The organism is Chitinophaga pinensis DSM 2588 (assembly GCF_000024005.1).
Taxonomy (GTDB): Bacteria; Bacteroidota; Bacteroidia; order Chitinophagales; family Chitinophagaceae; genus Chitinophaga; species Chitinophaga pinensis.
In genome coordinates this window covers 5,304,694-5,535,379 of record NC_013132.1, presented here as the reverse complement: position 1 = coordinate 5,535,379, position 230,686 = coordinate 5,304,694, and the positions used below count along the sequence as shown (strand labels likewise).

Sequence of the window (230,686 nt, the reverse complement as noted above, 5' to 3'; positions counted from 1 at the left end):
TTTAGGATCAATGTAGCCCGATCTGACGTGTTCTATCAAACGGGGAAGCAGGCGCTTTACAGATGCCTGATTGGCACGTATCGTAATTCCTTTGTTGACGACATTCCCGATAGGGACCAGGTTATCCGTCGGCCCGTAAACCCCGACAATCGACACAATACCGCCTTTTTTTACTGAGTTGATGGCCCAGTGAAGCGCTGTAGCGGAGCCAGCCTGTAACATCATCTTTTTTCCTGTAATTGTCTGCATAGCATTCCCCGCAGCATCGCTACCTACCGCATCTATACAAACATCCGCGCCAAACCAGTCGGTAATCTTCTTCAGGAAAACAACAGGGTCTGTCATCGACCGGAAGTTGTATGCCTCACATTGCGCATATTTACGTACAAAATCCAGCCGGTATTCAAGATGATCAATTACAATGACCCGGCCTGCACCAAATAACCAGGCGCATTTTGCTGCCATAATACCAACCGGACCCGCACCAAATACCACCACGGTATCACCCTTTTTAATACCTCCCATCTCAGCTGCCTGATAACCGGTAGGCACGACATCTGTCAGTAGTACGGCGTCATCAGGATGCATGTCTTCGGGGATGATAAGCGGGCCCACGTCCGCATAAGGCACACGTACATATTCTGCCTGACCGCCGTCAAAACCTCCTGCAGTATGAGAGTAACCGAAGATACCGCCCACTGCGGTGGCTTCCGGATTGGATTCATGACAGTTGCCATACAGTTCCTGTTTACAGAAAGCACACTTGCCACAGGCGATGTTAAAAGGTACCAATACCTTATCACCCACCTTTAATTTCTGTACATCGGAACCAACAGCCTCCACAATGCCGATAAATTCATGTCCGAAGGTAGTGCCGACACGGGTATCCGGTACAAGCCCATGATACAGGTGAAGGTCTGATCCGCATATGCAGGACCGCAATACGCGCACAATAGCATCCTCAGGATGTTGTATCTCCGGTTCCGGTTTCTGCTCTGCACGGACCCGGAAAGGTCCTCTGTAATTCATTGCCAGCATAAGTATCTTTTAATGTCAGTAATAGTCACTGCATAGCTACCCGGATGCAGCAGACAGTATTATAAAAAGCCGAAAGTATGCCGGAACATTGGGGTGGACATTTTAGCCGCCAGTGCTGATAAAGTGAGGTTTTAGGTCTCAAAAGGGAGGTATAGCCGTTTATTATCAGCTACATAATTGAACAGCAGGCAGCAGATACTGATTGGCACATTTTTTCCTCACAGGATATAAAACAGATAATATGCAGACAGATAATAATAAACCACACGCCGTACCTGCCACTGGTAATGCGAGCAATCCTTCTCCGGAACAGGAGAATACACCCGGAGAAGGATTGATAGACAGCAAAGGGGAGAAGTACCTCAAAGAAGGTGCTAATATTGAAGATATGCCCGATCCGCAGGAAGACGAGGAAGCTATCCGGGAACTCCGGAAGGAGGACTGATTATGCCGCCTTACGCTTTCCCTTTCGCAGGAGGTTTCTCTGCATGATCTTCTGTATAAGTGTTTTCAGCCTTGATTTGTAATCAGATACCAGCCAGTCCGTGTAATTCTTCGTGACCTTACCAAGGCATTTCCCATATTGCTTCACACGCCACTGGATTTCCTGTTCCAGTTCGTCCGCCAATGCAAGCGCCTCAGGAATAGCATCACTGTTTTCAATACACATCATGGCCTGTTGACGGATAGCGTCCCTTATAACGACCATCGGCTTCTGACCATCGGCTACCGCCTGCTGATGTGCAGCCTGTATGTCAAATGAAAATTGCAATGTATTAGGGAATTTTGAACGGATATCAGATGCAATGACATGTCCCTCACTGGCAACCGGGCTATGCAATCGTTCGGTATATAACTCAGGTTGGTCAAAAACAAGCTGCCAGTCTACCGGGGCATCCCATTCACCAAAACGGTCAATATTATTGCCCAGATCGATGATCGTAAAAGTCTTCTTTTTAGGCAAACTCCTGGAGCCTCTTCCGATCATCTGGTGATAAAGCGTCAGCGAAGTAGTAGCACGGTTCAGTATGATAGTCTGTACAGAAGGTTCATCAAAACCTGTTGTAAGGATAGACACGGAACTGAGGATCGCGCCTTTCGTCTTTTTAAACCATTTAAGGATCTCTTCCCGCTCCGTAGTTGACTGACGATTGTCGAGATGTCTGGCAGGGTAGCCCGCATCCTGAAACAGTTTACAGACATTCCTGGAAGTGAAAATACCATTATTGAAAATTAGCGTCTTCTTGTTTTTAGAATGCGTCTCATACGTGTGCAGGAGCAGTTCAAGCATCGCTTTCGAAGAATATAATTCATCGGAAGTACTGATGGTAAAATCTCCCTGATTACCTGTTTTTAGTGAATTCAGTTCCACGTCATAGCGCCAGCTGGTTGGTTTGGCCAGATAACCCTGCTTAATCAGACGACTGATACTTTCCCCGATCACCAGTTCATGATAACTCTTATTCATGGGAAGCTCAGCATTCGAACTTAACGGAGTAGCCGTAACACCGATGACTACGGCGTTCGGAAATTTACTGAGCAATTTCTGAAAAGCATTGTGATGAGCCTCGTCGATAATGACAAGACCAACGGAAGAAGGATCGAACAGCCCCTGTTTAAGACGGTTGCGCAGTGTTTCCACCATGGCTACATAACAGTCATGTGCCGACTTATCACGAATCCGTCTGACGGTACTATTGATGATCTTGTTGCGGATATGCATTGTCTTCAACGTCGCCGCTGTCTGGTTACACAGTTCAATCCGATGGGTCAGCACGATCACTTTCCGGTGATGGTGCGTGACATACCATTGGGCAATTTCCGAGAAAATCCTTGTTTTTCCTCCACCAGTGGGTAACTGGTAGAGTATTCTTCGACCGGCAGGCGCCTGTCCGAGTTTTTCAAAAAGTATATTAAGGTCGCGTTCCTGGTACGGGTATAAGTTACCAGGCCTGCTCACACGTGCATCTTGTCCCATAATTGTTCCCTCTTTATGATTGTCTTGCCTCCTTCACGTGAAGGCTGTTATACTTCCTTATCAAACCTGGGGCCAACGATGAGACAGGTAAATATTGTGTGAGCAGCCTGTTATCTGTATTTATTCGTTCGTCAATACCTTTTCGTAAGCCCTTCTCGGCGATCCTCTGAAATACACCTCTCCACAATAGATATACCCGCGTTTTTCAAAGATCTTCATCATCGCAGGATTGTCGAAATTGGTGTCTGCTTTTACACTATATACCTGGTTTTCAATGGCATAATCTTCTACAAACGCCATGATTTTTCCAGATAAGCCTTTCCCCAGCTGCTCCTGTGCAATTGCTACCCGGTGTACCACGACAAAGTCTTCATTCGTGAGCCATTTCCCTTCAATACCCGCATAAGCCGGTTCATCGTTGATCAACACGGCCGTATAACCGACGACTGTATCATCTTCTGTCAACACGAACCCAATGCCTGCCTCGATGTCTTTCCGTACAACATCCGGATTGGGATAGCCGTCCTGCCATTGTTTACTGCCATCTTCTTTTCTGCGAAGGATTGCTTGCTGCAGGATGTCCCATATCCGGGATTGATCTGTGCTAAGGGCTCTTCTAAATGCGTATGCCATTTTTCTTAGTCTGTTTAATGATGATACAACACAAAATTATATTGATAAAAGCCAGCGTGCAAAAGATATAAAGAAATACCGATACGCTGAACTGCTGGATCAGCCAGCCTGTGATGAAGGGCGTCAGCGCCTGTGCGATCAGAGGCATCCGCGCCAGTTTGGAAATAATCAGTGCATACTGTTTCTGCCCGAAGATCTCCAGCGGAAGTGTGCCCCGTAAAATTGAACGCATCCCGTTACCCATGCCCAGGATAATTACTCCCGAGATGGCAACGATGGGCGCTGTGGATAACAACAGAATACCCGCCATAATCGCTATGCCTGAGATGACGGCTGAGAGTAAGGAAGATTTCCGGGAAACCAGCAGCTCCAATACCCTGACACCTGCCTGACTGGGACCAAGGAATGCCACCGTACCAATGACCGCTGTCATGGACATACTTTTATCCGACAGGATATCAATAAGGTGTACGATGATGCCGGTCGTCACTACAGCGCCGATGGTAAAATGAACCAGGAGCAGATAATATAACTGTCCTTTTAGTATTTCCCTGGATCCCTGAAGTGTATCCCTGACCACCGGTCGTTTGCTGTGTGTGTTGCCCGGCTGCCGGAATACAAAGTTGTACAGGGGGAATATCGTCAGCAGCAACATCGCCGCGTAGATAAAACAGACTGTCCGCCAACTATAAGTATCCAGCATCAGGGACAAGAAATACCAGGAAATTGAAGGCGCCAGAGAAGCGATCAGGGTTACCTGTACAATAACCTTTCCCGTGCCGGGACCGTATTTCTTGCCAAGAGAGGCAAATAAAGCATCATACAAACCCATTCCCATGGAGATGCCGATGATGGTCCAGCTGAACAGGTAAAGCACGAAGTGCCGCGAAAAACCCATGAGTATCAGTCCGCAGGCCATGGTCACACCGGCATACTTTAAGATATAATTCTTATCATAAGCGTCGATGATACGCCCTATCCGGGGAAGTACCAGTCCGGAGATCAGCAGGGCCAGCGACAAGGCGCTGTACACCATCTGATACGACCAGCCGGTTTCCTGCATGATAGGTTTGGACAAGACCGATAGTATAAAATAAGACCCGCCCCAGAGCAGGATCTGCGCAATCCCCAAAGCCGCATTGTTTGTATAGGATGGCTTTGCAGTTTCCGATGGCATGATAGCACTTTCCATAATTCCTGCTGCAAAGTTTGCGGAAATGTCTACATTGGCAAAACGTTATTTTTCGATGCGGGTCATCGATAAAACCGATTCTCTATGGAGCTGAGACAACTGAGATATTTTCTGAAAGCAAAAGAACTGATGAACTTCACAGAGGCGGCACATAGTCTGCATATCAGCCAGAGTACCCTGTCGCAGCAGATCAAACAGCTGGAAGACGAGCTGCATACACCCCTGTTTAACCGCATCGGGAACAGGATCGTATTGACAGAAGCAGGAGCCTTGTTTGCCGATTATGCCTCTTTGAGTATAAAAAAAGCCAACGACGGACTGGCCCTGATACAGGACCTGAATGCGCTCAGTACCGGAACGATCTCAGTAGGCGTGAGCTATGGTCTCCGGAATATCTTTACACAGGCATTGGTGCGTTTCACAACGGAATTCCCGCAACTGAAAGTCAGGGTTATTTATGGTGTGTCCGACCACCTGATAGAGATGCTGGATCACTTCGAACTGGACATGATCCTGATTTTTAAGGACTTTATACCTACGTCTCAGTTTAAGTCAGAAGAACTCTTCAGTACTCCCATGAGAATGATCACCGCAGCAAAATCGGCCTTAGCCCGTAAGACTGCCGTTACCTTGCGCGAAATAGCAGATTTGCCATTGGTATTAGCCACCCAGGGATATAATACCAGTCATTTTGTAGGACAGATGTTCAAAGGACTGGACCCGGAATTTTCTATCGAAGTCAATGATATCCTGACCATGCTGGACCTGGTGAAGACGGGTAACTGGCATACGGTCCACATAGAAACGATTATTTCAGGGAATGACGTTGTAGCCATCCCTATAAAAGACAAAAATGTGATCCGTACCGCCACGATTATTTCCCTGAAGGATGCTTATGAAAAGAATGCCATGAAGAAGCTCAGAGCGATGCTGAAAGAAGTAAAGATCTGAGCTGTTCATACCTAAAACCGCCTATGCAATTACAGAAATGATGACAGTTAGTTTGAGAGACTTTATATTAACAGGAAAATTTGGCCCTGTTACCCTGGGGATGACGATAGAGGAAGTGATGGACATATTGGGTAAGCCCGATGGCCTGACAGAGTATGACAATGGCCACAGCGAGGTCTATTACGCCTACTATGAATTCTTCTTTCTGACAGAAAGCCGCATATTATATGGTATCCAGAATGACCACCTGGCTACCTTTCCTAATATCAAAACAGGTCGGGTAAATAATAAAAGGGACATCTGTTTTAGCAATGACAAGTTTACTATTGATACCTGGCTGCTAAAGAAGAATCGCTACATGGTATTTAAAGAGGTATTCAACAGGATCTCAGAAGAGGGAATCGAATTTACATTGGAACGCACATATGATGATTACAGGGGTATCTGTTTCACCAGTAATGTGAAATTGGGTTTTAATGATAACAGCGGAGTTTCTTCCTATGATAAAGCATCCGATACCTGGACCAGATCAGCAGCGATTCAAAACGAGGAAGACTTCATTCTAGATAGTATCACTTATTTTAATATGGACCTGACCGGAGGCATCGGTTGAGTCTTATCATATGCTGGTGCAATATTTGACACCGCTCTAAGGTGAGCAAACAACAACATAAGAAAGGAAAAGGAGATTTTTACGCAGGTACCAGCGGACTGGTACTACCAGTCCCTAATAAACAGGCATATCCTGCCGCATTTCAGGATAAAAGCAGACTGACTTATTATGCCTCCCTCTTTAACAGCCTGGAGGTAAACAGCTCCTTTTATAAAGTACCCATGGCCGCCACCGTGAAACGATGGGCGACAGAAGTGCCGGCGGACTTCAGATTTACATTCAAATTACACCGGGGCATTACCCATAATAAACCCCTGGTTTTTGAAGACAGTCTGGTGGAAAGATTCATGGAGATCATCGAACCGGCAGGAGAGAAGAAAGGCGCTTTATTAGTACAGTTTCCTGGTGGTACGCGTTTCGACAGTTTCACGCAATTTGAACACCTGCTAGAGGTGATCCGTCAATGTGACCCACAGCAAAAATGGGACGTATGTGTAGAGTTCCGGCATTCGTCCTGGTACATGGCAGAGACATACGAAGTCTTATCAGCCTATCATGCTACCATGGTGCGTCATGATATGCCTACATCAAAACCACCCGAATGGACAGCTGCCGCCGGCTTTGAATACCTGCGTTTTCACGGCCCTGCCGGCGATTACAAAGGCGGATATACAACAGAAGCACTTAAAATACATGCTGCCCGTATCAATACCTGGCTAAAAGAAGGTAAACGGGTTTATACCTATTTCAATAACACCATCGGAGATGCACTCAAAGATCTCAACACCCTGACTGACCTTGTCAAGGTATAGATAGATGATCATTCCGGAGAGATCTTAATTATCTTTAATCCCAGCAATCAACAGCATATGGAAGTAATAACGAGAAGCGCCACAGTAGCTGACTTACCGGTACTTGCGGAATTCCTGCAGATGTTAGTCGAGGCAGAAAGACCTTTTGACGTCACCTTACAACGCGGCAGGATCATCTATTATGATCTGAGAGAACTGATAGAAAGCGATGAATCGGAGCTGCTGGTACTGGAAAAAGAAGGTGCCCTGGTGGGATGCGGTTATGCAAAGATCCTGAAGGCCCGCGCATACCTGGTATATGAACAATACGCACACCTGGGATTTATGTTTGTGTTACCGGAATACCGGGGAATGGGGCTGAATCAGCAACTGATCTCAACATTGAAACAATGGGCGGTATTAAAAGGTATCCGGGAAATGCGGTTGGAAGTATACGAAGAGAATACCGGCGCGATTAAAGCCTACGAAAAGGCTGGTTTCAGCAAACTGCTGGCGACGATGCGCTGTAGCCTGGACTAATAAAAGAAGCCCTCAAAGAGGGCTGTCTGTATTGTTAAACGGATCGTTTTATGCGTTTTCGTTCCATCAGCTTGTGGACGGTACCCGCCAATAGTCCGGCTGCAAGATACAAACCCAGCGTAAGCAATTGTGTCTTGCCGCTTTCATTGCTATATTGTTTACTTAGACCAAGCTTGCCGGGAAGGGTAATAGCACCTATACCTGCCATTAATCCCAGCGCCGCGCCGGTAGCGATACTGTGTTTAGGGTTCATGCCTACCAGAGAATAATATCCGGCATTACCTGCAATATCTCCAACCATCGTGGAATAGTAGAGTGCCTTCTTTTTGGGTACCGCAATCCCGGCATGATCCAATGTACTTTCAAGCGCCTCCATGCCCAGTTTATCCATCCGGGGAGCATGCGATACGTTATTCTTCAGGGTTTGATGAAGGACAGTCAGCGCTACAGAACTTACCAGCCCGCTTGTCATTGATGCGATCGTTTTCATAATGCTGCTTTTTATACTGTTATCAGACAAAAAGCAGGCCCACAGATATTCATTGTAAGAGCAGGATACTGTTTTGTTGCCCTGTTTCCTCATATAGCGGCTTTTTTTACTAAAAAACGGACTGTGCCGTGCAAGTATGCTGCTCACGCCGTACCTTCACAGCAGATGTAGATAATCCCACTATGAAATTGAATACACATAAGGCCCTGACTTATCTCATTGCACTCGTCTGGCTGGTCAATGGTTTGCTGTGTAAGGTACTGCACCTGGTACCACGGCATGAAGCGATCGTTGCCCGTATACTGGGAGCGCAATATGCAGGACCATTGACAATGCTGATCGGACTCTCAGAGATCGCTATGGCGATATGGGTAGTCCGCGGATTTAAATCCAGGTTGAACGCTATCTTACAGATCGCTATTGTGGGAACGATGAATATACTGGAGTTTATGTTAGTGCCCGACCTGTTGTTATGGGGCCGGTTGAATGCCGTATTCGCCGCTTTATTCATGTTGCTGATTTACTACACGGAATTCAAACTGAACCCCAAACAGACTTAATCAATACTATGTTTTCCGCTCTTAAAAATCATCCCTTTCCTGTTGAAGCATTCTTTCAGAGTTCGGTCGTACTGACCTTCGCTGTACCAAAAGAGCAGCTGGAACCCCTGATCCCCGAATGCCTGTCACTGGATACCTTCAAGGATCAATATGCCTTTGTCGCGGTAGCCATGGTTCAGACAAAAGACCTGCGCCCAAAAGGGTTCCCCGCGTTTATGGGTAATGACTTCTTCCTGATCGGTTACAGGATATTTGTCCGCTATAAAAACAATGCAGGTAAAAATCTGCGGGGCTTATACATCCTCCGCTCAGAAACCGATAAGAAGAAAATGGAGTTCCTGGGCAATATCTTTACACACTACAGTTATACAACAACAGATATCAGCAGGACGCGTGCAGGAAATATCATTACCTACGCTTCTGTAAAATCAGCCTTCAAAGTGGCCATTGATCTGGCGGAAGAAGAGGTGCATCTGCCACCACAATCTCCTTTCGCTGACTGGAAAGAGGCAAGGCGATTTGCCGGTCCTTTGCCTTTCACCTTCCGCTATGATGCAAAGACAAAGGAGGTGTTGATTATCGAAGGACAGCGGGAAAACTGGATACCCCGGCCCCTGCATGTGACAGATTATAATTTCGCCTTTCTGAAAACGTTGGATATCGCAGGCGCCGCACTGGCAAATGCCTTTATCATCAATAATATCCCTTATCATTGGAAAAAGGGCAAAACGGAGACATGGCAGTAGGAAGAAAACCTTTACAGGGAGTGATGAATATCGTCCGATTTAACTGGCATTTTTACGCCATTGCATTGCTGCTGATGCTGGCAGGGGCAATCGTTGCATATTACATGCAGTTACCGGTCCTCTTGCTGCTGACCGGACTCGCATTTACCGGATGTATGCTGTCACTACTGGTCTCCATGTATATTTATGATCTTTCCGGCCTATATGAACTCAACTGGATCGCCCCTGCAAAAGGAGAAAAACTGGTTGTCAATATCCATGCAGGATTTGATGAAACCAGTACCTTACTACAGGATAAATACCCGGACGCAGCCTTACAGATCATAGACTTTTATGACCCTGAAAAACACACAGAAATCTCCATTAAACGGGCGAGAAGTCTTTATCCCGGACTACCACAAACGATCAACGCTGCAACGCATCATTTACCACTGAAAGATGCCGCCGCGGATAAGATCTTTGTCATCTTTTCAGCCCATGAAATAAGAGACTGGGAGGAAAGGAAGCTGTTTATGAAAGAACTGGCCAGGAGTCTCCAATCCGATGGCCGGATTTATATTACAGAACATCTACGGGATCTGCCTAATTTCCTGGCTTATAATATCGGCTTCTTTCATTTCTATCCCAAACGGGATTGGCTGAAGCTCTTTGAAGACACTGGTCTGAAACTGGAAAGAGAAAATAAACTGACTCCTTTTATTTCGACTTTTATAATCGCGAAGAATGATACTGCATTTTAGGATAATAGGCGCACTGCTGTTAGTACTGGCCATGAGCCATGTCGTGTTTCCAAGATACTTCAGATGGAGTGAGGAACTGAAGCCATTGAGCCTCATTAACCGTCAGATTATGACCATTCATACTTTCTTCATTGCGTTGACGGTGTTTCTGCTCGGACTATTATGTCTCAGTGCTGCCGGCGAACTGGTGGAGACGGCTTTAGGAAGAAAGATCTCATTAGGAATGGGCGTATTCTGGGGGACGCGCCTGGTGATCCAGTTTGTGGGATATTCTCCTGAACTTTGGAAAGGCAGGAAGTTTGAGACGACCGTACATGTTCTGTTCTCTCTTTTATTTACCTATATGAGCGTCGTGTTTCTGTGGGCTTATTTTTATTGAAAGAGATTATTGCAGGAAATCTAAACGCCAGTATTTACCACCACTATCTTTCGCCAGGATGGCGTTATCATACACGCAGATAATATCAGTGAGAAAAACACCTTCTTTCCTTTCAGATAAATACCGGTGCCGACAACCCCGTGTTTGATCTCACAGACCTGTATTTCCTGCTTTTTATCCGTACCGGGATTATTAACACAGGCCACATGTAGTGCTTGAGGCTATCGTCAAGACGTATTTTACGCGTCAGCAGCTACTATTTTAGCTGCTGGCAGGGATAGGGGGCAAACAACAGATGATGGCTGTATTATCTAGCGGCATTGATAACTTATCTGTACATGATTGATAGGAAGATTGGCAAAACTGCCCTGATACTTTGTGCGCAGATCGATTTCCGTAGGTAATCCTTTATTGTTGTAGGATACGGCGGGAGAATGATTGTTACGGCTATAGTCGTGACTCAGGAATTGCCAGATGGGATGCAGACTGTTGACATTGACCTTATCGTCATAGTCGTAAGGGAAGGCCGAAGTTTCATTACCATATTCATTGATGACTTTCGACAGGTTACCCTGTGCATTGTACTGAAAATTGTGCTCCCAGCGGTAAGAAGAATAGAGGCTGATATGCCTGTATCGGGTCATTCTGCCTTTACTGTCATACTCATATTCATGGATATATTCGGGCATGGCTGGCTGACCGATAAAACCGAATGTATACTGTGTGTCTGCTTTAATACGGTTCTTATAATCATAAGAAAAACGGTACAGGGTCTCATAGTTTGTAGGATGATTGTACATGCCGATCAATTCCGTCAGCCGGTCATTTTTATCATATTTAAAGACATAGCGCGGACTACCGGTAGTGACATGGTTTTTATCCATGGCAATTGGATTCCCTTTGCTGTTATACCGGATGGTAATCGTGTCGCCGGGATAGTTGATATCCCCGCTCAACTGATAAACGCGGCATTCAGGAATAGCAGCGGGATGGTGTGGGTCTTTGATACAGGCAGAATAGGAGAGACAGATAATCATAACGGCGCTACGCGAGAAGGTTGATAGCAATGCTTTCATAAGTAGAATTTAAGTGGTGAAAAATGGGGGGACTGTATAAAAAGCAGTCTTACAGGTAAGGTAAAAGGAGGTGTATGTGGTTAAAGGGAAAACCGGGCTATTTTGGTGATGCAATGTTAAGGAAAAAGGGAGAGGAGCCGGCAGTAAATTGGTGAAGTAGGTGATTTGTCTGGTAAGCGATGTAAAAATCTCATTATCAGATCCTATTAAGGTTTGTTACACTTTTAAATTTTTCCACATTCTCCCGTTAATACGGTGGATAATATTCGCTGACTGAGACACGGCCACCAGTGGATTGTGCTAAATTGAGAGAACACAAAATATACTGATTGCCAAGACAAAGATCTATTATCACATTTACCGGTAAGCTCGGCGAAATGGTCGGATACGAGCGGGTATGTCCTTGCAGGTACATGGGATGGAACGCTGATAGTCGCTTTACAGGTGAGGTGCATACACAAAGACGGTATAACCGCCAGCCGGCAGTACCAGGCTGCCGATATTATGGCAATAATACCAGTAGAGAGAATCAGACCGTTTAAAATACGCACGCATCCGCAAAAAATATTATTACAATTACATGCAGTTTTAACCACATGTCATACAAAGACTAGTCTGGCCTTTGTGCAAAGAGAATAGTTGCATGCCTGAAGTATGTTTTGTGAAATGCTATGCTGTTTACACGTTATTTAATATATCCCCTTCCTGTAACTGCAGTAATCCGCTAAAGCAGCATTCCTATTAACTGTTTATGCTTATTGGGTGTGTTTTACGGTCTCTGTCACATACACGCACACGACCAATGATCGCCACTTTAAGTCCACGTTTATTACCCCGGCATACCGGCTGTGTGAGCATGCTTCTCGCGGTTACCGTCCTGTCAAGCTCACCGGTATAAAGAATGTTTTCAGACTAATTTAATACATGTAAAAGGCGATACGTAGTCTTTTGCCAGACTGTACTATAGATATTTTATGTTTACATTTCGGAAATGTTAATAACATTGATTACTTTTAGCAATGTATAGCAAAACTTCAAACGTCCTGCTGTAGCCTGTGTTGTGAATGTATAGTGATTTTTTTACCATTAAAGGATTTTTTCATAAGATCTGATATGTGCTGAAAAGACATACTCCTGTAAGACAGCGACAATACAAAGGAAAATCTGAATGCCTCTTTTCATGTAAGTGAAGTAAGCGACCAACATCAACCGGTTTCATTGCGATGGAGATGCATGATTGTACATCTTGCCATCGATTAGAAATGTCTTTATTAATCAACTATCAGTTATGTCAGCTTTTGTCTGCGCCTGGTATGGTGTAGCAAGCAATTTTTTTGGCATAACTGGACCTTACTGTTCAGGAGGGACACCTGAACGATATGTTTTGTTTATCCCTGCACGTTAGATCGGCACACTTCTTTTCCCGGAAGGGAAAGTACTTAATACTCATTACTGACCTTATCACAATTACCCACATGACACATATCGTACTGGTGGAAGACGACGCCCCGATAAGATTTATCTTTCAGCTTGCATTCCCTTCCCGGAATTATTCCCTCACTGATCTTGAAAACAGTGATAAAATCATCAATGGAGAGATCGATGTTCCCGATGTTTTTATACTGGACAAGCAGATTTCCGGCATTAACGGACTTGATGTTTGCCGTTTCATTAAGAGCAACGACAAATTTAAAAACGTGCCCGTTATTATTATGTCTGCTGCTGTGGATATCGTTGCCCAGGCAAAAGAAGCCGGCGCAGACGCTGCTATTTCGAAACCTTTCTCATTAAATACTTTACGGGAAACAATTTCAAGATATAGTGTAGGGACTGCCACTGCAATCTGCGCTGAGAGCTGACTGATGTAAGTTGTTACAAATCTGCAGTATTACAGACTGTTCCGTTATCCTGCCTTTCCTTGTATCTCATTACATTCTGCGGCACAGTATTGGAACCTCTCTGTTGTATCGGTTGGCACAATGTCCGCCGGACTATCATTCATTACACAAATATCAATGAATAATAGAAAGATTGTTGTAATCGGGGCCTCTGCAGGAGGCTTTGAAGCAATAAAAAAAATAGTCAGTGATTTACCTGCAAACTTTGATGCAGCTATATTTATTGTATGGCATATGGCAGCCGAGGTGAGAGGTATATTGCCGGAGGTGTTAAATAAACTGGGCACACTACCCGTAGCACATGCTGTTGATGAAGAATCTGTCATAGGCAGACGTATCTACATCGCTCCGCCTGACCGGCATCTGCTTTTGGGGAAAGGAAAAGTAAGGGTAACACGTGGTCCGAAAGAGAACCGTTTTCGTCCGGCTATTGATCCCCTGTTCCGGTCAGCAGCTATAGCCTATGGAACGCAGGTGATCGGTGTGGTGCTTTCAGGAGCGCTCGATGACGGCACCGCTGGTATATGGGCTGTAAAGCAACAAGGAGGATTGGCGATAGTGCAGGACCCGGATGATGCAGAGGTCTCCTCCATGCCGGTAAATGCAATGAACGCTGTCAAGGTCGATCACATAGCGCCGGTCAGTGAAATAGCCGCATTGCTCGTCAGGCTTGCCAATGAGGAAATTCCGTCGCTTAATGGGCGAAACGCCGAATTTGTAACAACCGCGCAGCAGGAGGTGGGCATTGCGATGAAAGACGAAAATATCAGCAGGGAAGTCTTCCGGCATGGCGAACTTACACCATATACCTGTCCCGAATGCCATGGAGTACTGAGCTCCCTCACAGAAGGAGATCGCATACGTTTTCGTTGTCATACCGGACACGCTTTTTCAGCAGATACGCTATTGTCCGCCATTACGGAGAGTATTGAGGAAGCCCTCTGGAATGCCATTCGCAATATACAGGAAAGTACGCTGTTACTAAATCACATGGGCGATCATTTTGCGGAGGCTAATCAGGCTAAAATAGCAGCAATGTATTTTAAAAAAGCAAAGGATGCAATGAAACGTGGAGAGATGGTAAGAAAAGCTGTTTTCGATCACGAGCAATTAAGCATGGATAGTGTGAAAGACCAGGCAGATACAGAGAATGTGGCTTAGTATAGGACAATGATATGGTATCTATAAAAGTAAAACCTTAGGTTTGTATACGCTTATGAAGGAACTTGAAACCAGTTATGATAAGGAAAGCATACTCGCCGGCCGCCCCAATAAAGACGACCTGCTGGTAGTAGGAATCGGTGCTTCCGCCGGAGGTATCCGGGCATTGCAATGTTTTTTTGAAAACGTTCCTGCCAATCCGGGAATGGCCTATGTAGTGATACTCCACCTGTCTCCTGATCATGACAGTCAGCTGCAGCAATTGCTGCAACACGTAACACCACTCAAGGTGACATTAATTACGGAAAAGACCCGGGTGCAGCCTGATCATGTATACGTAGTTTCTCCGGACCAACACCTGATCATGTCAGATGGTCACATCATTCCTTCCAGTAATGCCGGAATAGAGGAGCGGAGAGTGCCTGTAGACATATTTTTCCGTACACTGGCCAATTCCCTCGGACCGCGTGCCGTCTGTGTCGTTCTCTCCGGAACAGGCGCTAACGGCTCCATGGGATTGAAACGTGTAAAGGAATGTGGTGGCGCAGCTTTCGTACAGAATCCCCGTGAGGCGGAATACAATGAAATGCCCAGAAACGCCATAGCTACCGCGATGGTAGATGATATACTGCCGGTGTCAGAAATACCAGAGAAAATAATAGCGTATAAATTGAATCTCGGATCTGTTCAGATTCCGGTAGACAGTGAAAAGCGCGCTGAAGAAGAACAACATGCACTGCGCGAAGTCTTTACACACCTTAGACTGCGCACGGGGCATGATTTTTCAAATTATAAACGTCCAACATTGTTACGTCGTATTGAACGTCGTATCAATATCAGAAATCTCAGCAGCTTACAGGCATATGCTGCTTATTTAAAACATAATCCCGAAGAGATCAGTGCATTGCTGAAAGATCTGCTGATATCCGTCACCAATTTCTTTCGTGACAAAAAAGCATTTGATGCACTAGAGAAAGATGTCGTTCCTGCCATCCTGCAAAATAAAAAAGCAGAAAATCAGGTAAGGATATGGATCGCCGGCTGTGCAACTGGTGAAGAAGCATATTCTCTCGCAATTTTATTCGCAGAAAAAACAATGGGATCCATAGATGATCCTAAAATTCAAATCTTCGCAACCGACATCGACGAAGCTGCTATCGCCGTAGCACGCGAAGGGTATTATACACTCAATGATGCAGCTGATGTATCACCAGCGCGTTTAAGACGTTTTTTCAATAAGGAAGGAGAAGGTTATCGTATCAAAAGAGAAATCAGAGAAACGATTCTGTTTGCCAGTCATAACTTTCTGAAAGATCCTCCTTTCTCTTACCTGGACATGGTGTCCTGCAGAAATGTATTGATATACCTTAATCATACCGCACAGGAAAGGGTCATGGAAACTTTCCATTTTGCCCTGAAACCAGGCGGGTTCCTGATGCTAGGTTTGTCTGAATCAGCAGAAAGCGCCAGCGATCTCTATACTTTGTTCAACAGGGAGTTTCACATCTTCCAGTCTAAACGTATTGTACAAAGTAATTACCCCGTACCGGAGTCAGTACCTCATTTTAATTTCAAGGAGCCTGCAGCATCTCAGGCGGTTATCTCTCAGGAGAACAGAACCCGCGAACGGGTCATGAGAAATGATCTGCATCAGCGCCTGCTGGAAGAATATGCACCTCCTTCGATGGTGATCAATGAAGAATATGACATCCTTCATCTGTCAGAAAGGGCGGGCAGATACCTGCAAATGACAGGTGGTGAACCATCTCAGAACCTGTTGAAACTGGTACGCCAGGACCTGTGTCTGGAATTACGTTCCGCGCTCTATCAGGCTGTACAGCGACAGATAGCTGTAGAAGCACAAGGATTAAGGGTGTCAATTGATGGACAGTCGGAAAATGTGAATATTCATATACGTCCCGTGTTCCGGCAGGGAGATATTGCCAATGGCCTCATACTGGTGATTTTTGAACAAAGTATGGAAGATGCCGGTGGACAGGTAATTCTCTCTTCAGATGAACCGTTAGCACGTCAGCTCGAAGAAGAATTGATAAGACTGAAAGCACAACTCCGCGCCTCTATCGAACAACATGAATTCCAGCAGGAAGAACTGAAGGCATCTAATGAGGAATTGCAGGCGATGAATGAAGAACTACGCTCTGCTGCTGAGGAACTGGAGACAAGCAAAGAGGAACTGCAGTCTATTAATGAGGAATTACGCACCGTTAACCAGGAACTGAAGGTAAAAGTGGATGAAACCACATTGGCAGGCAATAACCTGCAAAACCTGATCAATTCCGCCGAAATAGGAACCATTTTTCTCGACCGGAGTTTGAGACTGGCGTTGTTTACACCGCCCGCCAGAACGGTGTTTAACTTTATTCCGAATGATATTGGCAGACCCTTATCTGACATCACCAACAAACTGAATTATGACGATATTATTTCCGATGCAGAAGCTGTCCTGGAAAAACTTCTGACAATAGAGCGGGAGGTCTCGTCAATAGATGGACGCATTTTCCTGATACGTATTCTCCCTTATCGTACAGAAGAAGATCGTATCAATGGCGTTGTAATGACCTTTATTGATATGACGCAGCATAAAAAAGCCGAGATAGTGCTGCGCGAAAATCAGGCATGGCTGAATGGACAGAAAGAAGCTTTTCAGGCTGCGATGAATGGTCAATCCCTGACCAGTTCTCTGAATCCCTTGATCAGAACAGTGATTGATCAGATGGATGGAGAAGCCAGGTCTGCATTTTATATGACGCCGTCAGGAGGTGAGGGACTACATCTGGTGGCAGGTATGACCGAAGAATATGCAAAAGATATTAACGGCTTTCAGATCGGTCCTGAATCGCTTGCATGTGGCCTGGCTATGCACACTGGTGACCCGGTGATTACGGAAGATATCGAAGAAGATCCCCGTTGGGAGCAATGGCGCCCGATTGCCCGTAAATACGATTACCGTGGTTGCTGGTCTTTCCCTGTCCGGACCATCGGAGGCCCTATACTAGGCACACTCGCCATCTACTTCAGGCAGCCACGAAGTCCGCAGCAAAGAGAACTGGAGATGGCCGCAATAATTACTCATTCTGCCAGCATTATCATTTCAAGATATAATGAAGCAGTTGAACGTGCACAGGCAGAGGAAGCGCTGCGCCTGAGCGAACAACGCTTAAAAAACCTGCTGAAAATCCGGGAAGAGTTTATAAGTGTTGCCAGCCATGAACTGAAAACACCTATTACCAGCATGAAAGTGTACGCTGAGATAGTGGAAGAAAGGATGGCTGAAACAGGTAACCATGAAGATGGTGAACTCATTTCGCGCCTGAATGAACAGATTGACCGTCTTACGGTGTTAATCAACCTACTGCTGGATACCACAACAATCTCGGAAGGGAAGTTGAAAATGAATTTCACAGATGTAGATATCAAAAAAGTGGTCGCCGAAAAGCTGGGAGATATCCAACGTGCCGGTACACATAAGTTTGAATTACAGACAGAGGAGCTACCCCTCATCAGCGCAGATGCCGAGCGCATAGGACAAGTAGTCACAAATCTGCTGTCAAATGCGATTAAATATTCCCCTGCAGGTAGTACCGTGCGTATTGCTGTTCGTAAGGAGAAAGAAAGAATACAGGTGAGCGTGCAGGACCAAGGCTACGGTATCCCGAAAGCACACCAGCAAAAGATCTTCGACAGGTTCTATCGCGTCACTACCGATAACTTTGACACCTTCCCGGGTATGGGCCTCGGGTTATATATATCCGCACAGATTATCCAGGGACATCATGGCGCTATCGACGTAGAAAGTGAGGAGGGAAAAGGATCCAATTTTTCATTCACACTACCCATTAAATCTTGAACACCGTAAAAAAGATAGTACTGATAGAAGATGATATAGCCATCTGTGACGTATTCTCTATTGCATGGATCCCGGACGTTATGAGATCGTCACATACACCACAGGAAATCTTATACTCGACAGTCAGGTGCTAACGCCCGATTTATTTATGCTTGATAAGAACATTACAGGTGTCGATGGACTTGACCTTTGCCGCTTTATCAAGGCAAGCGACAAGTACAGCAATATACCGGTTGTCCTACTTTCTGAAGTCCGAATATCAGAGAACTGGCAACAGATGCCGAGCGGATGACGCTATCGCAAAACCCTTCACATTAAAGATATTACAGGTTATAGCAAAACATATCAACAGCGATAAGCAATAGTTTGCCCCACTTTGTGTAGTATCTGACAGTGGACGCATTAAAGACCCCTTGGCATAATTTTATATCATGTTATCATAAAGTGGAGAAATAAAGCAGCAGCTGACATTCTCGTTTTCTTGCCATATACCTGACCGGCAATGGCTTATTGGTCTTTAATAAACAAATATTTATTTTTTCGATGGAAAATACACAACCATTCACCGCTAATTTTATAAGCAACGGCAGTGAAGTGGGGAAATTAATCCACGCCTATGATTGGTCTTCCACACCGCTCGGAACAATGGCCTCCTGGCCTAAAACTTTACAGTTTTCTCTGAATATGCTCCTGCATACCAATCTGCCCATGATGCTTTTCTGGGGTGATCGTTCACTTTGCTTTTATAATGATGCTTTTCTTCCTTTGCTGCCAGCAGGGAAACAAACACTTGTTCCCGGTAAAGCTGCCGCCGAATTGTGGCCGGACACCTGGCCGGCAATACAGCCAGCAGTGAATCAGGTACGCAGCAATGGAGATCCGGTTTCTCACGATAACGATATATTCGCCCGTTATAGTCATAATGGTCATTCCTGTCATCATCATCATCATTACAGCCCCATACAGGATGAAACCGGTCTAAGGGTAGCTGTACTGCTGATTTGCACACAGACAGCCCAAAACAAGCACGAAAAGTCCGCCGTAAGTGCGCAGCACTTCAAGGGTATCGTCGAACAGGCGCCTAACCCGATATTCATCTTCAAAGGTGAGGATATGGTCCTGGCAATGGCCAATGAACCGCTACTCAGGATCTGGGGCGTCAATAGCGACGCTATCGGCAAACCCATGCTGGACACCCTGCCCGAATTGAAAGGACAGGGCTTCATGGAAATGCTGCTCGACGTATATCACAATAAGCATATCGTTACCGGCAAGGAAAAACCGGCTGTCTTCCATCGGCCGGATGGCAGGAAAGAAACCATGTATTTCAACTTCGTATATCAGCCCTATAAAGAGGCCGACGGCACGGTAAGTGGCGTATTGGTGATTGCAAATGACGTCACAGAACAAGTAGTAGCCAGGAAAAGACTCGAAGAAAGTGAACTCCGCTTCAGAGCCTTGGTCATGGCTACTTCAGATGTAGTGTATCGCATGAATCCTGACTGGTCAGAAATGCAAAACCTGGTAGGAAGAGGCTTTCTGACGGATACAGAAGTGCCTACTCCGGACTGGCTGAAAAAATACATCCATCCGGACGACCAGCCACACGTCCAGGCTCTGATTAAAAAATCAGTACAAACACATAGTGTATTCGAACTGGAACACCAGGTATTCAGACAGGATGGGGCTATCGGCTGGACCTTTTCCCGCGCGATACCGATCCATGATGAAGCAGGCAATATTATAGAATGGTTCGGCGCTGCCAGTGACATCACACAGCGTAAAAGATTCGAACAGGAATTAGAATCTACCCGCGATGAATTGCGCGTCAGCAAAAGGTTATATGAAGCTGTTACAGCCAGTACCCCCGATCTGATCTATATCTTTGATCGTAACTATAAATTTATATACGCTAACCAGGCACTATTGACCATGTGGGGGCGCACTTGGGAAGAATCTGTCGGTCAGGGACTGCTCGCCCTGGGATATGAACCATGGCATGCAGAAATGCACGAAAGGGAAATCGACCAGGTAATTGCTACCAAAAAGCCGATCAGAGGAGAAGTGGCATTCCCACACTCAGTTATGGGCTACCGGATGTATGATTACATTTTCGCCCCCGTACTGAATGAAGCCGGTGAGGTAGAGGTAGTCGCAGGTACCACCCGCGATATCTCCGATCTTAAAGTCGCAGAACTGGCCCTGAAACATAGTGAAGAGCAATTCCGCACCTTAACGCAATCCTTGCCCCAGCTGATCTGCACTGCAGACATACATGGCTACTGTGATTTTTTTAACCAGCAATGGTACGACTACACAGGCAGTCACGCAGAAGATGCCGAGGGCAAAGGCTGGATGATGTATGTACACCCTAATCAGCGGGAACTGCTATACGATAAATGGGAAAGAAGCCTCAAAAGTGGTGAATCACTCGCTTTCGAATTCCAGCTGAAAGCAAGAGACGGACATTATCAGTGGTTTTATATCGTAGGCAATCCTATCAAGGATGAAGATGGCGAAATCCTGAAATGGGTATCCGCACTGACCAATATCGAAGAACAGAAAGCTGTGGAAGAGAAGCTGGAACAGCTGGTAAACGAACGTACAGGGGCATTACAGCGCTCTAATGACGATCTGGAACAGTTTGCACACGTCGCCTCACATGACCTGAAAGAGCCGGTCCGCAAGATCAAAACATTTGTCGACCGCCTGGAACATGACGGTGAAACAAAACTATCTGAAAAAGGAAGCAGCTATCTCAATAAGATCAATACCGCGGCCAACCGCATGTATGACATGATTGAAGGGGTGCTAAACTATTCCTCCATAGACAATGCCGAACAGCCATTATCCAGCATCAATCTCAACGAGACTTTAAATAGCATAGAACTGGACCTGGAAATCCTGATGAACCAGAAAAAAGCGCATATTGTATATGAAGGCTTACCAACGGTAAAAGGCGCTCCGCTACTGATTTATCAGTTATTCTATAACCTCATTAACAATTCATTGAAATTTACCCGTTTGGATACCCCACCGCTCATTACCGTGACGGCAAAAAAGGCTGCCAAAATGGGCATCCCATATCTCCAGATCGATGTAAAAGACAATGGGATCGGTTTCGAACAAACACAGGCGCAAAAGATATTTAACAGCTTTATCCGCCTGAACTCAAAAGATAAATTTGAAGGAACCGGCCTTGGCCTGGCACTTTGTAAGAAGATCGTAGAACGGCATCAGGGATATATTACCGCCAGTGGTGCAGAGAATGAAGGGGCGGTGTTTAGTATATTCTTACCGGATATAAATTAGGAATTAGGAATCTATAGTGTCCGGTAAAAATATGGGATTAAGTCATAAAAAAAGGAGGCCGAGGCCTCCTTTTTCAGTAAGTTTAAGTTACCACACTAGAACTTACTTATGAGCAAAAGTAAATTTTTTTCCGGACAGCCGATTTTTAATCAACTACTTTCTTTTATACCAACCACGTTGATAGATAAAGTCTGTAGAGAGACAAACGCAGATTACTATTATAAGCATTTTAAGGCTTTTGACCATTTGGTAACAATGCTATTTAGTAGTTTTCATCAGTGTACTTCATTACGAGAGCTTCATACAGGATTGTTAGCCAACCAGCATCGGCTTCACCATTTGGGCATTAAACATACCCCGCGTCGAAGCACTATTTCCGATGCTAACAGGACGCGTCCGGTGGCGTTTTTTGAAAAGCTCTATCATCGTCTATATAACCATCATTATCAAGCGTTTTCCCCGGACAGCCGAAAGAGAAAATCGTTGGTTGACCGGTTATTCATAGTGGACTCGACGACGGTCAGCCTATTTTCTAATGTAATGAAGGGGGCAGGTGTAATTAGAATGGACGGCAGAAAGAAGGGAGGAATAAAGGCGCACGTATTGATGACGGCCAAAACAGAACTACCAAGCTTTACTATTCTGACGGAAGCTGCCAAAAATGATAGAATCATTATGCCACAGTTAGAGCTCTTGCCAGGTTCTATAATAGCCATGGATAGAGCTTATGTGAACTATAAACTCATGAAGGAATGGACTGAAAAAGAGATCACGTGGGTAACTCGTGTAACCAAGAGTATGAAAATAAAATTATTGACACGAAACAGATTAAAAATACTCCATAAAAGAAAAGGTATCTTAAAAGATTGGGTTATTCAACTAGGTAACCCTCTAACAGAGGAGAAAAGTCCTGTACAGACGGCGCGTGTAATCAGCATTTACGATATAGAAATACAAAAAAGAAAATACATCTGTTAACAAACAATTTTACTTATACGCCGACAACGATCAGGAAATTGTATCAAAAGCGATGGGCAATCGAAATGCTTTTTAAAAGAATTAAGCAGAACTCTCAATTAAACAATTTTTTAGGTGAAAACAAGAATGCTATAAGTATACAGCTCTGGTGCACGCTAATAAAGGATTTACTGACAAAGATCGTAAAAGACAAGCTGACAGAGAAAGGGAGTAAAAAATGGTCTTTTAGTAACCTAACTGGCTTTCTAAGGTTACATCTTTACACTTATATCCACCTAATGAATTTTCTGGCAGAACCCGAGTATGCACTTTTACAGCATAATAAGGGGCCAGATCAGATAAACCTGCAATTGAAATTATTCTCCTTTTAAAAAAAGAGGGGGGCTTACTTTTATAATAGCAGTAAGCCCCTCCCATCTATATTGAGTTTGAAAGGAATAAAGGGGTAATCCCAATTTTAACCGGACACTATAGAATTAGGAATTAAGAATTAAGAATTAAGAATTAAGAATTAAGAATTAAGAATTAAGAATTAAGAATCTATAGTGTCCGGTAAAAATATGGGATTAAGTCATAAAAAAAGGAGGCCGAGGCCTCCTTTTTCAGTAAGTTTAAGTTACCACACTAGAACTTACTTATGAGCAAAAGTAAATTTTTTTCCGGACAGCCGATTTTTAATCAACTACTTTCTTTTATACCAACCACGTTGATAGATAAAGTCTGTAGAGAGACAAACGCAGATTACTATTATAAGCATTTTAAGGCTTTTGACCATTTGGTAACAATGCTATTTAGTAGTTTTCATCAGTGTACTTCATTACGAGAGCTTCATACAGGATTGTTAGCCAACCAGCATCGGCTTCACCATTTGGGCATTAAACATACCCCGCGTCGAAGCACTATTTCCGATGCTAACAGGACGCGTCCGGTGGCGTTTTTTGAAAAGCTTTATCATCGTCTATATAACCATCATTATCAAGCGTTTTCCCCGGACAGCCGAAAGAGAAAATCGTTGGTTGACCGGTTATTCATAGTGGACTCGACGACGGTCAGCCTATTTTCTAATGTAATGAAGGGGGCAGGTGTAATTAGAATGGACGGCAGAAAGAAGGGAGGAATAAAGGCGCACGTATTGATGACGGCCAAAACAGAACTACCAAGCTTTACTATTCTGACGGAAGCTGCCAAAAATGATAGAATCATTATGCCACAGTTAGAGCTCTTGCCAGGTTCTATAATAGCCATGGATAGAGCTTATGTGAACTATAAACTCATGAAGGAATGGACTGAAAAAGAGATCACGTGGGTAACTCGTGTAACCAAGAGTATGAAAATAAAATTATTGACACGAAACAGATTAAAAATACTCAATAAAAGAAAAGGTATCCTAAAAGATTGGGTTATTCAACTAGGTAACCCTCTAACAGAGGAGAAAAGTCCTGTACAGACGGCGCGTGTAATCAGCATTTACGATAGAAATACAAAAAAGAAAATACATCTGTTAACAAACAATTTTACTTATACGCCGACAACGATCAGGAAATTGTATCAAAAGCGATGGGCAATCGAAATGCTTTTTAAAAGAATTAAGCAGAACTCTCAATTAAACAATTTTTTAGGTGAAAACAAAAATGCTATAAGTATACAGCTCTGGTGCACGCTAATAAAGGATTTACTGACAAAGATCGTAAAAGACAAGCTGACAGAGAAAGGGAGTAAAAAATGGTCTTTTAGTAACCTAACTGGCTTTCTAAGGTTACATCTTTACACTTATATCCACCTAATGAATTTTCTGGCAGAACCCGAGTATGCACTTTTACAGCATAATAAGGGGCCAGATCAGATAAACCTGCAATTGAAATTATTCTCCTTTTAAAAAAAGAGGGGGGCTTACTTTTATAATAGCAGTAAGCCCCTCCCATCTATATTGAGTTTGAAAGGAATAAAGGGGTAATCCCAATTTTAACCGGACACTATAGAATTAAGAATTAAGAATTAAGAATTAAGAATTAAGAATTAAGAATTAAGAATTAAGAATTAAGAATTAAGAATTAAGAATTAAGAATTAAGAATTAAGAATTACCGCGAAGATCTCCGCTGCATTCCAATTCTTAATTCTTAATTCCTAATTCTTAATTGAAAAAGCCCATTGACCCTAAAACACTCAGGATCATGGGCTCTTTCATCTAAAACCTGTAACAACTAATAGCCGGGATTCTGTTTAAACTGTGGGTTTGCCCCGAGAATATCTCTTCCTATCGGGAATATCGCGGTATGATCATCTGCATCTGGCTGCTTATCCCACCAGGTACCCGTATTAAATACGCCCCAGCGTACCAGATCCGTACGTCTGCGGTTCTCACCCAAAAACTCACGTCCCCATTCATCCAGCATCTCCTGGTCGTTCAGCTGACTACCATCCAGCTTATACAAACTTGTAGATTCGTCCGGATAGTTACGCTTACGCACTGCATTCAGTAAAGCAGCCGCGCCGGCCTTATCGCCCGACCGATACTTACATTCCGCCAGTGAATAATAAATCTCTGATAAACGTACCTCCGCATAAGCCGAAGTGATACGATTGGGATCCGGTGTCGGATATACCGGATATTTCATCAGGAACACACCGGAATTATGGTCAGCATGGTTCATATTGGATTCTTTATCTGCTACCGGCTGACCAGGCTTCGTTCCCAAAAACCAACCCACCTGATCGCGGATAAACAACGGATAATCCCCCTTGTTACCGCGTACGGTATCAGGTACGGAGTTGCCATTTACATTACGCTGAAAAGGCAGGTAACCGTACAGGAACATCCCTTCACGTTTACTGTTGCCAAGATTCTTGTAAAGCTTCAGTCGAAGGTCGTCCGGATAACGCTGGAACTTAACAAAAGGCTTACCCAGCTGGAAATTGTACTCAACACTATCAACATTCCTTCCGGGTTGTAACGCAAACCTTGGATTGGATTTGCCGAAATCCGTAAAACCACAATACAAAGGTGCCGCATCATAGGTCATGGACCAGAAATACATGCCGCCATCATACTGCCAGTGTGTACGAGACAAACTGGAAGGGAACCCATAAATTGTCTCTGAATTCAAAGAGGTATTCGTATAATCAAACGGCGCATCCCAGCGGGTATCCAGTTGATAACTACCATACTTACCATCGATGATATCCTGACATACCGCCGCACAATCTGCAAACCTGTCTTCCTTGATATACGCCTGTGCATTCAGATACAGTCTTACCAGTAAAGCAGCCGCACCTGCCTGTGTCCACCTGCCAATACCTTTTTCGCCCAGCGCTTCGCGTTTAGGCAGATCAGGCAGCGCCGCTTTCAGCTCTTCCTCTATGTATTTAAAGGTTTCTGCGGGCGGCGACTGTGGACCGCTCACCGTCGTGTTTTTCACATCATGTACAAGCACAATATTGCGGTAGAAATCAAACGCCCTGATATAAAACCAGGCGCGCAGCGTTCTCAGTTCCGCCTTAAAATCAGCCAGCTCCGTAGGCGTGACATTCAGCCTCCTCGGATCAGCGATTCCCTCCATGTCCTGCAGTGAGTTCGTAGCCAGTACAATACCCTGGTAGAAAGCCGTCCAGGCGCCATTGGTAAAACCATCCTGGTTCGTCCAGGTATGATAGTGCATACGCTGATAATAACCACCATCCTGCCAGTCACCCTGACGGTTATAAGTGCCTATTTCATCAGTACTGTTTTCACCCACCGCATAGACGTCATTTCCCTGGATACTCCAGTAAGCGTGCTCAAACGGGCGTAAAAAGTCCCTGATCACATCATCGCGTCTGGTCAGGAATTGCGACTCGTCAACCCTGTCATACACACTTTCTTCCAGTTTCGTACAGCTGCCCATTGTCATTGCAGTGATCAACGCAGCGTTTATGATATATTTTCTATAGTTCTTTTTCATCTCTGTACCAGTTAATTGTTTAGAATGTTACCTGTAAGCCTCCCAGTAACTGAATTGTCGCCGGATAGAAATTCAGATTACCCTGCACGCCAGGCGTTAAGCCGTTAATAGGGTACAGATCAGGATCGCCTCCCTTGAAGCTGGTGAACGTATGCAGGTTGCTCGCTGAAGCATATACCCTGAACGCATGCAGGTACTTGGAATTGACTTCACGGCCATAACCCAGCGATACGTTGTCGATCTTCACGAAAGAACCCGATTCCAGGAAATAGTCGGAAGCAAGGGCTGTGGTAGAAGAACTGGTCAGTTTAGCATACTTGCTCTTCGGATCGTAGGCAGATTTCAGCGTATTGGCGTCGGACTGTGTAGCCGGCGTACCCACATAAAATGCCTGCATGTTGAACAGCTTGTAGCCGAAATTACCCCTGAAGAAGATATTCAGGTCCCAGTTCTTATAACGGAAAGTGTTACCTAATGAACCGGTGAATTTCGGCAAACCATTCCCCACAAACTGCTTATCATCTGCATTAGTCTGGTTAGCCGTTACAATACTGCCGTCTTTTTTATACGCCAGCAATGCGCCATTCTCATTTACACCTGCTGACTTCAGCATGTAAAAGTCCCCGATACGATGTCCTTCCTGTAAACGCTGGATGTTACCCGGACTACCTGGTGCAGGTAATCCCGCTACATCCTGGAATGGTGCTCCCTGGTACAGTTTATTAGAGAAAGAGACGAATTTGTTATTATTTAAAGCCGTCGCAAAAGACACATTGTAGCTGAAGTCTTTTGACTGTACCACGGATCCGTTCAGCTGGATTTCCAGACCGGTGTTTTTCATAGTACCCACGTTGCTGAAGGTCTGTGACTGCGGATTGGGTGGCAACGGTACATTGTAATAACCCAGCAGGTCCTTGTTGGTACGTACATAGTAGTTCACCGAACCTGACACACGGCTTTTAAACAGATCAAAGTCAAGACCTACGTTAAAGTTGATTGCTTTTTCCCAACCCAGGTTAGGATTGATATTCTGCGAAGGTCCATACACCTGGTAAGTCGTGCCGTTGAAAGGGAAATAACCATATCCGCCATACAACAGTAAGGACAGATAATTACCAAAATCCTGGTTACCGGTCACACCGTAATCGGCTCTCAGTTTCAGGTCATTCAGCCAGCTGATTTTATCCTTCAGGAAATCCTCGTCAGAGATACGCCATGCAGCAGATACCGCCGGGAAACTACCCCATTTGTTGTTTCTGCCGAATTTAGAAGAACCTTCATGACGCAGACTCACCGTCAGGATATACTTATTATCATAATCATAGTTGATCCTGCCAAAGAATGCGGCCAGTCTGGAGTCATTCTGTGTGGAAGACACTGCGCTTTGTCCGTTGCCTTTATCACCTCCATTCCAGGTACCGGAACCCAGATTATTCCACAGGAAAGTATCGAATGGAAAATCATAGTTGTTAGCCGCGAATTGCTGGTAATTGAAGTAGCTGTAAGAATAACCGCCCAGGAACTTAAAGTGATTCCTGTTCAGATTCAACGCATAATTGATGGTCCATTCCAGATTACGCTGGTCATTATCCTGCTGCTCCTGTGAAGCATAGTTCGTCTTCGTTACCTGCCCTGCATGTACAATCGTCGTCAGGGTAGAAGGAGAGAAGAACAGATTCTTGTAGGAAGACCGGATGTTGGAGATCGTCACCATGGAGTTCAGATTCCTGGTGATATTGACCCGGAAAGAGCCGCTCATATCCAGTTGTTTGATCTCCGCCTGACTTTTGATCAGCCGTGCATTCTCCACCGGATTATTGGAGAAAAAGCCGGTATTGATATAACGATAGCCGGTGCTGTCGTAAATAGGCAGCGTCGGATTCAGCGTAAGCGCATTATTGAAGTTTCCCTGGTCTGCATTACTGGTTTTCATATACCTCGGTGCAACATTGAAGGAAACCGTATAAACATCTTCTTTGGAAGTATGATTCAGGTTCAGACGTGCGCCATATTCCTTTTTGGAAGCACGCAGGTCAATACCATCCGCATTCCTGTAATCAGCCGAAGCGAAATAGTTATCCCTGGCCGTTCCACCGGAAATCTGCAGGGTATGCTTCTGTGCATACGCAGGCTCACGGGTGACTGATTTCATCCAGTCGGTATTACCGCCATAGTCGATACCCTGTGCCGGTGTAGCGCCGACACGGAACTTCCGGAACTCTTCTGCCGTGAGTACTTCAGGCTTCATGGTGAGACGATCCATGCTCACATAACCACTGTATACCATTTTGGAATCACCAGTGCCTTTCTTGGTTGTGATGATGATGACACCATTACTACCTCTCGTACCGTAAATCGCTGAAGCGGCGCCGCCTTTCAGCACGTCGATGGATTCGATATCGTTCTGGTTAATGTTGTCGATATTACCACCTGGTACGCCATTGATGACATACAAAGGTCCCAGACCCGCACTACGGGAGGATACGCCTCGCAGCTGGATGCTCGGAGAGGAGTTAGGATCAGCCGTGGAGGTGTTGGATACGGTTAAACCGGCTACCTTTCCCTGTAAGGACATCAGCGGGTTATTGGCAGCAACAGATTTCAGATCTTCCGCCCGCACATGCGTAATCGCACTGGAAACTTCCTTTCTGTCCATTGTACCATAACCTACACTCACCACTTCAACGCCTTTAAGTTCACGGCTGAGCGGAGCAAGTTTTACAGAGAAAGTACTTTGGTTGGCAATAGCAACTGTCTGGGGTGCATAATCAATGGAAGAAAAAATAAGTTCACGGGCATCAGCCGTAAGCGTCAGCCGGAATACGCCGTTGATGTCGGTGGCGGTGCCCGATTTGGTACCTGCAATTCTGACAGTCACTCCTGGTAATGGACTGTTGCTGGAAGAGTCAATAACTTTACCTTCTATGACTCTGTTCTGGGCAAGTACCGGGTAAGCGTGGACTAAGATCAGGGCAAAGCAGCTCAGTAATCGTAGAATTTTTAAAAACATAACAGTCTACTTAATTGGTTCATTAACGCGAAATTTCATGGTTCATCGCTGCAGCTGATGATTGTTGGTTCCAGTGCCGGTCATGGCATTTGAACTGGCTGACCAAATTAAGTCACGAAAGAAGCCATTGCAGCCGGAGCAGGACCCGCAGATAAAAAATCTAAACGTTTTATAAAAATTCTTTCTGATAATCAATATCTTAGTCCGGGATTTGTATAGAAAAATCTAAGGCTATCCAACAGGTTTTCAAAGGATTACAGGGAAAAAATGGGGCCTTATCAACCGCCCGGATACTCCGGACCAGCCAGCAGAACAATACCAAAATCGTTTATACGGCTTTTAACTTGTCATCTGAAGAAGGGAAAATTACGTACTACTTAAAAGAGGAGCTTACATCCATATGGATAAATTATTAGTTGTTTTGTTTTTACTGTTTACCGGATTCAATGGATATGCGCAAACCGGTAAATCTGACAGTCTGCTGAATGTGCTTAAAACAGAATTGAGGAAAAGCAATCTTTATGACCAGGCAAAACAAACACATATCGACCGGTTACGAACCCAGCTGTTCTGTGCCGACACCTTTAACTTTCATACACAATTCAGGTTATGTGAACAGATTTTTGAGGAATACCACTCCTTTAAATTCGATTCGGCATTTGTATATGTCCGCAAGATGATCAATCTCTCTTCGAAGTTTCATAAAACAGATGACTTAGTCCATAGTAAGATTCTGCTCGGTACTATTTTGCTGAATACAGGTTTTTATAAAGAAGCCTTCGACGTAGCTGATGACATTGATAGCAGCGGGCTGTCCGATACACGCAAAACAGATTACCTGATCCTGCGGGCCCGGCTCAATGCCGGTATTGCGGAGTATAATAATGACGCCTATTTCTCCGGACAGTATTACCAGCAGTCACAAGCCGACTTTAAAACCGCCGAAACCGTTACACCGTCTAATGCTTTCGAACAAACCATCAACCTGGCCTTTCTGCCGGATTCAGTGAAGCAGCGGCGCCTGACGCCTGACTTCTTCTTTAATACCATCATCCACCACCCGCTGACCCACCACGGTATCGCCATGGTCTCCACCAGGATCAGCTACGCCTATACCGGCTATGACCGGATCATGTTCCTGGCCCTTGCTGCTATCAGTGACGTCCGTTCCTCCACCAAAGAAACACTGGCCATATTCCTGCTCGGACAGGAGTTATATAAGCTGGATAAGACAAATGACGCCTACCTGCTTATACAGGAAGCCTCCCATAATGCCAGGTTCTACGGCACCAGGAACCGCGCCGTGCAGATCGAAACCATGTTACCACTTATAGCAGGTAAAGTGATCGATCAGAAGCAGCATGAAAAGGACAGGCTCCTGATAGGCTTACTGCTCTTCCTGATCGTCGCGGTGGTATTATTTTTCCTGCTCGTTATCTACCGTAAACAGATGCAGCGGATCAAGGAAAATGAGCGGATGATCAAAGAAAAGAATGGCGAGCTGGAAAAAGTCAATGGGCGACTCTGGGAATCCTCCAGGATAAAAGAAGAGCTGATCGGTTTGTTTTTCAAAACCTGTTCCTCTTACATTGAAACCCTGGACAGAATAAAACAACGTACACTGCACAATATCAAACTGGGGAAATATAAGGATGTGACCCAGTTTCTCGAAGACGTACAGGTAGATGAAGAAAAGGAGAATCTGTACACCATGCTGGATACCGTATTCCTGACCATGTTCCCTAATTTCATTATCTCTTTTAATGCATTGCTGAAAAAGGAAGATCAGATATGGCCGAAATCAGGAGATACACTCAATGCCACACTCCGCATCTTTGCGCTCATTCGCCTGGGTATCAACGAACAGGAAGCGATTGCCAAGATATTGGGTTACAGTGTCAGCACGGTCTATACCTATAAAATGCGGGTGAAATCCCGCGCACTGGTGCCTGCCGCGGACTTTGAGCAGAAAATAATGGAGATAAAATTCATTGACAGTTACGACCATTGATCGCTGTTGTACTAAATAAAAAAGTGATACCTCTTTGAAAAGGTATCACTTTTTTTATGTCATCTAAATGATTACAAAGTCAGTCTCACACCACCCATCAGCCATCTGCCTGGCATCTGCGCACCAGTCAGATCGGCATATGTTTTATTGAAAACGTTGTCCGCTTCAACAGATAAGCTGAGCATATTTTTGATCACAAATACATCCGCTTTCACACTGGCGATAAAGTATTCTTTGGTTACTACACCTGCAATGTTTGCGGCAGACTGAGGATCGCGTACTTTATACAAACCATTTGCGCTGATGGAGAACAGTGAATTGCGGTATTGCAACATACCATTCAGCAGGAAACGCGCATGTGAAGAGATATAGAAAGAAGATTGTCCTTCCTGGATATCGGAATACAACCAGGTAGTACCGGCTGTCGCTGAAACAGTATGTTTTTCTTTATAGGTCTTCGTCCACTGGATATCTGTTTCCAGTCCGCTGGTCACCATTTTAGAAATATTGGTCGCCAGGGAATACGTGCCCGTCGGAGACAGGTTGTGTTTGTACGGCATATTCGCATATGGTGTAGTCGCCCAGTCAATCAGGTCGTTATACCGGCGTTGGAACACCGTAGAAGAAACACGGAGTGTTTTGCCAAAGTAGTCGGCACCTGCTTCATAACTAAAAGAACGTTCCGCTTTCAGATCCGGATTACCGATCTTTCCGCTGGTAACAATCGGTTTGTTATTGTTGTTGTAACGCTCGGTAAAGTCGGCATTACGGATGGTTTTACCCGCACTACCTCTTACCTGGAATTTGCCGGTACGGTAACTGGCATTCAGCTGAGGTACCAGTTCAGAACCACTGCGTTCATCCCAGTCAAGGCGTACTGCCGGACTCAATGTCAACGCATCAAACAGGGTAGCGGTCAAAGACACAAAACCAGCAGCCTGGTTCACAGTATGATTACCCCTGTCATTGGAAACGATGTTTTTCTGCTGGAACTGTCCGCCGGCCACCAGGTTAAGATCATTACTGAACGCATGTTCGTAGATCGCAAGGGACTGGAATAATTTGCTGCGGTTATCATTGGCTAAAGACACAGAATTGTACACGTAGTGATCGTTCATGTTCTTGTAACCGGCCATCAGACTAAACCCATCTTTACCCTTACGATATTGAAGATTCAGCTGCTGCCACCAGGTAGAAAGTTTTTCGCTGGCAGTATCAGAGGCGAAAGTGGTGTAGAAGTTCTGGGCGGCAAATTTGCGGCTGTCATAACTTAAACGGTAAGACAGTTTCCAGTTTTCGTTGAAACGGTAACTGGCAGAACCGGATACCGTATGCAGGTGGAAATAACCGTCGATACCCCTTTGCGGCTGACCGTCGGCATTGTTGGTTTGTCCACCGATATTCACCGCCAGCTTTTCCGTGCTGTAATATGCATTGGCGTTGGCGTTGAACAAGCCATATTCACCACCGGTTACACCAGCCGTGATCTTTCTGGTGGGTGTACTCGTACCGGTACGGGCAAATGTCTTAGTAATGATGTGTATCACACCACCTACCGCATCAGAGCCATAAATAGCGGAAGAAGCACCCTTCAGCACCTCAATATGGTCGATTTCTGCCGGATTAACCGGGATATAGCTGCTGAAATGGCCGGTATTGGGGTCATTTACACGTATGCCGTCGAGTATTACCAGTACCTGCTGAAAAGTACCACCCCTGATCACGATATCGCTGCCGGCGCCCATAGGGCCCTTTGCCTGCACTTCTACACCTGGCAGATAGCGCAGTACCTCGTCCACGGAGTGAACAGGCATCCTGGCGATATCCTCGCCCTTGATAACATAAAGATTACGACCGGTTTTGGAGCTTACCACGGGATTGACAGTGGCGGTAACAGTGACTGCATCCAGATCACTTATCTTTTCCTGGGCCTTCAGCGTCAGCGTACAGAGTAAACTGGCGGCCACCGGCAAGGTTAATTTCGAAAACATTCAGTTAGTTTTGATATTGGCCGGCAAAGGTACAGGAAAAAAGCATCACTGATGCGGTGCGTCTGGATGCAGAACGTATGTTACAACAACCAAAAGGTCTGACTGAAGGCGCCGTTAGCAGCAATATCCCAGGCTTCCACGCGTACCCATTTCCTGCCTTTCAGCTGACTGTTAAACCGGAAAGTCTTCTCCCCGAAAGCTTCTGTATCTTTCAGGGATATCTTTTCCCGGTATACCTTTTCACCATCTCCCGAGATGATCTCCACGAAATTCATAGGGAAAGTCCATTGGAGTTGCAGGTCAATATTGGCGGTACCATTGGCAGGTAATCGCAGGCTATCTCCCGAAATATGACCATTCACCTGCAACGACGGCATCAGTACCTCTCCGGTACTACTGAAAAAACGCCCATGCTGCATGGCATCGAGTATCGGCTGCCAGCTCTCCTTATAAGCCGGTCGTTTATCCAGCATCAGGTAATTGATATTCATATGCGCATACATCTCGTTCTGATGTGTAATCGTGAACAGGTCCGCTTCACTGATAACCGTCTTCTTCGTACCCCAGTTGTTCATATCATCCATCAGATCGAGCACCCTTTTACCAAGACGGGGTTGTGAAAGATCCGCCGGCATCGCCTTCCAGGCAGCTCCCATAAATCTGTCAGACAGGAAAAAATCTTCGTGGTTATAGCTATCAGGTGTATTGACAGAACCCTTCGTACGCGGATGTGCCGTCCAGGCCAGTCCTTTTTCGTCTTTCAGCAATTGGAGCATTTCCTCCTTATTGCCTACGTGATAGACTTTGCCATAACCGGGCTGTTCACTGACATAAGGCTGTCCGGCTTTCCTTGACATCACCCAGTAAACTGGTTTCGGAAAGATATCCAGCCAGTGTCCGCCAAAGAACTCATTGGGTTCTTCGCCAGGCAATAGCAGGAAGGTATCATCAGACTGCTTTTCACACAGATCAAAAAGTGCTTTCAACTGCGGTAAACGTTTTTCATCCGGTCCGCGGGGATCGGCCGTATAATGGAATTCAGCAAGATGTACGATATCCACGCCCAGGTCCTTGAATACACCGACAAACTCAGGATGTGCGGGTACAGGTTTACCGGACATGATAACATTCATCACAAATTCATTGTGAAAATGGCTGGACATCGTTTTGAAGCCTGGCAATGCCGCATAACGGTCATTACGCGTAAATGCCTTCACACCGGAAAATGCAGCTGCATCGTCATCCTGGTTGAGTAAACAGAAGAAATTAAGCCGCTGCTCCGTGCCGGGAGGCGCATTGAACCAGGGTACAAAACGTTTGTCACCCTGCAGCTCCTGCCGGATACCAATACCATAACCTTCTACCATCTTCCGGTACTGATTGCCATACCAGGTGAAATCAAGGTTGAACGCTTCATCCAACGGATAGAAGTATTGATGTGGGGGAGGAAATACCGCCAGGGTGCCTTGCTTCCCGGAAGCGGCAATAGCCCTGTATTTCACCGCCTGATGACGGGCTGTATCCCTGGCAACGACGGTCGTCTGTTGCAGACTATCCCCCGTATTCATCCAGGATACATGCTGCCAGTCAGGCTGCGCACTGACCATACCTGCATCGAAAACAATTGCTTTGGCAGCAGCATCTGTACTGATTACGGCAGCTACATTGAACAGCGGACTGCCATGATAGAAAGTCAGCTCCAGCGTACCGGAGAACTTTTCAGCTGCAACAGGTCCGATGCTGGCAATCGTACGGCTGCCTTCCGATCTCACGGAAACGGCTGTTTTCTGCATCTTCAGCGGGTAACTCTGATAAGGCTTGTTGGGCACCTTGTCAAAGAAGATATTCCAGCCATTCTGAGACAACAGATCTCTTTTACCTATCGTGACGACAAAAGCAGGATCCACATTGTGGGTGATCTCCTTTTGTCCCAGCGAAATGCTTTTAAAAAGTGGTTTACCAGGAGTGAGGTCCAAAACGATTTTTCCCTTGATGGATTCACCAGCCGGCCAGCTGACTTCCAGGAAAGATCCTTTTTGGGAGACTACTGCTCCGTTCGTTTTCTTGAAATTTTTAAGATCTGCTTTTGCCTGTGCATGGGCAAAAACGCTAACGAATAATGCAACTACGAGTAAAATGTGGAACTTCATGCATTGGGTTTAGCTGCTCAATATAAGGCATAAGCACTTTATGAGCAAGCCCTTAGTGTCATTGTAACAGTTTTCACTATTCATGCGGTGCTGTATGCATCAGGGAAAATCTGTCATCGCTGTAAAAATAAAAAGCCGGAGATATTATCTCCGGCTTCGGTCCAGTCGCCTGATAACGGCAAGCAATGTTACCTGACCACTGTCACTACACCCCTGAACAGGAATGTAGTACCATCTTCACACATCGTTTCCAATGCATATACATAAGTGCCTATCGGCGCTATCTGATTTTTCCATGTACCATCCCAGCCAGCAGTGCTGCTATTGATCGGAAAATGATTTCGTTCAAACACCAGGCTTCCCCATCTGTCATAGATACGCATCCATTTCACCTCTTTTACACCGCGTCCTTTCGGATAGAACCACTCATTTTTTCCATCCCTGTTGGGTGTAAAGGCATTCGGAAGGAATATAGCCCCCTGGTCACAGGTGACCTTCACAAATACATCATCTGTTGCCTTACAACCAAAACTGTTTTCTACCTCTACCATATAATTGGTAGATAAGTTCGGCAAGGCTTCCGGTGTCGCACAGGTAGTACAGTTCAGATACTCCGGTGGCGACCAGTTCCATTGTACAATATCCGCGCTTCCCTCGCCGCTCAGCCTTACAGGCGTGCCGGCCATTACGACGCGGTCTGCGCCGGCATTAATCGTTGGGGTAGGGTGTACGCTTACCACCAGCGAAGTATCATGTGTAAAGCAACCATCCGCATCATAACCGGTTACCTGGTAAGTATAGTCGCCCAATGCTGTTAAGGTAGCACGTGGCGCAGCGGTATTGACATTATCCAGCCCTTCTCCCTGCCATACATAATGATCAGCGCCGCCTACCCATAAAGGCAGTACATGACCCAGACAGATCGCTGTATCGGGTGTTGCCTGTATGGTAAAAGGCAATGCTACGCGGATACTGATATCACCTGTATTGCTGCAATTATTCGCATCTGTCACTGTTACCTGGTAGTCCGTACTTTGTGTCGGCATCGCAACAGGAGATGCTGCCTGCGGATTGCTCAGTTCTCCTGCTGGGGACCACTGATAAGTAACGCCACCTGTAGCTGTTAAAGTGCTTGTATTACCCAGGCATACCACTGTTGATGTAGCCGTCGTAGTGACGGCTGGTTTAGGCAATATATTGATATTGTGGCGGGCAGTATCACTACAGCCATCCTGACTGATCACCGTGAGTACGACTTCGGTGGGGCCGGTCTTCGTATAAGTCTGATCGGCCGCTTGTTGTACTTCACTGCTATTGCCGTTGCCAAACGCCCACCTCCAGCTCACATCACTCACCTTTGTAACAGTCCCGTTGAATGTCACCGGTGCATCCTGGCACCCCTGTAAGGGTCCGCTGATGCTTACGACAGGTTTAGGGTAGGCATGTACCGTTTTGCTGACTGTTTGTACACATCCATAAGCAGTAGTGGTCGTCAGCGTGAAATTATACGCCTGTATTTTATCAAGGTAAAAACGTGGCGCAGCAGTGGTGTCTTTTTCTGAGCGCATAGTGCCGTCATATGTCCATTTGTATTTCGCTGTTGTTTTCAAGGTGTCAATAGAGTAACTGTTGAACTTAGGCGTAAAGGCCACCCATCCTTCATCACATACGTATGCCGGTGTTGACGCCAGTTCTATTTTCAGATTATCTATTACAATAGGTTCATCGAGGAAAGCAGTACCCTTACAACCTGACTGGTCTGAAAGGATCAGTCGTGGTTTATAAATACCCGGTTCTTTAAAAGTATGTTTGATGATAGAATCCGTTGTTTCCATTACAAAACCATCGGTGAAGTCCCAAGCGAAATTCACCGCTGCTGTTGCTGATACCCGGAACTCGATCTCTTTCGTAAGACAACCACCATTGGATGACGTGGCAATCGTCGCATAAGGCCCCTTGACCTCTAACTCCTGTTCATACTGATCTTCTGTCCCCGCATCTCCCATCACTTTCAGCGTCACCTTATATTTTCCTGCGTAGGTATAAGTATGGGAGGGATTTGGAATCGTGGAAAAGCTGCCATCACCAAAATCCCAGTAAGAACTGATATAGTTCACAGAGGTATTTGTGAAACTGGCAATCACCGGCGGACAACCACTATTATTTACAAAGGTCGTCGTCGCCGTAAAGCCAGCGCTCACACTCGATACCTTGATCTGCTTTTGCGCACTGTCACTACAACCATTGTTGTCTTTTACCAGCAGATTGACAGTATATAGTCCTTTGTTGGGATAGTTCTTGTAAGGATTGACATCTGTGGAAGTGGTGTTATCGCCGAAATCCCACTGATAACTGGCATTACCGCCCGTCTCAGTCGTATAGTTATAAAAGTACACATCACCTCCCGGAGGAATCAGACTAGCGCTGGGCACAAAGTCAGCGTTTGGTCCGTTCACCTGTAAATAATCGCCGGTGAAGGTACTGGTACAGCCATCCAGGTCGGTCACGGTCAGTCGGGGGAAGTAATAACCGGACCTGTTGTAAGTGTATTTAAAGGGTGGAGCTGAGAATACCTTCGTAGCATTATCACCTCCGAAATCCCAGCTCCATGTTTTGATCGCCTTTCCCTTGGAAACATCCGTCTGGTCTGTAAACGTCAGCTCCGTACCACGACATTCCGGTGTCGTGGGAGAACGGAATTTTGCCATCGGTCCATGTACGTTTACGACCACGCTGTTACTGGTGTCTATACAGTATTGCCGGTTATAGGCGATAAAACGAATGGTGTCCTTTCCGGGGGCGAGGTTTTGAAAAATTGTATTAAAAGTACCGTAATACGATTTACCATCCGAAGAAGACCAGGTGTAGTTTAACTCATATAATTTGGTGTCAATGGAAGTGACATTTGCCATCAGTGATTCATTCGTACACAACGTTGATTTATCAGCTGTAATCGTGATCGGCGTCGGCGCCAGTATACTGGCGATCATGGAGTCAGTACTGGTACAGGTACCGTCTGTAACGGTCAGTTTAACCAGGTAATCGCCTGTTTTATCGTATTTATGTTTAACCGGACTTGTCTTTGTTGTATAGGTATTCTCTTTCCCATCTCCCCAGCTCCATTTCCAGCTGTTGATCGTACCCAGTGAATGTTCATCAAAGCTGGCCGTTGTACGGTTCTCACAATCGATGTTTTGTCTGCTGAAACGGGGAAAAGGATTGACGGCGGTGATATAGGCTGTTTTAGTGACTGTTTCATAACAACCGTTATTAGATACAGTTAGCTTTACAGTATAAGTACCAGGCTCCCTGTAGCTATGCGTCACGTTCTGAACACTATGCTCGGCGATGGTACCATCCCCGAAATTCCAGGTCCAGGTGCTGGCTACATCACTTGTGCCATTAAAATGCACCCAGTTATTACCACAGATCTGTGGCGCTTCCGGAGAGGAAAAGTCAGGTACCGGCTTTTTATAGATCTCGATAACCAGATAGGAGGTCAGGGGCACTGTTCCTTTACAGCCATTGCTGGTGACATAGGTCAGGTTGACCGGAAAAGTTCCTTCCCTGGTGTAGGTATGTGAAGGTGTCGGATCCGTCGATTTCGGCGTACCATCTCCAAAGTCCCATTCATAACTGACAATGGCGTCGCCTGTACTGATTGAACTACTGAAGGAAGGCGTTAATCCTACACAACCATTCGGCACACTCGTATATACCCTGACCTCTGGCTTAACCACATTCACCTGATGCGCGACATAACTGGCACAACCGTTGGCGTTGGAAGCAGTTAGTTTTATATTAAAATATCCAAGGGTGTTATAAACGACAGTAGGATTTTGCAACGTAGATATTTGTCCGTCGCCAAAATCCCAGGCCCAGATACTTGCATCCGTTGACTGGTTCGTCAGTTTTATGGTAGCAGGTACATCACAGATCGCCGCCTGACTGGTAACAAATTCCGCCTTGGGCGATGCTTTTACGACGTAATCCTTGGTAATGGTCTGATGACATTTGTCGTAGTCCGCCGTCATCGACACCTTTACCGTACCGGCACCCGCAGGATAATAAGCCGCCGTAGCATCATAATCATAGATGTATCCCTTATCAACACTCCAGGTGATGCTGTTTGTCTGAGGCGTCGTGTTGGCTGTGAAAGTCGCGGTATTGTTATCACAGATACTCGCAGGCAAGGTGAAATCAGTTTTAAAGTTGGCGACATTGATATCATCGGAAGTTTTAGTACTGATACAACCTTTATCACTGGTGACAGTCAGTTTGACTTTATAAACGCCCTTGGTGGTATAGTTATGCGTACCCGGATTTGCGCTGGCGGAAGTGCCGCCGTCACCAAAGTCCCATTTGTAACTCAGATTACCCGGTCCGGTAGAACTATTGGTAATTGTTAATGCGCCGGGAGCAGTACAAAGAAATTTATCGGATACGTTGAAGTTGGCCGTCAGCGCATCAGAGACATTCACAATATTGTTGAGCTGCTTTGATGCCGTACACCCGTTACTGGTGGTTATTGTCAATGTAACGGTAGGCGATAGCACATTGTTGTAGGTGTGTACAGGATGACTACCGGAGCCGGTCGCGCCATCTCCGAAATCCCAGGTGTAAGCACTGATAGTGCCGCTGACAGGATTTGATTTATCAGTGAAAGTAACGTCGAGGGGTATACAACCTTTCGCGGGACTAACCGTAAAATCAGGTAGCGGTTTAGCCCATACGGTGACACTCTTGGTAACAGAGCTGGTATTGCCTGCTGCATTCTTTACAGTAAGTGTCACCTGATAGGTGCCAGGCGTTGTATAAGACGCACTGGGGCTCTGCTCCGAAGAGGTAAATCCATTCCCCAGGTTCCATTGCCAGGAAACAGGATCACCGCCGGAGTTATCATTGAACTTTGTAATGAGGCTTTCGCAATCACTGCTTTTACTCGGAGTAAAATCCGCATTAACTTGCGCGCACAGAGGAACGCTTAGCAAAAGCATTATACAAAGTACAGCACAGGTAATGGCAACGCGTAGCGTTGCCCTGGTATGAAGGGACATAACTCTAAAGTTCAGCACATGAAAAGTAAGCAAATATCCTAAATTATTGGCTTTGAATCACATGTGCACGTTGTTAACGTTTTGTAAATCACAGTAAGGATGCAGTGAATAATGTGCACTTGTCTTTGTGAATGTTATTTTAATGGGTAACGTTTTTCGCATATATCAATAACGGATTACCTGCCTGTGTGGATAAAAACAGGCATTGCAATCCGTTAAAACAGGGAATAAAGACTACGTTGCCGCCTATTGTTTTTAACGCAGGCAGGCTTAATGTCAATCTTTTCGGGAAGATTATTCGTCTTCTAACAGGACAGGTAATTTCTCCGCAGCATATTCAATCGCTTCTACGGGCGACAGAAATCGTTTAGGAGTATTATCCTCCGCTTTAAATACTTTTCCCGGCATCTTCCCTGGCTCATGTGAACTTGCGGCAACTGGCGGCTCCTGCGAACTGTAATAGGCAACAAAATATTCTGCAGGCAGAATATTAGGATTCCCTTCCTGCGCATCCAGTGCCTCTACAACCACCCATACATCCTGTCCGTTAATGCTTAATTTTTCAGTCATCATAAACGTTTTTAAATCAAACACCACATAATTGTGCCAGTACTATCGGTTTTCCTGATCATCTGGCTGTATGGCAAATGAAGCCCGGGATACAGGTACACGCAACAGGCTGCTGCCGTCAAAACAGGGGATGTTTATACACAGGTAGGGCATTGTGCCTCAAAACGCAACATTCAGTTAACATTCGAAGTGTATATTGTGAATCTAGCACCTGTGTTATATGAGATATTGCACCTGTTTTTTTCTCATCCTGTTGCTCTCCTGTAGCAACAAACAAAATGCAGTTAAAATAAAAGGCTCTGATACAGAAGTTAACCTGGCCGTCATATTAGCAGAGCATTTTTATAAAACCGACACACACCGTAGCCTCGCCATTTCCGGAGGAGGCTCAGGATTGGGTATCGCATCCCTGTTAAATGGTCAGGCAGATATGGCCAATTCCAGTCGCCCGCTGACGCAGGAGGAAAAAGACTTATTCGAAAAACGCGGTATTGCACTCAAGACAGTTGTCTTTGCAGAAGATGCCACCGCCTTCATCGTACACAAAAATTTCCCGCTTGATTCTATCAATGTGCAGGCGCTTGCTGACCTGTTAAGTGGTAAATCCAAGACCTGGCGACAGGTAACAGGACAATCTACTCCTGTAAATATCTATGGCCGGCAGAATAATTCAGGTACTTACTCTTTTGTACAGAAGAAACTGGGAATCCAGTTTAGCGCTGATTCAAAGGAAATGAACGGAAACGCCCAGATCATAGAAGGGATTAAAACAGATGAATCAGGGATAGGATATGTCGGAGCAGGATATATCATGCATGATAGTGCAGGAGAGCAGGGCGTAAAGGTCTTACGTATCACGGATAGTGCAGAGAAGAAGGCTATTTCTCCCTTAGATGCCCAGGCAATTGCGGAACATCGTTATTTCTTCCAGCGTCCCCTGTATCAGTTTATACTGAGCCGTTCCTGGACCAAAGCTGCGCCATTCATCGACTTTGAGAAAAGTAAAAAAGGACAGGAGATCATCCGGAATTCGGGCTATTATATCATTGACTAAATATTGCTATATGAAATTAGCTGCCAGAGAAAGTACAGACCGCCTCGTGAAATTGCTGTTCCGTGCAACAGGTTTACTGGTAATCATGATACTGGGAGGTATTCTGCTGATGCTGGTATGGAATACAGTTTCCTTTTTTTTAAAGGTGAAACCGCTTGATTTTATCACAGGCACACAATGGAATCCCACATCCGGAAATGCGCGTTACGGCCTTTTACCATTACTTACCAGCACTGCCCTGGTCACCCTCGGCGCTATGATCATCGCGATTCCCCTGGGGATCGGTACCGCTGCTTGTATCTCTGAATACGCCGGTAAGCGACTACGCAACATATTAAAACCCCTGATCGAATGCCTGGCGGCAGTCCCTTCCGTAGCTATCGGCTTTTTGGGGATTGTGTTTGTCGGTCCGCAGATCGCCGATATGGCAAATCAGGCTAATGGACTGAACGCCCTGAACGGTGCTATCTTACTCGCTATCATGGCGCTGCCAACGATTATAACTGTCACAGAAGACGCTTTACAGGCATTACCACATACCTATCGGGAGGCCAGTTATGGCGTCGGAGCAAGCAGGTGGCAAACCGTACGTAAGGTCGTGATACCCGCTGCTGCTCCGGGTATTATCGCCGCCGTCATGTTAGGTGTAGGAAGGGCGATCGGAGAAACAATGACCGTATTAATGGCCACAGGTAATGCCGCCGCCTTCCCTAAAGGCTTCTTTCACTCCGTACGCACTATTACAGCTACCATCGCGATTGAAATGGGAGAGGTGCCTTATCAGACAACCCACTACTATGCCCTCTTCGCCATCGCTGCCGTGCTATTCCTTGTAACGCTGCTGGTGAACCTTGTAGGAGAGTATTTCGTCAACCGTTACAGAAAATATCAGGCCGCATAATGAAAAAACTTTCGCCAATCATAGAGTGGTTTACACTCCTGTTTTGTACAGGTACCGTACTCGCTTTCCTGGTCATTATCCTGTATGATCTGATCAGCAGCGGACTGCCGGCTTTATCCTGGAAATTTGTAACTACACTGCCTTCCAATGGGATGACAAAAGGAGGCATCCTGCCCGCCATAACAGGCACCGTGATACTGACACTATTGACGGCAGTGGTAGCAGTACCACTGGGCATCAGTTGTGCTATTTATCTGAATGAATATGCGCCGGACCACTGGGTAACACGGCTCATAAGAGCTTCTATCCGTAATTTGTCGGGTGTACCATCTATCATTTACGGGTTGTTTGGCCTGGCATTGTTTGTAAAAGGCTTGCATATGGGGACTTCGGTCATTGCCGCCGGACTAACCCTGGGTCTCTTATCGCTCCCTTACATCATCTCGACGACAGAGGAAGCATTACGGCGTATTCCGGCCAGTACGCGGGAAGCCGCATTAGGTATCGGTGCTACGCAGTTTGAGTCCATCCGGGATGTAGTACTGCCTTCTGCCTTACCTGGCATATTAACAGGCGTCGTGCTGACATTATCAAGGGCAGCAGGTGAAACGGCGCCCATCCTCTTTACAGGTGTTGCATTTTATATCACCGGTTCTTCCGGCTTTCTGAACCAGGAATTTATGGCCTTGCCTTATCATTTGTACATGTTATCTACCCAGCATCAGTCCATCGTAGAAGTAAGGCCATTAGCGTACGGTACGGCACTGGTATTGATCATAGTCGTGTTCCTGCTCAACTTAACAGCATTTTATATTCGTTATAAGCATAGTAATAATGAGTGAAGAGAAGATTAAGCTGTCAGCAGCAGGCGTGAACCTCTGGTTTGGCAATAAACAGGTATTAAAGCAGATAGGTGTCAGCTTTCCCGAGAATAAGGTAACGGCGCTGATCGGTCCTTCAGGATGCGGAAAGAGCACCCTGCTGCGTTGTTTTAACCGGATGCATGACCTCTCTCCGGATGCAAAGATAGAAGGACAATTCCTGCTGGGAAAACAGGATCTCTACAACCGGGATATCTCCGTTACGCAGGTGCGGCGAAGGGTTGGAATGGTGTTTCAGAAGGCAAATCCTTTCCCGAAAAGTATCTATGAAAACATCAACTACGGACTTAAAATAAATGACGTACCTCCCAGTGAAAGACTGGGTATCATAGAAAGTGCATTGAAAGAAAGCTTTCTGTGGGATGAAGTAAAAGACGATCTGAAAAAACCGGCGACCCGTTTGTCTGGTGGTCAGCAACAACGACTATGTATCGCAAGAACGGTCGCATTGCGTCCGGAAGTGATCCTGATGGACGAACCCTGTTCTGCACTCGATCCGATAAGTACGGGAAAGATAGAAGACCTGATCAGAAAGTTACAGGACCAGTATACTATCGTGATCGTTACGCATAACATGCAACAGGCGCAACGTGTAGCAGATAAAACGGTATTTATGTACCTGGGAGAAGTAGTGGAAGCAGGCAATACAAAGGACATTTTCGACCACCCGCAACAGGAGCTGACCGCTAATTATGTCAGGGGACATTTTGGTTGATTGGCTCCGGCAGCACAGCAAGTTCACCTATTACGCTGTTATGCAAGACTTGGCAATCCAACGGATTTTTTGTATCCTACATAAAAAAGCACATGTCTCCTGATAAGCAATCCGTTCAGGTCATCGTACCAGATGCCGGCAAAGCAGTTTCAATGATGGGTGATTCCTATCGTATCGTGATTTCAGGCGCAGCCACACAAAATGAATTCGCGGTGATAGACATGCTGGTCCCGCCAGGTGGTGGTCCTAATCCACATGCACACAAAGACATCCATGAATCCTTTTATGTGATGGAAGGCGAAGTGGAGTTCATGACAGAAAACGGTCCTGTACTCGCAGGCGCCGGTACTACCGTACTCATTCCGAAAGGCGGAGCAGTCCACAATTTCAAAAACAAATCTGATAAATTAGCCCGCCTCTGGTGTACAGTTGTGCCGGCTGGTCTTGATCAGTTTTTTGAAGAAGTGGGCACACCCGGCACCTTCGGAACCTTCTTGCCGCCTGCACCGCTGACCGGAGAAGACATCTCCCGATTGGAACACATTGCAGCAAAATATGGCCAGGAGATCTATCCGCCGGATTACTGGGAAAAAAAGAAATAGCATGTCCTCGGCAATAATAGCCGCTGCCAGGAGACACTTCCCGGCAGCGGATTAAAATCCGGTCCCTACCATTTACCGCCATGGCCGGGTCCACTATTGTCTTTCTTTTCTGGTATGAGCTTGAGTACCTTACCGGTATTACCCGTAGGACCAGCAACACCGGAGACAGTCAGATATACTTCTCCATCCAGATCCTGCCCGAAGCCTTTCAGGTAATAGCCGATATCATTTGGCCGGTCTTTAAGGATCAGTTCTTCAAAAGACCATAAACCGCTACCCGCCGGACTACTCATATACAATTCTCCATTGGGTGTCCCACCCGGTTGTGAGAAAATACCAAAGATGTACTTACCCCTCAGTTGCGGAAGATCATTCCCACGGTACACATTTCCCCCGATAATCGTCGTTGCTTTACCTCCCTTAGGATTACTGGCGTTGTTCATCTCAATCACCGGATCTATCAGTTGTTTGCCCATCGTATCCTGTACAGGACAGCCCGGTAACTCCACCGTATTATGTGCCGCATCAAAACAATGGGTGCCTTCTTTTACATTCCATCCGTAATTACCTCCCCGGGTTACCACGTCTATTTCTTCATAAAGAGATTGTCCGGCATCACCGACATACAGCCAGTGGGAACCACCCATATCAAATGAGAAACGGTAAGGATTACGGAAACCATAGGCCCAGATTTCATCCTTTCCCGGTTTGCCCACAAAAGGATTACTCGCAGGAATACTATAAGGATTGCCGCTATTAACGTCTACCCGCAGGATATTACCAAAGAGGTTGGCTTCGATATCCTGTCCGTTACCTCCCTGGTTAGTCGCATACCAGTCTTCCACATGGCCGGGTGCCACATCATTTGCCGCGCCGCCATCTCCGATGGCAATGTAGAGGTAACCATCTTCTCCAAAACCGATAGCGCCGCCATTATGATTACTTTGCGGATCATCCAGTTCCAGGATCACTTTTTCGGTGCCCGGATCGGCTACATTGGGATCGGCAGCAGAAGCAGTGAATTCAGAAATACGGCTCAGGTTATTCCATGTACCGCCTCCGCTGGGGCCCCCTGGACGTGGTGGCAAGGTGTAATAAATGTAGAACTTGCGGTTGTTGCGGAAATTGGGATGAAAAGCAAATCCCAGCAGACCGCGTTCATCGTAACCTGGATTCAGACCAACCATTTTACCAGTCACATCCAGGAAGGGGGTGGAAAGTTGGGTACCGTCTTCATCCACAATCCATATTTTGCCTGCCTGGTCATGAATGAATAAACGGTGACTACGGTCTGGCGCCTCTACCAGACCAAGAGGGGACACGAGGTTTTCAGCAATTACTTTTGTGTCTACAGCTTTAGGTGGTTTGTCGTCATCTTTTTTACATCCTGGAAATGCAAACAGTACAGTAAACAGGGCAACTGAAATAGGGCCGGTCATACGGCGCAGCATGCAGTTGGCTTTAGTGGAATTGATCTTCATAAATAATCGATTTAAGATTGTTAAGAAATCATCAATTGATTAAGCTTGTGATAGGCAATCGGGGAGAGATATGATGATCTTCTTTACCGGCAGGAACTGTTCAGGCTCATGGATACATAATGGGGTAAAGAAAAGATATGGCGCGTCTCACTATATGAATACGGGAATAAATAAAAAGGGTTGCCTCGGCATAAAAAAAAATCTATACCTGTGACCGCCGGTGAAGCAGCCACAGGTATAGATTTTTATATCTGATAAATTACAAACGTTCCAGTTTTTGCGCGTATTTCTGTGTGGTAGCTATCCAATCTTCCCTATGCGTCTCATTATCATAGCGGGCTTTTGCATAGGCATAAGTATTCGCTGACAAATGCCAGCCGAAGATATTCTCCAGGTATTGCACCCCATCATCGATCACCCTTTGTAACACCCGTTCTTTGGATACGCCTGCGGCATTACAGTATTTATCCAGCCATGCCCCTCTTCCTTGCTTTACATAGGTCACCAGAAGGTCTTCCGTGATATAGGCGACCGGAATACGTTCCATCTGAGAATCGCTGTGACGGATCAGCAGCTGCAATAGTTCCTCCTCATAAAAACGCTCCGGTATATCCAGGTCGATAATAGCACCCTTTGTAACTCCCAGGTAACAGATCTCTTTTGTAATAAGTGCTTCGGGCAGAAAACGTAAGGCGATCCCGCTTATATTCACCGCCTGTTCTGCCAGCTCCGGAGTGATCAGCACAGCAGGGAAATCAGCTAGAGAGAAGACGGATTTGCTAAGTGCCTGCATGCACAGTTCCCGCGTACGTAGTGTAAGCGGGACTCTCTTCAGGTTACGGAAATTTTTACTGACTTTTTTCTGCCAATAGACAGCGTCCCGTTCAACAGGTCGTAGCACATATTCACCCGCAGCCAGATCATCCCGTAATTCTTCAAATGTCCTCGTCTGTTTGTTATCCAGTAAAGTCTGCAAACGAAGCGATATATGATCGTCTTCTTCATCATCCTCAAAACACTCATTCTCCGCCGGACTCTCAGGATCATTATCGTTATAATAGAATGCACTGATATGCTTATGTTCCGGGATAAAGTGGTAGTCTTCAGCAATCATTACCGGCGCCGTAAAAATCCCGGAGCATTTCATCCAGCCATGATTATAATGTAACATAATCACCTCTTCCGCCGTCACATTTCCACTGATATAAACAGGAGATCCACCTATCAGCAGACTACGGCATTGTACATTACCCCTGACGAATAAGATAGGGCCGTAATCACCTTCCTCATTGATAATACTACCGTTTACCTGTAGATGACCATCAATGATGAATCCCAGCACTCCTTTCTCCAGCAGATCCGTATCCAGTATGAAAGGTGCATCCAATATGAGGTCGCCTTTATGCAGGTAGAAGTAGTCATCCGTTGCTGTAGTGTCTTTCAGCATCTCACTGCTTTCGTAAAGAAGTGTATCGATACGATAATTTGCGATGGCATCTGCCATTGAAATAATATCAAAAGCCGTATTCATACCTGCAAGATTCATTTTTTATCGCTTTTTTCCAACCCATACGCCTATGTGATACACAGGAAGGAGTCCATCTTTTCAGAAGAATGCGTAAATTGCAGCCGATCTGCAACCCTATGTTAAAATATACCTATACCATCCTATTGACCATCAGTACGATCGGTCATGCCAGCTGTCAGTTACCTGCAAAGACCCGCAACGAGTCTCCGCAAAAAGCCTTCGTTAGCAGGGAATCAGCCGATAAGTACCGGAAGAACTGGCGTACAGAACGCCTCCATGGCAAAGTAAAAACCATCCTGCAGTTCTCCTATAACGGCCCGGCAGCAGATACAACGGAACCCGATTTTGAGATGAAAGAGTCTTTTCATTTTAACAGCACAGGCAATCTGACAATACAAACCACCCAAAGGGAAAGCGCCGGTCAGAGCCGTACCAGCTACCAATACAATAAAGACGACAAGTGGACGGAAATGGCTTACGAGAGCGAAAACGGCGTTGCTGACTATACCAACTACAACATCTTTGACGTCAACGGCCTGCTGATAGAAGAAGGCGAACGTTACGGAGATGGCAGCACTTCCCGTAAACTTGTCTCCGAATATGATCCATCCGGAGGACTTATTAAAACAACGGTTACCGGACTGGTAACAGCGTTTAAAAACACATACGATAAAGCTGGTCTGCTGACGACACAGCAGGAATTTGTAAAAGGACAGCTTTCCGCAACCAACACCTGGAAATATGATAGTATCGGGCATATCACAGAAAAGGCGCGTTACGCAGCTGATGGCAGCTTACTATCTAAGATCGTCACCACCTTTAACAAATTTCATCTCCCTGACAGCCTGAGCATCGTTAAGAAAGGCTATGCCGACAACATACAGGCGTTCCTTTATGACGAAAGCGGACACGAAATCAGTCAGGGTGCCAAAGACCCTAAAACGGGCGTCTGGTTACCTAAATGGACATTCAGCTACGAACTGGACCCTCAGGGCAACTGGACAAAATGTATCATGTATGATGTGAACCATGAGGTAATGATCACCACGATCAGAAAGATCATTTACTATTAAAAGGTGACAGAAAATGCCGCTGTTGACGGATACACCTCCATCCGTCCCTTAACCAGGTATATCCACCAATCATTTACTATCTGTTTATAATCAGTATTTTATGGTGCCTTAAAATCACTTTCATAGTCCCTGTAAAACAAACAGTAGCAATTTTTTAGCAATTGATCCAGATGTAATAAATTTGCAGGCTAATAAAGCAAAACACCCGGTGGACAATAATCAAAGCAGGCTTTCATATTTTCTTGACACATCAATAGACCAGATCGCGCTACCGGAACGCTTTACTTTTCCTTTCTACTACGAACCACATCCCTTAACACGCATAGCAGCCGCCGAACTACAGCATTACCTGGAAACACAGACGGATCTCGATCACAACTTCGGATTAAGTCCGGACAAGGAAGGGAATATCATCGGGAAGATGTTTGGCGTACTGGTCGTAAAGGATACTGAAGGAAAGCTCGGTTATTTATCCGCTTTCTCCGGTAAACTCGCAGGTACCAATGATTACCAGAAATTTGTGCCGCCCGTCTTTGACATGCTGGTTGAAAACAGCTTTTTCCTCAAAGAACAGGAAGTGATCAACAATATCAACAACCGTATCACAGCAATCAGCACAGACGAAAATTACGAAGGACTAAAGCAAAAAATCGAACAACTCTCCATCCGGTCTTCCACTGAAATATCCGCTTTCAAAAAGCAGTTAAAAGATAACAAAGAAGACCGGAGGAAACTGCGTGAAGAATGGATGAACACCCTGAATCAGCAGGATTATGCCCTTGCTGAGGCAGACCTGGTGAAACAGAGCTTACGCGACAAACACGAGCTAAAAGAGCTTACAAACAGGTGGGAACAGCAACTAGGAGAGATGCGTACCCGCTTAGCACAATTTGATGCCGATATGGAGGCATTAAAGAACGAACGCAGGGAAAGATCCGCCACCTTACAGCAACAGCTTTTCCAACAATACGTATTCCTGAACCAGGCTGGCAAAAGTAAAAGTCTGCAGGAAATCTTCAGTGCCACCCCTTTCGGCAAACCACCTTCCGCAGCAGGTGAATGTGCCATGCCCAAACTATTACAATACGCCTTTACAAACCGGTACACACCCATTGCAATGGCAGAGTTCTGGTGGGGAGCCGCACCAAAATCCGAGATCAGGAAACACAAGCATTTCTATCCTGCCTGTACGGGTAAGTGTAAGCCTATCCTCGCACACATGCTGGAAGGGATGCCGGTAGACGAAGACCCCTTACTACGGACCCCGGAGACGGTCGGCGAATTGGATATCATCTACCAGGACGAAAGTGTTGTGGTAGTCAACAAACCCTCCGGCCTGCGTTCCGTTCCCGGTGTCACCATCCAGGACTCCGTCTACACCCGTCTAAAACACGCATTAGGAGACATAGAACCGCTGATCGTTCATCGTCTGGACATGGACACCTCCGGACTGCTGGTAGTCGCTAAAACGCAGGCCGCCCACAAACACATCCAACGTCAATTTCTGCAACGCACCGTCAGCAAACGTTACACCGCCCTGCTCTCCAAAGTAATAGATACTTCAGAAGGAGAAATCGACCTCCCGCTAACCGCCGATCTCTTCAACCGTCCACGACAAATAGTCTGTTTTACCACCGGTAAAAAGAGCGTCACCCGCTGGAAAGTAGTAACACGATATCAGGCAATGACTAAGATCGACTTCTGGCCACTCACCGGAAGAACCCATCAGTTAAGGATGCATTCCGCCCACCCACTCGGATTGAATGCTCCCATCGTCGGCGACGATCTCTATGGAACAGCCGCCGAAAGGATGTACCTCCACGCCGCCCACATTGAATTCACTCACCCCCTCAGCCGACAAAGAATCAGCTTTGACGCCCCCGTCACTTTCTAATGACCAACCAGGTGAAAGGAAAAAATGACAAAAACTCTGCAAGGAAACTCTGCAAGGAAACTGTGACCGTCAGAACCGAAAAGAATAATCAGTAGGAAAACTGGTAAAGAGAATCAATAGCAAGAATTAATAAATAAGACTGACAGGGAAAGAAAGATAGGACGCGTAGATATAGGGAACTGTAATAGGAAGAAATGATAAGAAGAAATAAGTTAAGAAGTGTAAAGAATAAGTAATAATAAGAAGAAAAGTGACAAAAGAAAATAGGTTAAGATGTCTAAGGATAAGTAGCATTAATAGAAAAGTAACAGGGGAAATAAGATAGAAGGCATAAGTAATAAGTAATAAGGAATAGCAATAAGCAAGCGTGACAAGCAAAGTACTATAGTTTTTCTACCACAAACACCTAAGAGGAGAGTACTAATATCTGAAGACTATTACAAAGGCAACCGACATTATCAGCGGAGGGGTTGAGGTGGAGACAAAGGGCCTTCGCCCTTTGAGAGCCTGCCCCGCTTGACAAAGGTTCAATCAACCATCCCACCGCCCAACACGACCTCCCATCGCCCAATAGCCCTTCTCGCAAAAAGGGCATCAGCCCGGCGTCCCCACCTCAACCCGCAGCAACCACCCAACCCACAAAACACAATCCACAACAAAACAAACCACAACAAACACCATCCACAACAAACACCATCCACAACAAAACAATCCACCATATACTCATATGAACCTCAACCCCCAACTTCAGAAATTAATCAAACCAATCACACAACAAATCATTCACCACCGCTGTTACTTCTAATACACCCCACAAAAAGTTATTCCTTTCCGAACACCCCTACGCAAAAAGACACAATTTCCTCACCTGTCAAATCTTCAATATGCGAACAGTACTACTACTGCTGTTTCTAGCCATTGACAGCACCTATAGCCACGCCCAGAGCTGCACGACCCCTTACCGCATCGTTGTCCTCGGCTCATCCACCGCCGCCGGCACCGGTGCAACCCCCAACCATGGATGGGTGGCTCTTTACACACAATATCTGAAAAGCATTAACACCAACTATCAGGTATTCAACCTGGCAGTCGGCAACTACACCACCTACGACATTAATCCGACCGGCTACGTACCACCCGCAGCAAGACCTGCACCAGATACCGCACACAACATTACAAAGGCATTATCACTACAACCACACGCGATCATCATCAACCTGCCGACAAACGACGTAGGCCGTGGTTACACACTCGCAGAACAGCAGGCAAATTACCAACGCGTGCTGAGTGCTGCAAATGCGCGCGGAGTAAAGGTATGGGTCGCTACGACGCAACCCCGTAACGACTATTCCGCACAAATGGTAGCGAACCTGAAAGCGATGCGCGACTGGACCTTTAATTATTTCGGCGAAAGATCAATTGATTTCTGGACAGGTATGAACGAACCCAATGATTCCATCAAACGGGCATATAGTTATGGCGATGGTATTCACCTTAATGACGCAGGACATTATGTATTGTATACAAGGGTAGTGGCCAGGGGCATTCCGGATGTGCTTTGCAATGGGAACCCGCCACAGCCGCAGATACCAGTGGTGCTGACGGCCTTTACATTGACGAACAATGCGAACCGGTTCAGATTAAACTGGACGACTGCCTATGAGAAGAATGTAAGCAGGTTTGTTGTAGAGCGCAGCAGTGATTCGCTTCGGTTTTCGGTGTTGGCGAATGTTATGGCGACAGGCAATGACAGCACGGGGAAATCATATACTTATCCGGATACTGCTTTGCAGACGATGAAGCAGTTTTATCGTCTGAATGTGATTGTGGCAGACACACACTATATCTATACAGGTATTGTGAGAGGCGTGCCTGTACCCGCGCAGGTACCGGTGATAATAACGGCCTTGAGTGTTACCAATAATACCAGCAAGTTACAAGTCAACTGGACCACCGGTTATGAGAGAAGCGTAACACGCTTTGCGGTGGAACGCAGCAGTGATTCATTGCGATTTGTCGTGCTGGCTAATGTTGCGGGAACAGGCAATGGAAGTACGGGGAAATCATATATTTATCTGGATACCGGTATACATAAGACAAAACAGTTTTACCGCCTGAATGTAATTGTTGCGGATACGCATTATATCTACAGCAGCATCGTGAGAGGAATACCGGATACGGCATATGGCGCGAACACTTACTTCAATATTACGGGTTTCCAGGTACAGTCTAACCAGAACAAGCTACAATTGTTGTGGTATAGTAACAACGAGAAAAGTACCAGGCAGTTTATTATTGAACGCAGTGCTGATTCGTCGAACTGGAACGCTGTCGGCACATTAGCGGCAGCAGGCAATTACCCCGGATCCCGTTTCTATAACTTTACGGATCCAAATATTTACAACCGCCTGCAATATTACCGGTTGAACATGGAGACGACGACAGGACTACATTTCTTTAGTACAGTGATAAAAGGGATGCCTGACACGATGTACACGCAACCTTTCAGGATAGCTAGTCTCAGCGTTGCATTACAGCAAACAAAGGCACAGCTCAGGTGGACGACCAGCGCAGAAAAGAATACCAAGAGTTTTACGGTAGAGCGTAGTCCGGATGCGAGTGTCTGGACGGCAATCGGTACCGTGAATGCAGCCGGTAATTCAACAACAACAAGGAATTACACCTTCCAGGATCCGGTGACACAAACCGGTACCGTTTCCTACAGGTTAAATATGCTGACACACGACAACAGACGATTCTTCAGCAGTATCGTAAAATTGACTTTCCCGTCTACGCTGCGTGCAGCAGATAAAAAAGGCTTCGATGCATTTTATACGACCGAAGCAGGACCGATACGTATCGCACCGAATCCGGTAAAGGAAAATACCTGGTTACTCGGATTAACAGCAGGTAACCATGACGTACGGATCTTTGATGCCGGGGGAAGAATGATATATTGTAATCCGGTGTTCCAGACAGGCAGGAGTATTGATGCCAGCCGTTGGGCACAGGGACTGTATATTATCATCATAGACGATGGCCGGCATCAGCTGAAGCTGATGAAGCAATAAGCTATCTGCTTAAAAGCCTAAGAAGATACCGTTCTTCAGGGCGGCATCGTATTGCTTCTTCTCAAATTTGTAGAGGAAAGGGGAGCGGTGTGCGCCGATGTTCCTGGTTTCATCCAGCTTTTTGATGATACCGGTTGAAAGCAGCTTTCTCGTGAAGTTGCGGTTGTCCAGTGTTTTGCCAAGAATAGTCTCATACAGACTATGAATTTCCGGAAGCGTAAACTTCCGGGGCAGCAACTCATATCCGATAGGGTAGTGATAGATATCTCTTTGCAAAGCTTTCAGGGCTTCTTCAATGATCAATGCATGATCAAACATCATCCTGGGCAACTGTGCCACCGGCCACCATTCAATCGCCTCGTCAAAGGATGCTTTTTGCACCGTAACGAGCGAGAATTCCGTGAGCGTATAAAAGGCAATGGACACACTATAGTCCCGGATCCAGGCTTCCGTAGGCGGATTTAAACCCGCATTTTCAAATACTTTCTCTATGTCCAGCCACTCGTCCTTTATTCTTGTAGGACTCCCAAACGTCTTAAATTGTTCCAGGAAAAGATCTTTTAAGCCCGTCCGCATAAAAGCAATATTATGCGCGGCTTCCTCAACTGATTCTGTTTTAAGGATATAACCACCCGCTACCGTCCATTTGTCCAGGAGCTTCGGCTTTTGCAACAACACTTTCAATTCCCGGTCATGATAACCGAAGATTACATTGTCAACAGCCACATTCCTGACATACAGCTGTTCATCAAAATAAGCAGTGTCTAAATCGTTTGTACCCATATTACACAGTTGTAGTAAATACGCTTCTTTACCTGGTTCAGTGTCAGCTGTTTAGCTAATTGTCCCTTCTCCAAAGTTATATATTCTGTCATTTTGACGAAATAAATTTTGTTGATTGATAAACTCCGCTTAGATTTATTCCGTCATTTATACGTTATGAAAAGTGCTTGCTCAACCACACAGGATTGAACAGTAAGCGGATGCTTTGTCTGTTTCAATCCTGCTGTCTGCTATGTAATCGGAGCTTAACCCTGTTGATGACAATAATATCCGCGTTTAACCATCACGACAAAATATCAAAATCATGGTCAGGAGAGATCTATGGACTTTTATGCTGTTATCAGTTATTGGAACTTTCGGAACGATCTATGCCAATGCACAGACACTCCGTGTGCTTGTGTTTTCCAAAACAGAGGGCTTCCGGCATTCTTCTATTGAACCAGGAAAGGCGGCTTTTTCAAAAATGGCTGCTGAAAAAAACTTTGCGGTAGACTTCACCGAAGACGCCTCGTTCTTCAATACCGCCGTGCTCAAACGATACAGTGCAGTGGTCTTTCTCAGCACCACAGGCGATGTACTGAACGATGCACAACAACAGGAGTTTGAGCGATACATACAGGCAGGTGGTGGCTTCGTAGGTATCCATGCAGCCACAGATTGCGAATATGACTGGCCCTGGTACGGCCGGCTTGTAGGCGCCTGGTTCCTGGACCACCCCATGCCGAACAATGTCCAGAAAGGTAAGTACTATGTAACCGCTAAAAACAGCTTTGCTACCAAAGAAATGCCGGACACCTTTCAAAGGATGGACGAATTTTATAGCTTTAAACAGATAGATCCTGGTATACATCCACTGATAAAGATTGATGAAAAGAGCTATACCGGTGGCAAGAATGGCGATAATCACCCTATGAGCTGGTACCACGATTTTGACGGTGGCCGTTCCTTCTACACCAACATGGGACATACAGATGAAACATTCAAAGAAGACCTGTTCTTAAAACACCTGTATGCTGGTTTGCAATATGCAATGAGTGCCGGTAAACCTGTTACATTAGACTACTCAAAAGCGAAACCGGAAGAAAACAGGTTCACCAAAGTGATATTGGCGGAGAAACTGAATGAACCAATGGAAATATCAGTGCTGAATGATGGCCGTATATTGTTCGTTGAGCGACATGGTGCTGTAAAACTCTACAACATCAAAACAAAGCAATTAAAGACCATCGCAACCATTCCCGTAAGTACAAAATATAAAGATAAAGAAGGCAAAGAGTCAGAAGCGGAGGATGGTTTATTGGGACTGAATAAAGACCCGGACTTCGCTTCAAATCACTGGATATACCTGTATTATTCCGATCCTGCTAAACCGCAGAATATCCTTACCAGGTATACACTAAACGGCGATATACTCGACCTGAAATCCAGGAAGGTATTGCTGGAAATACCCACACAACGTGAACAATGCTGTCATACAGGAGGCTCGATTGACTGGGACGGAAAAGGTAACCTCTATCTGTCTACCGGAGATAATACGAGTCCGCGGGCGACGACCTACGCACCTATTGATGAACGTGCCGCTAGATCTCCCTGGGATGCACAGAAATCTTCTGCAAATACCAACGATTTAAGAGGTAAGATCATTCGTATTAAACCACAGCCGGATGGCTCCTATACTATTCCGGAAGGGAACCTTTTCCCGAAAGGTACTGCGAAGACACGCCCGGAAATCTATATCATGGGTGACAGAAATCCTTTCAGATTAGCAGTGGACAAGAAGTCCGGTTTCCTGTACTGGGGAGAAATCGGGCCTGACGCCAGTGACGACTCATTAAAAGGTCCCGCAGGACAAGATGAAATCAACCAGGCAAAAAAACCGGGTAACTACGGATGGCCTTATTTTGTCGGAGACAACATCGCTTATCCCAGGGTAGATTTTACCAACGAACAAGTGGGTGGTAAATTCGATCCTTCAAAACCTATCAATACATCTCCCAATAATACCGGTCTGAATGAATTACCGCCTGCAGAGAAGGCTTTTATCTGGTATCCCTACGGTGTATCTAAAGAGTTTCCTTTACTGGGAAGCGGTGGTAGAAGCGCCATGGCCGGTCCCGTTTTCTATAGTGATGATTTCAAAAAAGCACAACGTGCTTTCCCGGACTACTATGACGGAAAACTCTTGATATACGAATGGATGAGAGGATGGATCATGGCCGTAACGCTGGACAAAGACGCAAACTATGTGTCAATGGAAAGAGTGATGCCCAGCTATAAATTCAGTAATCCGATGGATATGGAGTTTGCCGCTAACGGCGATCTGTATATGCTCGAATATGGATCAGGTTGGTTTTCTGCGAATGATGATGCCAGGTTGATCCGTATCGAATACAACAGCGGTAACAGGCAACCCATGATCCGTATGTCAACAGATAAACCGGGTGGCGCCATTCCTTTAACCGTGAATCTCTCCGCCGCAGGTACCAGTGATCCGGATGGAGATACCCTGAAGTATGTATGGAAAGTCACTTCAAAGAACGGATATACCAAGACCATCGCCGGACAAGACGCTGCACTCACTTTTGCAAAACCTGGGTTGTATAAGGCCAGTCTGACTGTATCTGATGGAAAAGGTAGTACCGCTGTACAATCTATCGAACTGACTGCAGGCAACGAAGCGCCTGATGTGAGAATCGATATCGGCAGTAATAACAAGAGTTTCTTTAAGGTAGACAAAACCTATACGTATAAAGTCGATGTAAAAGACAAAGAAGACGGTTCCTTATCCGCTGGTAAAATAAAAGCTGCGGATATCGCGGTGAACATTGATTATGTAATGCCCGGACAGGACAATCAACCGCCGGCAACAGGACATAAAACAGCCCCTGTTTCCTCTACAAATACAAAAGGGCTGAAGTTGCTGACGGCAAGTGATTGCAGGGCCTGTCATACGGATTATAAAAAATCCATAGGACCGGCTTATTTCGCCGTGTCGAAGAAATATCAGGGTAATAACAGTATATTGGAAAAGCTGGTAAAAAAGACAATCACAGGTGGTAAAGGCGTATGGGGAGATGTGGCCATGCCAGCGCATCCGCAATTGTCCGCAGATGATGCCGCCGAAATGATTAAATACATCCTCGATTTATCCAAACCTAAAACCACTGTTAAGTCACTACCGGTAACAGGTACTTATGCAGCGAAGCTGCCGGCAGGAGAGAAGGGAGCCGGCCTGTTTGTCTTTAATGCCACATATACGGACAAAGGAAGTAATGGTCTGCCAGGTATTACTTCCGTAGACTCGATTACACTGCGTAATCCCAGTATCAATCCAACGAAATATGATATCGTAAAGGATGCAACGAAGATGAGCTTTAGTGGCAACAGCTTTATTATCCCCGTACAATCGGGTAGTTATATCGGTTTAAATCATATCGACCTGACAGGTATTACCGCAATAGACTTCATGGCGATGGCGCCAAAAGCACAGATCAATGCGGCAGGTGGTATTATCGAACTGCATATAGATACCCCGGATGGTAAATTGCTCGGACAAACACCCTTTATTGGCGATGCACCCGGAGGGGCTATGTTCGGCGGTAAACCGACACAGTTATCCGTTACTCCTACAAATGGCTTCCATGATATCTACCTGGTGTTCAGAAACAAAGATGCAGCACCGGGATCCTCCCTGATGATCGTTCTGAATACAACTTTCAGAATGGCAGATTAAATAGTGTTCACTCTTATTAAACCCAAACTTTCATATTATGAAGACTGTAAAATCAATTTTTCTGTTCAGCGCATTGTTCATTACCATGTCGGCCTATGTCAATGCACAATCTAAAAGCGGTGCGGATTATTTCCTGGGTAAATGGAATGTGCTGGTGAAAGGAACGCCGCAGGGCGATGCAAAACTGGTGCTGCACCTGGAGGATAAAGAAGGAAAACTGGCCGGAGTGGTATTGGATACCACAGGCAACCAGATATCTAAATTAGATTCTGTAAACCTGGCAGGGGAAGAAGTGACGGTTTATTTTAATGCAAGTGGTTACGATGTTTATATGAATCTGAAGAAAAAGGACGAAGACCATGCCACCGGCGGTATGCTGGGCATGTTTGACGCCCTGGCCGACAGGGTGAAAGTAGCCAAATAAGTCAGATATACCAGTCAAACAATAGTCAGAAAGGCTATCTGCGTCGTTAATCTTTCGCTCATGGACGAAAGATCAACGACGTAGATAGCCTTTCTGACTATAATATAGCCCTTGTCAGGCACTTATGTAAAGGGGACTCAAAAGTAGCATGGAACGTATTTGACTTTATATTATGTATGGCGTGTTTATTCCTTGGAGGAATAAGCCCGGTTTTTTGGTAAATTAGTGCCAATAAATCGTCTATAAAACCTTATGCCCCTCGAACATAGTAGCGAAAAGACTATCCATAACCAGGACCGTGCTGTGGCGCATCAATCGAATAATTCGGCCATTTCCAGACCGGCAGTACCTGCTATTCAAAAAATGTCGGAAGATAAATCAGAGGAAGAAGCAGGTATGGAAGAATTGGCAGAGGATGCCGCCATTCCTGCTAAATTCTCCTTGTCTGCAGATAATAGCAATGATATTCCTGGACTTCCCAACATACAGCCATTCCAACTCAGGTCAGGCAGCACCGCAATGGCTGCCGGCCCGGTCGTTCAGCTGAAAAAACTACTGATTACAGCACCCGGCAGAGGGAGGAAAAACGATGTTGTGATAGCAATGGAGCATGATGACTTGATAAACGCTATCCAGCCGCCCAGAGTGAGGCGTACCGCTAATGGGATGACCATTAGTATCGGAGGGAAGCCCCCTAAATATGTTCCGATCGATAATGTGATTGCTGCAGTGCAAAAAGCGATTAGGGCCATGGACGTAGATGGGAAGGTGGCCAATGAACTCAAAATGCTGCTGGAGGTACTTACCGACCAAAAGAATACCAAACCCAAGACACGAAGCAATAAGCGCAAACGGGAAGCATCACCTGTAAGGGACGTAAAACGACCAAAGAAAGATGATAAGGGAATGAGGGATCTTGAGGAGAAAAAAGTATATGAGGCGCTGGAGAAAGAGAAGAAAGATGAAGTGCAGGTCGGAGACTTTACTACTGTTGAGCAGGAAGTAAAACCTATCGGTTCGGATGAAGCACTGAAATTTGTTGCCTGGAACCTGAACCATTTTGGGGAGGGCAAAAATCTGACCGAGAAAGAAATAACAGCGAAGATAAGGGAATTCTCACCCAACGGCGGCGTAAGGGACATGAAACAATATGACAAGTATGAGCGTACCCCCGAGATGATCGACGGATTTCTGAATGTACTGGCTAAGTATGCAGGTGCACTGCCGCTTTTTACAAATACGACGGAGGTCAGTCTCCTGATGGATGCTGTCAGTAACCTGAAGTATATATTGGAAAGAGTCAGCAAAAAGAATAAGTACTATGGCGTAAAATATACCATCATCGAGGAAATTGCCGGTTCCCTGAAAAAACATTACATACTGGCGCATTCCCGGCGTTTATTAAAACAGCACCCCTCCCTCATTATGGGCTTCAACGAAGTAGGTGAAGGAGTAGATACAATGAAGCAGAAACTGGAAGACAAGACAAAAGAAAAACCTAAAGGCAGTGGCATTCAGGTAGAAAGAGGGCCACGCCTGCAGTCTATTTCGATAAGTGTACCACTTATTATAGATGCAGTTAATGTACATAACAGATTCGCGGAGAAGAAAAATTGGATACCTAACTACCTGGTGGAGAAAAAGGAACGATATAGCACATCTGATCGTTGGGATCACTTTGAGGCATATGAACGACTGGGTGAAAAGACCGACTACCTGCGCAATGGACAGATAGAGTATTATCCTGTCGCTTTTAATAGCGGCGTATTTGAATATAAAGGCGCCATGATAGTCAGTGGAACTGAAGTTATTCCGGTGGCGGACGCGGAGAACATAGTATGGACTAAAAATCCCGGGCTGGTTAAATATCACAAGTTCAGACCTATTGTCGTACACAGATTCGCATTAAAAAAAGAAAAAAAAGAGGAAGAAGGTACTGATATTACCATGGGCATGTCGGAAGGCGATAATGCGCCCGCTGAGAAGGAAGTATGGTTTGGCATGGTCCATACAAGTCCGCATGGCGACGAATTTGACAGAAGAGAAATCTATGTGAATCAACTGAGCGAATCCATACCGGCACTGAGAGACGAGGCGGCTGGCAAAAATGCGCAATTGGTCATTGGTGGTGATTATTACATCGCAGAGGAAGCATTGATCACAAGTCCTCCTAAATTACAATATGAAGATAATAACTATGTAGATGATACCGGGTTCAAGATGGATAGCTCGGAGGTCTCCCGCCGGGGCTTGAAAGCGGGCAAGTATGTGGGGAAGTCTGGCCGGGTTAAAACAGTTAAAGAGACCAACATGGAATTGGAGGGAGAGACAGAGGCAAAGACAGAGATGCCAATTGGCGCAGTAACGGCTGTAGATACTGAGATGCAACCTGAGATTGAAACAGGGGCAAAGACAGTTACGGAAATTGGCCCGGTAACTAATAAAAAACCGGAGATAGAGCTGGATGTAGAGACGGATGCAAAGGAAGGCAAGAAGAAAGAGGAAGAAGAAAATCCTTATGTGCAGGGGAAAATGAACGAAATCAGGAACATGGTACACCCCTTAACAGATGACCCATATAATTTTAAGGATACCTTAAGCAAGGAAAAGATGAAGGATGTGCGCTCCCTGACTGGTACGAATGAAAATAGCCTGGGGTTGCAAAGCGCAGATTACTTCATCATCGATCAGGCCACATCCCAAACGTATCAGACCGGGATCATAGACCCCGTTACCGGTATACCGCTTTATATGGAAAGCGATAACCGGGAAATGTCAGATGCCTGGTTCGCTTTTAGTGATCACGTACCGGTGATGCTGGTCGTATCTCCGAACGAAGATGACAAATCCGTCAACAACGCATTTGCGGGCAATAGAGGATATTTTGACAGCGATCCTTCCAGCTTGAATCTCTTTGACCTGAGATACCTTCAGATATCCAATGCAATGGCCAGGATCCGGGAGGACGTGAGTTTATACCCTAAAGAGCATGTCGATTTCCTTGAAAAGCACTTTGCCCTGTTACAGGACAGACGCAAATCAGGAATAATCGGAGATGATGCCCTGCTATTTATGAACAGGTTCATAATAGATATAGATAGCGTAATGGCGGGTAAAAAAGAAAGGATGGATATCTCCACGGAAATGTTTGAAGTGTATCAGGCAAGAGAAGCTTACATAACGACAGTTCTTTACCAGATATGGTCCGACATGTATTCAATCAGGGACAATGATGGGAATAATGATGTGCTCCTGATACATATTGACGATGTACGGATGATCCTCAAAGAGGAAAAAATAAATGCACTCCACAATAGAGGCAAAGGTATGGGCAATCAGGCATCAAAAGAAGCCAGACAGGTCCTTGAGAGATATGTACAAACATCTTCTTTGGATGCACTAGACGAAACTTTCGAAGCACTGATTACCTATCCTCCGGTGATGGATAATCTTGCACGTGAGAAAGCCCAGTATAATCTGGTGATGGATGATTTTTCACATCGGAAAGCCGAAATAACAACAGCTTTGTTACAGGGACTGATGGAGCAGATCGGGTTATATGTGAATGGAATGATGGAGGATGAGGCAACAGATAAGGGAAAGAAACAGGTAAACATCAGGAGCAACTTCAATTTGTTCGCAGAACTTATAGGGAATGCCGGAACGACGCATAAGGTACGTAAAAAGCATGACAAGAGCTTTTCTGGTGATATCTATGGAGAAAACCTGCAGGATACTACCCAGGAGCTTGCCCTCTTTGGCGGAATACCCAACAGGGGAAATGATTGTTTCATGAATTCATTGTGTCAGCTGTTGACACTGCCCGCTTATCAGGAACTGGCCCTGGATTTCGAAGTACGGGACTTTATCAATAAAATAGGTAAACCGGAGCCGATCAAAAGAATAGACGTCTGGGAGTTACGCCTGTATTTATTTGCAGTGAACCGGATTAATACGATGGGCGGACAAGAGGACGCTACCGAGCTGCTTGGCAAGCTGATGGATGAAATTGAACCACTGTTGGTAAATGATAAGCAACAATACGACGATACATTTAAAATCCTGAGTAGCTATAAACGCACCATCACCGGATCAATGCCGGATGTTACTAATGCGCCTGTAGATCAAAGTATTGTGCAATGGGTCAACAATGAAAAAACAACGGACCAGGCGCCGGAAAATATACTGTACGTACCAATTGATAGTGCAACAGGTCTCGTGAATTGGTTACAGTCTCCTAAACGACAGTATTCATTCCTGCCCGGCTTAGAATGGGCTGCTATGAACGATCAATGGCATAGTGTAATAAAGATGGAAGAAGAGGTCGTATTCAAACGTTTACCTGCCGTATTAACTATCGCATTAAATCGTTTTGGGAATGATCTGCAGAAAATCAACAAGAAATTCGAAATGCCGGTTAAATTCAGCCAGATCTCCAATGATGGTGGCATAAGAATGGAGCATTTCTACGAACTGAATGGATTTGTCTATCATCAGGGTACTACCCGCAGTGAAGGCCATTACTGGATGCATAAAAAACAAGGCGACAACTGGATGAAAGCCGAAGATGCATATGTGGACCCTTCAAATATGGAAGAATCTGACAATGAAAGAACGTTCTCCCATGACATTGACAACGCATATATCTATACCTATGTTCGTACACATACAGCGCAGCCTCAGGACATGGGTCCTGTTCCGTGGGATGGGACTTATATGGAACAGGAGAACGATGGCAACGTAGAAACACCGGTTACAGGAAGTAGTCCTAATACGAATAAGCAGCCGGAATATTTCTTCCTGTAGATGTAATAATATAACCGGAGATACAACCTCCAATCAGTATCAATCTGTTTTTAAAGTTAAAAACATGCTAAGATCACTACTGTTAACACTCACCATCCTGTCTCAAAGCCTTGTCTTTGCGCAACAGCCCATAAAACGATCGGGTAAGTACCTGGGAGAACAAACACCCGGTATGACACCGGTTAAATTTGCCCCCGGCCTGATCTCCCTGCCGGATCAACATGAATTCGGCTCTATATTTTCAGCGAACGGAGAGGAATGTTATTTTGCCGTTGATAGCAAGGGTAAAGCTGAAATCAGGCATACGAAACTGGTCGGCGGCCAATGGACAAAACCCCTGACAATACTTTCTGATAAAGTATACAGCTACAATGACCCAATGCTGTCTCCTGACGAAAGTAAACTGTTTTTTATCTCCGATCGTTCACCGGATGATACAGGTAAAAAAAAGGATTATGATATCTGGTATGTAAAGCGAAACGGAGATCGCTGGTCCGCACCAATCAATGCCGGTCCGGCCATCAACTCTTCCCGACACGAATACTATGTCTCTTTTGCTAAGAACGGCACCATGTATTTTTCGTCTAATAAACATGCCGATGCCAATAGAACAAACAACTTTGATATCTATGCTGCCCTCGCCGCACAAACAGGATTTCAACAACCTTCACGCCTCGCTGAGACCATCAATACCGGACAATATGAAGCGGATGTATTTGTAGCAGCGGATGAATCTTATATTATCTTCTCAGCGGCACATACCGACGGATATGGCGCCGGAGATCTTTACATCAGTTTCAGAAAAGCAGATGGTTCATGGAGCCACGCAAAGAATATGGGCGACACCATCAATACACCCGGTCATGAACTCTGTCCCTTTGTGACTGCAGACGGCAAATACCTGTTCTATACCAGCCGACAGGACATCTACTGGGTAGATGCCACAATCATCGATAAATTCAGATAGGAGATATTATAAAATGAAAAGCAGCATCGGATATTATCCTTTGCTGCTTTTTTATATTGAAAGCCAGAACATTTATCGCACAATCGTCACGGTACCATTAAACATAAACTTGCCGCCTTCTTCACAGATCGTCTCAATAGAATATACATAAGTCCCGATCGGCGCTACTTCATTCTTCCAGGTACCATCCCATCCTGAGGTAGCAGTATTGATCTGAAAATGCATCCTTTCAAACACCAGGCTCCCCCATCTGTCAAATACACGCATACTCACCACCTCTTTTACCCCTCTGCCTTTAGGATAGAACCATTCATTCTTGCCATCCCTGTTTGGTGAAAAGGCATTCGGAAGGAAGATTGCATCCTGGTTACAAGTCAGTTTAACCAGTACATCATCAGTCGCTTTACAACCATATTTATTTTCTACTTCTACGACATAGGTGGTTGAGAGATTCGGCATGGCCTCCGGTGTCGCACAAGTCGCACAGCTCAGGTATTGTGCCGGACTCCAATTCCATTTCACAATGTCCGGACTACCTCTTCTGCCCAGCGTAACAGGCTTACCTGCCATGACTGTCTGATCAGGACCTGCATCAACTGTGGGTGGTGCATGTACAGTCACTGCCACTGTCGTATCGCGTGTAAAGCAACCCGCCAGGTCACGACCGCTCACCTGGAAGGTGTAATTACCAGGTGTGGTAATAGAGACATGAGGGGATGCACTGTGCGTATCGTCCAGTCCCGGTCCCTTCCACTCATAATTATCGGCGCCCGCTACGCTTAATGCCAGCGCTTCTCCAAGGCATATGGCAGTATCAGGCATCGCGCGCATATTAAAAGGCTGTATCACACGAATACTTACATCGCCCGTATTGACACAACCATTAGCGTCTGTTACAGTGACCTGGTAAGTTGTATTAACAAGCGGACTGGCAACAGGAGCCGCCGCATTGGAATCACTCAGCTGTGCCGCAGGCGACCATTGATACGTCACCCCACCTGTCGCACTGATCGTCGTATTACTACCCAGACACAACATATTGTTGCCAACACTGGTAGTAACCACTGGTTTAGGTACTATATTAATACTATGGTGAGCCGTATCAATACAACCATCCTTCGTTGTAGCAATCAACTGTACCTCTGAAATACCGGATAGGCTGTAAGTCTGCTCAGCAGGTTGCTGCACATTACCGGTACTGCCGTTGCCAAAGTTCCAGTTCCAGGTCATATCCTGGGGACTTGTCACATTACCGCCAAAACTTACAGGAATGTCTACACAGGCTTTTGCGGGTCCGGTGATGCTGATCGCTGGTTTAGGGTGAACAGCGATCTTTTTGCTGACCGTCTGCGTACAACCATAAGCCGTCGTGGTATTCAATGTGAAATTATATTCCCCGGTTTTATTAAGATAGAAGCGGGGAGTAGCAGTCGTATCATTTTCTGCTACAATACCAGCATCATAGGTCCACTTATATTTTGCTTCTTTTTTCAGTTCGTCAATAGAGAAACTGTTGAATGCCGGCGTAAAACTGACCCATCCTTCATCACATACAAACTGCTGCGATGGCGTCATTTCCACTTCCAGTCTGTCTATCACAATCGGATCCTTCAGGAAAGCTGTACCCTTACAGCCTGCCTGGTCTGAGAGGATAAGACGTGGTTTATAAATACCGGGATTTTTAAAGGTATGTTTGATTGTAGAATCCGTTGTTTCAGTGACAATACCATCGGTAAAGTCCCAGGCAAAATTAACCGCCGCAACAGCGTTTACTTTAAACTCAATGTCTTTTGTCAGACAACCACCCAGCGACGAAGTCGTAATCGTTCCATATGGACCTTTTACCTCTACTTCCTGTTCATAGTCATCCTCATTGCCCGCTTCACCGATCGCCCGTAGTTTCACCTTATACCGGCCGGCATAGGTGTAAGTATGAGATGGATCGCTGATGGTAGAAAAACTGCCATCGCCAAAGTCCCAGTAAGAATCGACATAATTCGTAGAGGTATTGGTAAACCGGGCAATCACCGGCGGACATCCGCTATTGTTTACAAAAGCAGTAGTCACCGTAAAGCCTGCCCCTACACTGGATACCTTGATCGGTTTCTGCGCACTGTCCATACAACCGTTATTATCCTTTACAAGCAGTTTTACCGTATATCTGCCTTTATCCGGATATTGTTTAGCTGGACTGAATTCGGCAGAACTGCTATGATCTCCGAAGTCCCAGTGATACGTGGCCGTGCCACCTGTTTCCGTCGTATTATTAAAGAACTGTACGCTACTACCTGGTGGTATCAATGAAGCACTGGGCGTAAAGTCAGCATTAGGACCATTCACCTGCAATGACGGACCGGCAGCCGTACTGGTGCAACCATCCTGGTCGGTCACGGTTAACTTGGGATAGTAAATACCCGATTTGTTATAGGTGTATTTAAAAGGTGGTGCTGTAAATACTTTGGGCGCTGTGCCATCACCAAAATCCCAGGACCAGGTACTGATCGGCTTACCCTTGGAAACGTCTGTTTTATCAGTAAAAGCAAGCGTTGCACCACGGCATTCAGGCACACTGGGAACTAGGAACTTAGCTGCCGGACCGTGTACCTTCACCACTACCTTATTACTGGTATCAGGGCATCCCTGTACGTTATAGGCTACAAAACGGATCGTGTCAGTACCTGGCTGCAGATGCGTAAAAGCAGTACGCTGATAATCGGCGCTGTTCCAGTAAGCAGGCGTACCGTCTGAAGACGTCCATACATAAGACCATACATTTAAACCGTAGATACTTTTGTTGATAGAGGTCACGCTGGCATTCAGGGTGTCACTGCCACACAAAGTTGTTTTGCCCGTGGTGATAGTAACAGGTGATGGCGCATACACGGTGACGTTCATAGAATCCGAACTGGTACAGCTGCCGTCGGATACGGTGAGCTTCACTTTATAGGTGCCTGTTGTTTTAAAGTCGTGCTTTAACAGGCTTCTTTTCGTCGTATAAGTTTCTTCCTTTCCATCTCCCCAGCTCCATTTCCAGCTGGTCACATTGCCGGTAGATTTGTCCTCAAAGCGACCTTCTGTCCGGTTGTTACAGTCCACCGACTGCATCACAAACCTTGGGAAAGGATTGACAGCCGTGATATAAGCAGGTTTGGTTATTTTCTCTGTACAGCTGTGATTGGAAACGGTCAGCGTAACAGAATAGGTCCCCGGTTTCTTGTAGCTGTGTGTGGTGTTCTGCGAAGAACCAGGAGCCGTATTGTCTCCGAAATCCCATGACCAGCCATTGCCTACATCCGTTGTACCCTTAAAATGTACGGTATTGCTACCACAGATCTCCGGTGCTTCCGGAGAGGAAAAATCAGGTTTAGGTTTGATATATACTTTAATGGAATTAACAGAATAGAGGCTGACGGTTCCTTTACACCCATTTTTAGATACATAGGTCAGCGATACAGGATAGGTACCTTCATTATCATAGGTATGTGTCGGATTAGCCTCGGTAGAGGTACTGCCATCTCCCAGATCCCACGCATAGCTGATAATACTGTCGCCGATACTGATATAAGCGCTGAACCGGGTCGTTAAACCCACACAACCTTCCGGTTTACTGGCATAGGTAAAGACTTCCGTTTTAGCCAGGTTTACCGTCTGCAATACGGAGGCGGAGCAACCGGACGCACTGCTGGCAGTAAGCTGGATATCAAAAGAACCTAAGGTATTATATACAGGAGCGGGCTGCTGTTGTGTAGAGGTCGCGCCGTTACCAAAGTCCCAGTGCCAGCTGTCAGCCCCTTCTGATTTGTCGGTGAGTTTCACTGTAACAGGCGCATCACAGATAGGTTTTACTTCAGTCGTGAATGCTGGTTTGGGCGCGGCAATAACGGTCAGTTCTTTAGTGATCGTCTCTTTACATTTACCATATTCAGCCGTCATCGTCACCTTTACAGTACCTGTACTGTCAGGCGTAAACAGGGCAGTAGCGCCATTGCTGATGATACTGCCTTTGTCAACGCTCCAGGTGACGTTATCAGCAACAGGCTGGTTGTTTGCAGTGAAAGTCGCAGTGCTGTTTTCACAGACTTTAGCCGGCAACTGTATGTCTGTTTTGAAATTGGCGACATTGATATCACCTGATGACTTAGTATCAATACATCCTTTATCACTGGTAACGGTGAGTTTAACATTATAAACGCCTTTCTTCATGTATTGATGCGTACCAGGGTTATTCCCTGTAGCGGTGGCGCCGTCTCCAAAATCCCATTTATAAGTAAGATTCCCCGGCCCTGTACTGGTATTCTCAATGCTTAGTGCACCAGGCGCCGTACAAAGGAATTTATCAGATACTTTGAAGTCCGCTTTTAACGCCGCGGATACATCTACAATCTTACTGATCCTTTTAGAAGCCGTACAACCATTACTATTGGTAACGGTCAATGTGATAGTAGGAGATAAGGCATTATTATATACATGTACAGGGTTACTGCCATTACCGATAGCGCCATCCCCGAAATCCCAGGTATAGGTGGTCATCGTGCCATTTACAGGATCAGATTTGTCTGTAAACTTTACCTCCAGCGGCATACAGCCAGTCGCCGGACTCGCGGTAAAATCCGGTTTGGGCTTCTCCCACACGGTCACCGTCTTTGTAATGTTGCTGGAATTGCCTGCTGCGTCTCTCACCGTAAGCAGTATCTTATAAATACCGGGAGAGGTATAGGCAGCGCTCGGACGTTGCTCATTGGAGGTAAATCCATTACCGAAATCCCATTGCCAGGACACGGGATTACCAGTGGACTTATCAGTAAATGTTGTTATCAGGCTTTCGCAATCACTTGTTTTGCCTGGAGTGAAATCCGCCTTTAGTTGAGCATGGACAGAATTGGTTAAGGACATGGCACTCCAAAGCAGCGCAAATGCGAGGGCATTGCCTGACATGGTCATGGTTTTGAAGGACATAGTATATGGTTCGGATATGAAATTAACGAAATTCCAAATCCCGGTTATAGCACACAAGTGTTACATTATGAGTGAGTTAGGAGCAGTCTTATGCAGCCAAGGCAACAGTCGCGTATGCTTCGCTTGTCAGTTGATTGAATATGTGCATTAAAGAGATAGTCTTAATTTTATATGCTAATTGATTGTTAGATGTCCTAGTCATAATTATTTTTACATTTTGGTAAATAATGTTTGTTTTTAAACTGATTTACAGTCCTGGAAGGATACAAAAAAAGGAAGTATCAAAGATATCTCTGATACTTCCGGCGGATGCTTTTGCATCAGGTAATCATATATACATTTCTCTTAATGGCTTTTGAATAGGGGCAGCAGAGATAGGATATAATACTCAATAGAATACTTAACTTAGTGGCCCGTATGAAAAAACTGATCTCCATTACCATCCTGCTGTTTAGTCTGAACAGCTATTGCCAGCATGTATATTATATCAATCCAGATACCGGAAATGACCAGAACACAGGTACAGCCACAACAGAGGCATGGAAGAGTTTTAAACGCCTGGAAACACTAAGTGCAGGTACAACCGTAGAATTGCTCGCAGGCGGTGCATTTGACCAGTCTATGCTGATCAGGGCCAAAGGCACACAGCAATCACCTGTTAAGATAAAGTTTGCGCCGGGCGATTATCATTTCTACAGCGATCACATAGAGAAAAGACAATTACATATTTCCAATACGAATGACCGGCCCTACGAGCCTAAGGCGATTGCCCTGTTCTTCGACAGCTGCCGTTATGTACAGGTAGTAGGAACCGGCGCCAGAGTAATCCTCCATGGGAAGATGATAGAGACCTTTGTCAATCATTGCGATCATATCAGCATCTCCGGTCTGAGCTTTGATTACAATCGCCCCACCGTTTCCGAGTTACAGATCACCAATGTCGGAGAAGGCTACGCAGATGCGCTGATTCATCCCGATTCAAAATACAGTATAAAAGACAGTCTGATCACCTGGATAGGAGATGGCTGGCAGTATCAGCCGGATGGCTACTGGCAGGTATTAAATCCACTGACCAATGACTTATCGCGTATGGATATGCCGATGGCTGCACTGCGTTTTGTACAGCTTAAAGACAGGGCCGTGCGGATCTATTTTAAGAAAGAAGCAGGCTTTAAAAAAGGATTCGTGTATCAGAACCGGGATGTCACACGCGATTGTGCCGCCTTTTTTATGCAATACAGCAAAAACATTCAACTCGATAATATCAGGCTCTGTTTCATGCATGGCATGGGCGTAGTAAGCCAGTATTGTGAGAATATCCGCATGAACAGCGTAGTAGTCAGACCAGATGGAAAATCAGGCCGCACCTGCGCTGCATGGGCCGATATCCTGCACTTCGCTGGTTGTAGCGGGAAAGTCGAAGTAGCAAATGCTTACCTTTCTGCCGCAAATGACGATGCAATTAATGTACATGGTATTCACCTTCAGATCACTGAGATTCAGCAGGATAATAAGATAAAGGTAAAGTTCGCCCACGGACAAACATTTGGTTTTGATGCATTCGCAGCACAGGATAGTATCGCGCTCATTGGCGGGGAAAGTCTGCTGGCTATACAGGATAATCAGGTACAGACCGTAGAAAGAATCAATGATAAGGAGTTCCTGCTTACCCTCTCTAAGCCGGTTGCTGCCGAAGTGAAACCCGGTGATGCCGTAGAAAATGTCAGTGCTACGCCCGAAGTCTGGATACATCGTACCACGATCACCCGTATACCTACCCGTGGCATCCTGACCACCACACGGCGTAAAGTATTGATCGAGAACAACCGCTTTGAAAACATCCGTATGAGCGGGATTTTCATCAATGATGATGCTTCCGGCTGGTTTGAATCAGGTATGGTGAAAGACGTAACTATCCGGAAAAACGAATTTCTGCATTGCGGAGAACCGGTTATCAGTGTTCACCCGGAAAATACTGTCAGCGGAAACACCGCGGTTCACAGTAACATAACAGTATCGGGCAATTCTTTCTGGCTGCATAGCGCCCGTTTACTGGAAGCAAAGAGTACCAGCAACATAAAAATTACAGGTAACAACTTGTATCATGCATCGTCAGTAGATAGTGTATTGAAATTTGTTGACTGTTCCGGTGTATTCGTGTCTGGTAACCGACTCCGGCGGAAATAATCATAAAGCACTATATTGTCTCCGTGCTACCTATAGCACTACACTCAATTAAACCCAACACAACATCAATGATCCCTTCACCGGAGATAGAAAATATACTATTCAGACCTGCTGTAAATCTTTACGAACTAAGCGCATTTACCGGCCATAAACATGCCTTCGGATATGGTGGTTTTCAGGAGATACATTGGCTGAATACCCCCGGACCCATTTATACAACTTATACAGATAATTGCGGCACCGGCCAGCCTGCAGCGATGGACAATGTGGGTGGTGATGGGGATTACCATGAAGTCATATTCAAACAACCGGTGACGAAAGAAGAACTGATCGCAACAGTGATTGCCGGTGTAATCGACCCTTTTGGCGCTTATTTTATCGACGGTAGCCAACATTGGAACAAGGATAACATTTTCGAATGGTGGGATAAAAGCAAAGAGCGGGTGCAGTATGTCATAAACAGGTATGACGACGAACTGAATCTACCGGAAGAACCACACATTAGTAAATGGGACTTTAACGGGGAAATCCGCCATTATCATCTTTTGGGCCCCGTTAAGCCCATTCCTGAAAACTACAGATCCTGGCTGGATTTTTACCAATCCGGTATGAAAAACTACCTGGAATGGTATCTGTGTAAACTCCATGCAAAAGCATATATGCTGCCATTACTGGAATTTGACTGGTCCCGGAAAGAAGCGCTGGACAAAATATTGGCTGAAAAGATAGCGAAACCTTGATCGCCTGACTTTAAAACTGTATCGATCTCACATCAACACTGGAGGCACCAAAATACCCCAGGGCGCCATTGGATATATTAGAAGGTGGATTGGAGGGGGTACCTGAGGTTCCGCCGTTTGCTTGCAATACATTAAAATAGTTATAGATATTCCTGTCTACATTTGCCATGATGACTTTCACGACATCTTCCTTCTGTATATACGCGCTGTCCATATACAGCTGGTGTCTGACAAAATTGCCATCGCTTAGTCGGTCATCCAGCGCATAAAATGCCTGGTAAGGCACATCATTCACCAGTAAAGAAAAGACATAGTAATTCTTCACATTGGGCGGATCCTGGAAATTTACCTGCGGCAGATTTCTGGTCTCTTCCAATATTTTCGTCTGCGTAAATGAAATGCCCTTCATCGTTACCAGATTAGGCATCGTAGAGGTGGCGATGTATTCCTCCCCATCGATATTGACATACATTTTGTAGGTATGGCCCATCTGACCAACGAGATAAGCTGATATGTAAACGCCTGCGTCAATGGGAGATTCGTAGAAGCGGTATAGTTTATTGTCCGTACTGTCCAGCACATACACGCCTGCACCGGAAACCGCCGGATAAGTGTTTTCTGCATCAAATGGCACGGTGCGGTTAATCCTGATATAATAAGGGTCTCCACCATTTGTAATGGTGCCCTGAATGACGATCTGCGAAGGAGCAGATCTAAGTTGTACGTCGATATTTTTTGTACAACCAATCAGTAATGTGAGCAGCAGAACGGATGTAAAAATAGTCTTCATACTAAAACGAGAAATTATAGGTGATAGAAGGCACCCAGCGGAAAAGCGCCGTTTGCCGGGCAATAGTACGTGCCGGGTTACCCGGATCATTCTTGAATTCTATGATATACGGATTCTCTTTTCCGTAGGCATTATATACAGAAAAGTTCCAGCTGCTGTTCCAGCCTTTTCCCTTTTTCCCATCTATCGTGACACCCACATCTAAACGATGGTAAGCAGGCATACGATAACCATTCCGCTCTGCATACAGAAATACCGTCTGTCCGTTGATTTCGTACTTGCCACTCGGAAAAGTCACTGCATTACCGGTATTGTATACCCAGTTGCCAGAAAGGGCGACTTTCCTGCTTAACTGGTAACTGGATACAATCGCAAGATTATGGGTCTGGTCCTGATGCGCCGGATACCAGTAACCGCTATTGATCGCATTTACCTGCCGCTCTGTACGGGATAAGGTGTAACTCACCCAGCCGCTCAGGCGGCCGGACTTCTTCTTTGCAAACAGCTCCAGTCCATAAGCCCTGCCTTTCCCATACAACAACTGCGACTCGACATTATTGTTGATCGTGAGCGCCGCACCATCTTTAAAGTCAATCTGGTTTTGCAGCTGTTTGTAATATACTTCACCAGACAGCTCATAACGGCCATTACGCAGATGACGGTAATAACCGAAGGAAAGCTGATCTGCAATCTCCGGCTTTACATTCGGACTGCTTAGTATCCAAAGGTCCGTCGGACTGGTAGTCGCAGAATTACTGATCAGGTGCACATTTTGCGTATTCCGGGCATAGGCGAATTTTACAGAACTGACACTATCCAGCTGGTAACTTGCGGCGGCTCTTGGTTCCAGGTTAATGTAGGTCTTGACCAGTTCTCCGCTGGCATACTTAGTGGAATCGGTGATATTTCCTCCCGCGTCATAAGTATAAAAATTTCCCGGACCGAATACATTAAAGACAGACAAACGCAGACCATAATTCACACTCCATTGCCCCATACTTTTTTCGTGATTGATATAAGCGGCACTTTCAAGCGCATATTTCTTGTCGAGTGCCGCCGCATTATAATTGGAGGACTCGCTGGCATCAAGGATTCCCGGACTCAGGTTATGATGCGTAGTGGTAAAGCCAAAGTTCAGCTTATCATTGCCCGACATGAAATATTGCAGATCTTCTTTCAGCGAAAAATCCCTGATCTTGGAAATGATCTTCATGTTACTTGAGTTATCTGCCACCTCTATGTTATTGTTGTAATCGCTGTAAAGCAGGGTCGTATTGGAGAACAGATGACTATTGAAATTGTGGTTCCAGCGGAATGTCCCCGTGGTGTTGCCATAATACAAGGCCAGTTGATCCGACAACTTCAGATTGTCCTTGCCGTTGTAATACGAAATAAAGATCCTGTTATGATCATTCAGGTTATAATTGGCCTTTGCATTGAGATCGTAAAAATAAAGATTCGACTTCTTAACATCTTTGTTGTCAGAGAGCCTCAGAAATACGTCGGCATAAGTACGGCGGCCACTAACAATAAAAGACCCTTTGTCTTTTACAACAGGCCCTTCCAGGTTCAGCCGCGATGCAATGATACCAAGTCCGCCGCTACCATGGAACTGCTGATTGTTGCCGTCTTTCGTCCTGACATCTACCACAGATGAAAGACGGCCGCCATATTCCGCCGGCATAGCGCCTTTATATAAAGTGAGGTCTTTGATTGCGTCGGAATTGAACGTAGAAAAGAAACCCATTAAATGCGTCGCATTATACACCGGCGCATCGTCTAATAACAAGAGGTTTTCATCAATATTACCACCGCGTACATAGAATCCGCCACTTCCTTCACCGGCGGACTTTATACCCGGTAATAACTGTATCGTTTTAATAATATCCTTTTCTCCGAGAAACACCGGCACATTCGCCATTTCAGCCGTGCTGAGTTTTTGTAATCCCATTTGTGCCTTCGCCAGTGTGTTATGCGTGCTTTCTGATGTAATGACAACTTCAGATAGTTGTCCGCTGACAGGCAACAGCGATATATTCCTGGTAAGATCATTGCTTAATGTCAGTGCGATCGTATCGGGCTTATATCCAGTATAACTGACAACTAATCTATATGAACCCTCCGGCACGACAATCGCATAGAACCCGAAATTATTACTGCTGCTGTTATACCTGGATTGTGGCAGAATACGTATAGAGGCGCCTATCAGTGTTTCCCCTGTCGTTTTATCACGTATGATACCGCTAATTGTATACTTATGCTGAGCAAGGGCTTGTAGACTACTTATCGTGGAAAAGAATAAAGCCAGTACAGCAAATTTTTTCTGCATAAGATCGGGTCTGTTTTGTAGGTATATGTTAGTTGGCTGCCACAATTTAACATTAAGGTTGTATATCTTATGTTAAAATTGAATATGCCTGTTACTTTTTCTTATCCCCTTTATCCGCTGCGCTCAAAAATGTTTGAACTTTATTTACCTTTCCTGTGTTAACACAATAACTCAGATAATCATCGGTCATCAGTTTTCAGGCACTACACTGTAGCACATTTAGTTTTTAGCACCAAAACCTATTATCAGACGAACCACGTTTTATGAAAAGATTTTTAACCCCGCTGTTATGTATCATAACAGTCCCTTCCTTTGCACAGGATAGTATCATGCCGCGTCGATACTACGCACAACTGGAGGAGAAGACACAAAAAGTCAATTTCCTCATTCGCAAAAAGACCCAGCAGTCGCTCAACTGGCTGATCAGCCGGGAGCAGCATATGCGGGCAAAACTCAAGAAATCAGACCCTGCGGCGGCACACCGTATTTTCGACAGGTCTATTGACAGTCTGCAGGCACTGAAATCCCTGTCCGCCACTAAGCTTACGGCAGCAGCAAAGCTCGGGCGGCAGTACAACAGCTATTTCGATACCTTACAGGTAGCGGCTAAATTTTTGCCGGCAGCCAAAGACTTACAACAGAAGGTCGGTCAGTTACAAGGCAGTATCGGACAATCAGAACAGATCAGCGCCTATATCCGCGAAAGACAGCGGTCATTAAAAGACCAGCTGGGACAATACACGCTATTCACGAAAGACCTGCAACGCCTCGGCAAACAAGCCTATTATTATCAGGAACAGGTAAGGGAGTATACCAGCATCTTACAGGACAGAAAGAAGGCGGAAACAAAGGCCATGGAACTCCTGCGGAAGTCATCCGCCTTCCGGGAGTTTTTTCAGCAAAACTCCGTGTTGGCCGGCTTATTCAACACGAATAACGACGTCAATGCAGCACAGGCACTCGGAGGACTACAAACCCGCAGCCAGGTAGAACAGCTGCTACAACAGCGGATAGGGAATGATCCCGATGCCAGACAAGCCATTACCGCACAGGTCAACCAGGCGAGGGATCAGTTTAATACTTTTAAGGAGAAGTTCCCAATGCTCAATAATTCGGCAGAAATGCCCGATTTTAAGCCCAGTCAGATGAAGACCAGGCGATGGGTTCAAAGGATGGAATTCGGAGGGAATATACAGTTCCAAAGGGCGAGTAACTGGTATCCTACTATCGGAGATATCGCCTTACAGGCAGGGTATAAGTTCTCAGAAAAGGGGAGTGCCGGTATCGGACTGGCTTACAAACTCGGCCTAGGCTCACTGGACAGAATCGCGATCTCCAATAAAGGAGTCGGTATACGCTCATTTGTAGACTACCGGATTAAAAATGCCTTCTCCCTGAATGGCGGCATGGAAATGAATCACTACGCTGCTTTTTCCCATATAGCACAACTGAAGAACTGGAATGGCTGGCAAAGAAGCGCTTTGCTGGGTATGCGCTATACCTATAAGGCAAGTCCCAGACTGAAAGGCAATATCACTGTGCTGTATGATTTCCTCGCAAGACAACAAGCCCCTTTCGCCGAACCCCTGAAGATCCGTTTCGGCTACTCAAAATAAACCTCATTGTTATCACCTAAATAACTCCACTACATGTCGTTGTATCAATCCCTGCCGGGAACAGGCCGCCTGCCCGGTTTTATCACCTTATTATCACTATTGCTGCTCACCGCTTTTGCTACTCAGGCACGCCAGCAACAGCATACGCTCCCCCGGCTGATCCCCAGGTCTCATGACGCTGTTGCTGTCAGCAAGGCCAATCGCATTCCTGCGGGAGAAAGTGCCGGTATCGCTGATGTAAACATTACCCTGGCAGACCTGCAGATCGGTTCCTTTGCATTGCCCATCACACTCCGTTACCACAGTAATGGTCTCAAAGTAAATGAAGTGCCTTCCTCCTTAGGCGATGGCTGGTCTTTGCATTACGGGGGTATGATCAGCTTTCGGCAGCATGGGCTCAATGATTTTAAAACCGCAGGTCTCTTCGACGGCGGTATCAGCTCCGCTTCCATGACAATGCTGAAGTCCTTCCTGCGGGGGCATATGACGACCGGTCAGCAGCATACCTGGCTGGATAATCTGATCAACAGCAATGCCGACGCTGAATTTGATCAGTATCAGTACAGTTATCCCGGCAAATCCGGCGCTTACTATTATGATACCCTCATGAATGTAGTAACGGTGCCCAAAAACGATATCCGGGTATTCCGGGGGAATAACGAAATACGTGTGCTCGATAATCAGAACAACAACTACTACTTTGGTACACTGGAACAGAGCACCGTGACAGATGCCTCCGTATACGGATATACACCTGCTTTTGATGATGTGGCTACTTACTATTTATCCAGGATAGTTACCAGTCAAAACAGGACGATCCTGTTCAGGTACAGAAAATACAGCTATTCCGTACAGCAACAGAAATCCGCTGTGGCATTTTCCGCGGTAGCAGGTACCTGTAGCGCCGACAACGGACAAGCCCTCTATACAAGAACAGTACAGATCAATTGCCTCTTACCTGACTCTGTCATTTACGATCAGGGCTATGTTAAATTCGCTATCAGTACTATTCCCCGCGAAGACATCAAGGCACTCCAGGATACTGCCGCCATCCCTTCCATCACAGGACTCAGCATCTTTGCCGGAAACAACAAAAAGATCAAATCCTATTCTTTTCTGCAAGGATATTTTGATACCAATAAACGATTGAAATTATCAGGTGTACAGGAATGGAATGGCGATGCAACAGATAAATTATGGCAGTTCCACTATTACCGTGAACAGGATGCCTTCCCGGCAATGTCCTCAAATGACCAGGACCATTGGGGATATTACAATGCAGCAGGTAACGCAGGCATGATCCCTGATATAGACTATGCATCTTTGATTCCTGGCTGGAATGCACCGGCTGCCAACTATGGCAACCGGAGTGCCAATATAGCCGCCCGCTATGGTATGTTGCAAACTATCATCCATCCTACAGGTGGTAGTACCGCTTTTGAATATGAACCCAACCAGGTCAGGGTAGAGGATTACAACACACTCACCACCTTGTCTCCATTCCTGACAGTCCCTGGTGGTACGCCAGTGCCTTATGCAGTAGGTGGTGTACGCATAAAGACGATTATTACCAATGATAGTATAGGTACGCCTTCCAGCTACCGGACGTACCAGTACGCCGATAGTCTCAACCAGGTGGCCTTCCTGGATATTCCTTACTACATCGCAAAGATGGAATATAACAGGGATAGTGCAGGCGCTTGTCTTGCCTGTGGACAGTCGGCAACTGTTTTTGATGAAAGTGTCTGGCCCTTAGATGCGATCCCTGTTATTTACAGCCACATCACCGTGTCTGATTCCAGTGTTGCCGGCAGACAAGGTAAAACAGAAAGTGTCTATTTATTGCCGGAGAATCATACCGTCAGCAATACCGCTCCCTACGTCACACCGCTTAATACTTCCTGGCAGATCGGCACGCTCGTCAACAGAAAACTATACGCACTCAAAGACAACGTCGATGAACTGGTAAAAGAATACCGCTACACTTACAAAGCCCTGGAAGAGAGTTATCAGACAACAGGCGTGAAAACTAACTACGCACAATACTGTACACTGAATACACCCGATAACAACAACTATAATACTTCCCTATCTACTTTCTTCTCAGACCGTTTTTACCTGCAGCAATCAAAGGAAATAGATTATCTGTCGGGACAAACTCTGACGAAACAGATAGATTATGCTGTTAGCGGGATCAGACATAATTTACCCGCTGTTGTCAGCTACCCGGACAGCAAGGGAGACACCATCAAAGAACGAATTATTTACTCCTGGGATTATGATACTACGACTACAACCGGTGGCGACGCTTTAGCGATCCGCAACCTGGGCAGATTAAATGTCCTGGTGCCAATTGAAAGAATACAAATCCGTACCATTGATGGCGTAGACTACGTAGTCGGTGCAACGTTAACTAATTACCGGACAGACCGCCCCTTTCCGGACAGGATCTATGAGCTGAACGTGCCGGCGCCTATTCCATTGTCTGCCTACACGACAAGCAGAATCAGTGGCAACTTCGTCAGAGACAGTCGCTATGAATTGGTCACCACCTTTAGTATGTACGACAGCAACAATAATGTGACGGAGACAACCGGCATTGACGGTGTCCCTGTCAGTTACCTGTACGGATATAAACAGCTATACAAGATAGCGGAGATTACCACTTCAAGCCGGCCATACGTCGCCTATACGTCCTTTGAAACAGATGAACGTGGCGGCTGGGCATATTCAGGTACGCCTGTGGTGGATGCTACATCTCCTGTCGGTGAGCGTTGTTATGACCTGTCCACCGGTACATTTGGCGTCGGTAATATCGTGTTGCCCACAGCTGTACTGACCTATTGGTCCAAAAGTCCTACGCCTTTCGTATTTCCAAGGCAGATTCCTTTTCAGCCTGCTACAAGCGGGAGAACAGTCAATGGATGGACTTTTCATATGCACTGGTTGTCGGGGCAGTTTCCACAGGATATCGTTTTTCCTTCTTCTGGTTTCATAGATGATGTAAGAGTCTTCCCGCTGAGATCTCAGATTAAATCATATAGTTATCAACCTCATACAGGGATGACAAGTGAGTGTGATGACCGTGGCAACATCACCTACTATTCCTACGATGAAACAGGACGGTTAAAAATGGTACAGAATGGGGATCGTGCGATCCTCAAACTAATCGATTACCAGTACATGAAACCTATTACAGAATAACCCCTTCACATCATTCCAGATGCGTACATATCAATTTATCATATTGTTGTTAGTGTTGGGTACCGGACAGCGTGCCGTCGCCCAGAATGTGCCGCTTACACCTACACCTTATACACCTGTTACACTGCCCGTACCTCCTGCATACCAGTGTAACACTATCAGTTATATCCGTAGCTGGCAGCCAAACATACCCATCACTGATCCGGCGGTAGTGAAGTCTCCTTTTACAGCTTCCAGGTACGTCAGACAAACAACCGAATACCTGGATGGCCTGGGACGGCGTTTGCAGTTGGTAGAAAAGCAAAAGAGTCCTGCGGGTAAAGACCTGGTTACACCGGTATTGTATGAGGCAGATGGCCGGGCACATTTCCAATACCTGCCCTACGTTCCGCAAACAGGTAATACGAATGACGGCAGTTTTAAATCCGATCCTTTCCAGGATCAACAGGCATTTTACCAGGATGCCGCCCTCAATCCCGGTATCAACAATGAAAGTTATTTCTTCCACGAAACGACCTATGAGCAATCGCCTTTAGGCCGGGAAGAGAAGACCTATCGTCCTGGTAATGCCTATGCAAAAGAGGCCGGTAACAAGCCCGCACAACAGCTGTATCAGCTCAATACAGAAAGTGATTCCGTATTGATCTGGCGTTTTAACGGAACGGATATCCTGCCGTTTACCAGTCAGCGATATGCGCCTGGTACGCTCCACAAGAAAACGACGATGGATGAAAATGGTACACAGCAGGTTGTATACACCGATATAGAAGGACATGTGGTCCTGCGTAAGCAACAAGCCATTGAATTGCCGGGAACAGCCCATTACGGCTGGGCCTGTACTTATTACACCTATGATAATATGGGCCGCCTGCGGGTCGTACTATCTCCTAAGGCGGTACAGGCGATTCAATCTGATTGGATCATCACCAACGCCATAGCAGACGAACTATGCATTATTTACCGCTATGATGGCCGGGGAAGAAAGGTCATTGTCAAAGAACCAGGTATTGATTCCCTGGAACGGATCTATGATCTCCGTAATCGCCTGACCATGTCAAGATCAGCTGTGCTGAAAAGCAGGAATATGTGGCAGCTCTACTATTATGATGATACTCGGCGGCGGCTGAGGTCCACCGGCCTGATTGTGAATACTGCCTCACGCGACTCCCTGTTAAAACGGATCAATGCCAGCCCCTACGATTCCACAAAGCCTTATCCCGGTGTAGATACGACGAAAGAATATTCGATGATCACCAAAGACCAGTATGACGATTACCTCTTTGTCGACAATGTTTTTTATTCCGGCATAGAACCTTTAAAGGTAGAAGGAGGTAGTAATATCTATTTTGAACCACCGCCTCCTTATCATACGAATCTGCCCCATAGATTGCTGACAATAAAGACATTGACCATACCCGGACTAAAACGGCTGCTCCTCAATCGTTACTTCTATAACAACAGCGGCCGCCTGAGTCAGACGGTATTCGATAACGTCAGGTATGGCCTGGATATCACGTCTTATATGTATGACCTGGAAGGTAAACTGGTCTGTACTTATCTGACACAAACGAAGACCAATTCGCTGACGGCCCCCGCCGCGCAACTACTTACTATTTATCATTATGATGCAGCCGGCAGACTGGATTCCATCACCAAAAAATACAATGACAATCCCGCCCTGCGATTGTCAGTTGCAGAGATGGAATATGATGAACTGGGCAGAATGAAGACCAAGAAATTATATGCCAGCGGTAACAGTACCCCGGTGGAGACGCAGACCTTTACATATGATCTCCGCGGACAATTAACAGGTATCAACAAGCCATTTGTCAATACACCCAACAGCACCGATAACTGGTTCGGGCAGGAAATCTCCTATGAGACCGGTTTTGCCAATAGTTACTACAACGGGAATGTCGCCGGTATAAAATGGAAAAGTGGCGCCGATGGTATGCCCCGTGCTTATGGGTATAGTTATGACCGGATGGATAGATTACTGGCAGGTGATTTTAATCAGCAGAACGAGGGTAGTAGCAACTGGACCGCAGATAAAGCAGATTTTTCCCTCAATCGTCTTACCTACGACATCAATGGCAATATCCTGTCTATGAAACAAAGAGGTATGAACGGCATGGCGATACAGACGATTGATAGTCTGGAGTATGGTTATCTGGACAATAGTAATCGCCTGAGTCATATCACCGATCGTACGAATAATCCGCAAACCATCCTGGGCGATTTCAGGGAGTCGGTGAATGATGACAGTAAGGATTATAGCTATGATCCGGGTGGTAATCTGGCAAAAGATAACAACAAGGATATCGATAGTATCATCTACGACCAGAATAATAAACCTTCTGTTATCTTTTGTAAGAAAGGGATGATCTATTTTCAGTTCAATTCCGAAGGAGAGCTGCTCACAAAGATCATCCTGGATACCAGCGCACAGCAAGGCAGTGCGAGGGTGATCCAGTACGCAAATGGCTTTGTGTGGGAGCGTGATACCATCCGGGTGATGACACATGCTGATGGCCGTATCCGTCCTGTTTATAAGACCGGTCAGCCGGTACAATACGTCTTTGAGGCATTTGTAAAGGATTATCAGGGGAATGTGCGCGCTTTACTTGGCGCAAACCGCGATACCGCTGATTACTTTGCTTCTATGGAAACAGCCAGGAGTGGTGTGGAGAATGTCTTATTCAGCAATATCGATAATACAACGGCGCCTTTACCTACAGGTTATCCGACAGACAATACCACAGATCCCAATGATTACGTCGCTAAACTGAATGGTGTAGATGGCGCTAAGATCGGTCCTTCGCTGGTATTGCGTGTGATGAAAGGAGATACGATATCCGCTGTGGCCAAAGCTTTCTACAAGAGTACAACTGCCAATACCTCCAGTAATACGGCGGCCAGCATGTTGTCAGCGCTCTTACAGGCATTCAGCAGTGGAGGCGTGTCGCAGGGGCCACATATGTCAGGCGGTCCTAATTCTCCTTTAGCAACCAGTTTCAGTAGTACGGATTACCAGCAGTTACTGAACCAGGAGCCAGCCCAGAATGAGCCGACATGGCCCAAAGCCTATCTGTCATTTGTGCTGTTTGATGATCAGTTCAAAGTAGTGCAGGGCAATAGTGGCGTCAGACAGGTACAGGGTGCACCTGATGCACAGGTCAATGTGGTCATGCCACAGATGATTGCTGAGAAGTCAGGTTTTCTGTACCTCTACCTGAGTAATGAATCTGCTGCGGATGTGTATTTCGATAACTTTGTTATCCGCCATCTGCCTGGGGCTTTATTGGAAGATACGCATTACTATCCTATGGGACTGTTGATGGAAGGTATCAGTTCGAAGGCATTAAGGGGTACCTCATACCTGGATAACCGGTATCGGTATAAAAGTAATGAACTGCACAACCGGGAAATGAGAGTAGGGCCGGGACTGGACTGGTATAATGATAATAACAGGATGTATGATGTACAGACGGGAAGGTGGATTTCGGTGCAGCCGTTTACGGGAAGTTCTTTAAATCCTTACCAGTATTTATGGGAGTAAGTATTTTACAGACATTATAAAAACAACAGGCCCCGTATATGACGGGGCCTCGTTGTTTAATAAGAGATGAGTTGTTATTCCGTCAGGGTGTCAGCCTGGTTCCTGAATTCACTGGGCGTCATACCATTCCATTTTTTAAAGAAAGTAGTAAAGTAAGATTGTCCGGTAAATCCAAGTTCGGATGCGATATCCGCGATTGTTTTGCTTTTTTCGTGTATCAGTGAACATTCCGCCCGCAGCAATATCTGTTGCCTTACGTAGGTCTTAATTGTCACCCCAAACCGTGCTTTGAATTCACGGTTGGCACGGCCGCCGTTCTGAAACGCTATTTTTTGTGTCAGCGTACTTATTTTGATATCCGCGCCGATATTGTCATCAATCTCTTTTTTGATAACATTAATCCATTCATCTTTTTCAGATTGCGCTAAAGTAATAAAGTAGTGATAGAACAATTTTCTGATGCTGAGATCCAGAAATAGTTCCATAGCCTCTCCCTCTTTCTGGTGATCGTGTATCTGTTCCAGTATGCTTGTCACATTAATGGAAAGATCGAAATAGGGGAGTACAATACCTTCTTCCGAACATTTATGCTTGCTTTCATATATTTCACGGAACTGTGGGTGTGTTCTGAAGAAATCTTCAAAGAAACTGGTCGATACAGAAATATATACGGCCTCGTATCTGCCTACGGGAAAGCGGGCTATATTGGTGCCATGAGCGGGTACATAATAGATAGCCTGATACAACTCATTAAGTGGTACAGGACCTTTACCTGACAAAGTACAGGGCACATTGCCCCGAAGCGTCCCATACCAGCATAATATGGGTATGTCTGTATGAGGAAGAATATCAATAGCTATTTTTATTACCGCATTTAACCAGCCGATTATGAATGAACGCCCTTTCAGTACTTCCATACTAAAGGAACCGAAGTCACCGTTTATAACTGTGCGGGTGGCTCCTTGGATATTGGCTTTTGGGTCATTTTCTTTGTGAGTGATGTTTTTAATTAAATGTTTCTGTTGAGGGGAGACTTTAAACTCCATTAATCCTGGACGTCTATGCACAATGTGAACATTTTAAATGAGTAAATGTTTAGTTGCGCTTTTAGTGGTTAAATAACATGGGTTTTTTAATTAATTTTTATCACAGGCTCCAAACGCGGTACAGATTGAGGATTCAGCATTATTTTCCATACCGTAAACACGACCCCCGGAATGTCTGTAAACATGGCGCCCCCTGCCCAGGAAACAGTTCCGTAGGTAAAATGATGATGATTGAACAATATGACGGCGGATAGGATAAGAATAACGGCCAGTATGACTATCGCCGCATAGCCAATGGTTATTTTTAATCTGAACCAGCGCTGTACATGCAACTCATTCTGGTTGAATGTCTCCCTGGCCTGACGTAGGGCTTCTTTAGCCCTGGAAGACTTAAATGGTTGGTAACTCATGATTGTTGATTTTTTAAATCTGATTTTTTTCTGAATCAGATGGTTGCAAAGTTGAAGAAAGGAGCAGAAAAGCCTTTTTAGTTTTGTTGCAAATAATTTTCACAAGTTCAATACGTAAATCCTGTTGTCATGGAGAGTAGGGACGATTTAAAGAATCTCTAAAACAGCACCAACCGGGTTTGTTATCTATCATATGAAAAAAAGATATTTTATAATCATATGATAATAATAGATGATCCGGTTTTTCCTGTGCTTTATACTTTTGAGTGGCCCGGGAAATAGCCGTTGCGGGAAAATGGTATCGGATGTTTGCGGTGCCGGGATTAGCTATTTCCCGAAATTTCTATTATATTTCGAAAACCGAATATTCAACCAGGTTAACAAACCAGATGCGCTACACCATATTCTTTATTATTGGTCTTATATTAATTGGCTTTTCATTGTATAAACTGAAAGCTCGCATTGACTTTATCAGCAATGCGGAACGGGCGACGGGCACCGTTACAGCTATGACCGTGGATGATGGTGCATATTATCCGGTTTTTACCATTCACACGAAAGAAAGCGCCCCGCTTATCTATCGTCACCACAATGGAAGCAATCCTGCCAGCTGGGCCGTGGGGGATACGGCTACATTTCTATACAATCCCGCACAGCCATCCTATGCCATCAGAAAAACCTATGAAGATCTTTTTGGCTGGTCTATTGCTTTTATAGTAGTTGGTTTACCACTGATGATCATAGGTGGTGGATATTATCTGTTGAATCCGAAACGTCGCTTTTCGAAGCAGTCTGCGTTTTGATATCATCACCGCGCTGTTGACCAATTAAACATATTAAAATCAACCACTTATGATCATCTGCATTCTTTTTATAGTAATAGGCGCTGTTGTGCTGGCATTTGCCCTGGTAGCGTTTCGACATGCAACGACATTTGTAAAGAAGGGTAGATGTGTGGAGGGAGCGGTGATAAAGTTTGTCGAAACTAAAGATGAGGATGGCGTCTATTATTACCCGCTGTTTGAGATTACCATCAGTGAGAAAGAGACGATCACTTATCGGGGGATGAACGGGGCTACATACAAATCATGGAAAATAGGGCAGAAAGCGGCATTTATCTATGTACCTGGTGAAGTGCCTCACATAAGACGCTTGCGTTACTGGAGTATATTTGGGTTCCCATTGGTATTATTAGCCATTGCTGCGGATTTCATCGTGGTGGGGTTTGGTTATTTCCTTTTGAAAGCATATTTCTGAAAATAAGCGCTTTCCCTGCAAATTATGCCGATAGGAGATTTGGCAAATGAAACCATAGATCTGGCAAATTTTCCTCCCTGTACATGTTCCAATTTTGTGATACAAAAAACAATATCACATGGAACTTAAAGGAAAAGTAGCACTCATTACAGGCGCCTCCAGCGGCATCGGAAAAGGAGTAGCCATCGTATTGGCAGCGAAGGGCGTAAAGGTATGTTTAGCGGCCCGGAGAACGAAACTGCTGCAGGCGGTTGCAGATGAAATTCGGCAGGCCGGTGGCGAAGCGCTGGTGATTGAAATGGATGTAGCCGACAAAACCAGCGTATCCAAAGGCGTACAACAGCTGATCCATCATTTTGGCGGCATAGACATCCTGGTAAATAATGCGGGTATTATGCCGACAGCTGATATCGATACTTTTAAAGTCGATGAATGGGAAGCCATGGTGGACATCAATATCAAAGGGGTACTAAACGTTACAGCCGCCGTGCTGCCTGCTTTCATCAAACAATCCTCCGGACATATCATTAATCTTTCTTCTATTGCCGGCCGTAAGCTGTTCAAGGGACTGGCCGTGTACTGCGGCACCAAGCATTTTGTCTCCGCCTTTTCAGATATCATGCGTATGGAAATTGGCAAGAAACACAATATCCGGGTAACGAGCATTCAGCCGGGCGCCGTGGAAACCAACCTGTATGATCAGATCACCGATGAAGATTATAAAAAAGGAATGGAGGGCTTACGGGAACAGATGACTTTCCTCTCACCGGAAGATATCGCCCATAGCATGACCTACGCACTGGAAGCGCCGGCGCATGTAGATGTATCGGAATTGTTTATCTTGCCAACCAACCAGGAATGGTAAAATGTATGTTAAAATCATCCGGGTATGAAGATAGACCTTCAGTTTAATAGCATCAGCGAGTTTCACCATTTCGCCAACCTGCCTCAACCGGAACATCCACTGGTAAGTCTGATTGATTACAGCCAGGTGCAATATCCGGTGGAATATGATGAGATCAGATTAGTCCAGCACTATTATTCCATTGGACTGAAAAGACATGTCGGAAGAAAGTTTAATTATGGACAGGAGGCTTATGACTTCGAAGCAGGTATACTGGCGCTGGTAGCGCCGCAACAGGTGGTGCAGCTTGAAATCGATCACCAGGCAGCCGCTGATCCCTCCGGATGGTTGCTGCTGGTTCACCCTGACTTTCTCTGGAATACGCCTTTGGCCACCAAAATAAAGAAGTATGAGTTCTTCGGATATGCGGTAAATGAGGCATTATTCCTCTCAGAGAAAGAAGAAATCACAATGGTCGAGGTGTTCAGGAATATCCAGCGCGAGTACCAGGCGAATATTGACAGATTTAGCCAGAATATCATCATTACGCAAATTGAACTATTACTGAATTATACGGAGCGCTACTACGAGCGGCAGTTTATTACACGGCGTATTTCCAGTCACCAGGTATTATCGAAACTGGAAGAGCTGTTACATACCTGTTTTGAGTCGGGCAACCTGATTCATAAAGGGATACCCAGCGTACAGGAAATAGCCGACGCACTGCATCTGACACCCAATTACCTGAGTAGTCTGTTGAAAGTGCTGACGGGCAGAAGTACACAACAGCATATTCACGATAAACTGATAGAGAAGGCGAAGGAAATGCTTTCGTCTACACAGTTATCCATCAGCGAAATTGCGTATGAGCTGGGATTTGAGCAACCAGCCTCGTTTAACAAATTGTTTAAATCAAAGGCACAGGTATCACCTTCCGTATTCCGGTCGAAATTTAATTAAAGTCAGGAAGGACAGTTATGCGCCATAACTGTCCTCCTTTATCTCTACTACCATTTCCTTAATCCGAGCAGTTTTTCTCCCAGTTCGCTTAATTGTGCGATAGGATGCTGTTTCTCTCTATGTAAAGGATCACCCGGGAAAGCATATCCCTCTGGTACCATCTTTTCCTGCCAGGAGCGGATCCGCCATTGTCTCATTTCCTCATTATCCTGCTCTGCCGGCATCATCGAAATATATTGTGCAATACGTACCTTATCCTTGCTGTTATTGACACGGATGCCATGTGGCTGTAAACTGTTAAATATCAGCAGATCACCTGCCTCCATCTTCACCTTGGTAGGCGTAAAACCTGTGGTGTCAGGTTTGAAATGATTACGGTCTTCCGGCTGGGTCAGTTTCCAGGTATCGTAAGTCCGGAATAGTTCCGGTATACATTGAAAACCGCCCATATTTTCGTCCGTCTGATCTGCCAATGCCAATACACCCTGTACATTCTGGGGCCTGGTTTCCGGGTCGTAATCCCAGTGAATGAATCCCTTGTATTCATGGCCCGGACGAATAGGGAAATTCAGGTTAGCCCTGTCGATCGTCACCCATAATTCCTCCATCCCCCATATATCCGCAAAAGCCTGATGTACCTTGGGAAACTGCCGGTTATCCCAGAGATACTGGTGATTATATATCTCCACCATACCGGTGTTATTGAGTTCCGTCATTTTCATAGGCAGTGTGGGTTTATACCAGGTTTTCGGGTCTTTAGGGTCTTTGTTTTCATATGTCCAGAGGAAATCTGCCAGTATCTGCACCTGTTCTTTGGGGACCGCCTGTTTTATAACGATATACCCATTTGTTATCCAGAATTGCCAATCCTCTTCGCTTAATACCCTTAGGGGTTCTCCGTTTGCACGGGTATTGAGTTGATGCCTGCTGCTGGTCGCGACGGAAGGATTACCGGGAATCTCTTTATGGGCTTTATTTTCACCCGCGACACTGGTTAATACATTTTCCATATAACGTGTGTTTTTGTTTTAAAGTGATGATTCAAAATTGACGATAATCCCCGGTTCTCCATTTCTCCCCAATGACCAGTAATTGCGCTGTATTGACTATTTTTGTAAAATTCAATGCTATGGCAGACCAAAATGGAGCAATATGAAGATCAAGCTGGAGGAAATTATGATTGCGCCCGGTCGTTCTTTTAAGCTGTTCTCCCCCAGCTTACGACATCACTTTTACTGGCATTTTCACCCGGAAATAGAACTGGTCTATGTAGAGGCATTGAGCGGGATCCGGCATGTCGGACAGCATATTTCCAGTTATGTGACCAGTGACCTCGTATTGATCGGACCAAACGTACCACATCTCAATTTTGACTACGGATTGGAGGTGGATTACAAACAGATCGTTTTACAACTGAAACCCGATTTTCTGCCCTCCCTGGTAACTCCTACAGCGGAATTTGCGGCCATTGCCACACTCATGGAACAATCCTATAAAGGACTTTCTTTTCATGGCCGGACGAAAGAAGCCGTCGTGACCAGATTGCGTGATTTACAGGAAAAAGATGCTTTTAGTTCGCTGTTAGGGGTATTGGATATCTTTCAGATACTTGCACATTCCGGAGAAGTAGAAGTCCTTAACCCCGATGATACGACCGTTAAATGGCTGTTGAATGATAAGGTGCGTATGGGGACTATCTACGATTATGTCAGCGAAAACTACGATAAGGATCCGGATGTCAATGTGGTGGCGGAAAAAGTCCATCTGAGTACGGCTGCTTTCTGCCGCTATTTCAAGCGGCAAACGAATATGACTTTCACCGACTTTTTAAATCAGTACCGTATCAGTCAGGCAAAAAACCTCTTGTTACAGGGGAAAAGCGCAGCGGAAGTTTGTTATGAAGTAGGGTTTGAAAGTACTTCTTATTTTAATAAACTGTTCAAGACATTGGTCGGACAAACACCCGCCTTGTTTAAAAGAATGCATCAGCATCAGTAGGTTTATCGAAGATCAACAGCGGGACAGTATTGCCGGTATTATTGATAACAGAAAGATTCGATGAAAGCACCATTCCTGTTATCAGGAACAGTGCTTTCACAGCATCTTATTGACAGATTTCTAAAGCCTTATTCAATATTTCATCTTCTCCACGAATCGCCCCTGTCAGCGTCTTATCAACGATCACATCGATTTTAACACCCAGGTGCTGATTAGGCGTATGGTCCGGATAATATTCTGCAAAACCGGAATAAAAACTCATATAGTCACCTGGTAAAGGAATCGTAACGGCCATACCATTGGCGCCCGCGGTAGTCCGTCCGATGGTCGTAGCATTCGTCACCCCTGGATGGCGATCGGATTCCATTCCCCCTGACTTTGATTCCCTTCATCTACCAACAGATAGTACTTTTTGTTTTTCAGATAGGGATTCGCGTTGGGTTCGATCACCGCGTAATCAGTCAAAGTTTGCATTTTAAGCAGATCAGGGCTGGTCACATATGGGAACAAGTCATAAGCAACGGTGTCCGTCTTTTTCGCAATGTAGGCGGCAAAATTGGTACCGATCCTGGCATCTTTCGGATACCCATGTGCATCAATGATAATCTTTTCGCAATTCTTCAGCAATTTGCTGATGCTGTCCAGGTCTTTTGAGTAAAGCCTGTTCAGTCGCAGGTAACCGATATTACCCGTTAATACTTTGCAATAAGGCGGATTGGTAATGGTGCTAGCAGCCTGACGAGGTATCTGTCCCCATAGATTATAGTAGGTATTCCGGTCGATCCTTTTCAGTGTGATCTGCCGCTGTTTATTATTCCTGCGCACACGTACCATGGCGGTACTACCAATACTGCCCGCTGTAAACCAGGTAGCGTATAGTTCTCTGTTAAAACCAGATTCGTTGGAGGCTACCAGCAGCGGTTTCCATTTTCTGACTGTACAGGACTTACATCAGTTTTAGAGAAGAAGATAAAGGACTCTATCAGGCAGGCAAGCTGCGGGTGCTGGACATCGATAAGGGCTGCATTCATGACGGCACGGTTGGTATGGTCAAATTTGTTGGTTTTGGTAGCAGCGGTTGGCTGTTATCTGACAGATGTAGCGTTTTAGGGGAAGTTTTCAAATAGACAAAGAAAAACCGGATTTTTCCCCTCTCTCCATATTGTTGTCAGATAGTTTCAAATCTTAGATTTGACATAAAGATTACGTAGGTATGAAAAAATATTACATTTTAATTTCACTTTGTTTACTGCTTTCATGTAAAAATAAGTCTGAATCTGACTTTGCAAAATATTTGGAGTTGAAAAAGATGGCAGTCACCTCGAATATCAGGAAAGATACCACTTTTCTTCAGTTCAGATTTGGTATGTCACCAACAGATTTAAATAACAGGATTCGGGAACTGGAAAGAGATAGTACTTTATACTATGACCGGGTCAACGAAATGTATTGCTATGATATCTATACTGGACGTAAAAATATGGATCGTGTGTATTGTTATTTTATTCCGCAGTTTTATAATAATGAACTTTATTCTATTGTTTTACAGGCAAGGCAGGATAATGATAATCTGGCCAACCACTCAGGAATAGCCATATCACTTATGAAGTTGGCAATAGGCGATAAATATGGACTTAGATCTGTATCGTATAAGCTGACGGAAGGCATGGAAGAAACTTTCATATGGTTTCAGCATAATATAGAAATAAGCATACGTTACCATGTAGAAGGACCAATTATTGAGTATAAAGATTTGTTAAGAGAAAAGCTGAAAGAGGATCAAGAGACGAAAGAGGAGGATCAGGCTTCCAGCAAAACTCAAAAAGAACTTTAAAGAGGCGTTTGGGCCAGTTGGTAATTATATCGAACCGACATTTCTTTTTTCGATGATGTAAAAGAGTCCAATTTCTCATGTTGCCTTACAGTTTAAAAAACATATAATGACAAACGAACGAAGAAAAATAATAGCATTCATTGCCGCCAGGTTATTGACCGACAAAAAATCAGGATCTGTCTATGATTTTCAAACATCAAAATTCACATTTGTTAGTGGGGAGATTAATGATAAGAAAGTAAATGTATATGATCATGATAGGCATTGTTACTTGTCGGGAACATCTTCAGGAAAACAGTTTTCGCTCTACGATTTTGGAGACAATAATTATACAAATCTGGAGTTGAAAAGTAAGCAAAAATTTGAAGGGTACGATTTTGGAACAAATAGTTACTTCAGTGGAACTGTAAATAAAAGCATGATAAGTTTTTATGATTTTCAAACCACCGCATTCTATGACTATTCAATTTAGAATATAAATAAATGTAAAGGAGGATGACAGCCAAGTGAATTATTGATTCAATATTATTAAGAGAGAATTGCAAATTGATCGCCTATACTAGCCCCATAATTGCGTAAAACCCGCATCCCTGATTCCGCTAATTTTGAAGAAAAAATTATCGCTATGGCAAAAACAAAAAATCCGCTGTTCACTGGGTATAAGCTGTCCAGTGGCGCATCCGACAAGCAATTTGTCGTTAAAAAACGCAGGGGTACTGCGATCATCAGCAAATATCCCGATATGAGCAACGTGGTACCTTCAGATTTGCAGAAAACCGAACGGTCCAGGTTTGCGGCAGCAATAAAATATGCAAAAAGTATTGTGCATGATCCTGTGCTGAAGGCTAACTACAAACGCCATCCCGGCAGCACGGTGTATCATAGTGCGATCAAAGATTACCTGGGATGCTGATCAAAAATCCTCTTTACTAACCGCTTATGTTTGTACATTTTAATCTTATCAGTATTGTGTCTGATGTTTATTGGCTGTTTGTTATCCTTCGTTGATCCTTCGTTCGCTGAACGAAAGATGAATGATGCAAAACAAACCACCAATAAACACCAGTACATTTTTCCGCTGTTTTCCCCGATTCCCGTACACACGTTTTTGCGTCCTATGCACATGTTTTTGCGTCCTGTGCACATCAGCAGATTTCGTTAGCATAATTGAATTATTATTGTGTCAGCAATCATCATCAACAGGGCTGCGCCTGAAAGAGGAGAGAAGCGCCTGCTGTTTTACCTGGTGATCATGACTGTGCCGAAACATTATTGTTAACCACAAAAACCATATCATATGTTAGAGATACATGATAAACTCAATTTTCCTACCTTCACGGCCATTTTTATAATTCATTATGCCTGTATCTGACTTTCAGCATATCCCGGAAAATGAACTCTGGCAACTTGTCAGAGAAGGCAACGTGTCCGCTTATGGTGAGTTATATGAACGTCATTGGGAAGCCCTTTTTGAAACCGCTTACTGGCATCTGTACGATAAAGCAGCCGCGAAGGATATCGTGCAGGAGGTATTTGTGTATTGCTGGCAAAAAAGGGCGCAGATAGAGATCAATGAATCCGTTGTGGCTTATTTCCGGGCGGCGGTCCGCTTTAAGGTATTGAATTATCTGAAGGCGGAGAGTGCCAGGGAGAAGTATCAGCAACTGGCTGGTCAGTCTATACCTGTTATTACGCATACGACCAGTGAGTATATGGCCGAAGCAGATTTACAGGCCAGTTATCACCGTGAACTGACCCGTCTGCCTGATAAGATGCGGGAGGTGTTTATAGATAGCCGCGATCACGGTTTGTCTATAGAGGAGATAGCCGAAAAAAGGGCTATTTCTACACAAACTGTTAAAAATCAATTGTCTAATGCCTTGAAGAAACTCAGAAAGGCCCTCGGCAATTTTTATATGGAATAATTTTTTTTTCCCTGCATAGTACTTTCCCATTTCGAGCATTGTCTATTAAACGTTGACTGTATGAAACAACCTGAACAGCATATCATTAACTCCTTGTTAGAAAAGCATTCTCTTGGTATCCTTACACCGGAAGAAAGAGTATTGCTTGAAAATTGGTATGCTGATTTCCCACAACAGGGGGAAGTATGGGTCGACGCCACAGAGAAAACAGCCATGAAAGATGCGCTGAAAGCGGAGATATTTGACACGATTGCCACTGTACAGGTACATGCGATAAAACCGCCTGTGCGTCGTATCTGGTGGCAGGCTGCGGCAGTCATTGCTGCCCTCGCCGTTATATCTTTGTTATATAGCAGGAGAGAACCGGTGTATGAGGTTGTGACGGCTGCCGCGGGTAAAGGCATCGTCAGACTGCAATTGCCGGATCAATCCGAAATGTGGCTGGAACCCGGTACTGTTGTGCGTTACCCAAAGGATTTCGGTAAACGTAACCGCGAGCTGGAGCTAAAGGATGGAATGGCTTTTTTCTCCGTGGAGGAACAAACGGAGCATCCTTTTATCGTAAAGATGCCAGGTGGTGTACAGGCAAAAGTGCTTGGAACCGGCTTTACCGTAAAGAAATATGCACAGTCAGCAGATGTAATGGTAATGGTTAGTTCCGGCGCCGTACAAGTGACTGATAGTAGTGGCGTATTAGGCATATGCAAAAGCGGACAGCAAATACTTTACCGGCTGACGGACCATACCGCTACCCGCTCGGAAGAGATCGTAGAGGACTGGCGCAATGGTAATCTGTCAATCCGTGACGCTTCCTTTCTGGAAATAGCCCGTATCCTGGAAAACCGTTATGGATTACAGCTGACGTTTAATCCGGCTAATGTGGCGTCTTACCGCTTTACGCTCCGTATCAACAAGCAAGACACAGCTGCAGACGTGTTGGAGATGTTGAAAGATATCAGCGGACTTACATACACGCTCAGCGGAAATAAGGTGATCATACAGTAATACCTGATACATATTGTTTAATACAAACCGGCTGCAAAGGCGGCAGGGAAGCCTATGTTCCTACAAAAAGAAACTATGCGTCATTTTATAACTGTTTATTTATTACTCGCCTGGTTGACTGTCAATGCACAGAATGCCAGTGAAAAACTCAGTATCAATATTCCGGCAGGCTCTCTGGAAGCAACCCTGAAACTGCTGGAACAGAAAAGCAGAACACCGATATCCTACGAACTTACACGTGTAAGAGGGATACAGGTCAAAGCGCACCTTTACATAGATACGCCGCTCGGAAAAATTCTGGGGGATATTCTGAAAGGTACACCGCTGGACTATAAACAGAAAGGTGGTAATATCCTGATTATCGCACGCCCGGCCAGTGTGAATACGCTGAGCGGCTTTGTGGAAGATGCGGTAAGCGGGGAAAAACTGATCGGCGTTTCAATCGTAACGACGCAGTTGCAGGGTGGTACGACGACCAACAACTATGGTTTTTATAGTCTTACCGTACCCGGCGATTCATTACGCCTTCAGATATCCTATATCGGTTATAGCCGCCTCGATACCATCATCAGTATGGTGGATAATCCGCGTATTAACTTCAGGTTGCGCACCGGCAGCAGACAACTGGAAGCCATCACCGTAAACGGAACGCATACAAGAAGGATACAGGAATCCTCACAAATGAGCAGTATCAATCTGCCCGCTGCCCAGGTACGTTCGCTGCCTCGCCTGTTGGGAGAACCCGACCTGCTGAAGGCATTGCAGCTGATGCCCGGTGTAAAACAGGGAACGGAAGGATCCAGTGCCTTGTTGATCCGGGGAGGAACGCCCGACCAGAACCTGATATTGCTGGATGGAGCGCCCTTATATCATCCGATGCACCTGCTGGGTATATTCTCGACATTCAATACCAGTGTGCTCAAAGATGTGACCTTGTATAAAGGCGCATTTCCGGCACGGTATGGCGGTCGACTGTCATCAGTGGTCGATATCTCCACCAAAGACGGCAATATGTACAAACACCACGGAGAGTTTTCCGTTGGATTGTTGTCTACCCAGTTAACACTGGAAGGACCACTGAAAAAAGGTAAAACATCTTACGTGTTATCAGGACGCCGGTCTTACCCCGACCTGATTGCCAGTCCGTTTGTAAAAAGCTCAGAGGAGGATCTGCAGAAATTCAGTCTTTTTTTCTATGACCTGAATGCAAAGATCCATCATCAGTTCTCAGAAAAGGATAAGCTCTACCTGAGCTTTTACATGGGAAAAGATAAACTCCGGATCCGCGACCGCTACTCGGATGATAGCGAAGGACCGACAGATAACTATGACTTATCAGATCTGAATATTCAATGGGGAAACATCACCGGCACCCTGCGATGGACGCATATCGTTTCTCCAAAGCTCTTTACCAATACAATGCTGATCGGCAGCAGCTATAAATTCAGTACGGGTATTCATACCGAAGATAAATACGATGCGGATGCCAGCAGTAATACACTGAAGCTGAATTCAGGCATCCGCGATTATGGTGTAAAAACAGATATAGACTATCGACCCATGCCAGCCCATGCCATCAAGATGGGAGCGTCCTATATGCATCGCAGGTTTACACCGGGTATCATTCGTATGAAACAGACCGAAGGAGATGACACAATACTGGATTCGGTAAATAATAACCGTAATATCCCGGCATCGGAAATGGATCTGTATGCGGAGGATGACTGGGAAATCACATCTCGGCTGAAATTAAATGCAGGCTTACACTGGAGTGGCTTCAGCGTACAGGATCACTTTTATCATTCCCTGCAACCGCGTGTTAGTATGCGCTTCCTGTTGCCCGGAGACTGGGGATTAAAAGCGTCTTATACGCACATGACGCAATACATTCACTTGTTGGCCAACAATTCCATTTCGTTGCCTACAGATCTCTGGGTGCCAGCAACAAGAAAAGTTGCACCACAGCAGGCAGACCAGTTTGCGTTAGGACTCGCACGTAACCTGTTCCGCAACAGGTACGAATTTTCTGCTGAGGTGTATTACAAAAAAATGAGGGAGGTGGCAGAGTATAAAGATGGTGCGGAATATCTTACAACCAGCAAGGGAGATACCTGGCAGGATCAGATTGCTTCCGGCACCGGCAGATCTTACGGACTAGAGGTATTGCTGCAGAAAAAAACAGGTCGGCTGACCGGCTGGCTCGGATATACCTGGGCGATCTCAGATCGTAATATTCCAGGTGTCAATTATGGTCATACGTTCTATTATAAATATGACCGCCGCCACGATTTCCACCTGGTCACCATTTACAAGCTCAGAAAGAACATAGAGCTGTCGGGTAGCTGGACCTATCAGTCTGCGTCTCCTTTCACGGTGCCGGTAGCCCGTTATGAAGGGACGATCGGTCCTGTAACACCGAATGATCCGAACAATTGGTCGCCGACTGTAGACTATATCAACAACCGGAATAATGTAAGGATCACCGCCTATCATCGTCTGGATCTTGGCGTCAACTTTATCAAAGAGAAGAAGAATGGAAATGTGCGGACCTGGAATATCAGTGTATTGAATGCGTATAACAGGATGAATCCATTCTTTTATTACGTAAAAGATTATTCGGATAATAAAGCGAAAGTCAATCTTAATGGCCTCGTTTTATTACCACTCACACCTAGCTTTTCTTATAGTTTAAAATTCTAAGTATGCGGATAAAAGTATTGTTGCTGTTGTTATTGGTATCCACGATCAGCGCCTGTGAAAAGTCTTTTAATATCCCTATTCCGGAAGAAGCTAACAGACCGGTCCTAAACCTTTTGATGAATAAAGACAGTGTGATGATTGCCAGGGTCAGCTTGTCTGTCCGTCTGAATGAGTACGGACCTAAAGAGGTGAAAGATGCTGTCGTTAAATTGTATGAAGACGGCAATTATAAAGAAACCCTGACGACTTATACTGAGTCCGGGCGGACTTATTACAGGGGCAATACCCTGGCAAAAGCGGGCGCAACATACCGTGTTTCAGCCGATGTTGCGGGATATGAAGAGATTTCCGGCAGTGATAAGATCCCTGATACCGTGGCAATCGAAGGAATAAAGATGTCCGTAACCAGGATTGATGCCTGGCGAAACAGGGCGGCTGTCACCGTACAGTTACATGACGATCCGGCAATACAAAACTATTATCGTATAAGAATGTACCAGTTGCTTAGAGTACCTAATGGCGCAGGTGATACCATAAGTTTGAAATTGCCGCAATATTTTGAATCAGGGGATGCGACTGTGCCCATATTAGACGACGACACACATCCGGAATTCTTTACTACAGATGCATTATTCAATGGCCGTAATCCGGTATTTGTCTTCAGAGCAGATGTTTTTGAGAATTTCAATACTATGATCGTGGAAATAAGTTCGCTGACCTATCATAGCTATAACTATCTGAACAGCATTTCTCTGGCAGAGGAGAAAGATGAAGACGGGCTATCGGAGAAGGTGATCGTGTATAATAATATCATAAAAGGATTTGGTATTGTTGGCGGTGTCGCGCAGCGGCAATATGAGTTGCGGAAGTGATGGTACGAAAATGATAGTATGAGAATGATACTACGGGATAGTATGGAAGTGATATTCCGGGAATGATGAAAAGATGATGATGATAGAAGATGATGGCAGGTGTCGACGGTGGCTTATTCGTTCGCCTGTAGATCCTCCCTGTAGCCCAGCGGATCAAGCATGACGCCATCTCTGAATGTAACGTTAAAAACAGGGGCGGGAATCAGGTCATAGTAGAAGATCATATCAATATATCCGCCAGGTAACAGCCGGATGTCAGCCAGATGACTGATGTGTTCATCATGTTGTTCCCGGGTTTCAATGATAGGATACGTTTCGTAGATATCGGGCAACTGGGGTTTGAGATGGGTGGTAAAGATGGCGTAAACACCGTCCTGCAATTGCCGGATATGCGCGTCTATATTGCTGAGGAAGTGCGTATAAGTCGCTGCAAATTCATCCAGCAGGCAATAATCTTCGCCCAGAATAGGCGCTATGGGTTTATAGTATTCATCCGGATGCGCCTTGATATAATTAGGTGTATGTGAGATATCATGATGACCCAGATATACTGAATGCGTTTTCTCTCCGAAGAAAGCATGACTGAATCCAACAGGTGAGGAGTAGCCATTGCCTCTGCTGTCAAAGATCTTACCCCAGAAAGGGTGTATGATGTCCGGAAGTGTTTTCATCTGGTGGATTGAAGATATAATGCATCAAAAATAAGTAAATCCTGAAGTCGATGCAATAGTTGTATGGACAGATTATCAGCGGGGCAGTATGGAAACTATTTTGCGCAATACAAAAGCTGTAGAGATAGATCGTTATCTGTATCGATAAGATCATTGTCTATGCCAGATAGTAATACTATAAGTAAACTGTAAGCCATACAACGGTTACAGGAACAAATCAGCATTTGTTAATAATAAGCATAAGGTAGAAAAACTATTATTCAATGTGTCCGCTTCCGGACATGACAATGCCGAAAGCGGGCATTTTTATTCGATTGCTGTGTTGTAAGTGTTTAATAATGAACGGTTTGTTGTTTTTGTATCGTTTTTGTTACATATATATCCAATAATTCCGTCCAGTTATGCTGAAGAACTATCTCAAAACCGCTTTCCGCAGTCTTTGGCGCAACAAGCGCTATGCATTACTTAACATTACCGGTCTTACGTTGGGTATCACCGTTTGTCTTGTGATCTATGTGATCATTCAATACGAGCAGAGTTTTGATACGTTTCATACAAAGAAAGACCGGATCTATAGGGTGCTGACAGTATCACCAGGGGAAAATGGCAATACCAATTATACACAGGCTGTACCATTTCCCATACCCACTGTGCTGCCCAATGACTTTGCAGAATTTGAGAAGGTGACTGGTATTGTACAAATGGGTAAAAGACTGGTCACACTGGAAGACAGTAAAGGCAATATTCAACATAAGTTCAAACCACTGGTATATTTCTTACAGCCTTCGTTCTTTGACATATTTGATTATAAATGGTTGGCCGGCAACAAGGCCACCGCGTTAAATGATCCCAGTGCAACCGTTTTGTCACGGTCTACTGCGGAGAAGTATTTCGGCGACTGGCATAAGGCTATGGGAAAGGTTATCCGGCTTGACCAGCAGTTTAATCTGACAGTCACAGGTATACTGGATGATCCTCCTGAAAACACAGAGTTTCAGTTTGATATGGTGGCAACTTATGCCATGATGAAAATAAATGAGATAAAGGATTGGGTAACGATAGACGATATTCATAGTTGTTATGTATTGCTGCGCCCGGGACAGGATGTGGCAAAGATTGACCGGCACCTGATTGCTTTTTCGAAGAAATATAAAGACCCGAAAAACACGGCTACACACATGTTACAGCCTTTGGCTGGCGTGCATACAGATAAACGTACGGGAAACTATATCGGTCGCGTGGTACCACCGGAACGCATCAGGATGTTGTGGATGATTGCCGCATTTATCCTGCTGATTGCCTGTGTGAACTTCATCAATCTGGCTACCGCACAAGCGGTAAATCGTGCACGTGAGATTGGGGTCCGCAAGGTACTCGGCAGTAACCGCTGGCAGCTGCAAACACAGTTTCTGTCTGAAACCGCCATACTGGTGCTGCTTTCTTTGCAGCTGGCAATGATATTAGCGTTATGTCTGTTACCGTTCATCAGCAGTGTCATGAGTCTGCCCCTGGGAGCAGGTATGCTGACAAGCGGGAATGTATATCTGTTGCTGTTCGCTATCTTCCTGGTCGTTACTTTGCTGGCAGGTTTCTATCCTTCTATTGTAGTAGCTGCTTTTAATCCGATTAATGCACTAAAGAGCAGGATCGCCGCCGGCAGAAAGTCAGGAGGTATTTCTTTGCGCCGGGGACTGGTGGTTTTCCAGTTTATTATTACACAGGCGCTGATCATCGGTACACTCATCATCTTGCAACAAATGAATTACTTTCACAGTCAATCCATGGGTTTTACCCGGGAGGCCATTGTGAATGTACCTTTCCGTAATGACAGTGCGGGCAATGCCAAGATTTCGTATCTCCGGGGTCAGCTGGAACATATCAGAGGCATACAGGAGGTAAGCTTTTCGGATGCAGCGCCTTCCAGTGATGGTAACTGGTGGACCGGCTTTAAATTTGATCATCAGACGGAAGATGTCAAATTTGCTTCGGTGACACGTTGGGTAGATTATAACTTTCTGAACACCTATGATATTAAACTCGTAGCAGGCCGCAACCTCACCCGCACCGATTCCGTACGTGAGTTCCTGGTGAACGAAACCCTGGTACAAAAACTGGGGCTGAAACCAGCGGATGTGCTCAATAAAAACATGGATGTATGGGATGGAAGGATTAAAGGACCTATTGTAGGCGTAGTCAGGGACTTTACTGCCGGTACGCTGAAAGAAGCCATGGCGCCTGTATTTATGAGCAACATCAAACGGCGTTTCAGCAATGCAGGTATCCGGCTGGCAGCAGGCGCCGATGCGCAGGCTTCCATGAAAGCGATCGAAAAACTCTGGAATGACAACTTTCCCGAACAGATCTTCGAATATCAGTTCCTGGATCAGAAGGTGGCAGAATATTACAGGGAAGAGCGCCAGCTGGCACATTTGTATGAGATCTTTGCAGGTATCGCCATCTTTCTCAGTTGCCTGGGATTATATGGTCTGGCTTCATTCATGGCAGTACAACGTATAAAGGAAGTTGGTGTGCGCAAAGTATTGGGCGCCACTCCTGCACATATCGTATACCTTTTCTCAAGGGAGTTTATGCTGTTGATAGGTATCGCCTTTGTAATTGCAGCTCCGCTGGTATGGTACTTTATGCATAACTGGCTCAATAATTTTGTGAACCGGGTAGATATTAACTGGAGCGTGTTTGTAGCCGGAGGTATGACGGCGCTGCTGATAGCTTTGATTACAGTGAGTTCGCAAGCTATACGGGCGGCGATGATGGACCCGGTGAATAGTTTGAAAGCAGAGTGATAAGTATTTTACATGTCTATCCGCCAGCCAGGGGGGATAGGCATGTAATCAGTCTCTTTTCAGGAATCAGGTGTTGTTTTGAAGAATGGTATTCATGTGATTTCGGGAGAGAGCATATGGTGTTCCCGATATATCGGTACCTGATATCTTTGGTAGTTATCTATATTGTTGAATAATAATAAATTAAGGTGTGGTATACGGTTTGAAAGATAGTTATGGAGAATACTATGCGTATCACTTCATGATCAATAACCGTTATGCAAAGCAAAGCCACAATCTATACCATCAAACAGGCCTTGTACAACGCGGTCGAAATATTCACAGGCCGCGGTATCCAACATTGGAGTATTGAGTGTTTTTGTAAAGGAAACTGTTTAGCGAAAGATCACCTGCTTCTTTTTGTTGAAGCAGGCCAGTTAGACATACAATTTGGACATACCCTTTATCATGTAGAAAAGCAACAGCTTGTTTTTGTGAGAAAAGACACCTGCTTTCAATATGAGTCATGCGCTACCCCCTTGAGCATGATTGTATTTGAACTAAAGTATGATATCATTGTCGGATTTGTTGCTATGCTTAATCTTCGAACACGAGGAGAAGGTACCTGTTTGCCGCTGCTTACCGGTGATACAAGCGAGCTATTAAGAGAATATATGTCTTCACTGCAGCTTTATTTTAATCAATACCCCAGCCTTTCAGCCAGCCTTACCAGAATGAAACTGGTTGAACTCCTGATCTGTCTGTCTGCAAATGACAGGTCGTTTTTTGAACAACTATTGTTTGTAAAAGAAAGTATCCGTCCCGATATTACCCGGCTCGTGGAAGAAAATCTGACGAACGCCATTTCCTTGAATCAGCTCGCGCGATTAGCCGGTAGAAGTGTTTCAAGTTTGAGAAGGGATTTTATTTCCATCTATAATATGCCTCCATCCCGTTGGATACGGCAAAAGAAACTGGAAAGAGCAAAAGAACTGCTGGTGAATACGGATATGACGGTAACAAGTATCTGCTATACACTGGGGTTTGAAAGTGTGGCCCACTTTTCAAGGGCCTTCAAATCCTATTTCCGCTATTCGCCCTCCGGACTGAGGGAAGGTGCCTCCGTGGCAACCACCTGATAAAAAAAACGTCTTTCAAACAACCCCATTAAGTGATCATAAATAATACTTTTCATGTACACACGCACAATCGTACAATTGGTGGAAAGTCCACTACATCGAGGTTTTCTGGGTGAAGGACATGTAGCGGCAGCTGTTATCAACGCAACTGATTTTTTTCAGACCGATCCTTTTATTTTATTGATGGATGATCGTCTTGATCTTGCTGGCGGGCCTCCCGTAGGAGGGCCGCATCCGCATGCAGGTTTTGAAACCGTTACACTTGTACTAAAAGGTGATGATCAGGGTTGGGTAACAGGCAGTCTCGAACTGATGACAGCCGGGAAAGGCATCGTTCATTCGGAAACTATTACAGCGAATAGCAGCCTGCGTATTTTGCAATTGTGGCTGGTGCTGGCTCCGGAGAAAAGGTGGATACAACCTACCTGGCAGCAACTGCTGCCCTCCGTAGTTCCCACAATAAAGACAGCACAGCTTGATATCAGGGTGTATAGTGGTAACAGCAATGGCGCCAGCTCACCACTCCGTAATAATACCCCGCTGATAATGGTAGATGTGATCATGCAGAAGATCGCATTATTTACACAAATCCTTCCCGCAGCCTATAATGCGCTTGTCTACGTGATCGAAGGACATATATTGATTGGCGAAACAAGTATTGGCGCAGGACAGGCAGGGTGGCTGAGCATACCAGCCAGGAAAGGAGATAGCGAAATTATAGTCACTACAGAAGGACAGGAAGCCCGGATTATTTTATATGCAGCCGAACCTCACCATGTGCCTGTTGTCAACCATGGGCCTTTTATAGGTGACTCACCTGAAGATATTGCCCGTCTGTACAAGGAGTATCAGGAGGGGCGTCTGCCCCATTTGAATGACCTGCCAGAGAGCAGTAAGATCATATATAGATAGATCGATAGTCCGGGGGCTAATAATCTCCCTTTTTTATGCCCAGGCGTTTCATCTTCGATTCCAGGGTACTGGGTGGAAGATCGAGTAATTTAGCAGCTCCGTTTTCACCGCTGATTTTTCCTTTACATTTCTTAAGGGTATGCAGGATGTAATGTCTTTCATACTCATGCCAGGTTTTAACATCCTGATCTGCATTTAAGTTGCTTTCTGATGGAGCTTCCTTGTATTGTATCTGTGGTTGTAGTACGGCTTCTGCGAGTCCCTCCTGCTGGGAACTGTACAGTAATACCAGTCTTCGCATGGCACTTTCCAGTTCCCGGATGTTCCCCGGCCAGGGATGTGTAAGCAGCTTATGGGCGACAGAAGAAGGAATCTCAAAGAGGGCCTTTCCTTCCGCAAGACAAAACTTATCTTTAAAATGATTGGCAAGTAACAAAATGTCATCTCCACGTTGCCGTAATGGAGAAAGATAGATAGGGAATACATTTAAACGGTAGTAGAGGTCAATCCGGAACCTACCTTCGGCCATCTCTTTCTCAAGATCACGGTTTGTTGCAGCGATGATCCGGACATTGATCTTAATAGTATCACTGCCTCCCAATCGTTCGATTTCCTTCTCCTGGAGTGTTCTGAGGAGCTTTGCCTGTACATCAAAGGGTACTTCGCCTATTTCGTCGAGAAAGAGGGTTCCTTTGTCCGCCTGTTCAAACTTTCCTATGTACCTGCCGGCAGCCCCGGTGAAAGAACCTTTTTCATGTCCGAATAAAATAGATTCTATCAGTGTTACCGGCAACGCAGCGCAATTGACCTTGATAAATGGTCCTTTCTTCCTGGGAGACAATATATGCAGGGCCTGTGCGATCATCTCTTTACCTGTGCCACTTTCGCCGAGGATCATCACCGCAGAATCAGATGGCGCTACCATGTGTACCTGCCGCATCGTGTGTTGCAGTGTTTCACTTTGACCAATAATAGCCGGATAGCTGTCAGTTTCAACTGCTCCGGTACGTATTAATAGATCCTTAGGTAGTGCCGCATCAGGAGATGGGTCAGGTAATCTGTTTTCATGTTGATAAATGGCAATCTCCAGCATAGCGAGTACATCTTTTTCCCTGCATGGCTTCACCAGAAATCCATAAGGGCGGGTTGACTTTACTTTGTCAAGCGTGCTTTTATTCGAGTTGGCAGATAAATATAGAAACGGCACATGCTGACTGCGCAGCATATGTCCGAGGTCAACGCCTGTTGATGCTCCTCTTAGAAAAATATCAATCAATACAAAATCGGGCCGTTCGTTTTTGAGCATCGAAAGGGCCTGTTCAACGGAGTTGGCAATCCCGGAAACTTCATACCCGGCTTTAATCAGCATCCGTTGCAGGTTTTTGGCTTCAATAAATTCGTCTTCGACTATCAGTATTTTTCTCATGAGCATGGGATTGCAGCGTTTTATTGTAATCTGTTAGTGGATAGGGGCGACCTTACTTTGAAACGAATATAAAGCGTTGTTCCCTGAGTGCCTGACTCAATCTTTGCCTCTCCGTCAATGTCTATGGCGAGACCTTTAATCAGACTAAGCCCGAGACCATCAGTATGCGCTTCACCTGTGGCGTTAAATCCGATGCCATTGTCGGCAATCAGTAAGTTGACAAAGTTGTCGGCATCCTTTTCACATGAAACGGTAATTTTTCCCCTTCTGTTATTGTCCCTGAATGCATATTTCATGGTATTCGTAAATGCCTCATTAAATATAAGGCCAACCGGCATAGCCTGCGATACATCCAGCTCTACATCGTCAATAGTCATTTGTATATCTATGGACTTACCTACAGGAAAAGCCTCCCTGAGATGTTGGATCAGCTCCGGCAGATAGTTCTTCATATTGACAGAGGACACATTCTCAAACTGATACAGTTTCTGATGCAGGAGAGAGGTCGCAAATATCCTGTTCTGGCTGACCTGTACTGCTGCCAGCGCATCATCTCCCAGGTAATCGGCCTGCATTTCCAGCAGGCTTACAATTGTTTGCAGGTTGTTTTTTACACGGTGATGCACCTCTTTGAGCAGCCATTCTTTTTCATTGACCAGCTGCGTCAGCTGATCATTTTTCTGACCGATCAGTAGCAGGTTCTTTTGTTTCATACGGTACTGGTTGTAACCCAATGCCCCAATGATCAGTAATAAAATAATACCGCCTGAAACGATATTACGCATTTGCCTTGCCTGTTTGAGATTACCTTCCTGGATCAACCCCTGTTGTTTCAGGATTTGAATATCCTGGTCCTTTTTCTCTGAGGCATAGCGGATGTTGGCTTCCTGACTTTTAAATCGTTGGTTAATATTAACGGCAGAATCATTAAAATAAACATAATCCCTGAGCGCGAAAAATGCGTCATGGAACTTCCCTTCTGCTGAATCTATTGCAAACTGTAATCGGGAAACCTCAAGTCTCGACATAATTGTAGGTCTGCCCCTGGCATGTTCTACGACTTTCTGCAAATAAACCCTTGCCAGCGGATAGTTTCCTTTCTGAAAGCATAAACGGGCATATTGCTGAAATCCGAATACATCTGGCATCTGCAGGTGTTGCGGTGGAATTCTTTCTACATAGGCAAGGAATGGCTGGAAATATTTTTCAGCGGAATCATGCTGATGCAGCTGTAAGTATGCCTCTCCGAGACGGACAGACATGGTTATACTATCTATCTCACCTTCCGGTGGATAGTCTGCAAGCATCTTTCGTATAAATGACAGATACTCATTTGCCTTATTTAAGCGTGGCATAGATTTGCCGATCTCTTCCAGGTTAGTATACCATAAAATCTGTGGCTCAATCGCACGTCGCTCGATTCCTTTGAAATACCATTCGTTCGCCTGTTGATATTCACCCAAACCCATATAAATTGACCCCATTCTGGTACATACCATGCTGTAAATACTTGAATCGCCTGTATTAGTCATGATTGTGAGTGCACTGTCAATATCCAGGGTAGTTCCGATGTAGTCTGCCCTATTATTCTTTAAATACGCTCTTACGTAATAAGTATCCATAAAGTGTCGGTATCCACTTTGCTTTTGCATGACTAATAACTCGCCAAGCTTTGCTTCTGCGAGCGACCAATCCGATGAAAAGTAATAAGTGACAATATCGCCAAGGGCTGCTATGGCGTGCTCCTTCAGCTGCAACTCCTGGTATGTTGCAAATGCTTTTTCCAGATTACTAAGCCGGTTGGCATCGTTGTATGGCAAATGAAGCGCCAGCTGATGGACGGCAATTGCATTTCTTTTTTTATCACCGTTATTCTTTAAAAAAGAGGCCACCAGGGCAAATGTTTCCGAGCTCTTTTTTGCATCGCCTTGCTGAAGATATAGATCGCCGGCTACTGCGTCACATTCAATCAGCCACCTTATAAGCTTTAATGACTTTGCATACGCTTTCGCCTGAGTTATATAGGTGGCTGTATTTTCAAGATCGGATGGGTCATTGCCTGGCTTGTGCAGATAGTACAGCGCCAGTTCCAGTAACATGGCAACCCTCTTTTCTCCAGCTGCACCGGGGATCGATTGCAGCAGCAGATTTGGAGCATGCTGATTTAACCAGGCAACTTCCTGCTGCAGGTTACCGTTATTGATGGTTTCATCATATGGCAACTGGATATTAAGATGGTAGATTTTGCAAACGTATCGTACGCAACTATCCATGTCCCATTGGCCCTGGTTCACAACATAAAAAAAGCGTCCGATGTTTGTGGCAAGCAGACGCTTCTGAGATTCGTTGTAATGATTGATTGTTGCAGTAAATACAGTCGATTGTGCATACACTTTCGACAATAAGCAGCTGAGAAGCAGATATGTAAAAAGTATTCTAACCATAAGAGAAGCGCTTACCTAATGTACAAAATATCTGTATTTCAGGCAAGAGCGCTGGGTAGAAGTACCTACTTTACTGCTGTGATATCAATTCTGTTCCATATGTCGGTGAATTCAATTGTATCAAAAAAGGCAACTACTTCAATAATCTTTCCTTGTTCCATTTTCATGTACCAGGAGTACATATTATCATAAGGCCGCCCATCCTTTGCAACTGCAGTGCCATGCCAGAGCGCGATCACCATGTCATCTTCTGCAAAGATGCCTTTCAGTTCAGGAGTGATCTTTTTCGAAAACCGTTCATTCAACGGATCGATCACTTCCGCGATAAATGCCTGTTTACTGGTATATGTTTTTGAAACGGGACTGTTGCCGGTAATTGTCCATACGACATTAGCTGCCAGCAGATCAAAAAAACTGCCTTCAGATCTGGTCCAGCGCTCAAACCCTTTACGTACGATCTCTTTGTTTATCATGGTTTCATTTTTAATCTGCTTCTCCTTGCAGCCGGGTAACAACATGAATGTTACTAATATACCCGATAACAGACATAAACTTATCCGGAGAACGTATATATGTAGCCTTCCCATAATGTTTGGTTGGCCGGCGTATTACAAATCGCTCTCCCGGATAAACAGAAGGGAGGATCTGTAACACGCCGGCACTATATATTGTTCTTTAAATGGTCACATCCCAGGCTTTTTCCTGGTGTTCTTTGAGCATGTCTTCGACGAACTTCGGAACTACATTCCTAAATTTTCCTTTATCTGATGGTACAATATTGACCATTGCACTAATCATTTCTTCGGGGTCGAGTCTGCCCTGAGGCGTTCCTAACAGAGAATCGAAAACGGCCTTCATATCGGCCCGTTTAGTAAAATTCTTACTATCGTCGAGCCAGCGGAAAGGGTTGTCTGCCATCGTTTCATTATAGCCTGTCAGGTAGGCGCCAGGATTGATCGTTTGTACTTGGATATCGTATTTCTTCAATTCTGAAGAAAGCGCTTCTGCGACCGCTTCCAATGCATGTTTTGTTGACACATAGATCCCATATCCATCTGGAGTGAATAATCCACCCATAGAGGAGGTAAACACTACTTTTCCTTTTCTTTTTTCACGTATCAATTTAGCAATGAACTGTTGCGCGAGATGTAGGGGGGCAAAAACATTTGTTTCGAAATTTTTGCGTACCAGGTCAACCGGGATTTCGAAGACTGGTCCGGCTTCACCTATACCAGCATTGCTGAGCAGAATATCGTAATCCCAGGTGAGTGCGTAAGCCACATCATATGGATCGAGGAGATCTAGTTTTTCCACCCGCAGGTTCTTTTCCAGCTTTAGATCTATTGCCTTCTGGCGAAGCGGGGTAACCTGTGGCGAGATCTGAACGCCTGCAATGACTTCATGTCCCAGTTTGGCTAAGCCTATGGCTGTTCCTTCTCCTAAACCGGAGCCTGCTCCGGTGATCAGAATTTTTTTCTTGTCGCTCATAATGTTGTAATTGTTATTGATGAAAAAATCTGGTGAACTAAATCGTGCTGCCAGCCGTTGCAATTAGCAGGTCCTGGGGTACAGCCCCTCCCGAGATACCGATGTAGCCGATGATATCTTTGTTTTTTAATATAGGCAGGCCGCCGGGAAAGCCTACAAGTCCTCCGTTAGTCTGCGAGAGTCCATAAGCATGTGCCTCGGGTTTAAGGAACTCGCCCACCATTTCAGAGCTTGTCCGGAAGAGCATTGCAGTTTTTGCTTTTTGCAAGGCAATGTCTATTGATCCGATAAAGGCATTATCCATGCGGACAAAGAATTTCAAATATCCGGCTGTATCGAGAATGACGATGTTAACCGGCACCTGTATTTCGGTCGCTTTTAATTCTGCCTGTCGGGCGGCAGTTGTCGCTTGTTCCATTGTAATTTCCATGGAATATTATTTTGGGTGAATTTTCGTCTGTAAGGTTCCCTGGTTGTCCGGACGTATATCCGATGGTATAAAGTTGCGAAGCAAATTCTGCAAGCTGTTTACCATTTGATTCAAATGTGTTGACTGATTAGTGCATAGTTATATTATCGCTGTTTCCTGGAAAGTTGTATGGTACCCATAATGAAGAAGATGTTTAATCCACCGTTAACTTTGTCCTGTTCATAAGCATAGGACATATCAAGATTGAACCAGGGTAAAACATCGCTGGAAACGCCTGCCGCTATACGATTACGCATCCATCTTTTCTCATTGATCAATATCCAGGTTTCATCAAAAGAATAAATCCTGGTCTGCTGTAATTTGCCCGGTAAAGGCCATGTTAGCCGTAACCTGTTCCTATAAATATGCATATCCGCGGCATGCTGTCGGAAGCGATTCCATATGACATTCCTATCCTCTAGGATAATTCTGTTCAGTTTTGTTGTCAATAAACAGCCGGTCATAAATGAGTGTTCAGGAATAACAGGTCCTGCCGGTGGATGGTAATTAATATATAGGTAAGCCGGGTTGAGTATGACATATTTGCTGATCCCGATATAAGACTGTAGATAGAGCAGGTGGGTATGTTGGTGGGTAGATAAAGCGTATTGCGCAGATAGTTTGAGCCTTTCAGCGTGTTGATAGGTGATCCCTGGGATGACCCAGGCAGTGGTAGTGGGTTGTTGCTGGCTGTAAATGCATATAGAACTATATAAAGTCAGGAATAGAAGCAAGTACGCCTTTAGTAGGTACTTAGGATATAGGATTTGGGTGGTAACTGTTGGATAATTCCGCATAACCGCTATTTCATGCCACAAGGTTATCCTTTATGTGCAAGGAGTGTATGCAAAATGATTCAAATTGTTTATCAATTTCGTTCAGGGACTGCCAATATAATGTATAATTAATAAATTAAGCAATTGTTCGCGGTGTTGGAGGATTGCTGCTGTTTTTAAGGGGATAATCCTTACCAGCACCAGGGAATACAGCAGATCAGGGTAATAGTTCAAGGCTGATCATCCAGTCTGCTTTACCGTTCTTTTCTCCGTAGGTCAATTTTACCTTATCCCCCGGATATAAAGGTGCTTCATAGTATTCTAGCAGGTCGCCGGTACCCGTTCCGTACTTTTTTACATGCCTGTCGCTGCTATCAGTACTAACAGCACAAATGACGACCCCGATTACTTCCCGTATAGTAGTTGTAATCACTATCTTATTGTGGCTACTGTGTATGCGCTGCCGCCTGGGAATATAATAGAGCAGTAGTGCCAGTAAAAAAGGAATGAAGCAAAAGATGAGGATTCCCGGAAGGGATGCTTTCCCGAAGTCTTTCATAGCGGCGTAACAGACGCCGCCAATCAATAAAAAAAAACCTACGCAACCCATACGGATACCCGCACCATTTAAAAGGTCACTTTTTTCTGCCTGCGTCAGCGGTACTGTTTGCCTTTTTGTCAGCGGATCGTTATAGCTGATTTTCATCAGGTAATGTTCGCCGTTCTTTTCAATCAGTTCAAGTGTAACAGGTATGCCAGTCATGGCATTTACATGTTCGATATCATGTTTGTAATGCCCGATGTCATAAAATGAGGGAAGCACAATGGAGATATAGGTATCTGTGACAAAGCCGTCAAAATGGTAACGTAACTTATTCTTCTGGAAGATTTCGATACGACGTAATATACCCGAAATGACTTTAGGTGTGCCGCTCTTTAATGGATATGGGATGATCACAGGATATAGTTGATGATACAATATAGGTTATAAGATGCTAAGCGTGTCAAATATAATAATAACATGGTAAAAAGGAGCAAGCGAATGTGGGGATGGACAGTAGCATAGACATTTTGTAGTCGATATTATTTTAGTAACTACTAAATAAATAATCCGATACTTTGCTAACTTTAGCCGGAAAATTAACTGTCAATGTAGCACTAAACCAGCTGTTGTTATTCCACTAAATTCCACCTTATTTCAAGATGACCAGCTTACGTCCATCACCAAAACCTTATCTGATAGCTATTATCTGCTGCTGTTTTTTTATGTGTGCAAGAGCACAACGGCCGGTGTATATTGATCACACCGCTGCCGAGTACATATTTACCTATGGAGAGATAAACTGGTTGGAAGATCGCACCGGATCTATGGATTTTGAGGAGATCAGGAGCCGGGATGCGGCAGGTACATTCCGGATCAACACGGATTATTATCCTAAGAACTTTAATCCCAGTTCCGTTTATTGGTTTAAAGTACTGGTAAACTTTTCTGATGGGATTCCCAATAACCAGCGTTTATTTGAGTTCTATGATCAGACCATCGAAGAGCTGACCTTATATTTGCCGGATGCCCATGGAGAATATACGGAGCTTCATTCGGGTGCAGCGAATGCCTTCAAAAACAGGCTTTACAGACACAAAAATTTTGAGTTCCTTATTCCTGATGTGTCCAAAGGTACCTACGTCTGCTATGTGCGGATAAAATCTTTAAATGAGATTAATTTCATTATGGTGTATCGGTCGGTAGAGCGGTTTATCAACTATGCCCTGGTTGAATATATCACTTACGGGTTGTTCTATGGCATGATACTCGTTTTCTGTTTATACAATCTGCTGATGCTGCTGGCTACCCGTCTCAGTCACTATCTGTATTATGTATTGTATATCGTGAGCGTAGGCGTTTATGAGATGAGTACCGATGGTATCGCATTTCAGTTCATATGGCCGGATACGCCGGGCCTGAATGAGTATATGTACGGTATCTCGCTGTATTGCATGAGTATATTCGCACTCATTTTTGCCAGAACGCTGTTACGCGTAAAAAGGCAGAGTCCACTATTATATAGTCTGATCAACTGGATCATCGTTCTACGGACTGTTTATTTCCTGGTTTGTCTGTTTGCCAGGAGGGAATGGTTTATTTATAAATTTCTCGATTTTATCCCCCTTTTTGCCGCATTCCTCTCTGGCTTTGTTATCTGGTGTAAAGGCTTTAAACCTGCACGCTTCTTTGTGCTGGGGAATGCAATACTTTTTATTGGCGCAATTGTAAAACTGATCACGGTATTGGGTTTCGTACAAGGAGTGTCAGGTGTAGTAGGACATTACAGTATGGTGATTGGTTTTGTTATGGAAATGGTACTGCTGTCTTTTTCCATAGGCGATCAGGTAAGACTTTTCAGAAAAGAAAAGAAGCAGGCACAGGATGATGCATTTTATCATATGCAACACAACCTGAAGTTACAGGCGTCTGTCAATCAACAGCTGGAAGAACAGGTCGAAGCGCGTACAAGACAGCTGGAGCTTCAATCCAGGGAGATACACGAACAGGCGCAGGAGATTGCGCGTATGAATAAGTTGCTGGAAAAAGACAATGCGGAACTCAAGACGAATATAGAAAAGATCACCGATGCCCGAATTAAATCAGCAGAGCTGACATTTGAGGAATTCAGTCAGAAATATCCTGACCAGGAGAAGTGTTACAGCTTCCTGGCTGATCTGAAATGGAACAAAGGTTTTACCTGTAGGAAATGTGGGTATGCCAACTATAGCACCGGCCGTAAACCATTCAGCCGGCGCTGTAATAAATGTGCATATGAAGAATCACCGATGCATGACACAATATTTGAGAATAACCGTATACCTATCAACAAAGCATTCTACATCGTATACCTGGTGTTTACTACCAAAGGCAACATTTCCTCTTATCAGATTGCCGAAAAAACCGACATGCGTCAGGGTACCTGCTGGGCATATGCTGCCCGTGTAAAAACCCTCTTGGATATGGAAGCAGGCGCCTCAAAAAAGAGTAAAAAAGGTAGCTGGACTGACCTGATAATGAAAACCTGATGGTGTCTGTCAAAACTGTACAAGCGCGCCGATAGAGATTTGCCGGGCATTTGTAAATGCACCATTAAACTGTGTAGTCTGAACAGTGCCGGAATCCATGAACAATTGATCGGTGCCCGTTCCGGTTTCGGCATGACGATAAGTGCCGGATACTAATAACGATAAATAGGATTTCAGCCGGAAGTTAACTGTAACGGATGTCTTTACATCAAATCCCCTGGCATGGTGTTTAAAACTGACAGGGTGTTGAAAGGCGTCGATCAGGTTCCAGTCTGCAACCGCATCATAGTTCATCTGACTGTATTGTAACTCTCCGCTGAGATCCAGCCAGGAAGTCACCCGGTAAAGCCCGGAGAGCCCGCCTGAGACTCCTTTCCAGCTGGTATTATAAGTACAGCGCAGGTTTTTCTCTCCAGGTACATATGCAGCATGATCGAGCAGGAACAAAGACTCCTTATGGGCGGCATATCCTGCAAAGACGGCGATTTGTATCCCAGGTCTTTGCAACAGATGATATCCGCCGTATAGCCGGAATGCCGATAAGCGACCTTCGTCAGCATCGAGTTGTGCATAATAGCCTGGTTGTTGCCGGTCATCTTCTGAATAGTCGGTATCTGTGGCCTTTCCTGATTGAATAAAGGTGTGGGACAGTTCTCCTTTCAGAAAAAGGCGACTGTTGAGATTGATTTGCCCTTTTATAGCGACTGCCGGCCCGCTTAATAAGCGCCATTTTACTTCGGAAAGGACGTTTGGTGATTGTCCGCTGGCGTTACCTGCTATAGACCATCGCAGATCAGCTGTGTGGTATCCGCCGCTTACCGCCAATTCCGCTACAGGCGAGTGGTGTTGCGCATGGACAATGGCACAACTGAACAATAATAAGCTGTGGAGTAAAAGAAATTTCATATCGTATGATGTAGTTTACCCGCCAGGAGCGAGGTCCGGGCGGGTAAACTAAGTTTAACAGGTTAGCTTACTGATTGACGCCAAAGGCTTCCCAACCAGATATTGTGGCACGGTTACAATTCATTGGTTGTGTTCCGTTTTCAGAACTTACATACTGACCATTACTACCCCTGAGGGATATTTTGCCGTCGGCATTGACAACCCAGTCAAATTTCTCCCAGTCACCAATTGTAAGACGGTTACAGGTCATGGCCTGTGTACCGTTTTCTGATGATACGTATTTTCCCTGGGAGAGGAGGGCTATTTTCCCTCCGCCGGCGTCTACTACAGAAAAGGTTTCCCATCCGGAAGCAGTTGGTCTGTTACAGTTCATTGCCTGTGTACCATTCTCGCTGCTCACGTATTGGTTATTAAAACCTTTCAGGGTAACGCTTTGTCCGATAGGTCCTGTGGGTGTAGTGGTAGTGCCAGCCCATTTAAACGTAGCGGCAGCACCACCAGGCAGTGAGTAGGTAAAGGATTGACTACCCCATTTCACTTTGAATGAAACATTTCCGCCACCGTTGTTAAACGCCAGCAATACTTTAGAACCATCGCTGTTTCTGAAAGCGGTAGTCTGGATATTACCGGAATTGTTAGAGCCAATACGTACTGCGCCGGGGCGGACGAATTTAGATACGTGTCCGATGATATAATAGCCAACACGGCGTACGATGTTACCTCCATCGATCGTCACAGCGCCCATGGATACTGTGCTGCCTCCTGGTGTATGAGGACCGCCCTGAGAATCGCTGATCAGGTTCCATTCCAGTACTGTTTTAGACCAGTTGTTCAATGAACCGATTACTACATTCTGTATGTGCCAGGACAGGTCTCCGGAAAAGCTCCCGCCCACAGAAGTATATTGTTCTGTGAAGTAAACATTCTTATTAGTGGCGTTCTTTACGGTTGTCATAGCAGAGACATTCCCGCCATACAGGTGAAATGCAGATCCATCTACGTAAGTACTGTTATTCGCTACATAAATAGGATACTCTGTGTTATCACAGTTGTGATCATAACAGATGATTTTACAGTTGAAACCAGCGCCCCTTAACTTAGGACCGATATAGTCATTGATCAGGCCAAGTTGGTTCTCTTTAGTCAGTGTCATACTGGGTTCATTGTAAGGGTTCAGGGGTTCGTTCTGGGGAGTAATCGCCCAGATTTCGATGCCCTGTCCTCTCATGGCGTTCATATAGTCCAGCCAGTACTGACCATAACTTTCATAGTTTTCCGCCTTGAGTGTACCGCCAACGAAAGAGCCGTTTGTTTTCATCCAGCGGGGAGCAGTCCATGGAGTTGCGATGACTTTGATCGCGGGGTTAATCGCCAGGATCTTTTTCAGGATGGGAATGGTATAGGTCAGATCCGGACCAGATAAACTAAAGGAAGCGCCATCGCGATAGGTATAGGAATAATCACTCAGGTCAGTGGCGCCTACGCCAAGACGGATGACTGAAATACCGATACCGCTGGATGGACTGAACAGTTCATTTAACAGGGACGTTTGTGCGGATGCTGACAGATTGTTGATTAATTTGGCACTACCCTGGGTCAGTGTGTATCCGAAACCGTCGATACCCTGATAAGTAGTTCCCTCGTTCACTGTAATGGTGGTGCCACTGGTACCCGCATCAGGCGCAAATGTGACGTTACCCTGTTGTTGCAGGAGCGCACTCTGGTTGCCGGTAGTCATCCAGATGCTTACAGATTCATTTGCCCTGGCAACTGTCTGACCGTCATCAATTGCATCTGTTGTATTAATGTTCTTTTTACATGCATAAAATGCAATACAAAGCATGCCTGCGGCGGCAAGCCGAAGATAAATTTTTTTCATTTTGTGGATTTTTACTGGTTAATAATTGGCCGATTGATATTAGCTCAGGCAAAGCTTGCTAAGTCATAGGATCTGATATTTATGGTTAAAGGGTACATATTACTCTTTATAATCGTGGACGTGGAAGCGATAACAGTGTACAGATATTTGACTCATGGGCCAGGAGGTACAGTTGCTTATGCTGTCTCCCGAATGCTCAAATTTATCGAAATAAAAGTCAATAAAACGAAGAAATATTCTCACAAAATGCTGGTTATCAATAAATGAGAGGGTGATATAATGCACTTAAGACGCATGTTGCACATAAAAGGAAGCCTTGAAAAACATCACTTTAGATTTGGGGATTTTCGGGATAATGGCAGTTTTAATACACTTAAAAAACATTTGACCTGACATCCGGAGACTGCGCTTTTTCGTGTTCAGTTAGCTCACTTTGCCTGCTTCCGGGCAAATAGTGCAAACAGGGCCTGCAATCTCTTTTAAGATGACCATCAGGTCAAGGCATAAAAACGGCCGCAAAAAGTGTCGATCTTTTGCGGCCATATTCATGAATCATGTTGCGTTATTGTCGCTAAACGGCTTTATTCCACTTTGGAAATATCCCGAAAATATCCTGGTGTTGCCTTAACAAAGTCTTCTTCAGCACTTCCGGACAGTCTGTATACCCCGCATCGTGGGTCACGTACCAGTATATATTTAACGCTTCGATATTTTCCCGGGTCATCTGTTTTTTCCAGGCGATATGTGCCGGCGTTTTGCCAAACTGCTGACCATTGATAATTTCATCTTTGAGACCACCTAAGCCGACCTTCCCGACAGAAAGGGAACCATCTTTTTCAACCTTCCCTGAATGGCCGATATAGATCAGCTCCACTCTTCCCTTTTTTAGTGCATAAATAACATATACGCCACTTTTATCAGCAGGTGCATTGCAGACCTTCTGCAGATCCTGTTCTGGCGTGAGGAAGAAGTGGTCCTGAGTTTTGTACTTGTCTAATATGTCAAACATCCTGTAAAGATAGGGTATCCCGCCGAATCGTCCTTAAAACCTACTTCAGCATAAATAAGACATAAAACAAGAGCAGGTCCTCCTTTTGCAGGGTTTGTAATAAGAGCTTCATGGCCTTTGTGGTTTTGATGCACTGGCCACTAATAAAGAGCACCTGCAAAAAGCTTTCGATACGACACTTTTATATGTGCAGAGCGACAGTCGCATATACACGATTTTCCTGCCTGCAAATGGCTATTACTACGGTAAGCAGACAACATTGGCCGACTATCTGGATAAAGTGAAAAACGTGTCATATCTGTACTATCAGCCACTGTTGACAGCGATCATCCCTGGCCGGAAACTTTCCCTGGGACAGCTAAGCGACGGCGATATTTTCAAAACAGCGGCGACACAGGAGGTGGCTTTCCCTGGTGGAGATCCCAATCTCTTTAATCAGGTGTAGATCGTAAAGAAGAATGGACATACTTATGCGTTTGTTGCCGGTATAGATGGTGGTACAGCGCCGCGGGTAGAGATCCTTCGCAGTCATATGGCAGGCAATGCCTGTATTATGGAGACGAATGGGGAACTTGGCTTCCTGCCAATGTAGCCAAAAAAATCCCTACTATTGCATATTATTTTTTATACCTATGCTCGTGTATCCGGATGAAATTCTTTTGGCGATACCTTATCACACTGAATATTATGAAGGCTGGATCAATCATGATACAGAATACCTGAAGGTCAGGCGCCGGCAGGAACATTATAAATTATCAGAAACGCCCTTGTATGCGCATGATCTTGCTGTGGGAGATATCGTGAGTGTTGTTTATGATAACGGCACTTATTTTTTTAATGGCATTATCGAGGAGTCGGGATATAGCTCCCTGCGTTTAAATATATACCATAAACACCTATGCGGGGAAATCACGGATATGATTAGCGGCCTGCAAGGTGAAATAAAGATGCTTTGGGGTCCGGATCTTTTAAGGGTGGATGTTCCCTCGCATGTGGACTATGCTCCAATAAAAGAATATCTTGATGCTGTGTCTCATAAGAGACATGCCGGTTTCTGGGAAACCTGTATCAGGAAAAAACATCGTTTCGATCTTAGAACTATGGATAAATTTAATTTTTGGGATCTCATTGAAGAATCTTACAAGCAGTCTCACGGAGACAAAGAGCAACAGATAACCATACTGACAGATCTGTTACAGCAATTCGATACACAGGTCATCATTGAATTTGAAAAGATATTTCGTGAGCTGGTTATTCAAGCGGATACCTATAAGGTAATGGCAGCACTCAAAATTGTTGATGGATTTGTAACTGATGACTCCTATCTCTATTTCAGATGCCGGTTAATATCCAGGGGACGTGCATTCTTCAATGACGTGCTTGAGAATCCGGATTATCTTGCCAATTATGATGTAAGTATTACGAGTGATATAGATCATGAGGAACTCATGTATGTGGCTACACGGGCATACAGGAAAAAAACAGGCATTGAGAAAGAGGATGATACATTCCCGAGGAGTATCGCATACGCTGCTGGACTCGACTATGATTTTGGCGCACCGCCTACTAAGGGAACAGATTGGACAGAAGAGGAATTACCTGTACTGCTGCCCAGATTATGGCAACAGTATCTTCATATCACCCACTCATAAGTAGGAAGCAGATTGCCTTGGGGTACACTAAGTTCCCCCAAGGCAACCTTTATACAATATTCAGAACCTAAGCAATTTTGCCTGTTCGGGAATGATCAGTTTAACCTGTAACGGATTATAGGCCCTTAATTGAGCGGGAATCAGCTGTTCACGATTACCTCCCGGTTTAATATGAGTGATCACTACCGGGAAATGTTTCAAAGCATCTGCACCCGCAAGTGACGCTAAATCCTGTAGCGTTGACATCAGCCAATGTGGCGTCAGGTGACCAAATAATTGTTTGTCCGACTGTTCGTTGGCAAAAGACACTTCTATAAAAATCGCCTTTAATTGCTTAGACTTCAGCAATGGCGCCACTTGTTGCCATAACAGGTGCATCTTATCCGAATGTTCTACGGAATCAGCGCCCGTATCTCCCAGGTATAGCAGATAGGCATCTTCATATCTGACTAGAAATGCCGTACTCTGGTAGGGATTGGAATGACTAAGCGGGAAAGCCGTTACCTGCATACTCGTATTTTCCAGGGGAACTTCTACGCCTGGCGTCAGCACTGTATAGTGATATTTACCCAGGGCGGGTTTATCACCTTCATTGGCGAAATTGGCCCAGCTTTTCCAGGTAAAGTACTTATCCTTTAAAATATCAATACAATAATCGAGGCCATAAATGTTCTTCGTACTATCGTCCGGAGAGTTGATGATCATCCCTGCCAGGTGATCGAGATGGCCGTGGGAGATCAGAAAACCTTTCACATTCCGTTTTAATATAGTGGATGCGGTACCGTGCAGCAGTTTTGCCTGTACGGCTTTTTCAATACCAAAATGTACCGTTCCGGCGTCCAGGCATACGTAATCTTCACTTTGCTGCGGAGCGATCATATATGAAGAAAGATTGCTTTCATCAGTGCCGCCTTTTACGCCAAGTGGTATTACTTTAAAGGAAGTTTGTGAATAGGCAAATTGACAAAGTAGTGTTCCTGCTAATGTGAGCGTGGTTAAAACGGACTTCATATGATAAAGTTACCTTATTATTTTTCTGCTGGTGAAATAATATGTATCCGTTCTATTTCAGGTAATTCCTCGAAAATTTCCGGAGCATTTTCATGGTTTTAACTATTTTTACGGCCAAAGCTGACTTCCGGGTCAGGAACATTAGCAAGGCGGATGCGTGTTAATATTACAAACATCCGAAATTTCATGAAAAGCGTTGATAATGAGAGCCAAAAAAGAGAATGTACGGGAGGTATTTCCTGCCACTATTGACAGGTTAATAGAGCGGGCGCAAGACGCCGGCGTAACTTTAACCGAAGCAGCTATCGCTGCCGAACTTGGCATCCCGATGGAGACATTTAATATGTATTACCAGAAGGACAAGGCGCCATCTGAAGTTTTCGACCTTATGCGGCAGACGTACAAGCAGTTTATCGGTAAGCTTTACATCGAGCGTGTGGTGCTGACCGATGAATTTGATGAACCGGATGAAGATGGAGATGATGATGATAATTGATAATCAGCTTATTATTAACATATAGCTACAATAACAGTCAGACCCCGCTTTTTAGAGTGGGGCCTGATAGTCAAAGATCGCTTTGCAGTAACAACACCAGGATAATAAAATGGCCGGATCAACTGATCCGGCCATTTTAATTATAATTTTATCTTTTCAAATTCGTCACTCAGTTCTATTTCTTCTTTCTGTTTCAGTTTCTCAATCTTCGCGACTACCTTCTCAAGATCTTTCCTGTACGCCGGATCAAAACCCATGGCTTTGTATAATAGCAGTGCCTGTGTTTCATAGAACATATTCAGGACGCTTTTATCCTCAATCGGTGCGATCGTCTTCATCGTCGTTTTAATATGATTAAGACCCTCTTTTACACCAGCGAGGTCGCTCGCCGTCAGATAATACCTGTAAGCAAGGTTATTGTTAGCGGCACGCAGCGCAGCACGGATAATATTGAATTCTTCCAGGTAATCCCACAGTGCTACTTTGCCTAATTCAGCGATAATACGGTGACAGATGGTATAAGACGCTTCCTCCTGACCTGCTTCATAAAGGGCATAGCGCTGGTGATCCCATACATAAGCCCACCATCTCATTTCTGAGCAATTGGAATCCGTCAGCAGTTTTTCCTGTTTTTCCAGTAACGTAAGCGCCTCTTCATAAGAACCGTTTTGTACAAGTGCCGAAGCCTCTTTCATTTGTTCATCAAACAGGTCTTTATTGAACGGATAGACCTCGTGTACTGGCCGTAACTCGAAAGATGCGTATGGGAAGGTTAACCTGTAGGATCCGTAGAGATCCACCGATTTAGCAATCTCCTGAGACTGCGTAAAGTATTCCTTCGCTGTTTTCACATCTCCTTCCAGGAAATAGCTCCAGCCGATATAATAGGTCGCATGGTGATGGTATTCGCCGATCTCTGAAGTCACAGCCGCCAGTTTTTCTCTTGCCGCGGTGTAGTTTTTGTCTATGATCAGCCCTAAACCCCAATGCAGCATGAGATAGTCATTGGAAAACCTGTTCTTTCTGGCCTTAAAGCACCATTCAAACACGGCTGTATATATTGCATGCGGGATATAGTTTGTCAGGTTATTTTCCCTTACAATCACATTGCCGCATGTTTCAACGGTACGGAGCGGAACAGGCACGAATTTGATATTTTCAGCACTCCTGGCAATAGCTGCGTCACAGATCTCCCGGGTACGCATCTCTAATGGAACGTATTCAAGGGCAGATCCATAGCTTGTGGAGCAGGCATCCATACACATTTCCTTCGTGACAAACTGTGCCGGAACATGGGCGAAGTCATAGGAATCTCTGCTTACAGCGATATCGCAGATCCGCTGTGTTTTGTACTTATCCGGGAGACTATAAAGATGTTCCTTGTCGGAGTCTTTATCCAGCGCTTTGATGATATAGTCTTCTGTCCAGAAACAGGCCCATACTTTACGGAAAGTATCATAACTGAATTCTTTCCTGTCATCATATTCATCGACCTTGTCCTTGTTTTTTGTCCAGCCATAGGAGCTTGCTTTCTCTGCAAACGCAGGAAGATGTCCCAGGTGCTTTTTGTAGTAATCGTAGTCCTGTTTTCCTACATACTTTGCATTTACATGATCGAAAACGTCAATGCCAAACTTACGTACCATTTCACCCTTTCTTTCTATGGATGAAAGAGAGCCATATTTCCATGCGTCTGTGTCGTAACGTTCCACGATAAAAGGCCACATAGGGTCATTACCGTACTTTTCAACAGCGTACGCATAGATTTCCTTGTCAACCAGTCCTGCGCGGAGATTGGTGATTGCCAGGATATGGGTCTCAATGGCCAGTTTGATATATTCGTTGGAGGAATATTTGGAAGGGAGCTCTTTATAAGGATAGTCCCCGAGAATTCCTCCTGCAATCAGGGCTATATTCATACGCTCGTCCTGAAACTCCTTAGGCACCGCCTGATAGCTATGCTGATTTTGACTCACTGCATCAAAACAAAGCGCATAGTTTAACTGATCTGCTGGTAAAACCGTCAGGTTGATGCCTTCAGGGTGTAACCGTAACAGCTTTTCAGAAAAGAATTGTGCAGGAATCTCTTTGTACTCCGCAGGCTCAGTCCTCTGTATAGCATGGAGAACGGTTTCTTCCGTCAGGAATGCAGGGTCGAAAAAGGCGATGATGCTTCCGGTGACATCCAGTTGTCCTTTCGTCCTGTGGTCCAGCAGGGCATACATCATCTCTTTGCTTCTGAACGCAGGCGGTATTTTGCTGATCTTTCCATAGATCCATTGAGATGGCGATTGACCAATTCTCTCGTATAGATCAGGACCATATGTTTTGAGGGTGTCAGTTAAGAAATTGTTCCAGTATTCCTGTCCTTTCTCCGTGGACACCGGTTTTTTAGTATCCCAGTCTACCGTCACAGGTTCACCAAAAATATAGGTAAGATCCTGATGTTCCGTGTAAGGTCTGGCTTTATCATTTGCGCTATGCGCCTGCTGATAATAGGTGTCTGCCTTTTCGGTATCTCCCTGACGGAAATAGATCAATCCCATTAACCAGTAGTTGCTGAAAAAGCCTTCAATATCAATGGATTTTTCCAGATAAGTTTTCGCCTCTTCCAGTTCTCCCATATAGATCAGCGCCTCTGCAATGATCCTTAAGTAGAAGTGGGTATCCCTTTTTCTGGCAATGCCCAGCTGTGCCCATTCAATAGCCTGGTCATATGCGCCCATCCGGATGGCGGAGAGTCCTCCTTTTTGCAGACATTCAAATTCATACAGCACATGTTCAGGTGTAAGCGGAATCCCTTTGGCATACAGCTCCATTGCCTGCGCATAGGCTTTCTGAACGTATAGCAATCTGCCGGCAGCACTATAGGCAGGGTAATACCCCGGAGACTTACTGATCGCCTCTTTGTACAACTGGTAAGCGCCGGGGAGATCATTTTCTTCTTTCAATGCCGCTCCCTTTTTCACCAACCTGATACCTTCTGGTGTTACGCCATCCAGAAAAGGATTCTTGCCGGCCTTGATGGCCTCATAGAAGGCAGTGTAATTGATTTCCATGGAATCATGCCATGATTCTTCAATCCAGTAGAACAACTCCGGCTTAAATACATAAGCATATTCATGCCATGTCAGTAGGAGCGCGTCTGTCTGGTAGGTAATCAGGTCATCGTAATTATATAGTGCAGTGATGACCGTTTCCGGAGAAAAGGTGAAAGAATCGAGGTCATAAAACCAGGAGAAGAAATACGGTACATGGATCTCTCTGTGTGGGAGTGTTCTTAGTACTTCGTGATCCTCCGCACAGGCAGTAGCGACATATCTGACTGTCTCTTTTCCAAGCGTTTTCTGGAAATATTCCAGTTTCAGAAAATCAACTGTGGTATTACCGGTTACATAATATCTGGAAGAAAGCTCCCCTTCAATATTCAGATTACCACGTACGACGATAAAACCGTAGCTTGCCAGCTCTCTGTCAAGATGCAGATCCCCCTCATGATAAAGGAAGACTTGTTCTTCGAAATAGGCACGTTCGCTTTCATATTCTTCTGCATAGAAATTGTCTTCATCCTCCCAGTAGTCAAATAGTTGCTCCACACCTAACAGCGTAAGTACCTCGTTATAAGATACTTCTCTCAAACCATCCTGAGCTGCACCGGCCGCGCGTTTTTCAGCGAGCTGGTCAACGGAAGGTGTTTCAATGTCAAGCGGACTGGCACTCTTCACAATCATCATGCTGAATAATGGTCTTTTAGCCATAATCGGAGCCATTACTGCGGCGAAGCCCTCCTGATCAGTGTGTCCAAATCCTTTGGGGAAGTGGATCATATGTACAGCTCCCGAAGGATCACCCACATACACTCTCGTTTCCTGGTCGTCTCCTACTTGTCCAAGTACCCAGAAGCACTGGCTGAAATAATCCATTTCCTGTTCCAGCAGGTCGAACTTCAATTTGTAGTGGCCCTCAAAAAACTTAAAGGTGTAATACAGATTATAGGCTTGCTCAAACTCATCCGTGAAAGCATAAACATCACAGATAAAATCTCCTTTCACGAAAGAGAAATTGCCTTTTTCGAGCCAGTATTCTACGTAATCGGAGGGCATTTCAAAGTCGACGCAGTCTTCCATCGCAGAAATGTTATCTTCATTCACGGGCGTAATTTCCGGCTTTACGTCAGGATAATTTTGTTCCAGGTAATCTGCTACAGCCAAAAGGTTTTCGTACAGTTCTACAGGTATGACTAATTTTTCTGCGGCGGGGAGGGCGACATACCCTTTTTTTGTTTTTTCCGCAATCAGTTTGTCAGCTGCTTTTTTGCATTCTTCTTCGGAAGCGAATTGTTTTGTTTGGGATTGTCCTGTTGTGCCAACTTTTCCATATTGTACAGTAAGGTCGGTACCGTTTGTTTCAATGTCCCAGAATTTGTTTGATTTCTCGTCCTGGTAAATAAACCTGGCTTTCATAAAAATATGTGTTTTTTATAGGGCTTTTTACGCTAAATGGTTTGGGGCGGCAAATGTAATGTATAAAAAGCGAATGGCATAGTCTGACGACCATGCCATTCGCTTTTTATTTAGAACCCTCTGACAGGGTTACGTTTATAGTAACAGGTTATTCCGATCTCAATGCTTTTACAGGGTTCATCAGTGCGGCCTTGACTGCCAGCAGACTAACCGTCAGCAGTGCCGTCATCACACTCAGTACACCTGCTGTTCCGATCATCCACCACTGAATCGTTATACGATAGGCAAATTCCTGTAACCATTCCTGCATCGCCCACCAAACTGCCGGTGTAGCAATAAGGATGGCGATCAGTACCAGTTTTACAAAATCCGAAGATAACAAGGTAACGATGTTAGTTACGGATGCACCCAGTACTTTTCTTACGCCTATCTCTTTTACACGTTGTTCGGTGGTATAGGTTGCTAATCCGAATAAACCGAGACAGGCAATGAAGATGGTCAGTCCGGCGAAAGCCGCGAATAGCTTTCCGAAGCGGGCATCCTGCTTATACTGCGTGTTAAAGGACTGGTCCAGGAAATTGTACAGGAAGGGGCGATGTGGTACCAGGGCGCTCCATGTCTGTTCCAGTTCTTTTAAGGTTTTTGATAAATGATCCGTTTTTATCCGGAGAGATAACTTGTTTAATGACTGCGCAGGCGCCATTCTCATGGCAAGTGGTTCTACTTTTTTGTGCAGGGATTGATAATTAAAATCTTTTACCACGCCGATCACAGTTCCTTTACGGCCCCATTGTTCAAAACGTTTGCCTACGATTTCTTCCGGATTGGAATAGCCATACTGTTTCATAGCTGCTTCATTGATCAGGAGGGAGGCGGTGTCATCTGCCGGGAAACTCCTTGAATACGGCCTTCCTGCAGCCATTTTCATCTCATAAACAGGGATAAAGTCATAGTCTATCTCATACATGGCAGGCGTTTCACTTCTCATATCACCGTTGAGCGATTCAATATGCGTGGTGCCATTGGGGTAAAAATCGCCAGGTACAGCCCTGGAGGCGGAAATAGATTGTACCGCAGGATTTTCCGCCAGTGTGTTTTTTATAGCCTCTACAGATGTATTCACTTTCTGATCGCCACCATAATCAATGACCAGCATCTGATCCTGTCGGAAACCGAGTGTATGTGACCGCATATGCCGCAGCTGAGAATATACGATCATGGTACCGGCAATCAGTGCAACAGATAAACTGAACTGCACAACGACTAATCCCTTCCGTAAGGCAACACCTTTGTTGGAAGAACGAAACTGTCCTTTCAATACTTCTACAGGTCTGAACCGGGACAATACCCAGGCCGGATAACTACCTGCCAGTAAGCCGAGCAGGAAAGGCATTAAAACGAGTACAGGCGTTATCTTCCAGGAGAGAAGCAGGGAATAAGTAAATGGTTTGCCCGCTATTTCCCCTACGAAAGGTAAGGTGATGATAATGAGTATAACGGACAGTAACACTGCTGCTAACGAAAGAAGGATAGACTCCGTCAGGAACTGGTAGATCAGACCCTGCTGATAAGCGCCTACAGCTTTCCTTACCCCGACTTCCCGGGCTCTTTCCATAGAACGGGCAGTAGAAAGATTTACGAAATTGATGCAGGCAATCAGCAGGATAAATAATCCGATAATGGAAAAGATATAGACGTTTGACAGACTGCCCGTAGGTCCGGGTTGTCGTTGCGCCTTTGAATGCAGGTAAGCCGCTGATAGGGGTTCAAACGCAACCGTATAAATATCATTGTTGTTTTTGGGATAATGACGGGACGTATATCCCGGAATTCTGGCTTCCAGACTTTTAATATCGGTCTGCTCCGGCAAAAGAAAATAGGTATAGAAATCTATGTATCCCCATTCGTTAAAGATCTCAGGCCGCCATTTGATGAAGGTGGTCATAGACACCAACGCATGAAAGCTGAGGTGTGAATTAGCCGGAACATCTTCCATCATCCCGGTAACGGTGAAAGTCTCCTGGTTTTCTACACGCAGTGTCTTTCCTACAGGGTTCTGATCACCGAAATACTTCTTAGCCATACTCCTGGTCAGCACGATACTGTTAGGGGCTACAAGCGCCTGTTTTGGATTGCCTGCCAGCATCTTCCAGCTGAACACGTCAAAAACGGTGGAGTCGGTAAATACCACGCCTTCTTCCTGGAAATGTTTATCGCCATGCTCCAGCAGGAAGGTATTCGGACTTGTAAACTGTACTGTTTTCTTTATCTCCGGAAAGTCAGCCGCAAGTGCAGGCGCTGTTGGTGCATTGCCCCATACCTGGTATTGTTCAGGAGCAGGAGCGGTGTTTTTGTCAGCATCTTTGGCATTGCGATAGGCATGTAATACCCGGTATATCTGATAAAATTAGTATTATACCGGTCATAGGACAGTTCATCCTGCACATAAAGCATAATCAGTATACAACAGGTAATCCCGATGGCGAGACCCGTTATATTGATGGCCGAATAGGCTTTTTTTCTTGTCAGGTTGCGCCAGGCAATTTTAAGATAGTTTTTTAGCATAATGGTATGTTGGTATGATAGCGGCAATCTTAGTCAGAGAGAAGGATCAAAAAGATTGCCATTTTCCAGACCGGCTACTATGGCGATTCTTTATTTTTTGGGCCATGTAAAGTGTTCAGATACGGACATTTATTCCGGTCGGAAATGAACAGGAGAAAGCCGATGAATCCTGTCTGGTTTCCGGTTTATCTTTTGTCAGATAAGGTTTATCCTTCGTTAATCTTTCGTTCAGCAATGGAAGATCAACGAAGGATAAGCCTTATCTAAGCAATATCAGACGACGTTGATAGCTTTCTCTACTGAAAGATATTAAATACGCAGAATACACACACTACATTTTCTTTTTATCCGCTATTGTCTTATCTGTACAAATAATATATAATTACGACAGTTTATCAATCCGTTACAATAACTGATTTTCCGATGATCTTTCCTTTACCTGCTTCTTTGTAAGCGCTCCTGATCTCATTGAAAGAATAGGTCTTATCTAGCACAATTTTCAGGTCTTTTTTTGCCAGCTCAGATAGTATGTTAAGCTTTTCCGCTGTAGGTTTCAGTATTAATACTTTCAGTTTTTTTCCGGAGAAAAGATTATTGAAAACAGATTGCAGCAGTACAAGTGGGGAAGGAAGAGTGGTGACGAAAGTAGCTTTCTTTTTCATCAGTTTTTTGGCCGCTGTGAAGGACATTTTCGTAGATAGATCAATGATGGTATCGAACCTTTGGTGCGTATTTCGGATATCTTCTCTGGTGTAGTCGATTACCTGGTCGGCGCCACCTGTTTTTGCCAATGCTGTTCCCTGCGTGCCGGCTACAGCGGTTACCCTGGCCCCTCGTTTTTTAGCAATCTGTATTGCATATAGGCCAATACCACCTGTAGCGCCGTTTATCAGTACTTCCTGACCTTTACGGATGGCGGCCAGTTCGTCAATGATCTGAAGGGCAGACAGTCCGGTGACTGGCAGGGCCGCTGCCTGTTCGAAAGAGATATTGGCAGGTTTGGGTGCAAGATCAGTGGCTTTGACAAGCACATAATCTGCCAGTGCGCCGCCTTTAAATACATCGACTAATCCTATTACTTCATCGCCCGCTTTAAAGCCGGTAATATCGCTGCCAATGCTTTCAACTATACCAGAGAAATCGATACCGAGCGTTTTAGGGAATTTTGAACCTGACATCAGTTTCATCTCTCCACGGTAGACTTTCCAGTCCAGCGGATTAATTGAGACTGCTTTCACGCGAACGAGCAATTGATCTTTTTCCGGTGTGGGTACCGCTGCTTCTACTATTTCCAGCACGTTTTCGTTGCCAAACTGTTGATAGATTACTTTTTTCATAGCAAATTGTTGTTTATTTTTTAGAAAGAAAAGCCCGGCAAGCCTGACAGCTGCCGGGCGCTGTAGTGAATTATATGACAGGTGTTATTAGTTTAATACCGGATAATCTGTATATCCTTGTTCGCCAGGAGTATATAACGTCATATAATCCACCTCATTTAAAGGGTCGTTTTTTTCCATCCTCCTCATGAAGTCAGGATTGGCGAGGAAACTTCTGCCAAAGGCTACCAGGTCAGCAGATCCGGCTTGTAACTTAGATTCCGCGGTTTCTGGTGTGAGTCCGTTACAGTAAATGATCGTATTAGAAAAAGCGCTGCGTATTGCCTGATGTGTTTTTTCCGGAATTGCAGGATTGTCGGAAATGTGGAGATAAGCGACACCCAGTTTGTTCAGTGCTCCACTCAGATAAGCATAAGTTGCATGTACTTCTGCCTCATCATACGCCGGCATATCACTCAATGCAGAATAGGGAGAGAGACGTACGCCCACCTTTTCAGCGCCGATAACGCGGGCCGTTCTTTCGGCTATTGCTATGATTAAGCGGCTGCGGTTCTCTATTGTTCCTCCATAGCTATCTGTACGGTTATTTACATGTGGATTGAGCGATTGTTCCAGTATGTAACCATTAGCGCCGTGCAATTCTACGCCATCAAAGCCTGCTTTTATGGCATTTTCAGCGGCTTTTACAAAGTCATTGATCAGCAGTTCAATACCCTGCGCATCCAGGGCCAGGGGTACAGAATGCTCCTGCATACCTTCTTTATCTGTGAAGATCTCACCAGCTGCCTTGATGTCAGATAGACCAACCGGATGATATCCTTCCGGCAGATTGGCAATATGCGCAATTCTGCCGGTATGCATGAGTTGTAAAAAGATCTTGGATCCACGCTCATGTACCGCCTTCGTGACTGCTTTCCATGCCTCGACCTGTGCTTCGGAAAAGATACCGGGAATGCGCGGATAGCCTAATCCCTCAGGACTTGGCGAAGTACCTTCAGTAATGATCAGACCTGCACCGGAACGCTGTTTATAGTAGGTGGCCATAAGGTCGTTCGGTACATTGCCCAGTGCCCGGCTTCTGGTCATCGGGGCCATTACAACATGGTTTTTTAACTGTAAAGAGCCTTTTGTATAAGACGTGAATAACTGTTTCATTTTTGCGATGTTTTTATTGACATCACAAAGTTGCATCTTCCCGGAAGCGGCAAATAGCGCTAAAAGACGGAAAAATAGTCTTAAACGACGGGGAGGGAGTGTGACTGTTTTTTGCCGGAAAGATCAGGAGTAGGAGAATTTCTTCGGATTTAATCCATAGTGTTTTTCAAACACCCTGCTAAAGTGACTCAGATTAGAAAAGCCCATTTCATAGCCTACCTCTGCAACAGAATGCTTACCTTGTTTTAACAGAAAGGCTGCTTCTTCCATTCTTGCCTGCTGGTAATAGTTATAGATGGTGGCGCCGAAAGCCTGCTTAAAAAGCTGTTTAAGTTTGGTTTCGCTCATGGCTGCGATCTGGGCCAGTTCGCCTAATACGGGAGGCACACTAAGGTCGCGGATGATCTCATTACGGATATGGAGTAGTCTGGCTGCATCAGCGTTGTTGATGTGCTGTTGCGGGGTATTTTCGCGTGTTGATAGCTTATGAAATATGAGATACAGCAATTCCTGTACTTTAATCTGCATGTAGAAGTGGCTCAGGTTGTCCTGCAGGTCAACAGCACTCAGGTTTTTCAGCAACAGTTTGGTTTCTGCCGTCATCCGCTCAAAGTAAAGAAACGAATTACCACTGCCTGTGATGGTCTGCAGTGTGGAGTTCAGCTGATTGGAGGCTAAGAGGGCGTTAAGATATGGCGGCTTGATCGCAACAACCATATAATGAATAGAATGATTGGCCGGAAAACGTATGGTTGAACTCAGGTCATTGGAGGTCACCTGGATCGCTGAATCTTCCCGCTGTGAAAATTGTACATAGGGGTCGTCATTGTAAGCAATACCCAGTGGTTGTTCATTGCTATAGAAGAATATTGTAATAAGGTCATTCCCCTGACCGGAAGTATTACGTTTGATAACAAGATCTTCCTTCAGCAGATACCGGTGAATAGTGATCTTGAAATCCGGACCGAAATCCAGTTTATTAATGGATCCTTCTCCTAAATATGCAGGTATTACCAACAAATTATCATTTACCGTTGCCCCGATATGACGGGCAAAGTAGGTCATAAAATCAAAATCTGCGGTTGCTGAAAAGCTGAATATCATCCCCTTGGCTTTTGGCTATTGCAGCAATTTATAACTTTAAACTGATAATCAGGGACAGGATCATGTCCCTGATACAATAGGTATAGCTGTTCAGTTTTGTCTAAATATGCCGTAAAAACCAGACAGGCGGCAGGATACCTGTAATACATATCCTGCCGCCTGCTTTTTAAGCCTGCTGATACCTGGCCTTAAACTCCTCTACAAATTGTTGCAATTTCGTACTGCCGGTCACGATTGCACCTTTATCAAAAAAGTCTTTGGTAATAATGCCGGCTCTTACGCCCTGACCTAATTCAGTAATTAATCCTGCCAGTTCGGTAGAAAGACCTGCGGCCGCCATTCCTTGCTGTAACTGTTCATCCGGGATAAATGTCCAGGATAATTCAGGTTTGCCGATAGCCTGACCAAACAGGGTCGCTACTTCATTGCCTGTCGAAATATCACTGACAACATACTTTACTTCAAAGCCGTTTCCATCCTGCTGAAGTTCCCTGACAATGGCAGCTGCCAGATCCACAGGGTGAGTCAGCGCCAGTTTGGTATCTCCGTCATAGTTATTTCCGAAAATATTCCTCGTTTTAATCAGGGGAATATCCCGTAGGAAGTTAACGAAAAAGAAGCCGGATCTCAGCACGGTCACGTTTACACCGGATAATTGCTGTAATAGCTGTTCTGCACGATGCACTCCTTGTACAGGACCGGTACCTTCGGCTGCATCTGCACCAACGCTGCTCAGGAAGACCACGCGTTGAATGCTATTATTGCTGATAGCGGCAGCATATGCTTCTCCGGCGCGGGTAATATTTTCAATCATGTTGGTAGCCCCCATCGCAGGAGGCATCATTGCATAGACGGCATCCGCGTCTTTAAAGGTTGTTATTAAGAAGGAGGTGTCAGTGATGGAGCCTACTGCTGCTACAGCGCCTAATGACTCTATAGCGCTCTTTTTATCTGGATTGCTGGTGATAACGGTTACGTCATGACCTGCTTCAATTAATTGCTTTACTACTGGTGTAGCCACATTGCCTAGTGAGCCTGTTGTTATAATTTTCATGTTGTCCTTTTTTTGTTGATTCAAGGTTGTATTGTGAATACAAAGGACGCAAGAAGGGGAGATCTAAAATAACCGGAAACGACGATAAATTAGTCGTTTCCGACAGCAAAAGATTTTATTGATTATTATACAGCTTATTATGGCAAACGATTGCATATTTGTATATTTCAATCCTGGATGTATCCAGGAACAATGATCTGAAATAATCTAGTCCATGAAAATAGACCACGTAGCCTTCTGGGTGGAAGACCTGGAAGCAATGAGATACTTTTATCTGACACACTTTGAGGCCACTTGCGGGGAGCGTTATATGAACCCTGTGAAAAAGTTTTATTCCTATTTCATCACATTCAATGATGGCGGTAGCAGAATAGAGCTGATGCATAGGGCAGATATAGCTGCCAACAGTCAGCAGCGTGGCTTTGTTACAGGAATCGCTCATCTTGCTCTTACAGTAGGTAACAGGGAGCGGGTAGATGCAATGATTGCTCATTTCAGAGCACATGGTTATAAGATCATCGGAGAGCCGCGGGTGAGTGGAGATGGCTATTATGAGGGCGTGATCCTCGATCCGGAAGAGAATGTGATCGAGTTACTTGCAGAAAATTAATAAAATCAAATACTTATCAGATAGCGTTTCAGTCATTGACTCAGGCAATCAATGCTTATTCGAGTGTCCAGCGTGCACACTCGTTCTCTGTACTATATAATATGATATCATCTTCGTTCAGTTCAAGACGAAACAGGCTTTCGTCCGCGATTTGCTTTAATGCCTGCATATAAAATACACCATCCAGCATATGAATCACAATAGGTATTATTGCGCGGCGGTCTATGAAAAGAGCATTATTCAGGAATCTGAATTTAAATTGTTCAACTCTATCATAATAAGTCCTGCTATGTAATCTTGCGTATATGTCGTTTATAGTCATGAATTAACATTTTAATTATGGAAAAGGGACTATCTCCCTTTTCCGTAAATATTTTTATAATCACCAGCGATTATTGTAGGACCTGCCAGGTTTCTCTTCCCTGGGTCTGGCCTGACTGGCAGCAATCGTTTTCCCATCTATTAATGAACCATTCATTTCCTGGATGGCTTTTTCCGCTTCAGTATCATTTGGCATGGTGACAAAGCCAAATCCTCTGCTGCGATTCGTAAATTTATCGATAATAACATTTGCTGAACTCACCACTCCGTATCTGGAAAAATGATTATTTAGGTCCTCGTTAACAATAAAAGGACTCAGATTGGACACGTATATATCCATTTTGAAAGATTATTAATTTGTGAAAAATATTGAATGAGGTAACGCAGGTGGTAAAAAAGAAGACTGTAAAGGAAACTAGGTTACTAGTGCCGTAACTCAAACTGTAATCTTGGTAAAGATATGGTTTATAGTAACCTTGACCTAATTTATTATTATAGGTATCAAGGAAACATGACCCGGCGACGTTTATCGCAGCACGCGCCATATCAATAAAACTGTAATATTGTATATGGTTCAAATCTTATTCTTATCTTCCATGATATATATGCTTGTCGATACGTCAGGCATGGTTTGATAATTTTAAAAGTTATTGGATGGCCCGTTTAATAAAAAGCAAACACGAGCAGGCTTTAGTAAAGAAACCGACTGGTATTACCGGATTTGATGAAATCACAGGAGGAGGTCTGCCTGAGGGCCGTCCGTCACTGATTTGCGGTGAGGCCGGGGCGGGAAAGACACTTTTCTCGATCGAATTCCTTATCAGGGGCGCTACTCAGTTTGATGAGCCTGGTGTTATTATGACATTTGAGGAAAAAGCAGACGACCTTGAAAAAAATGTGCTTTCATTGGGCTTCGATTTAAAAAAGTTACAAAAACAAGGTCTGATATGGATCGATCATGTACATATTGACCGGACCGAAATTGAAGAGACTGGCGAATATGATCTGGATGGTTTGTTCATAAGACTTGGCCATGCCATTGACAGCATTGGTGCCAAAAGAGTAATGCTTGATACCATTGAGAACCTGTTTAGTGGCTTATCGAACGAAGGTATCTTACGCGCTGAGTTACGAAGATTATTCAACTGGTTGAAAGAAAAAGGAGTAACGACCATAATTACCGCGGAAAGGGGAAAGGACTCGCTGACCCGGCAGGGATTAGAGGAGTATGTGTCAGATTGTGTTATTCTGCTTGAACATCGTGTGATCAATCATATTTCTACCAGACTTCTTCGTGTTGTGAAGTATAGAGGCTCTTTACATGGTACAAATGAATACCCGTTTTTAATTGATGAGGAGGGATTTTCTGTCCTTCCGGTTACTTCACTGAGGCTGGACAATGCAGTTTCCTCACAGCGCATTTCATCGGGCATTCCTTCGCTTGATGCAATGTTGGGTGGGAACGGATTTTTCAGAGGCAGCTCTATACTGGTTTCAGGTACTGCCGGAACTGGTAAAACGAGTATTGCGACCTACTTTGCAGATGCGTCCTGTAAGAGAAAGGAAAAGTGCCTGTATTTTGCATTTGAAGAATCTCCCAGACAGATTGTTCGTAATATGAACTCAATAGGGATCGATCTCCAGAAGCATATGGATGCAGGATTGCTGGAAATTCATTCTTCCAGACCAACCTTATACGGTCTGGAAATGCATTTGGTGGCTATTCATAAAGTAATCAGAAAGTTTAGACCACGTACAGTGATCATTGATCCTATTACCAATCTTATTACGATTGGTTCGATGTCAGAGGTGAAGTCAATGTTGATAAGACTTATAGACTTTCTTCAATCGGAAAATATTACAGTGATCTTTACTGCCCTGGTATTTGAAAAAGAACCATCTACTCAGACTGATGAAGGCGTCTCTTCTCTGGTAGATGCCTGGATACTGGTAAGGGATATTGAGTCTAATGGAGAAAGGAACCGTGGTATTTATATCATGAAAGCCCGGGGAATGGACCATAGTAATCAGGTCAGGGAATTTGTGATAAAAGATACCGGGTTAGAGTTGATAGACGTTTATTTAGGTCCAAATGGTATTCTTGTTGGCTCTGCCCGTAAAGCGCAGGAGTTGACGGAAGCCACAGGTGTCGAAATGCGTACACATGCTATTACCCGTAAGGACCGAGAGGTCGAAAGAAAGAAATTGGTACTTGAAGCAAAAATTGCTTCACTAAGAGAGGAATTTGAGTCTGTGCAGGATGAACTGAATAAAACGTTTCTGGAAGAAGAACTGACAAATGCTATTATGGCAAAAAACAGGCAGGAATTAACCAACAATCGTACTAACCGAAAATCTGCCAATGGTAAAAGGAAATAAAGAAAAGCAGTCGGTATCACCCTCACGCGCCAGGAGTACTAAGACACAAAAGGAGAGATGGCAACTTCGGCTATATGTTGCCGGTAATACGCCAAAGTCTGTAGCGGCGCTCGCCAACCTTAAACGCTACTGTGAGGAATATCTTCAGGGCAGATATGAACTGGAGGTGATAGATCTTCTGGTCCAGCCGCAACTGGCTGCCGGCGATCAGATACTTGCGATTCCTACGCTTGTCAGAAAAGTACCTGTGCCGGTCAGAAAGATTATCGGTGATTTATCTAATGAGGAAAAGGTGCTGGTCGGGCTGGATATTAAACCTGTAAAAAGATAGCATGGCACATCAGGGAAAAAAAGACAGAGAAGATGCGGATACATCTGAATACGTGCTGCGGTTGTTTATTACAGGCAGTACGCCCAATTCAATAAGGGCGGTCTCAAATATTCGTCAGATATGCGAAACATATCTAAAGGGAAGGTATTCCCTGGAAATCATTGATGTCTATCAGGAACCTGCTTTAGCTCAGCAAGAACAAATTATTGCTTTACCATTGTTAATTAAGAAGCTGCCTCTGCCGCAAAGAAAATTAATTGGTGACCTTTCAGAAAGTGATAAAATATTAAAAATACTTGACGTGATTTAGCGTAATGGATAATCATATTAATTTGAACAACGACCTGCTGGAAGAGCTGGCTGAGACACGAAGACGCCTTGCTGAAGCAGAAGAGACCATTGAAGCCATCCGAACTGGTCAGGTGGATGCCCTGGTTGTACAACAGGGGGGTACGCATCAGCTGTACACCTTGCAAACGGCTGATCACGCTTATCGTATGTTCATAGAAAAAATGAATGAAGGAGCAGTGACGCTGAACAGAGATGGCGTCATTCTATACGCTAATTCGCGGTTTTCGGACATGCTGGCACTTCCATTAATGTATATTATCGGCCAGCCGTTGTCTACGTTTGTTGCTCCTCATTCCCGGTCAATTTATATGGATTTATATGAATCCTGCTGGAAGGAAGATACGAAGGGGGAAGTGGATCTGTTGCGTCATGCATCATTTGTTCCGACAAAATTGTCATTGAACCGGCTGGAACTCGCCAGCGAAATGTCCATGAATATTATCCTCACTGATCTTTCCGAGCAGAAAAATACGCAAAGGATACTTGAAGAAAACAACCGGCAACTGGAGCAACTGAACAGCACTCTTGAATCGAGCAATCACGATCTCCAGCAGTTTGCATCCGTCGCCTCTCATGATCTGCAGGAACCACTGCGTAAAATACAAATGTTTGGAAATTTCTTAAAAACCGCCGGCGTTTTGCAACCTGCCGGTAAAGAATATCAATACCTTGAAAAGATCTTGAAGTCAGCAGAACGTATGAAGACATTGATTATCGATGTGTTGAATTACTCAAGATTATCCATTAATACAGGTGAATTTCTTCCCGTTGCGCTTGATGAACTGGTACAGGAAATTCTGGAAGATTTTGAGTTGCTTATCAAAGAAAAGGATGCGCAAATCAGTGTTGCCAAACTGCCTGTACTTGATGTAAATAAAGGGCAGATCAGACAGATGTTTCAAAATCTCATATCCAATGCACTGAAATTTTCCAATCCGGGAATAAGGCCGGTTATAAAAATAGGAGGCTGTTTTCTTGCTGATAAAAATTTCGATAGTCCTGAAAGTCCGGAAGGAAGCTATTATATGGTCAGTGTAGAAGACAATGGAATAGGCTTTGAAGAAAAATATATACCGAATATATTTGCGCTTTTTGAACGACTGAACAGTAAAGAGGCTTTTGAGGGAACAGGCATTGGTCTTGCAATTGCAAAAAAAATAGTAGAGAAACACAACGGAGTTATTCATGTTAAAAGTAAAGTCCGGTGCGGAAGTAGATTTCAGATCATTATTCCAGTAACGCACAGTATCAGCTAATCTATATGTCAATTTTAAGAATATTACTAGCAGAAGATGATGATGACGACAGAGAAATGTTCTGCACTTTTCTGGCCGGACGCAATGATGTTGAGCTTTTCGCCTGTGTTGAAAACGGGCTTGAAGCGATAGACGCTCTGGCAGCGATAATATCATCAGATAAGCTGCCTGATATGATCCTGCTTGACCAGAATATGCCAAAGCAAAACGGACTGCAGACACTGAAAATATTGAAAGAAAACCCGGTATATGCAGCTATTCCTGTTTTTATCTATTCGACATACGCCGACGGCGCTTTACGGGAGCGTAGTTTACAGGCCGGCGCTATTTCAGTGTTTTCTAAGCCTTTTACGATGCAAGGATATAATGAAATGCTCGAAAGTATGCTGAGTGCCATGCACAGGTCTTCATTTGATAAAAATATTTTATAAATATTTTATGCATTACCATTTCTTTAACATTAGAAACGGTACCTTCATCTCATCACTTCACTAGACCACGCGTCATATTTCCATCTATCAAATAGCATATTTGAGATTTATTTCCAGCGTCCTACAAAATCTCTGATATGGTTATTGCAATCTTTTTCATTTCTATCTGGTATTTATCGTTGTTTTCGCAAACGTTTTTTCAGCACAGATATGCAGCACACGGTGCTTTTACAATGAATAAAGCCTGGGAACGGTTCTTTTTTATCGTCACTTATATTACACAAGGGTCGTCTTATATGAGTCCAAAGGCATATGGCATCATGCACAGGTTGCATCATGCGCATACAGATACCCCGCTTGATCCCCACTCGCCGTCGAATTCGTCCGATATCTTTTCAATGATGTGGAACACACGAAAAGTCTATCAGGATATTCTGCATGACAGAACAGTAGTAGAGGAACGATACCTCAAAAACCTTCCCTCCTGGGATGGATTTGATCGCTTTGCCAATGGTGGATTTTCAAGATTACTATGGGTCGTGCTATATATCCTGTTTTTTGTAGCATTCGCCACTAGTCCCTGGCAGTACCTGCTTTTGCCTATCGTCGTTTCAATGGGCGCTTTTCATGGTGCTATTGTGAATTGGTTCGCACATAAGTATGGATACATCAATTTCAAGTTAAAAAATACGTCTATGAACCTGCTTTTTGTGGATGTATTGATGTTGGGAGAATCCTATCACAATAATCACCATAAACATCCTTCTTCCGTAAACTTCGGTCGTCGCTGGTATGAGATTGACCCGGTGTATTATGTCATACGGACCTTATCATATTTCAAAATTATCAGACTTGTGAATACCTCAAAGATATCTCCGGCTGTTGCCCATTAGCAAAGGTTTTAATGGTATTACATAATAAACAGAAAGATCAGGGTATGTATCCTGATCTTTCTGTTTTGCCAAATCCCCAAACCGGGGAATTTTATTGCGCGCGACACAGATTCTGACTATTGAATACGGGGGCTGACAGCATGCGTTATATTATGCGCGCCATATTTATATTTTGCATGACAGCATTGACGCCTTCTTGCGTTCTAGCGCAGATTATATAACGATTCCCGCTTCAGTACCGGTATGCTATTTGAAGACCGTTTATTAGCCCCCATGCTTTTGTGCCAGGTTCACAGGTTTTGTGTCAAGGGTAGGACAAAATCATAAAACTATTCCCAAATTATATTTAAATACCCTCAAACATACACGATGGAAGATCAACCTAAGTTTCCGGATCTGACGGATGCTGAAAGACGAGCCCTTGAGGAGCTAATGCCTGACGAGATGAGTGAAATCATTACTTCGGGCATAAAGAGACGCCATTTCCTTAAATTAGTAACATACACCGGAACTGGCTTACTCGCAACGCATCTTCTCGGTATCGAGCAATTAATGGCCAGGAGCACCACCGGCGCTCCATTACCTCCCACCGTCATTGAAAATGGCGTCAACGTATCCTTTAAAGTAAATGGCAGTGCGCAGCAACTACTGGTAGATTCACGTATGACCCTACTTGATGCTTTACGTGAGCGTATGGAACTGACAGGTTCCAAGAAGGGCTGTGATCATGGACAGTGTGGGGCGTGCACGGTAATAGTTGATGGCAGACGCGTCTTGTCCTGCCTGACGCTTGCTGCCACCTGTGAAGAGAAGGAAGTAACAACTATTGAAGGTCTCGCTGACGGCGACAAACTGCATCCGATGCAGGCTGCATTTATCAAACATGACGGCTTTCAATGTGGTTATTGCACACCAGGCCAGATTTGTTCAGCAGTTGCCTTAATGAATGAAGCAAAGAACGGAGAAGCGAGTTATGTAACCAGTAACGTTCGGGAGTCCGGAAGGCCGATGGAACTGTCCGATGAGGAAATACGTGAGCGGATGTCGGGGAACATCTGCCGTTGCGGGGCTTATCCGAATATAGTGGATGCCATTCGTGAGGTGCACGGAGACAAGGCTGTTGCCCAGGTTTGGCAATTTGCTGATGGCACTATTTGATCATATCAAGCAATTGTTAATCATGAGACCATTCAAATATTCGAATGCCGCTGATCCGGCTACTGCCATTACGGCTATATCCACGAACGCCGATGCTAAGTTCTTAGGCGGTGGAACGAACCTGTTAGACCTGATGAAGGAGGATGTTATGCACCCTGCTGAACTGGTGAATGTTACCCGCTTAAAATACGATGGTATTGATAAGACGTCAAACGGCATCTCAATTGGCGCTACAGCGACGAATGCTTTTACTGCCAATCACGAAAGAGTCCGTAAGCATTATCCATTATTGACGATGGCGATTCTGGCAGGTGCAAGCGCGCAGATCAGAAATATGGCAACCAATGCAGGGAACCTTAATCAGCGTACCCGCTGTACCTACTTTTATGATGTAAATATGCCCTGCAATAAACGTACACCAGGCTCGGGTTGTGGTGCCCTGAAAGGCATCAATCGCAACCATGCTATTTTCGGGTGGTCGGAAAAATGTGTCGCGGTTTATCCGTCTGACATGGCGGTTGCCTTAGCGGCCCTTGATGCAGTCGTACATGTGGAGTCAGGAAACCAGCAAAAACGAACGATCGCATTTGCTGATTTTCATCGCCTACCCGGCGATACGCCCCAGATAGATAATAATCTGAAGCATGGAGAACTGATCACGGCTATTGAACTGCCGGAAAATGATCTTGCCGAACACGCTTATTATCTTAAGATTCGCGAAAGATCGTCGTATGCTTTTGCACTGGTGTCTGTTGCGGCGGCAATGTCGCTTGATGGCAATAAGATCAGAGATGTCCGTATTGCCCTGGGAGGTGTTGCGCATAAGCCGTGGCGGGCAACTGTAGCAGAGAAATTATTAAGGGGTAAGGAAGCTACTGCCGCCAACTTTAAGGTGGCCGCAACTGCAGAATTAAAAAATGCCAGGCCATTGGAACATAACAAATATAAAGTAAAAATGGCAGGTGATGCTATTGTACGTGCGCTTTCCAATGCCATGAACGGCGTAGGTTATGGCATGAATGCAGGGTTGGACACAGGTGTTTGATGAAGAATTGCAGCATACTGAAATTGATTTTCAACAAGATTAACTTTTTAACTCATGAGCGAAACCGGAAAACCGATCAGCCGTATAGATGGCCGCCTAAAGGTCACTGGTAAGGCAACGTATGCAGCTGAGTTCAATCAGCCTAACATGGCGTATGCGTTTCCTGTACGCGCGACGATCGCAAAAGGACTCATTGCATCCATTGATGATGCCGCCGCAAAGAAAGAACCCGGCGTGCTCAGTGTGATCAGCTATAAAAACGCCCTCAGGTTAAAACCTATGGATATGCAGGCGCAGATGAAAGCCGGCGCCGCATTCGTGGGAGAAAACCTGCTGCCCTTACAGGAAAATAAAGTACATTACCTCGGACAGTTTATCGCCGTTGTAGTAGCGGAGACTTACGAACAGGCGCGTACGGCTGCTTATAAATTAAAAATACGCTATACGGAGGAAAAAGCAGCTACAGACCTGAAGACTGAACTCCCCAACGCTAAAAAGCCTAAAATGTTCATGGGCGAAGAAGCGCAGGTAAACGAGGGGAAAACAGCTGCTCCACTTGCCGCTTCAGCGCACCAGGTTAATCATAGTTATTCCACACCCACCGAACATCATCATCCCATGGAACCACATGCTACGATAGCTGTATGGGATGGTAGCAAAAAGCTCACCTTATATGATGCAACACAGGGCGTAGGCATAACCAGTGCTATTGCCGCCTATTTCCTGGGATTGCAACCAGAGAATGTGCGCGTAGTCGCACCATATGTAGGAGGTGGGTTCGGTAGTAAAGGCCTATGGCTGCATACGCTGTTAGTGGCCATTGCTGCGAAAGCAGTGTCCCGCCCGGTGAAACTGGCGCTTACCAGGCAGATGATGCAGACGAATGTCGGACACCGTGCCGCTACTATCCAGCGTGTAGCACTGGGGACCGACACAGCAGGGAAATTGAGTGCACTCCGTCATCATACGGATTCTTATAACAACCTCACCAATTTTTTTGAACCCAGCGGGAAACAGTCACTCGTGCTCTATCAGGCGCCTATACGTGAAGTTACCTATAATGTAACTACATTGAATCGGGGCACGCCGACGTTCATGCGCGCACCCGGAGAGACACCGGGGACATTTGCGCTCGAATCGGCGATGGATGAGATGGCGTACGAACTCAAGATGGACCCTGTGGAATTCAGGATCGCTAATCATACTGCTAAAGATCCGATGAAAGGACATGATTTCTCCAGTGACTTTCTGGTGGACTGTTACCGCATCGGTGCAGAAAGATTCGGCTGGTCGGCGCGGAGTATGGAGCCGGGACGACAAAGAAAAGGGAAATATCTCATAGGTTATGGCATGGCTACCGCTACTTACCCGGGCGGCCGTAGTGCTGCATCTGTGAAGGTGACACTCACTGCAAACGGGGATGTGACAGTGCAAACCGCATCAATCGATATCGGAACAGGAACATATACGGTACTGGCACAAACGGTAGCCGACGCCCTGGGGGTTCCGGTAGACAGGATCGACGTGAAAATTGGTGATTCCAGTCTTCCGGCTGCACCGCTGGCAGGTGGTTCCCAAACGACCGCCAGCATCCATCCGGCTGCTATGGAAGCCTGTGTACTATTAAGGAAAGAACTGGCCGCGTTAGCCATTGCAGATCCTTCTTCAAAGCTAAACGGTCGTCGACTGGAAGAGATCAGTTATACCAACGGCAAACTGGTTATTACAGGTGACGAAAAGAAGAGTGACGATTATGCAGACATTATGAAACGGGCTAAGCGCACTGAAATAGAAGTCTGTGCGACTACACAGCCGGTGTCTGGTCCGGGTATGACAGTACCCAGCGCATTGTGTACACCAAGAGAGACTCCTCCTGAACAGAACAGCGATATCAAACAATATGCTTTTCATTCCTTTGGCGCCCAGTTTGCCGAAGTATGGGTAGATCAGGATTTTGGTACTATCCGTGTGAAGCGCTTTACCAGCGTACAGGATGTGGGACGTATCATGAATGAAAAAACGGCGCGTTCACAGATTATCGGGGGCGTGATCTTCGGCATTGGAGCAGCCCTCATGGAGTCAACAGAATACGATAAACGCTGGGGAAATCCGGTAACGCGTACGCTGGCGGATTACCACGTACCCGTAAACCTGGATGTACCACCGATCGATGTACATTTTATTGGTAAACCCGATCCGCATATATCACCTATAGGCGCCAGGGGTATCGGAGAAATCGGTATTACCGGCGTATCAGCCGCCATTGCCAATGCCGTATTCAATGCTACCGGAAAAAGATTACGGGATCTGCCACTGACGCCGGATAAATTACTGTGAAGCGAGTTGTTAGTGTCGAATCACTATATTGAAAGAGAAGAAGCCGGCCATTAATCTGAGCCGGCTTCTTCTCTTTATGTGCGCTAATGCTTAATAAATTTCTTTACAATAGTTTTACCGCTTTTAATAACCCGAATAGTATATAAACCCGGTTTAAGTGCAGATACATCAATATTGCTACCTGACATAACGGTATTGATGACGATATGCCCCGCTATATCTGATACCGCTACTTTTGCGCCAATCAGTTCCCTGGAAGAGAAATAAAGCGTTTCAGCAGCAGGATTCGGATAAATTGTGAAATCCTTATTGTCTGCCACTGTTATCTTTGGTGCAGCTGTCCTGGCAGCTTCGGATTGTACCAGCCGCCATTGACCACATGTTTGATTATTATTACCCCATTGACGGACATTCGCACCATTAGACGAACTGGCGTCTGCTACTTCTGCAATCCTGCCACTATGTTTGGCAATAAATTTATAATATCCATCGGTAGTTGGAACCAGTACGAACTGCTGGTTAAAACCGCCCACATAATCCCATTGCAGTATATTAGCTCCTTCGGCTTTATTAATGCCGTCAACATCTAAAGATTTACCACTGGCAATTACCTTGATATTGTAGGCGCCATCCCCCAGGTGTATCAGCTGAAACTGTTGATTGGTACCGCCTACATATTCCCATTGCTGAATATTACCGCCATTTGCCTGTACCTGTTCAGCTGCCAGGTCCATATATTTGCCACTATTCCGGTTCTGAATAAACCAGGTACCTGCTAAATTGGTAGCTCCGGTAGTGCGGATGCGCAGCGAGGAAACTTTGTCATTTAAGCCATCAGCTACCAGACAAGCGACGTTTCCCCTGTATGTTTTTGAGGTACCGGTAAAGTTGTGGTCATCGTAGACAGTCACTTCAAATCCTTCGGCCACGGTGAGGCTCGACAGGATGTCGTTGTCTATACCTAAAGACTGGAGTCTGCTCAGATCGTAATCGCCCACTTCCAGGCCATTGGCAAAGCCTTTATAGTCACAGTCATTGTAGAAATTGGCTACTTCCTGCTGGTTTTTGGTGCGTATACCAAAGATGGTATTGACCCTGTTAGCGAGTTCTTTCAGGTTAATATTGTTGTCGTTATATACCCAGTAAAATCCTCCTTTGGAGTTACAGTTATTTTTAGCGCGGGTCATCTTGTCAGCGACCGTGTTGCCATTCTCATAATTGAGGTCTCCCGTATGCAGCTGAATATTATTGATATTCCAGTCACATGGATTGTTGCCGGCGCCACCTTCATACCACTGCAGGTAAATCCTGTCGACAGCACCACTGCGCTGGTTATTGACATTGGTAGCTACGCTTTGCCAGTAAGGCTTGTTACGATAAGGGGCAAGCGTCGTTTTATAGCCAATGTCAGCCAGCATCACGTGGAAGGCGCTGGCGGAATTAACATCATATGCCTCTTCATCATCATTGTTGATCGCATCAATAGAGGGAATGGCTGTTTTCAATGCTTTAAAATTCCGGTAAAGGATACTGCTTGCTCCCGTACCCTGGCTGCTGACCAGATTTTTAATATTTGTATAAGAGTGACTTCCCCAGCCACCTACACATGTTTCTACCCGGGTGATAGAAGTAACGCCAGTTTTAAGCGCAGTTACATCGGCAATATAGTTTGGATTGGTAGATCCGAAAACGTAGGTGCCGTTTGAGCAGATGGTTTGTCCATCTGTAGTTAAGTCTCCGTTGGGCTGAACAGTAACGTCGAATAGGATGACGTATGTAAATCCGGAGGCTTTTAAATCGGTGATCGTATGATTTCTTTCTCTGCGGAAATGCCCGCCGACATAAATGCCCGATTGAGCAAAAACTCCGTCGCTCACAGATAGCAGGATAAGCAACAAAAGTGCACATAGTGGTTTAAAGTTAATTTTCATAACATTCGTGGTTACTAAGGGTTTAAAATTGATTACATAGCTAAAAGAATTGATTTTGATAGCTAATACGATGTATGGAGCGGGTAGGGTATGTATACGCCAAAAATAATATAAAATACCGCAAATTGTGCTATCATTACCTGATTTTATTTATTGACGGTCCGCCCTGACTTTCATCTCTTTGCACCAGCTAAATTGTATTGACATGAGAATCGTAACCTTGGAAGAACATGTTTCATTTCCGGAAATGACCGCGCTTCTGCCGGAGGAAATATTAAAAAACAGGAAGCAATCAGGCGCAGCACTGCAAATGCAGGAAAAGCTGGCAGACATCACAGGTGAACGGCTAACTTCGATGAAAGCAGCCGGTATATCCATGCAGGTACTTTCGGTAGAAAACACAGACGTCTATCTGTTGCCTGATAGTTTAGCACCAGCATTTGCGGCAAAGTATAATGATTTGCTGGCGGATAAAATAAGCAGTCATTCCGATGCTTTTGCCGCATTTGCCATGCTTCCCATGACAGTGCCGGAAGCTGCCGCGGATGAACTGGAACGCGCGGTAAAAACACATGGCTTTTGCGGCGCCATGATTAAAGGACTTATAAACGGAGTATTCCTGGATGCACCCAAATTTGCGCCCGTTTTTGCATGTGCAGAGAAATTAGGTGTGCCGCTGTATATTCATCCCGGCATTCCACCTAAGGAAGTGATCGATGCCTATTACAGCAATGTAGGAGATACAAAAGGCCCCAATGAAGCCATTGCCTGTTATGGATGGGGATGGCATTCGGAAACAGCCATACATATCCTTCGCCTGTTAGCTGCCGGCATTTTTGACAAATATCCACAACTAAACATCATCATCGGCCATATGGGTGAAATGCTGCCTATGATGTGGGAGCGGTCAAACAGGGTATTCCAGCCAGGTAATAATGGTAAGAATCAGCGGACGCTGATAGAAACGTTCCGCAAGCAACTGTATATTACGACCAGCGGCATATTTACCCAACCGCCACTACAAATAGCCATCGACACCATCGGTATCGATAATATCTTGTTTTCTATAGATTATCCTTTCAGCAGTAATCAGATGGGGATAGACTTTTTAACTAAGGCCGCACTTCCCGCAGAACAGCTGGCTAAAATGGCGCATGGAAACGCAGATCGCATATTGAAATTTTAATGTGTAAAACCGGGAAAGGCTACTTTTGTACTATGAAGCATGTGCCGGTACATAAATTACAGGACAGAAGCAGCCTTGGGTTCCAGCTGAAACCATTCTCCCCGGAAACGGCTGAGCACAGGCAATCCGTCGATACTGGCGCACATCGGGATGATCATTATATATTCTTCATCGTGACCGAAGGGGCAGGGACCACTATTGTAGATTTTGAGGAAAAAACGGTTGGTCCTCATCAGCTCTATTATATCCTGCCAGAACAAATACACTATCGCATTCAATCACATCAGGCAAAAGGATGGTTTATAGCGGCAGACCCTGCTTTGGTTCCTCCTGCATGCAGGGATATTATTGAAAGCTGGTCGGGTTTCCAGGATCCGCTTACATTATCAGTGGATGAAATAGCGGATTATGACGGGTTGCTGCATGTACTCCATCGTCGGACATCCAGACAACAGGCGCATGGCCGTATAGCAGTGTTACACGCGTTATTAAGGTCTTTCTTTGAGATGGTGGCAGGTACAATTCGTATGTATTCAAAAGTGGAAACAGATAATTCCAGACCGGCCATATTATCGATGGACTTTAAGAAATTGTTGAAGGAAAATATAGTCGCCTATAAAAGTCCGGCTGACTATGCGGATATGTTACACGTCTCAGCGCCTTATCTCAACGAAGCCGTAAAGAAAATAACGGGATCCACCGTATCATTCTGGATCAGATTTACCCTCCTCACCGAAGCCAAACGACTATTGTATTTTACCAATCTGAGTGTAAAACAGATAGCCGCTGATCTTGGCTTTGAAAACCATTCTTATTTTTCCCGCCTTTTCTATAAGGAAACCGGTATGACGGCACTTACTTTTCGTAAGAAATTCAAAGGCGATAATAAAACGGAAGGGGAGATGACCATTTTCTGATTACACAGGCTCCTTTCTGCTTGCCGGGCGTCAAAGAACGTTATATTGGTGAAGATGGCGTAACTTTGATTTTTACAAATGAAGGTTATGGAAAGGGTGTCACTAAACGAACTTGATAAACGCTTTGCCAGCGGCTCCTCCCTGGAACTGAATGCGCTGTTGCCAACAGGTATTCAGGACGAGATTGGTCATTTTAACGTATTTAATCTGTTAAACATCAGACAGGGCGCCCAGGATAAACCCAGTGAACCCTACCAATGCCGGACTTTCTACAAAATCAGTCTTTTACAGGGGCATTCACAGATCGGATATCCGGATGGTATTATACAGCTTTCACAGCCTACACTGGTTTTTACGACACCTAAAATGCCTGTTACATGGTTTCCGGAGGAACGGCAGTCAGGGATGTTTTGCGTATTTACACCAGAGTTTTTTCACCCGGCGAGAAGTGGCGTAGTAGTGGACGAACTGCCTATTTATAAATCACCGGAACATCCTGTATTTCAACTACAGAAAGGGGATATCAAAAAAGTAAAAGACATCTTTGAGAAGATGCAGACCATGATCGCGTCTACTTATGCCTATAAATATGACCTGCTAAGGGTCTACGCCCTGGAGCTTATTCACCTGGGGCAACAATTACAGTCAACAGTAATGCTTCATCCGAATCACAGCCATTTTGCACGGACCACTTCCCTGTTCATTGAGCTGCTGGAAAGGCAATTTCCATTGGAAAACCCCCACCAGCGGATTAAACTGCGTACGGCTAAAGACTACGCGGACATGCTCTCTATACATGTCAACCATTTGAATAAAATATTAAAGGAAACCACTGGTCTGACGACATCTGCGCTGATAGGCGGAAGAATCCTGAAGGAAGCACAGATTCTCCTGCGGCAGACAAACTGGACGATAGCTGAAATTGCAGATAGTTTGGGGTTTTCGGACTTTGCGCATTTTGCCAAGTTCTTTAAGAGTGAAACTTCCATACCTCCCGGTACTTATCGCTCCCAGGCGAAAAGTTTGAATTATACATAAAATGGATTGCGCCTGCCATTGTATGCAATTGTCATTTATAGGAGTTTTGTACTGTTTTAAATCAAAATAGTACAACAATGAGCGATTCAAAAATTGCATTGGTCACAGGCGGTAGCCGGGGCATTGGTCAGAATATTGCATTAAGCCTGGCACAGAAAGGTAACGATGTCATCATAACATATCTCAGTAACAAGGCAAGTGCAGATGAAACAGTAGCCGCTATTCAGGCACTTGGGCGTAAGGCGGCCGCCTTACCACTTAACACATCAGATATTAAAGGTTTCGATGCTTTCACAGACCAGCTAAGCAAAACATTAAATACCACATTTGGAAAGCCCCGGCTGGATTTTCTGATCAATAATGCGGGTACCAGTTTGCAGTCACCGATTACTGCTGCTACGGAAAGCCAGTTTGACGAGATGATGAATATTCATCTGAAGGGTGTTTATTTCCTCACACAAAAGATGTTACCATTGTTACAGGATGGCGGAAGGATCGTCAATATCTCTTCTGCAGTATCAAGGATCTCTTATCCGGGTGTGTCAATTTATGGGATCATGAAGGGCGGAATGGACGTATACACACGTTACCTGGCGGCAGAACTGGGTACAAGAGGTATATCTGCTAATGTGGTAGCACCGGGAGCGATCTTTGGTGGTGGGGCCATGGAAGACAATCCTGATATCCGCAGGTTTGTAGAAGGTATAACAGCCCTGGGCCGTGTTGGTTTACCTGATGATGTTGGCGGTGTGGTAGCCTTTCTCTGTAGCGATGATGCAAAATGGGTGAATGGTCAGCGTATTGAAGTAACCGGTGGTGTCGGATTGTAACTACCTTGTTTGCTTGTAAGAAAGCCTTTGCCTACACAAAGGCTTTCTTTATTACTTTATAACACTATATTATATTGCCGTAGGTCTTCAATAAGTCCCGGTCCTGCAGGATGCCAATGTAGTCGCTGGCGGGTCTGTTCACTGGATGCGGACATATCAAAGTCCAGGAACATGGCTAAAGGTCCAAAATGGCTTTGCGCTTCTTCCACAGATAGACTGACAAGGGGGATATTTAGCCTTTCTGCTATAGTTGCTGCTATCTCCTTTAGGGTAATGCCTTCTTCGGAGACGGCATGGTATGTGCGTGGTTCGTTTTTCTCCAGCACCAGTCGGTAAAGTGCAGCAACATCTAATAAATGAGCGGCCGCCCAACGATTCGCCCCTTCGCCAACATAGGCAGAAATACCTTTAGCACGTGCGATCTGTAGTAAACTACTGACAATGCCAAATTTTTGGGTGTTGTGTACCTGTGGAAGTCTTACAACAGATACATGTACGCCCTGATCTGCAACATGTGTGGCAGCTGTCTCCGTTGCATAACGGGGATTACGTTGATTAGGATCAAAGTGATTTTCTATCGCCGGCTGACCAGGGATAGCAATCCCCATTGCAGCAACTGAAGTAATCAATAAGGGTCTGTCAGAACCTACCAGGAACCTACCCAGGTGATTGATCGCAGCGCTTTCCTGTCGGCTGGCTGCTTCTATTCTGTCAAAGCCATGCATGTATGCACAATGAATAACGCCGTCTGATTTTTCTATACCATGCTGAAGACTTTGGGGGTCATTAATATTCCCACGATGTACGTCAACACCAGCGGCATTGAGTAGTGCCGCTCCTTCCTCAGAATGTGTTAAGCCAATTACCTGGTGACCTGCCTTTAAAAATTCAGCTGAGATGGCCCCGCCTATAAATCCGGAAGCTCCTGTTATGAATACGCGCATAAGTCCTTCAATTTTTAAGAACAAAACTGAAGGATTATACCTTACAAGAATACGCCATTTGGCGTGAAATTCAGGATTGTGGTAATTGTGCGTGGCGGATACGATCAAGCGTCCTGAGTGACACACCCAGGTATGCTGCAATCATTTTCAATGGTAAACGTTGCAATAGCGCCGGATAATTTTTGACAAAGTCCAGGTATTTCTCTTCGGGAGTGGCGCTTAACGTCGTTACAAGACGTTGGCTGCTGTTGTATATATTATCGGCAGTCAGTTGGGTAGTGAATTCGTTCAATGCCGGTATCTCCTTATTCAGTCTTTCAAAATCCGCTTTTGACCAGGAAAGGATATGACTGGCTTCAACAGCACTGATGCTGGTATGAGCTGCTATCTGAAGGTCATAACTTTCCTTATCAAGCGTCCAGGAATTTTCCGGCGAAAACTTAATGATATGTTCAGTGCCATCACTGCCCGTACTGAAGCTGCGTAGTAGTCCGCTTATGACAAAATATTTATGCCGGCAGATATCCCCTTCATGAAAGAGAAATTCATGTTTTCGAAGTTTCCGGGACACGGCAAAGGAAATAATAGTGTCAATCTCTTCTTCCTTGAGCCTGGTGTTTACCTGCAGATAGTTGTTGAAGGCGTTCATCATTACGTTAATTATTTTCCATCAGCTGATCATAAATATACAATATTTACATTGCAGGTGATAGATTCAGCCCTGGCAGTATAAGGCATCATCTGCCTATTGATTGCTTTCAAGACTGGCTAACATCTTCTTTAAACTTTGCAGATGAAGGTCCGGATAGTCAGAGTATTTATAAATAATGTTTCCTTTCGTATCAATAAGTATGACTTCCGGATAACCATGTATCTGGTAAAGCAGCCGGATGTCTTCGTCATTGACAACGTGTTTCCAGTTCATCTGCTTTTCTTTAATAAATTCCCGGACTTTCTCCAGTGGTGAGCGGGAGGCAAGTGATATTATTTCCAGGTGCTCTTCGGGACATTGCTGTCTTATTTCTCTCAAGGTAGGAATCTCTTCTATACATGGTCCGCACCAGGTACCCCAGAACACAAGCAATACATGCTTTTTACTATACACCTCTTCCAGTACGATCTTGTTGTTGTCGATGTCTTTCGTTGTAAACGAAATTGCCTTTTTCTTTCCTTCTAAGATAGCTCTATCCTGCAGGTACCTTTTAACACCGGCGCCTTCCTCACTGTCCCTGAAGTTTGCGGGAAAAACGGTGTTAAACCGCTCTAACAGCAAATCCGGTGGCAGGAGACTGCTGGTATACCTTTCGAAGGTTATAAATGAACTATAGTCATTGGGATGATCGCTAATGTATTCCAGCTTTTTATAGTCAATAGCCAGTAGGGCTTCCCGAAATCGCTTATAGCCAAGGCTATCTGCCGGTGTCCAATTGGCAGCTACTGAATCATATACCTGCTGGTAATGCTTTCTGGCTTCCTGCGTATGTGCGTTCGCTACCCGGAATTCCTCTTTAGGATCCTTTGCGTTGGTGAGCGTATAACTACAAAAAGGATCAGCTGCATTCATATGCTCAGGGAATGTCACGGTCGCTGGCTTTTCTGTGACGAATATTGTCATAGCAGGCCAGGAGTTGCCGGAAGGCAGCTCGGCACGAATGTGTGCATATAAAGTATTGTAGCTATGGGAAATGGTTGCTTTGTTCTTCTCGTAAACAGGTGTTATACTTATGTCCGATCTTTCTTTATAGTCATAATAGGAGAAAGATAGATTCTTTATTATGGTACTATCCGGAACGATAAAAGATACCTTGAATTTTTTCTGGGCAAATATAAAACCAGGACAAATAAGGATCATGAGAAAACAAACGATAGATTTCATAGTAATTGTATATGGGGCTCAAGATAGAATGATTGAACTAAATAGTCAAAGTATCAGGTGTTAAAAGTTTTATAAAGACGTTTATAGTTTAATTGGGTAGGGCATAGCCATTATACGATACCAACCGGATCATATAATGGCCGTCTCGTGTAAAATCAGCCTGTTTGAATATTATTATATCTGACGATTCAATATCGCGTCAGTTAAAAGATTGTCTGAAATCTAAAGGACTCTGATTGGTTTTGCTTTTGAATAACTTATTAAATGATTGTGGATGTTCAAAACCTAGTTGATAGGCGATTTCGCTGACAGACAGTTCAGTAGTGGAGAGCTTTTCTTTCGCCTTCTCGATCAGCTTTTCATGAATTAACTGCTGTGTTGTTTGTCCGGTGAGCTGTTTGAGCATACTACTGAGGTATTTGGACGAGAGGTTTAGCTTTTTAGCCATGTATTGTACACTGGGCAGTCCTTTTGACAGCAGCTCTTCGTTGCTGAAATAGGCGCTTAATACGTCCTCCAATTGGGCTAGTAACTTATGGCTGGTGATTTTCCGGGTGATGAACTGACGTTGATAAAAACGTTCGGCATAGTTCAGCAGTGTTTCCAGATTAGCGATGATGATGTCCTGGCTGAAATTGTCGATATTGGAATGGTACTCGTTGCTGATGTTTTTTATGATGCCATTGATAACGGATTCCTCTTTATCAGAAAGAAACAAGGCTTCGTTGGTAGCATACCCGAAGTATTCATATTTCTTTATTTTCTTCGCAAGCGATGTGTTCCATAGGAAATCCGGGTGTATAAACAGCATCCAGCCTTCGAGATCGGAAGGGACACCGTTTTCTTCACCACGCAATATTTGTCCAGGCGACATAAAAGCCATTAAGCCTTCGTCAAAATCGTATTTCTGTTGACCGTAGAAGAGATTGTTACAGCCTCTTTTCATGGATATGACATACAGGTCGAATATAACAGTATTAATATCCGGATCGCTCTTTAAACCTTTCAGGTCAACAATGGTTATAAGCGGATGATGTGGCTTCGGAAGCTGCATCAGCCGGTGTATTTCCGTTACAGATTCAATCCGGTATGGTTTTGCATGTGCCATACTGCAAGTTAGTTTAATTTTTAAACGGATATTTCAAGGCGATCATAATCAGAGGCATGGCTAAAAAAGGGATTTCTATCAGCACCATTTTGTAATTCCCTGCCCGGGCCGCCAATGCCATTATCAGCACAATGACTACTGCATTCAGCAGATTACCCAGGAAGAATGTTTTAGGGATGAGCACCAACGCGCCAATCACGATACTCAATACACTCAGCAAGGGAACGCTTGCTTCGCTGATGCCCAGGCTTGCGATCATTTTAAGCGTTTCAGGGTTGTTTTTGTAGCGGAGGGTGTCCCAGGCATGTTTGAAGCTCAACGATGCAGAGACAATCAATAATAGCAGTGAAATGATACTTCTTACCATAGCTGTTGTTGTTTAAGGATTAATGTATGATATAAGGCTATTGGACGCGTTTCCAACGGAAGGTTTTACCCATCATCGGGATGCCTTTGTAACCGCGTGTTTCAAGCTCGTTGATACTTTTAAGTGCACCTTTCAGACTGTATGTATTCCCATCCTGGACACTGTATAATTTACCGTCCACGTATTCACCGTTCTTGTACATCAGCTCCGTGATATGTGTAATGCCTTGTCTGGATCGGCTTCTTAGTTGCTCGTTCGGATTTTTGGTGTCTTTCTTAGGCGTTTTTCCATCTGCTTCAAATAGATCCTTTGCCCATAAGAGCTTAGCAGCGTAGCTGTTGCCCGACTTGAAAATTTCTATTTTATATTCGTCGCATTGCCATATACCAAGGATTTGGTCCGGTGATAATTTCTGGGCAAATGATGCCATTGATAACAGCAGCATAAGCGCTGCAAAGCATATTCTTTTCATATCTGAAGGTTTATTGATGATTGTTAAGCTGTTTGAATTTTTCAAATTCCCGGTGTCCGAATTTCATCAGCTGATTGGGCATTAGTTTACTCAGCGTTTTGATTACTTTAACCAATATTGGTTTGATTTCCGGCGTATCCTTTAGGAGTCCTTTGATCGCGACATTTACCATTTTGCCTACATCCATCATCATACCTGGGTTAGGTTGCAGTACCCAGTCGTTTTGAAGATTCGTACTTACACCCGGAGGGATCAATTCAATCACTTTTACATTGGTTTTACCAAGCTGAAGGCGTAAGGCCATCGTATAAGCATGGACTGCTGCTTTAGAAGCACTATAAACAGGCGCTACCGAATAGGGCATAAAAGCAATCGCAGAGGAGACGTTGACGATCGCAGCAGCAGGCTTTTTAAGCAGATGTGGTAAAAACCGGTGTACCATGTGGATTGTTCCCCTAAGATTGATATCAATTTCCCGGGTGATGTCTTCCAGACGTTTCCCGGTATCCTGTAGGTCGATCAGTCGCATTTCTCCGGCGTTATTGATAATCATGTTCAAAGCAGGAAACTCCCGGATGACGTCTTTATATAGCAGTTCAATGTCTGTTACCTTGCTCACATCGCTTTGGAAAGTATGAATGGCTGGAAAGCGCTTTTTTGTTGCATACAAGGTATCCGGATTACGGCCTGTAATAATGATCGTTGTTCCTATTTTGCTCAGCTGTTTTACAAGTTCTAATCCGATCCCGCTTGTTCCGCCGGTAATAAGGACGCTACTGTTTTTTAGATCCATGTTTTGCTATTTTGTTATTGCAAAGGTCAGCTGTTACAAGGAGCAGGGTGTATCCAAAAGTCACGGTTTTGTAGTAGAAAGGAAGATGTTTGCCAGGGGGCCATACCTATGAATGACCGATTTGACTACAAGATTTACCATTTTCGCTACGTCCTTTCCTTTGAGGTAGTGCAATTTTGCCATAAAATACAGACGAATGAAAAAGACAATATTTGTTACGGGCGCTTCGACAGGCATAGGCAGAGCTACAGTTATATACTTCGCAGAAAAGGGCTGGCAGGTAGTAGCGACAATGCGCAGACCGGAAAATGAAAAAGAACTGCATTTACTGGACAACGTAACTATTTTACCACTGGATGTTACTGACACCCTGCAGATAAAAGAGACGGTAGAGAAAACGCTGGCACTTGGACCTGTAGATGTGGTATTTAATAATGCAGGTTATACGCTGTTAGGGGCATTAGAAGCGATTACAGATGAGCAACTGGTACAGCAGATGGAGACTAATTTCTTTGGGGTGGTAAGAGTTACCCAGGCGTTTATTCCTTATTTCAGGGAGCGGAAAGCAGGTCTTTTCATCACTACAACGTCTAGTGCAGGTCTTGCGGGCTTCCCGGTAAGTTCGATGTACGATGCCAGTAAGTGGGCGCTGGAGGGCTGGAGCGAAAGTCTGTCTTACGAATTGAATGCATTTGGGATTGGTATCAAGAATATAGAACCAGGGCTCGTTGCTACGGATAATGGCAAAAGTGCTGTGATTGCATCTCATCCGGCCTATGAAACCCTGTTAAATAAATTTCTGGCCGCGATCAGCACAGGTACCAATGTCTCAACTGCTGACGACATTGCTGCTGTGGTGTACGAAGCCGCTACTGACGGAAAGAACAATCTTCGCTATGTATGCGGTGAAGACGCGAAGGCACTGTATGCACATAGGCTTGCCGTAGGTGACGAAGGTTTCAGAGATTACGTGCATCAGTTAATGGTACAGGGATAATTCATATTTTAATATTAAATTGCCAGTAAATATGGGAATACTTACTGGCAATAACTTTTTAGAAAATGAGAGGAGAACAAAAGAACAAGCCGCGTGTATTTAATACCATTACGGAGATCCAACGGGCATTCGGATTACCAAAACCCCTGAACCCATTGATCAGCATACTGAATTACAGTAAAGTGCAGATCACTGATGAGATGCTGAGGCCATCTTTCGTGATGAATTTTTATAATATTACCTATAATGAGTCTGTCGGTTGTAGAGCGAAATACGGTCAGACTACCTACGATTTTGATGAAGGAGGCATGATCTTCACCTCTCCCGGACAGCCACTTAACATCATAAATACGCCCTTTTCGGATGCGGGTTTTACCTTGCTGATCCATCCGGACTTTCTGCGAAACTATCCATTGGATGCTAAGATTAAAAACTATGCTTTTTTTTCCTATTCGGTGAATGAGGCCCTGCACTTATCAGATAAAGAAAGCCTGATCATCAGTGCCATCGCTAAAAATCTGGAAGATGAGCTGGAAACAGCGATCGACGACCACAGTCAGGACGTATTGATCTCACAGATCGAGTTATTGCTGAATTATAGCCAGCGTTTCTATAAACGGCAGTTCACCACCCGGAGGTCCATTAATAACCAGGTACTGGAAAAGCTGGAGGAGATATTGGATAATTATTTTAATAACCAAACCGCTTTGATGGAGGGTTTACCTTCCGTACAGTCGCTGGCCGATCAGCTGGAAGTATCACCCAGATATCTGGGCGACCTGCTAAGGTCACTTACAGGGCACAATACACAGCAGCATATACACCTGAAGCTGATTGAAAAAGCAAAAGAGATATTGATGATAAGCGATCTTACAGTAAGCGAGATCGCCTATCAGTTGGGTTTTGAACATCCGCAGTCATTTAGTAAATTCTTTAAGTCGAAGACAAACATGTCCCCGCTGGAGTTCAGGGAGCATTTTAATTAGCAGGGAAATTCTTCCCGCTTTATAGCGAATGGCTCGCGAAAATGCATTCGTAATTATACTTAAAATGAGATGGAGGAAATCGAAGCTTGTTTCCAATTCCAATCACCACTTGAGGCTTTAGTTAACCTAATAAACGATTCAGTAAATAGTGTTATAGGCAGCACTAGACGCTGCATGGCAATTAGTAAGACTCGTGAAGCCGCAGTAAAGAAGCCCTGAGCCCAACTCTTCCTGCAAAAGCATTGATTTCACACACAAATTAATAGCCAAAATCACTACTGATGCATGAAAAATGCGCAATTATCAAAGGAATAAATCCTGTAGTGATCACGGAGTACCTCTTATGCATATTCACCAGATGGTGTGAATTATACATTATTCATAAAAGTCGGCAACGAGTTCAGAGTATGGCTTGGGTTCTAATCAGCGAATTGAAAAATAGTTTTTTTCTATTCTGAAACGTTCATTATAAATAAAGTTAAGTAAGTTTTTAATTATCATTAAACAGTAAAATGGAAAACAAAAAGCACGAAAGTCTGGAATTAGATGGCAAAATTGCCTTGGTTACCGGTGGTACGAAAGGCATCGGGAAGGCAATCGCAGACAGGTTGACGGCCGCAGGAGCAAAAGTCATAGTCACTGCCCGCAATGCGCCCGCGGAAATGAAAGCAGAACAGTACTTTATAGCGGCGGATTTTTCAACCTCTGAAGCTGTAAATACCTTAGGAGCAGAAGTTCTTGAAAAATTCGGAACTGTTGATATACTGGTTAATAATGCGGGCGGGAACGGTAATCCTAGGGGTGGTTTTAGCATGCTGACGGACGAACATTGGGAACATACTTTTCAACTTAATGTAATGTCAGCAGTACGTTTAGACCGCATATTGCTTCCAGCTATGATCAAACAAAATAATGGGGTGATTATCCACGTGTCTTCGGGAGTCGGACAAATGCCGTTCTGGGAGTTTACTATGCCTTATGCCGCATCTAAAGCGGCACTTAATAATTATAGCAAATCACTTTCCTCAGAGGTGGCTGGTAAAGGTGTTCGGGTTCTTGCGATATCTCCTGGTGTAGTTAAAACTAGTGGTATGGATGCATTTTTGCAAAACCTTGCAGAAACTATGAAGATATCATCTGAAGAGGCCAATCAATTGTTAATGAATACAATTGGTGGAGTACCTATTGGCAGACTTGCCGCACCTGAGGAAGTTGCTGAACTAGTTGGTTTTTTGGTCTCTCCACGCGCATCATACTTAACAGGTGCAAACTATCTTGTTGATGGAGGTGCAATTCCTTTGGCTTAATCAGTTTTATCAATATGCTCCGGGAAAGTCACTATCAAAAGTGACCGCTTATGTTAACTGGTAAAAGAAGATGAATAATTATTTTCACTTATCATAGATGAACGAAAAGGCCGGCATTTCCGACCTTTTCGTTTTAGTACCATTCTGCAGGAATGATACCCGCTGATAAGCAGTATGCCTACCTTAGAGCAGCTGCTCCTGTATCGCCTGATATACCGTTCTGACGCTAGGCTGGAAGCCCAGACTACGCGCAAGAGAAGTATCTGCATAGAGATACCAGGGATTTTGAAGCGGCTCAGCAGACGACTCCATAGTGGTACCCACAAGTTGCAATAACTCATAGACCGACATAGACGATTCATCTGCAATATTTACGATACGCCCGTCAAAAGTGCCAGCAAGGGCCATATCTATAGCAGTAGCAATGTCACGATGATGGATTACACTCATTCTCTGGGCAGGATGCCATTTAGCCGGAATTATATGCTTGGGTAACATTTCCAGGTGTCCGTCTCCGTCGCCATATACAAAAGGAAAGCGTAGGACGGACCAGTTCAACCCACTTTCGCGCAGTTCTTTCTCTGCTGCAACCTTACTGGCAGGGTATGCATGTTCAGGAGCCACCATGTCGTCTTCACGTCCCGGATGAGGATTATTGATATTGTAAACATGGGCTGTACTTGCCAGCATAAAGCGTGCATCGGGAGCGTGGATCTTTGCCGCAGCAATGAGGTTACGTGTACCTTGAAGGTTGCTTTGCCAGATCAGATCTGTGTCCTGTGTACGGAATACTGCTGCAAGGTGGATGATTGCCGACACATCTTTTACTGCCTGTGTGAGTGAAGCTGCATCCAATAAGTCTCCTGTTACGTGGATAGCCCCGGCCGGCACATCTTTCCCCTTGCGCACCAATACGCGACAATTCCAACCTGCTGCTATCAACCGTGGTACAAGACGGGCTCCTACAAGACCCGTTGCACCCGTTACTAATACATTTCCTGTTTGTCTGTTCATATCTATGGATTTATTCTATGAACAAAGCTCTTAATATAGCAGGAGGAAGGGCTGGACGAAAACCGACAACTTCAGGACAAATCCTGAAAAAAACCGGCAACCGTTTTACCGGTTACTTTTTTAAACAAACGGGAGAAATAATCAGGGTCATTGAACCCAAGTTCGAAAGCCAATTCTTTTACAGAAGACAGTTCCCCATGATACATACGGCGTCTGGCTTCCAGTATCAGGCGGTTTGTGATGAATTCTTTAGGGGAGAGGCCGGAGTATTGTTTAACAATCTGGTATAAGCTATCAGTGCTTACCATCAATTCCTCCGCAATCTCCCGGATACTCGGGTGATTGATCAGGTTGTCCTCAACAAACATCTTGAAGGCGATAAATTTAGCCAGCCTGTCATCTGCGGGCTTCTTATCATTGGTGAAATAGGCAATATTGATTTCCGTTAGTAAACTATTGAGATGGGCCAGAATAAGCTCAGGATCGGTATCTATGGTACGTAGTAAATTTTGCAGTATTTCAAAAATAGCTTGTAGTCTGATAGCTGCGTCGGGCGCGAAACTGATCTTTTGCTGGTTGAGAGGATTGAGCAGGAAGCGATATTGCCTGGGTAAACGGGACAGGCATTCTTCATAAAAGCCCAGTTTATAGTAATCCTTACCATGTGCAGCCACGGGAAATTGCTGAACCTGGTGTGGCAGAAAGAAAAGCAACTCATGTTTGCTGATATCAAACTTTTCCAGATCCGCACTGCGCCTGCTTTGGCCATCCAGGATAAAGAGAAAGAAGTAATAAGGTAAACGTTGCGTAATGCCATATTTTTCTACGTCAGCCTGTGGCAAATGGCCAAAACCCGGAGAGACAAGGCGAATCGGCAACTGGCTGTTCTGGCTGAAATGCTCCCGTAAAGAATCGATATTGCGCATGCCCTACAACTGATTAACTGTAAAGCTAAGGTACATGCTAAGCAATGAAAAAGCAAATACGGACAGTACAAAGCCGGCGCTGAAATTCAACGCCGGCTATAGTTTATGATCATTCGCTATCTTGTTTGAGCCCTCTGCCTGTTTGTTGCTGTAATTCCTCAATTTTCTTTGATGCTTCCGCTTTTGTCATGTTTTCATCGAACTCCTCTTTTGCCTCTGTAGCTAATGTGTGTAGGTAAGACCGCTGAGCACCTGTCATTGGTTCGTCACCTGTCGTCCATTGGTCAGGGTCTTTAACTGCATTGCCCTGATTATTGTTGTTTACATCATCTTTGTTTGCCATATGCTAATTTTTTTAGTAAATCAACTGCTAAGATTGTGCCAGTCATCGGCCAACCCTGTTTTTCAGATTAAGGGCTGTGAGAACCACTATGCAGCCGACGGACTGGACATCTTTAACCTGATGAGTGCCGCCGGAAAGAGCATCAACCTGGAAGAAGGCACGATGTATGGGAAGTCAATAACATTATGAACGAAAGGGGAGAGAATCAGCCCACCTTACTTTACCGCTACTATCCTCTTTTCCGGAGGCGGCTTAATGACTGTGGCGTGATCTGGAGATAAGATGCGATGTACTGTAAGGGGACAGAAAGCGCCAGATCAGGATATCTGCTGACGAACTCGGCATATTTCTCTTTAGCCGTGCCAAAGCGCAGATAATCAGCGTCTTTGATCTTGTTAAGAAAAGTAACTTCGCCAATCATTTTTGCCAGCATAAATAACTTCGGCACCTGATCACATAAGTCGTACCATGTAGCGCGGTCTATTACCAGCATTTTCAAATTAGTAACCGCCTGTATACTAACGGTGGCAGGCAGGTCTTCATAAAAACTCGGAATATCCATCGCGAACTGGTTCGCCCGTAGAAAGTGCATAGTTGCTTCACGGAGATCATCCGCACTGATATATACCCGTGCTACGCCTTCGTCAATAAACGCCATTTCTGAGCCCCGCTGATACTGCTGGATAAAATGATCACCCGCCTTTAGCTGACGAAGTACAAAAGCACCAGCGACCTTGCTGATCTCCGCTGCATTTAATACTCCGCCAAACGCCAGGCTTTTTGATAAGCTTTCTGTCATATCTATTTTATGAGATCCAGGGAAAGCAGGCTTTCCGAGCAGGAGATGATTGCATCTTCGTTATTGATTGGTTCCCAGCCGAGCATTTTCCTTGCTTTGGCGCTATTCGCTTTACGTGTTTTACCCAGGTCAAGCATTACCGGTTGCAATGATTTGTCGAACCAGCTCAGCAGATGCGTAAACCAAACCGGCAACTGCCCCTTAGGAATCTTCCTCGCAGGGTACTTCTTACGCAATATAACAGCAATCTCTTTCATAGTCAAAAATCCGGATGTGCCGAGGAAACGTTGTCCGGCGGCGGCAGGTTTCTCCATCGCAAGTATTAACAGATCAGCTACGGACCTGACATCTGCTATATCAAATCCTATCTGCGGCATGGCAGGTAAACTCCCATCCATCATCTTCAGGATGATCCCTGCTGAATTTCCGTAGTCATTTTCCAATGCGGGACCTAGTATAGCGCCTGGCAGTACCGTCACCAGTTCCATTTGCGGAGCGTGCTGTTTCACGTATTCCCAGGCAGCTTTCTCTGTTATGACTTTACTGCGGTAGTAGGTATTCAGGTCTGCACGGTTATTTTCGTCGGCCCAGACGGATTCGTCAAAAGTACCATTTTCTTTTCCTCGTGGTTTACCATGCAGTACGCTACTGGAAGACGAAGTCAGTACAACGCGTTTAACGTTATTGTTAGCGGCTGCCTTGAGTATGGCAAGCGTTCCTTGTTTAGCCGGTTGAATGACATCGTCCTCATTTTTGGGTGAGACTAACGGGAACGGTGAAGCAACGTGTTGAATGAAATCTTTGCCACTGGTTAATTCCTGCCAGATTTTTTCATCAGACAGGTCCGCCTCCACAAAGGTGAGATTGTTAATGTAGGGGGTATGTTTACCAATAATTTGTTGTAATTCGCTGATACGGCTGGCATTCCGAAGTGTGCCTGTAACCTTGTAACCTTTATTTAAGAGCTGAATCGTCGTGTGAGATCCCAGGAAGCCGGAAACGCCTGTCAGTAATACTTCTTTTGTCATTCCTTTTTTTAGACAAAGGAAAATATACTTGCCGAAAGTATCGCTTAACAAATGGTAAGAAATAAAAACAGCGGGTAATAAGGTTTGCTAACCCTTCTGCTGTTTCAGGTCAGGGTAACGGGCAACCAGTTCTGCGTGTAAAAGCCGCATACCGCATACATAGGTCGATACAAGGATCCTTTTGCCCTTTCCCTTATGCGGAATGATATGCAGATAGTTCCAGGCAAATTTGTAACCTTTTATGTCTTCCAGCAGGATCTCCCTGTTAACGAGTCTGGATACTTTACGGACACGATCATTATCCCAGAAGATCTTTTCATTTACCTGTAAAATAGCGCACACAGAAAGGCCGATCACTATAAGCGATACAGGCAAAATAAACAGGATACCTTGTTTCAGAAAAGGATTGAAGAAGGAGAAGGTCAGCAGCGTAACAAACAGGCATATTATAGCGCCAAACAGAATGTAAGTGGCATTTCTCCAGCCACGGGTAAGATAAAAAACGTCTTCCATGTAAATAGCATAGATATTTACTGTAAATATAAATCTTGCCCGCTAAAATGCAACTTTTAATATAGCCGCCTCATTTATTTACGACGCGGCTATATTTCTATTTTTTATCAAGAAAAAAATCCAATAATTCCTTTTGCACCTGTGCGGTATTCTCCTGTACTACCCAATGGCCTGATCCCTTGATATTAGCACCCCGTACGTGTTCTGCTACCAATTTACAATGATCCTCCAGGAAAGCAGCGCCAAAGTATTCACCGCCCATAGCGAGCAAAGGCATTTTCAACTTGGTTTTCATGAACTCCTGATTGTCCTTAGCGTCCTGCTCGAAGGCGCCGAACCAATGGAATGCGCCCGTTGTTGATCCTTTTGTAGAATAAGCTCTTACAAATTCATTCACTTCTTCAGGGGTAAACGGATCTTTTGCATGTCCGACTACCGGCCAGAAATTAGTAAGGAATAAACGTTCCCTGCCAGCTACCAATTCGCCTGAAGCAGGGAAGGAGAAGAAGCCAAACCACCAGGCTGCTCCTTTTACCTGACTCCATACTGGTTCAACGCCAGGTAACAATGCATCCATTAATGCGAGTTTTGTTACTTCATCTGAATACTGTGCGGCATAAGCATAGGCCACCATCAGACCAATATCGTGTCCTGCCAGTTTGATGTGGTTGTAGCCGAGTTCTTTTACCACGCCATGAATATAAGTAGCCATTGTTTTTTTATCATAGCCACCAGCGGGTTTACCGGATTCACCCAGGCCCGGGAGGTCAGGTGCTATTACAGTAAAATGTTTGGATAATTCAGGTAATAAACGGTTCCACATGTACCAGTTCTGGCCAAATCCGTGCAGTAAGACAAGTGGTTCACCTGAGCCGCCGATCACGTAGTGAATATTTATACCATTGACTTTTGCGTAAGCGTGTTTAAAATTAGCCGGAGGAGCGGCTGGTTTGCTGTCCTGTATGGTATTACTACGGGCTGGCAGTAAAAAGGCAATGGCAAATAAAAGCGATAGTAGTTTTTTCATTAAGTGTTGTTTTAAAATGTTGATGAATCAGGAGTGTTTACTTAACCATTCCAGTATATAGTCTGCATCTTCTTTCCATGTGGTCTGACCCAATACGAAATGATTTCTGCCTTTGAACTCTTTATAGTCTGTTATGGAGTTACTTTTATGGTATTTTTTATAATTCGCGTAGTTCAGTGAAGCGGGGATCGTATGGTCTTCACTACCGGCAGTCAGTAACAAGGGTACATGCGGATTGTCAAAGTTCACCTTCGCCGAGGCAGTAATGGTATCCCGTACGATCAGCTTTGATTCCGGGATAGTATAATGGTAGTATGCTTCTTTCTGCACTTCACAATCCATTCCATTGGTAAAAGCATATTTCCATTGGTCGAAAGACATCAGAAAGGACTTACCGGCGGGCGTAAAAAAACCGAGTGGTCCCCAGCCTGCTTTCAGAAATGAAAATTTGAATGTCATTATTCCCTGTGGTGGCACTGAATGAATGGCTACCCCCGATTGGGCCAGTCCCCTTTGTAACAGCAGCTGGGTAATAAGACCACCTATTGAATGGCCGACCAGAATAGGTTTTTCAGGTAATGCCCTAACGATATGATCATAATAATCGGTTAATGCCGAGAGTCTGATCGCTGCAATATCCCGGTTAGGATGACTATTACGCAATGCTTCAGCCGAGGCATTTTTATGTGGCCAGGGAGGTACGATCGTCCGATACCCCTTGCTTTCGAAATGACTTTTCCAATCATCCCAGCAACTGTGGTGAACGAAGGCGCCGGTAATGAAAACGACGGTTTTAAGACTAGTTTTTTCCATAGAGAGAATTGTTCGCTGTCCCGCGCCAATTACAGTGCCTCTTTTACAACTAGTTATTTATCAGTTATTTGTAGCTATGCTGATTGGAGGCTACCGTGACATTTCACGGTCTGGCAAATGATACCTTGAAATGTCGCAGTTATTGCTTTAAATTTATGCTTAGGTGCAGCCACATGATGAAATTTCTCCTATATACTTTTTTTGCCATCTTATTTTTCTTGCCCGTACAGGGACAACAATTATTGAGAAAATCGCCCGATGAATTACGCCAGTTATTACAGAAAAGTGAACAGGATAGTAACCGGATTCTGATATTGCATGCAATGAGCAGAATTTACCTCAATCAGGTCTTCGGCGATAAAAAGGAGACGCTGATGGATACAGTGATCGATATTATTGATCATGCGATCAGATTGAGTGACACACTTCATTTAAAGCGGTTCCGGCTTGAAGGCATGTTAATGAAAGGGGAAGCTTATCTTGTCAAAGGAGATATTCCTGAAGGCGAAAAACGTTTTTTTGAGTTGGCAGCTATCTATCATAAGGATGGCGATATTAATGCAGAAGCGCATACCCTCGTATGGCTGGCGATGAATCTGAAATGGGAGAAAAAAGATACCAGCAGGATTCCTGCTTTGTATGATAAGGCGATCACATTATATAAAAAGGTCGGTAGTGTTGATGGAGAGGCCGACGTACGTATGCAGCTGGCAGATTATCGTTTACTATTGAAGCAATTTAATTTAGCAGAGAGGGAACTACTGCAGGCGTTAGCACTTTTCCGGCAGACAGGGAACAAAAAAGTATCAAATGTGTATTATCTTCTTTCCGTTGTCGACAGGTATCGCGGTGCGTATGAAAAATCACTCTTATATGCAACGAAGTGCGTTGAAACCACAGCGCAAAATACTGATACCCTGGATGTGTGTTTGTTTTACGGAGAGCTTGCCCTTGTTTATGATGAACTGGGGCGTAGGGAAGAAAGCGTTTACTGGTACAGGAAAACGCTGCAAATGAGGATTCAGGGCAATATAGATAGAGCCGTGATATTCAGAACGGCCAGCTTTATCATCTCTCAGTTGATTAAGCTAAACAGAAAGAAAGAGGCCCTTGCTTTAATGGATAGCCTGGTAATGGGAGGACCGCCACAAACAAAATATGAAAAGGCGGTTGTTGCACAGAATTATGCTTATTGTTATGATGCGTTGAAACAGTATGCCGTAGCAGAACAATACTTTCTGCAAATGGCCGGATATCTTAAAGACCATTCCTTTGATGCGGAAGAGGTTATCCTGAGTAACAAGGATATTGGACGATTCTATTTGCAACGGAAGCAGTTTGAAAAAGCACATATTTACCTGAATAAGGTGCTGCCTGACAAGTGGCAACTCCGCTTAACAGATCAGCGGGAATTGTTTAGGATGCTGTTTATCGCCGATTCTGCACTGGGTAATTACACGACTGCTATTAAAGACCTGCAGCAATACCAGTCTATAAATGATTCGCTTTACAATGAACGGAAAAGCAGGCAGATAGAAGAACTGATCATTCAATACGAGACAGATAAAAAAGAACAAAATATCCGCTTACTGGAAAAGGAGAAAAGGATACAGCAAAATGAACTGCTAAAAGAACATAATACAAGACGCTGGATAATAGGAGCGACATTTTTGCTGATCATTATAATAGGATTGCTGTTAAATTACTCCCGGTTAAAAACCAGGACAAACAGGGAGCTCAAGGCCCAGCAGAAGTTGATTGAGAAGAAAAACGAGTCATTACAGCATCTGGTCGGGGAAAAAGAATGGTTAGTGAAAGAGATCCATCATCGTGTGAAAAATAATTTTCACATGGTAATGGGACTTTTGCATACACAGGCAGCTTACCTCCATGGAGAGGAGGCCCGGCAGGCAATAACAGAGAGTCAGCAGCGTATACGGGCCATGTCCCTAGTACACCAGCGACTCTATCAGTCAGAAGACCTGTCAGCCATTAACATGGTGGAATATATTCATGAACTGATAGATTGCCTGAAAGACAGTTTGCATACCGGACGTGCCATTCAGTTTAACCTTCAGATAGACCCCGTAAACCTGAACGTGACAAATTGTATCCCGATTGGCCTGATTCTGAATGAAGCAGTGACGAATGCGATTAAACATGCTTTTCCGAATAAAGAAGGGCGGATTGACATTTCATTGAAACGAATGAATCAGGACCATTTCCTGCTTATTGTAAAAGACAATGGAATTGGACTGCCGCCGGATTTTGACGGAACAAAGCAGGCTTCAATGGGCATGAAACTGATGCAGGGACTAAGTGACGACCTTGATGCCAGTTTTCAGGTAAACAATAATAACGGAACAGAAATATTGCTTGAATTTATCGTATGAAAGAACACATTCTCATCGTAGAGGACCAATTTGTAGAAGCTGATTATTTGCGCCTGTTACTGGAAAAAGCCGGTTATATCATTACCGGTATTGCGCGCTCAGTACCCCAGGCGCAGAAAATGATCAAAGAACAAAGGCCCGATTTTGTTCTTTTAGATATCTTCCTCAAAGGAAAGCAAACCGGCATTGATCTGGCGAAGATGCTGGCTGCGGATAATATTCCGTTTGTATATCTGTCCGCCAACTCCAACGAGGAAATATTGACATGCGCAAAACAAACGCAGCCATATGGCTTCCTGGTAAAACCTTTCAGGGAGAAAGACCTGCTGGTAGCACTTGAAATAGCCCGTTACCGTCACGCGCATAGTACCGAAGCCCGTTATCATAAGGAAATGGAGCTACGTAAAGTATTAAGGGCTATTCCCGATGATACCGGCGCCTGGTCGCAAAAGATGCTGACTATAGCGACAGCACTGCAATCTTATATGCCATTTGATTTCATTACGATGCAATTTGACCATCTGCAAATGCTTGGCTTTTTGAGGATCGGATTTAATGAATATCAGATCATTGGCATGGAAGAGCTGGCGGTCATCAGCGGAAAGAAAATAGATGAACTGATGACATTACAATTACAGCATCCGGTGACGGAAACAGCTGTGATTTACGATGATACGGCTTTTCAGCATATCTGTAAACAGCCTTGTTTAAAAAAGTTATTCGCGGCTACCTTCCGGTTAAAAACCCATCTGGAAATGCCGATGCAGATGATCGACCGAAAGCCATTTAGTCTGGGGCTATATAGCAGAAGGGCCGATGTGTATGCTACGGAGCATATTGAGCTCCTTGAAAGGATGCAGTTTGCATTGATGCAGGCGATTGAGAAAATCAGTGTAGCAGATAAGTCACAAGGTGATATCTATGCTGCAGATAACGTAAATATCCTGGAAGGCTTTGAAGGGATTGTGGGTAAAAGTCACCTGTTGTTGTCAGTCTTTGATCATATTTCGCAGGTGGCGCCTTCTGATACGTCTGTTCTGATACTGGGTGAGAGCGGGACAGGCAAGGAAAAGATCGCCAATAGCATACATGAATTGTCACCTCGTAAAGGACAACCATTTATCAAGCTGAATTGTGCGGCATTACCAGCAGGACTCATCGAATCAGATCTCTTTGGGCATGAAAAAGGATCTTTTACAGGTGCGCTCGAAAGGAAGATCGGTAAATTTGAAAGAGCTGACGGAGGAACGATATTCCTGGACGAAGTCGGTGAAATGCCCTTGGAATTGCAGGTGAAATTATTGCGGGTTTTGCAGGAGAAAGAAATTGAAAGGGTAGGAGGAACTGATACATTAAGGGTAGATGTACGGGTCATCGCAGCTACGAATAAAAATCTCGAAAAGGAAGTCGCTGAAGGCCGTTTTCGGCTTGACCTCTATTACCGATTGAATGTTTTTCCGATCATATTACCTCCTTTGCGTGACAGACGGGAAGATATCCCATTGTTGGCATATCACTTTATGAATCATTACAGTCATAAGGCAGGCAAAAAGATCTGTGGTATATCAGAGAGCGTGTTAAAGAAGATGATGGCTTATAACTGGCCGGGTAATGTCCGGGAACTTGAGCATTTGGTTGAAAGAAGTGTGTTGCTAACGAAGGGGACTGTTATTGAAAATATATTGTTGCCGACAATAGAAGTGAAGCAAGGCACGGCAGGGCAAGAGGAAAAGACGATGAAAACAATCGTAGAAAATGAAAGGGATTATATCATTTCTGTACTGAAGAAAAGTAACGGCCGGATATGGGGACCGGGTGCGGCAGCAGAAGTCTTGAATATAAACCCTTCTACGTTAAAATCCAAGATGAAGAAGTTGGGCATAAAGAAGGAATATATTGAGTAAATAGTACGATAACAGCGCAGCAGCTATTATCCGGAGCTGCTGCACTGAGGTATATGATTCTGATGCTTCGCTACTCTGCGACAGTTGCCGTTTTAGGTCCCTGCACTGTCTTAGGTAAGCACAATAACAGGATGCTCAATATGATCAGGCAACCGATGTGGATGATGAGACCATAGTGATAGGCGAGTTGCACATTTTTGGTAAGGCCAATAAAGTAGTAAAAGACACCACCGATCAGGCAGATACCTAACGCAGAAGATGTTTGCTGAACAGTGGAATAGATACCGGCCGCAGCTCCGGCAAACTGAGGCGGCAGACTTCGAAGTGTAATGTTTAACAGTGAAGGCAAAACAAATCCATTACCCAGACCATATAAAGCCTGTAACGTAAATAATAAGATAATAAGAGCACACTTACGCCTGGTTTAAAATAGAAAATCTGTAAGCTGAACGTGAGTAGGATAATAGCAACGCCCACCTGCAGTACGGGTGCACCATATTTAGGGATCAGACGGGAGGCAGCAAAAGAAGAGATGGTAAACAGAACGCCGGGCGCTACAAAATATAAACCTGCAGCCAACGTACTGAGACCAAGACCATTTTGGAGGAAAACGGCACTTAACAGCAGATAAGACGTATGTACGATGAAGTGAAAAAGTACGGCGACAAGGCGTTCGAGAAATTCCGCATAAACAGGAGAAAAGAGTGAAGCCCATCATTCCCCATAAAAAGGTGCGTTTACGTCCGTAATGATCCCCGAACGCCCTCCGGTAATCAGGAAAGCCGCATAGCCGAGTAAATAAGCCGCAATGACAAGTTGTACCTGCGCATTGGTGGCGTGAACACCCGATTTAATAGACGGAATAGCAACATTGATAATAAAAACGTCGATAACTGACAATAGGGGGGCCGTTAGCACAATTACCAGTGCCAGCCAGGGTGAAATAGTCTTATTCAAAAATAATCTGCTGTTTTCAGGAGAATAGGGCAATAGAAGCCCTGCTCCGGCAAACTTGATAGTGCAAGGTCATTTCAGGGAAGTTCATTAAATTAGATAAGCGACTATAAACGGAGTGGTAGGAGGTATATGGCAGTATATTTCCGGTTTCTGAGGTTCTTATAGAATAGTCTGATATGCTTTAGATATTCATTATCCTTCGTTGATCTTACATTGCAGAACGAAGCATTAACGATAGATAGTACATATCTGAAGGAGACTATACAATGCCTTGAATGATGCCTGTTATAGCCTGCTGTTTAATTCCCTTAACGCATCTCCCGCTATCCATTTAGCGGCTTTGCTATCCTGTAATAATATACGTTCTGCGCATCGTATCGCTAAGGGTAGTAAGGAGTCATTACGCTTGCCGACTTGACGTAATGCCCAGTTAACAGCCTTCTTTACAAAGTTACGGTTGTCCCATGCCTCCCTTTCTATAACCGGCAAGAACCGGATAAAAATCTTGTCATTGGCTTTCTTATCATGTATGGCCAGTTCGGCCATTAATACAAAACCGGCGCGTTTCACAAATTCCCGTTCATGTTGACTGAACGCAAGTGCTTTTTCTATCGCGTAGGGGGTACGGTCAAATAAGTTGCCACATGCCTGATCACATATATCCCAGCTTGTAAAATCGTTTGTCCAGCTGTCTATTAATTGAGGTGTCACCAGTTTAGGATCGGCAATTAATGACGCCAGGATACGTGCCTCATGTATACCAGTTTCCCATAGTTGCAGGGCTAATGTATGCTTCTTTTTTATTATTTTGGCGAGTTTTCTGAGTTCCGGTAATTTAACGCCCAGGGCTTTTTCATTATCGATACCGAAACGCAGCATACCTGCGTGATACCTGGTATCCGCTTTTTCTTTGAGCAGGTCTATTATGTCGGTAACATCCATAAGTGTAATTTCAATTGCGTTAAATGTAGGTTTATCCTACTAAGAAGAATGATCCATCGGAAGAATGTCTCCTAAACATGTAACCAAGATACAGTAATCCTCACTTATTTGCATTTTATCAATTTAATAATATCTTTATCCAGTTATTAATAATTCCACAATTAACCCATTCCCACGTATGGCCTCCAGGTTTACCAGCATGATGCTGATCTTTCTTTTAATTATGGCCGGTAGTGGCTTTGCACAGGAACCCGAAAAATGTAATTGTACTGACATCATGCGTTTTGTACAGCAGAAGGTAGAAACTGTTTATGCCGGGTTTCCCAACAAGGTTTCTGCCGCAGATAAAAAAGGTTATGATAAGATGCTGAAAGGACTGATCAAACAGTCCGCTGCAATACATAGCATAGATAGTTGTTATCTGCTAACCCGTAAGTATACGGCGTTCTTCAATGACCTGCATCTCAGGACCCAATATAACTGGGAGTATGTCCGTCAACATCGTGAACGAACAGATTCTCTGAAAAAGATATTATATAAAGGGACTACAACAGCTGCCCGCATCAGGAACACTACTGCCTTTAAGCAACTGGACGACAACACGGTATTGCTGATACTACCATCTTTTGAACAAAATTACAAACCGATAATTGATAGTCTTGTAAAAGCCAATGAAGCCCTGCTAAAAGCCATACCTCATCTCATCGTAGACCTGCGGGGCAATGACGGCGGCTATGATATGACATATGCTTCCCTGCTGCCATTCATTTATAATAATCCCTATGTCGTATACTACCGGGAAGTCAGGGTATCCCCTGAATCAATTGAGTTATCCAAAGAAGCCATGAATAATCAGGAACTCAATAAGGAGACGAGGGAGTTTTTTGGTCGTACCGTCAAAATACTGGAAGAAAGAAAAACAGGGTTCGTAAATCTTGCGGGTAAATGCGTAGATACGATCAGGATAGAACAGTTCTTTCCGCATCCTGACAGGGTGAGTATTATTACTGACAGAGGTACTGCAAGTTCGGCAGAGAATTTTGTGAGTATGGCACGACAGTGTAAACGGGTGACGGTCTTTGGTGACAACACAGCCGGAATCGTAGACTATGGCGATGTCGTCTGGCTGAATCCACCAGGATTCCCTTTTGTGGAACTGGTGATTCCTACACAACGGTCATGCCGGCTATCCGAGCTTACAATTGACAACGTAGGTTTTGCACCTGATGTACGGATACCTGCAGATGTGGAGGCGTATAAATATATACTGGACCGGGTAAAGAAAGAGTCTCATTAAGATCAATCAAGAGCTGACAATGCTGTTTCGGCAATGTCCTCAAAAAAGGGCCGGTCGCTTCTGAACTTTGCATACACCCGCATACCTGCTACGGTGTTACAAATAAAGCGGGTAAGCGCCTGGGGATCTTTAGATGCACTGATTGACTTGTCTTTCTGACCTTTTAGAAAAGCCTGGTACAAGGCATCTTCAATGATAGCGTTATCGTCACAGAGGATCTTTTTGGTGGCCTCATCATGGGGGGCAAGTTCTACCTCGCTGTTTACTTTGAAGCATCCTTTCGAATGCTCGTCAGCAACGATCTCAGATATAATCGTTTGCAACAGCTTAGCTACTGCTTCTTTTACAGAAGGACCGCTATTCAGTATAGCAGTAATTCTGGCTGTCGCCTCCCGTTGATAGAGGTCGAGCGCTTTCAGATAAAGATTATGTTTATCACCAAAGCTATGATAAATACTGGAACGCCCTATACCAAGTCCTTCTATTAGATCGTATAACGACGTGGCGTTATAGCCCTTTTGCCAGAAGATGGTAATGGCTTTTCTCAGTATCTCATTCTCGTCAAAATCTTTTGTTCTCATATCAGAATAGCTTTGCCTTTTGGGGGCAAAGCTATTACTTTTAAATAGATTTGTAACACGTCACTATCGCACCCCGCCACTGGCTAATATCACTTCACCTGTTAGCCATCTTGATTCTTCTGAAGAAAGAAATGCAGCTACTAACGCAACATCTTCAGGTACGCCTACCCGTTGGAGCGGGGTATTATTCACCATGAAAGTTTCCATTTCGCTGCCAATAAATCCGGCAGTTCTTGCACCCTCTGTGTCTACCATTCCGGGGTTAATCGAGTTGACGCGTATCTTCCTTGCGCCAAGCTCTTTGGAGAGCACCCGTGTAATAGAATCAACAGCGCTTTTAGTAGCGGTATAAATCGCACTTCCCGGAGGCTGATTGCTGGATATAGCAGAACCTATATTAATAATACTGCCACCCGTTTCAGGGAAATTCCTGGCGGCAGCTTTTGATGCGAGCAGAACACCCAGCACATTTATATTGAACTGCCGTTGAAATCCTTCTTCTGTCACTTCTTCAAGGGCGCCCCATTGATAGATACCAGCATTGTTGACCAATATATCAACTCCGCCGTAATGCTGAACCGTTTGGGCGAAAAGCTGGTCAATGTCGGCGGACTTTGACACATCCCCCTGCAAGGCGATGGCCTGACCACCATTATCTGTAATAAGCGAAACTACATTTTCAGCATCTGTCTTTGCGTTTGCATAGTTCACTACTACTGAAGCGCCTTCAGCAGCCAGCTTTTGGGCAATCGCGGCTCCTATTCCTTTTGAAGCGCCAGTTACGATGGCGACTTTGTTTGCTAGTCTCTTCATATTATTTTGTACCGTTTGGTCTACAAAGATATATTCTAATTAGACCATTTGGTACAATTAAAGTATTTTTGATAAAATCATGACAATTCTAAAAGAGAAGGGGAAATCTAAAAATTGTAGTAATGAGTCCTCCTTTTAATTAGGGAGGAGAGCGGCTTCCGCTGAAATAAACAGGATAACGCAGTAAGCTTATAGCCTACTGCGTTATCCTATTAAGTACCTGATGCCGGCGGTCCGATATAGTGCCGCTGACTTCAATGACATTTATATCCAGATCCGATGTCCAGCTATCCAGTATTTCATTGACTTTATATCTGAGTTTTGGGAAATCCGAGTGCTGACAAGTTATTAAATCGGGTGTTTCTATTGGTACAAAGACAACGAGGTCTATTGTTGACAGTATTTCCCGGGCAGTTTCAAATAGTGACACGATGTCTTTGGTTTCATCAATAGCATGTATATATGCCAAAAGATCAATGGGAGATCTGTCAAATATAATATAGGAACCGCCCGCCTGGATTTGCTCAACCGAATATTCAAATTGTCTTATGAAATCGTCGACTGCTGGCATTTCTGCAAATATATATCCCGATTCTTCCAGTTCATAGTAAGGTTCTTTATGAAGGACATATCCGGGAAGATGTTCAAGAAGGTCTTCTGCCAATGTCGTTTTCCCTACTTTATGAGCACCTATAACTGCTATTCTCATGTATGGTCTAGCTATTGTTGCGAATGGTTTTACAGGAGGTATTGGCGATACGCTGTCATATTCTTAAGCTTTCTTATAATGCATACACACGACTCCGTTGGTGAAGGTTTTTGAACTTACCAGTGTCAGCGGCGTTTTCTCTGTTACATTTTTGAAGAGAGGAATGCCCTTACTCAGCAGAATTGGGTTTACAAATAACCAGAATTCATCTATCAGGTCATATTGCAGTAAGGAGTGTGTTGCCGAAGGACTGCCAAATATGAGTATCTCAGTGCCATCCGCTTGTTTTAACGTTTTTATACGATCTTCCACATCCTCGCCAATGAAAGTGGTATTGGGCAGCTGTTCGTTCTGCATACTTTTTGACAGCACGACTTTTTTAGCTTTCTTATACCAGGCGGAATGCTCGATATCATGTTTGCTGGCATTTGGTTCGTCACCAGCGGTAGGCCAGTAACCTTCCATCATTTGCCAGGTAACACGGCCATACAATGCGGTATCACTTCCCTTAACACGGTCACCGACATGTTCAAATATCTCTTCATCGACTTTTATCCAATCCATTTCGCCATTGAGGCCGGCGATATATCCATCCAGAGAAACATGAAAGAAAGAAACAAGTTTGCGCATACGCTCCTGGTTAAGATTAATTATAATTGTTTAAGTGCAAACATACGATCCCTATCTGACTTCAATGATGGTCAATTGCGACAATCGGGAGGGTTGTTTGTGTCATAGTAGGAATAATTCCAGTGCTATTCAATACTTATATCTTATTTTGTAGGCATAATTATACAACTAACCTAAACAGATGAAACGGTTTGTCGTTTGTAAGACTTGCGGGGCAAGAGTTTCTGGCTTATTGGATAGCCCGGTAGCATTGGATTTTATCACAAAAGCTGAACAGGAATTGCTTTCGGGAGGAGAATACGGTAATGGTGATAACGGGAATGTCTACATTTCAACATCAGACAAGCATCACTTGTCTTATCATCAAGATCAAAACAGATTAATAGGATGCTGTGGTCCCTCTCCTTATGGATTACCTAATTTAGTATGCATTTGCAAATCAGAGATAGGCAGGGAAGTAACGGATTGTTGCACTGCCCACTACGTAATGCTATATAAAGAGAGAATTGCGATCAGAGAAGATAATACCGGATTGCTGGAGAAGGTGGTAAGTCTGCCAGTTGCCGAAGATCTTAAAAGCCAATATGAGATTTTAATAAATTTTGGTGAAATTGAAATTGTTTTAAACGCGCTTAAGATGTAAAGCCTTTTCTCAGAATTCCGCTATAAATTCTTCCTCAAATCCGAATGTTTTCACGCCATTTTCTTCCATCAGCTTTTTAAAGGCTCCTGATACTACTATTTTATTATCGTGGAGGGCTCTGGCAATGTGCGGCCAATCTTAATGGACGGATCTCCTTTCATCGGGTAGAAAAATACAAACTAGTTGGTATTGTTTAAGGCTATCGCATGTTATACCTTGCCCGAATCGGATACGAACATGGGAGCTGTCTCTGGGGTAAATAAGACAGCTCCGGTGAGATGCATAGAGAGAAGCTATTTGACAATGAAGCCTGGTCTATACCGGATGACATGCATCTTTATCCGGTCAATTTGTTGGGGTGTAAATTCATTCATCGTATCGTCATCTACATAATTCATATAGTTGAAGATGGGGGCTTGTTGGTTAGTGTCACAGCAGTTATTCTGTGCATCTCCGGGTACTGGTTTTCCGAAATTAGGAGCCCGGTGTGCCACTGTGTCGTCCACATGATCACCAAAGGCATCACAACCGCCCTGGAAGGTGTGATAGAGACCCAACCAATGACCTATCTCGTGTACGGCTGTCATTCCCAGGTTATAGCGTTCCTGGGTACCACCCGGCAAAGTGTCGCATTGTAGAACTACACCATCTCTGTCTCTGTCTCCTTCCAGTTCCCATGGGAAGGTAGCCCAGCCTAGCAATCCTGCTGCCAGTCCGGCGGTGTACAGATTTAGATTTCTTTCAGGAGAGGCATGTAAGGTGTGTTTCGCCTGATGTTCTGCGTCACTGCCCATATCCATGTTAAACCATTCGCTGTTCTCTATCTCGCGAACATTAGTAGGGAGATATTTAAAAGAGATGTCAGTGCCTGCAAAAGCCCGATTTAATACAGCTATCTGGTCCAGGCGCATTGGCTCGGTAATATGTCCCAGTCCATTGCTGGTAATATGCAGGAACTGCACATTGATCTCTATTGTTTTGAGCGTAGCAGGGGATACTTTCATCGCTCTCAGATTGTCGTCGTTCCTTTTAATCTGGTAGTGATTGGGATGGGCGGTCGCACAGCCTCTTCCTTCTTTGGAGAACTGCTGAATGCTGGCGAATTCGACCTGGTTGACCAATAATTTTCCCATTGTAGGTAGTTTTAAAAGTGAGATATGTTGTGGTGTTTGTGCGTGTAAATTACCATGAGTTACAAGCACGGCATAGGGGAGAATTAACAGAAGGATACGGGAAATTTCCCGGTAGGAAATTTTCTTTTTCCCGTAATAGGTTTTGCAGGGAGTGTCTATGTTTGGGCAGACTTAAAACTTAGCGTTATGGATCTACAAAAAATATTAGACTACATGAATGCGGACAAGGCGAGGGTCTGGTATCCGCTCTCTGAATTGGTCACTAAGACAGGAGAAGACCCTGTCAATGTATTAAAAGACCTGAATGCTTCTGATAAAGTGGTAAGGTCCTCCCGCCTTTCGAAGGACGGCGATCAGTTATTTGCTTCAAAGGAGGATTTTTCAAAAAGCGAACCGCTCTTGAGCAAAGTAATTGCCGCTTTCAGAAACCGTATTGATTAACCTCTAAATCATTTTGTATGCAAGAGTACATTTGGTTTCCCGCATTGGCCGGGCTGATGGTACAGCTATTAAACCTGCTTGAAGCAACGAGACTGGATGCTTCCAGGACACCTGATTTTACCAGCTTTACATATTGGATACCCTATATAGTAGCCCCTATCCTGGGAGGTTTTGCCGGGTATTGTACCTTTCACAATAGTGAAACCAGCTATACAACATTGATGGCTGCGCAGGTGGGCGCCAGTGCACCATTATTTATAAGAAGTCTTGCCGGTATTGCCCGTCCGCCGCAAAGAACGGAATAGTAGTATATTTAGATGACCGATAATACACCGAACCCCATTAAAGAACTAATGTCGATTGATATGAAAATAAAAATAGGTATTACAGATGATCAGCAGCTTTTTCTAAAGTCCTTAACGGCCTTGGTAAACACTTTTACGTCCTTTGAGGTAATTGTGGATGCATTGAATGGAGAAGATCTGATAGAGAAGTTAGGCACCCTGGATGAATTACCTGATATTATATTGGTTGACGTGAACATGCCGGTCATGGATGGCGCAGAAACCGTTCGTTATGTATCGGCTAATTATCCCTTGATTAAACTGGTGGCACTATCAGTAAAGGATGATGATCTTACTATCATTAACATGATTAAAGCGGGAGGATGTGCCTACCTGCTGAAAGATATACACCCCAATGAGCTGGAGAGAGCTTTATTGGAAATACAGGAGAAGGGTATTTACAATGGCGATGCATTTAATATTAACTACCGGCGTATACTGATTGCACAGCAACAAATGAAAGACGGCTTGCGGGTGACAGATAAAGAGAAAGATTTTTTACAGCTGGCCTGTAGTGACTTAACATATAAACAGATTGCGGCGAAAATGAAGTTGTCAGAGCGGACAATTGATGGATACAGGGAATCCCTTTTTATGAAACTGAATGTTCAGAGTCGGGTGGGAATGGTAATGGAAGCTATCAGAAAGAATTATATAGCTATATAATGTTTTAATCCCTTTTGTAAACCACAAAAATCAATTATTATGAGTAACGTAGACAAGAACCAGGACAATCAAAATCACGGCAACAATGTTGATGCTGCAGGTACTAAAGAAGCGGGCATAACTGCAGTATTTATACCTCTTGGGGAGTTTACCCAGAAGGAAGCAGTAATTAAAATGGAGAGAAATTTTAGCTTGACAGATCTTTCTGTCTCTTTCGAGATTGATACAACTGATGAAGACACCATCAAGGGAATGGTGGTGCGCTCATTTTCCGGGCCTGAAAAGGATGCATTTCGCCAACTTGATATTACGATGCCCGATCAAGATGTCAGGGCAACGTCCAAAGCTCCTTCTGTAAAGGTGAACATGCTTCCAGATGGCAAAAAAATGAGAGTTGCCATAGACATACCTATTGGCACGAAGGTCCCTGGGGGTACCGGTGAGAGAGGTGTGGCTTCAGAAGACGAGACAGGAAAAACGCCCACTATTAACTAAGTCCTTCTGCTTTTGCCTGCTGAATAAATGCCGCAATAAAATCATCCCATAGGTATCGTTTCGAAAATATTGTAGCAAACTCAGAATTCTGTAGTATGTATGTCAGATAGAAGTCGCTTTCTATCTGACTTTCTCTTTGAGGAAAGCAGACAGAAATCCCTAATGGGTAGTCAGGAGGGAACTGAAGATCTGTGTTTATCCCTCTTCCTAAAGCACGCTGAACAATCATCTCGTGCATTATCAAATGAGCCTGATCTATTTTTTTAATGACACTAGGATCTAAATGTTCGTATAGCTGAATTTTTATATGGTAGAAGAAACTGGACAAGTCAGCTAATAAGTATTTTAATTCAATGAATAGACAATTGGTTCTCGCAATGTCGAATTGCCTAAAGTGGTCTTTTAGCAATGGGATCAATGCTTCACATATTTCACTTGTCAATTTGGCCAGCGAGGGGTAATACTTCAGACAGGCTGCAAATAAAGCCGTTCTATTGTCTGAACCCAGCGCATCAGCGTCTGCTTTATCTTTGAATGATGTAACAATAAACGAAGAGAGTCCCCGGGGAGATATGTCCGGCTGTGAACTAAGTAATCCGAAGATGGCACTATAGTTATAACCATTAAAATCCATGTCAGTTTCTGGTCCTACAAGATAGTCTACATGCTTAGATAAGGTTAATCCGGTATCGAAGAATTGCATCCAGCAGTTTAGCATAACCAGGACATCAACCTTTCTGCCTGCAAAGCCGATTTCTATAGCGTCTTTCAGTTCTTCCATCGTTAACATGTCAAATTGTGTCGCTGCTAAATTATTAACCGCAATCTGGACGGTGTCTATAGATTCTCTTATCCTTACCTGGTCGGACTTTACATTTATTGCCTGACGGACGAAGCGCGCTTCCATGGTCATAGACTGATCTGGCGGAGTAGTATCATTAACAGTCAGTACACCTTCTTTAAATATACCAAAAGCAGAACCGTGCTCCCAGGTGAATAGCATGTACTTGTCCGCCGGATATTGGGTAAGGACCAGGTTTTTAAAGTATTTTGCTACAGAAGTTGTGCTTTTAATGTTGAAGTCCGCAGCTTCAGAGAGAAACAGAAATTTGGGTTTCTCTACATTTTTTTTATTTGTAGTCAATGCTAATTCGAAGAAGCAGGTAGTTTTTCTGTTCGCATCTCCGGGCCCTGAGGGTACTTTCAGGTATTTGCTGATAGAAGATAGGGGAGCGGATATACATAATACCACCGCAATGTCTTTCGATAAATCGCTTGCTTTTAATTTGTCAAGCATTTGTCCCATGGCAACCTCGGTTACAGATGTTGCTTTTATCAGGTAAATCACCGTCCATTTGTACATTGTCATCAATTTTAGTTAACTTTTGATCAGATATATGTAATAATGTTGAAGCTACTACGACCCCTTATATTCTGTGCATGTTGTGGTATTTATATGAATAGTATCGGACAAAAGCAGGAATTTATACCATTCAGAAGTTACAGCCAAAGCTCGGGGTTAACGAGTTATAATATAACAAAGATTCTCCAGGATAAGTTCGGTTTTATTTGGATAGGTACACAAGACGGACTTAATTGTTTTGATGGTAAAAACTTTCTCATCTTCAACCGGGAAACCAATTCCCGTAGAACCCTGCATGGGAACAATGTGACAGATATCACAGAAGATACCGCCCGTCATTTGATATGGGTGGCTACCTCCTATGGCGGACCAACAGGTATAGGTACTATCTCTCATGTAGTGTCCCATCAACTTAGTGGTACCGCGCAGACAGTACTGGCTGATAAGTGGGTCAGGAGTCTGGCTATTAGGGGTAAGATGATGGCTATAGGCACCTACGAAGGATTGTATATGTATGATCTGGAGTCGGGAAGAATACAGTTATCAGCTTCTGAACTGAATGTCAGTAAACTGCTGACTGACGCGTCAGGAAATATCTGGGCTTTTTGTGATAATCACGGTGTACTGATCATAAACGGGAATACAGGCCGCCCGCTCACTAATATCACACTGCGTATTCCCAATCTTCTTTTCTGGGATGTCACCATAAATGGGCATGTCATTTACGCGGCTACGAGTAAAGGGTTGAAGAAGTTCGATGTAAACAGGATGCAGCTGGTCAATACAGAAATGGGTCCTTTTCTTCCGGATGAAGAATTTTTTAGCTGTGCTGCTGACAATAAAGGTCAGTTATGGGTCGCCAATGCACATAGTCTATATCGATACAACGGCAGCTGGAGCCGGATAAAGGACGTTAATTTTGAAGTGGACAGCTGGCAAAGCGCTATCTATGAAATATTCATTGACCGCGAAGGTAATACCTGGCTTGGTTCACAGGAAGGACTGGCATATCTGTCTAATCAGCGGCGCCCTTTTGAAAAGTATTACCGGTCTATTCATTCATCCGTCAAAATACAACATGCTTTTTCGATCTTCAATGACGATAATAAGGCCATCTATTGCGGCGCAGCCAACGGTTTGTATCAAGTGCATCCGGATAGCCGATCTATAGAAAGGATAGACAGCAGCAGTTCCAATTATTTGGTTACGCGCCTACCAGATCAGGAAATACTGGTATCTAACAGCAAAGGATGCGCTATTGTGCGTCAACAGCAGTTAATACCTGTGGGAGAGGTTTATCCTTCACTACGCGCCTTACAACCAGAATTACTTAGTAGTGCTGTACAATATAATGATTCGGTCATGGTGTTTGGCAGCCAGTTACACAAAGGGCTGTATATCTGGAATACGCGTGCAAGGACATTACGAGTAATTAATGGACGGAATAGTAAGCTGCGCCTGGACAACGATATCATCAATGCCTTGTATAAAGATAAGAAGGGCCAGTTATGGGTATTATCAGAAGAGCAACTATTTCTCCTGGATCCATTAACAGATAGCTGTACCTCATTTCGCTTTCAAAGAATCTTATTTGATATGTGCGAAACCAGTAATGGCTACTGGATCGCTGCTTACGGAACAGGCATTATCGAAACCGACCGACAGTTACGCGTGCGCAGGATCATATCTGCTAAGGAAGGATTGAGTAATAACGGAGTATATAAGATCTTTCCGTACCGCGACAGTCTGATAGCCGTCACTTCTAATAATGGACTGTCTGTACTGGATATATCAGGTAAGCGGATACGGAACTATTATCAACAGGATGGACTACATTCCAGTGGTTTCGAACAGTTCTGTGGGACCCGTGATAAACAAAGTTTCTATGCAGGTGGTGTAAATGGCTTTACGCAGGTTTTTCCGGCCTATTTTTCCGTCAATCACCAACCGCCGGCATTATATATCACCCGTGTGAATAGTGAGACCCGGAATGGGATACTAGACACTACCGATCTGCAACTTTCCTCTATTGAAATTCCCAATAATGTGCTACAAACCACGATCAACTTCGCAGCGCTGAATTTCCAGCATCCGGAGAGTACTACTTATAGCTACCGGATTGCAGAACAAGAAGGAGGTTGGATCAACCTGGGCTCGCAACATTTCCTGAACTTCACCGGTATGCAGCCGGGTAAATATACCCTGTTACTGAGGGCCGCTAATGAAGATGGCTACTGGACACCCGAGCCAGTCAGACTCACTCTAATATTTCTGCCTAAATGGTATCAGACTAACTGGTTTAAGGGAATGATATTGTTGATGATCGGTGGGATATTCTATGCTTTGTACAGATATCGCCTGGCCCAATTAAAAAAGCAGGTCGCTATCAGAACGGGAATCGCCAGTGATCTGCATGATGATCTTGGAAGTACCCTGAATAGCGTGAAGGTACTGACCCACCTGGCTAAACGAGAGCCGGAACAACCTGAACACCTGAATCAGATAGAAAATGCTATTACGCAGGCAGCGGCTGGTTTGCGTGACCTCATATGGGTATTAGACGATGCACAGGATACCATTTATGAGCTATCTGAAAGGATACGGAAGTTTGCCCTGCCATTGACCAATGCACATCATATACAGCTGGAATGTATTATAACAGCGGAAAGCAATGACCTCCCCATTTCTAAAACACAGAAGAGAAATCTATACCTGATTGCCAAGGAGGCGATCAATAACAGTATTAAATATGCTGATTGCGATCGTATACAGGTGGTGCTGAGACAAGGGAATAAGTCAGTGTCACTGCGCATCGAAGACAATGGGAAAGGCTTCGAAATGACGTCTGTTCAGCGGGGGAATGGTCTGAGGAATATTGTGCAGCGTGCGAAGCAAATGAACACTCATGCGGATATTTATAGTAAGCCGGGAGAGGGAACGATTATACATATTGTTTAATCTGACCGATCGTATTAGATATCTATAATCGTCCCCTTGTGTTTAGTTCGGGATAATTGTCATAGCATTTAGCGTTGAGAAATCACCTGGCATAACAACCCTGTGAGATCCTATCATCAGCACATTTGCAGCTGTCGGGGTTTGTCTTTGTAACCGTGACAGAAAGTTTACAGCGTCGGAATATAAGTTGAAGACCAGTTCGGTCTGACCAAGAACGCTCCCTATGGTTATAGGTACGAACCTACCAGTGCCTGCTGTGATTACCCACATTTTGGGTCTCAGCTGTTCGCGTCTGATAAGTGTAATAATTTGAGTGTCCGAAGACCCATTATAAAGCGTAATTCTGTCATCTGATTCTGATATGGTTTTGTCCCCCTTATTGATGGACCGATAGTTTACACCGTATGAAAAAGTAGCTGTTACATCGGCTGCCAGATTGTGGTACATGACTCTTATTTGTTTGACTTTAATTTCATTGGGAGCGAAAGTAGATCCATCTGCTTTTATCAGATTCGATGCACCTATTCTTCCCCTTGAAAAAGGCTTATATGGAGAAACAAAGATGAAGTTTGGCTTATTGGGATTAATAGCGCCTCAATTTTTTATAAAACTACCCGCCAATGTTTTAGCTCCCGAAATCGTCACAAAATACATACCTGGCTGTAGTGTTGAAACATCCAGCGTCTGTTGTTTTGCAATAATAATCATCTTCCTCACACCTGACAAATCATATATCGTGACCAACCTCCCGTTTATGTCCACACCCGAAAACTGAATAGTATTTGTGGCCGGATTAGGATAAATGGTAAGGGAATTTATTCTCGCCTTTTTGAGTATAGGTGCTGAAATTTCATCCGGATGCAACACAAACTTTACTGCATCGGCAATCACATAACCATTTGCTGAGTCATTCCGTATCAACACATTTCCGGTGGTACCCGCCGCAAAATTGTAAGTGCCCAGGTATTTCCAGACACCATTATCTATCTGCTGATTAATCAGATAACTATTGCTTCCACCATCGTAATGAACATCTACAGGTGTATTCGATGCCCTGTTTGTACCAGATGCCCAACGCATATACACATCATACGCACCAGCTACAGGCAGATCCGGTGTAAATCGGATGCTTTTTCCTCCTGTGACGCCCGTATTCCCATCTGTCATATAATTGGTACTATAATAGCCTGGTGCAGAGGTACTACCTGTCCACGACCCGGTTGCTACCGCAGCAATATTGTCTACAATCAGCATATTTGCTGAAGGCATATCTGCAACGACATGGCCCAGCGAACTTTCTACCGTATTCACTGATGAAATTCTGTAATAATAGGTGATGTCATTAGTTACACTGGCGTCCGTATAAGTAATGCCGGTCACACCTGCCGCAATCAACTCATACGGGCCTGTCAATGCTGTTGATCTATATACATTATAACTGGTGGCGCCTACAGCACTTTTCCACCAATTCAGTTGAATCACCTGATTGCCGGCATCACTTGTCAGGTACATTGGCAAGTCTGGCGCATACCCGATATTATCAGTAGTTACTGAGATTTCCGGCCCATCATTAATTGCATAGTAATAGGTTGTATTAGCTGTTAATCCGGTATCTGAATAATTGGCTGCGGTGAGTGAATCAATGACGGTATATGGACCTCCACTTATTGTAGCACGTTTTAAAATACCCGTCGAATCAGCCGGCCATGAGATATTGACGGCAGTTGGCGAAACACTATAAGCGTTTAATTGTGCTGGCCGTGCCTGCCCATCGCCCTTTTTATCGACAAGCCATTGCTGCATAAATTGTCCCTGGTTTTCTCCGTTCATCAGATTCCAGCTCCAGTCAAAATACTGTGGCTTCCAGAAGTTGTCAAAAATGTATCCCGTCCAGCCGATTTCCGGATGCGCATCCAGGTAGGTTCTGAAAGGCGAGCCCCAGGCACTAGTGGTGCCGTGCGTTACTCCATCCGAATAATTGCTGTTGTCATTCCAGCCAAATTCAGTGACCATCACAGGAATTGTCTGCGCAGCGGTACCGAATTTCGAATTCAGATTGGTCGTGGTTGCAGCGCCCTGATTAGGGTAAATATGATATACATATACCAGATTGGCACCTACTATAGGATTAGCTGCAGCACTGTTTACCCTTGTACTCCACTGTGGACCACCCACCAGGATGATATTTTGGGGTGCTACTGCTCTGATCGTATCGATCACTGGCTGTATATAACTTTTCCAAGTCATCCATACATCCGGATTGATAGGTTCATTATATACCTCAAACAGTACGTTAGGTACATTGGCATACTTCGGGGCTACGTACTTCCAGAAATTCATTACAAATATCTGTGGGACGCCGCCTGGCCCATAATTCGAGACAAAATGGAGGTCTACGATAATATATAGTCCCTTTGCAATAGCCTGTTGTACATAAGGATCGATAATATCAGTAAAGCTCTGTACAGGATCACTCACCTTTGCACAGGTGACCTGGAGACGAACAACGCGTGACTGCCAGTCCCTGCCGGCATCTGCCTGCCATTCCAGCATTTCGCTGATCGGTTTGGTGTTACACGTCGTACACTCGTTATTATGCTCCGGCGCAATGATGGACACACCTCTCAAGGTGATATTGTTACCACTGGAATCTTTGATCCGGTTACCGTCAACGTGTAGCCAGGGAACCTGTGCCTGAGCCACAAAACAAAATAGCAGGAATACGAATAGTAGGTTTTGGGGTTTCATATGGAGTGGAATTAAGTGGTGAAGACAAACAATACATGAATTTAAGGAAAATTAGCAAAATTAAGCGTATGCTTTTGTGCCAATAATTCATTTATCAATTCATTATTTTCCTTATTTCCTAACCACTTAATATTAATACAGCGCGTATAGCAGTATTGCCTCATGTGCCGACTGGTACGAGAGATATCAGCGGTAATCTTATTTGCTGAAAAACTGGATCAGTTCTTTTACTAAGAAATCCGGCTGTTCTTCCTGTATATAATGTCCGCAATCGGGAATAACGGCCCCGGTAATGTCGGCAACGAGCGGTTTGGTAATATTGTAAGCGAGCTGACCGAGCCCATGTTCACCGCCGATGGCTAATACGGGCATTTGAAGCAGATTTTGTCCGAAAGCTTTGTTATCATTGATATCCTGTAATATCGTGCGGTAATAGTTAAAGCCATTGCTCATTTTGTCAGCTTGGCTATAAGTTCGGTAGTATTCATTGATAGTGTCATTATCAAATACCTCTTTTTTGAACGAAGAGTTATGATAAAACCATTGCAGATATTCTCTTTCCTTCCCTGCGACGAGTAATTCGGGTAACTGATGTACCTGGTGAAACGCAAACCACCAAAGGCCCTTGTTATTGGGTGGGAGTAAGGGTGTTTTTTTAAGATATTCCCCTACAGGAGGAACATCCATGAGGACCAGCCTTTTCACTTCCTCACCAAATTGTGCAGCATAGCTATACGCAACAGAGGCGCCCCAGTCATGTCCGACAAGATAAATGTCATTATAACCATCTGCTTTCATCATATCATGGATAAGAACTGCGATTGTTTTTTTATCAAAAGAAACGGGATTAGCAGTATCGCCTAGTCCGGGTAAGTCAGGAGCTATGACTTTATATCCTTCTTTTGCTAAGAGAGGCGTTACAAACCGCCATGCGTAACTGGTTTGCGGGTATCCGTGCAATAGTAATATGACTTTTTTATTTTCCATAATTTGCCTTTTTTCTGCAAATCTAACTTCGCACGTACCTTTAGACAAGTACTTACTAGAAAGTCTGGTACTTACTTTGAGGTAAAAATTATTGGTTTTAAATATTTTATGAGATGAAGAAAAATGCAGTTTTATATAAAATAGGGGAAAAAGTGTTTGAATGTCCGGTAGGGTTAGCTACGAATGTGATCAATGGAAAATGGAAACTACAGATATTGAATTTGCTTTCGCAGGGTGCGTGTATGCGGTATGGAGATCTGAAAAGAGGAATTGAGGATGTATCTGAAAAAATGTTGATACAGCATTTGAGGGAGTTAGAAGGTGATGGATTGATAATGCGGAGAGCCTATGGAGAGGTGCCGCCGAAAGTTGAGTACAGTTTGACTGAGATCGGAAAGGGGATTATCCCCGTTATAGACGAGCTGAGAAAATGGGGCCTTGGATTCAAAGTGACCCGGGAAGCAATGTTATAAACCAAGCAAATTCAAAAGTATTATAACCAGAGGAACATGCAGCAGGATACGAAAGTTACATGGAGAAACAGACTTCATAATACTATTTATGAGTCGAATACGGTGGCAGGAAAGATATTTGACATTGTCTTATTAATACTGATCATTTTAAGTATCGCAGTAGTCATGCTGGATAGCATTCAAAGTTATCATCAGCGATATGGACATATTTTTCACACGATTGAATGGACCTTCACGGTTCTATTCACATTAGAATATATCCTTCGGCTGATAAGCATCCAAAAGCCTTTACTGTATGTTGCCTCTTTCTTTGGTATCATCGATTTACTGGCGATTCTTCCATCTTACCTGAGTGTGTTTTTTATTGGGGCGCAATCGCTATTGGTCCTTCGTGCACTGCGACTATTACGTGTATTCCGCATTTTTAAGCTGACTCACTTCTTAACTGAGATCGATTTCCTGAAAATGGCTCTTTCCAGCAGTCTGAAGAAGATTACCATTTTTATGTTGGTCGTGCTTTTTACGGTAATTATTCTTGGATCTGTCATGTATCTGGTAGAAAATGGCGAAAATGGTTTTGCCAGCATTCCTGATAGTATATATTGGGCAATAGTAACAATTACTACAGTCGGCTATGGGGACATCGCTCCGGCTACTCCGGTAGGCAAATTTATTGCATCCATAATGATGTTTATTGGCTATGGGATTATCGCTGTTCCGACCGGCATTGTAACAAACGAGATGGTAAACGCTACGAGATTCAGGAAACATGGCCATGAGACGTGTCCCGGATGCGGAAGGGAAGGACATGAGCATGATGCGTTGCATTGCAAATACTGCGGTGCTTTATTGTAATTATCGGCTATAGATATATAAGCAAGCCATTTATCAGGACATGTAGATTATTTGTAGTAGTCCGATACCTTGCAAATCCCCGTCGTTGTATAACTTTGACCATTATCAATAACAAGAAGTTAACAATGGCAAAAATAATTGACACTTTCCGCGCCCTGGAAAAAGAGATTAATAACCAGGGTCTGATCATCGAATTTTCAGAACCCATAGATATACAAGAGGTAAGAAAGGTAGAAGCACAGTTTAACTTTACCTTTCCGGACGACTATGTAGAATTTATTACCACATGCGGTCTTGCTTATTTTAAAGATTTACAATCAGAAAAGTATATGTGCACGATACTTTTCCCTCCATATATAGCAGAGGATATGGAGTTCGTACTTGATCAGGAAGAAGAGTGGAGTGGCAATGTGGTCATATTTCAGAAATTTGATCATGACGACAGATTTGATTTTTATGCTTTTCGGAGAACAGGAGAAACTGTTGATGTAGTTTCCTATTTTGATTCGGGGGAAGTCTGGCCTGTCGCAACTACATTTTCCGCCCATATAGAGAAGTTGTTGAAAAGTTTTATTGATGGATCTTATCGTAATAAATACTATGCTCATTTTTAGTATGAGTTCCTGTTTGTAGCAAAAGGATCTATTATCTATGCCATTTGCCACAAACAGGCACTTCACATTTACTTCCTGGTAAAGCTACCCAACGATTGCATTACCGGAAGATCACTGAGCACTGCTGCGTCTGCTATAGTCATTTCAGTGACAAAGGCGGCCTTCGGTGTACGCACTTTTTTCATATTCACCAACCAGTCGTTTTCAGCTTCGCGATAACCCAATGGCAATAATACAGTGCTTTTATAGCCCGTTCCTTTTAACTGTAATAATTCATCCAGCTTGTCAGGCAAGAAGCCTTCTATCGGGGTAGCATCCACTTTTTGCTCTGCTGCTGCAGCGATCGCCAGACCAAAAGAGATATAGCTTTGCTTGGCAGCATGATGTGCCTGCCATTCTTGTCCCAATGGACCGTAAAGCCCTAAAATGGTGTCTTTATAGCCATCCATCGTATCACGTGGTAATCCCCGTTCATCCATCATGTAGTTAAATACCTGGCTTACCCGTTCTTCGCTATATCCATCCCAGGCTGCAAATACAAGCAGATGCGAGCAATCTGTTATCTGACTTTGATCATAAGCAATACGCTTTATTTTTTCCAGCAAAGCTTTATCGCTTATTACTATTACTTTATACTGCTGCAAACCGGAGGAGGAAGGCGCCAGGCGGGCTGCTTCTAAAATATAATCCAGTTTTTCCTGTTGTACGGATACTCCGTTCATCTTTTTGGTAGCGTAGCGCCAATGTAAATCATCCAGTAAGCTCATGTGTCCTATTTTTTCACAAAGCTAAGCAAGGTTTTAGCAATTTAGTACCTTCGTAGTCAATACAAGTGGTGACATTCAAGTCACCCAGATGACAAAAAAGTAACCTGGTAAACGTATGCAGAAAGTGAACTTAATATATCCCGGCGACAGCGATTGTATAAAAAGAATGAGGGCTATTGATGATACTATACACATCTTTAGCGGCAAATGGAAATTAGCTATCATCTCACATCTCTGTGCCAGACAAATGCGATATTCAGAATTGTTGAAAGATATCAATGGTATTGCAGGAAAGGTATTAAGCCGGGAATTAAAAGACCTGGAAATGAATGGGCTTATTATCAGAGAAGTAACTACAGGTAGCCCTGTCGCAGTTTCTTATGTTCTTTCCGACTACGGTAAGACGCTAAAGGTCTTAATTGATGCCATGGCAGAGTGGGGGCTGAAACACCGGGAAAAGATATTTGGAAAACAGCTGGTCCAATAAATAGTCTCTTGGAAGAAAAGCTATTCGATTTACAAAGTGTAAAAATACCAACTAGTTGGTATTGCTCGTTATTGTTTAGGCTTGAAATTTAGAGATTGAAAAATTCAATAGTACAGCCAATGCCACGATTATTCAATCTCTTCCTTCCTCAGCCACCAAGGGTTCAGTTAGCGAAACACTTTGGTTTAAAGAAGGTTATTATTTGCAATTCGATCAGTTTCGGATAACATTAATAGATCTGAATAGGAACTCAGGAATCCGTGTGAAAATAGGTAAAACCCAAAGTGATGACCCCACGGATCATTGTCAGGAGTCTGTAGTCCAGGATGATTATATAAAATACAATGAACCACTGTTATTTTCTGACAGGACGCATGACTATAAGGTAAATTTAGTAGCGATTGATCATGCAGGTAAAAATCCATTCAAATTAGCTGCATATATTAATCTTGAAACTTTAAAGTGAGTGAAATGATTGGCACAAATGATCTAAGAGAGTTGTCGCGCCTGATCCATCAACAGAATTGGTCTGACAAACAATTCTCCTTTGATAAATCTATGTCTGCTACCTTAAGTTGATACCCAAAAAAGGCCAATCAATTAACCCCATCAAGACATAAAAAATTTGTTGTTGTAAAAATAGTTATTAATTTAGTAGTCGCGACAACTAAATTAATAACTATGTCAAATCCAACGCAACTCAGCTTTATTTCACTCCAGGTGTCTGATCTTGAAGTATCTGGGAAATTTTATACTGAAATTCTGAATTTTAAGCCTGTTCCGAAATCGCCACCTGATGCCATCGTGTTTGAGCAAAAGAACGGCGCAGCCTTCGCTATCAGAAAACCAATGATTGAGCTTTCGAAAGCTAATTTGCTCGGTTGGGGAGTAGCTGTATGGTTTGGAATAGGTAACCTGGATACATTTTTGGAGAAAAATGCAGGGAAAATTTCTATTTTCAAAGATATCCATCCAACGCCATTTGGAAGAATCCTGGTAATATCCGATCCAGATGGTTATGCAATAACTTTACAGGAAACCAAGGAAGATTAATGGCTGCAAAATGTTAGGTGGTGGTCACATGCCGTGATCACTCCCTTAATGTGCTACATCAGGTGTATTAAGATAATGTTCATTTCATTAAATTGTATATGCACAAATAAGATGGCTACAAAAGATCAGGTATTCTCTTATATAGAGCCAGAGGAAAACAGCGGATACTTGCTTTGGCAAGTGACAATGCAATGGCAGCTAAGTATGAACAGAGCACTCGGAAAAATGGAGCTCACGCTAACGCAATTCTCCTTAATGGCGGGTCTCTACTGGTTGAGTGAAAAAAAAGGGGCAGTTACCCAGCAGCAGTTGGCCGATTACGCTAATACCGATAAAATGATGACTTCTAAAGTATTAGCGGTATTAGAGAAAAAACAAATCGTAGAAAGGGTGAAAGACCCCGGTGATAGCCGTGCGAAACAATTAAAAATAACCGATAAAGGTGTGGAGATATTGAGGGAGGCGTATCGGATTGTTAAACAGGTGGATGATGTGTTTTTTAAAAACGTGGTGAAAGATAAAATAGTATTCGATGATTTACTTGTGAGATTAATAAAGTAGGATCATGCATACTACAAATAAGAAATGCCGTGCAGTGTTCAAAAGGAAGATCTGCTCTAATAGCAGCCTTCCTTTTGAAACTTATTTAACATATAATGCATAGGATTTTTTTTAAACTACTACTTATTCCGGCTGAAGCAGGGTAGGAGGAGGGGCAAACAATGGAGAATAAATCATACCTGATCCTTAGATCAAACCAGTCTCTTTAGCCCGGTTAACCAATGTAACAATATTACTCACCTGAAATTTGTGCAGCAAGGTAGCACGATGTGTTTTAACCGTTAGCGGACTGATAAACAACTCTTCCGCAATAGCGGCTGATTTTCTGCCCTCGGCCAACAATTGCAGGATCTGTTTTTCTCTTTTAGTCAGCTCCGGTATCGTCTGTAAAGTATTAAGATCAGGTTGTTGCATGATCTCTTTCACCTCCGGACTCATCGCAATGTTACCTTCCCAAACCGTATTTAATGCATCTAATAACTCTTTGGCGGAGATGTTTTTAAGTAGATAACCCTTCGCTCCATTTTTGAATAGCTGCGAAATAATGCTTCGCTCATTCAGGTTACTAAGGGCGACAACCATTGTGTCCGGATAAAACTCATTGATGACAGCACAAAAATGAACGCCGTTGCCATCCGGCAAGGTGATGTCCAACAATACAATGTCTGCTTTGTGTTGTTGCAGAAAACCCATACAACCGGCACCGGTAGTAAAACAACCAGCAATCTCATACAGCGGACTGCTCTCCAGCAATGATCTGAATCCCTCTATCACAATAGGATGATCATCTACAATAGCAATACTGATTTTATGATTATTATGCAACATGCAACTCAATATTTATGATAGTTCCCTCTGGGGATGATTCAATATGTAAATTTCCATGAAAGTAATCCACCCGGTTGCGGATATTCTTTAACCCAATTCCATCCGATTGATGGCTGTTGGTATCAAAACCTCTGCCATTATCTTCTATGGTAATGAAAAAACTATATTCTTCCTGACTGCATTGCAACAGGATAGTCGTAGCATTCGCATGTTTCACCGCATTGGTAATAATTTCCTGTATCATCCGGTAGATCATAGTTTGCGTTGACAGGGGCAACGCAGGATCAATATTGTAAGCATTGTATACTAAACGCAGTTGTGGACTCATTACCGAACTACAGAGATCTTTCAGCGCCTCCTGCAATCCCAATGTAAGTAAAGATTCCGGCATCATATTACGTGAGATCCAGCGCAATTCCCGGATAGAAGCATCCAGTTGGTCTATTACCTGTTGTAGTGGGAATTCCTGTGGACTGTTTGCCACCGGAATACGTGACAGACCGAGTTTGATAGCCGACAACCGGCAACCCAATCCATCATGCAGGTCCCGCGCCATTCGCCGCCGCTCCTGCTCTTGTCCTTCCATCAGGGCCGTATAGTTTGATAATTGTTTTTCCTTTTCTATCCTTTTTAATTCGGCCTGATACCCTGTCTCCCGTCGGTCGGCTATTTTCTTACGGTATTGTAATCGCATGACGGAGATAGCGACAATCAGACTCAATACAACCACTATGGCTAATAACAACAATACCTGGAACTGTCTGTACTTTTTATCATGTTCCAGGGACAGGATCTGTTTTTCTTTCTCCGCAGTTCTGAACCTGGCTTCCATCACAGCGATGTCTGTTTTGGTTCGCTGTGCATTGATGGAATCCGACAGCGCTACATATTGCGTCAGCCAGCTATATGCCGCATCGGTATTACCTGATAACTTTTCGGTTTCCGCTAAATCGAACAACAGTTGCTTTTTGTTTTTGGAAAGCGGAAGTTTACCTTCCATATCCAGCCCCTGCAACAAGCTATTTTTAGCTGCTATATAATTTTTCTCCTCTTTGTAAACACTGAACTGCTCATACAACAATGCCCGTTTGTCAAATACATTATTCATTTCCTCCGCCAATGCCATGCCTTTTTCCACGCTTTGATGTGCCAGCACATATAACCTGGTAGATCTATAATAGGCGGCTTCTACGGAATAATATAGTGGCCAGAAATAAGAATCAGGATTCGGCTCCAGGATCTTTCTCGCGTTTTTCAGAAAAGGTAAAGCCTGTTTTGGTTTGCTACTCAAAATAGTAGCCCTGGCAGACATTACATATACATCGGCCAAGTCTGCGTACATCTCTCTGCTTGTTTCCATGATGGCAATAGCCCGTGAGAAATATTCCAGGGACCTCTCATATTCATTCAAATTAAGCAGTACCAGTCCGATATTGTGGTAGCTCAATGCCATTCTCGTGCTGTCCCCGGCCTGCTGGACAAGCGGTAAGACCTTATTGATCAGGATATCGAGAAACTCACGTGGCTTGTCTAGCCGCTGTTCAAGGGCACCATAGTTACTCCAGGCTTTGGACCGGAAAATCAATGCTTCTCTTTGGGAAAACTTACTCAATAATTTTTCTGCATACAAATATTCCTGCTGACTATGGTTAATGTCAAACTCAAAGTAGACGCCGGCCAGGTAAAAATGTGCGATTGCCGTGAGATACTCATCCTGGTGGCTTAACATGATGCCTTGCCGGGCATAATCCAGCGCTTTGGTAGTGTCCCGGGTACTGTAAAAATCCGAGAGCAGGAAAATGGCGTCCAGTTTATCTTTCAGCTTTTCCGATGTTTTCAGTACTTGTTGCAGACTATCAGGAAATTTCCGGTCGTCTACCACGTGTTGCGCTGCCGCCTGTACGTAAAAGAGCAGGGGGAGCAGACAATAAGCTATTTTCCGGATGGCGTTTGTTAGTGATTGATTCAATAGCGCAATTTTTGAACGGCGAGCTAAAAATATGTATAAAACAAATGATGGGTATCATATACCGCTTCCCACTGTCAAAAATACTCCTTTGGGAGTATTGTCTTACAGTGCTGCGCTGCTGATTTTTGTGGACGTAATTCTGTTTCACCCATTAATCATTTGTTAACATGAAAAAGCATTTATACTTGTTACCCCTGGTGTTCTTCATCGCTGCCTGCTCTAAAGAGGGCGGTGGCGATAAGGACACCCCTGATCCGGGAACAGGTACCACAACACTGGGGGCAGGTGTAATTTACTACGATTGGGCTACCGACGGCCTGTTGAAATTTGACCTGACAACAGGTATAAAAGCATCCTTTATTACCTATAGTACCCGTCGCAATGGCTGGGATGTTAGCCAGGACAATACCTGGATACTGGAGTCGCGTGATCATCCGGATGATTATGACGCAGAATTATATACGATTACCAATGTAAAAGACAACACCATTGTATCACAATTCAAGAAATTCTCAGGGTATGCAAATCTTACTTCCCCTTTGTTGTCTTACGATAAAAAGTTGATTCTGGTACCGCCTACTTTTGATGACGGTGTTATGATACTTGATCTGCAGGGGAAAATTCTTTTTAACCTTGTATCATATCAGGGGAAAAAACTGGACGGAAGAGTGATCTGGATGCCTGACAATACGTTTTTGTTCAGCCAGGGCAATAGTATATACCGCACCAATAAGGAATTCACGAATGCGACACTCGTAAAAACATTCAACTTTGACAGCTGGGGGCATTTTAGCATTAGCCCGGATGGAACAAAGCTGGCGCTGCGTGGTGGTAACCATGTATGGATGATGAATATAGATGGCAGTAATCTTACCCAGGTTACCGAGAGTAACTGGACAGAAGTATGGCCGGTATTTTCGCCGGATTCTAAATATTTGCTGATAGGATATGATTATACGCCTACGAATCAATGGGGGCGTTGGTGGAGAATGGCCATAATTCCTGCGGATTTCAAAAAATATAATGTGGAGGACAATACAGATAAACGGGTAATTCAGCTGGTCGCTAAAGGAGAAAACATAGCAGAGGCGGCGAGCGGCGTCACTCTGTGGCGTTAGTAGCAAAACTGAGAAACCTACAACAAAAAAAAGAGTTGTAAATGCCTTATTTACAACTCTTTTCAAGTATAGGATCGAACTGGTCTTTTACACTTTCTGCAAACACCAGGTAGTCATGCATCGCAAGTTCTGCACATTGGTGGTTTTTATAGGTTCATGGAGCCGCGCGTTGAGGCGTTCTGTATATTGAAGTAGTAATTGTTGACTCACCAAAAAGCGTTCGCTGCCATCGGGCAAAAGATAGCGACCATTACCCAGGTCTTGTACCTGCGTTTCAATTCCGATGTCTGAGGCTAGTCTGGCAAATAAATAGCCGCCAGGTTTCAGTACCCGCCACATTGAATAGATCATGTCCTGGAAATGAGCAGGATCCTGGGCGAAGTGTAATACTGCGCTGCTGATTATCAGGTCAAAAGTGTTATCCTCAAAAGGCAGATTTTCAGCGGAAGCGACCACAAAATTTTCTGTAGCATTTGTATGGGATAGCGTTGCTGATAGTTGCCTGACTGCCTCCACGGCATTGGGATTAGGGTCAATACCATACACATCATAGCCGTTTTTTAAGAAGTAGATCAGGTTGCGACCGCCACCGCAGCCCGCATCTAGTACACTTTTACATTTATCGTATGTTCCTTTAAGCAGTTGATCAAAGAGGTAGATGTCTATGTTTCCGTAAAGTTGCTGAAGTTCCGCTTGCATAAAGCAAAGTTAACGGATAAATAGCTTGAATACTAGGGTTACAAGGTTACGATTATCTGACTTTCTGCGGTTGATAGGGAAAGGCTAAAATTTTATTTCATACAACTAATGTGTTATGTATTGTGTCGTATCAATTTATCACCTTTGCCATGAGTTTAAATTGATGTTGTCCTGTACTTATCATTGGGTTCGTACCCTATACATTGTTCAAGCATATTCATAATCCTCAATTGGATCTTAGCCCATTTTAAGTTGCGAATAGTTTGACTATTATAAACTTTCTTATAATAGATCTGCAAGACTCTATTGAGACATGTCTTAAGTAATCTTAAATCAAGGCAACAGTTCTGGAAGTGTTTTCTAAATACCTGGAAATATTTATCCCCTGATGTAGCAAGGGACCGGAGGTTTGTAGCCTTATCCGACAAATAGACTAAATAACCATCCAGCGTGACATTGTTCGTTATATGTGTACTTCTCAGAAGACGCAACTTTTATAAATAAAAATGAATATGAAGAAAAATTTAAAGCCGGGAAGCATCCTGCTTTTTATCCTGGGAATTTTAAGCATTGTAAATGTAAACACCGCAAGCGCACAACAAGACACGATGGGGACTATCTCTGTTAAAGGAGACATCAGCAAGTACTATGTCGTGACGTTCAGGGATGCCGGAGCTCCCTCTGATCATGCGACTGAACTGGAGATAGGCCGGTCCAATATCCATCAGGATAGTTCATGGCGTGGATCTTTAATCGCCAGGTTCAGATATCACGTTAACAATTGGGGCACCGGATCTGAATTTATCGATGCCGACATCAGACAAGCCAATAGTCGTATACCTGCTTATGGATCTTTTATAGCAGGATGGGCAGATGGGTCTTTTGGTAATGCTACCGCCACTATTATCATTTGGCTGCGTGGTAACACAACGTATAAATATTTTGCTAACCACAATGTGACACCGACTGTTTATGATGGTTCGCCTAACCCTCTCTCTTTCACGCCTACAGCAGGAGGAACCACTTTTGGTGTGAAATCAGCGGTAGATAATACAGTGAATACATATGGCAGTACCATTGGTAATACGGCTTATTTTAATGGAGTCGGTACTAACTATTTCGGAGGCAACCTTGGAATCGGAACAAGAAATACAGGCACAAACAAGTTAGCGGTAGAAGGAACTATTGCGGCAAGGAAGATTAAGGTTACACAGGCAAGTACATGGCCGGATTTCGTATTTGATTCTACGTACCAGTTGCCGTCACTGCAGCAAGTAGAGACATACATACAGCAGCATAAACATCTTCCGGAAGTGCCATCTGCTTCAGAAGTGGCAAAAGAAGGATTCGAGCTGGCAGAAATGAATAAAATTCTCCTGCAGAAAATTGAGGAAATGACACTACATCTGATCGAACAAAACAAGCGTAATCTTGAGTTGGAAGAAAAGGTAAAGCTTATGGCGGAAAGACTTGATAAGCTGGAGTCAAAATAGTTGAAAAGCCGGATATTATCAGTTGTGTTGAGATAGCTGTACATTCTGATAATATTTGTAAGAAAAAGATTAATAAACTGTGTAAAGGATACAATTGGGGCAATTCTTCGAGACCGGGGCCATTATATCCTTTACACTTCTTTTATATTTCTCAATAAAGGGATCAGGTATTCGTTTAATCATATCTGTAGCATCTATACCGGGTATAATATGTAAGCAATGGACCAAAGATGAAAGGAAAATTGTGATGGAGATATTAGCGTGCATAGATATTCTGACGCCCGCGTCATATGACAGGCTACGCCGGGGAACGAGTGATTGGTTATTTGAGAATGTTGGCGTGGGGTGGATAAATACGATAAGGCAGCGTTAAACAAATACTTTTCAAAGTATATACACGTGGTTTAGCTGGCATCTACCTGACAACAGAAAACACGTTTAAAAGAGTTTCCTGCCGAATGTATCATAGAAGGGAAATATAAATGTCTTTCTAAGCGTAGACAAATAGTGGTTAAAGGAGGTCTCCGAAAGAAGTGAAACGTAAACACGACAGCTTACTTACCCCTAGGCGTCTTTTCTGTCTTCCATTTAATAACATAGTATACTGCCTGAGTAGCGCCTACATTCCTGATACCATGCAGTTGATTAGATGCCTGGAAAATAACCGAGCCCGGGCCGACGCGTTTCGTGGTCTTGTTCACCGTCGATTCAACTATTCCCTCTTTTACAATAATCAATTCTTCGTCGGGATGTTGATGTGGGGGATGTGGCGCCTCTCCAGGATTCAAAGTAGTTACATGTAGCTCCAATTCATCCAGTGTCGGAGTGGGCGCTTGCAGAAATTGTCGTTTTTCTCCCGTTTTAGTAGCTTCAACTTTAATTTTATTCCAGTCGTATATTGCAGAGGATAGGGGTGTACGCTGATCATTATGCGCAATGATCGCCATGGGTATACACATGATTAGTACGGTGATACATACATAGGTGATTTCTCTCTTTGTCATTACACCTGGTTTAAATATAACTAATTTACAAAAACTTGTTTATAGGCTGATCAGGTTTTTTGATCCATTTAACCTGCTAATTCCATTATAGAAAAGCCAATATTAAAAACCCTTAAAATTCACAATAGATGTGCATAAATAAAGTGAGGTGTCACTAAATTGATAAAGAAGTTACAACGCTCTTATATGTACACTTTGTGCCACTTAGCATACATGATCACTTCTTCTCCTTTAAAAATTTCCTGATTTCTTTTATTTCTTCATTATACGCCCTCATCAGCTTTTTTGTTTTATTCAACTCACCATATATTCTACAAATATATACCCGGTAGATTATCTGCATTTTCCTATCTACATCCTCATAATTTACCATCAACATCTGTGACAATTCCGACAGTTGAGTAGGAAATCCGAAAGATTCATTATAGCTATGGGCTATCCAACGTTCACTATATTCCTGAATACCATTTCCAAAAGTATGATAGGTATACCCTTTCTTTTCCAATTCCATACCCTCTTCAGACCCTGATACTTCCTCACGGCCAGGTTTTGCCAATTGTAAGTTTTGTCTGTGTAATTCTTTAACGACAGCGCTTATTACATGCAGTGCATCTTTTATCTCCGCTACACTTCCGCCGTTTTCCAAAATGTTCACGACCTTGCTCGCAGATTCAATCATCCATGTGCCACATGTGTAGCCGTCTCGCTGCATGTGCTCAGACAGGTCAACAATATTATCAACGCTGGTATAAACACCGGTCATCTCAAGCATCAGCTTAATCAGTGCTATTTTATCTTCATCTTCTCCCATTGAGTCAAAAAAATATACCTTAGGTGCGGATCTGCGATCCTGGTTTTGCCTGATCACCAATGTCGCCCAATGCGCATTATTAAAATTAATGGGAATCACCGTATTCATTGCGATAGCACCCTGGCCCATCTGGTCAAGATAGTTATCCCGGATAAATTCAGCTAAGAAATCAGGGTTATTGGCGATATCTACTGAGGGGGCTACGTGCGTGTTGGGAAGATTCGCGGCACTAAGTCCGGTATCCACTTCTTCATCGGTTAACCAATTTTCACCAATATCGGAGCTGCCGTAGTGACTCCATCCCCTGGGTAATTGTGTTTTTTTCTTTTTCTTTTTCTTATCCTGAGCACCAACAAGTAAATCAATTATCTTTTTACTATTACTATCTTTCTTATCCAATTCAAGAGCAAGTGCCAAAGGAGTCCTGCCATCATTATCTTCAGCGTCAAAACTCACTCCAATTGATAACATCGCTGCAACCAATGCAGGATCGTTCGAACTGACCGCCATATGCAGTAACTTGTCAGTAACGCTTCCGGCTTTCCGCTGTATATAAATCAGAGCAATTTTAAGTTGTACTTTATCTATAGTACTTATCAATCCTAAAGCCTCTTTATTGCCATTCAAAGCCCCCACCAACATTCTGACAATCGCTTTATCAGGTTTGAGCGTACCCGCTCCCTGTAGGATCTTTTCAACTGTCGCACCAAAATCAGAACCACTGATCACTTCGATCTCATCATGAAACGGATTTCCACTGCTGGGTATTCTGTTTTCCACGAAATTGATATACAGCTCTATAATGAATCCGGCAATCTGTTCCGCGGACAAATCAGTAAGCCTATCCCTGTTCCTTAATATCAGATTAGCGAACAGATTATACAAACGTATAGGCCCCATGCTGAAAAGCCTGCTCTGGTGAAGTTCGCGTCTATCTTCCCCATTTTCAACCCGCCGCACCTGCGCCCATAACTTAACAATTTCAGACTCTACACCGAATAGCAGGTTTGTTGTTTTTTTGTGTCCGGCACTATGTGAATAGATACTTTTCCCGATTGACTTACTACTCTTGATAGATCCGCGTTCCCGTGGCTTTCTCAGGCTTTGTTTTTTGGAACGCATTCTGTGTCCCCTATATTCAGTGAGTTCTTTGGTTACTTCTAAATCGTTCTCTACATCTTCTATTTCCTCCGCAATTTCGATGTCATTCATTTCGCTGTACTTATCGTCATCCCTTTTCCTTTTCCATAGATACCGTGCCCGGTCATAAACGTGCACCATATCTCCATTCGGGGTTTCCCTTACGGAAGAAAATACATTGAGGAAGTTATATTTCTTGTTATACTGTCCATATGTCGCCCCACGGGCTATATTGTTCAGGTGAAAGATAGTATCCAGCTGTGTGAACTCAAGCCTTATGTTCTCAATGCCCATTGTCAGTGCGAAAAACTCGAGCACAAGCGACTCAAAATTCTGAATGACTTTATGATCTACTTTATATTGCTGAAGTACGACATATACTTCATTGCCCCGACCGCTCAGAATGGCCAACATAGCAGCAGCAAGAATCTGGTTTCCCTTTCCCTTCTGCATCTTCTTATCTGACGCTTTGAGCAAATGAGCGCCCAATGCAGCAGCAAGGTTATGCAAAGAAAGTGCTATCGCTGCCCAGGATCTGCCTGGATTACCTTCCGCATCCTTCAGCTGCCGGCCGCGAAACTGAATTTCTTTATGTTTAGCTTTATTCCATAATCCGAACTCAATGTTATAAACGGTTGGTTTCTCTTTACTCCTGCCACTTTTGGCGTATCTGAATTCATTGGCAAAACTTAGCCAATCTTCCATACCACCAATAGTAACTTTATTAAAAGAATTGGGGAATTTTTTTGTTCTTTTATATGCCGAAGTTTGCTTATGCTTTCGGATATTATCAATTACATTGATTGCAATTTTATCAAATTTTTTATCGGGATTTAAATCAGAAATGTAATCACTGAGCAATTTGTTCAATGCTATAATAACAGCAATAATGAGATTAAATTCTACTTCATTTCCCGGCGTTTCATCTTCTTCGCTGCTATAATAGCGTTCCTCATCATCATTGGATTCAGAATCTTCGACTTCAAAATTCAGCCATTCACGATGCCGATGAACTTCTACCGCGTATTTGACGGCTTTTCTAGCGTCTACATTATCCAGCTCGTTGCAATAGCTCCCGTAATCCAGCTCTTTAAAACTCTGTCCGTTCGGAGGTTCTATGTTGTCTATATTTCTGATGTAATCAATGATATCGGATTCCTCTATGTCGTAAATTCCTATGTGATGGGCGTATGTTTCTATATTCTCAATAGTGCTGTTCCACTTTTCCTTTGCCAATGAATCCCAGGGTTCTTTTAGCTGTACAACAGGAACAGTCCCTATTTTATTCTGCTTCAGCTGTACGACATGCCAGGCTTCTTGTGAAGGATGATTTTGCTGGCTCGAAGTGGTATCTATTCTATCTGTTTTCAGCTGAAATGGTGCAATGGCACCCATATCTGGGTTTTCCGACATTTTAAGCGGGCTTTCATTTTTCTCGTGTTGCTCAATTGCCGTTTTCTGATAAGGGAGAACAGCAGGCATTGATATACCTGAATAGCTGGTGGCAGATGTAGCATTTGACGTGGTCGTATTGACGTGTTGAGGGTTTTTATTAGTTAGCATCAGAAAAAAATAAAAGGGATAGATAACGCTACTTGCTGATCTTGATATTTTCTTTTTGATCAGCTAATACAAGATAAGAAAAAACTCATTAGTCTCATAAAATGATGCGATGAATAATATCTATCCTGCCGGATGCTTCCAGGAAAACTATATTCATCTACAGGGCTTACTATGGGCAGTACAGTATTACAAAGCATAGATACTAAAACAGCCATAGTCTGTACGTACACCTAGCTTTTTAGTGTCGATGAATTTGATTTTGGCGCTTTTTACACAATGTTGTATCGGAAAGCTATAAAGGAATTGTTTATTGATAAAGTCAAATACAAATGAGGTCGTACGTTGCTGGCAAACCAGTAATGACTGATCTTCACTAAAGCAGAAGTTCCTTACATCCTTTGTGTACGCCGGTATGACCAGACCTTCGTAAAAAACCTCTTTTCCGGTAGCTACGTTAAAGAAGTGTAAGTGACTGTATCTCTCATGTACAACGAGCTCACTGCCATCTCTGGTCCATGTCAGCTGTTCTGCCATTCCAAACGGTAGTTCCAGCGTGTTAACCAACTTTCCGGCACTTGTATCAATCAAATCCACCTGATGCTCCCGGTTATGCAGGGCCAGTAACTTCCCATCCGGGGAAAGACTACCACAAAAAGGAATAGTCCCGTTGATAATCTTTACTTCGAAAGCTGTTTCGATTCGCTTGCCGTCACGGGCCCCTTGCATATAAAAATGAGGATGGGTAGCATATGCCCAGGTACCTGCCGCCACGGACACGAAACTGGCAGGTTGCTGCAGATGATCAGTCAACTGTTTAAAAACACCTGTGCCTAAGTCATATTCGTAAGCGTAATGATCCAGGTCCAGCAGCAGTTGGTTGGCGGATGTATCATAACAAATTTCCCAGGGTAGCACCTTGGGTAAAGCGATCACCTCATTAATGACTCCCTGCTTGTCGATACGTAGCAGCTCTTCCTGTAGTCCAATTTCGGTGCCGCCGGAACGATACACATAGATGCCCTGATGGGTAGCTTCGAATGAAAGGCAGCCCGTATAAGCTCCTCCGATAAAAAGATGCAGGAGAACGTCGCCCTCAGTTGCATGATCAGCCTGCAATACCGCACCCTTTTTTAGTAATTCCCATTCTTTCTTGAAAAACAACTGGCGTGCAGCTGCTGCATCCGCCGCCGGCTTACTGGTTGTTTTAATTTTACCTCCCGTGTTGGTCTCCGTCGTGAAAGTAGTGTCGTCACAGCGTAATATGGTTTCTTTTCCTGTCTGTATATCTGATAAAATATGCTGCATGTAGTGCCTTATTTAGTTGCGTTTAAATTCATGTTGAATTTAGTCAATATTAACCGATCATTGTGTTGTCCGGTTAAATCACTGGCGATTGCTGGCATTTCCATCAAGAGAAGGGACATGCCTTGGGGGTTTTTACGATTACGTTATTTATAGCGATTGGTCGGAGTACAAATTTCGAACCATAAAAATAAAATTGATTATCTCGCTGATAAACAAGCATCAGACAAGTTCAGACCGATATAAATACCCATTTTAAAAATTTACAATTCTATTTACAATGCAAATTTCCTGTTTTGAGAGTTATCAAATTAGATTGCTGATGTTGCCATTATAAAATAAAATCAATCATGAGATACGTACTCGTGTATTTATTACTCCTGGTATCTGTTTTTTTTACCTCTTGTAGAGAACAAGGCAAAAACAAGCTCCCCAAAGAAAATATCAAATCCGAAGATAAATCTGGTGGTGGATCTATTTATACTAAATATGAGTATGTTGATCCTGTCGGCGGACGCCTGATTATACAAAACAGTTTTCCAGGAGGGGGACTAAAATACACAGCCGCCAGCAGTAAGGTATATTTATGAAATATTCTGGACCCGCATAATCAGCGACATGTCTGAACAGTTTAGCCATTGCAGCTTATAAGAAAATAGTCAATCAAATGGATCTTTGAATTCCTCAGGAATCTCAATCTCCGCTTCTTTCGCCGCTACAATATGCACTTTTGCTTTATCCTTATCAATAAATCCTTCTTCAAACAGATATATGCGCGCCAGTTCAATATGCGCTCTATCATAACCACCGTCTATCGCCGTTTGAAAACAGCCTATTGCTGCTTTTATATCCTTTTCTGTAGCTAATCCCTTCTGATAGAAATGTCCCTGATTAAACGCACCTATCTCCGAATCGTCCTTTTGGTGATAGCGGAAAGCGGTTTCGAAATCTCCTTTTTCTTCATACATGGATCCCAGCAATCCATAATCAGGTTCACCCAGTGCTTCAGCCTGGTGATAGTGAAATAATGCCAGCTCGGGATCAGTCTTATAAAGCAGAAATCCCAGATTATTATGTGCAGCTGCCATACCATCTTCAGCAGCCTGTAGTAATAAGTCAATAGCTTTTTCTATATCAGGGATGGTTCCTATTCCATACTGGTAACACAGACTTAATCCATTAAGCGCATTGGTATTGCGCGCAGCAGCTCCTTGCTCATACCAGTAAAATGCTTTATCATCATTTACATAGCCTTCTATCATGTAATAGATATAAGCCAGGTTGTTCATCGCATAACCAAATCCTTTTTCAGCAGCAAGTGTGTAGTGATAAATAGCAGAGGTGTAATCTTGCCTGTTATAAGCATCTACACCGATATTATACAGTTCTTCGACCGGTGTGTAAACGTCTGTAACCGTATTTTCAGCGGAGGACTTTGCATATGCCAGGAGTCTGGCACGCACGATATCATCATAATAAAGACTGTAGCCTTCATTTTCTGCATCCTGCCGGACGAGGTCTTTATTGGCTCTTGATATACCATATTTATCTATAAGGTATACTTCCTTGCCTTTGATGGCCCAGGCGAAGCCCTGAGGAGGAGCTTTATGTACGATTAGGTCGAATTGGTCACCATCTTCAGAAAGGCTGTAATAACCATCTTTCTGTAGCATGATTACATCGTCATGTAACAGCTCTATATTGTCATATTTGAAATTGATGATTACTTTTCCATCTTCTGACAATACCCCCCAATTTCCATTCTTTTGTGCGATGTAATGACCTTGAGACCCAAATTTGTTAAGGGCTTCGTATGTAGGTGCAACAACCACTTTTCCCGAAAGATTGATGAGTCCCAGAAGACCATTGCGTTGAATAATCGCCAGATTGGAATAATCAAAATCGTAAGCATTATCCCATTCCGGAGGCACTATTACCTCACCTGATCTGTGCACATAACCATACTGCTGCTCCTTCATGACCACCGCAACATCCTGTTCGCTGAATTCATAAAATTCATCAAATTGTGGATGTAGCAATATTTCTCCGTGGGCATTTTTCAATCCCCATAGTCCATTCTCATTGTAAATTTCTTCTCTTCCTGATTCCTGGTAGATGTGTCGCCATCCATAATCATAGTCCACATAATTCAGCAGTTCAGCAAATGAATGAAACGCCGTACTGACATGTTTAAGTTGACTGTAAGTTAACAGGGAGATGTTATTGTTGTCCATGGCATGGGTAATCATCGCATTGTTATACGCGATATCTGCCATCCAGACAGCCGCCTGTTCCTTGTGCGGTATCTCTTCTATATTGAATGCATCCCGGGCATCCATACTAAAATAGGGGAGTGCCAGACTATCCAGATATTTGAATAGCGTATTCTTAGCTTTTGTAAACAGGCTTTTGTCCTTAATGAGCAGTTCCGTGGAATCCAGAAAGTTATAAAATCTTTTCAGATTTTCGATACCAGATCTGGCATCGTAGTATAAAACATTATTTTCAATAAAACCGCCACTTATCAACAAAGGTTGTAATAGCAGAGGCATCTCATATCTCCATTCCATTATCATTATATGAGAACGGTCTGATCCTGAAGGAGAGCTGGTGTTAATTAAGTATACGCTGTGCGACATCATGCAAAGGTAAGGAAGGGAATTAATATCTTCCAGGCAACGCACATCAGACAACTATTAATCCCCGGCTGATATGCAGTTACTGTTGCACAAAATGAGCTCACTGTGCCATATTTCGTTGATTGTCATGATCCTGTCTCCATATCGTCTTTTGTATAGGCAGTGTTCCTGAGAAAAGGCCACCCATATTGTTTACTAATATTGACACAACCGGATCCGGGAATTGAGAAAAGGTATTTACAAAATCTCTTACCGATTGCAATAAGGCCAGATCCAAAGGCAGACAGATCAGGAACTCGTGATCAGTTGCCCGTTTGATCTTTTTAATCGCTTCGTTGCCTGCTTCAATATTTCTACAAGCTAAAATAATTTGATCATGTGGCGCCGCTCGGGAAATTTTGTTTGCGCACTCGAAACCTATTCCACTATTCGCTCAGGATTTATCTTCCGGATAAAGTGCTGTACGGAGATATGCCCCAGGTAAGGCATTGTACCAGCATCACACGTTCGGGGTTCTCATCAATAGCTTCAGCAGCATCATATCCGGAAATACCGCCAAGATTATGTTTGCCGCCGGTAAGTACTAAAAGGCATTTAAGGCCGGCGCCTAATCTATAAGGATCTGTATGCCATCCTGGTCCTTTAACGGTCTCCTGAGCGGAAATATCCTTGTCTACGGCTATCACCAAAGTTGTTTTTTTAATTCTAGTGAAGTCCGGATGATAATCAACAAAAACTTCTCCCATACCGGATCCATAAGCATATAGCATAAAAAGAGCCTGTATCAAAAGTAAGATACAGGCTCTCTTTATTCGGATACCTGATGGAATCAGGTAGTCATTTAAGTAATTCTAAGGATGTGCATTTATTTTCGATACATCCTCTTTTTATGCTCAATAGCGAAGATGTTTATTGACCAAATATTTTTAATACTCAGCGTCTATATCTTTCGCTATAGGTACCCTATAAAGTTATTTTTTTGAAGTACAAACGGTTACGATCTACAGATCCCAACGTCAGTATTTTTTGAGAAAAACCGCTTGCGCCATTGTCTACGACACCAAAATCGTCATCATTCGAAATAACGAGTATATTACCTGGTAATAGTGCCAGGCCTTCTGCCTTATCATGTGGATAGACAATAGACAGATCTTTTAACAGATCGAGTACAAGCGTTTTGGTAACAGGTGTTATGCCTGCTCCCTGTAAACCTGATACGTCATTCAACTCTTCTACAGTCTTACCGCTATACAGCTTACCAGTAGCGCCATTGGCGGGATCAGAAATATCCGTTGCATTGCTCAACTCTATCTTAAATACCTTTTTGAAAGTAGCCGGGTTAGTAGCAGCTCCGCCAAAAAGCCCATCGCGCTCAAGTGTTAAAAATGTGGTGTTGTTAACGGCTACTATTTCACTTACTCCTGTAAGGCTTGTGTTATCCATCAGGTAAGCATATTGTTTGGTAGCTGCTGTGGCAATATCAAATGTAAGTATCCGCAATACGGTAGATTTAGCAACAGCGGTTTTAGAAGGATTGTACATAGGGGATTGCATAATACCGACCAGTGTTTTGCCGTCAGGCGTGATCGTTAGCCCTTCCATTCCACGGTTGGCCCGGCGGTTGGTAAATACAGCAGGTAATTTCCGGTTGCCTGTACCGGTACCAAAAGGATTGATGCGCTCAATAGTTTTCCCTGTCGCATCTACATGTACTATATGTGGACCATATTCGTCGCTTATCCAAAAGGTTCCATCTGCGGCAGCCACAAGTCCTTCTGAATCGATTCCGTCCGGACTGGGCGTAAGTATGTTTCCATTCAGATCGTAGGCTATTTCTCCGGATGCACCCATGCCTGCCGGATTAGGAAGGCCATTTAGCTTGTCGCCTGCCGCATTCTTTAATTCTATAACCTGCTCCAGGACCAGTTTACCATCTTTCAGGCGGAACTTTCCGATCTGCGGTGTAAAGTCAGATTTACCAATAATAATTGAATTGGCTACCTGTCCTGCTACGTTCGATCCGCGGTCTGTAAGCATATAAAATACATCTTTCTGCGTTGGATCTGCAGCTACCGCTGATCCATACCCGCCATTATATACTTTCACACCTGCAGCAGTAGTAAACAATATGGCAGGATTAACTGCTTCTGCCATATCGGGGTAAACGATGGTTGTTGCCACATTGTCATTCTTTTTACAGGCACTTAAGGATACAAGTGCCAATGCAGCTAGTGTAATTGCTTGATATTTCATTTATAGAAGTTCATTTGTCAACAAAGTAGTTATTGAATGTTACCCGTATGTTAAGGATAGGCTACAACATATGGCTACTCGTTAACAATCCAGGCATAGCTGTACGTGCGAGTCCTGATGCAGATGATGGTAAGGGGCGTGGCTTATTCAATTGGTGTGCCTAAAGCAACAGCAGTTGTAATTATGCAAATTGCGGACTCAGGTAATCAGCCGCTGATGATTTTTCCGGGAGAAAAATCTCTGTAGCGGACAAAACATCTATATAAGGAAAGACTAAAGACCTGGGAAAAATGGCAGTATTTTATCCGATTTTTTGCTCAATAAACCTTTGCCGGTAACCCTCGCATACTGATTTTGAAGTTTCTCTGATCTTCGGCGCCTGTGTAACAACCGTCTCCAGAAAGCTGCGATTAGCGTCACCCCATTGGTTCATCGCGTCAATAACTGGCATTAGCGACCATCCGATTTCCGTGAGCGAATACTCCACTTTGGGCGGTAGCTGAGAGTAAATTTTCTTTTGTATCATGCCATGCTCCTCTAACTCTTTGAGTTGAACATTCAACACCCTCCGCGTAGCATCAGGTAGTAGGCGTAGCATCTCACTAGGACGTTTTATATCCATCGAAATAGCATTGAGCAGGGCAGGCTTCCATTTGCCGTTCAGCACTTCTCTGGTCAGGTGCAGGCCGCAATCAATAGCGAGGGGAGTCTTTCTTTCGTACATAAGCTGTTCAATTTACTCAAAAATAGACATAGTATCTCAAATCGCCATAGGGATAAATTTATCCCTACGACTTTAGTTTTTCCCATATTGTGCCGCTGCTGTATATGCCCGAAGTTTGCTAAAAAAAAATAATGAAGAATACTGCACAACCCTTGTTAGAAGAATATCAGATAGGCAATTTGAAATTGAAAAACCGGGTAATTATGTCATCGCTAACCCGTGGACGTGCCACAAATGAAGGTTTGGTGCCGACTCCTTTAATGGCTGCGTATTATGCACAACGCGCCTCAGCAGGCTTGATTCTGAGTGAAGGGACCTGGGTGAATCCACGGTCGATCGGCTTTATTAATGTGCCGGGCATCTACACGCCGGAGCAGATAGAAGGATGGAAACTTGTGACCCAAGCGGTACATGACAAAGGCGGTCTGATCTTCTCTCAGTTAGGGCATATCGGTGCTGCATCGCACCCGGATTTCTTTGGCGGGGAACTACCTGCGGGACCTTCTGCTATAAATCCGCAAACCCAGTCTTTTACGCCCGAAGGCTTTAAAGACACAGTAACCCCACGCATGTTGACTGTCGCTGAGATTAAACAAACTATACTGGATTACAAACAGGCAGCAAAAAATGCAAAGGAAGCAGGATTTGATGGTATCGAGGTACATGCGCAGGCAGGGATGTTAATCCCTCAGTTTTTAAGTCTGGCTACTAATAAGCGTAGCGACGAGTATGGTGGCAGTGTCGAAAACCGGGCACGCATTGTATTTGAAATATTGGATGCCATCATAGAAGTATGGGATAGCACACGTGTAGCCATCAAGTTCACGCCGGTCTTATTCAGCCATGTAGGTATTGTGACACCAGATGAAGAAACTATCCCGCTGTTTCAATATATCCTTAAAAAATTAAGCGATTATAATCTCGCTTACTTACATATTGTGGGTCCTGCAGAAGATTTAACCGGCACACCGGTAGAGGTATTGCAGGATGACTATTTTAGCCACTTCCGGTACCACTATAGCGGCACACTCATGGCAAATCTGGGCTTTACGCAGGGAAGCGGTAACGCAATTTTGAAAGATGGTAAGGCAGACCTGGTATCTTTTGGTACACCATTCATTGCGAATCCAGATCTTGTAAAGCGTTTCATGTATAATTTACCATTGGCAGAAAGCAACCGGGATACCTATTACAGCGGCGAAAGTGGATACACAGATTATCCAGAAGCTGTGATAGCGTAGCAATTATAATAAGCCTTCATGAACTGTAGATATAAAGATGTGACAAATGTCACATTTGAAAAGTGCCATTTGACTTCGTCCGGGCAATCTGTCCCACTGTACTTTTGTTTCGGCAATGAGTAATTCTTGCTGTTTCATGAACTTTTAAACACGATATACTATGGATTTGCAAAAAAGTGACAGAAATCCTATCTATTACCAGGACGCGGGTACATTGGCTAAAATGATACGCGACCGGGATATCTCACCGGTTGAAGTAATGAAGGCTCATCTTGATCGTATTGAAGCATTCAACCCAGCTATCAATGCAATTGTAACGATTGCTGATAATGCAATGGAGGTGGCCAAGAAGGCAGAAAATGCGGTATTGAGAGGGAATGAATTGGGACCCTTGCATGGTGTGCCATTCACAGTTAAAGATTCAATTGATACTGCGAATATTTTAACACAACGTGGTTCTCCAATTTTTAAGGGTCGTATACCCGATAGTGATGCGACAAGCGTTGCACGAATGAAGCAAGCAGGTGGCATTCTGCTGGCAAAGACCAATATTCCGGAGTTCTCCTATTGGATAGAAAGCGATAATCTGCTTAGCGGCAGGTCGAATAATCCCTGGGATTTGTCCCGCACACCGGGAGGATCCAGTGGAGGTGAGTCGGCAGCCATTGCGGCTGGTATGTCACCGATTGGTCTTGGAACCGACCTTGCTATCTCTGTGCGTGGTCCGGCAGCACAAACAGGTATTGTGTCGCTCAAAGCAACGCACGGCCGTGTACCAATGACCGGTATCTGGCCACGTGTACCACGTCGGTTTTGGCATGTAGGCCCAATGGCGCGTAGTATTCGTGACCTTCAAATTGCCTTTGGCGTGCTTTCCGGTCCTGACGGTCTTGACGGATTTTCCTCAAGTAATTACCTGTTGAATGGCGGTGTTGGCAGTATACCTGATCGTAAGCTACGCATAGGCTGGATGGTCGGGCCTGGCTTCGGTCCGGTCGACTCTGAAGTCATAAAGACCGTTGAGGCAGCCGCAGATGCTTTGAAGAGTTTAGGTTTATTAGTAGAACCAGTGGGCATCCCTGCGCTGGAACGCGACTTTGCGCTTGATGTATTCAATCGCTTACATGTAATGGAGATGAAAAAAGCATTCCGTGAAGCAACCGCAGGTCGCAGCCAGGAGGAACTTTATAAAATGTCAAAAACCATGCTTTCGCTGCCCGATACGTCAATGGAGGACTTCATAGATGCGGAGCAGGCGGCTGAGCGCTTAAAAGACGGTTTTGCCGGTTATTTCAGCAAATACGATGCGTTGCTCACACATGTGTTGCCGGTCCCTGCCCACAAGCATGGCGTAGAATCCTTTATTATCAACGGGCAGAAGGTGGACCCCACATATTTGCAAGGTGCGACCGTACCTCTTAATATAACTGGCTTGCCGGGTATTGCGATGCGCTTCGGTACAAGCAAAGAGGGGCTACCTATAGCAGTTCAAATCGTGGGAAGTTGGCTTAATGAATCGACTATTCTGCACATCGCTTCGCTGCTGGAAAGCGTAAGCCCGGTCCGCGGTCTTCACCCTGGTATTTAACCATACTCAGTTGAGAAGTCACCGGATAGTTATGCTGGTTTAATATTTGTAATACCAAAAAGGCAGAACAGGGAGCGCAAATCCCGTTCTGCCTTTTTCTCCATCAGGGAAGACCCTTAAAGTTTCGCGTATTCTCTTCTTATCCGGCTCAATGTTTCTCTTGACATTCCCAGATAAGACGCGACCATATGCAAAGGTACCTTGTTAAATACATTAGGATAAGTCTTTTGAAATTCAAAATACTTTTCTGTAGCATTGGAACTTATCAACGAAAAAATCCTTTTTTGACTTGCTATGTAAGCGCGTTGGAGAAGCTGATCATTAAAAATTTTCATGGCAGGGCTGCTGTTTAGGATTTCATCCCAGGCCGCTTTCGTCCACACGATGGCTGTACTGGACGAAAGAGCCTCTATATTATATTCTGAAGGTTTTTGGTAAATATAACTTTCCATGTCAGTCATCCACCAATTTTCGATTCCAAACCTTGCAGTATGTTCAACACCTTCTTTATCTGTTCTGTATAGCCGCAAACAGCCTGAGGTAATGAAACAATTCATCGACCATATTTCACCTTCATGTAATAAGGATTGGCCTTTCCGTAATTTCTTTTCTATGCAGATTTCTCTTAGCATAGCAAGATCCGCTTTCGGTACGCCACTGACCTGCTGCATATACTGTTCAAAAATATCAAACATAATTTACTAGCTCTATTTTTGCACAATTCTGACTTTTAAGGTACAAAATAATACTGATTGATCACTGGAGCGGATATGAGGAAGGCAAGATAATGACTTCATATTTATCCGAAGCCGCGGGCAGATTCTTCTCGTGATGGTATATCATAACGCTGAAGAACGGTAAGCAGTTAAAAAAGAGGTTACTCAAAAAAGACATATGGAGGTGTCATCTTTGCTTTTTAAAGAACAAAGATGACACCTCCATATTTTTCAAAATAGTCTCCTTCTTTTGCCAATCTAATACGCTCAGATTTCTTAGCTAGTATATCATTAGTTCAATTTTTTCTCTAACGTAATCACCTGGCTCTCGGTGCTGACACTAATCCTGGGAGTTCCATCAGAATTAATAGTCGTGTCTCTTGTTGCTGTTTTAGAACTTAGTAACAGAACGGCTGAACCCTCGAGGTAAAAATAGGTGGCTTTTAAAGGAAATCCGATAACATCCTTTTCATTATCTAACAGTGGCGTTGAAAAATGAATTGAATCTTCTTTGATAAGGTATGCTATCTTTTTACTGAAGCTATCAACTTCCTGATTCGAGTTGGTTTCGGTTTTATTTGTTATTTCACCCTTAAAAAAGCTGATGTACTCCGTCTGAGCAGCGTATTTGTAAGCGATATCCTTCTGAGAAATGTTTTCAGCATCGAACGCCAGCTCACCAGCCCCGGTTACCGTATAGTTATAACTAGTGATGATAGAGTCAGAAACTCCGGTGTCGGTGATAACTACAATACGACCAGTAGTCTTTGCTTGCTTGAAGGTATAAACTCCCGACAACGGATTAGCAGGTACGGGAGCATCATCATCTTTACAAGAGAATAATAGGAAACTTATGCCTGTGATTAACAATGCGGCTTTTAAAGCTTTCATAGAACTGATGTTTAATAAAAAAGTCAGCCGCAAATATAGATGTAATATTATATATATTCGTAATAATAATTTATGCGCCCTCTTGTCAATATCTTAAACAAAGCAGGATTGTATCTAATAGTTACCCAACTATCTTTTTCCGGTGAGCAATGCCCCAGTCAGAGAGATTACTAATAATGGTTTGTAGTGTATCCCCGTGTTCTGTAAGTTCATATTGAACAGTGATGGGATGAATGTCTGATATGGCCCGTTTTACTATCTGGTTTATTTCTAATTCCCTTAATTCTTTGCTTAGCATTCTGTTGGAAATTCCGTCTATATCATTCAAAATGTCAGAAAACCGCCGTTTCCCATAGCAACAAATTGATGAAATAATAGCGATCTTCCACTTGCCATTTAGCGCATCCATTGCATCTTGCACAGATCTCATTCTCTTCTTTTGTTCCTGTTGGAACTCTGCTATTTTACATCCCATATTTTAACTGGTTACATCTATGTTACTACTAGTTTTCGTTACAAAGTTACTAAAAATAACTTCTGTGATCTAGCTTTGTAACTCAATCTTAAATCATAGAAAAATGAGTAAACTAAAAGACAAGGTTACCGTGATTACAGGCGGTAACAGTGGTATTGGATTTGGCATTGCTGAGGCGTTCAACAACGAAGGTGCTGTGGGAACAATCACCGGAAGAAATGGGACTACATTGAAAAATGCTGTTGAAACCCTGGGCAATAATTTTATAGGCGTAAGAGGTGACGTAACAAATCTTGATGACCTGGAGGACATGTACAAAACTACGGTTGACAAGTTTGGCAAGATAGACGTATTGGTGGTGAATGCCGGTGGCGTCGTGGACGGAGTTCCCCTGATGACAATAACTGATGTAACGGAAGAAGGTTTCGATCAGTATATGAATCTGAATTTTAAAAGTGCCTATTTTACCGTCAAACAGTCGCTTCCGTATTTAAATGATGGTGCTTCGATTATATTGATTGGATCGAATGCTGCATATCGGGCTGCACCCGGAGCAACAATTTATGCCGCCGCAAAAGCAGCAGTTATTTCACTGGCAAGAGGTTTATCCCTGGATTTATTGTCAAGGAGAATAAGGGTTAATACGATTTCTCCCGGCTCAATCGATACTCCCGTTTTTGGAAAGATGGTACCGGCTGAAGCAGTCGCGCAGGTAAAACAAGTGTATATAGATCTCACACCGCTTGGAAGGCAAGGCACTCCGGCTGAGATCGGAAAGACGGCGGTGTTTTTAGCCTCCGATGATTCATCATTCATTGTAGGCGCGGATATATTAGCGGATGGTGGAATGACCAATGCTTTCTCCGTGAAATAAATTCATTCGGATCTGTGTGTAGATTATATGGTTCAGTGTACAGGCTCCATATAATTTACAATCATTTGGGTTCCCTCTTTTCCCATTACTCCACGACAGCACAAACTAACCCAATCCCCCTAATCTATTGCAGCGCCCATCATTTGGACGGACTTGAATGCTCAGCTTAAACCTACAATCTGAATAACGGGATTACACCTACCCATATCAGCATCCGGACAGCTTGCATGCACGTCCGGAAGACATATAATCAGTCGTACTGGTAGTGTTAGCAACGACAAAGTTAAGACCAGTGACAAACAGACTTAATGTTAAAATTGCCAGGCGTATAGGTTAAATAGTAATAATGTGTATTTTGCGTTTGTCCGTAAAAATGAGAAGTCGGTCACCAGCACTATGATTACCAATGCTGATTTTGGGATCAAATCTGGTTAAGGGCATATATTATGTGTCAACAGCAAGTATATAGAAAGGAAAAAGCTACAACCATATGACTAAATTAGATACTACTCCAATAATAGAATTTAAAACAGCTAAAGCATTTGAAACCTGGCTCGTAAAGAATCACGATAACTCACATGGGATTTGGCTCAAAATATTCAAGAAAGATTCCGGAATGGACACTGTAAGCTATGCGGAAGCACTTGATGTAGCGCTGTGCTATGGGTGGATTGATGGTCAGAAGAAAGCACATGACGAACAAGCCTGGCTGCAAAAGTTTTGTCCCCGGCGCGCCAAAAGTATTTGGTCCAAAATAAATACCGGACATGTCGAAAGATTAATCAATGAAGGAAGAATGAGACCCGCAGGATTAAAAGCTGTCGAAAAAGCCAAAGCAGATGGTAGTTGGGAAAAGGCATACGATTCTCCAAGCAAAATCGTAATGCCCGAAGACTTTCTGAAAGAACTTAGCAAAAACAAAAAAGCAGAAGCATTTTTTAAGAGTCTTAATAAGACAAATGTTTTCTCCATTGGATTTCGTCTTCAGACCGCAAAAAAACAAGAGACAAGGGAAAAGCGTATGAAAGAAATTATTGAAATGTTGGCAAAAGGTGAGAAATTTCAATAAATAATTCAGCCTAGTGGCGGCAATTTTTGAATATAAGGATGCCATTTATGTTTGACGTGTATTCTACGTATGTGACAATAATGATGTTGTAAACCCAGGCCAATCTGAATTGGTAAGAAAATGGCGCCGGATTTTCATTTACGACTATTTTATTATCGGAGACGGCTATTTTATTGGGAAATGCGGGGCCAACTTTGCAGTATGGAATCGACACCTTCTTTTTCCCGCTACCAATGGTTCGTCATTTTTGTACTAGCCGTTACCCAATTTACCGTGATACTCGATTTCATGGTTATTTCGCCGCTTGGCGATGTGCTTATGAAATCACTTTCCCTGCGGCTGCAGGCCTTTGGGTTTGCGGTGTCCACCTACGCCTTTAGCGCGGGCATTTCCGGCCTGCTCACAGCGGTTTTTGCAGACCGTTTCGACCGTAAGAAATTGTTACTGTTTTTTTATATCGGGTTCGTTATCGGCACGGTGTTGTGCGGCCTTGCGCATAGCTACACGCTGCTGGTGGCAGCCCGCATTGTTACCGGTTTGTTTGGCGGCGTTATCGCCTCTATTTCCATGGCCATCATCACCGATCTTTTCACCCTGCAGCAGCGCGGGCGGGTGATGGGCTATGTGCAGATGGGCTTTGGCGCCAGCCAGGTATTAGGTATTCCCATCGGGTTATACCTGGCTAATGCGCTGGGATGGGAAGCCACTGGAGTATTACAGCACGCTGGGGTATGTAACACTCTGTATCTCTCTCCTGACCATTTGGCTCATGTGGGTGTAGACAAACTGGTAAAAAAGAAACCGGCTGTGAAAACGGTGGTGGATGAGGCGGTTATTTTGAGCGAAGATTATTAATCCTTGTTTCGGTTTCAGGACTATTCCTATGCTATCCACGGCTATTTGCTTCCTGGAGCCTATTCTATTTTGCTGGTGAAAACCGAAATACTTACTAAAAAAAATAATGATGTTAATAGCAGCTAAAAAAGTGGCCATCATTGGCGGTGGCCCGGGTGGCTTAACGCTGGCCCGCCTGTTACAATTGAAAGGCGCGGATGTGACCGTGTATGAAAGAGATGCGAACGCAGAAGCCCGCGTACAGGGCGCCACACTTGATCTTCATTTTGAATCGGGTTTGAAAGCCATTAAAGCCATGGGCCTGCGTGATGCTTTCCTCAACAACTACCGCCCCGGTGCGGAAAAAGGTCGGGTGATCGATAAATATGGCAAAATCGTTTACGACGAACATAGTACGGACTTCGAGCCGATGATGAACGTGCTGGACCTGGACAGTGAATACGCCCGCCCGGAAATAGACCGGGGGCCGCTGCGCGATATTTTGCTGAACTCCCTTCTGCCCGGCACCGTGGTGTGGGACAGCCAGTTTAAAAACATGATACCGCTAGGCCATGGCTGGAAAATCGAATTCAGGAACGGCCATACCGTTACCGCCGATATTGTGATAGGTGCAGATGGCGGCAATTCCAAAGTGCGCCCGTTTGTGACGGACATTCAGCCCAGCTACACAGGCATAATGATCGTACAGGGCAATGTGGGCCATGCGGCTACCACCGTGCCCCAGGCCAGTGAACTACTCAAAGGCGGTAAAGTCTACGTACATGCCGATGGAAAATACCTGCACATTTCTTCCAAAGGTGATGGCAGCATAGATTTTTACTTTGTCGAAGAAAAGCCGGAAGGTTGGTGGAACAACAGCGGGGTAGATTTCTCCGATGGCCGGCAGGTGCTGGCCTGGTTCCTGTCTGAAACACGGGGTTGGAATGATGTTTGGGCGCCCATGTTCGAGAAGGCAGATTCGCCTTATTTATTGCGCCCGCAATATTGTATTCCCTTTGATCAAAGCTGGGAAGCCCATGCCAATGTTACGCTGCTGGGCGATGCGGCCCACATCATGCCGCCCTCCGGCGAAGGCGTGAACCTGGCCATGCTGGATGCACTGGAACTGAGTGAGAGACTTACCAGCGGAGATTTTATAGATATCAAATCGGCCATTGCAGCGTATGAAGCGGCCATGCAGGAGAGGGGCACGGCGGAAGCGCGATCTTCCATCGAGATGAGCCAATGGATGCGGGCGGAAGACGCACAGGAGCGACTGTTGCAACTATTTAACCACGTGGAATAACGTTTTTTCTTATATGTGGATGGCCGGTTTTTGCCGGCCATTTTTAACTTGAAAGATTGAGCTGTTTGTCTGAGCTATCAGTCACTGAAAATTCATTCTTTCATGAATCCCACCATCGGTATCAGTCTGCAATCGTCTATTGCAGCCAAGCGGAAGGGTTCTGCATCATTTCTGTAACCATCACTCTCCGCTATCAAAAGGAAGCTGGCAAAGTCAGGATATTCTACCAGTAATACATCGTCCCACCACTCATTATCTGCTATGGCCAGTCTGCCTGATACATTGCCTCCCCACGCGAGTTTGATACCTTCCAGCTGCAGCTTCGTTGTCAATTCCTGGAAGGAAGGAATATATTGCTGGTAATAGATCTCGCGGCCACCGTCCGGCTTGAAGCGCAACAGGTTCAGCATCACTACAGGGGTGTTGGGCGGAATGTTACAGGCGGTTTCTTTCAGACCTTTATGGTCAATCGTTGTTATTCTCATGTTTGATAGTTTTAAGACTACAAATAAACCATCAGGGGCGGAGAATAAAATATAACTACTTGAAGATTTTATAACTGCATTTGTCTTAAACTGTGCTGTCATTTGAATCAATTACTTTTGTCAAAACGTTCCTGATGTTTGATGCCATTTTTAAGAACTTCGCACTACATATTAATCTGGATGAAAGCGAAGTTGAAAGAATATCTGCCGTATTGCAGGTAAGGGATGTACCTAAACATACCTTACTGCTGCAAGCCGGTACGACCGCGCGGAATGTTTATTATGTGGTTAGCGGATGCCTGCGTCTTTTCTATTCCGATGAAAATGGTGATGAACATAATATTTCCTTTTCACCGGAGAATTGGTGGGCTGTAGATATCACGAGCTTTTCCATGCAAAAACCAGCCTTCATGAGTATAGATGCGCTGGAGGATACGACTGTCTGTTACCTGACTTATGATGCGATGGAACAATTGTATCAGGAGGTACCCAAGCTGGAACGCTTCTTCCGCATTCTCACACAGAATGGTCTGTATGTTTATCAACGCCGCACCATCTCCAATCTGTCAGAGACGGCAGAATCAAGATATAAACGTTTTCGTAAGCGCTACCCTAATCTGGAACTGCGTATTACACAAAAGCATATTGCTTCCTATCTGGGCATAACACCGGTGTTTTTAAGTATGCTACGGAAGCGTATGTAATAAATCTACCCAACTTTAGTTCATGACTACTAAGCGTTTCAAGATCCCGCGCCAAAGCAGCCACGCATGGCTGCTCCGTATCCTAAACGGTCGGACCACACTTCACCGGCAAATTCTCCATTCGCTACCAGTACTAATTCGTTCCTCCCACTGGAGTAACCAAGGGAAATACATCCATCATTTAGTCCCGTTTCTTCTGGCAGACCAAACATGGCTGCCATATCTGTACCTTCCGGCAAAACGCCATTTTCTATCCAGCTATTACTATCGGAATATACCCAGGCTTTAACACGATAAAAATTCTGCACCTCATGTATTTTATCGCTCGTTATGGGGAAAGGCTTTTTAAGCCTGTCGATCTCTTCTTTGCCTAATTCCTGAATGGGGGGCACATTGTCTTCCATAAAGTAAACTCCACCGGCCCCGATCTCCAGCAGATACGCTTTGTATTCACCGGGTAATGACACTCCATGGGTCGCTTCAAATGCTTCCAGTTCCTGCACTGTAGCGGTAGACAGGGTATAGTTCTTTTTATATTTTTCCAGTTTATTGAGGCTCGTTGCAGCTAATGCGCGCTGACGAAGGGATAGCGGGCTACAGCCTCGTACGTTTTCAAGAGTAATACGGGAAAAATGATGCTAATAAATAGCGTATTGGTATGTGGTTGTAAGCGCTTTGATCATTCGATAATATTCAATCAACACTAAAGACCGGTGATCTTAAAACTCAGCACGTATTTTTTGGGTTTCTTGCCAATATGCTTCTCAAACACTTTAGTGAAATGACCAAGGTTCTCAAATCCCATTTGATAGCCTGCCTCGGATACCGACAGGTCTTCTTCGCGCAAAAGCCTTGCGGCTTCTTTCATACGTAAGTTTTGATAATAGTCGTAGATACCCATACCAAAAACCTGCGTGAAAATCTTGCGGAGTTTAAGTTCATTCATGCCGGCAATTTTTTTCAATTCCGCAATTGTACTCGGCTGGCTTAAAGACGAAACAATTTTGTCCCGAACTTGATAAATAGCCTTGATCTCCTTTCCATTTAGTTTAATACCCGCAGCATTCTCACGCTTTTTCAAACTTTCAAAAAGGTAAAAAAGCAATTCCATTGCTTTCATCTTGTAATAGAAACTTTTCATAGCGTCAGGCTCGTCCTTTTTCACGATTTCATTTACCGTGCGCAAGATATCATCGGTCATCAGTTCCTCTATCCAAAAATTGTTAGCACGATCAAAAAGGTAATCGAAGTGTTCGGCTTCCTCCTTTAAGAAGTTCCGGAGATATCCGGCACTGATGCTGATGGAAACATGCGATACATGGGTGTCTTTTTTAAAATGCAGGGTTTGACTTATCGTGTAGGGAAAGATGCGTACATAGGGCGGCTCCACTGGACCATTGGGCTTCCGCATATTCGTTTTGTTATCCACGTGATCCTGAAAGATATTGTGAAATACAATACCGATACCATCAGTTATATCCGATTGACCGGTTACCCGTGTGAAATCATCTGTCACGATGAAAGAGCCGAAGTGCATGGCCATATCAGGCAAGAAAGCGAAGCCTTTGAAGAAGATGACCTGGAAATGTTGCAACACATTTTCCAGGACCAAGCCCAACTTATCCGTAAACTGCTGCATGTCGCTGTTACTATTGCTACTGGTCTGAGCTTTCATTTTTTCGACTAAAAATAATAGGTTATCGAATATTTTACTTGTAAAGCTACAATTAGTTTTGTGGTAGTGAAATAAAATCAGATAATGAGAAAGCATGTTTTAATATCAGGAGCCAGCTTTGCAGGACTAACACTGGCTTACTGGTTAAATAAGTCCGGTTTTAAGGTAACTGTAGTTGAATTAGGAGGGGACCTGAGAACCGCCGGCTCACCAATCGATGTGCGTGGTGACGCTTTAGATATAGCCAGGAAAATGGGTATATATGACCAGATTAAAGCCAATGAATTTATACATACAGATGAGATTGTAGGTTCCGAAGATCAAACATTAGCAAAGTTTGCCATCAACACTTTACCGGAATATCTGGGTGATATTGAGATTCACCGTGGAGACCTGGTAAAGATCCTATATGAAGCCATTCCAAAAGATGAAGTAGCAATCATTTTTGGCAACAGTATATCCGATTTAAGGCAGGGGGACAATCACGTGGAAGTGAAGTTCGAGAACGGCGAAAGCGAAGTTTACGATCTTGTATTTGGTGCTGACGGCACCCATTCTATAGTCAGAAAACTTGTTTTCGGACCAGAAGAAGACTTTAAGAAGTTTCTGGGTGTTTACTTTGCATTTGCTGCTGCTGATCATATTCAAACAGGCCGACCCAAATCTACAGGTATTGTGTATCGAGAGTTAGGTAAACAGGCGGTGATCTTTCAGTTTAAAGAGGCAGCGAACGCCATCCTTGTATTCCGGGCACCCAAGCTGGATTGGAATTACCGGGATCGCGAGCAGCCTAAGCAGATTTTAAAGGATCATTTCGGCGGTAACACCAATTGGAAAATTCCACAAATCCTGGATGCCATGGTTGATGCTGATGACTTATATTTTGACGAGGCCTGCCAGATCAAAATGCCGACCTGGACAAAGGGACGGGTGGCCCTGATAGGGGATGCCGCCTATGCCCCAAGCTTTTTCACTGGGATGGGTACCAGCCTGGCTATGCAAGGTGCAGCGCTTTTGGCTGAGCAGCTTCAGGCTACAGACGATCATCAAACCGCTTTTATTAAATATAACGAAGTATTCAAACCTTTTGTGGATAGTATTCATGCACGTGTTGATGACTCGCTGAAAGTCCAGCTACCCGAAACAGAGGAAGAACTTAAAGCCTCTATCAAAGCATGGACTAACGATAACCAATAGGCATGTCGATGAATATTGAAAAAGTTCAAACTACGAGGGAAGTCGTCAACAAGTTTTTTTGCCTTGCTTTTAAATACAATCCTTCACGCCAGTAATAAAAATAAAACCGGAAATATAACATCAGTTTAAAATCCGGTCAGCGATACATGTGCCAAAAAGATTTCCCATACTTTGGAATGTCTGGCATAGTATTTTGGAGAAGCGGACAACTATGTCAAACGGAATTCGACATAGTTGTCCGTTATTTAAAAATGTTCAATTCCTCATTATAAACAGGACTTTGTACGCCTAAAAAATTTAACACACTGTGAAATACATAGTCTTGTGACAATGAACTTTCTGTTTTCAGTTGTTTTAAACTGTTATCAGATGTCCAAACTATAAAAGGAATGTCATATTGTTGTTTCGGCGCCAGGCTTAAAGGCAAACCATGCATGTACATATTTTTTTCTCCTAAAGATTCGCCATGGTCGGAGACAAAAATCATTGCACTTCTATATTCCTTTAGTTGTTTTAAATCTTCAATCACGTTGTATAAAATATAATCGGTATAACCAATCGTATTGTCATAAGCATTGACCAGTTCTGTATTAGAACATTTTGCTAATTCAACGCTATTACAGACTGGCTTAAAAGTTTCGAACTGAGGCGGATATTTTTTGCTATACTCAGGTCCATGACTTGTACTTGTGTGCAGTATTATCAATACCTTATTTTTTGTACTTGCTGCTATTTGCTCTTTCAGGTTATTCAGAAGCACTTCATCGTAATCGCATCTGTCGCCTTTACAATCTTTCATCAGCGCCTCTTTGTTCAGGTAAGTTTTTATATGAACGGGTGGTTCTCCCCAGTTTGTGGTTCTCCAGACAACCTCTACGCCATTTCTATATAAATAATTGGGCAAAATCTCATACAACTCGCCGGTATTTTTATGTTCTAAAATACACTTTACACCTGCAGTAGTGTAGGTGGCGCAAGAGGTAGCATTAAAATGAAATACACCAGGGGTCTTTGAAAGAAGTGGATTTGTATTTTTACTGTATCCGTATAAAGAAAAATTTTCACTTCTGGCGGATTCTCCTATCACTAAGACTAGAACCGATTTCCGGTTATCTTTTATGCCAGCATCAGGCAATAATATTTCTTTTTCATTTTCCTGTTGTTTATGTACAAAAAAGAGGGAAAGATTTACTGTGTAACTCCATGGCATTGCAAGCCCACCTAATACTTTTGAATTTTTATCCACCCACAACCAATTTTGAGAATTCGCAAATACTACAGCCAGCATAAATAATAAACTAGCTAATGCGATGACTAAAAATCGCTTGAATGTTACATATACTATTTGGGCTTTTATGATAATAATGCCAGAAATAACACCAAGCAGAATTATATAGAGTAGTAATTTTATGGAAAAAAAACCAGACGCCTCGGCATAATTGGTATTTAGCACATTACCCATCATTTCCGCATTTATTATAACACCGTAAGTATTAATAAAGTAAACTGCAATTGCGCTGAAAATAAAGAGTAATGCCAGGATAATTTTTCCTACAAAGCGTAATAGAGAGAACATCAAAAAAAAGACAAATGCATTTGCAAGCACCATTAGGATAACAAAACAAATAACAATGGAAATGCCGTTAAAACTTGTATAATCAACATTGTTAAAAATAAATTTGAAAAAGGGATAATGAAAGAATAAAAAGTTAAGACAACTTATTAATAAAGAAAAGTGAACGATTTTTATATCTTTTAATAACCGCATAAGCCATTTTATGGAATAGGAACAATTAAGCAAATTAATATAAAATATAATAATATCAAATTTTTGTCGGGTACCGGCTCATTTAAAGTCCACCAAATTGCTACCCGGAATGCATGTTAATAGAGGTGATTGCCACTATGGAAGATCCTCAATATATCCGGCTTCAACAGGACCATCTAACAGCAATCGCCAAAATGAAAGCTATGGAGAAGGAGTATGACAGACAGAAGGAACTTAACAACAGTACGGCTACCGGCGACAAAGTGTATAAACAAAAGCTGATTACGATCGTCATTAAAACATTGTAATAAAATACCAGGGAGTTTGTATTTTTGAACGCAAAATGCCAATTGCTATAAATCATAGGTTTAGTCCATTTGAAAGTGTAGGTTTCAGCGGACGTATATAATCAAAAATTCTAGTAGATCGAACCAATTTAAGAATGCATATAACTATGAAATTAACTACTGCTATATTAGCCCTGCTATTACCTTTAGCCACATTTGCCCAGGATCAGAATCAGGAGGAACCCTGGAAACCCGCAAGCGCGGAAAGCAATGCTTATCGTGAATACAGACTAAAAATGACTACTCCACCCTATGGCCTTGCGAAGGTAAAAGAGCTGATCAAAAAGAATACAGCATCTCTGGACGATTTCACCATAATGAGTTCTAAAGACTATATGTCCCTCACGCTCCGCGAGAAATTCACCTACCACATGATCAATCCGGAATCATACAGCCAGAACTGTGATGTTGAACCGCCCATCCAGGATGAGCATAAAAAGGTCTTCGGCCACCTGCCGGACAACTATGCTGAACTGAACTGGAGTGAACGTCAGCGGGACTTCCTGCAGGCCAACCGGGATTCTGTGATGGAGATCATCAAAGAATCCGCCAATCGCAGCAGACGTATGGGACTCAACTACAAAATGGCGCTGGTAGAGATCAAGGCCGTTGAGATGGTCCCTTTCCTGGTAGAATTTTTTAAACGTGATCATAAAGATCTGGACATCCTGACAGTACTGATGGAGTTCATGGCGGAAACAAAATATGAGCCTTTTGTCAAATCAGCATCTTATACCAAGCTGTATAGTAAGAACAGTACTTACAACGCATACCTTGTATTCAACCAGGCCAATGAAGACCTGATCATACAACGGGCTATGGGCATGTACAACGCTGCTAACTAATGATATTCTCACTACTGATAAGTTTATTCCTGCCTGATACATCCTTTGTACAGGTACCCGCCGGAGACTATTGGGTCGGTGCTAAAGGGCATGCCCTTAATCCCGCCAGACAGGTCCATGTAGAAACCTACGCTATCGGTGCTACGGAAGTCACTAATCAGCAGTTTGCAGCATTTGTGGCCGCTACGTATTATGTCACGGATGCGGAGCGGCTACACAATGCGATGGTCTTCGAACCAGGACTGAGGGAATTCCGCTGGCTGGAGGACAGTACTGCCTACTGGCGGTATCCTAACGGCGTGAGCCGCGGTGGTATTGAAGACAAAATGCAACATCCTGTTACCACCATCAGCTACAATGACGTTCAAGCCTATTGCGAATGGGCACAGGTAAGGCTCCCTTCCTTCGAAGAATGGGAGATCGCTTCCCGCGCAGGCGCCAGAACCACCTATTTTTGGGGAGAAGATAGCCGGAAGATCGGTCGTTATGCTAATATCTGGCATGCACATGACCACCTGGAATCAGACAGCTCCGACGGATATATGTATACTGCTCCTGTTGCCAGTTTCCAAGCTAATCGCTGGGGGCTATACGACATGTATGGAAATGTATTCGAGTTTTGCGAAGGGCATCTCAAAGAGGAGAAAACAGTACATGCCCGGGGCGGCTCATGGTGGTGTAGTCAACACTCCTGTCACTATTTTAACTCTGTAGATATTGGAAGAGTGCATAGAAGGGCATCCTTTAGTAATCAGGGCTTCAGGGTGGTCAAAAAGTGACATCCCAGCTACTTATGCAGGATCTCCCAATTAATACGGAAAAGGAAATCCGCTAGTTGACGGATTTCCTTTTTTACTTGCCCGGTAGTGAAGCATTTTAGTACCAAATGCTACTCCACAATGAATATTTACTCTTCTACCAATTAGCTATATTTTTTTTGCAAAAAATCTTTTAAACTGATCGGGCTCCTGCCCAGTAACTGTTTCACATCACTTTTATTGGTATCGAATTCTCCGTTAGCAATCGCCACACAGAACCTTGCAAGGTACGCTGCATCATCTTCAGAAGCACCTATCTGTATAAGCGTGGCAATATAGGAGCTTACCTCGGGTTGGTAATAAGGTATTGTTTTTCCGGTAATGTCTGATAGTAGATTAGCAATCTCCGCGAAGGAGAAGGCGGTTTCTGCAGCGATGATATATTCTTTGTTTTCATGTCCCGGAGTAGTCAGTACAACAGCATTCGCTTCAGCCATTTCTGTTATTGGCAAAAAGGGAGTTTTGCCGTCTCCGGCAGGAATGGAAATGCCATTATTTAATATATCTTTTCCGGAAAGGAAAGGAATCATGTCAGCATACATGGTATTATTCATCAGCGTATAAGGAATGGCTATTTGTTTTAGATAATCAGCTGTGTAGGCATGATATTGAACCTCTTTACCCATTATACTTTGTTGTAAATTTTTCATGTCAAAGCTTGTATAGGTAATATGTCCAACACCAGTTTCCCTGGCTGCATTGATCACATTTTTGTGCTGCTCAAACCTTTTGCTAATGTCTGATGAAGAAGATACAAGTAGCAGCTTGTCTACTCCCTGTAATGCACTTTTTAAAGACTCAAAATCTTCATAATCGCCAAGTTTTATTTGAACTCCTTTTGATGTTAATTCTGTCGACTTGGTTTCATCTCTTACCAATGCAGTAATGTCGTTGGGCGCTATACCCCTGTTTAATAATGCATTAATGGTGGCTTTACCTAAATTTCCTGTTGCACCGGTTACTAAAATCATCTTTTCTGTTTTAAGATTAATTACTTTTGGTGTGTAAAGAAACAAATATTGATTTTGAAAAGTTACCCTTGCTCTTGGTAACAAGACAAAAAGAGGTAACCTAAAAGTAACCAATGGAAAATAAGTTAGACCATGCTGACTGTCCTATTACAGAGACGATAGCCATGTTTGGAGGACGGTGGAAGGTGACAATTTTACGTGTGCTTTTCAAAAATACCAGACGTTTTGGTGAAATCCAGGTTAGGATACCTTCTATTTCAAAGAAGGTGTTAACCGAGCAACTAAGAGAGCTTGAAGCTGACGGCTTAATCAGCAGGAAACAGTACAAGGAACTTCCCCCCCGGGTAGAGTATGCGCTCACTGATTTTGGAAAAAGCCTTTGCCCTTTGTTAATTGATATAGTAGCTTGGAAAAGAAAAAATATTGGATAATCTAATTAAGGTAAGATAAAGCTTTCCCAATGAAGGCGTCACCAAAGCTCTCAGCCTCTTGCTCAACTATTATTTAAATAACAGTTGGGCAAACTTATAGAGGTTATTACGCCATACCGGCCAGGTATGACCACCAGGATATTCGCTGTAATTATATTTAATCTGCATTTCATCAAACCTGGCCAGCATATTCTGGCAGTTGTTATAGGCGATATCTTCTTTGCCACCCATAGTGATCCAGAATTGTTTCAGGTTACTATTGATTTTACCGGCCGACTGCTTCATAAAAGCGTATTGCTGTTCTGCCACCGGTTGTTTGCCGCCAAACCAACCGGAACTGAACACGCCCAGATAAGCAAATTGATCGGTGTTATTAACACCAGCATAAAGTGTTTGTATCCCGCCCATTGACAAGCCCGCCAATGCCCTGTGTTCAGCATTCGCCACTGCACGATAATTTCTTTCAACAGAAGGTACAACAACGCGTAACAGCTCATTTTCAAACGTCCGCAACGACTGCTCATTAAAGCTGCCCGTAGATACATTTCCATCCATCATCACCACAAGCATAGGCTTAGCTTGTTTTATAGCAATGAGATTGTCGAGGATCAGGTCGGTCTTGCCCTGTGTACTCCATCCCCGTTCGTCCTCGCCTCCGCCATGCAATAGGTAGAGTACAGGATATCGCTGATCAACGGCACTATCATATCCTGGGGGGGTGTATACAAAATAACGACGCCAGGAATTGGTGACTGGCGAGAAGTAGCGCTTGCTGCGTACATCACCATGAGGCACATCTTTAATAGCATAAAAAGCGCCATCCGCAAAGGGGATCTCAATACCAGCAGCCATACGCCCCATTCCATAAAAAGTTTCACTCGCAGGATCGGCAACGGCGACACCGTCTATTAGTAAAGAGTAATAATGGAATCCTTCACCTATGGAATCAGTCGTACCGGTCCAATAGTCTGCTGTATCCTTTGTCAGATCGTATTTTTTGCCAAGATCAATCTGTACCCGTTGCGCCTGTGGTGCTTTCAGACGAAATACGACACGGTTGTCGGGCAATACCTGTGGGAAGCTGGCGTTGCGTACATTAGTGACCGCAGGCGTACCAAGTACTGTATACTGTGTAAAAGTAGACGGATCAACGGGCTTAAAGAGCAACTGGGAAAACATGTAGAGGTCGTTCTTCCAGACGGTGAAGTCATGCCTGCCTGGTTCTATATAATAAACATGTGGTACTTTATTTTCATATAAATAGTCATGTGTACGCTTACTAAAGCTAATCAGGTTGTCATTATCGCCACAGGAAATCCAAAGTAGCTTAAGCCGCCTTTTTGCAACTTCCGGGTCAGGCACCAGTAACTCAGGACTTCGGGTATTAGGAGCGGAAGAAAAGCCGCCAACCCAGGCAAACCGATCGGGATTGCCCAGCCCAAAGTTTAGCGCCTGGCCTCCCCCCATAGACAAACCCGAAATAGCACGGTTCTCCCTGTCAGTAAACACAGGGAATTGTTTTTCAACAAAAGGAATAAGGTCCTGCAGCAAGTCCTGTTCAAAAGTAGCGAACGCCTGAATTTTGTCAGGCGCCATAATATTGCCGGTAGCACGATCATCTGTCATAGCTCGTCCATTTGGCATAACAACGATCATTGGAGCTAATTTACCTTCGGCATACAGGTTATCCAGTATCACCTGAGGAGTGCCGCCGTTCAGCCATTCCTTTTCATCGCCACCAATACCACGCAGTAGGTACAACACAGGATATCTGTTTTTTTTAGCATAGCCAGGCGGCGTATACACCAGGGCCCTGCGCTTAACACCTACTGTTTTGGAAATGTACACAATGGTGTCAATTTTTCCGTGGATAATATTATTACGCAGTGTATCAAAACCCTGAGGCGCATGGTTAACAATCGCTTGAGTATGTCCGGTTATATAGACCATACAAAAAGCTGCAATGGTAAGGACCAGTCTTTTCATAGTTATATAGATTTAGTTTAACATTTTAGTGGTTCGTTCAGTGAAGATTTATGTGAAACAATGGCGGGTATTATTCATTTCACCAACAATAGTAGGATGTTTTCCGGAAAATCCTTGCTATTGAGGCGCATGTTTAACAGGCATGAATTAATATCT

The 230,686-nt window shown here is 44.1% G+C and carries 193 protein-coding genes and 1 pseudogene (1 of these 194 cut by a window edge); 102 read left to right on the top strand and 92 right to left on the bottom strand.

From position 1 onward, the window contains the following. On the bottom strand, positions 1-1,038 hold the 5' portion of the coding sequence (locus CPIN_RS22035) for a zinc-dependent alcohol dehydrogenase (RefSeq protein WP_012792053.1). Its footprint begins 117 nt before the window's first position; the window shows 1,038 of its 1,155 coding nt (coding positions 1-1,038); it begins with the start codon at positions 1,036-1,038; its stop codon lies off the left edge, out of view. A 241-nt stretch (positions 1,039-1,279) separates the two neighbouring features. On the opposite strand from CPIN_RS22035, the gene CPIN_RS22030 reads away from it, so the two are divergent. Then, complete coding sequence (locus CPIN_RS22030) at positions 1,280-1,483, top strand: hypothetical protein (RefSeq protein WP_012792052.1); 204 nt, start codon at positions 1,280-1,282, stop codon at positions 1,481-1,483. On the opposite strand, the gene CPIN_RS22025 is transcribed toward CPIN_RS22030, so the two are convergent. From CPIN_RS22025 to CPIN_RS22015, 3 genes are all read right to left on the bottom strand, one after another. After that, the gene (locus tag CPIN_RS22025) at positions 1,484-3,016 is read right to left on the bottom strand and encodes a DEAD/DEAH box helicase (RefSeq protein WP_012792051.1); all 1,533 of its coding nucleotides are present in this window, start codon (positions 3,014-3,016) and stop codon (positions 1,484-1,486) included. Between the two features lie 120 nt (positions 3,017-3,136). Beyond that, positions 3,137-3,649 carry a GNAT family N-acetyltransferase gene (locus tag CPIN_RS22020; protein ID WP_012792050.1) on the bottom strand — a complete coding sequence of 171 codons (513 nt, stop codon included), beginning with the start codon at positions 3,647-3,649 and terminating at the stop codon, positions 3,137-3,139. Then, positions 3,633-4,841, bottom strand: coding sequence for an MFS transporter (locus CPIN_RS22015; protein ID WP_044219421.1), 1,209 nt, complete (start codon positions 4,839-4,841; stop codon positions 3,633-3,635). The genes CPIN_RS22020 and CPIN_RS22015 overlap by 17 nt, the downstream gene beginning before the upstream one ends. An 84-nt stretch (positions 4,842-4,925) precedes the next feature. Between CPIN_RS22015 and CPIN_RS22010 the strand changes: the two genes are divergently transcribed. The 4 genes from CPIN_RS22010 to CPIN_RS21995 are packed head-to-tail and all read left to right on the top strand — an operon-like array spanning position 4,926 to position 7,736. Then, on the top strand, positions 4,926-5,792 hold the full coding sequence (locus tag CPIN_RS22010; protein ID WP_012792048.1) for a LysR family transcriptional regulator: 867 nt from the start codon (positions 4,926-4,928) through the stop codon (positions 5,790-5,792). Between the two features lie 37 nt (positions 5,793-5,829). Then, positions 5,830-6,405 carry a hypothetical protein gene (locus CPIN_RS22005; RefSeq protein ID WP_012792047.1) on the top strand — a complete coding sequence of 192 codons (576 nt, stop codon included), beginning with the start codon at positions 5,830-5,832 and terminating at the stop codon, positions 6,403-6,405. A 41-nt stretch (positions 6,406-6,446) separates the two neighbouring features. Further along, entirely contained in the window at positions 6,447-7,217 is a 771-nt protein-coding gene (locus CPIN_RS22000) for a DUF72 domain-containing protein (protein WP_012792046.1), read from the top strand. A 57-nt stretch (positions 7,218-7,274) separates the two neighbouring features. Beyond that, complete coding sequence (locus tag CPIN_RS21995; RefSeq protein ID WP_012792045.1) at positions 7,275-7,736, top strand: GNAT family N-acetyltransferase; 462 nt, start codon at positions 7,275-7,277, stop codon at positions 7,734-7,736. 34 nt (positions 7,737-7,770) lie between these two features. Here CPIN_RS21995 and CPIN_RS21990 read toward each other — a convergent pair whose 3' ends face one another. Next, positions 7,771-8,226, bottom strand: coding sequence for a hypothetical protein (locus tag CPIN_RS21990; RefSeq protein ID WP_044222154.1), 456 nt, complete (start codon positions 8,224-8,226; stop codon positions 7,771-7,773). A 182-nt stretch (positions 8,227-8,408) separates the two neighbouring features. Between CPIN_RS21990 and CPIN_RS21985 the strand changes: the two genes are divergently transcribed. The 4 genes from CPIN_RS21985 to CPIN_RS21970 are packed head-to-tail and all read left to right on the top strand — an operon-like array spanning position 8,409 to position 10,651. After that, positions 8,409-8,786, top strand: a complete 378-nt coding sequence (locus CPIN_RS21985; RefSeq protein ID WP_012792043.1) for a DoxX-like family protein — start codon at positions 8,409-8,411, stop codon at positions 8,784-8,786. 8 nt (positions 8,787-8,794) lie between these two features. After that, positions 8,795-9,532: a DUF2071 domain-containing protein gene (locus CPIN_RS21980; RefSeq protein WP_012792042.1), complete on the top strand. Its 738-nt coding sequence runs from the start codon at positions 8,795-8,797 to the stop codon at positions 9,530-9,532. Next, positions 9,523-10,272: a class I SAM-dependent methyltransferase gene (locus CPIN_RS21975; protein ID WP_012792041.1), complete on the top strand. Its 750-nt coding sequence runs from the start codon at positions 9,523-9,525 to the stop codon at positions 10,270-10,272. Before CPIN_RS21980 ends, CPIN_RS21975 begins: the two co-directional genes overlap by 10 nt. Continuing rightward, positions 10,256-10,651 carry a hypothetical protein gene (locus CPIN_RS21970; RefSeq protein WP_012792040.1) on the top strand — a complete coding sequence of 132 codons (396 nt, stop codon included), beginning with the start codon at positions 10,256-10,258 and terminating at the stop codon, positions 10,649-10,651. Before CPIN_RS21975 ends, CPIN_RS21970 begins: the two co-directional genes overlap by 17 nt. Before the next feature lie 20 nt (positions 10,652-10,671). Here the strand turns inward: CPIN_RS21970 and CPIN_RS38710 are convergent, their stop codons facing one another. Next, positions 10,672-10,857, bottom strand: a complete 186-nt coding sequence (locus CPIN_RS38710) for a hypothetical protein (protein WP_148230615.1) — start codon at positions 10,855-10,857, stop codon at positions 10,672-10,674. A gap of 105 nt (positions 10,858-10,962) precedes the next feature. Next, positions 10,963-11,727 carry a hypothetical protein gene (locus CPIN_RS21965; RefSeq protein WP_012792039.1) on the bottom strand — a complete coding sequence of 255 codons (765 nt, stop codon included), beginning with the start codon at positions 11,725-11,727 and terminating at the stop codon, positions 10,963-10,965. A gap of 1,475 nt (positions 11,728-13,202) precedes the next feature. Here CPIN_RS21965 and CPIN_RS21960 point away from each other — a divergent pair. The 7 genes from CPIN_RS21960 (at position 13,203) to CPIN_RS21925 (ending at position 24,820) form a co-directional block, all read left to right on the top strand. Next, positions 13,203-13,586 carry a response regulator gene (locus CPIN_RS21960; protein ID WP_012792036.1) on the top strand — a complete coding sequence of 128 codons (384 nt, stop codon included), beginning with the start codon at positions 13,203-13,205 and terminating at the stop codon, positions 13,584-13,586. Between the two features lie 156 nt (positions 13,587-13,742). Beyond that, entirely contained in the window at positions 13,743-14,786 is a 1,044-nt protein-coding gene (locus CPIN_RS21955) for a chemotaxis protein CheB (RefSeq protein ID WP_012792035.1), read from the top strand. A gap of 55 nt (positions 14,787-14,841) precedes the next feature. Continuing rightward, entirely contained in the window at positions 14,842-18,654 is a 3,813-nt protein-coding gene (locus CPIN_RS21950) for a CheR family methyltransferase (protein ID WP_148230614.1), read from the top strand. A gap of 543 nt (positions 18,655-19,197) precedes the next feature. Then, a complete protein-coding gene (locus CPIN_RS21940; RefSeq protein WP_012792033.1) occupies positions 19,198-21,966 on the top strand; it encodes a PAS domain-containing sensor histidine kinase in 2,769 nt (922 codons plus the stop codon). Between the two features lie 108 nt (positions 21,967-22,074). Beyond that, complete coding sequence (locus CPIN_RS21935) at positions 22,075-22,944, top strand: IS4 family transposase (protein ID WP_052306857.1); 870 nt, start codon at positions 22,075-22,077, stop codon at positions 22,942-22,944. A gap of 38 nt (positions 22,945-22,982) precedes the next feature. Further along, positions 22,983-23,315, top strand: a complete 333-nt coding sequence (locus CPIN_RS39400; protein WP_071820382.1) for a hypothetical protein — start codon at positions 22,983-22,985, stop codon at positions 23,313-23,315. Positions 23,316-23,581: 266 nt separating this feature from the next. Continuing rightward, on the top strand, positions 23,582-24,820 hold the full coding sequence (locus CPIN_RS21925) for an IS4 family transposase (RefSeq protein ID WP_012792032.1): 1,239 nt from the start codon (positions 23,582-23,584) through the stop codon (positions 24,818-24,820). 326 nt (positions 24,821-25,146) lie between these two features. Here CPIN_RS21925 and CPIN_RS21920 read toward each other — a convergent pair whose 3' ends face one another. Further along, entirely contained in the window at positions 25,147-26,883 is a 1,737-nt protein-coding gene (locus tag CPIN_RS21920; RefSeq protein WP_012792031.1) for a RagB/SusD family nutrient uptake outer membrane protein, read from the bottom strand. A 19-nt stretch (positions 26,884-26,902) separates the two neighbouring features. Continuing rightward, complete coding sequence (locus tag CPIN_RS21915) at positions 26,903-29,893, bottom strand: SusC/RagA family TonB-linked outer membrane protein (RefSeq protein ID WP_012792030.1); 2,991 nt, start codon at positions 29,891-29,893, stop codon at positions 26,903-26,905. Positions 29,894-30,293: 400 nt separating this feature from the next. Between CPIN_RS21915 and CPIN_RS21910 the strand changes: the two genes are divergently transcribed. After that, on the top strand, positions 30,294-31,904 hold the full coding sequence (locus tag CPIN_RS21910; RefSeq protein ID WP_012792029.1) for a SusR family glycan utilization regulator: 1,611 nt from the start codon (positions 30,294-30,296) through the stop codon (positions 31,902-31,904). A 71-nt stretch (positions 31,905-31,975) separates the two neighbouring features. On the opposite strand, the gene CPIN_RS21905 is transcribed toward CPIN_RS21910, so the two are convergent. The 4 genes from CPIN_RS21905 to CPIN_RS21890 all read right to left on the bottom strand — a co-directional run bounded on the left by CPIN_RS21905 (position 31,976) and on the right by CPIN_RS21890 (position 41,672). Next, positions 31,976-33,895: a TonB-dependent receptor plug domain-containing protein gene (locus CPIN_RS21905; RefSeq protein WP_012792028.1), complete on the bottom strand. Its 1,920-nt coding sequence runs from the start codon at positions 33,893-33,895 to the stop codon at positions 31,976-31,978. Positions 33,896-33,975: 80 nt separating this feature from the next. Further along, positions 33,976-36,045 (bottom strand): CehA/McbA family metallohydrolase domain-containing protein, encoded by a 2,070-nt coding sequence (locus CPIN_RS21900; RefSeq protein ID WP_012792027.1) that lies wholly within the window; start codon positions 36,043-36,045, stop codon positions 33,976-33,978. A 188-nt stretch (positions 36,046-36,233) separates the two neighbouring features. Beyond that, positions 36,234-41,102 carry a PKD domain-containing protein gene (locus CPIN_RS21895; RefSeq protein ID WP_148230613.1) on the bottom strand — a complete coding sequence of 1,623 codons (4,869 nt, stop codon included), beginning with the start codon at positions 41,100-41,102 and terminating at the stop codon, positions 36,234-36,236. 294 nt (positions 41,103-41,396) lie between these two features. Next, on the bottom strand, positions 41,397-41,672 hold the full coding sequence (locus CPIN_RS21890) for a hypothetical protein (RefSeq protein ID WP_187294677.1): 276 nt from the start codon (positions 41,670-41,672) through the stop codon (positions 41,397-41,399). Positions 41,673-41,892: 220 nt separating this feature from the next. Between CPIN_RS21890 and CPIN_RS21885 the strand changes: the two genes are divergently transcribed. The 5 genes from CPIN_RS21885 (at position 41,893) to CPIN_RS21865 (ending at position 45,825) form a co-directional block, all read left to right on the top strand. Further along, a complete protein-coding gene (locus tag CPIN_RS21885) occupies positions 41,893-42,726 on the top strand; it encodes a PstS family phosphate ABC transporter substrate-binding protein (protein ID WP_012792024.1) in 834 nt (277 codons plus the stop codon). Positions 42,727-42,736: 10 nt separating this feature from the next. Next, a complete protein-coding gene (pstC, locus tag CPIN_RS21880) occupies positions 42,737-43,627 on the top strand; it encodes a phosphate ABC transporter permease subunit PstC (RefSeq protein WP_012792023.1) in 891 nt (296 codons plus the stop codon). Beyond that, positions 43,627-44,469 (top strand): phosphate ABC transporter permease PstA, encoded by an 843-nt coding sequence (gene pstA / locus CPIN_RS21875; protein ID WP_012792022.1) that lies wholly within the window; start codon positions 43,627-43,629, stop codon positions 44,467-44,469. The genes pstC and pstA overlap by 1 nt, the downstream gene beginning before the upstream one ends. Further along, positions 44,462-45,223, top strand: a complete 762-nt coding sequence (gene pstB, locus CPIN_RS21870) for a phosphate ABC transporter ATP-binding protein PstB (protein ID WP_012792021.1) — start codon at positions 44,462-44,464, stop codon at positions 45,221-45,223. Before pstA ends, pstB begins: the two co-directional genes overlap by 8 nt. 92 nt (positions 45,224-45,315) lie before the next feature. Next, positions 45,316-45,825, top strand: a complete 510-nt coding sequence (locus tag CPIN_RS21865; protein WP_012792020.1) for a cupin domain-containing protein — start codon at positions 45,316-45,318, stop codon at positions 45,823-45,825. Positions 45,826-45,890: 65 nt separating this feature from the next. On the opposite strand, the gene CPIN_RS21860 is transcribed toward CPIN_RS21865, so the two are convergent. Continuing rightward, on the bottom strand, positions 45,891-47,306 hold the full coding sequence (locus tag CPIN_RS21860; protein ID WP_012792019.1) for a PQQ-dependent sugar dehydrogenase: 1,416 nt from the start codon (positions 47,304-47,306) through the stop codon (positions 45,891-45,893). Between the two features lie 259 nt (positions 47,307-47,565). Next, entirely contained in the window at positions 47,566-48,852 is a 1,287-nt protein-coding gene (locus tag CPIN_RS21855) for a polymer-forming cytoskeletal protein (RefSeq protein ID WP_012792018.1), read from the bottom strand. Between the two features lie 98 nt (positions 48,853-48,950). Between CPIN_RS21855 and CPIN_RS21850 the strand changes: the two genes are divergently transcribed. The 3 genes from CPIN_RS21850 to CPIN_RS21840 all read left to right on the top strand — a co-directional run bounded on the left by CPIN_RS21850 (position 48,951) and on the right by CPIN_RS21840 (position 54,872). Beyond that, entirely contained in the window at positions 48,951-49,907 is a 957-nt protein-coding gene (locus CPIN_RS21850; RefSeq protein WP_148230612.1) for a hypothetical protein, read from the top strand. Between the two features lie 208 nt (positions 49,908-50,115). Next, positions 50,116-51,801 (top strand): RluA family pseudouridine synthase, encoded by a 1,686-nt coding sequence (locus tag CPIN_RS21845; RefSeq protein ID WP_044222139.1) that lies wholly within the window; start codon positions 50,116-50,118, stop codon positions 51,799-51,801. Between the two features lie 884 nt (positions 51,802-52,685). Next, the gene (locus tag CPIN_RS21840) at positions 52,686-54,872 is read left to right on the top strand and encodes an SGNH/GDSL hydrolase family protein (RefSeq protein ID WP_012792015.1); all 2,187 of its coding nucleotides are present in this window, start codon (positions 52,686-52,688) and stop codon (positions 54,870-54,872) included. A gap of 9 nt (positions 54,873-54,881) precedes the next feature. Here CPIN_RS21840 and CPIN_RS21835 read toward each other — a convergent pair whose 3' ends face one another. After that, entirely contained in the window at positions 54,882-55,655 is a 774-nt protein-coding gene (locus tag CPIN_RS21835) for an NUDIX hydrolase (protein ID WP_012792014.1), read from the bottom strand. Between the two features lie 304 nt (positions 55,656-55,959). On the opposite strand from CPIN_RS21835, the gene CPIN_RS21830 reads away from it, so the two are divergent. The 4 genes from CPIN_RS21830 to CPIN_RS21815 all read left to right on the top strand — a co-directional run bounded on the left by CPIN_RS21830 (position 55,960) and on the right by CPIN_RS21815 (position 65,585). Further along, complete coding sequence (locus CPIN_RS21830) at positions 55,960-59,388, top strand: ThuA domain-containing protein (protein ID WP_012792012.1); 3,429 nt, start codon at positions 55,960-55,962, stop codon at positions 59,386-59,388. Between the two features lie 37 nt (positions 59,389-59,425). After that, positions 59,426-59,812, top strand: a complete 387-nt coding sequence (locus CPIN_RS21825) for a hypothetical protein (protein WP_012792011.1) — start codon at positions 59,426-59,428, stop codon at positions 59,810-59,812. Positions 59,813-60,064: 252 nt separating this feature from the next. Beyond that, positions 60,065-64,618, top strand: coding sequence for a ubiquitin carboxyl-terminal hydrolase family protein (locus tag CPIN_RS21820; protein ID WP_012792010.1), 4,554 nt, complete (start codon positions 60,065-60,067; stop codon positions 64,616-64,618). A 64-nt stretch (positions 64,619-64,682) separates the two neighbouring features. Next, complete coding sequence (locus CPIN_RS21815) at positions 64,683-65,585, top strand: PD40 domain-containing protein (RefSeq protein ID WP_012792009.1); 903 nt, start codon at positions 64,683-64,685, stop codon at positions 65,583-65,585. A 72-nt stretch (positions 65,586-65,657) separates the two neighbouring features. Here the strand turns inward: CPIN_RS21815 and CPIN_RS21810 are convergent, their stop codons facing one another. Further along, on the bottom strand, positions 65,658-70,541 hold the full coding sequence (locus CPIN_RS21810) for a T9SS C-terminal target domain-containing protein (protein ID WP_044219400.1): 4,884 nt from the start codon (positions 70,539-70,541) through the stop codon (positions 65,658-65,660). 417 nt (positions 70,542-70,958) lie between these two features. Between CPIN_RS21810 and CPIN_RS21805 the strand changes: the two genes are divergently transcribed. Further along, positions 70,959-72,728: a right-handed parallel beta-helix repeat-containing protein gene (locus tag CPIN_RS21805; RefSeq protein WP_012792006.1), complete on the top strand. Its 1,770-nt coding sequence runs from the start codon at positions 70,959-70,961 to the stop codon at positions 72,726-72,728. Positions 72,729-72,796: 68 nt separating this feature from the next. Beyond that, positions 72,797-73,468, top strand: coding sequence for a hypothetical protein (locus CPIN_RS36890; RefSeq protein ID WP_012792005.1), 672 nt, complete (start codon positions 72,797-72,799; stop codon positions 73,466-73,468). A 10-nt stretch (positions 73,469-73,478) separates the two neighbouring features. On the opposite strand, the gene CPIN_RS21795 is transcribed toward CPIN_RS36890, so the two are convergent. Next, positions 73,479-74,258 carry a DUF4249 domain-containing protein gene (locus CPIN_RS21795; protein ID WP_012792004.1) on the bottom strand — a complete coding sequence of 260 codons (780 nt, stop codon included), beginning with the start codon at positions 74,256-74,258 and terminating at the stop codon, positions 73,479-73,481. A 1-nt stretch (position 74,259) separates the two neighbouring features. Beyond that, the gene (locus tag CPIN_RS21790) at positions 74,260-76,587 is read right to left on the bottom strand and encodes a TonB-dependent receptor (protein WP_012792003.1); all 2,328 of its coding nucleotides are present in this window, start codon (positions 76,585-76,587) and stop codon (positions 74,260-74,262) included. A gap of 263 nt (positions 76,588-76,850) precedes the next feature. Between CPIN_RS21790 and CPIN_RS21785 the strand changes: the two genes are divergently transcribed. The 3 genes from CPIN_RS21785 to CPIN_RS21775 are packed head-to-tail and all read left to right on the top strand — an operon-like array spanning position 76,851 to position 84,966. Beyond that, entirely contained in the window at positions 76,851-78,203 is a 1,353-nt protein-coding gene (locus tag CPIN_RS21785) for a hypothetical protein (protein ID WP_012792002.1), read from the top strand. Between the two features lie 33 nt (positions 78,204-78,236). Next, positions 78,237-81,407, top strand: coding sequence for a hypothetical protein (locus CPIN_RS21780; protein WP_012792001.1), 3,171 nt, complete (start codon positions 78,237-78,239; stop codon positions 81,405-81,407). Between the two features lie 19 nt (positions 81,408-81,426). Further along, positions 81,427-84,966 (top strand): DUF6443 domain-containing protein, encoded by a 3,540-nt coding sequence (locus tag CPIN_RS21775; protein WP_012792000.1) that lies wholly within the window; start codon positions 81,427-81,429, stop codon positions 84,964-84,966. Positions 84,967-85,040: 74 nt separating this feature from the next. Here CPIN_RS21775 and CPIN_RS21770 read toward each other — a convergent pair whose 3' ends face one another. Together CPIN_RS21770 and CPIN_RS21765 are read right to left on the bottom strand one after the other, a co-directional pair. After that, the gene (locus CPIN_RS21770) at positions 85,041-86,033 is read right to left on the bottom strand and encodes a helix-turn-helix domain-containing protein (RefSeq protein WP_148230611.1); all 993 of its coding nucleotides are present in this window, start codon (positions 86,031-86,033) and stop codon (positions 85,041-85,043) included. A gap of 65 nt (positions 86,034-86,098) precedes the next feature. Then, positions 86,099-86,422, bottom strand: coding sequence for a hypothetical protein (locus tag CPIN_RS21765; RefSeq protein WP_012791998.1), 324 nt, complete (start codon positions 86,420-86,422; stop codon positions 86,099-86,101). A 389-nt stretch (positions 86,423-86,811) separates the two neighbouring features. Here CPIN_RS21765 and CPIN_RS21760 point away from each other — a divergent pair, with 389 nt between their 5' ends. The 4 genes from CPIN_RS21760 to CPIN_RS21745 all read left to right on the top strand — a co-directional run bounded on the left by CPIN_RS21760 (position 86,812) and on the right by CPIN_RS21745 (position 89,483). Next, positions 86,812-87,225 (top strand): DUF3592 domain-containing protein, encoded by a 414-nt coding sequence (locus tag CPIN_RS21760; RefSeq protein WP_187294676.1) that lies wholly within the window; start codon positions 86,812-86,814, stop codon positions 87,223-87,225. Positions 87,226-87,274: 49 nt separating this feature from the next. Then, positions 87,275-87,679, top strand: coding sequence for a hypothetical protein (locus CPIN_RS21755; protein WP_012791996.1), 405 nt, complete (start codon positions 87,275-87,277; stop codon positions 87,677-87,679). Positions 87,680-87,797: 118 nt separating this feature from the next. Beyond that, positions 87,798-88,544 (top strand): SDR family oxidoreductase, encoded by a 747-nt coding sequence (locus CPIN_RS21750; protein ID WP_012791995.1) that lies wholly within the window; start codon positions 87,798-87,800, stop codon positions 88,542-88,544. Between the two features lie 24 nt (positions 88,545-88,568). After that, the gene (locus tag CPIN_RS21745) at positions 88,569-89,483 is read left to right on the top strand and encodes a helix-turn-helix domain-containing protein (RefSeq protein ID WP_012791994.1); all 915 of its coding nucleotides are present in this window, start codon (positions 88,569-88,571) and stop codon (positions 89,481-89,483) included. A gap of 47 nt (positions 89,484-89,530) precedes the next feature. Here CPIN_RS21745 and CPIN_RS21740 read toward each other — a convergent pair whose 3' ends face one another. After that, the gene (locus CPIN_RS21740) at positions 89,531-90,493 is read right to left on the bottom strand and encodes a phytanoyl-CoA dioxygenase family protein (protein ID WP_012791993.1); all 963 of its coding nucleotides are present in this window, start codon (positions 90,491-90,493) and stop codon (positions 89,531-89,533) included. A gap of 142 nt (positions 90,494-90,635) precedes the next feature. Between CPIN_RS21740 and CPIN_RS21735 the strand changes: the two genes are divergently transcribed. Continuing rightward, positions 90,636-91,481, top strand: a complete 846-nt coding sequence (locus CPIN_RS21735; RefSeq protein ID WP_012791992.1) for an AraC family transcriptional regulator — start codon at positions 90,636-90,638, stop codon at positions 91,479-91,481. Between the two features lie 106 nt (positions 91,482-91,587). On the opposite strand, the gene CPIN_RS21730 is transcribed toward CPIN_RS21735, so the two are convergent. Together CPIN_RS21730 and CPIN_RS21725 are read right to left on the bottom strand one after the other, a co-directional pair. Further along, entirely contained in the window at positions 91,588-91,848 is a 261-nt protein-coding gene (locus CPIN_RS21730) for a S41 family peptidase (protein WP_044219392.1), read from the bottom strand. Beyond that, entirely contained in the window at positions 91,821-92,315 is a 495-nt protein-coding gene (locus CPIN_RS21725) for a hypothetical protein (protein WP_044219388.1), read from the bottom strand. Before CPIN_RS21725 ends, CPIN_RS21730 begins: the two co-directional genes overlap by 28 nt. A gap of 379 nt (positions 92,316-92,694) precedes the next feature. Here CPIN_RS21725 and CPIN_RS21720 point away from each other — a divergent pair, with 379 nt between their 5' ends. The 7 genes from CPIN_RS21720 to CPIN_RS21690 all read left to right on the top strand — a co-directional run bounded on the left by CPIN_RS21720 (position 92,695) and on the right by CPIN_RS21690 (position 99,817). Then, positions 92,695-93,315, top strand: coding sequence for a hypothetical protein (locus CPIN_RS21720; protein WP_012791991.1), 621 nt, complete (start codon positions 92,695-92,697; stop codon positions 93,313-93,315). Between the two features lie 106 nt (positions 93,316-93,421). Further along, positions 93,422-93,787: a hypothetical protein gene (locus tag CPIN_RS21715; protein ID WP_012791990.1), complete on the top strand. Its 366-nt coding sequence runs from the start codon at positions 93,422-93,424 to the stop codon at positions 93,785-93,787. A 153-nt stretch (positions 93,788-93,940) separates the two neighbouring features. Beyond that, complete coding sequence (locus CPIN_RS21710; RefSeq protein ID WP_012791989.1) at positions 93,941-94,228, top strand: hypothetical protein; 288 nt, start codon at positions 93,941-93,943, stop codon at positions 94,226-94,228. Positions 94,229-94,673: 445 nt separating this feature from the next. Next, positions 94,674-95,240: an RNA polymerase sigma factor gene (locus CPIN_RS21705; protein ID WP_012791988.1), complete on the top strand. Its 567-nt coding sequence runs from the start codon at positions 94,674-94,676 to the stop codon at positions 95,238-95,240. Between the two features lie 60 nt (positions 95,241-95,300). Continuing rightward, positions 95,301-96,245, top strand: a complete 945-nt coding sequence (locus CPIN_RS21700) for a FecR family protein (protein WP_012791987.1) — start codon at positions 95,301-95,303, stop codon at positions 96,243-96,245. A 75-nt stretch (positions 96,246-96,320) separates the two neighbouring features. Continuing rightward, a complete protein-coding gene (locus CPIN_RS21695) occupies positions 96,321-98,945 on the top strand; it encodes a TonB-dependent receptor (RefSeq protein ID WP_012791986.1) in 2,625 nt (874 codons plus the stop codon). Between the two features lie 2 nt (positions 98,946-98,947). Continuing rightward, positions 98,948-99,817: a DUF4249 domain-containing protein gene (locus tag CPIN_RS21690; RefSeq protein ID WP_012791985.1), complete on the top strand. Its 870-nt coding sequence runs from the start codon at positions 98,948-98,950 to the stop codon at positions 99,815-99,817. Positions 99,818-99,930: 113 nt separating this feature from the next. Here the strand turns inward: CPIN_RS21690 and CPIN_RS21685 are convergent, their stop codons facing one another. Next, on the bottom strand, positions 99,931-100,488 hold the full coding sequence (locus CPIN_RS21685; RefSeq protein ID WP_012791984.1) for a hypothetical protein: 558 nt from the start codon (positions 100,486-100,488) through the stop codon (positions 99,931-99,933). Positions 100,489-100,889: 401 nt separating this feature from the next. On the opposite strand from CPIN_RS21685, the gene CPIN_RS21680 reads away from it, so the two are divergent. From CPIN_RS21680 to CPIN_RS21670, 3 genes are all read left to right on the top strand, one after another. Continuing rightward, positions 100,890-103,292 carry an ABC transporter permease gene (locus tag CPIN_RS21680; RefSeq protein ID WP_012791983.1) on the top strand — a complete coding sequence of 801 codons (2,403 nt, stop codon included), beginning with the start codon at positions 100,890-100,892 and terminating at the stop codon, positions 103,290-103,292. Between the two features lie 257 nt (positions 103,293-103,549). Beyond that, the gene (locus CPIN_RS39790) at positions 103,550-104,410 is read left to right on the top strand and encodes a helix-turn-helix domain-containing protein (protein WP_012791982.1); all 861 of its coding nucleotides are present in this window, start codon (positions 103,550-103,552) and stop codon (positions 104,408-104,410) included. A 54-nt stretch (positions 104,411-104,464) separates the two neighbouring features. Then, positions 104,465-105,322, top strand: a complete 858-nt coding sequence (locus tag CPIN_RS21670; protein ID WP_012791981.1) for a pirin family protein — start codon at positions 104,465-104,467, stop codon at positions 105,320-105,322. A 16-nt stretch (positions 105,323-105,338) separates the two neighbouring features. Here CPIN_RS21670 and CPIN_RS21665 read toward each other — a convergent pair whose 3' ends face one another. From CPIN_RS21665 to CPIN_RS21635, 7 genes are all read right to left on the bottom strand, one after another. Further along, complete coding sequence (locus CPIN_RS21665; protein WP_148230610.1) at positions 105,339-106,748, bottom strand: sigma-54-dependent transcriptional regulator; 1,410 nt, start codon at positions 106,746-106,748, stop codon at positions 105,339-105,341. Positions 106,749-106,768: 20 nt separating this feature from the next. Further along, positions 106,769-109,192, bottom strand: a complete 2,424-nt coding sequence (locus tag CPIN_RS21660; RefSeq protein ID WP_012791979.1) for a tetratricopeptide repeat-containing sensor histidine kinase — start codon at positions 109,190-109,192, stop codon at positions 106,769-106,771. Positions 109,193-109,257: 65 nt separating this feature from the next. Next, on the bottom strand, positions 109,258-109,665 hold the full coding sequence (locus tag CPIN_RS21655; protein WP_012791978.1) for a nuclear transport factor 2 family protein: 408 nt from the start codon (positions 109,663-109,665) through the stop codon (positions 109,258-109,260). Positions 109,666-109,867: 202 nt separating this feature from the next. After that, positions 109,868-110,680 (bottom strand): SDR family oxidoreductase, encoded by an 813-nt coding sequence (locus CPIN_RS21650; protein WP_012791977.1) that lies wholly within the window; start codon positions 110,678-110,680, stop codon positions 109,868-109,870. Positions 110,681-110,717: 37 nt separating this feature from the next. Then, complete coding sequence (locus tag CPIN_RS21645) at positions 110,718-111,110, bottom strand: GlcG/HbpS family heme-binding protein (RefSeq protein ID WP_012791976.1); 393 nt, start codon at positions 111,108-111,110, stop codon at positions 110,718-110,720. 143 nt (positions 111,111-111,253) lie between these two features. Next, entirely contained in the window at positions 111,254-111,946 is a 693-nt protein-coding gene (locus CPIN_RS37690; RefSeq protein ID WP_012791975.1) for a DUF2490 domain-containing protein, read from the bottom strand. A 196-nt stretch (positions 111,947-112,142) separates the two neighbouring features. Continuing rightward, the gene (locus CPIN_RS21635) at positions 112,143-112,883 is read right to left on the bottom strand and encodes a hypothetical protein (protein ID WP_148230609.1); all 741 of its coding nucleotides are present in this window, start codon (positions 112,881-112,883) and stop codon (positions 112,143-112,145) included. A 245-nt stretch (positions 112,884-113,128) separates the two neighbouring features. On the opposite strand from CPIN_RS21635, the gene CPIN_RS21630 reads away from it, so the two are divergent. After that, a complete protein-coding gene (locus tag CPIN_RS21630; protein ID WP_063715259.1) occupies positions 113,129-114,994 on the top strand; it encodes a 7TM diverse intracellular signaling domain-containing protein in 1,866 nt (621 codons plus the stop codon). A gap of 9 nt (positions 114,995-115,003) precedes the next feature. Here CPIN_RS21630 and CPIN_RS21625 read toward each other — a convergent pair whose 3' ends face one another. The 3 genes from CPIN_RS21625 to CPIN_RS21610 all read right to left on the bottom strand — a co-directional run bounded on the left by CPIN_RS21625 (position 115,004) and on the right by CPIN_RS21610 (position 118,788). After that, positions 115,004-115,900, bottom strand: a complete 897-nt coding sequence (locus tag CPIN_RS21625; protein ID WP_012791972.1) for an omptin family outer membrane protease — start codon at positions 115,898-115,900, stop codon at positions 115,004-115,006. 67 nt (positions 115,901-115,967) lie between these two features. Next, a complete protein-coding gene (locus CPIN_RS21620; RefSeq protein ID WP_012791971.1) occupies positions 115,968-117,779 on the bottom strand; it encodes a glycoside hydrolase family 30 beta sandwich domain-containing protein in 1,812 nt (603 codons plus the stop codon). A 571-nt stretch (positions 117,780-118,350) separates the two neighbouring features. After that, positions 118,351-118,788 (bottom strand): hypothetical protein, encoded by a 438-nt coding sequence (locus CPIN_RS21610; RefSeq protein WP_012791970.1) that lies wholly within the window; start codon positions 118,786-118,788, stop codon positions 118,351-118,353. Positions 118,789-118,975: 187 nt separating this feature from the next. On the opposite strand from CPIN_RS21610, the gene CPIN_RS21605 reads away from it, so the two are divergent. Together CPIN_RS21605 and CPIN_RS21600 are read left to right on the top strand one after the other, a co-directional pair. Then, positions 118,976-119,233: a hypothetical protein gene (locus CPIN_RS21605; protein WP_012791969.1), complete on the top strand. Its 258-nt coding sequence runs from the start codon at positions 118,976-118,978 to the stop codon at positions 119,231-119,233. Between the two features lie 187 nt (positions 119,234-119,420). Beyond that, positions 119,421-120,440 (top strand): DUF4240 domain-containing protein, encoded by a 1,020-nt coding sequence (locus tag CPIN_RS21600; protein WP_012791968.1) that lies wholly within the window; start codon positions 119,421-119,423, stop codon positions 120,438-120,440. A gap of 60 nt (positions 120,441-120,500) precedes the next feature. Here CPIN_RS21600 and CPIN_RS21595 read toward each other — a convergent pair whose 3' ends face one another. After that, positions 120,501-121,451 carry a DdPDE7 family 3',5'-cyclic-nucleotide phosphodiesterase gene (locus tag CPIN_RS21595; protein ID WP_012791967.1) on the bottom strand — a complete coding sequence of 317 codons (951 nt, stop codon included), beginning with the start codon at positions 121,449-121,451 and terminating at the stop codon, positions 120,501-120,503. A 202-nt stretch (positions 121,452-121,653) separates the two neighbouring features. Here CPIN_RS21595 and CPIN_RS21590 point away from each other — a divergent pair, with 202 nt between their 5' ends. After that, positions 121,654-121,947, top strand: a complete 294-nt coding sequence (locus CPIN_RS21590) for a hypothetical protein (RefSeq protein ID WP_012791966.1) — start codon at positions 121,654-121,656, stop codon at positions 121,945-121,947. A gap of 140 nt (positions 121,948-122,087) precedes the next feature. Here CPIN_RS21590 and CPIN_RS36885 read toward each other — a convergent pair whose 3' ends face one another. The 7 genes from CPIN_RS36885 to CPIN_RS21560 all read right to left on the bottom strand — a co-directional run bounded on the left by CPIN_RS36885 (position 122,088) and on the right by CPIN_RS21560 (position 133,625). Continuing rightward, positions 122,088-126,410, bottom strand: coding sequence for a WGR domain-containing protein (locus CPIN_RS36885; protein WP_012791965.1), 4,323 nt, complete (start codon positions 126,408-126,410; stop codon positions 122,088-122,090). Between the two features lie 148 nt (positions 126,411-126,558). Next, positions 126,559-128,679, bottom strand: coding sequence for an ABC transporter permease (locus tag CPIN_RS21580; protein WP_245552132.1), 2,121 nt, complete (start codon positions 128,677-128,679; stop codon positions 126,559-126,561). Beyond that, entirely contained in the window at positions 128,676-128,975 is a 300-nt protein-coding gene (locus tag CPIN_RS39395) for an ABC transporter permease (protein WP_245552025.1), read from the bottom strand. The genes CPIN_RS21580 and CPIN_RS39395 overlap by 4 nt, the downstream gene beginning before the upstream one ends. A 395-nt stretch (positions 128,976-129,370) precedes the next feature. Further along, the gene (locus tag CPIN_RS21575; RefSeq protein ID WP_012791964.1) at positions 129,371-130,312 is read right to left on the bottom strand and encodes an NAD(P)-dependent alcohol dehydrogenase; all 942 of its coding nucleotides are present in this window, start codon (positions 130,310-130,312) and stop codon (positions 129,371-129,373) included. Positions 130,313-130,399: 87 nt separating this feature from the next. Further along, a complete protein-coding gene (locus tag CPIN_RS21570) occupies positions 130,400-131,467 on the bottom strand; it encodes an alkene reductase (protein ID WP_012791963.1) in 1,068 nt (355 codons plus the stop codon). A 123-nt stretch (positions 131,468-131,590) separates the two neighbouring features. Then, complete coding sequence (locus tag CPIN_RS21565; RefSeq protein ID WP_012791962.1) at positions 131,591-132,571, bottom strand: helix-turn-helix transcriptional regulator; 981 nt, start codon at positions 132,569-132,571, stop codon at positions 131,591-131,593. Between the two features lie 166 nt (positions 132,572-132,737). Beyond that, positions 132,738-133,625 (bottom strand): NAD(P)H-binding protein, encoded by an 888-nt coding sequence (locus CPIN_RS21560; RefSeq protein WP_012791961.1) that lies wholly within the window; start codon positions 133,623-133,625, stop codon positions 132,738-132,740. A gap of 214 nt (positions 133,626-133,839) precedes the next feature. Between CPIN_RS21560 and CPIN_RS21555 the strand changes: the two genes are divergently transcribed. Continuing rightward, on the top strand, positions 133,840-134,235 hold the full coding sequence (locus CPIN_RS21555; protein ID WP_012791960.1) for a VOC family protein: 396 nt from the start codon (positions 133,840-133,842) through the stop codon (positions 134,233-134,235). Between the two features lie 55 nt (positions 134,236-134,290). On the opposite strand, the gene CPIN_RS21550 is transcribed toward CPIN_RS21555, so the two are convergent. Both CPIN_RS21550 and CPIN_RS21545 read right to left on the bottom strand, forming a co-directional pair. Next, entirely contained in the window at positions 134,291-134,557 is a 267-nt protein-coding gene (locus tag CPIN_RS21550; protein ID WP_012791959.1) for a hypothetical protein, read from the bottom strand. Positions 134,558-134,617: 60 nt separating this feature from the next. Beyond that, a complete protein-coding gene (locus CPIN_RS21545; RefSeq protein ID WP_012791958.1) occupies positions 134,618-134,896 on the bottom strand; it encodes an RNA recognition motif domain-containing protein in 279 nt (92 codons plus the stop codon). A gap of 314 nt (positions 134,897-135,210) precedes the next feature. Here CPIN_RS21545 and kaiC point away from each other — a divergent pair, with 314 nt between their 5' ends. From kaiC to CPIN_RS21500, 9 genes are all read left to right on the top strand, one after another. Continuing rightward, a complete protein-coding gene (gene kaiC / locus CPIN_RS21540; RefSeq protein WP_012791957.1) occupies positions 135,211-136,935 on the top strand; it encodes a circadian clock protein KaiC in 1,725 nt (574 codons plus the stop codon). Then, on the top strand, positions 136,919-137,266 hold the full coding sequence (locus tag CPIN_RS21535) for a circadian clock KaiB family protein (RefSeq protein WP_012791956.1): 348 nt from the start codon (positions 136,919-136,921) through the stop codon (positions 137,264-137,266). The genes kaiC and CPIN_RS21535 overlap by 17 nt, the downstream gene beginning before the upstream one ends. 1 nt (position 137,267) lies before the next feature. After that, complete coding sequence (locus CPIN_RS21530) at positions 137,268-137,576, top strand: circadian clock KaiB family protein (RefSeq protein WP_012791955.1); 309 nt, start codon at positions 137,268-137,270, stop codon at positions 137,574-137,576. Positions 137,577-137,580: 4 nt separating this feature from the next. Next, positions 137,581-138,873, top strand: coding sequence for a sensor histidine kinase (locus CPIN_RS21525; protein WP_012791954.1), 1,293 nt, complete (start codon positions 137,581-137,583; stop codon positions 138,871-138,873). A 5-nt stretch (positions 138,874-138,878) separates the two neighbouring features. After that, positions 138,879-139,304 carry a response regulator gene (locus CPIN_RS21520; RefSeq protein ID WP_012791953.1) on the top strand — a complete coding sequence of 142 codons (426 nt, stop codon included), beginning with the start codon at positions 138,879-138,881 and terminating at the stop codon, positions 139,302-139,304. A 137-nt stretch (positions 139,305-139,441) separates the two neighbouring features. Continuing rightward, a complete protein-coding gene (locus CPIN_RS21515; protein ID WP_012791952.1) occupies positions 139,442-140,197 on the top strand; it encodes an acyl-CoA desaturase in 756 nt (251 codons plus the stop codon). A gap of 552 nt (positions 140,198-140,749) precedes the next feature. Next, a complete protein-coding gene (locus tag CPIN_RS21510; protein WP_222838141.1) occupies positions 140,750-141,355 on the top strand; it encodes a 2Fe-2S iron-sulfur cluster-binding protein in 606 nt (201 codons plus the stop codon). Between the two features lie 22 nt (positions 141,356-141,377). Next, positions 141,378-142,400 (top strand): FAD binding domain-containing protein, encoded by a 1,023-nt coding sequence (locus CPIN_RS21505; protein WP_012791950.1) that lies wholly within the window; start codon positions 141,378-141,380, stop codon positions 142,398-142,400. Positions 142,401-142,454: 54 nt separating this feature from the next. Continuing rightward, positions 142,455-144,737 carry a xanthine dehydrogenase family protein molybdopterin-binding subunit gene (locus tag CPIN_RS21500; protein ID WP_012791949.1) on the top strand — a complete coding sequence of 761 codons (2,283 nt, stop codon included), beginning with the start codon at positions 142,455-142,457 and terminating at the stop codon, positions 144,735-144,737. A gap of 83 nt (positions 144,738-144,820) precedes the next feature. Here CPIN_RS21500 and CPIN_RS36880 read toward each other — a convergent pair whose 3' ends face one another. Beyond that, entirely contained in the window at positions 144,821-146,668 is a 1,848-nt protein-coding gene (locus CPIN_RS36880) for an RICIN domain-containing protein (protein ID WP_012791948.1), read from the bottom strand. 205 nt (positions 146,669-146,873) lie between these two features. On the opposite strand from CPIN_RS36880, the gene CPIN_RS21490 reads away from it, so the two are divergent. The 4 genes from CPIN_RS21490 to CPIN_RS21475 all read left to right on the top strand — a co-directional run bounded on the left by CPIN_RS21490 (position 146,874) and on the right by CPIN_RS21475 (position 150,639). After that, a complete protein-coding gene (locus tag CPIN_RS21490) occupies positions 146,874-147,854 on the top strand; it encodes an amidohydrolase family protein (RefSeq protein WP_012791947.1) in 981 nt (326 codons plus the stop codon). Between the two features lie 32 nt (positions 147,855-147,886). Continuing rightward, a complete protein-coding gene (locus CPIN_RS36875; RefSeq protein WP_187294674.1) occupies positions 147,887-148,771 on the top strand; it encodes a helix-turn-helix domain-containing protein in 885 nt (294 codons plus the stop codon). 87 nt (positions 148,772-148,858) lie between these two features. Then, complete coding sequence (locus CPIN_RS21480; RefSeq protein ID WP_044222118.1) at positions 148,859-149,809, top strand: helix-turn-helix domain-containing protein; 951 nt, start codon at positions 148,859-148,861, stop codon at positions 149,807-149,809. A 77-nt stretch (positions 149,810-149,886) separates the two neighbouring features. Beyond that, complete coding sequence (locus CPIN_RS21475) at positions 149,887-150,639, top strand: SDR family NAD(P)-dependent oxidoreductase (RefSeq protein ID WP_012791944.1); 753 nt, start codon at positions 149,887-149,889, stop codon at positions 150,637-150,639. A gap of 56 nt (positions 150,640-150,695) precedes the next feature. Here CPIN_RS21475 and CPIN_RS21470 read toward each other — a convergent pair whose 3' ends face one another. The 7 genes from CPIN_RS21470 to CPIN_RS21440 form a co-directional block, all read right to left on the bottom strand. Next, positions 150,696-151,583 carry an SDR family oxidoreductase gene (locus CPIN_RS21470; protein ID WP_012791943.1) on the bottom strand — a complete coding sequence of 296 codons (888 nt, stop codon included), beginning with the start codon at positions 151,581-151,583 and terminating at the stop codon, positions 150,696-150,698. Between the two features lie 70 nt (positions 151,584-151,653). Then, complete coding sequence (locus CPIN_RS21465; protein ID WP_044219361.1) at positions 151,654-152,235, bottom strand: Crp/Fnr family transcriptional regulator; 582 nt, start codon at positions 152,233-152,235, stop codon at positions 151,654-151,656. Between the two features lie 93 nt (positions 152,236-152,328). Beyond that, positions 152,329-153,459, bottom strand: coding sequence for a TlpA family protein disulfide reductase (locus CPIN_RS21460; protein ID WP_012791941.1), 1,131 nt, complete (start codon positions 153,457-153,459; stop codon positions 152,329-152,331). A gap of 199 nt (positions 153,460-153,658) precedes the next feature. After that, positions 153,659-154,567, bottom strand: coding sequence for a helix-turn-helix domain-containing protein (locus tag CPIN_RS21455; protein ID WP_012791940.1), 909 nt, complete (start codon positions 154,565-154,567; stop codon positions 153,659-153,661). Between the two features lie 13 nt (positions 154,568-154,580). Further along, positions 154,581-154,934, bottom strand: coding sequence for a hypothetical protein (locus tag CPIN_RS21450; RefSeq protein ID WP_012791939.1), 354 nt, complete (start codon positions 154,932-154,934; stop codon positions 154,581-154,583). 37 nt (positions 154,935-154,971) lie between these two features. Further along, positions 154,972-155,406, bottom strand: coding sequence for a DUF2147 domain-containing protein (locus CPIN_RS21445; RefSeq protein WP_012791938.1), 435 nt, complete (start codon positions 155,404-155,406; stop codon positions 154,972-154,974). 10 nt (positions 155,407-155,416) lie between these two features. Continuing rightward, on the bottom strand, positions 155,417-156,199 hold the full coding sequence (locus tag CPIN_RS21440) for an SDR family oxidoreductase (RefSeq protein WP_012791937.1): 783 nt from the start codon (positions 156,197-156,199) through the stop codon (positions 155,417-155,419). Positions 156,200-156,395: 196 nt separating this feature from the next. Here CPIN_RS21440 and CPIN_RS21435 point away from each other — a divergent pair, with 196 nt between their 5' ends. The 3 genes from CPIN_RS21435 to CPIN_RS21425 all read left to right on the top strand — a co-directional run bounded on the left by CPIN_RS21435 (position 156,396) and on the right by CPIN_RS21425 (position 159,489). Next, complete coding sequence (locus CPIN_RS21435; RefSeq protein ID WP_012791936.1) at positions 156,396-157,196, top strand: SDR family oxidoreductase; 801 nt, start codon at positions 156,396-156,398, stop codon at positions 157,194-157,196. 65 nt (positions 157,197-157,261) lie between these two features. Next, positions 157,262-158,182, top strand: a complete 921-nt coding sequence (locus tag CPIN_RS21430; RefSeq protein ID WP_012791935.1) for a helix-turn-helix domain-containing protein — start codon at positions 157,262-157,264, stop codon at positions 158,180-158,182. A 512-nt stretch (positions 158,183-158,694) separates the two neighbouring features. Next, a complete protein-coding gene (locus CPIN_RS21425) occupies positions 158,695-159,489 on the top strand; it encodes an SDR family oxidoreductase (protein ID WP_012791934.1) in 795 nt (264 codons plus the stop codon). 183 nt (positions 159,490-159,672) lie between these two features. Here the strand turns inward: CPIN_RS21425 and CPIN_RS21420 are convergent, their stop codons facing one another. From CPIN_RS21420 to CPIN_RS21410, 3 genes are all read right to left on the bottom strand, one after another. Next, complete coding sequence (locus CPIN_RS21420; protein ID WP_012791933.1) at positions 159,673-160,503, bottom strand: NAD-dependent epimerase/dehydratase family protein; 831 nt, start codon at positions 160,501-160,503, stop codon at positions 159,673-159,675. Positions 160,504-160,574: 71 nt separating this feature from the next. Continuing rightward, positions 160,575-161,429: a helix-turn-helix domain-containing protein gene (locus CPIN_RS21415; RefSeq protein WP_012791932.1), complete on the bottom strand. Its 855-nt coding sequence runs from the start codon at positions 161,427-161,429 to the stop codon at positions 160,575-160,577. A 109-nt stretch (positions 161,430-161,538) separates the two neighbouring features. Next, on the bottom strand, positions 161,539-161,772 hold the full coding sequence (locus tag CPIN_RS21410) for a DUF3072 domain-containing protein (RefSeq protein ID WP_012791931.1): 234 nt from the start codon (positions 161,770-161,772) through the stop codon (positions 161,539-161,541). On the opposite strand from CPIN_RS21410, the gene CPIN_RS21405 reads away from it, so the two are divergent. Then, positions 161,773-161,961 (top strand): hypothetical protein, encoded by a 189-nt coding sequence (locus CPIN_RS21405; RefSeq protein WP_012791930.1) that lies wholly within the window; start codon positions 161,773-161,775, stop codon positions 161,959-161,961. It begins immediately after the preceding gene. Between the two features lie 40 nt (positions 161,962-162,001). Here CPIN_RS21405 and CPIN_RS21400 read toward each other — a convergent pair whose 3' ends face one another. The 5 genes from CPIN_RS21400 to CPIN_RS21380 form a co-directional block, all read right to left on the bottom strand. Further along, entirely contained in the window at positions 162,002-162,571 is a 570-nt protein-coding gene (locus tag CPIN_RS21400) for a Crp/Fnr family transcriptional regulator (RefSeq protein WP_012791929.1), read from the bottom strand. A 2-nt stretch (positions 162,572-162,573) separates the two neighbouring features. Beyond that, a complete protein-coding gene (locus CPIN_RS21395; protein WP_012791928.1) occupies positions 162,574-163,599 on the bottom strand; it encodes an NAD-dependent epimerase/dehydratase family protein in 1,026 nt (341 codons plus the stop codon). Positions 163,600-163,686: 87 nt separating this feature from the next. After that, a complete protein-coding gene (locus tag CPIN_RS21390; protein ID WP_012791927.1) occupies positions 163,687-164,112 on the bottom strand; it encodes a hypothetical protein in 426 nt (141 codons plus the stop codon). 97 nt (positions 164,113-164,209) lie between these two features. Beyond that, positions 164,210-165,139 carry an alpha/beta fold hydrolase gene (locus tag CPIN_RS21385; protein WP_012791926.1) on the bottom strand — a complete coding sequence of 310 codons (930 nt, stop codon included), beginning with the start codon at positions 165,137-165,139 and terminating at the stop codon, positions 164,210-164,212. Between the two features lie 27 nt (positions 165,140-165,166). Further along, the gene (locus tag CPIN_RS21380) at positions 165,167-165,952 is read right to left on the bottom strand and encodes an alpha/beta hydrolase (protein WP_012791925.1); all 786 of its coding nucleotides are present in this window, start codon (positions 165,950-165,952) and stop codon (positions 165,167-165,169) included. A gap of 323 nt (positions 165,953-166,275) precedes the next feature. Here CPIN_RS21380 and CPIN_RS21375 point away from each other — a divergent pair, with 323 nt between their 5' ends. Further along, positions 166,276-168,345 (top strand): tetratricopeptide repeat-containing sensor histidine kinase, encoded by a 2,070-nt coding sequence (locus CPIN_RS21375; RefSeq protein ID WP_245552024.1) that lies wholly within the window; start codon positions 166,276-166,278, stop codon positions 168,343-168,345. Then, a complete protein-coding gene (locus tag CPIN_RS21370; RefSeq protein WP_012791923.1) occupies positions 168,342-170,249 on the top strand; it encodes a sigma 54-interacting transcriptional regulator in 1,908 nt (635 codons plus the stop codon). Before CPIN_RS21375 ends, CPIN_RS21370 begins: the two co-directional genes overlap by 4 nt. 70 nt (positions 170,250-170,319) lie before the next feature. Here the strand turns inward: CPIN_RS21370 and CPIN_RS21365 are convergent, their stop codons facing one another. The 3 genes from CPIN_RS21365 to CPIN_RS21355 form a co-directional block, all read right to left on the bottom strand. Beyond that, complete coding sequence (locus CPIN_RS21365; RefSeq protein ID WP_272867916.1) at positions 170,320-170,649, bottom strand: PucC family protein; 330 nt, start codon at positions 170,647-170,649, stop codon at positions 170,320-170,322. 314 nt (positions 170,650-170,963) lie between these two features. Next, positions 170,964-171,206 carry a hypothetical protein gene (locus CPIN_RS21360; protein WP_052306852.1) on the bottom strand — a complete coding sequence of 81 codons (243 nt, stop codon included), beginning with the start codon at positions 171,204-171,206 and terminating at the stop codon, positions 170,964-170,966. 285 nt (positions 171,207-171,491) lie between these two features. Next, on the bottom strand, positions 171,492-172,148 hold the full coding sequence (locus tag CPIN_RS21355) for a DNA alkylation repair protein (protein ID WP_012791921.1): 657 nt from the start codon (positions 172,146-172,148) through the stop codon (positions 171,492-171,494). Between the two features lie 178 nt (positions 172,149-172,326). On the opposite strand from CPIN_RS21355, the gene CPIN_RS21350 reads away from it, so the two are divergent. After that, on the top strand, positions 172,327-173,445 hold the full coding sequence (locus tag CPIN_RS21350; protein ID WP_012791920.1) for a S41 family peptidase: 1,119 nt from the start codon (positions 172,327-172,329) through the stop codon (positions 173,443-173,445). Positions 173,446-173,447: 2 nt separating this feature from the next. Here the strand turns inward: CPIN_RS21350 and CPIN_RS21345 are convergent, their stop codons facing one another. The 4 genes from CPIN_RS21345 to CPIN_RS21330 all read right to left on the bottom strand — a co-directional run bounded on the left by CPIN_RS21345 (position 173,448) and on the right by CPIN_RS21330 (position 176,178). Beyond that, the gene (locus tag CPIN_RS21345; protein WP_012791919.1) at positions 173,448-174,026 is read right to left on the bottom strand and encodes a TetR/AcrR family transcriptional regulator; all 579 of its coding nucleotides are present in this window, start codon (positions 174,024-174,026) and stop codon (positions 173,448-173,450) included. A 63-nt stretch (positions 174,027-174,089) separates the two neighbouring features. Next, positions 174,090-174,839 (bottom strand): SDR family NAD(P)-dependent oxidoreductase, encoded by a 750-nt coding sequence (locus CPIN_RS21340; protein WP_012791918.1) that lies wholly within the window; start codon positions 174,837-174,839, stop codon positions 174,090-174,092. 196 nt (positions 174,840-175,035) lie between these two features. Next, positions 175,036-175,548, bottom strand: coding sequence for an ATP/GTP-binding protein (locus tag CPIN_RS21335; protein ID WP_012791917.1), 513 nt, complete (start codon positions 175,546-175,548; stop codon positions 175,036-175,038). A 63-nt stretch (positions 175,549-175,611) separates the two neighbouring features. Continuing rightward, on the bottom strand, positions 175,612-176,178 hold the full coding sequence (locus CPIN_RS21330) for a dihydrofolate reductase family protein (protein ID WP_012791916.1): 567 nt from the start codon (positions 176,176-176,178) through the stop codon (positions 175,612-175,614). Positions 176,179-176,359: 181 nt separating this feature from the next. Here CPIN_RS21330 and CPIN_RS21325 point away from each other — a divergent pair, with 181 nt between their 5' ends. Beyond that, a complete protein-coding gene (locus tag CPIN_RS21325) occupies positions 176,360-176,821 on the top strand; it encodes a hypothetical protein (RefSeq protein ID WP_012791915.1) in 462 nt (153 codons plus the stop codon). Positions 176,822-177,114: 293 nt separating this feature from the next. On the opposite strand, the gene CPIN_RS21320 is transcribed toward CPIN_RS21325, so the two are convergent. Further along, positions 177,115-177,954, bottom strand: a complete 840-nt coding sequence (locus CPIN_RS21320; protein WP_012791914.1) for a zinc metalloprotease — start codon at positions 177,952-177,954, stop codon at positions 177,115-177,117. Positions 177,955-178,140: 186 nt separating this feature from the next. Here CPIN_RS21320 and CPIN_RS21315 point away from each other — a divergent pair, with 186 nt between their 5' ends. From CPIN_RS21315 to CPIN_RS21300, 4 genes are read left to right on the top strand one after another with little or no spacing between them, the layout of a single operon-like run. Next, positions 178,141-178,395, top strand: coding sequence for a hypothetical protein (locus CPIN_RS21315; RefSeq protein WP_012791913.1), 255 nt, complete (start codon positions 178,141-178,143; stop codon positions 178,393-178,395). 17 nt (positions 178,396-178,412) lie between these two features. After that, positions 178,413-178,700 carry a hypothetical protein gene (locus tag CPIN_RS21310; RefSeq protein ID WP_012791912.1) on the top strand — a complete coding sequence of 96 codons (288 nt, stop codon included), beginning with the start codon at positions 178,413-178,415 and terminating at the stop codon, positions 178,698-178,700. 60 nt (positions 178,701-178,760) lie between these two features. Continuing rightward, positions 178,761-179,405: a response regulator transcription factor gene (locus CPIN_RS21305; RefSeq protein ID WP_063715257.1), complete on the top strand. Its 645-nt coding sequence runs from the start codon at positions 178,761-178,763 to the stop codon at positions 179,403-179,405. 39 nt (positions 179,406-179,444) lie between these two features. Further along, entirely contained in the window at positions 179,445-179,900 is a 456-nt protein-coding gene (locus tag CPIN_RS21300; RefSeq protein WP_012791910.1) for a hypothetical protein, read from the top strand. On the opposite strand, the gene CPIN_RS21295 is transcribed toward CPIN_RS21300, so the two are convergent. Then, positions 179,893-181,263 (bottom strand): clostripain-related cysteine peptidase, encoded by a 1,371-nt coding sequence (locus tag CPIN_RS21295; RefSeq protein ID WP_012791909.1) that lies wholly within the window; start codon positions 181,261-181,263, stop codon positions 179,893-179,895. The genes CPIN_RS21300 and CPIN_RS21295 overlap by 8 nt on opposite strands. A gap of 42 nt (positions 181,264-181,305) precedes the next feature. Between CPIN_RS21295 and CPIN_RS39660 the strand changes: the two are divergent. Next, a pseudogene (locus tag CPIN_RS39660) lies at positions 181,306-181,479 on the top strand (hypothetical protein); the annotation flags it as partial. A gap of 90 nt (positions 181,480-181,569) precedes the next feature. Then, a complete protein-coding gene (locus CPIN_RS21290) occupies positions 181,570-184,221 on the top strand; it encodes a sensor histidine kinase (protein ID WP_245552023.1) in 2,652 nt (883 codons plus the stop codon). A 594-nt stretch (positions 184,222-184,815) separates the two neighbouring features. Here the strand turns inward: CPIN_RS21290 and CPIN_RS21280 are convergent. After that, complete coding sequence (locus CPIN_RS21280) at positions 184,816-186,969, bottom strand: cellulase family glycosylhydrolase (RefSeq protein ID WP_012791906.1); 2,154 nt, start codon at positions 186,967-186,969, stop codon at positions 184,816-184,818. Positions 186,970-187,167: 198 nt separating this feature from the next. Then, positions 187,168-187,956 carry an alpha/beta fold hydrolase gene (locus tag CPIN_RS21275; protein ID WP_012791905.1) on the bottom strand — a complete coding sequence of 263 codons (789 nt, stop codon included), beginning with the start codon at positions 187,954-187,956 and terminating at the stop codon, positions 187,168-187,170. A gap of 113 nt (positions 187,957-188,069) precedes the next feature. Between CPIN_RS21275 and CPIN_RS21270 the strand changes: the two genes are divergently transcribed. From CPIN_RS21270 to CPIN_RS21260, 3 genes are all read left to right on the top strand, one after another. Continuing rightward, positions 188,070-188,429: a winged helix-turn-helix transcriptional regulator gene (locus CPIN_RS21270; protein WP_012791904.1), complete on the top strand. Its 360-nt coding sequence runs from the start codon at positions 188,070-188,072 to the stop codon at positions 188,427-188,429. A 36-nt stretch (positions 188,430-188,465) separates the two neighbouring features. Further along, on the top strand, positions 188,466-189,284 hold the full coding sequence (locus CPIN_RS21265; protein ID WP_012791903.1) for an ion transporter: 819 nt from the start codon (positions 188,466-188,468) through the stop codon (positions 189,282-189,284). Positions 189,285-189,409: 125 nt separating this feature from the next. After that, entirely contained in the window at positions 189,410-189,898 is a 489-nt protein-coding gene (locus tag CPIN_RS21260; RefSeq protein ID WP_012791902.1) for an SMI1/KNR4 family protein, read from the top strand. Positions 189,899-189,966: 68 nt separating this feature from the next. On the opposite strand, the gene CPIN_RS21255 is transcribed toward CPIN_RS21260, so the two are convergent. Continuing rightward, a complete protein-coding gene (locus CPIN_RS21255; RefSeq protein WP_012791901.1) occupies positions 189,967-190,665 on the bottom strand; it encodes a nitroreductase family protein in 699 nt (232 codons plus the stop codon). A gap of 115 nt (positions 190,666-190,780) precedes the next feature. Between CPIN_RS21255 and CPIN_RS21250 the strand changes: the two genes are divergently transcribed. The 3 genes from CPIN_RS21250 (at position 190,781) to CPIN_RS21235 (ending at position 192,766) form a co-directional block, all read left to right on the top strand. Next, entirely contained in the window at positions 190,781-191,152 is a 372-nt protein-coding gene (locus CPIN_RS21250) for a winged helix-turn-helix transcriptional regulator (protein ID WP_012791900.1), read from the top strand. Between the two features lie 681 nt (positions 191,153-191,833). Further along, the gene (locus tag CPIN_RS21240) at positions 191,834-192,205 is read left to right on the top strand and encodes a VOC family protein (protein WP_012791897.1); all 372 of its coding nucleotides are present in this window, start codon (positions 191,834-191,836) and stop codon (positions 192,203-192,205) included. Positions 192,206-192,316: 111 nt separating this feature from the next. Further along, positions 192,317-192,766, top strand: a complete 450-nt coding sequence (locus tag CPIN_RS21235) for a MarR family winged helix-turn-helix transcriptional regulator (RefSeq protein WP_044219344.1) — start codon at positions 192,317-192,319, stop codon at positions 192,764-192,766. Positions 192,767-192,952: 186 nt separating this feature from the next. Here the strand turns inward: CPIN_RS21235 and CPIN_RS21230 are convergent, their stop codons facing one another. Together CPIN_RS21230 and CPIN_RS21225 are read right to left on the bottom strand one after the other, a co-directional pair. Continuing rightward, positions 192,953-193,594: a response regulator gene (locus tag CPIN_RS21230; protein ID WP_012791895.1), complete on the bottom strand. Its 642-nt coding sequence runs from the start codon at positions 193,592-193,594 to the stop codon at positions 192,953-192,955. Then, a complete protein-coding gene (locus tag CPIN_RS21225) occupies positions 193,584-195,563 on the bottom strand; it encodes an ATP-binding protein (protein WP_012791894.1) in 1,980 nt (659 codons plus the stop codon). Before CPIN_RS21225 ends, CPIN_RS21230 begins: the two co-directional genes overlap by 11 nt. Positions 195,564-195,730: 167 nt before the next feature. Between CPIN_RS21225 and CPIN_RS21220 the strand changes: the two genes are divergently transcribed. Further along, entirely contained in the window at positions 195,731-196,681 is a 951-nt protein-coding gene (locus CPIN_RS21220; protein WP_012791893.1) for a TolB family protein, read from the top strand. 87 nt (positions 196,682-196,768) lie between these two features. Here CPIN_RS21220 and CPIN_RS21215 read toward each other — a convergent pair whose 3' ends face one another. Beyond that, positions 196,769-197,380, bottom strand: coding sequence for a class I SAM-dependent methyltransferase (locus CPIN_RS21215; protein WP_012791892.1), 612 nt, complete (start codon positions 197,378-197,380; stop codon positions 196,769-196,771). Between the two features lie 512 nt (positions 197,381-197,892). Between CPIN_RS21215 and CPIN_RS36865 the strand changes: the two genes are divergently transcribed. Beyond that, positions 197,893-198,873 (top strand): hypothetical protein, encoded by a 981-nt coding sequence (locus CPIN_RS36865; protein ID WP_012791891.1) that lies wholly within the window; start codon positions 197,893-197,895, stop codon positions 198,871-198,873. Between the two features lie 554 nt (positions 198,874-199,427). Here the strand turns inward: CPIN_RS36865 and CPIN_RS21205 are convergent. From CPIN_RS21205 to CPIN_RS21195, 3 genes are all read right to left on the bottom strand, one after another. Further along, positions 199,428-199,877, bottom strand: a complete 450-nt coding sequence (locus CPIN_RS21205; RefSeq protein WP_012791890.1) for a cupin domain-containing protein — start codon at positions 199,875-199,877, stop codon at positions 199,428-199,430. A 217-nt stretch (positions 199,878-200,094) separates the two neighbouring features. Continuing rightward, a complete protein-coding gene (locus CPIN_RS21200) occupies positions 200,095-203,391 on the bottom strand; it encodes an ankyrin repeat domain-containing protein (protein WP_012791889.1) in 3,297 nt (1,098 codons plus the stop codon). A 186-nt stretch (positions 203,392-203,577) separates the two neighbouring features. Then, positions 203,578-204,696: a WD40 repeat domain-containing protein gene (locus CPIN_RS21195; RefSeq protein WP_012791888.1), complete on the bottom strand. Its 1,119-nt coding sequence runs from the start codon at positions 204,694-204,696 to the stop codon at positions 203,578-203,580. A 347-nt stretch (positions 204,697-205,043) separates the two neighbouring features. Between CPIN_RS21195 and CPIN_RS21190 the strand changes: the two genes are divergently transcribed. Further along, positions 205,044-205,283, top strand: a complete 240-nt coding sequence (locus CPIN_RS21190; protein WP_012791887.1) for a hypothetical protein — start codon at positions 205,044-205,046, stop codon at positions 205,281-205,283. A gap of 69 nt (positions 205,284-205,352) precedes the next feature. On the opposite strand, the gene CPIN_RS21185 is transcribed toward CPIN_RS21190, so the two are convergent. From CPIN_RS21185 to CPIN_RS21170, 4 genes are all read right to left on the bottom strand, one after another. After that, positions 205,353-207,245 carry an SEL1-like repeat protein gene (locus tag CPIN_RS21185; RefSeq protein ID WP_222838140.1) on the bottom strand — a complete coding sequence of 631 codons (1,893 nt, stop codon included), beginning with the start codon at positions 207,243-207,245 and terminating at the stop codon, positions 205,353-205,355. A gap of 527 nt (positions 207,246-207,772) precedes the next feature. Further along, positions 207,773-208,021 carry a hypothetical protein gene (locus CPIN_RS21180; protein WP_148230607.1) on the bottom strand — a complete coding sequence of 83 codons (249 nt, stop codon included), beginning with the start codon at positions 208,019-208,021 and terminating at the stop codon, positions 207,773-207,775. 274 nt (positions 208,022-208,295) lie between these two features. Next, positions 208,296-209,585: an esterase-like activity of phytase family protein gene (locus CPIN_RS21175; protein ID WP_012791885.1), complete on the bottom strand. Its 1,290-nt coding sequence runs from the start codon at positions 209,583-209,585 to the stop codon at positions 208,296-208,298. A 301-nt stretch (positions 209,586-209,886) separates the two neighbouring features. Further along, the gene (locus CPIN_RS21170) at positions 209,887-210,309 is read right to left on the bottom strand and encodes a winged helix-turn-helix transcriptional regulator (protein ID WP_012791884.1); all 423 of its coding nucleotides are present in this window, start codon (positions 210,307-210,309) and stop codon (positions 209,887-209,889) included. Between the two features lie 131 nt (positions 210,310-210,440). Between CPIN_RS21170 and CPIN_RS21165 the strand changes: the two genes are divergently transcribed. Further along, a complete protein-coding gene (locus tag CPIN_RS21165) occupies positions 210,441-211,550 on the top strand; it encodes an alkene reductase (RefSeq protein ID WP_012791883.1) in 1,110 nt (369 codons plus the stop codon). A gap of 160 nt (positions 211,551-211,710) precedes the next feature. Continuing rightward, positions 211,711-213,138 (top strand): amidase, encoded by a 1,428-nt coding sequence (locus CPIN_RS21160; RefSeq protein ID WP_012791882.1) that lies wholly within the window; start codon positions 211,711-211,713, stop codon positions 213,136-213,138. Between the two features lie 116 nt (positions 213,139-213,254). Here the strand turns inward: CPIN_RS21160 and CPIN_RS21155 are convergent, their stop codons facing one another. The 3 genes from CPIN_RS21155 to CPIN_RS21145 form a co-directional block, all read right to left on the bottom strand. Next, a complete protein-coding gene (locus CPIN_RS21155; protein WP_012791881.1) occupies positions 213,255-213,833 on the bottom strand; it encodes a Crp/Fnr family transcriptional regulator in 579 nt (192 codons plus the stop codon). A 312-nt stretch (positions 213,834-214,145) separates the two neighbouring features. After that, the gene (locus CPIN_RS21150; protein ID WP_012791880.1) at positions 214,146-214,745 is read right to left on the bottom strand and encodes a hypothetical protein; all 600 of its coding nucleotides are present in this window, start codon (positions 214,743-214,745) and stop codon (positions 214,146-214,148) included. Positions 214,746-214,866: 121 nt separating this feature from the next. Beyond that, entirely contained in the window at positions 214,867-215,220 is a 354-nt protein-coding gene (locus CPIN_RS21145; RefSeq protein WP_012791879.1) for a winged helix-turn-helix transcriptional regulator, read from the bottom strand. Positions 215,221-215,323: 103 nt separating this feature from the next. On the opposite strand from CPIN_RS21145, the gene CPIN_RS21140 reads away from it, so the two are divergent. The 4 genes from CPIN_RS21140 (at position 215,324) to CPIN_RS21125 (ending at position 219,303) form a co-directional block, all read left to right on the top strand. Further along, positions 215,324-216,094 carry an SDR family oxidoreductase gene (locus CPIN_RS21140; protein WP_012791878.1) on the top strand — a complete coding sequence of 257 codons (771 nt, stop codon included), beginning with the start codon at positions 215,324-215,326 and terminating at the stop codon, positions 216,092-216,094. Positions 216,095-216,584: 490 nt separating this feature from the next. Continuing rightward, positions 216,585-217,163, top strand: coding sequence for a YdeI/OmpD-associated family protein (locus CPIN_RS21135; RefSeq protein ID WP_012791877.1), 579 nt, complete (start codon positions 216,585-216,587; stop codon positions 217,161-217,163). A 201-nt stretch (positions 217,164-217,364) separates the two neighbouring features. Continuing rightward, positions 217,365-218,018, top strand: a complete 654-nt coding sequence (locus CPIN_RS21130) for an MFS transporter (protein WP_012791876.1) — start codon at positions 217,365-217,367, stop codon at positions 218,016-218,018. 106 nt (positions 218,019-218,124) lie between these two features. Next, entirely contained in the window at positions 218,125-219,303 is a 1,179-nt protein-coding gene (locus tag CPIN_RS21125; RefSeq protein ID WP_012791875.1) for an FAD-dependent oxidoreductase, read from the top strand. A gap of 92 nt (positions 219,304-219,395) precedes the next feature. Here CPIN_RS21125 and CPIN_RS21120 read toward each other — a convergent pair whose 3' ends face one another. Beyond that, a complete protein-coding gene (locus tag CPIN_RS21120) occupies positions 219,396-219,788 on the bottom strand; it encodes a hypothetical protein (protein WP_052306849.1) in 393 nt (130 codons plus the stop codon). 134 nt (positions 219,789-219,922) lie between these two features. Between CPIN_RS21120 and CPIN_RS21115 the strand changes: the two genes are divergently transcribed. Beyond that, positions 219,923-220,492 carry a Crp/Fnr family transcriptional regulator gene (locus CPIN_RS21115; RefSeq protein WP_012791873.1) on the top strand — a complete coding sequence of 190 codons (570 nt, stop codon included), beginning with the start codon at positions 219,923-219,925 and terminating at the stop codon, positions 220,490-220,492. A gap of 38 nt (positions 220,493-220,530) precedes the next feature. On the opposite strand, the gene CPIN_RS21110 is transcribed toward CPIN_RS21115, so the two are convergent. Next, the gene (locus tag CPIN_RS21110) at positions 220,531-220,995 is read right to left on the bottom strand and encodes an SMI1/KNR4 family protein (protein WP_012791872.1); all 465 of its coding nucleotides are present in this window, start codon (positions 220,993-220,995) and stop codon (positions 220,531-220,533) included. A 200-nt stretch (positions 220,996-221,195) separates the two neighbouring features. Next, a complete protein-coding gene (locus tag CPIN_RS21105) occupies positions 221,196-222,167 on the bottom strand; it encodes a helix-turn-helix transcriptional regulator (RefSeq protein WP_222838139.1) in 972 nt (323 codons plus the stop codon). Between the two features lie 84 nt (positions 222,168-222,251). Between CPIN_RS21105 and CPIN_RS21100 the strand changes: the two genes are divergently transcribed. Further along, on the top strand, positions 222,252-223,364 hold the full coding sequence (locus CPIN_RS21100; protein WP_012791870.1) for an FAD-dependent monooxygenase: 1,113 nt from the start codon (positions 222,252-222,254) through the stop codon (positions 223,362-223,364). 241 nt (positions 223,365-223,605) lie between these two features. On the opposite strand, the gene eptA is transcribed toward CPIN_RS21100, so the two are convergent. Next, positions 223,606-225,132 (bottom strand): phosphoethanolamine--lipid A transferase EptA, encoded by a 1,527-nt coding sequence (eptA, locus tag CPIN_RS21095; RefSeq protein ID WP_012791869.1) that lies wholly within the window; start codon positions 225,130-225,132, stop codon positions 223,606-223,608. Positions 225,133-225,245: 113 nt separating this feature from the next. Between eptA and CPIN_RS21090 the strand changes: the two genes are divergently transcribed. The 3 genes from CPIN_RS21090 (at position 225,246) to CPIN_RS21080 (ending at position 227,103) form a co-directional block, all read left to right on the top strand. Next, positions 225,246-225,440, top strand: a complete 195-nt coding sequence (locus CPIN_RS21090; protein ID WP_044219337.1) for a hypothetical protein — start codon at positions 225,246-225,248, stop codon at positions 225,438-225,440. A gap of 146 nt (positions 225,441-225,586) precedes the next feature. Beyond that, positions 225,587-226,324: a hypothetical protein gene (locus CPIN_RS21085; RefSeq protein ID WP_012791868.1), complete on the top strand. Its 738-nt coding sequence runs from the start codon at positions 225,587-225,589 to the stop codon at positions 226,322-226,324. After that, entirely contained in the window at positions 226,324-227,103 is a 780-nt protein-coding gene (locus CPIN_RS21080) for a formylglycine-generating enzyme family protein (RefSeq protein ID WP_012791867.1), read from the top strand. Before CPIN_RS21085 ends, CPIN_RS21080 begins: the two co-directional genes overlap by 1 nt. Before the next feature lie 143 nt (positions 227,104-227,246). Here CPIN_RS21080 and CPIN_RS21075 read toward each other — a convergent pair whose 3' ends face one another. Continuing rightward, positions 227,247-228,197, bottom strand: a complete 951-nt coding sequence (locus CPIN_RS21075) for an SDR family oxidoreductase (protein WP_222838138.1) — start codon at positions 228,195-228,197, stop codon at positions 227,247-227,249. Positions 228,198-228,226: 29 nt separating this feature from the next. Here CPIN_RS21075 and CPIN_RS21070 point away from each other — a divergent pair, with 29 nt between their 5' ends. Continuing rightward, positions 228,227-228,544: a winged helix-turn-helix transcriptional regulator gene (locus tag CPIN_RS21070; RefSeq protein ID WP_012791865.1), complete on the top strand. Its 318-nt coding sequence runs from the start codon at positions 228,227-228,229 to the stop codon at positions 228,542-228,544. Between the two features lie 69 nt (positions 228,545-228,613). Here the strand turns inward: CPIN_RS21070 and CPIN_RS21065 are convergent, their stop codons facing one another. Beyond that, on the bottom strand, positions 228,614-230,530 hold the full coding sequence (locus CPIN_RS21065) for an alpha/beta hydrolase-fold protein (RefSeq protein WP_012791864.1): 1,917 nt from the start codon (positions 230,528-230,530) through the stop codon (positions 228,614-228,616). Between the last annotated feature and the right edge of the window lie 156 nt (positions 230,531-230,686).

Coding starts and splice junctions, on each gene's coding strand:
- CPIN_RS21555 (WP_012791960.1), top strand. CDS start 133,840: ATGAAAATAGACCACGTAGCCTTCTGGGTGGAAGACCTGGAAGCAATG.
- CPIN_RS21560 (WP_012791961.1), bottom strand. CDS start 133,625: ATGAAAATTATAACAACAGGCTCACTAGGCAATGTGGCTACACCAGTA.
- CPIN_RS21655 (WP_012791978.1), bottom strand. CDS start 109,665: ATGATAAACAAAGAGATCGTACGTAAAGGGTTTGAGCGCTGGACCAGA.
- pstA (WP_012792022.1), top strand. CDS start 43,627: ATGAAAAAACTTTCGCCAATCATAGAGTGGTTTACACTCCTGTTTTGT.
- CPIN_RS21185 (WP_222838140.1), bottom strand. CDS start 207,245: ATGCCTCTGCTATTACAACCTTTGTTGATAAGTGGCGGTTTTATTGAA.
- CPIN_RS21925 (WP_012792032.1), top strand. CDS start 23,582: ATGAGCAAAAGTAAATTTTTTTCCGGACAGCCGATTTTTAATCAACTA.
- CPIN_RS21520 (WP_012791953.1), top strand. CDS start 138,879: ATGTCAATTTTAAGAATATTACTAGCAGAAGATGATGATGACGACAGA.
- CPIN_RS36885 (WP_012791965.1), bottom strand. CDS start 126,410: ATGAAAGCCAGGTTTATTTACCAGGACGAGAAATCAAACAAATTCTGG.
- CPIN_RS22025 (WP_012792051.1), bottom strand. CDS start 3,016: ATGGGACAAGATGCACGTGTGAGCAGGCCTGGTAACTTATACCCGTAC.
- CPIN_RS21500 (WP_012791949.1), top strand. CDS start 142,455: ATGAGCGAAACCGGAAAACCGATCAGCCGTATAGATGGCCGCCTAAAG.
- CPIN_RS21070 (WP_012791865.1), top strand. CDS start 228,227: ATGGAAAATAAGTTAGACCATGCTGACTGTCCTATTACAGAGACGATA.
- CPIN_RS21155 (WP_012791881.1), bottom strand. CDS start 213,833: ATGTTTGATATTTTTGAACAGTATATGCAGCAGGTCAGTGGCGTACCG.
- CPIN_RS21595 (WP_012791967.1), bottom strand. CDS start 121,451: ATGAAGTCCGTTTTAACCACGCTCACATTAGCAGGAACACTACTTTGT.
- CPIN_RS21570 (WP_012791963.1), bottom strand. CDS start 131,467: ATGAAACAGTTATTCACGTCTTATACAAAAGGCTCTTTACAGTTAAAA.
- pstC (WP_012792023.1), top strand. CDS start 42,737: ATGAAATTAGCTGCCAGAGAAAGTACAGACCGCCTCGTGAAATTGCTG.
- CPIN_RS21610 (WP_012791970.1), bottom strand. CDS start 118,788: ATGTTTGACATATTAGACAAGTACAAAACTCAGGACCACTTCTTCCTC.
- CPIN_RS21965 (WP_012792039.1), bottom strand. CDS start 11,727: ATGAAAGCATTGCTATCAACCTTCTCGCGTAGCGCCGTTATGATTATC.
- CPIN_RS21760 (WP_187294676.1), top strand. CDS start 86,812: ATGCGCTACACCATATTCTTTATTATTGGTCTTATATTAATTGGCTTT.
- CPIN_RS21575 (WP_012791964.1), bottom strand. CDS start 130,312: ATGAAAAAAGTAATCTATCAACAGTTTGGCAACGAAAACGTGCTGGAA.
- CPIN_RS22005 (WP_012792047.1), top strand. CDS start 5,830: ATGATGACAGTTAGTTTGAGAGACTTTATATTAACAGGAAAATTTGGC.
- CPIN_RS21230 (WP_012791895.1), bottom strand. CDS start 193,594: ATGTTGCATAATAATCATAAAATCAGTATTGCTATTGTAGATGATCAT.
- CPIN_RS21620 (WP_012791971.1), bottom strand. CDS start 117,779: ATGAAAAAAATTTATCTTCGGCTTGCCGCCGCAGGCATGCTTTGTATT.
- CPIN_RS21985 (WP_012792043.1), top strand. CDS start 8,409: ATGAAATTGAATACACATAAGGCCCTGACTTATCTCATTGCACTCGTC.
- CPIN_RS21765 (WP_012791998.1), bottom strand. CDS start 86,422: ATGAGTTACCAACCATTTAAGTCTTCCAGGGCTAAAGAAGCCCTACGT.
- CPIN_RS21715 (WP_012791990.1), top strand. CDS start 93,422: ATGACAAACGAACGAAGAAAAATAATAGCATTCATTGCCGCCAGGTTA.
- CPIN_RS21895 (WP_148230613.1), bottom strand. CDS start 41,102: ATGTCCCTTCATACCAGGGCAACGCTACGCGTTGCCATTACCTGTGCT.
- CPIN_RS21810 (WP_044219400.1), bottom strand. CDS start 70,541: ATGTCCTTCAAAACCATGACCATGTCAGGCAATGCCCTCGCATTTGCG.
- CPIN_RS21745 (WP_012791994.1), top strand. CDS start 88,569: ATGAAGATAGACCTTCAGTTTAATAGCATCAGCGAGTTTCACCATTTC.
- CPIN_RS21430 (WP_012791935.1), top strand. CDS start 157,262: ATGAGAGGAGAACAAAAGAACAAGCCGCGTGTATTTAATACCATTACG.
- CPIN_RS21510 (WP_222838141.1), top strand. CDS start 140,750: ATGGCCAGGAGCACCACCGGCGCTCCATTACCTCCCACCGTCATTGAA.
- CPIN_RS21255 (WP_012791901.1), bottom strand. CDS start 190,665: ATGAGCTTACTGGATGATTTACATTGGCGCTACGCTACCAAAAAGATG.
- CPIN_RS21735 (WP_012791992.1), top strand. CDS start 90,636: ATGAAGATCAAGCTGGAGGAAATTATGATTGCGCCCGGTCGTTCTTTT.
- CPIN_RS21220 (WP_012791893.1), top strand. CDS start 195,731: ATGAAAAAGCATTTATACTTGTTACCCCTGGTGTTCTTCATCGCTGCC.
- CPIN_RS21250 (WP_012791900.1), top strand. CDS start 190,781: ATGCAGAAAGTGAACTTAATATATCCCGGCGACAGCGATTGTATAAAA.
- CPIN_RS21305 (WP_063715257.1), top strand. CDS start 178,761: ATGAAAATAAAAATAGGTATTACAGATGATCAGCAGCTTTTTCTAAAG.
- CPIN_RS21195 (WP_012791888.1), bottom strand. CDS start 204,696: ATGCAGCATATTTTATCAGATATACAGACAGGAAAAGAAACCATATTA.
- CPIN_RS21955 (WP_012792035.1), top strand. CDS start 13,743: ATGAATAATAGAAAGATTGTTGTAATCGGGGCCTCTGCAGGAGGCTTT.
- CPIN_RS21370 (WP_012791923.1), top strand. CDS start 168,342: ATGAAAGAACACATTCTCATCGTAGAGGACCAATTTGTAGAAGCTGAT.
- CPIN_RS21080 (WP_012791867.1), top strand. CDS start 226,324: ATGATATTCTCACTACTGATAAGTTTATTCCTGCCTGATACATCCTTT.
- CPIN_RS21320 (WP_012791914.1), bottom strand. CDS start 177,954: ATGGGAAAATTATTGGTCAACCAGGTCGAATTCGCCAGCATTCAGCAG.
- CPIN_RS21830 (WP_012792012.1), top strand. CDS start 55,960: ATGGTCAGGAGAGATCTATGGACTTTTATGCTGTTATCAGTTATTGGA.
- CPIN_RS21665 (WP_148230610.1), bottom strand. CDS start 106,748: ATGAGAAAAATACTGATAGTCGAAGACGAATTTATTGAAGCCAAAAAC.
- CPIN_RS21855 (WP_012792018.1), bottom strand. CDS start 48,852: ATGAATCTTGCAGGTATGAATACGGCTTTTGATATTATTTCAATGGCA.
- CPIN_RS21885 (WP_012792024.1), top strand. CDS start 41,893: ATGAGATATTGCACCTGTTTTTTTCTCATCCTGTTGCTCTCCTGTAGC.
- CPIN_RS21470 (WP_012791943.1), bottom strand. CDS start 151,583: ATGCGCGTATTCATAACAGGAGCTTCCGGATTTATAGGCGGGGCCATC.
- CPIN_RS21340 (WP_012791918.1), bottom strand. CDS start 174,839: ATGAAGAGACTAGCAAACAAAGTCGCCATCGTAACTGGCGCTTCAAAA.
- CPIN_RS21890 (WP_187294677.1), bottom strand. CDS start 41,672: ATGACTGAAAAATTAAGCATTAACGGACAGGATGTATGGGTGGTTGTA.
- CPIN_RS21725 (WP_044219388.1), bottom strand. CDS start 92,315: ATGGTACGTGTGCGCAGGAATAATAAACAGCGGCAGATCACACTGAAA.
- CPIN_RS22020 (WP_012792050.1), bottom strand. CDS start 3,649: ATGGCATACGCATTTAGAAGAGCCCTTAGCACAGATCAATCCCGGATA.
- CPIN_RS21420 (WP_012791933.1), bottom strand. CDS start 160,503: ATGAACAGACAAACAGGAAATGTATTAGTAACGGGTGCAACGGGTCTT.
- CPIN_RS21990 (WP_044222154.1), bottom strand. CDS start 8,226: ATGAAAACGATCGCATCAATGACAAGCGGGCTGGTAAGTTCTGTAGCG.
- CPIN_RS21130 (WP_012791876.1), top strand. CDS start 217,365: ATGGAATCGACACCTTCTTTTTCCCGCTACCAATGGTTCGTCATTTTT.
- CPIN_RS21805 (WP_012792006.1), top strand. CDS start 70,959: ATGAAAAAACTGATCTCCATTACCATCCTGCTGTTTAGTCTGAACAGC.
- CPIN_RS21545 (WP_012791958.1), bottom strand. CDS start 134,896: ATGGATATATACGTGTCCAATCTGAGTCCTTTTATTGTTAACGAGGAC.
- CPIN_RS21995 (WP_012792045.1), top strand. CDS start 7,275: ATGGAAGTAATAACGAGAAGCGCCACAGTAGCTGACTTACCGGTACTT.
- CPIN_RS21915 (WP_012792030.1), bottom strand. CDS start 29,893: ATGTTTTTAAAAATTCTACGATTACTGAGCTGCTTTGCCCTGATCTTA.
- CPIN_RS21710 (WP_012791989.1), top strand. CDS start 93,941: ATGGCAAAAACAAAAAATCCGCTGTTCACTGGGTATAAGCTGTCCAGT.
- CPIN_RS21115 (WP_012791873.1), top strand. CDS start 219,923: ATGTTTGATGCCATTTTTAAGAACTTCGCACTACATATTAATCTGGAT.
- CPIN_RS21820 (WP_012792010.1), top strand. CDS start 60,065: ATGCCCCTCGAACATAGTAGCGAAAAGACTATCCATAACCAGGACCGT.
- CPIN_RS21505 (WP_012791950.1), top strand. CDS start 141,378: ATGAGACCATTCAAATATTCGAATGCCGCTGATCCGGCTACTGCCATT.
- CPIN_RS21850 (WP_148230612.1), top strand. CDS start 48,951: ATGTTAAAATATACCTATACCATCCTATTGACCATCAGTACGATCGGT.
- CPIN_RS21680 (WP_012791983.1), top strand. CDS start 100,890: ATGCTGAAGAACTATCTCAAAACCGCTTTCCGCAGTCTTTGGCGCAAC.
- CPIN_RS21440 (WP_012791937.1), bottom strand. CDS start 156,199: ATGGATCTAAAAAACAGTAGCGTCCTTATTACCGGCGGAACAAGCGGG.
- CPIN_RS21090 (WP_044219337.1), top strand. CDS start 225,246: ATGTTAATAGAGGTGATTGCCACTATGGAAGATCCTCAATATATCCGG.
- CPIN_RS22030 (WP_012792052.1), top strand. CDS start 1,280: ATGCAGACAGATAATAATAAACCACACGCCGTACCTGCCACTGGTAAT.
- CPIN_RS21140 (WP_012791878.1), top strand. CDS start 215,324: ATGAGTAAACTAAAAGACAAGGTTACCGTGATTACAGGCGGTAACAGT.
- CPIN_RS21300 (WP_012791910.1), top strand. CDS start 179,445: ATGAGTAACGTAGACAAGAACCAGGACAATCAAAATCACGGCAACAAT.
- CPIN_RS21175 (WP_012791885.1), bottom strand. CDS start 209,585: ATGAAATATCAAGCAATTACACTAGCTGCATTGGCACTTGTATCCTTA.
- CPIN_RS21695 (WP_012791986.1), top strand. CDS start 96,321: ATGCGTCATTTTATAACTGTTTATTTATTACTCGCCTGGTTGACTGTC.
- CPIN_RS21270 (WP_012791904.1), top strand. CDS start 188,070: ATGAAGAAAAATGCAGTTTTATATAAAATAGGGGAAAAAGTGTTTGAA.
- CPIN_RS21825 (WP_012792011.1), top strand. CDS start 59,426: ATGAAGACTGTAAAATCAATTTTTCTGTTCAGCGCATTGTTCATTACC.
- CPIN_RS21190 (WP_012791887.1), top strand. CDS start 205,044: ATGAGATACGTACTCGTGTATTTATTACTCCTGGTATCTGTTTTTTTT.
- CPIN_RS21860 (WP_012792019.1), bottom strand. CDS start 47,306: ATGAAGATCAATTCCACTAAAGCCAACTGCATGCTGCGCCGTATGACC.
- CPIN_RS21450 (WP_012791939.1), bottom strand. CDS start 154,934: ATGGTAAGAAGTATCATTTCACTGCTATTATTGATTGTCTCTGCATCG.
- CPIN_RS36875 (WP_187294674.1), top strand. CDS start 147,887: ATGAAGCATGTGCCGGTACATAAATTACAGGACAGAAGCAGCCTTGGG.
- CPIN_RS21425 (WP_012791934.1), top strand. CDS start 158,695: ATGGAAAACAAAAAGCACGAAAGTCTGGAATTAGATGGCAAAATTGCC.
- CPIN_RS39790 (WP_012791982.1), top strand. CDS start 103,550: ATGCAAAGCAAAGCCACAATCTATACCATCAAACAGGCCTTGTACAAC.
- CPIN_RS21790 (WP_012792003.1), bottom strand. CDS start 76,587: ATGCAGAAAAAATTTGCTGTACTGGCTTTATTCTTTTCCACGATAAGT.
- CPIN_RS21530 (WP_012791955.1), top strand. CDS start 137,268: ATGGCACATCAGGGAAAAAAAGACAGAGAAGATGCGGATACATCTGAA.
- CPIN_RS21435 (WP_012791936.1), top strand. CDS start 156,396: ATGAAAAAGACAATATTTGTTACGGGCGCTTCGACAGGCATAGGCAGA.
- CPIN_RS21685 (WP_012791984.1), bottom strand. CDS start 100,488: ATGAAAACACTTCCGGACATCATACACCCTTTCTGGGGTAAGATCTTT.
- kaiC (WP_012791957.1), top strand. CDS start 135,211: ATGGCCCGTTTAATAAAAAGCAAACACGAGCAGGCTTTAGTAAAGAAA.
- CPIN_RS21970 (WP_012792040.1), top strand. CDS start 10,256: ATGATACTGCATTTTAGGATAATAGGCGCACTGCTGTTAGTACTGGCC.
- CPIN_RS21260 (WP_012791902.1), top strand. CDS start 189,410: ATGGCAAAAATAATTGACACTTTCCGCGCCCTGGAAAAAGAGATTAAT.
- CPIN_RS21385 (WP_012791926.1), bottom strand. CDS start 165,139: ATGAAAAAACTACTATCGCTTTTATTTGCCATTGCCTTTTTACTGCCA.
- CPIN_RS21165 (WP_012791883.1), top strand. CDS start 210,441: ATGAAGAATACTGCACAACCCTTGTTAGAAGAATATCAGATAGGCAAT.
- CPIN_RS21920 (WP_012792031.1), bottom strand. CDS start 26,883: ATGAAAAAGAACTATAGAAAATATATCATAAACGCTGCGTTGATCACT.
- CPIN_RS21235 (WP_044219344.1), top strand. CDS start 192,317: ATGGCTACAAAAGATCAGGTATTCTCTTATATAGAGCCAGAGGAAAAC.
- CPIN_RS21935 (WP_052306857.1), top strand. CDS start 22,075: ATGAGCAAAAGTAAATTTTTTTCCGGACAGCCGATTTTTAATCAACTA.
- CPIN_RS21785 (WP_012792002.1), top strand. CDS start 76,851: ATGAAAAGATTTTTAACCCCGCTGTTATGTATCATAACAGTCCCTTCC.
- CPIN_RS21200 (WP_012791889.1), bottom strand. CDS start 203,391: ATGCTAACTAATAAAAACCCTCAACACGTCAATACGACCACGTCAAAT.
- CPIN_RS21135 (WP_012791877.1), top strand. CDS start 216,585: ATGACTAAATTAGATACTACTCCAATAATAGAATTTAAAACAGCTAAA.
- CPIN_RS21310 (WP_012791912.1), top strand. CDS start 178,413: ATGCAAGAGTACATTTGGTTTCCCGCATTGGCCGGGCTGATGGTACAG.
- CPIN_RS21455 (WP_012791940.1), bottom strand. CDS start 154,567: ATGGCACATGCAAAACCATACCGGATTGAATCTGTAACGGAAATACAC.
- CPIN_RS21410 (WP_012791931.1), bottom strand. CDS start 161,772: ATGGCAAACAAAGATGATGTAAACAACAATAATCAGGGCAATGCAGTT.
- CPIN_RS21160 (WP_012791882.1), top strand. CDS start 211,711: ATGGATTTGCAAAAAAGTGACAGAAATCCTATCTATTACCAGGACGCG.
- CPIN_RS37690 (WP_012791975.1), bottom strand. CDS start 111,946: ATGCGGAATTATCCAACAGTTACCACCCAAATCCTATATCCTAAGTAC.
- CPIN_RS21125 (WP_012791875.1), top strand. CDS start 218,125: ATGATGTTAATAGCAGCTAAAAAAGTGGCCATCATTGGCGGTGGCCCG.
- CPIN_RS39395 (WP_245552025.1), bottom strand. CDS start 128,975: ATGCTAAAAAACTATCTTAAAATTGCCTGGCGCAACCTGACAAGAAAA.
- CPIN_RS21390 (WP_012791927.1), bottom strand. CDS start 164,112: ATGGAAGACGTTTTTTATCTTACCCGTGGCTGGAGAAATGCCACTTAC.
- CPIN_RS21295 (WP_012791909.1), bottom strand. CDS start 181,263: ATGTACAAATGGACGGTGATTTACCTGATAAAAGCAACATCTGTAACC.
- CPIN_RS21865 (WP_012792020.1), top strand. CDS start 45,316: ATGTCTCCTGATAAGCAATCCGTTCAGGTCATCGTACCAGATGCCGGC.
- CPIN_RS21795 (WP_012792004.1), bottom strand. CDS start 74,258: ATGAAGACTATTTTTACATCCGTTCTGCTGCTCACATTACTGATTGGT.
- CPIN_RS21950 (WP_148230614.1), top strand. CDS start 14,842: ATGAAGGAACTTGAAACCAGTTATGATAAGGAAAGCATACTCGCCGGC.
- CPIN_RS21400 (WP_012791929.1), bottom strand. CDS start 162,571: ATGACAGAAAGCTTATCAAAAAGCCTGGCGTTTGGCGGAGTATTAAAT.
- CPIN_RS21815 (WP_012792009.1), top strand. CDS start 64,683: ATGCTAAGATCACTACTGTTAACACTCACCATCCTGTCTCAAAGCCTT.
- CPIN_RS21780 (WP_012792001.1), top strand. CDS start 78,237: ATGTCGTTGTATCAATCCCTGCCGGGAACAGGCCGCCTGCCCGGTTTT.
- CPIN_RS21515 (WP_012791952.1), top strand. CDS start 139,442: ATGGTTATTGCAATCTTTTTCATTTCTATCTGGTATTTATCGTTGTTT.
- CPIN_RS21565 (WP_012791962.1), bottom strand. CDS start 132,571: ATGATATTCAGCTTTTCAGCAACCGCAGATTTTGATTTTATGACCTAC.
- CPIN_RS21325 (WP_012791915.1), top strand. CDS start 176,360: ATGAAACGGTTTGTCGTTTGTAAGACTTGCGGGGCAAGAGTTTCTGGC.
- CPIN_RS21905 (WP_012792028.1), bottom strand. CDS start 33,895: ATGTTTTCGAAATTAACCTTGCCGGTGGCCGCCAGTTTACTCTGTACG.
- CPIN_RS21345 (WP_012791919.1), bottom strand. CDS start 174,026: ATGAGAACAAAAGATTTTGACGAGAATGAGATACTGAGAAAAGCCATT.
- CPIN_RS21145 (WP_012791879.1), bottom strand. CDS start 215,220: ATGGGATGTAAAATAGCAGAGTTCCAACAGGAACAAAAGAAGAGAATG.
- CPIN_RS21960 (WP_012792036.1), top strand. CDS start 13,203: ATGACACATATCGTACTGGTGGAAGACGACGCCCCGATAAGATTTATC.
- CPIN_RS21775 (WP_012792000.1), top strand. CDS start 81,427: ATGCGTACATATCAATTTATCATATTGTTGTTAGTGTTGGGTACCGGA.
- CPIN_RS21525 (WP_012791954.1), top strand. CDS start 137,581: ATGGATAATCATATTAATTTGAACAACGACCTGCTGGAAGAGCTGGCT.
- CPIN_RS21720 (WP_012791991.1), top strand. CDS start 92,695: ATGAAAAAATATTACATTTTAATTTCACTTTGTTTACTGCTTTCATGT.
- CPIN_RS36865 (WP_012791891.1), top strand. CDS start 197,893: ATGAAGAAAAATTTAAAGCCGGGAAGCATCCTGCTTTTTATCCTGGGA.
- CPIN_RS21480 (WP_044222118.1), top strand. CDS start 148,859: ATGGAAAGGGTGTCACTAAACGAACTTGATAAACGCTTTGCCAGCGGC.
- CPIN_RS21660 (WP_012791979.1), bottom strand. CDS start 109,192: ATGGTTAGAATACTTTTTACATATCTGCTTCTCAGCTGCTTATTGTCG.
- CPIN_RS21705 (WP_012791988.1), top strand. CDS start 94,674: ATGCCTGTATCTGACTTTCAGCATATCCCGGAAAATGAACTCTGGCAA.
- pstB (WP_012792021.1), top strand. CDS start 44,462: ATGAGTGAAGAGAAGATTAAGCTGTCAGCAGCAGGCGTGAACCTCTGG.
- eptA (WP_012791869.1), bottom strand. CDS start 225,132: ATGCGGTTATTAAAAGATATAAAAATCGTTCACTTTTCTTTATTAATA.
- CPIN_RS21490 (WP_012791947.1), top strand. CDS start 146,874: ATGAGAATCGTAACCTTGGAAGAACATGTTTCATTTCCGGAAATGACC.
- CPIN_RS21980 (WP_012792042.1), top strand. CDS start 8,795: ATGTTTTCCGCTCTTAAAAATCATCCCTTTCCTGTTGAAGCATTCTTT.
- CPIN_RS21100 (WP_012791870.1), top strand. CDS start 222,252: ATGAGAAAGCATGTTTTAATATCAGGAGCCAGCTTTGCAGGACTAACA.
- CPIN_RS21415 (WP_012791932.1), bottom strand. CDS start 161,429: ATGCGCAATATCGATTCTTTACGGGAGCATTTCAGCCAGAACAGCCAG.
- CPIN_RS21690 (WP_012791985.1), top strand. CDS start 98,948: ATGCGGATAAAAGTATTGTTGCTGTTGTTATTGGTATCCACGATCAGC.
- CPIN_RS21120 (WP_052306849.1), bottom strand. CDS start 219,788: ATGAGAATAACAACGATTGACCATAAAGGTCTGAAAGAAACCGCCTGT.
- CPIN_RS21475 (WP_012791944.1), top strand. CDS start 149,887: ATGAGCGATTCAAAAATTGCATTGGTCACAGGCGGTAGCCGGGGCATT.
- CPIN_RS21535 (WP_012791956.1), top strand. CDS start 136,919: ATGGTAAAAGGAAATAAAGAAAAGCAGTCGGTATCACCCTCACGCGCC.
- CPIN_RS21170 (WP_012791884.1), bottom strand. CDS start 210,309: ATGTACGAAAGAAAGACTCCCCTCGCTATTGATTGCGGCCTGCACCTG.
- CPIN_RS22015 (WP_044219421.1), bottom strand. CDS start 4,841: ATGGAAAGTGCTATCATGCCATCGGAAACTGCAAAGCCATCCTATACA.
- CPIN_RS21330 (WP_012791916.1), bottom strand. CDS start 176,178: ATGCGCAAACTTGTTTCTTTCTTTCATGTTTCTCTGGATGGATATATC.
- CPIN_RS21835 (WP_012792014.1), bottom strand. CDS start 55,655: ATGGGTACAAACGATTTAGACACTGCTTATTTTGATGAACAGCTGTAT.
- CPIN_RS21215 (WP_012791892.1), bottom strand. CDS start 197,380: ATGCAAGCGGAACTTCAGCAACTTTACGGAAACATAGACATCTACCTC.
- CPIN_RS21840 (WP_012792015.1), top strand. CDS start 52,686: ATGCGAACAGTACTACTACTGCTGTTTCTAGCCATTGACAGCACCTAT.
- CPIN_RS21730 (WP_044219392.1), bottom strand. CDS start 91,848: ATGGAATCCGATCGCCATCCAGGGGTGACGAATGCTACGACCATCGGA.
- CPIN_RS21740 (WP_012791993.1), bottom strand. CDS start 90,493: ATGGAAAATGTATTAACCAGTGTCGCGGGTGAAAATAAAGCCCATAAA.
- CPIN_RS21750 (WP_012791995.1), top strand. CDS start 87,798: ATGGAACTTAAAGGAAAAGTAGCACTCATTACAGGCGCCTCCAGCGGC.
- CPIN_RS21550 (WP_012791959.1), bottom strand. CDS start 134,557: ATGACTATAAACGACATATACGCAAGATTACATAGCAGGACTTATTAT.
- CPIN_RS22010 (WP_012792048.1), top strand. CDS start 4,926: ATGGAGCTGAGACAACTGAGATATTTTCTGAAAGCAAAAGAACTGATG.
- CPIN_RS21650 (WP_012791977.1), bottom strand. CDS start 110,680: ATGAGCGACAAGAAAAAAATTCTGATCACCGGAGCAGGCTCCGGTTTA.
- CPIN_RS21405 (WP_012791930.1), top strand. CDS start 161,773: ATGCTAATTTTTTTAGTAAATCAACTGCTAAGATTGTGCCAGTCATCG.
- CPIN_RS21645 (WP_012791976.1), bottom strand. CDS start 111,110: ATGGAAATTACAATGGAACAAGCGACAACTGCCGCCCGACAGGCAGAA.
- CPIN_RS21085 (WP_012791868.1), top strand. CDS start 225,587: ATGAAATTAACTACTGCTATATTAGCCCTGCTATTACCTTTAGCCACA.
- CPIN_RS21065 (WP_012791864.1), bottom strand. CDS start 230,530: ATGAAAAGACTGGTCCTTACCATTGCAGCTTTTTGTATGGTCTATATA.
- CPIN_RS21315 (WP_012791913.1), top strand. CDS start 178,141: ATGGATCTACAAAAAATATTAGACTACATGAATGCGGACAAGGCGAGG.
- CPIN_RS21600 (WP_012791968.1), top strand. CDS start 119,421: ATGCTCGTGTATCCGGATGAAATTCTTTTGGCGATACCTTATCACACT.
- CPIN_RS21910 (WP_012792029.1), top strand. CDS start 30,294: ATGGATAAATTATTAGTTGTTTTGTTTTTACTGTTTACCGGATTCAAT.
- CPIN_RS21700 (WP_012791987.1), top strand. CDS start 95,301: ATGAAACAACCTGAACAGCATATCATTAACTCCTTGTTAGAAAAGCAT.
- CPIN_RS21355 (WP_012791921.1), bottom strand. CDS start 172,148: ATGGATGTTACCGACATAATAGACCTGCTCAAAGAAAAAGCGGATACC.
- CPIN_RS21375 (WP_245552024.1), top strand. CDS start 166,276: ATGAGCAGAATTTACCTCAATCAGGTCTTCGGCGATAAAAAGGAGACG.
- CPIN_RS21630 (WP_063715259.1), top strand. CDS start 113,129: ATGACCAGCTTACGTCCATCACCAAAACCTTATCTGATAGCTATTATC.
- CPIN_RS21350 (WP_012791920.1), top strand. CDS start 172,327: ATGGCCTCCAGGTTTACCAGCATGATGCTGATCTTTCTTTTAATTATG.
- CPIN_RS21670 (WP_012791981.1), top strand. CDS start 104,465: ATGTACACACGCACAATCGTACAATTGGTGGAAAGTCCACTACATCGA.
- CPIN_RS21280 (WP_012791906.1), bottom strand. CDS start 186,969: ATGAAACCCCAAAACCTACTATTCGTATTCCTGCTATTTTGTTTTGTG.
- CPIN_RS21975 (WP_012792041.1), top strand. CDS start 9,523: ATGGCAGTAGGAAGAAAACCTTTACAGGGAGTGATGAATATCGTCCGA.
- CPIN_RS21240 (WP_012791897.1), top strand. CDS start 191,834: ATGTCAAATCCAACGCAACTCAGCTTTATTTCACTCCAGGTGTCTGAT.
- CPIN_RS21205 (WP_012791890.1), bottom strand. CDS start 199,877: ATGACAAAGAGAGAAATCACCTATGTATGTATCACCGTACTAATCATG.
- CPIN_RS21625 (WP_012791972.1), bottom strand. CDS start 115,900: ATGAAATTTCTTTTACTCCACAGCTTATTATTGTTCAGTTGTGCCATT.
- CPIN_RS21380 (WP_012791925.1), bottom strand. CDS start 165,952: ATGGAAAAAACTAGTCTTAAAACCGTCGTTTTCATTACCGGCGCCTTC.
- CPIN_RS21265 (WP_012791903.1), top strand. CDS start 188,466: ATGCAGCAGGATACGAAAGTTACATGGAGAAACAGACTTCATAATACT.
- CPIN_RS21445 (WP_012791938.1), bottom strand. CDS start 155,406: ATGAAAAGAATATGCTTTGCAGCGCTTATGCTGCTGTTATCAATGGCA.
- CPIN_RS21395 (WP_012791928.1), bottom strand. CDS start 163,599: ATGACAAAAGAAGTATTACTGACAGGCGTTTCCGGCTTCCTGGGATCT.
- CPIN_RS21940 (WP_012792033.1), top strand. CDS start 19,198: ATGGAAAATACACAACCATTCACCGCTAATTTTATAAGCAACGGCAGT.
- CPIN_RS21150 (WP_012791880.1), bottom strand. CDS start 214,745: ATGAAAGCTTTAAAAGCCGCATTGTTAATCACAGGCATAAGTTTCCTA.
- CPIN_RS21105 (WP_222838139.1), bottom strand. CDS start 222,167: ATGAAAGCTCAGACCAGTAGCAATAGTAACAGCGACATGCAGCAGTTT.
- CPIN_RS21275 (WP_012791905.1), bottom strand. CDS start 187,956: ATGGAAAATAAAAAAGTCATATTACTATTGCACGGATACCCGCAAACC.
- CPIN_RS21590 (WP_012791966.1), top strand. CDS start 121,654: ATGAGAGCCAAAAAAGAGAATGTACGGGAGGTATTTCCTGCCACTATT.
- CPIN_RS21460 (WP_012791941.1), bottom strand. CDS start 153,459: ATGAAATCTATCGTTTGTTTTCTCATGATCCTTATTTGTCCTGGTTTT.
- CPIN_RS36890 (WP_012792005.1), top strand. CDS start 72,797: ATGATCCCTTCACCGGAGATAGAAAATATACTATTCAGACCTGCTGTA.
- CPIN_RS21335 (WP_012791917.1), bottom strand. CDS start 175,548: ATGAGAATAGCAGTTATAGGTGCTCATAAAGTAGGGAAAACGACATTG.
- CPIN_RS21755 (WP_012791996.1), top strand. CDS start 87,275: ATGATCATCTGCATTCTTTTTATAGTAATAGGCGCTGTTGTGCTGGCA.
- CPIN_RS21465 (WP_044219361.1), bottom strand. CDS start 152,235: ATGATGAACGCCTTCAACAACTATCTGCAGGTAAACACCAGGCTCAAG.
- CPIN_RS36880 (WP_012791948.1), bottom strand. CDS start 146,668: ATGAAAATTAACTTTAAACCACTATGTGCACTTTTGTTGCTTATCCTG.
- CPIN_RS21900 (WP_012792027.1), bottom strand. CDS start 36,045: ATGAAGTTCCACATTTTACTCGTAGTTGCATTATTCGTTAGCGTTTTT.